A 229,371-nucleotide genomic window follows, 5' to 3' on the forward strand; every position below is an offset into this window, starting at 1 on the left:
GCGTTGATCGCCATCAGGCTCTGCTTCACTGCCGCCAGGGTGCGGGTTAGCGTTCCCTTCTCGCCCGGGTAATCCGGCAGGTCACGGCTGAGGTCGCCGATGGCGTAGCGCTGCATCACTTCAGCCATCAGCAGTTCCACCTGCACGTGCGATTCGACTAGGCTGTTGGTGGCCTGCACCATGCGGCCGAAGTCGCCGGGGAACGCCGTGACGTCCATGCGATAGCGGATCGCGCCGGCCTCATGCTGTTCGGCCATCTGCAGCTGTGCGCCGATCGCCGCCTGCACACTCTGCCGCACACTGGCCATCGCTTCGCCCAGCTGGGTCAGTTCATCGCGGCCACCAAGACGAAACTCCTGGTCCAACTGTCCCTTGGACAGGCGTTCGGCCAGGTTCACGGCGCGGGCCAGCGGGCCGGTCAGGCTGCGGCCGATCATCACCGAGGCACCGATGCCCACCAGCAGCGCGACACCGCCCAGCACCAGCAGCTGCAGCAGACTGCGCTCACCCAGACGAATCGCCTCGGCGGCGGCATCACGGCTTTCCTTCTCTTCGAAGTCCACGCCATCGGACAGCGCCTTGTTCCAGCCATTGGCCGCTTCCTGCACCGGCCCCAGGGTCAGCGCCACGGCGCCCGGGTAGTCGCCCTGCTCCATCAGTTCGCTGGTCTGCTTGTTGAGCGGGCGCGCAATGGCACGCTTGGCGGCGATGGTTTCGGCAATGGCCTTGCCGTCGGCGTCGCTGGGCAGCGCCTGGTAGGCGGTCCAGCTGGCCTCGTAGCGCTTCACCAGATCGGCGATGCGCTGCTCGTCGTGGCCGCGGTCTTCGCCCTGGCGGATCAGCATCTCGCGGCGCACCACCATCATCTGGTTGTTGGCATCGAGCATCTGCGACAGCAGGCGCACCTTGGCCACGCTGACATCGACCACCTGCTGCATCGCGCGCTTCTGCACGACACTGGCGGTGGCGCCGGTGGCCACCACGGCGGCAACCAGCAGCAGCAACAGGCCAAAGCCCAGCCCAAGACGCCAGGCAACCCTGACGTTCCTCAAGTAGTTCATGGGGGTATCCAAAACGGGGGGATGCGCCCTTATCGGCGGCCCGGCAGGCAATCTTGATCGCCGTCCGTCGACGGCGTCGGCCACCGTTCACCTTGGTGAGCCCCCTGCGCAGCAGCACCTGCGCGCTGGACACGGCTGCAATACCCATGGCTGCTCATGCGGGCATCAGATCCCTTTCACGGTGGCTCGGCGGCTGCTGCGGGCAAGGTGGTGGCGTGACCTGCTGGAGATCCCAATGCCCTTGCCCGTGTCCCGATCCACCCTGCTCGCTCTCTCGCTGCTGGCGTCGCCAGCCTTCGCGCAGGCGCCGCCGCCCCACTTGCCCGCACCCATTGCCGAAACGGCCGGACCGGATACCGCACCCCACTCCGCCCTGCACGCCCAGGTGCTGCTGGATCGCGCGAATTTCTCCCCTGGCCAGATCGATGGCGAAATGGGCAGCAACCAGCGACGCGCGGTGTCGGGTTTCCAGGCAGCGCATGGGCTGGACGTAACGGGCGAACTGGACGACACCACCTGGAAGGCCCTGCAGGCCGATACCGTTGGGCCGCTGGCCAGCTACACGCTGACTGCTGAGGATGTTGCCGGTCCGTTCCAGGCCACACCGAAAGGGCCCGCCGCCCAGGCCAAGCTCACATCGCTGGGCTACGGCAGTGTGGAAGAAGCCCTCGGCGAGCGCTTCCATGCCTCCCCTGAGCTGATGAAGGCGCTCAATCCCGGCGTGGACCTGACCAAGGCCGGCAGCCGCATCCAGGTACCCAACATCGCACTGGCCGCATTGCCGAAGGCGGCGAAGATCGTGGTCGACAAATCCGACTCCACGCTGCAGCTGCTGGATGCGCAGGGCAAGGTGATCGCACAGGTGCCGGTGTCGTCGGGCAGCCAGCACGACCCGTTACCGATCGGCGAATGGAAGATCCTGGGCGTTTACCGCGACCCGCCGTTCCACTACAACCCGAAACTGTTCTGGGATGCCCGCAAGGGCGAAAAGAAGGCCACCCTGCCACCGGGTCCGAACAATCCGGTCGGGCGGGTCTGGATCGATCTGTCCAAGCCGCATTACGGCCTGCATGGCACGCCCGAACCCGGCCATGTGGGCAAGACCGAATCGCATGGCTGCGTGCGCATGACCAACTGGGATGCGCTGCGCGTGGCCGATGCCGTGGATACCTCGGTACCCGTGGTGATGCAGGAGTGAGCCGATGCGCCTTTCGCAACTGATCGTGCTGGGCGTTCTGCTGGGGCTGGGTGCAGGCTGGTGGCTGCACCGCGATGCGGGTGATCCGGTACCCGCCCCGCTGCCGCAAGCGCAATCGGCACTGGCAGCGGCGCCGGCGAAGGAATCTGTAGCGACACCCGCAACAGCCCCACCCGCCAACACCGCGCCGTCGGCCGCGCAGACTGCGGATGCACCATCCGGTCTGCTGCTGCCGGTGCAGGGTATCCAGGCGTCCCAGCTGCGCGATACCTTCACCGATGCCCGCAGCGAGGGACGCGTGCACGATGCCATCGACATCATGGCCGATGCCGGTACGCCGGTGCTGGCGGTGGCCGATGGAACGGTTGAAAAACTGTTCGACAGCGAGCGCGGCGGCTTGACGATTTACCAGTTCGAGCCCAGCGGGCGCTGGTGCTACTACTACGCGCATCTGCAGCGCTACGCCGATGGCCTGGCGGAGAAGCAGGTGATCAAGCGCGGAGAGGTGATCGGTTACGTGGGCAGCACCGGTAACGCCAGCACCGAGGCCCCGCACCTGCACTTTGAGGTGCACCTGCTGGGTCCGGAAAAACAGTGGTGGAAGGGAGAGTCGATCAATCCGTATCCGCTGTTGAAACAGGCGGCTTCGACGCCTGACGCTGCCAGTGCCGCAAGGTGATGGTGAATACCACCAGCGCAGCGCCCGGAATCAGCAGGAACAACGCCGCCACCTTCCAGAAGAAGAACGGCCACAGCCACGCGTAGTCCAGGTCGGTCAGCTTCAGTACGTCCATCGGTGGCAGCAGTTCCACCGAGGCCGCGCGCCCCGCCAGCGCGGGCTCGACCGCCAGAACAGTCACCCGCAGCCACGAGCGCCCGCGCGGCAGCGCATCCCCCCGGCCATAACCGAAGTACGAGGCGGCAAATCCAGCAGGCTCAACCGATTCCAGCGCGCGGGTGATGCCGGAACCCGGCACGCCCGAACGCGTTTTGGCGCGGAAGTCAGTTTGATCTGTCGGGGTTTCCGCGCGCAGGCGCACCTCAGGATCGATCGCCGTGGCAGTACCGTCATCCGCGTAACGCAGGCGCAGCCGCAGTTGGTCATCGATGAAGCGGTAGACCGTGACCTCGGCCGTCGCACCCGGGCTCAGCACCAGAGGCAGCACCTGCGTGCGTGAGGCCATGTGGTTGGCGATCGCGCCCAGCACCAGCACCGCGCAGGCAAGCGCCCACAGGCTCCACAGCACCCACAGGGTGATCCGCACCACCGTTACGCCCTTCACGCTGACATCCGGGTCATCACGTCACCTCCCTGCCGGCCGTGCCGACACAGTAACGAAAAAGCCCCGCTTTCGCGGGGCTCTTCCTGTCACCTACGCCGGGCAGCGCCCGACGCCACCTCAGGCGAACGGATCCTGCAGGACCATGGTGTGGTCGCGATCCGGGCCAGTGGAGACGATGCTGATCGGGCAGCCGGCCAGCTCTTCCAGCGAACGCAGGTAGGCGCGCGCAGCCGGCGGCAGGTCGTCCCAGTTGGTGATGCCGTGGGTGTTCTCGCTCCAGCCCGGGAACTCCAGGTACACCGGGGTGCAGTCTTCCCAGCCCTGCGCGTCCAGCGGCGCGTACTCGGTGCGCTTGCCGTTGTATTCGTAGGCGATGCAGACCTTCAGCTTTTCCATGCCATCCAGCACGTCCAGCTTGGTGATGCACAGGCCGCTGATGCCGTTGATGGCCACTGCGCGCTTCAGCGCGACGATGTCCATCCAGCCGCAGCGACGCGGACGGCCGGTCGAGGCACCGTACTCGGCGCCGCGGTCACGGATGCCCTGGCCGACTTCGTCGTCCAGTTCGGTCGGGAACGGGCCGCCGCCGACGCGGGTGGCGTAGGCCTTGGCGATGCCCAGCACGTAGTCGATCGAATCGGCGCCGACGCCGGAACCGGCCAGTGCACCACCCACGGTGGTGTTGGAGCTGGTGACGTACGGGTAGGTGCCGTGGTCGATGTCCAGCAGCGCACCCTGCGCGCCTTCGAACAGCACGCGCTTACCCTGCTTGCGCAGGTCGTGCAGGATGCCGGCCACGTCGGACTTCATCGGCTGCACGTATTCGCCGAAGGCCAGCGCTTCGTCGAAGGTCTTCTGGAAATCGACCGCATCGGTGTTCAGATACTTGGTCAGCACGAAGTTGTGGTAATCCAGCGCGGTGCGCAGCAGTTCTTCCAGCTGCTTCGGGTAATGCAGGTCGGCGATGCGGATACCGCGACGCGCCACCTTGTCTTCGTAGGCCGGGCCGATGCCACGGCCGGTGGTGCCGATCGCCTTGCCGCCGGCAGCGCGCTCGCGCGCCTGGTCCAGGGCGATGTGGTACGGCATGATCAGCGGCGCGGCCGGGGAGATCTTCAGGCGCGAACGCACTTCCACGCCGGAGGCTTCCAGCTCGGCGATTTCCTTCTGCAGCGCGGCCGGCGAGATCACCACGCCGTTGCCGATCAGGCACAGCGCATCGTCACGCAGGATGCCCGACGGGATCAGGTGCAGGACGGTCTTCTTACCGTTGATGACCAGGGTGTGGCCGGCGTTGTGGCCGCCCTGGAAGCGCACGACGGCGCCGATTTCCTCAGTGAGCAGATCGACGATCTTGCCCTTGCCTTCATCGCCCCACTGGGCACCCAACACTACGACAGACTGACCCATGACGGGCTCCTCATATGTTGCGGCCATCGGGGCCGCGGACGGTTGAACCGTGGCGGGGCTGGCCAGCACCTGGAGGGCGGCTCCAAACGGGGAGCAGCCGGCGATGGAAGGCCCAGACACGGAAAAAGCCGAACGGGGAGGCCCGTCCGGCTTTTGTGCATTATCCGGGTTTCCGGGGTCGGGTGCCACCTTTCCGACGGACGGCTTCACCGGCCGGTCAGCCGCCCCGCCCGGTCGTGCCGGCCGTTGGCCGGCAATGCCAACCAAGGTTGGCATCTACCAGAGCCGGGCCACGCATGTACCGGCCGGTCAGGTGCCTCCCGGTAGTGCCGGCCGTTGGCCGGCAATGCCAACCAAGGTTGGCATCTGCCAGAGCCGGACCACGCATGTGCCGGCCGGTCAGGCACCTCCCGGTAGTGCCGGCCGCTGGCCGGCAATGCCAACCAAGGTTGGCAGCTACCAGAGCCGGGCCACGCATGTGAACGCAGGCGGCCGCTGGTGGGCAATCCCAGGTTGCCGGCCAGCGGCCGGCACTACCCTTTCAATGCCGCGCCCACCACAGCAGGCTCAGGCCGGCCAGCAGCACCAGCCCGCCAAAGCTGCGCAGGGCCGGGCTGGGCAGGTCCAGCAGGCGCTCGGCCATGCGCTTCCAGGCGAACGGGGCGACGAACAGGAACAGGCCTTCCAGCACCGCCACCAGGCAGACGGCGGCGAACAGATCTTTCATGGGGGACTCCGGAAAAAGCACGGGGCCCGGCATCTGGCCGGGCCCCGTGGGGTACTGCCCTGCGACCTCAGCGGTCGTTCTTCAGGTACTGCAGGAACGGGTCGTTCTTGTCGAGCACGATCACGCCGTTGCCGTCGCTCATGGAGCCACGGTAGGCCTCCAGGCTGCGGTAGAACGCATAGAACGACGGGTCGGCCGAGCCGGCCTTGCCGTAGATGCGCGCCGCATCGGCATCGCCTTCACCGCGCAGGCGCTGTGCATCACGCTCGGCTTCGGCGATCAGCACGGTGCTGTCACGGTCAGCCTGGGCGCGGATGGTCAGCGACTGCTCCTCGCCCTCCGCACGCAGCTTGGCCGCTTCCTGCTTGCGCTGCGCACGCATGCGCTCGTACACGTCATTGATCACCTGGCTGTCGGTCGGCAGGTCCACCTGCTTGATGCGCAGGTCGATCATCTGCATGCCGAGGCCGGCCACCGCTTCGTTGATCCCCTTCAGCTGCTCGGCGATCAGCTCGCTGCGGTCGCCGGAGACCAGCTGCTGCAGGGTGCGCGAGTTGATCTGGTTGCGCAGCGAGTCGGTGATGATCGGTGCCAGGCGGGCATTGGCGATGCGCGGATCGCCACCGGTGGCACGGAAGTAGTCACCCACGTTGGAGATGTAGCCGATGGCGAAGAAGTCGACGCTGACGTCCTTCTGCTCGGCGGTGAAGTAACGCGCCGGGGCGGTGTCGAGCACCTGGAAGCGGCGGTCGAAGACCTTCACCGTTTCCACCACCGGCACCTTGAAGTGCAGGCCCGGCTTGATGTCCGAACGCACCACCTTGCCCAGGTTCAGCACCATGGCGGTCTGGTCCTCACGGACCACGTACACCGAGCCAAGCAGGCCCAGCACCACCGCCACGATCACGGCGATCCAGATAGGACTCTTCATCGGCTGCCCTCCTCACGGCCGCTCGGTCGCCCGGTCGGGCGGCCCACCGGCCGGCCCGGATCACGGGAAGCTTCCGCCGCTGCACCCGGCAGCGACGGCATCACCACCTCCGGATTGGTCACTCCCGGCGGCGCCGAGGTGGTGGGACGGGTATCGCCGGTCATCGGCACGTAGATCAGCTGGCGGCCATCGCCACCGATCACCTTGCGGTTCTCGCTCAGCACCTGCTGCACGGTCTCCAGCCACAGGCGCTTGCGGGTCACTTCCGGGGCGTCCTTGTACTGGGCCTGCAACAGGCTGAAGCGCTGCGCGTCACCCTCAGCCTTGGAGACCACGGCCTGCTTGTAGCCTTCGGCGGTGGTACGGGCACGCGAGGCCTGGCCTCGGGCTTCCGGCACGACCTTGGCGGCGTAGGCCTGGGCTTCGTTGATCAAGCGTTCCTTGACCTGCTGGGCACCGTTGACCTCGTCGAAGGCCGGCTTCACTTCTTCCGGCGGACGGGCGTCCTGCAGGGTCAGGCCGGTCACGGTCAGGCCGGTCTTGAACGCCTTCAGCAGCGCCTGCAGGCGCTCCTCGGCGGCCACGGCCAACGGGCCACGGTTGTTCAGTACCGCGTTGAGGTCGGCACGGCCGACTTCCTCGCGCACCGCGCTCTGCGCCGACTGCTCCAGCACCTGGTTGGCATCGACCGTGCCGAACAGGTACTGCTGCGGGTCGTCGATGCGGTACTGGACGTTCAGCGAGACGTTGACGATGTTCTCGTCGCGGGTCAGCACCGGCACCTGGATCGAGAAGGTCTTGATCTCGGTGGCATTGACCTTGGTGACCGATTCGATCGGCCACGGCAGCTTGAAGTTCGGGCCGGGCTGCAGGATGCGCGAGAACTGGCCGAAGCGCAGCACCACGCCACGCTGCTGTTCGCCGATCAGCTGGAAGCTGGAGAACAGCACCAGCAACACCACGGCTGCCACCACCCAACGCATGATGCCACCGTCGAACAGGTCCTTCAGCGGCCCGGGCAGTCCGCCCCAGCCACCACCATTGCCACCGCCGCGCGACCCGAAGGGCCCGCGTCGATTGTCCTCGGGGCCTTGTCCGCCCTTGTTGCCGCCGGGTGTATTCCAGGCCATGCACGCTCCATCAAGATTTGGGCTGCGGCGCGGGCCCTTCCCGCACCACCAGCCGTGAAACCATCACCGATCATACAAGATGGGGCGGATCGGCAGGATCGAAAGGGGGGCAACGGGGTAAGGTGGCGTTTTCCTCGAAGTCAGGCAACGCCGATGGCCCCCACCACCCCGTTCACCGCCTTCCGCATCGAAAACGACGACGCCGGCTACCGCAGCGGCCTGGCCCAGCTCAATGTCGACGACCTCAACCCCGGCCAGGTACTGATCCGCGCCCACTGGTCTTCGGTCAACTACAAGGATGCCCTGGCGGGCACCGGCAAGGGCAGGATCCTGCGCCGCTTCCCGCTGGTGGGGGGCATCGACGTGGCCGGCACCGTGGTTGCCAGCACCGATCCAGACTGGCGTGAAGGCGATGCGGTGCTGGCCACCGGCTGCGGCCTCAGCGAAACCCGCGATGGCGGCTACAGCCAGTATGTGCGGCTGGAGTCGCGTGCGGTGATTGCCCAGCCGGCCGGGCTCAGCCCGCGCGAGGCGATGGTGCTGGGCACCGCCGGCTTCACGGCGGCGCTGGCGCTGCTGCGCATGCAGGACAACCGGCAGGTGCCGGAACTCGGCCCGTTGGCGGTCACCGGCGCCAGCGGCGGTGTCGGCGCGCTGGCGCTGTCGATCTTCAGTCGTGCCGGCTACACCGTGCACGCAGTCAGCGGCAAACCGGACCAGGCCGAGTTCCTGCATGGTATCGGCGCCACTGAAGTACTACCGCGCGAGGCACTGTCCGACACCGGCCCACTGCAGTCGGCCCGCTTCGGCGGGGGCCTCGACAATGCCGGAGGCGACATGCTTGCCAGCCTGCTGGCACAGACGGTGCCCTACGGCAGCGTGGTCAGTGCCGGCCTGGCAGCCAGCCCGACGCTGGACATGACGGTGATGCCGTTCATCCTGCGCGGCGTGTCACTGCTGGGCGTGTCCTCGGCCAATGCACCGCGCGGGCTGCGCGAAGAAGTGTGGTCGCGGCTGGGCAGTGACTGGAAGCCGCAGCAGCTGGACCGCATCTGCACCGCCGAAGTCGGCCTCGATGGCCTTCCTGCCGTGTTCGAACGGATGCTGGCGGGCGGTTCGCTGGGCCGCACCGTGGTGCGGATCGACTGAACGTCGCAGGCAGGCGACGGACGGCAGATGCGCCCCTCCCGCCAGTAATGGGCCCGCACTACACTGCGGGCATTACATGGGGAACAACATGGCACGCATTCTGATCGTCGACGACTCACCGTCGCAGCTGTTGGGGATACAGCGCATCGTCGAGAAGCTCGGGCACCAGATCCTGACCGCCACCGATGGCGCCGCCGGGGTCGAAACCGCCAAGGCCGAGCTGCCCGACCTGGTCCTGATGGACGTGGTGATGCCCAACCTCAATGGCTTCCAGGCCACCCGCACCCTCGCCCGCGACGAGGCGACCCGGCATATCCCGGTGATCCTGGTGACCACCAAGGACCAGGACACCGACCGCATGTGGGGCATGCGCCAGGGCGCCAAGGCCTACATCACCAAGCCGTTCTCGGAAGACGAACTGTCCGAGGTGCTGGAACGGGTGTTCGCCGGGCAGGGCTGAGACACGCGCGGTAGTGCCGGCCGCTGGCCGGCAACCACGCATCACCGTCCCGGGCAATGAAGTTGCCGGCCAGCGGCCGGCACTACCTTCAAATGGTCTCGCCGAAGGCCTTGGCCAGGTTCCGGTACGCCTTCTTCTGCGCCTCGTCAGTCGCGGCCGGGGCCACGATCTCGATCTCGACGATCTGGTCGCCATCCGGATTGCCCGGCAGCCCACGGCCACGCAGGCGCAGCTTGCGGCCGGCATCGGAATCGGCCGGAATCTTCAGTTCCACCGCTCCACCCAGGGTCGGCACGCTGATGCTCGTACCCAGCGCGGCCTGCCACGGCGTGACCGGCAGCGTGTAGAGGATGTTGCGGCCATCAACCTCGAACTGCGGGTGGGCGGCGTATTCCACTTCCAGCAGCAGGTTACCGCCGTGGTTGCCCTGCCCCGCCAGGCGGATCACCTGGCCCGGGCGGATACCCTTGGGCACGCGCACGTCCAGCTGCTTGCCGTTGACGGTGATGCGCAGGCTGTCGCCGCTGTAGGCCGCTTCCAGCGGAACCGACAGCTTGGCGCGGGTGTCGCGGTTGGGCGCGTGGCCCTGGCTGCTGAAGCCCGGCCCCGGACCAGCACCACCACCGCCACGCTGGCGCGCGAACAGGCTCTCGAAGAAGTCGCTGAAGCCGCCATTGGGGCCGCCACCGCCGAATACTTCCTCGAAATTGAAACCGCCAGCACCACCATAGTTCGGCGGCACGTTGAACTCCTCGCCCGGGCGATAGCCCTGCGCGCGCAGCTGGTCGTAGGCCGCGCGCTTTTCCGGATCGCGCAGCGCCTCGTAGGCCTCGTTGACCGCCTTGAACTTGTCTTCGGCCCCGGCCTCCTTGCTGACGTCCGGGTGGTACTTGCGTGCCAGCCGGCGGTAGGCGGTCTTGATCTCCGCCTCGCCCGCGCTCGGTTCCACCCCCAGGGTGGCGTAGTAATCCTTGAATTCCATCCAGCTACCTCGATCTGCTTCGGCCGCGCCGGTGGCGCCGCCCCGGGTTCATTCTACGCGCCGGCATGCTACGCCGCCCCTCGTGCGGCCACGGTGAGGCCGACTGATCCTGCGCAATGCGGCTGCCATCCCCATGCGCCACGCTGTGGCTGGAAGCCCCTGCCGCAAAGCCTGAAGATGGGGCCTGCACACGGGTTTTCCAATGTCTTGACGCCCCTGTCCCATCCGGCCCACTAGCCTGCCCCAGCAAGGAGTTCCCCATGACCATCCATGTCGGCGACCGCATTCCGGAAGTGACCCTCAAGCGCATCCGCGAGGGCATCGAAACGCTCGATACGCATTCGCTGTTCGACGCACGCAAGGTGGTGCTGTTCGCCGTACCCGGCGCGTTCACCCCGACCTGCTCGGCGCGCCACCTGCCCGGCTACGTCGAGAAATTCCAGGCGTTCCGCCAGCGCGGCATCGATGTCTACTGCATGGCGGTCAACGACCCGTTCGTGATGAAGGCCTGGGCCGCCGACCAGAGCGTGCCCGACGGCCTGCTGATGCTGTCCGACGGCAATGCCGAACTGACCCGTGCGCTCGGCCTGGAGCTCGACGCCAGCGCCTCGGGCATGGGCATCCGCTCACGCCGTTTCGCCCTGTACGTGGTGGATGGCGTGGTGCGTGCGGCCTGGATCGAGCAGCCCGGCCAGTTCGAAGTGTCTTCGGCCGAATACGTGCTGGAGCACCTGCCAACCTGATCTTCCACCGCAAGAGGAAACGGCCAGCCATGTCCACCAAGCCAGCCAAAGCCGCAAAGCCTGCCGCAAAGGTGCCCGGCATCAGTGACCGCAAGACCCTGCGCGAACGCGCCCGTCGCAATATCGAAGACGGTGCGATCACCGACAGCTACAGCGCCGACCGCAAGGTCGTGATCAAGCTGCTCAACGATGCACTGGCCACCGAGTACGTATGCGTGCTGCGCTACTACCGGCACTACTTCATGGCCAAGGGCATGCTGGCCGACGCGGTGAAAGCCGAATTCCTCGAACATGCACAGCAGGAACAGGCGCACGCCGGCAAGCTGGCCGAGCGCATCGTCCAGCTCGGCGGCGAGCCGGACTTCAACCCCGACACGCTGACCGCGCGCTCGCATGCCGAGTACAAGGAAGGCAGCGACCTGCGCGACATGGTGCGCGAGAACCTGGTGGCCGAACGCATCGCCATCGACAGCTACCGCGAGATGATCAACTTCATCGGCGACCGCGATACCACCACCAAGCGCATCCTTGAAGAGATCCTTGCACAGGAAGAGGAGCACGCCGATGAGTTCGCCGACCTGCTGGATGGGTGGATCGGGGAATGATCTGGTAGATGCCCACCTTGGTGGGCGTCTTTGCCGCGTGCCAACCAAGGTTGGCACCTACCAGAGCACGGCGGTGTCGTTGGCGTTGGGCCGCGCGCCGACCAAGGCCGGCATCTAGCGGAGAACGTTGAACCGCACCTGCGTCCACGCGCCATCGGCCGCCAGCGCGGTCAAAGTGTGTGCGCCCGGATCGGCGAACTCGCGCTGCATCAACTGCGCGCCGTGGGTCTGCGCGATCCAGCGTCCATCCAGCAACCAGTCCACCACCTGTTCGCTGCCCAGCGCGCGCAGCTGCAGGCGCACGCCATGTTCCGAGTTTGGCGCACGCGCCAGCGTGGCGCCATCATTGAGGCCATCGATGTGCAGGGCCACGCTGGCCTCACGCCCGTCGTCGCGGCAATCCGGCGACAGCGCCGGCAACTGCGAGGCAGCGCGCGTGGCCTTGGGCAGCCACGGTGACAACAACGCCGGCCAACGCGCGATCTCAAGCGCGACTTCCTCATGCGGCAAACGGCAATCAGCGGATACACGCAAGCCGGTTCGCGCGTCGGCCAGGTAACGCTGCCGCCCCGGCTGCCAGCGCCGTGCCTCGCGCTCGGGGAAGGTCGGCGGCGCCGCGCCGTCCAGCAGATAGGCCGACATCCGCCGTTGGCACAGCGCCGCCGGCAGGCCCTCGGCGCGTTCGCCGGTGGGCCAGCAGATGTCTTCCTGGCTGACACTGGCCGGCATCGGTGCGGCAGCCGAATCGCCGCGCTGGCGCGGCAGGCTGTCCACCACCTCGAACATCAGCGGCAGTGCGGTGACCGCGCCGTACTGGCCCGGCAACGGCGTGCCATCCGGCCGGCCCACCCACACACCCACGGTGTAGTGGCGGGTACTGCCGATCGCCCACGCATCGCGATAGCCATAGCTGGTGCCGGTCTTCCACGCCACCCGCGGGCGGCCACCGACATCGAACGTACCGACGCTGTAGCCTGGGCGCGGGTTCGATTCCAGCATTTCGCGCACGATCCAGCTGGCGCCCGGCGAGGCCAGTCGCCGCTCGATCATCGGTTCGTCATCGGTGTAGCGCACGCGCCCGGCGATGCCGTTGCGGTTGAGCGCGGCGAACGCGCCGACCAGATCTTCCAGCCGCGCCCCGGTACCGCCCAGAATCAGCGAGAGGTTGGGCGTGCTGCCCGGCGGGAAGCGCAGCTGGATGCCGGAGTGCGACAGGCGTGCGGCGAAGCGCGCCGGACCGACCCGCTGCAGCAGATCCACCGAGGGTACGTTGAGTGACAGCCGCAGCGCGCTGGAGGCGCCGATCGGTCCATTGAAGGCCATGTCGAAGTTGCCGGGGCGGTAGCTGCCGAAACTCTGCGGCGCATCGACCAGCAGGCTTTCCGAATGGATCAGGCCATCGTCCAGCGCCATTGCATACAGGAACGGCTTGAGCGTGGAGCCCGGCGAACGCCAGGCCTGCACCATGTCCACGTGGCCGAGCCGCTGGCGGTCACCGAACGCCAGCGTGCCGACATAGGCACGCGCCTGCAGGGTCTGGTTGTCGACCACCAGCAGGGCCGCCGAAGTGCGCTCGGGCAGCGTGGAGAAGTAGCTGGCCACGCGTTCTTCCAGGGTGCGCTGCAGGCCGATGTCGATACTGCTCTGGATGCGTGCCTGGCCTGGATGCGCCGAGTGCAGGCGCTGGGCCAGCAACGCGGCATGCAGCGGCGGCCGCAGCGAGCGTGCCACCACGTTCTCGATGCGCGCATCCTGCACTTCCTCCGGCGTCCACGCGCCCAGTTCGGCCATGCGTGACAGCACCTTGTCACGCGCTTTCTGCGCGGCTTCCGGGTGGCGGTCCGGGCGCAGCCGGCTCGGTGCCTGTGGCAGTACCGCCAGCAAGGCGGCCTCGGCATGTGACAGCTGCGCCGCCGGCTTGCCCAGATAGGCCCAGCTGGCCGCTTCCACGCCCTCGATGGTGCCACCGTAGGGCGCGCGCTCCAGATACAGGGCCAGGATCTGCCGCTTGCTCAGATGCACTTCCAGCTGCACCGCGCGCAGAATCTGCTTGAGCTTTCCCCAGGGTGTGCGCGTATGCGGGTCGAGGATGCGCGCGACCTGCATGGTCAGGGTCGAGCCGCCGGAAACGATGCGACCACCGCGCAGCAGCTGGCCGCTGGCACGCAGGATGGCCAGCGGGTTGATACCCGGATGGCGCCAGAACCAGCGGTCTTCGTAGGTCAGCAGCGCCTGCAGGTACAGCGGCGAGACGCTGTCGATCGATGCCGGATAGCGCCACACGCCCTCGGCATCGGCGAACGCACGCAGCGGCGTACCGTCGGCAGCCACCACCAGGGTGCTGGTATCGCGCTGCTTCGGCAGCGGCGGCGGGAAGGCGAAATCCAGCACCAGCAGCAGCGCCAGCGTGGCAGCCGTGCCCCAGCGCAGCCACGGCCACAGCGGCCGCAACCGGCGGCGCAGGGCCGCCAGCCGGATCGACATCGTCTTCTTCATTGCAGCGTGCCGGATTGGAGCTTGCCAGCGGGACGGGCCGCGCCGTCGCGGCCCGTCCGCGCGGTCACGGCTGTACCACCGTGATCGTGGTCGGGTTGCTACGGCCGACGCCACGCAGCTGCGGCCGGTACATGTCCTCCACCAGCGGCGGCGGCACCGAGTAGGTACCCGGGGTCACCGCACGCACCAGATAGAACACGTTGGCCTTGCTGCCACGCGAGAGCTTCAGCGCAGCCACATAGCGGTCGTCGCGGAACTCTTCGTGCTTGGTGTCGGCAGCTTCGCCGCGGTCGCTGATGGTGATGCCATCAACCACCACGTCGGCCCACTGCTTGGCATCGCCCAGGTTGAAGTTCTCGATCTCCAGGCCGGCCGGCAGCAGGTCGGTCAGCAGTGCATCGGGCATCGTGGTGTCGGCGGTGACGGTGACGCGCACGATCAGCGCTTCGCCTTCCTTCAGCGGACGCGGCGACCACGGCTTGCCATCGGTGCCGAAGTAGCTGCGCTCAATGCCCAGCACGCTGTTGTCCGGTGCCGGCGCACTGCGCGGGATGCCGGCCACGTCGATGCTGGCGAACATCGGCGGCTGGCCCTGCGGGGTGAAGCGCACGCCACTGGCCAGTTCGCTGGCACTGAAGTTGCGGCCGAACAGCTTGCGCTCACCGATGGCTTCGGTGTTGCCACCAATCACCAGTTCACCGGCCACCAGTGCCTTCTGGTTGGCGGCCAGGGCCTTGCCAAGACGGGCGATGGCCACCTGCTCCTGCGTACTCAGCCACATCCAGCCGGCATTGCGGCGCGCATCCAGGCCTCGGCCGAGGTCAACCGCACGGGCATCCCAGGCCGGCTTGGCCAGCTTGTTCTCGTGCGTCAGCGCGATCATCAGCGCGTCATCACGGATGGCGCTGCCATAGTCGCCGAAGTACGACGGACGTTCGCTGCTGGACTTGGCGAAGGCTGCGGCCAGCGCAGCCTGGCCACGCTTGGCGTCACCCTGCAGCGACAGCGCCACGCCCAGATGGACCAGCGACAGGCCGCCGACCGCCTTGCTGCGCTCGTTGTCGTACAGCGTGCGCAGGGTACCCAGCGGCGCACGGTTGACCCTGGCCAGCACGTAGCCCGAATAGGCCTGGTTGGCGAACTTCAGCTTCTCGCGGTCGTCCTGGCCGTAGAACTGGTTGCCACCGGACAGCAGGTCCTCGCTGAGCCGGTTCAGTGCCTTCTGCAGCACGTTGTCCGGCACCGCGAAACCGGCGTCCTTGGCATCGAGCAGGAACTCGGTGATGTACGGGGTCAGCCACGGGTTCACGTAGCCGTCGTCACCCCACATCGAGAAGTTGCCGTTGGCCACCTGCATCGACGCCAGGCGACCGAACGCACCTTCCATGCGTTCGCGACGGGTCTTGGCATCCAGGCCATCGGCACCGAGCATCGACGACGTCGCCTGGTCCAGGATCAGCGCGGCGTAGCCCTTGCTGGTGGTCTGCTCGGCACAGCCGTACGGGTAGTTCAGCGCGCCCTGCAGCGCACTGGCGAACGGAATCGGCGGCAGCGGGCTGACCAGCAGGCGGGCATTCACCGACTCGGACATCAGGCCATCGGTCAGGCTGTTGTCGAGACTGACCGCTGCCAGCGGATCCAGCGTGCGCACCTGCGAACGCAGCACCTGCGGCCACGCGGCACGCACCGGCAGTTCGTAGCGGCGGTCGGCCTTGAAGCCGTTGCCGTCCACACGTACGCGCACCTTGGCCACGCTGTGGCCCTCACGCGCGGACAGCGGGAAACTCAGCGTTGTCTTGGCATCGGCATTCAACTGCACGCTGCGGCTGCCCTCGCCCAGGTTCAGCGGGCCTTCGCTTTCCACCTTCACGTTGAACTGGCCCGGCTTGCCGGTGAAGTTCTGCACGTCCAGGGTCACGGTGCTGCGGTCGCCCGGGGCGAGCACGCGCGGCATGCTGGCTTCGGCCAGGATCGGCGCGCGCACCACGGTTTCCACATCGCGCTTGCCGTACTGGTCATCGCTGTAGACCAGTGCCGACACCCGCAGGGTGCCGTTGAAGTCCGGCACCTTCAGGCGGATGCGGGCGATGCCCTTGGCATCGAGCTGCACCGGGCCGGAGAACAGGTCCACGGTCTGCACGCGCGCGGTCGGGCGCTTGGCCTGCGGCAATGCCTGCAGCGCCATGTCGCCACCGAACTTCAGCCTGCCGGCACCGCCGTCAAAGCTCTCGATCACCCGGCTGTAGATGTCATAGGCATCAATGCCGAGGCGACGCTGGGCGAAGAAGTGCGCACCGGCATCGGGCACCGGGAAGCGGGTGATGTTGAGGATGCCCACGTCCACCGCCGAGACGGTGACGTGCGCCATCTTGCCGGCCAGCTGCGGTGCACTGACCGTCACCGGCAGGTCCTGTTCCGGGCGCATCTGCTTGGGCGCCACCAGGCCGACCGCCACGGTGCGGCCCTTGCGGTCCATCGGCACGTGCACCACGCCCACGGCACGCGCCGGGGTGATCTTGCTCGGCGCACTACCGCCGCGGAACACCAGTGCGGTGATGTAGACGTCGTGGCGTTCCCAGTCGGCGGTGACCGGAATCTTGAAGGTCGAACCCGGCTTGGCCTCGATGTCCTGCACGTACAGCATGCGGTCGGTCTCGACCATCAGGATGCCCTTGCCGGCATGCGGCGGGGTCACCGTCACCTCCAGCGTGTCACCGGCCTTGTACCCGGTCTTGTCCAGGCCCAGCTTGACCTTGTCCGGGCGCGCGTCCAGGCCGCGGTTGTCATCGCCCCAGCTCCAGCCGGCACGGAACGGGTAGCGGCTGGTCAGGCCGGTGGACGGATCGAACACGTCCACCCGGTACTCGCCCCACTCCACCGGGAAATCGAAGGCGACCGCGCTGCTGCCGGCGTCGACGGTGCGGGTTTCCTTGTTCTCGAAGCGGCGGGTGAAATCGTAGTCCCAGCGGTTGTCGTTGAAGGTCCAGTGGTAGTCGCGCAGCTCGCGCACCAGGGTGATCTTCAGGCCCTTGGCCGGCTGCGGTGTGCCCGCAGCATCCACGCGCATCAACTCGAAGCGTGCATTGCCGTTGGAGTCGGCACCATCCTCGGGGTTGAACAGCGGGCGCACGCCAACCAGCGCGTTGGCCGGCCACATCACCCGCTTCAGGGTGCGGGTGACGGTACGGCCACCGGTTTCATACAGGCTGCCGGACAGCACCACAGCGATCGGCGCCTTGGCCTTGGCCGCCTCTTCCGGCAACGCCACATCCTCACGCAGCTGGCCGTTGCCCGGCAGCGTGGTATCGATCACGTCCTTGGCTTCGCGCGGCAGCTGCAGGGTCGGGTCACCGAAGAAGTAGCCCGGCAGGCCCTCGACCGGCTGCTGCTCAGCGGCCACCGCCATGCGCGCGGTGAAACGGTTGCCGTCGGCCGGCGCCCCGTACAGGTAGGCGCCATTGGCCTGCAGGCGCAGGTCCTCACCCGGCTTCAGCGTCTTCTGTGCGCTGTCCAGGTCCAGCTTCATGCGCTCGGGCAGGAACTCCTCGATGCGCAGGGTCATGCCCTGGATCGCTTCCTTGCTCGCCGGGTCGGTGCGGAACTCGACCTGCCAGCGCCCGGTCGGCGCCTCGGCGGGGATCACCTGCTCGAAATTGATGTAGCCCTGCTCGCCCGGCTGCAGGCGGGTCTCGCGGAAGGTCTTGCCGTCGGGCTGCTTCAGGCGCAGGAACACCGGCTGAGCCTTGACCGGCTTGCCATCGTTGTCGCGCAGCAGGGCGGACAGGCGCACGGTTTCGCCCGGGCGATACAGGTCGCGCCCGGACCAGGCATAGACGTCGAACCAGGCATTGTCACGGCCGGCCACGGCGAATTCGCTCAGGTCCAGCGCCGGCTGGTTGAACGGCAGGAAGCTGGTGTCCTTGCCCGTGCTGGCGACCAGCACGTGAGTGGCATCCAGCGTGTAGTTCAGCAGCGCATTGCCGTTGCCGTCGGTGCTGCCCTTCAGTACCACCTCGCCCTTGGCGTCGAGCACGCGCAGGTCGATGCCCTTCAGCGGCGCGCCGTCCTTGAGGCCGGCGGTGTGCACGAACAGCTTGTCCTTGTAGGCACGGGTATGCAGGCCGATGTCGCTGACCGAGAAGAACGCGGTATCGAACTCGCCTTCGTAGTCACCGGTGCGCTTGAGCAGGGCAAAGTACAGGCCCGGCTCCTGCAGTTCCTTGATGTCCTGGGTCGGCAGGTAGGTCAGCACCCGCTCGTTCTTCTTGCCGCCGAGAATGAAGCGGTTGACGTAGACCGGCTCGGCCAGTTTGTTGATCGGGCGGCGTTCGTAGTCGCTGCTCAGCTCCCAGCTGCCACGGCGGCCGCCACGCTGGTACTGGCTGAAGAAGGTCGGCAGGTCCTTCTCGCGCACGCGCAGGAATTCGACGTCAACCTCCGGCACGTTCACCGAGACCACCGGCAGGCCACGGCTGTCCTTGGCCGGCAGCACGCTGCCCTGCGAGGCGAAGCCGACCACCGGCTTCAGCTCGCCGCTGAACACCTTCTGCTTCAGTTCCTTGCCCAGGCGACTGCCATCGGCGGCCAGCAGGTCGGGCGAGACCACCAGGCTGAACTCCTTGCCAGCCTCCACGAACGGATAGCGGAGGGTCAGGCCGTCATCGGACAGCGTCCAGCTGCTGTCGTCGGTGCCGACCTTCTCTTCGAAGCGCACCAGCTTGTCGAAATCCTGGGTGCCGACCAGCGGGCGCGAGAACTCCAACGCCAGCGACAGGCCGTCATTCTTCTGGTCCGGGTAGGCGCGCAGCAGGGTGAATTCCTTCACCTGCTCGGCCTGGGTGGTGATCGCTTCACCGCTGGCCTTGGGCAGCTGCCCGCTGTCGTTGCGACAACCGGCCAGGCCCAGCAACAGGCCTCCTGCCAGTACCGCCGCCGCCCATCCCCACCGCTTCCGCCGTGCCGGACCGCTCATGTCGTCACTCCTTGATCGAGGCGGCCATTATAGGCAGGCCGCGTCAAGGTGTTGACGCGAATTCGGCAGGAATGCATCGGAACGGTGGCACCGGGCCGCGCCCGGCTGGATCGGATCCGTGCCGACCAAGGCGGTCCCGGTAGCCGCCAACCTTGGTTGGCGTTGGGCCCGTGCCAACCAAGGTTGGCACCCACCAAAGCGTTGCTACCCCGGCAGGTACAGGTCCACGTAGTCGGTCACCGGCATTGCCGCCAGGGCCACCGGGTCCAGCGATGCGGCCAGGATGCGCTGCTGCTGGCTGGTCGGGAAGCGGTGGGCCAGGTGCCGGCGGAATTTGTCCATCAGCAGTGGAATGCCCTCCTCACGTCGGCGCGCGTGGCCCAGCGGGTATTCCACCAGTACCTCGGGCAGCTCGGTGCCATCGGTGAAGCGCACGCTCAGGCCGTTGGCGATGCTGCGCTTTTCCGGGTCCAGGTAATCGGCGCTGAGCTGCGGGTCTTCATGGCAGGTCATCTTCGCGCGCAGTGCGTCGATTCGCGGGTCGGCGGCAACGTCGTCCTCGTAATCCTCGGCCGTCAACCGCCCGTGCAGCAGCGCGATGGCGACCATGTACTGCACGCAGTGGTCGCGGTCGGCCGGGTTATGCAGTGGGCCCTGCTTGTCGATGATGCGGATGCAGGCTTCCTGGGTCCGGATCGCAATGTGCGCGATGTCCTCGACCCGCCGCCCCATCGCACGCAACTGCTGGTGCAGCATGACCGCGGCCTCCACTGCGGTCTGGCCGTGGAACTCGGCCGGGTAGCTGATCTTGAACAGCACGTTCTCCATCACATAGCTGCCCAACGGTCGCCCCAGCGTCAGTGCCTGACCGCGCATGGACACGGCCTCGAAGCCCCAGGTTGGCGCGCTGAGCACGCTGGGATAGCCCATCTCACCACTGGCCGCCATCAAGGCCAGGCGCACGCCACGACTGGTCGCATCGCCGGCGGCCCAGCTCTTGCGCGAGCCGGTGTTGGGAGCGTGCCGGTAGGTCCGCAGCGCCTGGCCATCGACCCAGGCCAGCGACACTGCATTGAGCATGCGTTCGCGATCCAGCCCGAGCAGCTGCGCCACCACAGCGGTGGTGGCGACCTTGACCAGCACCACATGGTCCAGCCCGACCCGATTGAAGGAATTCTGCAGGGCCAGTACACCCTGGATCTCGTGCGCCTTGATCATCGCCAGCAGCACGTCGTGCACGGTCGGCGGCGGGCGGCGCAGGGCCTGCGCGTTGCGCCCCAGCCAATCGCAGACGGCAAGGATGCCGCCCAGGTTGTCCGACGGATGGCCCCATTCGGCCGCCAGCCAGGTGTCGTTGAAATCCAGCCAACGCACCATTGCGCCGAGGTTGAAGGCGGCCTGCACCGGGTCCAGCACGTAGTGCGTGCCCGGCACGCGCGCGCCGTTGACCACGCTGATGCCCGGCACCAGTGGACCGAGCAGCTTGCTGCAGGCCGGGAAAGAAAGTGCCTCCAGTCCGCACCCAAGCGTATCGAGCAGGCAGTGGTGCGCGGTCTGGAACGCCAGGGGTGAGTCGATGCGTGCGTCGCGCACGTAATCGACGATGTCCACCAGCAGCGCATCCCACGCTGCACGCTCGTTGGATGGGGTGTGGCTGTCGGACATCGTCGATCTCCTCTTCAGAAAAGCAGGTCAGGCCGCGCATCCCGGTAGTCGCCAACCTTGGTTGGCGCTGGACATTGCCCGGGCGGTGCCAATGCCATGCCAACCAAGGTTGGCATCTACCGAAGCATGTGATGCCAGCGCCGACCGGCTGGTTACTCGGCCGGCACCCGCACCTTGCCTTCCATCAGCACACGGGCGCTGCGGCTCATGATGGCCTTGGTCACCGTCCACTGGCCGTCAACGAGGCCGGCCTGCGCGCCCACGCGCAGCGTGCCGGAGGGATGACCGAAGGTCACCGCCTCCCGCTCGCCACCACCCGCCGCACGATTGACCAGGGTGCCTGGAATCGCTGCTGCGGTGCCGATCGCCACGGCGGCAGTTCCCATCATCGCGTGGTGCAGCTTACCCATCGACAACGCACGTGCGTGCAGATCGATGGCCGACGCCGGGATTGCCTTGCCACTGGACGACACATAGTCCTGCGCCGGCGCCACGAAGGCCACCTTCGGCGTGTGCTGGCGGGTTGCTGCGTCTTCAAGTTTCGAGATCAGGCCCATGCGCAGCGCGCCATGTGCGCGGATGGTCTCGAATTTCTGCAGTGCGGCCTTGTCCTCATTGATCGCCGGCTGCAGCTCGGTGCCGGTGTAGCCGAGGTCGGCGGCGTTGAGGAAGATGGTCGGGATTCCCGCGGTGATCATCGTCACCTCGAAACTGCCCACGCCGGGGACATCGAGGGTGTCGACCAGGTTGCCGGTCGGGAACATCGCGCCCGCATCGCCGTCATCGGACGGATCGATGAATTCCAGCTGGATCTCGGCGGCCGGGAAGGTCACGCCATCCAGCTCGAAATCGCCGATCTCCTGTACTTCGCCATCGCGCATCGGCACGTGCGCGATGATGGTCTTGCCGATGTTGGCCTGCCAGATGCGCACGGTGCACAGGCCATCGCGCGGCACGCGGGCCGGATCGATCAGACCATTGGCAATCGCGAACGGACCCACCGCAGTGCTGAGGTTGCCGCAGTTGCCGCTCCAGTCGACGAAGGCGGTGTCGATCGACACCTGGCCATACAGGTAGTCCACGTCGTGGTCAGGCACCGAAGCGGTGGAAATGATCACGCACTTGCTGGTACTGGAGGTGGCGCCGCCCATGCCGTCGGTCTGCTTGCCATACGGATCGGGCGAGCCGATCACGCGCATCAGCAGCGCATCGCGTGCGGCGCCCGGCACCTGCGCGGCTTCGGGAAGATCCTGCAGGCGGAAGAACACGCCCTTGCTGGTGCCGCCGCGCATGTAGGTAGCGGGAATACGGAGTTGCGGAAGAAAATTCATCGTCGGATCCAAGCGTTTGGATTTCAGGAAATGTCTTGCATCAGTGCGTCAAGGCCACGATCAACGCACCACACCCGCATGACGTCCACGCGGTCCGGTAGATCGAGGTAATAGACGAGGTAGCGTTCGAAGCCAGGAACCAGCATGAAGCGCAAAGGCACCGGCAGCTGTGCTGCAAGATCGGCGTGCCGGATGGAACCCGAGCATGGAAACACCGCGATGCGTTGAAGCGTGGCCTCCAACTCGGCGAGAAAGCGCCGACCCAGTACCAGGCCCCCCTGCCGTGCGAACCACAGCGCGGCATCGGCTGCGTCGGCTTCGGCCCGAGGCCTCCATTCAATCGCCTTCACGCTCCATCCCTTCGGTCAGTTCGCGACGCATCCGCTCGAATGTAGCCGCTGTCACCGGAACGGCAGGCCCCGATGCCAGCCCCTCGGCTATCAACTGCTTGAGCAGCGCTTCAGCCTTGCTGCGCTGACGCTGGCGGATCAGGTCACGCACGTAGTCCGACGTACTGGAGTAGCCGCCTTCGCGCACTTCCTCGTCCACGAACTGCTTGAGCGGATCGGTCAGCGAAATGTTCATGGTGGCCACGAAACTCTCCTTTGGCAGTTTTTGCCAAGTCAGTGTGCGCTCTGCCCTGGTGTCGGACAAGCCCGCCCCCGGACGCCGGGGGCAGGCATTCAGCCCCGCATCACGCCACCTTGGCGCCTTCCAGGAAGTCCTGGGCGAAACGCTGCAGCACGCCGCCGGCCTCGTAGATCGCCACTTCCTCGTCGCTGTCCAGGCGGCAGGTGACCGGCACGATCACGTCCTGGCCGTCGCGGCGGTGGATGACCAGGGTCAGCTCGGCGCGCGGGGTGCGCTCGCCGATCACGTCGAAGGTCTCGGTGCCGTCGATGCCCAGGGTCAGGCGGGTGGTGCCCGGCTTGAACTCCAGCGGCAGCACGCCCATGCCGATCAGGTTGGTACGGTGAATCCGTTCGAAGCCTTCGGCCGCGATCGCCTCCACGCCGGCCAGGCGCACGCCCTTGGCGGCCCAGTCGCGCGAGCTGCCCTGCCCGTAGTCGGCACCGGCAATGATGATCAGCGGCTGCTTGCGGTCCATGTAGGTTTCGATCGCTTCCCACATGCGCATGACCTTGCCTTCCGGCTCCACGCGCGCCAGCGAACCCTGCTTCACGCTGCCGTCGTCGTTGCGCACCATCTCGTTGAACAGCTTCGGGTTGGCGAAGGTGGCGCGCTGCGCGGTCAAGTGGTCGCCGCGGTGGGTGGCGTAGGAATTGAAGTCCTCTTCCGGCAGGCCCATCTTCGCCAGGTACTCACCGGCGGCACTGGACGCCAGGATCGCGTTGGACGGCGACAGGTGGTCGGTGGTGATGTTGTCCGGCAGCACCGCCAATGCGCGCATGCCAGACAGCGTACGCTCACCGGCCAGCGCGCCCTCCCAGTACGGCGGACGGCGGATGTAGGTGCTCTGCGGGCGCCAGTCGTACAGCGGGCTGACCGCCGCACCGTGCTCCACGCGCACGTTGAACATCGGGTTGTAGACGCGGCGGAACTGCTCCGGCTTCACCGAGGCCTTCACCACCGCGTCGATCTCGGCGTCGCTCGGCCAGATGTCCTTCAGGCGCACCTCGTTGCCGTCGGTGTCCACGCCCAGCACGTCCTTCTCGATATCGAAGCGCACGGTGCCGGCGATGGCATAGGCGATCACCAGCGGCGGCGAAGCCAGGAAGGCCTGCTTCGCATACGGGTGGATGCGGCCATCGAAGTTGCGGTTGCCCGACAGCACGGCGGTGGAATACAGGTCACGGTCGATGATCTCCTGCTGGATCTTCGGGTCCAGCGCACCGCTCATGCCGTTGCAGGTGGTGCAGGCGAAGGCGACGATGCCGAAGCCGAGCTGCTCCAGGTCCGGCATCAGGCCGGACTCTTCCAGGTACAACTGCACGGCCTTGGAACCCGGCGCCAGCGACGACTTCACCCACGGCTTGCGCTGCAGGCCACGCGCGTTGGCGTTGCGCGCCAGCAGTGCAGCGGCGATCACGTTGCGCGGGTTGGAGGTATTGGTGCAGCTGGTGATGGCGGCGATGATCACCGCGCCATCGGGCATCAGGCCCTGCGCCTGTTCGGCTCTGCCCGCTTCCAGCTTGGCTTCGTCGGCAATGCCGCGCTCGGCCAGCTCGGCGGTCGCCACGCGCTTGTGCGGGTTGGACGGGCCGGCCATGTTGCGCACCACGCTGGACAGATCGAAGCGCAGCACGCGCTCGTACTGCGCGGTGGCCAGATCATCGGCCCACAGGCCGGTGGTGCGGGCATAGTTCTCCACCAGCGCCACCTGCGATTCCTCGCGGCCGGTCAGGCGCAGGTAATCGATGGTCTGCCCGTCGATGTAGAACATCGCGGCGGTCGCACCGTATTCGGGGCACATGTTGGAGATGGTGGCGCGGTCACCGATGGTCAGTGCCGCGGCACCCTCGCCGAAGAATTCAAGCCACGCACCGACCACGCGTTCCTTGCGCAGGAACTCGGTCAGGGCCAGCACCACATCGGTGGCGGTGATGCCCGGCTGCGGGCGGCCACTCAGTTCGACACCGACGGTGTCGGGCAGGCGCATCCAGGACGCGCGGCCCAGCATCACGTTCTCCGCTTCCAGGCCGCCAACACCAATCGCGATCACGCCCAGCGCATCCACGTGTGGGGTGTGGCTGTCGGTGCCCACGCAGGTATCCGGGAAGGCCACGCCGTCCTGCACGTAGACCACCGGCGACATCTTCTCCAGGTTGATCTGGTGCATGATGCCGTTGCCCGGCGGAATCACGTCCACGTTCTCGAAGGCCAGCTTGGTCCAGTCGATGAAGTGGAAACGGTCTTCATTGCGACGATCTTCGATCGCGCGGTTCTTCTCGAACGCCTGCGGATCGAAACCACCACATTCCACTGCCAGCGAGTGATCGACGATCAACTGCACCGGCACCACCGGATTCACCTTGGCCGGGTCACCGCCCTTGTCGGCGATCGCATCGCGCAGACCGGCCAGGTCGACCAGTGCGGTCTGGCCGAGGATGTCGTGGCACACAACGCGCGCCGGGAACCACGGGAAATCGAGGTCGCGGCGGCGCTCGATCAGCTGCTTCAGCGAATCGCCGAGCGTGGCCGGATCGCAGCGGCGCACCAGGTTCTCGGCCAGCACGCGCGAGGTGTACGGCAGGGTGGCATAGGCGCCAGGCTGGATCGCATCGACAGCGGCGCGCGCGTCGAAATAGTCCAGCGTGCTGCCGGGGAGGTTCTTGCGGTAATCGGTATTCATGGGCTGGCGGAGTGCTTGAGGCGGGCCGGGTGCCGGCGGTGCGGCGGCGAAAGCATCCGGCCGGCATGGGGCCGGCCGGATGGGTACAGCAGGTGGATCAGACGCGCTTGTCGATGGCGACGAAGTCGCGGTCTTCCGGACCGATGTAGTTGGCGCTCGGGCGAATGATCTTGCCGTCGATGCGCTGCTCGACGATGTGCGCGCTCCAGCCGGCGGTGCGGGCGATCACGAACAGCGGGGTGAACATCGCGGTCGGCACGCCCATCATGTGGTAGCTGACGGCACTGAACCAGTCCAGGTTCGGGAACATCTTCTTGATGTCCCACATCACCGATTCCAGGCGCTCGGCGATGTCGTACATCTTCATGCTGGACTGTTCTTCAGACAGCTCGCGGGCCACGTCCTTGATCACCTTGTTGCGCGGATCGGAGACGGTGTAGACCGGGTGGCCGAAACCGATCACCACTTCCTTGCGCTCGACGCGGGCCTTGATGTCTTCCTCGGCTTCATCCGGGTTGTCGTAGCGCTTCTGCACTTCGAACGCCACTTCGTTGGCGCCGCCGTGCTTCGGGCCGCGCAGCGCGCCGATGCCACCGCAGATCGCGCTGTACATGTCGCTGCCGGTACCGGCGATGACGCGGCAGGTGAAGGTCGAGGCGTTGAACTCGTGCTCGGCGTACAGGATCAGCGAGGTGTGCATCGCCTTCACCCACGATTCCTGCGGCTTCTCGCCGTGCAGCAGGTGCAGGAAGTGGCCACCGATCGAGTCATCGTCGGTTTCCACGTCGATGGCGCGGCCGTTGTGGCTCCAGTGGTACCAGTACAGCAGCATCGAACCGAGGCAGGCCATCAGCTTGTCGGCGATGTCGCGCGCGCCCGGATGGTTGTGGTCGTCCTTCTCCGGCGCCACGCAGCCGAGCACGGACACGCCGGTGCGCATCACGTCCATCGGGTGCGCCGACGGCGGCAGTTCTTCCAGCGCCGCCTTCACCGCGGCCGGGATGCCACGCAGCGACTTCAGCTTGGCCTTGTACGAAACCAGCTCGGCGCGGGTCGGCAGCTTGCCGTGCACCAGCAGATAGGCGATTTCCTCGAACTCGCTGGTGTTGGCCAGGTCCAGGATGTCGTAGCCACGGTAGTGCAGATCGTTGCCACTACGGCCCACGCTGCACAGCGCGGTGTTGCCGGCGGCGGTGCCGGACAGGGCGACGGACTTCTTCGGCTTGAAGGTCGGGGTTGCGGTCGTATCGTTCATGTTTCCCTCCGAAAACTTGATGGTGCAGGGTACTGCTTATTTCTTGGCGGCGAACAGTGCATCGAGCTGCTGCTCGAAGGCGTGGTAGCCGATGCGGTCGTAGAGTTCTTCGCGGGTCTGCATGGTCTCCACCACATTGCGCTGGTGGCCATCGCGGCGCACCGCCTGGTAGACGTTCTCGGCAGCCTTGTTGGCGGCGCGGAAGGCAGACAGCGGGAACAGCTGGATGGCGACGCCGGCCGAGGCCAGTTCATCGCGGCTGAACAGCGGGGTGGCACCGAATTCGGTGATGTTGGCCAGCACCGGTACCTTCACCGCGTCGACGAAGCGGCGGTAGGTGTCCAGGTCGTAGGCGGCCTCGGCGAAGATGCCGTCGGCACCCGCCTCAACGCAGGCGATGGCGCGCTCGATGGCCTTGTCCACGCCGTCCACCTGGATGGCGTCGGTGCGCGCGATCAGGAAGAAGTCCGGATCAGTCTTGGCATCGGCAGCCGCCTTCACGCGGTCGACCATTTCACCCTGCGAGACGATCTCCTTGCCGGGGCGGTGACCGCAGCGCTTGGCGCCGACCTGGTCCTCGATGTGGCAGGCGGCCGCGCCGGCCTTGATCAGCGACTTCACGGTGCGCGCGATGTTGAACGCGCTCGGGCCGAAGCCGGTGTCGATGTCGACCATCAGCGGCAGGTCGCAGACATCGGTGATGCGGCGCACGTCCACCAGCACGTCTTCCAGGGTATTGATGCCCAGGTCCGGCAGGCCCAGCGAGCCTGCGGCAACGCCGCCGCCGGACAGGTAGATGGCACGGAAGCCGGCGCGCTTGGCCAGCAGGGCATGGTTGGCGTTGATCGCGCCGATCACCTGCAGCGGCGACTCGGCAGCCAGCGCCTCACGGAAACGGGCACCGGCGGAGAAAGGGGCGGAAGCAGTCATGCGGCAATCCAGGTTGAAGAACGGATGGGTAGGCGCAAGCACCATGCCAAGCTGCAAGCCGTTGATTTCACGGACATGACCGTCACTCAATAGTGAAACATATGAAACACTGAAACAGATGTATCATGAAACACTTCGCCCGAACCCGCCGCCATGTACCTGCCCCGCTCACCCCTGCGCCATTCCGATACCGACCCCGGCCGCCCGGTGATCTGGACGGTCAGCGTCTCGCGGCTGACCGGCCTGCTCGGCGACGTCATTCCCGAGTTCGACCGCCGCGCGCGCATCGAACAGATCAACCTCGGCTTCGAGGAAGCGGTGGATGTGATCGGCCAGCGCCTGCGTCGCGAGCACTGCGATGTGGTGATCGCCGGTGGCTCCAACGCCGCCTGGCTGCGCGGCCGGCTGGAGCTGCCGCTGGTGCCGATCCAGGCCAACGGCTTCGATCTGATGGAAGCACTGGCGCGCGCGCGACGCATCGCCAGCCGCATCGGCCTGGTCACCCACGCCAGCGACGTGCCGGTGTTCAGCAACTTCCAGCAGAGTTTCGGCCTGGATATCGAGCATCGGCGTTTCGTCACCCGCGAGGATGCGCGCGACTGCATCGCCGATCTGCGCGCCAACGGCATCGAAGTGATCGTCGGCACCGGCATGGCCATCGACCACGCCGAACAGGCCGGCCTGCCCGGCGTGCTGCTGTACTCCGCCGACTCGGTGCGGCAGGCGTTCGAACATGCGCTGGAACTGATCCAGACCTTGGCACGTTCCGGCAGCAACCGCCCTGCCCCACGCCGGCGCCCGGCAGCGCGCGCCGATGCGCATGAACTGCTCGGCGACAGCGACGCGATGGCGCGGGTGCGCGCGCAGATCGCGCTCTACGCCCCACATGACAGCACCGTGCTGGTCAGCGGCGAAACCGGCACCGGCAAGGAACTGGTGGCGCGCCAGCTGCACGCCGCCAGCGGTCGTCGCGGACGCTTCGTGGCACTGAACTGCGGCGCGATCAGCGAATCGCTGCTGGAGGCGGAACTGTTCGGCTATAGCGATGGCGCCTTCACCGGCGCACGCCGTGGCGGCCGTGTCGGCCTGGTCGAAGCCGCAGACGGCGGGACGCTGTTCCTGGACGAGATCGGCGAACTGCCGCTACCGCTGCAGACCCGCCTGCTGCGGGTGCTGGAAGAACGCGAGGTACTGCGTGTCGGCGCCACCGAACCGACCCCGGTGGACCTGCGCGTGGTGGCCGCCACCCTGCAGTCGCTGGAACAGCGCGCGGCAGCCGGCAGCTTCCGGCGCGACTTGTATTACCGCTTGGCCGCACTGCGCATTGCCCTGCCGCCGCTGCGCGCGCGGCGCAGTGATATCCCGCTGCTGGCGCAGCACTTCTTCCGTCAACTGCGCGGCATCGACGCGCCACTGGATGAGGACGCACTGGCGGTGCTGACCACCGCCGAGTGGCCCGGCAACGTGCGTGAGCTGCGTAATCTGATTGATCGTCTGCGCATCCACTGGCAGCCGGGCGAAGGGCTGATCGATGCGGCGCGACTGCTGCAGCTGGCGCCCGAACTGGTGAACGAGGGCGTTGCAGCATTGCCGGTGGAAAGCAACGGCAAGCGCCCACCGCGTGCGCAGTTGGAAACGCTGCTGCAGGAACATCGCAATGATCGCGAGGGGATGGCGCAGGCGCTGGGCGTTTCACGCACCACGCTGTGGCGCTGGCTGCGCGCGGAGGGGTTGTAACCACTCGTTGCCTGGTGGGTGCGAACCTTGGTTCGCACCGCTCTTCCGTCAAGCATCTCATCCACGCATGGCGTGGATCTACCTGGCCAGCAGCAGCTCGATTTCCTCCACCTGCACCACCGGCACCTGCCACGGGTGATGCGGCACGATGCCCTGTTCGAAGATGCGCTGCAGCCGCTGCGGATTCCGAGGCAGGCAGAATTCCAGGCGCACGCTGTCGACCACTTCGGTGCGGCCCGCCTCACCATGCACGGGCGACGCACCCACGCGCGGGCGGAACTGCTCGAACCCCGGCGCCGACCACCACATCCCGTGCTCGTAGTCGCCGGCCGCCAGCGCGTCCACCGCGAGGATGCCCTGCTTCACTGCATCCAGTGCTGCCGACGGCACGAACACCACCACACGGTACAGCGGCAGGCGTTGCATCAGGTTGCCTTACGGATACAGCAGGCGCTTGCTCCAGCGCCCTTCGGCACCGGCTTCATAGCACCAGCGTTCGTGCAGGCGGAACTGCGCGCCGTACCAGAACTCGATGCGATCGGGCACCACCCGCAGGCCACTCCAGCCGTCCGGGCGCGGCACGTCCTTGCCCTCGAAGCGGGCTTCGATCTCGGCCACGCGTGCGTCGAATTCCTCGCGCGTCGCCAGCGTCTTCGACTGCTGCGAGGCCCAGGCGCCGATCTGGCTCATGCGCGGGCGGCTGGCGAAATAGGCGTCGGCCTCGGCATCGGCGACCTGCTCGACGCGGCCTTCAATGCGCACCTGGATGCCCGCCTCGCGCAGGCTGCGCCACAGGAACAACAGCGCGGCCTGCGGATTGGCCTGCAGCTCCTGGCCCTTGTGGCTGTCCAGGTGGGTGTAGAAGACGAAGCCACGCTCGTCGAACGCCTTCAGCAGCACGGTGCGCGCCGACGGGCGGCCCTGCGTATCGGCAGTGGCCACGGTCATCGCGTTCGGCTCGACTTCGCGGCTCTGCTTGGCCTCGTCGAACAGGCCGGCAAACGTGGACAGGGCTTCGGCGTACAGGTCGCTCATGATTGCGTTCTTCTCACACGGATTGGGCTATTGTGGCTGCATGGCCGCTGCTGCGTATATGCCCCAGGTGAAAGGATTCCCCGAAACATTGGCCGAACAGGCGCTGGATGATGCGCTGGGCAGCGGCGCAGCGGTTCCAGTATTGGCGATCAGCGGCCTGCAGGGGAGCGGCAAATCGACGCTGGCCGCGCAGGTGGTGGCGCGCGCCCAGGCACGCGGCCTGAACGCGGCCACGCTGTCGATCGATGACGTCTACCTCACCCGTGCGCAGCGCCAGCGACTGGCCCGCCAGGTGCATCCGCTGCTGATCACCCGCGGGCCGCCCGGCACCCACGACCTGCCGCTGGCCCACGCCGTGCTGGACGCGGTGGCCGCACGCCAGCCTTTCGCGATGCCACGATTCGACAAGCTGGCCGATGAACGCCTGCCCGAGGCTCAGTGGCCGCAGCTGCAGCAGCCATTGGACCTGCTGGTGTTCGAAGGCTGGTTCCTCGGCACACCGGCGCAGGATGACAACGCATTGGACAGCCCGCTGAACGCACTGGAGCGCGAGGCCGACGCCGATGGCCGTTGGCGCCGCTGGTGCAACCAGGCGCTGGCCCGCGACTACCCGGCGTTGTGGCAGCGCTGCGACCGCCTGTGGTTCCTGCAGCCGCCGGATTTCTCGGTGGTACCGCGCTGGCGCTGGCAGCAGGAGCAGAACCTGCAGGCCGCGCAGCCGGGCCGGCACGGCATGAGCCGGCCTCAGCTGGAACGCTTCGTGCAGTACTACGAGCGGGTCAGCCGGCAGGCACTGCGCGCCCTGCCCGCCCTGGCCGACCACGTGGTGGTGCTGGACGGCCAGCGCCAGGTGCAGGCGGTGCGCTGAGGGCGCCTATTCCACCAGGAAGGTTACACGCAGGTTGACCCGCCATTCGGTGATTTCGCCGCTGCCATTGGTGACCACCTTGGTCTCGTTCACCCAGGCGCCCTGGATGCCCTTGACCGTCTCGGAAACCTTCTTCAGCCCGCTGCGCACGGCGTCTTCCACGCTTTTGGGCGAGGAGGCGGTGATTTCGATGACCTTGGCGACCGTCATGGCCTGTACTCCGGCTGGCGCGGGAGACCCCGCAGGAACGCCTAGCCTGACGTGAAGAACGTAAAGGCAAGGGCACGGAGGTGTTAGCATCAGAGGGCATGAATCCTGCTCCGAACCTGATCCTGATCGGCCCGATGGGCGCCGGCAAAACCTGCATCGGCCGCCGCCTGGCCGAGCGCTTCACGCTGGACTTCGTCGATGTCGACCAGGCCATCGTTGATGCCGCCGGCGCCAGCATCCCGACCATCTTCGAGCACTCGGGTGAAACCGGCTTCCGCAGCCATGAGCGCGAAGCCTTGGCCCGTGTGCTGGAAGGCCGCGGCCAGCTGGTCTCCACCGGTGGCGGCGCCGTACTGGATCCGGACAACCGTGCGCTGATCGCCCAGCGCGGCTTCGTGGTCTACCTGCGGGTCAGCGTTGCCGCGCAGCTGGAACGCCTGGCCCGCGACAAAGGCAGGCCACTGCTGCAGCGCCCGGACCGCGAGCAGGTGCTGCACGATCTGGCTGCTCACCGCGACCCGCTGTACCGCGAGCTGGCCGACCTCACCCTCGATACCGACCCGTACACCGCTGCCGACGCGACCGCCCACCTGGTGGTCAAGCTGGCCACGCAATGGCAGCGCCAGGACCTGACCGCATGACTTCCCCCGCCCTGCTGCAGGTCGCCGTTGGCGGCGACCGCCCCTACTCCATCACCATCGGCGCTGGTGCCCAGACCGACGGCACCGCGTTGGCCTCGCATGTGCGCGGCCGCCACGTGCTGCTGCTCAGCGACAGCGAAGTCGCCCCGCGCTATCTGGCATCGGTCAAACAGACGCTGCTGGCCGCACGCGCGGACCTGATCATCGGCGAGCACGTGCTGGCTGCCGGCGAAGCCTCCAAGACCCTGGCCGAGTTCGGCCGCGCGATCGAAGCACTGGCCGCGCTCGGTGCCACCCGCGACGCCTGCGTGTTCGCCCTCGGCGGCGGCGTGGTCGGTGACCTTGCCGGTTTCGCTGCCGCCTGCTGGATGCGCGGGGTGGACTGCGTGCAGCTGCCGACCACCCTGTTGGCGATGGTCGATTCGTCCGTGGGCGGCAAGACCGCGGTCGACATTCCGGCCGGCAAGAACCTGGTCGGCGCGTTCCATCCGCCGCGCGCGGTCATTGCCGATACCCGCGTGCTGGCCACCCTGCCACCGCGCGAGCTGCGCGCCGGCCTGGCCGAAGTGGTGAAGTACGGCGCGCTGGGCGATGCAGTGTTCTTCGAATGGCTGCAGCAGCATGCCGATGCGCTGCTGGCCGGCGAAGACAACGTGCTTTCTGAAGCCATCGCGCGCAGTTGCCGGCACAAGGCCGCCATCGTCGAGCGCGATCCGTTCGAGAAGGGGGAACGTGCCCTGCTCAACCTGGGACACACCTTCGGCCACGCCATCGAGACCGAACAGGGCTACTCCGCCCCCGGCCGCGATGCGCTGAACCATGGCGAGGCGGTGGCGGTGGGCATGGTGCTGGCGGCGAAGCTGTCCACCGACCTGGGCCTGGCCGACGATGCCGACCGTGCGCGCCTGCAGGCCCTGCTGGAACGCCTCGGCCTGCCGGTGGCGATCCCCGCAGGACTGGATCCGCAGGCCCTGCTCGGCCGCATGCGGCTGGACAAGAAGAACGTGGCCGGCCGCCTGCGCCTGGTGCTGTGGCGTGGCATGGGCCGCGCCGAAGTGGTGCCGGACGTGGATGAGGCAGCGGTGCTGAAGGTGCTGTCGGTCCGGTAGTGCCGGCCGCTGGCCGGCAATCCTGCCGCGCAGCCTGGTAGTGCCGGCCGCTGACCGGCTTCCCCGCTCATGACGTTGCCGGCCAACGGCCGGTACGACCGCGTTGCGGCCGGGGTCACCCTGGCCCCGCTACAATCGGCGCCATGCACGTCTACCTGCAACATCCCGACGCCGGTGCGCAGGCACCGCGCTTCCTGCGCCTGAGCCTGCAGCCGGATCTGTTCGGCGGCTGGGAACTGCTGCGCGAGAGCGGCCGCGTCGGCAGCCGCTCGCAGCTGCGGCGCGAGCTGTTCCTGCAGGCCGACGAAGCCCGCCATGCCTTCGAGAAGGCCCGCGATGCCGAACTGCATCGCGGCTTCCAGATCCTTTCGCACGGCGACTGACGCCGCTGCCAACTTTCGTCCAAGGAATGCCCATCGTGACCAGCCCTCTCCGCAACGATCGCCTGCTGCGCGCCCTGCGCCGCGAACCGGTGGACTGCACCCCCGTCTGGCTGATGCGCCAGGCCGGCCGCTACCTGCCGGAGTACCGCGCAACCCGGGCCAAGGCCGGCAGCTTCCTGGCCATGGCCAAGAACCCGGAGATCGCCTGCGAAGTCACGCTGCAGCCGCTGCGCCGCTTCCCGCTGGACGCCGCCATCCTGTTCTCGGACATCCTCACCATTCCCGATGCGATGGGCCTGGAGCTCTACTTCGTCGAAGGCGAAGGCCCCAAGTTCCGCCACCCGGTACGAGATGAAGCGGCCATCGCCAGGCTGGCGGTGCCGGACATGGAACAGGACCTGGGCTATGTGATGGACGCGGTGCGCCTGATCCGTCGCGAGCTGGACGGCCAGGTGCCGCTGATCGGTTTCTCCGGCAGCCCGTGGACGCTGGCCTGCTACATGGTGGAAGGCGGCGGCAGCAAGGACTTCGCGCGGATCAAGGCGATGGCACTGAACCATCCGCAGGCCCTGCACCGCCTGCTGGAGGTCACCACCGAGGCGGTGATCGCCTATCTCGGCGCGCAGCGCGCGGCCGGTGCACAGGCGCTGCAGGTATTCGATACCTGGGGTGGCGTGCTGTCGCCGTCGATGTACCGCGAGTTCTCGCTGCGCTACCTGCAGCGGATTGCCGAGGGCCTGGAGCGCGGCGAAGGCAACGAGCGCACCCCGCTGATCCTGTTCGGCAAGGGCACCGGCCTGCATCTGGAAGCGCTGTCGCAGACCGGTGCCGATGCGCTGGGCCTGGACTGGACGCTGGATCTGGACGAGGCGATGCGCCGCACCGGCGGCCGCGTCGCCCTGCAGGGCAACCTCGACCCGACCACCCTGTACGCCTCGCCGGATGCGATCGCCGCCGCAGCAGCACGCGTGCTCGACACCTATGCCGCCGGCAACGGTGGTTCGCGCGAGGGCCATGTGTTCAACCTCGGCCACGGCATGTCGCCGGACATGGACCCGGCGCACGTGCAGGTGCTGGTCGACGCGGTGCACGCGCACAGCCAGCGCTGAGCATTGCGCATGCGGTTGCGGCGCGATGTTGATCGCGCCGTGACCCGCAGTGCGCGATCATGACGACCCCCACGCTGCACCGGCCACACCCCATGTCCACATCGCCATCGACCTACACCCGCCAGCGCCCCCTGCTGTGGCTGGTTTCGTTGGCGATCTTCATGCAGATGCTGGACTCGACCATCGTCAACACGGCCTTGCCGGCGATGGCGGCCAGCCTGGGCGAAAGCCCGCTGCAGATGCAGTCGGTGGTGTTCAGCTACGCATTGGCGGTAGCCACCTTCATTCCCGCCTCAGGATGGATCGCCGACCGCTACGGCACGCGTCGTACCTTCCTGGTAGCGATCATCCTGTTCACCCTCGGCTCGCTGGCCTGCGCGCTGGCCCAGCACCTGCACCAGCTGGTTGGGGCACGTGTGCTGCAGGGTATCGGCGGTGCGATGCTGCTGCCGGTCGGCCGCCTGGCAGTGATGCGTTCGGTGCCACGCGAGGACTTCCTGCGCGCGATGAGCTTCATCGCCATCCCCGCGCTGGTCGGCCCGTTGATCGGCCCGACGTTGGGTGGCTGGCTGGTCGAGATCGCGTCGTGGCACTGGGTGTTCCTGATCAACCTGCCGATCGGCGTGATCGGTTTCATCGCCGCGATGAAGATCATGCCCGACCACTACGCCAGCCATCGCACCCGTTTCGACCTGCGCGGCTACATCATGCTGGCCTTTGCGATGGTGGTGCTGTCGCTGGCGCTGGACGGCATCTCCGGGCTCGGAACGCCACATGCGCTGGTGATGCTGATGACCGTGGCCGGCCTGGCCGCACTGGTCGGTTACTGGCTGCATGCCGCCAACTCCACCGCGCCGTTGTTCTCGCTGGCCCTGTTCCGCGTGCCCAGCTACCGCATCGGCATCCTTGGCAACCTGTTCTCGCGCATCGGCAGCAGCGCCATGCCGATGCTGATCCCGCTGCTGCTGCAGGTCGGCCTGGGCCTTGGCCCGATGAACGCCGGCCTGATGATGGTGCCGGTGGCGGCGGCCGGCATGGTGTCGAAGAAGCTGGCGGTGAAGCTGGTCGAGCGCTACGGCTACCGCCGCGTGCTGATGGTCAACACCGTGCTGGTGGGCCTGGCGATGGCCAGCTTCATCCTGATGACACCCGGCCAGCACCTGGCCTGGCGCCTGCTGCAGCTGGCGTTCTTCGGCGCGGTCAATTCACTGCAGTTCACCGTGATGAACACCGTGACGCTGCGGGATCTGGATCGCGAGTTCGCCAGTTCCGGCAACAGCCTGCTGTCGATGGTGATGATGCTCGCCGCCGGTTTCGGTGCCGCGGCGGCCGGCAGCCTGCTGGCCGCGTTCGGCAATCACCTGGACAGCAACAGCGCCACCGCGGCACTGCATGCGACGTTCCTGTGCGTGGGCGCGATCACTCTGACCTCGACGATGATCTTCTGGCAGCTGCCGGACACCAAGCCGGAGCCACGGCAGGTCGAGCACGTCGCGGAGTGAGGGGGTTCGGCAGGGTTGCACCCTGCACCCGCAGAGGCCCAACCCGAAGCAACAGCAACAGCAACAGCAACAGCGAGCATTCCGTGGGATGGCGGGGCAGTGTGGGCTTGCAGGACACGCCGTAAACCCGTCCATGAAGTGACCCCCGAGACTTGGACGGGGTCAGGCGGCCGATTGGGCCTGCTCCCGGTACTTTACCGGGCTCAGACCTTTCAGTTTCAGTTTGATGCGTTCTTCGTTGTAGTACTGGATGTATTCCACCAGCCCAGCCTCCAGACTCTCGAGGCTGTCAAAGCTGTTCAGGTAGAAGAATTCCGACTTCAGCGTTCCAAAGAAGCTCTCCATCGCCGCATTGTCCAGGCAGTTGCCGCGCCGGGACATGCTTTGCTTCAACGAGTGCTTTTCCAGCATGTGCCGGTAGTTTTCATGCTGGTACTGCCAGCCCTGGTCGGAGTGGATCATGGGGCGCTCATCCGGGGAAAGCTTCTTGATGGCCTCCTCCAGCATTTGACCCACCAGATCAAATACGGGCCGACGCTTGATCTGATAAGCCACGATTTCGCCGTTGTAGAGGTCCATGATCGGCGACAGGTATAGCTTCATGCCCTGCACCTTGAACTCGGTCACGTCAGTCACCCACTTCTGGTTGGGCCGCTCGGCATGGAACTGGCGATTGAGGTCATTGCCAACCACAACATTGGCCGCCCCCTTGAAGGCCTGGTAGCGCTTCACACGCACCCGCGATTTCAGCCCCATCTCCCCCATCAGGCGCTGAACCCGCTTGTGATTGGTCCGATGACCCTGATTGGCTAATTCCAGCGTCACCGTGCGATAGCCATAGCGCCCTTGGCTTTGATCGTAGATTGCACGGATGCGCTCGCACAGGGCTGCCTCATCCTGATCCGGATGGGCCAGGACATGGTTCTGGTAATAGAACGTACTGCGTGACAGCTCAGCTGCTTCGAGCAGAAGCGACAGCGTATGAACCTGCCTCAATCCTTGGACGGCTTGCGCTTTGCGTCCTGCGCCGCCTGCTCTTCCCGGATCAAGGCATCGAGTTTTTTTAGGTAGTCGGTCTCCGCACGCAGATAGGCGACTTCCTTGAGCAGCTCATCGCGGCTCATATCTTCAGGCGGCTTGGACGAACGGGTCTTCTTCATCGGCTTTCGGGGCGGCGGCGGAGGGGGTGCCAACGCTTGGGCACCGCCTTGAGCATACAGGCGCCGCCATCGCCCCACCGCGCCGGCATCGCCAATTTGAAAGTAGGTGGTGGCCTCGCGCCCGGACAGGCCGTCCTGGCTCATCTTCTCCAGGACAGCCAGCTTGAACGGGAGGTCATAGGACCGGGCCTGGCGATGAAATCCCCGCCAACCATGCAGCCGATAGGTCGCCACCCAGCGCCTGACCGTGGAGAACTCCAGGCCGTGGCGACGGGCAATGGCTTTGACCGATGTGGAGGTCTTGCAGGCCTCTTTGGCGACCTGCAGTTTGAAACGCGCGTCGTATTTGTTCATGTATCCCTCGGGGTTGGATCTAGCGTCCAACTCCCGGGGGTCACTTCACCATGGGGGCTCGATGGCGCCATCCATGGCGCCAACGGTCCTGCAAGCCCACACCGCCCCACCTCTGACAGGTTCACGCGGCTGTGGGTAACGGCGACTGTTGGAACGCGCGGTTGTTGGTAGGTGTCGACCTTGGTCGACACATCTGTCAGATATCGAATTCCAGATTGGGGTCAGAGCCCGTTGCGCGCCAACGGGATCCGACCCCGTGCTCCGACAGATCGCGGAAAACTGTCGAAGGCGGGGAGGGTCCGGTTGCGGGGGCGTGAGCCGCATGGGCCCGAGGCATGCCTCGGGCGAGTTGGGCAGGAGGCCCAACCCCGGTCTTGCCGTGTGCGCAGGACAGCGCACACGAGCAAGCGGCGACCGAGCTTACATGGGTGAGGGCGCTTTGCTTGCGAAGCACCGCTTCGCAAGCGCCCGAACGCACAGCCGCCAGCGGCTGGGCCGGGCCCCGGAGGGGGACTTGCAGCGTCCCCCGCAACCGGACCCACCCCGCCATCCCACGGATTGCACGCTTTTGACGTTGACGTTGCTTCTGCAGGTGCAGGGCTGCAAGCCCTGCAATAATCCCTACCTTCCCATCACCCGGGCGATCGCTTCCACCAGCAGTTCCCCGGTCACCGGCTTGCGCAGGAAGCCACCGATGCCGGCCGCCTCCACCTGCTGCTGCAGGTCCGGGTCGGTACGTGCGGTCACCGCCAGCAGTGGCAGCATGTAGCCCTGGTTGCGCAGATGCTGGGCCAGCTCGAAGCCGCTCAGGCCCGGCAGGTCGAGATCCAGCAGGCCGACGTCGAAATCACCGGCACTGATCTCACGCAGTGCCGCCAGCGCATGGCCCGCATGTACCACCTCGTGCCCGCGCGCACTCAGCAGCCCGCGCACCACATCGGCCACAGTCGCGTCGTCCTCCACCAGCAGTACCCGCAATGGCGGCATGTTGGCCGCGTCCTCGCGGTGCGTTTCACCATCTGCTTCGGCATCGGCATCGACCACCATCGGCAACGGCAACGTCACGCCGAAGCAGGTGCCGCGACCGAGCTGGCTCTCCACCTGGATCCGCCCCTGCATCGCATGCGCCAGTTCGCGGCAGATCGCCAGGCCCAGGCCACTGCCGCCGTACTGCGCCGCGGTACGTGCACCATCGGCCTGCTCGAAGCGGCGGAACAGGCGTTGCTGTTGCTCCTGGCTGATGCCGGGGCCGGTGTCGCGCACTTCGAAATGCAGCGATCGCAGCTCGGCGTCGCTGCGCGCGTGCAGGGTGATGGTGCCGCGGCTGGTGAACTTGACCGCATTCGAAAGCAGGTTCAGCAGGATCTGCCGTACCCGCATCGAGTCGCCGGTGGCCTGCAGGCCGGGCGGCAACTGGTTGTCGAGGGTGAAGCGCAGGCCCTTCTGTGCAGCCAACGGGCCCATCAGCGCCGCCAGGTCCTGCAGCAGGCAGCTCAGCGCGAACGGCTTGGACTGCAACTCCAGACGGCCCGATTCGATCCGCGCCAGGTCCAGCGCATCGTTGACCAGATGCAGCAGGTGCTCGCCGGCGTGGCGGATTGATTGTGTATAGCCGCGCTGCTGCGGATCCAGCGGTGAGGACAGCAGCAGCTCGCTCATGCCGAGCACACCGGTCATCGGCGTGCGGATCTCATGACCAAGGTTGGCCAGGAAGCGGGTCTTGGCCGCCGACGCCTGCTCGGCCAGCTCCTGCTTGTGCAGCGCCAGCTGATAGGCGTGGCGACGCTGCAGGCGCCGACGGTACAGCCAGGCGAACCAGCTGGTCAGCAGCAGCGCGAACGAGGCCAGCACCAGCAGGCCAGACAGGCTGCGCCACCACGGTGGCTGCACGCGGAATTCCAGGCTCTGCACCCGTGACCAGACATGGTCGGCCGACCGCGCCTGCACTTCCAGCCGATAGCTGCCCGGTGCCAGCCGCGAGAACAGGCGCTCACCGGCCGGTCCCACTTCCACCCAGTCCGGGTCATAGCCGGCCAACCGGTAACGATAGGTATTGGACGCCGAATCGGCGAACGACAACAGGCGCGCGACGATGCGCAGATCGCGGTCGCCATCGGCGATCTGCAACGGCGTGTCGTGGGTGAGGTCCAGCACCTGCTCGTTGCGGCGCACCTCCACCCGCTCGATCACCAGCGGCGCACGCCGCATCGAGGGCCGCACCTGCTCCGGGTCGAACACCACCACACCGGACGGCGTACCCGCCACCAGATGGCCGTCTCCCGACATCACCAGCGTGTGCTCGCGGAATTCCTGGCTCGGCAGGCCGTCATGCACGCCATACAGGCGCACGCTCTGGCCATCGGCGCCGATGCGCACCAGGCCACGCGCGCTGGTTGCCCACGCCACCCCCTGTACATCGACCACCAGCCCCGAAGCGGAGATCGCCGGGTAGCCCTGCTCGGCACCGATCACGGCCTGCCGCTCCAGCCGGCCCTGGCTCCAGCGGTAGCGCGACAGGCGGCCATCCTCGGACAGCCAGACCTGGCCATCGCTGCCCACGTGCAGTGCATGGATCGCGGTCGCCGGTGCGCCCGGCACCGGCTGGAAGCGCTCGCTTTCCGGCAGCCACTGCAGCAGGCCTCGGCTGCTGGCCAGCCAGATATGGTCCTGCGGCCCGCATTCCACATCGAGATTGAGCTGGCCCTGCTGCAATCCGCGCTGGCCATTGTCCAGCTGGCGCCGCAGGCGCCCATCCAGATCGCGCTGCTGAAGACCCGACGGCAGCATCAGCCAGAGGCTGTCACCATCACAGGTCATCATCGATTCGATGACCCCTTCCATGGTCGCGTCGGCGCCGGCATCCCGGCCCCAGCGGCGCAGATCTCGCCGCTTCGGGTCGTAGCGCAGCAGCGCGTCGTTGGAGCCGATCCAGACCTGGCCGCGGCGATCCTCGCGCACCGAGGTCAGCCAGTGCATGCCGTTGACCCAGGTGCGGTGCTGTTCGATGCGGCCGGTCTTCGGATCGAAGCGGTCCAGCGCGCCGTGGCTGCCGACCGTCCAGATGCCGCCGTTGCTGGACGGGCTGGTACCCAGCACGAAGGCATTGCGCAGCGAGCGGGGGTCGTCCTCCAGCCGCGACAGCACCGAGAACTGCCACCAGCGCGGCAGCAGGTGCCACAGGCCGGCGTTGGTGCTGGCCAGCCAGATGCCCCCCTCGCGATCCTCGTAGGCGCCGGTCCAGTTCGGGCGTACCGGGCCACGCGCCACCGCGCTGTACAGCGGCACGGCCTGGTACTGGCCATCGACCGCGCGGCCAAGGCCGGTGCGGGTGTCCAGCCAGTGCCCGCCCTGCTCGTCGCGCAGCATCATGCCCAGCACCTGTTCGCCTTCGGGCAGCTTCCAGGACGGTGCCTCGAAACGACCATCGGGACGACGCACGATGGCACCGGCCATCGTGCTGATCCAGAGGCTGCCATCGGGCTCGGCCGTCAGGCCATTGATCAGCAGGCTGGGAACGATGCCGGCACCAACCCGTTCAAAGTCCGTGCCGGTCCAGCGCGCGACACCATGCTTGGTGCCGATCCACAGGCTGCCATCGGCCAGGGTTGCCAGATAAGGCACCGATGCGGCCGGCAGGCTGCGTGGGTTGTTCGCTTCGGGCAGGAAGCGCTGCAGCCGGTCCTGGTTGTCCAGGCGGTACAGACCACCTTCGTGGGTGCCGAACCAGACCGAACCATCCGGCGTGGTGGCCAGGCTCCAGACCGTGTTGGTGCCCATCAACGGCTGGCTGCTGCGGTCGTAGAAATGCAGCTGGCGGCGATCGGCCGACATCCGTACCAGGCCCGCGTTCTCGGTGCCGATCCAGAGTTGGTTGCGGGCATCGACCAGCACCGTCCAGATGCGGTTGTCGCGCAGGCCGTCTTCCGAACGCCAGATCCGGTAGTTGCGCCCATCGTAGCGGGCCAGACCGTCGTTGGTGGCGATCCAGAGGTAACCGTAACGATCCTCGGCCATGCGGTTCACGGTATTGGACGGCAAGCCGTCGAACACCGTCACCTGGCGCGGGCTCGGTGGCACCGGCTGCGCCGCAGCGGGCGACAGGCAGCACAGGAGGACCAGCAGCAGCATCGCCGCCCGCAGATACACCACCGATTGCCTCCTCACGCTGCTTCTGATGATTCCCGCACTACGGGCGTCGGCATGGTAAACCGAAAGTCGCGCCGTTCACGCCCGGCACTGGCGCATTCAAAGGGCGGTTTGTCGTTTTGCGCGCGCCTGGGCAATGGCAGTCACCAGCATGTCACCGGTCACCGGCTTGCGCAGGAAGCCATCGAACCCGGCCGCCAGGACCTGGGTCTCGGCGTAGGCATCGGAGCGCGCGGTGACCGCCACCAGGGGGAGTTCATAGCCCATGGTGCGCAGCTGGCGAGCGATGGCGGTGCCGTCCAGCGCGGGCAGATCGAGATCGAGCAGGCCCACGTCAAAACCATCGGTGGCAATCTCCGAAAGCGCGCCCAGGCCATGCAGCACGTGCACCACGTCGTGGCCACGGCCACGCAGCAGGCCGGCGATGACCTCGGCCACGGTCGCGTCATCTTCCACCAGCAGGATGCGCAGCGGCGGCAGCACCGGCAGCACCGGCGACTCGCCCGGCGCATTGGCGGCCTGCCGGATCCAGGGCAGCGGCAACCACACCCGGAATCGCGCGCCCTTGCCCGGCTGGCTGTCCACTTCGATGCGTCCGTTCATGGCCACGGCCAGCTCCTGGCAGATCGCCAGGCCCAACCCGCTGCCGCCATAGCGCGACGCAGTGCGCGGGCCGTCCGCCTGTTCGAAGCGATGGAACAGCCGGTCCTGCTGCTCGGCGTTGATGCCCGGGCCGGTGTCATGCACTTCGAAGCAGAGTCCGCCACCGTTCTCTTCCAGGCGCACGGCCAGGCCGACGTGCCCGCGCTCGGTGAACTTGATTGCATTGCCCAGCAGGTTGAGCAGGATCTGCCGCACGCGCATCTCGTCGCCGCTGACGCTGATCGGCCCCAGCGGATCGCCCCCACGCTGGAACCCCAGGTTGCGCTGCTTCGCCATCGGCTCCATCAACGCCTGCACCTGGTCGAGCAGGCCAGCCAGATCGAACGGGCGCAGGTCGAGCTCCAGCCGGCCGGCCTCGATGCGGGCCAGATCCAGTGCGTCATTGACCAGCCGCAGCAGGTGGCTGCCAGCCTGCTGGATCGAGCCTGCATAGCTGCGCTGCACCGCATCCAGCGGGGTGGCCAGCAGCAACTCGCTCATGCCGAGCACACCGGTCATCGGCGTGCGCACCTCATGGCCCAGCGTGGCCAGGAACCGGCTCTTGGCCTGGGAGGCCTGCTCTGCCAGTTGCTGCTTGTGCACGGTCAACTGCCATTGCTGGCGGCGGCGCAGGCGCGCACGGATCGACCACACCAGGATAAGCAGCAGCAGCGAGCCGATCAGCAGGTAGCCGAAGATCGCCATGCCGCTGCGCCACCAGGGTGGCAGCACCTTCACCTGCAACCGCTGTGAAGGCGTCCACGTGCCACTGGCCGTTGCCGCCTGGACTTCAATGACGTAGCTGCCGGTCGGCAGCCGCGACAGCGTGCGCTGGCCGTCACCGCCCTGCTCCACCCAGTTCTGGTCGTAGCCCTGCACCCGGAAGCGGTAACGGTTGCCCTGCGGATTGGCATAGGAAAGCAGTCGCGCATCGATCTGCAGATCACGATCATCCGGCCCCAGCAACAGCGTGCCGGTGGTCGGCAGCGGTTGCCAGCCACGGGCATCATCACGCCGCACGCGGACCTCGGCGATCACCAGCGACGACGGCGGCAGCACCGCATCGGCAGCATTCACATCGAACACGACCAGGCCGGTCTGGGCCACCGCGAGCACGCGACCATCGGCATTCACCGCCGGCGGCCTGCTGGTGAACTCGGCGTCGGGCAGGCCATCGCGTTCGTTGAACTGCTGCAGGCGGCGCGTCTTCGGGTCCCACCGCAGCAGGCCACGTGGCGTGGTCGCCCACAGGCGGCCGTCTTCGGCCAGCGCCAGTCCTCCCATGCTGACCGAGGGCACGCCAGCACTGCCATCGATGCGCTGGATCAGGCGGAGGCTCATGCCATCCCATTGGTAGCGTTCCAGCGCGCCCTGCCGGGCCAGCCACAGCTGCTGTGGATCCACCCACACCAGATCGTAGATCAGCCCGCGCGAAACGCCCGGCACCGCTTCGAAGCGCCCGGCCTGTTCACGCCAGATCCCCATGTCGCCCATCACCCAGGCCTTGCCCTGTGCATCAAAGCGGATCTGCTCAACCGGTGAATCGGCGGTCTTGCGGAGATCCTCCAGCGGGTAACTACGCAGCACGCGGCCATCGGCGCTGCGCTGCTGCAGGCCCAGGTTCATCACCGACAGCCAGACCGTGCCATCGGGGGCCTGCCGCATCAGATCGATACGCTGGCGCAGATCGGCTCCCCCATCGATATGCCAATCGTGCAGCGCGCGGGTGGCCGGGTCGTACACGCTGATGCGGCCGGCACGCCCCAGCCACAGGCGCCCGTCCGGCCGCGGCAGCACCGACCACACCGCCCCGCTGCCGATCTCGCGATCGCTGGCCAACAACTTCAGTACTCCCTGCGCGTCCAGCTGGTACACGCCATGCGCTGAGCCGACGTAGTAATTCCGGCCATCACTGGCTGCACTCAGCAGGTACTGGCTGTCCAGCGGCTTGCCGTCAAGCTGGTTCCAGATCGAAAACCGGCGCCAGTCCGGCGGCAGGTAGGCCAGGCCCTGGGTCAGCAGCGCCACCCACAATCCGCCCTCATGGTCCTGCATCAGATCAAGCACACCGCTCTGGGCAGTGAGGAAGCCACTGCCGCGGTCGCCGTCGAGCCGCCGCAGCGTGCTGGCATCTCCACGCAACAGGCCATCGGAGGTGCCCGCCCAGTAACCGCCCTGGCGATCGGCCAGCACCAGTGCCGAACGCAGGCGCGCACTGTCGGCCCAGCGCGGACGGCTGACCCGGTCCTGCGCGTCGATACGGTAGAGGCCGTCATTCTGGCTGCCGGCCCAGATCGAGCCATCGGGGTCGCGGCTCAGGCGCAAAACACTCAGCGCCCCCAGTTCGCGCGGCGCGACAGCCTCGAATCCAGTCCCGTTCCAGCGCGCAATGCCCGCCTCGGTGCCGATCCACAGTCGCCCCTGCGCGTCGACAAGGCTGCTGTAGATGGTATTGCTGGGCAACCCGCCAGGACGGGCCGGATCATGCTCGAAGAAGCGCAGGCTGCCGTCTTCACCGAAACGGCAGACGCCATGGCCACTGGTGCCGATCCACAGTGCATCCTCGGCGTAGGCCAGCGTCCAGAACTGGCTCATGCAGGGGCCGTTGACCGCATCAAAGGTCTTGAAGCGTTCGCGGTCGGCATCCAGGCGGGCCACGCCCTTGCCATTGATGCCGACCCAGACGCGGTCCAGGGGATCGACCAGCAGGGTCTCGATCTCGTTGCCGGGCAGCGAGCCCGGCTGCTCCGGATCATGTTCCCAGACCCGCAGGTTGCCGCCGTCATAGCGCACCAGGCCACCATCGGTGGCCGCCCAGATATGGCCCTGGCGGTCCTCGGCCAGCGCCAGCACCATGCGCGAGGGCATGCCTTCAGCTGCACCGAAACGGCGCAGGCGCGGTGTTTCCGCCATGTCGAGGGCCGTGGCCGCCGTGGCGAACGCCATCAGCAGCAGCCCCATTCCCGCGATGCCTCGGCACCACAGGCGCCAACCGCTCGTCATCCTGAACCCCCTGTCCTGTCCCGATTGTCACACAGGGCCGGGTTCATGGCTGCAACAGGCTGCTTCCACCGGTGGACCCACCACGAACTGTTGCAGCCATGCACGCAACGTTGGCAGGGGGCTGTGCGTATGATCGCAACGTCCCCCTTCCGGAGCCCGCCATCGATGCGTCCCTGCCTGGCCCTGCTGCCGATGCTGCTCGCCACCGCCCCCGCTTGGGCGGATGCAGATACCTATCGCCTCGATCCGGTGCATACGCGTGTGCTGTTCACCATCGACCACGCGGGTTACTCGCAGGCGATGGGGACGGTCTCCGGCAGTGAGGGCCGCCTGCAGTTCGATCCCGACAACTGGCGCGAGGCCACACTGGATGTCGAGGTCCCCGTGTCGCGATTGGACCTAGGTGATGCCAAATGGAACCAGGCCACGCTGGCCCGCAGCCTTCTGGATGGCGAGCGTTTCCCGAAGGCACATTTCGTCTCCAGCCGGGTCGAACCGATCGATGCCAAGCGTGCGCACGTGATCGGTACCCTGACCCTGCGCGGCGTCAGCCAGGAAGTCACCCTGGACGTGACCCTCAACGCCATCAAGCGCTACCCCCTTCCCCCGTTCCGACGCACCGCCGGTTTTTCCGCCAGCACCACGCTGAGCCGGCGCGCGTTCGGCATCACCGCCTGGCCGGGCGTCATCGGTGATGCAGTACAGCTGAGGATCGAGGCTGAAGCCACCCTCGACCGCAGCGACGCCCCGGGAACTCCCGCTCCCGTTCCGCACTCCGACCCCAAGACGGCCCGCTAGAGGACCTTTCATGACCGCCAAGAACACCCCCGCCGCCTGGGGGAGTGTCAGCCAGATCCTGCATTGGTTGATCGCACTGCTGATCCTCGCCCTGGGCGTGGTCGGCCTGACCATGGGCGAACTGCCCAAGACGCCCAAGTACTTCTGGGTCTACACCGCACACAAGTCGATCGGCATCACCGTACTGGCGCTGGTGCTGTTCCGCCTCGGCTGGCGCCTGTACGCCGGCGCCCCCAAGCCGGTGCCGGGCGTGCCCAGCTGGCAGGAGCGCATCGCAAGCGCCACCCACGTGCTGTTGTATGTGCTGATGTTCGCCATCCCGCTGTCGGGCTGGCTGTACGACTCGGCCAGTGGCCTGCGCCCGTTCCGCTGGTTCGGCCTGGTTGATGTGCCCAAGCTGAGTGGCCCGGATCCGCAGGTCGTCGCGGTGTCCCACGCCATCCACGAATACGGCTTCTGGCTGTTGATCGCGGTGGTGCTGGCCCATGCCGGCGCTGCCTTCTACCACCACCTGTTCCAGCGCGATGCAACGCTGTCCCGCATGTTGCCGCGCGGCTGGCTCGCCTCCCCTCAGAAGGACTGACCGATGAACCTGAAACTGACCACTCCGGCCGCCGTGGCCGCCGCCCTGGCCGGCATGCTGGCCACCGCCCCGGCGCTCGCTGCGGACTACGCGCAGGCCCCCGGCGCCGGCTCGATCCTGGTGTTCGCCACCAAGTACGACGGCGAAGTGTTCACCGGCAGCTTCCCGGGCTTTGCCACCAAGCTCAGCTTCGACCCGGCCAACCCGGCCGCCGGTTCGCTGGACGTGGTGATTCCGCTGGCCGGTGCCAAGAGCGGCAACAGCGACCGCGACTCGACCCTGCAGACCGCCGACTTCTTCAACGTCGGCAAGTTCGCCACTGCGCGTTACACCGCCAAGGGCTTCCGTGCGGTGGGCAACGACCAGTTCGCCGCCGACGGCACGCTGGAGCTGCGCGGCGTCAGCAAGCCGGTCACCCTCACCTTCACCTGGAAGCCGGGCACCCAGCCGGTGTTGACCGGCAAGGCCACCGTCAAGCGCCTGGACTTCGGCGTCGGCAGCGGTGACTGGGCCGACACCAAGACCATCCCGGACGAAACCGCGATCAGCACGATCGTGAAGTTCGACGCGAAATGATCAACGGGCCGGGGCACCGCCCCGGCCATCATCTCCGGTGGTGCCGGCCGCTGGCCGGCAACCTCACCGATGCGGGCAGGTGCCGGCCAGCGGCCGGCACTACCGTTCGACAGCCAGCCAGGCTTGAACCGCAGCCGCGTCGAACGGCCAGTCCAGCTCACGGTCGCCGCGCTCGTCGCGCAGCACCGGCACCCGCGCGCCGTAGCGCGATTCCAGCGCTGGCTGGTCATCCAGGAACACCGATTCGAATTCCGGCGCCCGGGCCTTGGCCAGCTCGGCCAGCGCCATGTCGCACAGGTGGCAGTCGTCACGCTGGAACAGAGTCAACACCGGCAGGGTCCCCTTGGTGGAAATGCTGCGCCGCAGCCATTGAAGTGCGGCGTGAACCGCTAGAATAGCGGTCTCTTCCGGTACCCGCAGTACGGCAACCATGGCTGTCAGCACGTTCGACGTTTTCAAGATCGGCATTGGCCCGAGCTCCTCGCACACCGTCGGGCCGATGAAGGCCGCCGAGCGATTCATCCACCGCTGGCTGCTCGACCCGGGCCGCCTGCACGAGGTCGCGCGCATCCGTGCCGACGTCTACGGCTCGCTGGCGCTGACCGGCCGCGGCCATGGTACGGACAAGGCGATCCTGCTCGGCCTGGAAGGGCAGCGGCCGAACCTGATCGACCCGGACATCATCCCGGCCACGCTGGAGCGCATCCGCAGCAGCAAGCGCATCCAGCTGATGGGCCAGCACGAGATTGCCTTCGACGAGAAGCGCGACCTCGGCATGAACAAGCGCCAGAAGCTGCCCTACCACACCAACGGCATGCGCTTCACCGCGTACAACGCCGAGGACGAAGTAATCGCCACCCGCGATTATTACTCGGTCGGTGGCGGCTTCGTGGTCAACCAGGACGACGCGGCCGATGACCGCATCGTGCCCGACGAGACCCCGCTGCCCTACCCGTTCAAGAGCGGCGACGAGCTGCTGGCGCAGACCGCACGCAGCGGCCTGAGCATCGCCCAGCTGATGTTCGAGAACGAGAAGTGCTGGCGTAGCGAAGACGAGATCCGCGCCAACCTGCGCGAGATCTGGAGCGCGATGCAGTCGTGCGTCGCGCGTGGCATCCGCGAGGAAGGCGTGTTGCCGGGTGGCCTGAAGGTCGGCCGTCGTGCACCGGCGCTGTACCGCGAGCTGTCGTCGAAGCCGGAAGCGGCGATGCGCGATCCGCTGACCACGCTGGACTGGGTCAACCTGTACGCACTGGCGGTGAACGAAGAAAACGCCGCCGGTGGTCGCGTGGTGACCGCGCCGACCAACGGTGCAGCCGGCGTGCTGCCGGCGGTGCTGCATTACTTCGACCGTTTCTGCCCCGGCGCCAACGAGCAGCGTGTGTTCGACTTCCTGCTGACCTCGGCGGCGATCGGCATCCTGTACAAGGAAAACGCTTCGATTTCCGGTGCCGAAGTGGGCTGCCAGGGCGAAGTGGGCGTGGCCTGCTCGATGGCGGCCGGCGGCCTGGTCGCAGCGCTGGGCGGCAACCCGAGCCAGATCGAGAATGCTGCGGAAATCGGCATGGAACACAACCTGGGCCTGACCTGCGACCCGATCGGCGGCCTGGTGCAGATCCCGTGCATCGAGCGCAATGCGATGGGTGCGGTGAAGGCGATCAATGCCTCGCGCATGGCGATGCGCGGCGACGGCAAGCACAAGGTGTCGCTGGACAAGGTGATCAAGACCATGCGCGATACCGGCCGCGACATGCAGGACAAGTACAAGGAAACCAGCCGCGGTGGCCTGGCGGTGAACGTCATCGAGTGCTGATGGCCGCAGCCAGGCATGGCCTGGCTCTACCCTGCAGCCGGGCGTGAGCCCGGCTCAACATCGGACGACACCGTCACCGCGTTCCGGTTAGGCTCGGGGCTCCCCTACCCCGGATTGGCCCCATGCGCGTGATCGCTGCTGCCCTGCTTGCCTGCCTGCCGCTGTCCGCGCTTGCCGCGCCGACCTATGGTCCGCGGCTGGAAGGTTTCGACTACGGCTATCCGGTGAAGATCTTCGCGCTGGAGTCGCAGCGGCAGCCACTGGAAATGGCCTATCTGGATGTCCTGCCCAAGCGCCGCGCCATCGGTGTGGTGGTACTGCTGCACGGCAAGAATTTCTGCGCAGCCACCTGGCAGCAGACCATCGCACCGCTGCTGAACGCCGGTTACCGGGTCATCGCCCCGGACCAGGTGGGCTTCTGCAAATCCAGCAAGCCCGAACGCTACCAGTATTCGTTCGCGCAGCTGGCCGCCAACACCCATGCCCTGCTGCAACAGCTGCAGCTGGGTGATGTACCGGTGCACCTGGTCGGTCATTCGATGGGCGGCATGCTGGCGGTGCGCTACGCGCTGATGTTCCCGCAGGACCTGCGCAGCCTGTCACTGGTCAATCCAATCGGGCTGGAAGACTGGAAGGCGCTGGGTGTTCCCTGGCGCAGCGTGGACACGTGGTACGCCGGCGAAATGAACATCAGCTATGACAGCATCCGCCGCTACCAGCTGGACGTGTACTACGACGGCAAATGGAAGCCGGCGTATGAACCGTGGGCGCGGATGCAGTCGGGCATGTATGAAGGCCCGGGCAAGCAGGTCGTTGCGTGGAGCCAGGCACTGGCATCGGACATGGTGTTCAACCAGCCGGTGGTCTACGAACTGAAGAATCTGCAGGTGCCGACCACGTTGTTCATCGGCCAGAAGGACCGCACCGCGATCGGCCGTGACCTGGCGCCGCCTGCGGTGAAGGCGACGCTGGGCAATTATCCGGTGCTGGGCAGAGCAGCGGCCGCGGCCATTCCGGGCGCGACGCTGGTCGAGTTCGCCGAACTGGGCCATTCGCCGCAGGTGCAGGACCCGAAGCAGTTCAATGCGGCATTGTTGAAGGCGTTGAGGTCGCGTTGAGATTGCGGGCCCGCCGGGCATGGCCCGGCGAGCGCAGCAGCACGGACATCAACCCACGATCCGCAGCACGTCATCCAGCAACGCGGCCGCAGTGACTTCCGCACCCGCGCCCGGCCCCTGGATCAGCAACGGCTGGCGGCGGTAGCGATCGCTGTGGATGGCCACGCGGTTGTCGGTGCCCGCACCCTGCGCCAAGGGGTGATCGGCCGGCAACTCGCGCAGGCCCACCTGCGCACCCTCGCCATCAACGCGGCCGACGAAACGCAGCACACGACCATTGTCGCGTGCCTGCTGCCAGCGCGCCTGCAGCGGCGCATCCAGCTGCTCGAGCGCAGCCACCGCATCCTCCAGCGGCAGCGCTGCCAGCGCTTCAGGCACCAGTGAATCCACCTGCACCTGCGAAGCATCCAGCGCCAGCCCGCTGCTGCGCGCCAGGATCAGCAGCTTGCGGCGCACGTCCTCGCCGGACAGATCCAGACGCGGGTCCGGTTCGGTATAACCGGCCGCCAGCGCTTCGCGCACCGCCGCCGAGAACGGCGATTGGCCGTCATAGCGATGGAACAGCCACGCCAGCGAGCCGGACAGCACGCCCTCGATGGCGTGGATGTGGTCGCCACCGGCTACCAGCGCGCGCAGGCTGCTCAGCAACGGCAGGCCGGCACCGACGGTGGCGCTGTCGCCATAGCGTGCGCCACTGTCTGCGCAGCTCTCGGCGATGGCCGTGGCACGTGCCAGCTGCGCACCGCGGCCCAGCTTGTTGGCGGTGACCACGTGCACCCCACGCGCCAGCCACTGCACGTGACGTGCGGCCACATCTTCGCTGGCAGTGGCATCGACCACCACGTCACCCCGTTCCAGCCCTTCGGCGCTCGCCCATGGCGGTGAGCTGAGACCGTCACGCGGTGCGCGTCGTGCCAGCTCCAGCGGCAACGCCAGATCACGGTCGATCGCCAGTGCGGTGCGCGAATTGGCCAGCCACTGCACGCTGGGCAGTTCCAACCCGCGTGCCTGCAACGCCTGGTAGCGCTGCACGAAGGCAGAGCCCACCGTGCCGGTGCCGAGCAGCGCCAGGCGTCCCACGCCCAGCGCAGGAATGTCAGCGGCGAGCGCGCTCATGCATCCACCACCTGTTTGCGGCGCGCAGCCGCATCGATCACGGCTTCGGCGCGCTGCAGCGCTGCGCCGAGATCAGCCAGCAGGTCACGCTCGGCCTCGATGCCGACCGACAGGCGCAGCAGGCCTTCGCTGATGCCGGCGGCCGCGCGCGCTTCAGCGGTCATCGCCGCATGGGTCATGGTGGCCGGGTGCGCGATCAGGCTTTCGACGCCACCCAGCGATTCGGCCAGGGTGAAGCAGCGCAGGCCATCGACGAAGGCACGCACTGCGGCATGCGGATCATCGCCTTCGCAGTCGGCCAGTTCGAACGACAGCATCGCGCCGAAGCCGCTTTGTTGGCGCGCGGCGATGGCGTGGCCCGGGTGATCGGCCAGGCCCGGGTAGTACACCGCGCCGACCGCCGGATGCTGGTCCAGCAGGGCAACGATCGACGCGGTGTTCTCCTGGTGCACCCGCAGGCGCGCATCCAGCGTGCGCAGGCCGCGCAGGGTCAGGAACGCATCGAACGGCGAGCCGGTCAGGCCCAGCGCGTTGCCCCACCACACCAGCTGCTCGTGCAGCGCCGGATCGCGCGCGACCACCGCACCACCGACCACATCGCTGTGGCCATTGATGTACTTGGTGGTGGAATGCAGCACCAGGTCCGCGCCGAACGACAGCGGCTGCTGCAGGGCCGGCGACAGGAAGGTGTTGTCGACTACCACCAGTGCACCGGCCTTGTGCGCGGTCTCGATGACGAAGCGCAGGTCGGTGATGCGCAGCAGCGGGTTGGACGGGGTTTCCACCAGCACCAGCTTCGGCTGCGTGGCCAGCGCCTGCGCCAGTGCGCGCGGATCGGTCAGGTCGGCGGTGACCAGTTCGAAGTGGCCCTTTTTCGCCAGCGCATTGAACAGGCGCCAGCTGCCGCCGTATGCATCGTGCGGCACCACCAGGGTGTCGCCCGGCTGCAGCAATGCGTTCAACACCAGGTTGATCGCACCCATGCCGGTGGCGGTGATGACGCCGCCGGCGCCGCCCTCCAGTTCCGCCAGCGCCTCGCCGAGCAGGTCACGGGTCGGGTTGCCACTGCGCGTGTAGTCGTACTGGCGCTTGTTGCCGAAGCCTTCAAAACTGAAGTTCGACGACAGCACGATCGGCGGAGTGACCGCACCATGCGCGGTGTCCCGATCGATGCCGGCACGGACGGCGGCAGTGGTGCGACTACAGGACGGCTCGTTTGCGTGCAGGCTCATGCGGACTCTCCAGAAGTGCGGAAGGCGGTGGCGAGGATCGCGTCGATGCGATCGGTTTCTTTGAGGAAGGCGTCGTGGCCGTAGGGCGAGCGCAGCACGCGCAGACTGCCGCGCGGGCCCAGCCCTTCGACCAGACCGACCAGGTCGGCCAGCGGCACCAGGCGGTCACCCTCCACCGCGACAACTACGGTGGGCGGCAGGATCGCGGTGGGGTCGACGCGGTGCAGGTCGATCGATTCGGACAGGCGCAGGTAAGCAGTCACCGGCGTGCGCGCGACGTACTGCGCACCGGCCGCATCGAGATAGTCTTCGGCCGCCACGCGTACGCGGCCATTGATGACTTCCGGCGCAGCATCGAAGCGCTCGCCGAATTCTTCCGGGGTACGGTAGCTGAGCATGGCGAACTGCCGGGCCAGCGCCAGGCCGTGGTCTTCGCCGCACTGCAGCTGGCCCAACGCGACCGCGCGGCGCTGCAATGCGCGCCAGGCGGCGGCATACGGATGCGGGCGATGCGCGCCACTGGCCAGCACCAGCTGGCGCACGCGTGCACGGTGGCGGATCGCGAACTGCTGGCCGACCAGCGCCCCGTAGGAGTAGCCCACGAACGCCTTCAGCGTGCGGATGCCGAGATGGTCCAGCAGCAGCGCCAGTGCATCGGCCTGGTCGGCGGTATCGATCGGCACATCCAGTGCACCGTCGGCGCCGATGAAGTCGAAGGCCAGTACACGCAGCTGCTGCGGATCCAGCGCGCGCCCGCTGCCGACCAGGTCTTCGGCCCAGCCCTTCTCGCTGAACTGTGCATTGGACGCCACATGGCGATGGGCGGAAATGCCGCCGGCCAGCACCACCACCGGCGCATTGGCCGGGCCGACCCACTCATAGCGCAGGCGCACCGGGCTGGGGCCGGCGTGACGCATCGACAGCACCGCGGCGAACTCACCGCGCTCGGCATGCACGCGGTCTTCGACCGGCACGCTGACGGGGACAAAGGGTTCGGGGCGAAGCGCGGTACTGGCGGCGAAGCTCATGGCGGGATCCGGTTGGGGAATCGGCCATCGAGCCTTCGCGGGGCCCGCGTTCGAGATGCACGTGGGGTGCATGGTTCGAACCATCTTTCGGTGGACGCCACGGTCCCCGCAGGATTTGGCACCTACGCAGACGCTTTCGCGCCTGCGGGCTGCCCCGGCTTCAAAGGGCCTGTCCCTCTGCCGGTCTCGATGGTGGAGCCACGATGCCAGCCCTTTCCGGTACTGTCAATCCCTTCATGCGGATAAAGCGATGAATATTTTCAACGCGACTATGCGAAGGCGGTCGCGGCCGTCCTGTTCAGGATCGGCTACAGTCCCGGCGGTCCCTACCCACTGGAACCACTGATGCTGCGCCTGCCCCTGACCTGCCTGCTGTTGTCCCTGCTGGCGAGCACGACGGCCAGCGCCGGTGACTGGCGCCAGGGCTGGGGACTGGTGCCCAAGGCCGCCCCGGCCGCTCCGCCCCCCCGTGGCGAGACCGCGCAGAGCGCTGCGCCGATGGCCCAGCTGCGCCTGCAGCCGCTCGGCGAGCACTGGCAGGCCCGGGTCGACAACGCACTGGCCGGTCCGCTGCAGGTCGAACTGCGCGCCGCGCCCGGACGCCCGGTCGAAGGCCTGCCGGTGCAGTCGCTGATCCAGGGCGACAGCAGCCTGGTGGTCGGCCACCTGCCCGCCCCGTCCAACGGCCGCCCCCTGGACCTGCGCCTGCAGTCGGTGCCCGGCAATCCGGCCGCACAGGCCGAAGATGTCGCCTATCGCCTGCCTTTCGATGCGGCCCGTCCGCGCGTGGACCAGGCGCCGCAGGGCCGGTTCAGCCACGATGACGAGGAGAACCGCGACGCGGTGGACTTCGCACTGCCGGAGGGCACGCTGGTGCTGGCCGCGCGCGAGGGCACGGTGATGCAGATCCAGGATGGCTTCCGTGGCAACGGCCAGGACCGCGAACGTGATGGTGCCCGCGCCAACTTCATCCGTGTGCTGCACAGCGACGGCAGCATGGCGCTGTACGGCCACCTGCAGGCCGGCGGCATGCGCGTGCGTCGCGGCCAGGCGGTGGGGGCCGGGCAGCCGCTCGGCCTGTCCGGCAACAGCGGCTTCAGCAGCGCGCCGCACCTGCACTTCGTGGTGCAGGTCAACCGCGGCATGGGCCTGCGCTCGGTGCCGGCACGCATCTTCGCCGAACAGGGCCAACTGCAGTTCGCCCGCCAGGACGAGGTCGAGGGCGGCATCGGGCGCTGAACGGCCCCGGCCGGTATAATCGGGCGCTTATCTCTTTGAAAAGCGCCCCGGGCGGGCGCCACTGCCATGTCCGAAGTCGCCAACGAAGCGTCGCGTCGCCGCACCTTCGCCATCATCTCCCACCCTGACGCCGGCAAGACCACGCTGACCGAAAAGCTGCTGCTGTTCGGAGGCGCGATCCAGATGGCCGGTTCGGTCAAGGGCCGCAAGGCCGCCCGCCACGCCACCTCCGACTGGATGGCGCTGGAAAAGGAGCGCGGCATCTCCGTAACCTCCTCGGTGATGCAGTTCCCGTACGAAGGCAAGATCGTCAACCTGCTCGACACCCCCGGCCACGCCGACTTCGGCGAGGACACCTACCGCGTGCTGACCGCGGTGGACTCGGCGCTGATGGTGATCGACGTGGCCAAGGGCGTGGAAGAGCGCACCATCAAGCTGATGGAAGTCTGCCGCCTGCGCGACACCCCGATCATGACCTTCATCAACAAGCTCGACCGCGAGGGCAAGGACCCGATCGAGCTGCTGGATGAAGTGGAAACCGTGCTGGGTATCCAGTGTGCGCCGGTGACCTGGCCGATCGGCATGGGCCAGCGCCTGAAGGGCGTGGTCCACCTGCTGACCGGCGAAGTGCACCTGTACGAACCGGGCCGCAACTTCACCCGCCAGGACTCGACCATCTTCCCGTCCATCGATGCGCCCGGCCTGGCCGAGAAGATCGGTGCACAGATGCTGGCCGACCTGCGCGACGAACTGGAACTGGTGCAGGGCGCCAGCCATCCGTTCGACCTGGACGCCTACCGCGCGGGCAAGCAGACCCCGGTGTTCTTCGGCTCCGGCGTGAACAACTTCGGTGTGCAGCCGCTGCTGGACTTCTTCGTCGAACATGCCCCGTCGCCGCAGGCGCGTTCCACCACCGGCCGCGCGATCGCCCCGGAAGAAAACAAGCTGACCGGCTTCGTGTTCAAGATCCAGGCCAACATGGACCCGCAGCACCGCGACCGCGTGGCCTTCATGCGGGTCTGCTCGGGCCGTTTCAGCGCCGGCATGAAGACCTTCCACGTGCGCACCGGCAAGGAAATGAAGCTGGCCAACGCGCTGACCTTCATGGCCAGCGACCGCGAGATCGCCGCCGAGGCGTGGCCGGGCGATGTGATCGGCATCCACAACCACGGCACCATTTCCATCGGCGATACCTTCACCGAAGGCGAAGCAGTCACCTTCACCGGCATCCCCAACTTCGCCCCGGAACTGTTCCGCCGCGCCCGCCTGCGCGATCCGCTCAAGCTCAAGCAGCTGCAGAAGGGCCTGGCCCAGCTGTCCGAGGAAGGTGCGACCCAGTTCTTCCGCCCGCTGACCAGCAACGACCTGATCCTGGGTGCGGTCGGCGTGCTGCAGTTCGACGTGGCCGCCTACCGCCTGAAGGACGAGTACGGCGTGGAAGCCACCTTCGAGCCGGTCAGCGTGACCACTGCGCGTTGGGTCCACTGCAGCAACGAGAAGAAGCTGGAAGAGTTCCGCGAGAAGAATGCGCTGAACTTGGCGCTGGATGCAGCCGGCCACCTGGTCTACCTGGCACCGACCCGGGTCAACCTGCAGCTGGCGCAGGAACGCTCGCCGGACGTGCGCTTCTCGGCCACCCGCGAAGCGGCCCATACCGTTTCGGTAGGCTGATGCCACGGGGTCGGATCCCTTTCCGGCAGGAAAGGGCTCTGACCCCAGCGCTGCCGGGGCTTCATCTACGCATGGCGTGGATCTACCGCTCACGGATTCATCGGCGCAACGCAGGGATTCACCCACCATACGGTGACGGGCGTGCACACGGCGGCCATCGCGGCGATGATAGGGGGACGCGGGTCCCCCTCCCCGCGAACGATGCCTACGTCATGTCCACGACTTCCGTTGCTTCGATCCGCGAAGAAATCGCCAGCGCCCTGACCCACGGCCTCGGTGCCGTGTTCGCGCTGGGTGCCGGCGCGGTGCTGATCACCCTGGCCGCCATCTACAGCGATGGCTGGCAGCTGGCCGGCGCCATCGTGTTCGGCATCGCGCTGCTGCTGCTGTACACCGCCTCCACCCTCTACCACGCCATCCAGCACCCGGTCGCCAAGGGGCGGCTCAAAGTGTTCGACCACTGCGCGATCTACGTGCTGATCGCCGGCACCTACACCCCATTCACCCTGATCGGCCTGCGCGGCCCGTGGGGCTGGGGCCTGTTCGCCGCGATCTGGACCCTGGCCCTGGCCGGCGTGGTGTTCAAGCTGTTCTACACCGGCCGTTTCAAGCGCCTGTCCACCGCCATCTACGTGGCCATGGGCTGGCTGGTGATCGTGGCGGTCAAGCCGATGCTGGCCTCGATCGACGGCTGGACGCTGGGCTGGCTGCTGGCCGGCGGCCTGTCGTACACGCTGGGCACCTATTTCTACCACCGCGAATCGATCCCCTATTCGCATGCGATCTGGCACCTGTTCGTGATCGGTGGCAGCGTCTGCCACTTCGTCGCGGTCACCATGCAGGTGCTGTAGCACCTGCCCGCGCGTGGCGTGTGCACGCCGCGCACATGGACGCTTCGCGCCCCGTCCACGATGAAGGGGCAACCATGGCAGCGTGAATGCTGCCGCCTCCCCTGCTGCAAGGCGCACGACCCGCTGGCGCCTCCGCCGCCCCGGCCCGCGAGGCCAGCGCTGGCTGGCCCTGCTCACCTTCCTGCTGGCCGCGCTGCTGGTACTGATCGCGCTGTGGGACTGGAACTGGTTCAAGGGCCCGGTAGAGCGCGCAGTGCAGGCCCGCACCGGCCGCGCGCTGCACATTGGCCACCTGGATGTCGACCTCGGCCGCACCAGTACGATCCGCGCCGATGCGATCACCTTCGCCAATGCCAGCTGGGCGAAGCAACCCGATATGGCCACCGCAGACCGCGTCGAGATCGACGTGCGGGTGTGGCCCCTGCTGCGTGGCAGCGTGCAGCTGCCCGAAGTACGCCTGACCCGGCCGGACGTGCTGCTGGAAACCGCCCCGCGCAAGGGCGAACCGGGCAACTGGGATTTCCTCGGTGACAGCGCCGGCGGGCCCAGCCCCCAGCTCAAACGGCTGCGCATCGATGACGGTCGCCTGCAGTTCCTCGACGCGCTCGGCCGTACCGATATCCGCGTGGACGTGCGCAGCGGCCAGCCGAAACAGGCCGATGCGGCGCCACCGCTGCTGGTACAGGGCAAGGGACACTGGCAGGGCAATCCGTTCACCCTGCGTGGCGGCACGGAATCACCGCTGGAGCTGACCGACAGCGACCATCCGTTCCGCATCCATCTCGATGGCCGAGCAGGCGCCACCCACGCGGTAGCCAGTGGCACGCTGACCAACCCCTTCCAGCTGCGCGTGTTCGATCTGCAGTTTGCGCTCAGCGGCCAGGACCTCGCCGACCTCTATCCGCTGCTCGGCATTGCCATTCCGCCGTCGCCACCCTATGCGTTGAACGGCCGGCTCAAGCGTGACCATAACGTCTGGCGCTACGACGCCTTCACCGGCAAGGTCGGCGACAGCGACCTCGGTGGCAATCTGCAGTTCGAAGCGGGCGGCGCTCGGCCGCGGCTGACCGCCACGCTGGAATCCAAGCGCCTGGACTTCGATGACCTTGCCGGCTTCGTCGGTGCCCCACCGAAAACCGGCGGCGGCGAAACCGCCAACGCCGAACAGAAGGCCGAGGCCGCACGGGTTGCCGCCCGCGCACGCGTGCTGCCCGACACGCCCTACAACCTCGGCAAGCTGCGTGCGATGGATGCCGACGTACGCTGGAAGGCCCACCGCATCAACGCGCCATCGCTGCCATTGGATGACATGGATGCGCACCTGTTGCTGGATGACGGCGTACTGCGGCTGGACCCGCTGAACTTCGGCGTGGCCGGAGGCGATATCCGCAGCACGATCCGCATGGACGCGCGCCGTCCGCAGATCAGCACCGCCCTGAAGGCCAGCGTGCGCGGCGTGCAGCTCGGCCAGCTGCTTCCGGACGCGAAACTGGCCGAGCAGGCCAAGGGCGGCATCGGCGGCGAGGTGGACCTGAGCGGCCGCGGCAACTCGATCGCCGCGATGCTCGGCAGCAGCAGTGGCAAGGTCGGCCTGGCGATGGGCCGCGGCCATGTCGGCAACCTGGTGATGGAACTTGCAGGGCTGGACATCACCGAATCACTGAAATTCCTGGTGACCGGCGACAAACAGATTCCCCTGCGCTGCGCCTTCGCCGACTTCGGCGTGCGCGACGGCCTGATGACCAGCCAGGCGCTGGCGGTGGACACTACCGATACGATCCTCATCGGCGAAGGCACGGTCAGCCTGCGCGACGAGACCCTGGACCTGCTGCTGAAACCGCGCCCGAAGGACAAGAGCATCCTGGTACTGCGCTCTCCACTGCACATTAGTGGCACGTTCAAGGACCCGTCATTCCGACCGGACTTCAAGGCGTTGGGCATCCGGGGAGCCGTGGCCCTGGCACTGGGCAGCATCGCCCCACCGGCGGCGTTGCTGGCGACCATCGAACTGGGGCCGGGGAAGGATGCCGACTGCGGTGGGCAATATGCGAAGTAGGTTTACAGCGTTGTTCGCGGCGCCTCTTTTCCCGCGCGTAGAGCCGGAGCAAGGCGACAGGCAGGACACGCCGTAAATACGTCCCTGTAGGCTCGGTCGGCGCATCCATGCGCCTCACGGTCCTGCCTGCCGCCTTGCTCCGGCTCCGGACAGTTTCCAGCGCGCGCGGAACGAGAGCGAAATTCAAAGTCAAAAGAAGAAAGCAAAGTCAAAAGCTGTTGCCAACCAAGGTTGGCAGCTACCAAAGGCGAGCCACCGCGTATGTGCGCACCGCGCTCGCAAGAACGTGTCCAGAGGCGGAGGGTGCGGCTGGGCAGGACCGTGAGGCGCATGGATGCGCCGATCGAGCCCCCCATGGGTGAGGACGCTTTGCTTGCGAAGCACTGCTTCGCAAGCGCCCGAACGCACAGCCGCCAGCGGCTGGGCCGGACCGCGGAGCGGGGTTTACGGCGTGTCCTGCACGGCCATGCCCTCCGCCCTCCGACGTAGCAGGAAGGCGCTGCTTTGGCTTTGAGCTTCGAAAAGCGGGCCGGCGGGCCGCAGGCCCGCCAGCGAACAACTCACCCTGCCACGATGTACTGCTGCAGCTGATCCAGCTCGCGCCGCTGCGCATCGATCACCGACTTCACCAGGTCGCCGATGGAAATCACCCCCAGCACCTGTGCTCCCTCCACCACCGGCAGGTGGCGGATGCGGTAGTCGGTCACCAGCTGCAGGCAATGCTCTACCTGTTCGCCCGGCGAGACCGTCACCACCTTCGCCGTCATGATCTCGGCCACCGCCGTATCCCGCGACGAACGATCACGCAGCACGATCTTGCGCGCGTAATCGCGCTCCGAAAGGATCCCGACCAGCCGCGGACCATCCATCACCAGCACCGCGCCAATGCCCTTTTCCGCCATCAACCGGATCGCATCGATCACCGCCGCATCCGGCGCGACCGCATGTACTTCAGGAGACTTGCCGTCCAACAGTTGCCGTACCGTGGTCATCTGCCTGCCCTCCGAGGGTGGGTTGCAGGGCCGAGTCTGCCACGGCGGATGCTAGCCACGCGTCAACCAGGTACAACGGGCGCTGCTTGGATTCCTCGTACAGCCGTCCCAGGTACTCGCCGATCAGGCCCAGCGCGATCAACTGCACCCCGCCCAGGAACAGGATCACCGCCATCATCGTCGGCCAACCCGCCACCCGGTCACCGTACAGGGCCGCCTTGGCAATCACCCACACGCCGAATACGAAGGCCACCGCCGCCGTTGCCAGGCCCATGTAGGTCGCCGCCCGCAGGGGAACGGTCGAGAACCCGGTGATGCCCTCCAGCGCGAAGTTCCACAGCCGCCACAGGCTGAACTTGCTGGAGCCGGCCACCCGCGCGTGACGGTGGTAGGGCACAGCAATACGCTTGAATCCGACCCAGCTGAAAAGGCCCTTCATGAAGCGGTGGCGTTCACGCATCTCGCGCAGCGCACTCAGCGCGCGTGGCGACAACAGACGGAAATCACCGGTGTCGGCAGGGATCGGCGTGCGTGACAGGCGACCGATCACCCGATAGAACGCCGCCGCCGTGGCGCGCTTGATCCAGGCTTCGCCATCGCGGGCCATGCGCGTGCCATAGACGTTGTCATGGCCCTCGCGCCAGCGCGCAACGAACTGCGGCACCAGTTCCGGCGGGTCCTGGCCATCGGCATCCAGGATCATCGCCGCGCCGTCGCGCACCAGATCCAGGCCGGCAGTCAGCGCGGCCTCCTTGCCGAAATTGCGCGACAGCTTCAACGCCGATACGCGCGCGTCGTCCTGCGCCAATCCTGCGATCACCTGCCAGGTACCGTCGTGGCTGCCATCGTCCACATACAGGATGTGGCCATCGATGTCGGGCATTCCGTCCAGCACCGCACACAGGCGGGGATGCAGGCACGGCAGCGCCTGCTCCTCGTTGTAGGCGGCGATGACGAAAGTAAGGCGTTCGCGGTTCATGCCCGGATTGTACGTTGCCTGCAGGTGCATGGCCTGCCGCCCCGAGGGCAGGTGTCCTCAGTCTTCCGACAGGTAAGCCGCGCCGCCCAGCTGCCGTGCCTGGCGCTGGATCCATGCCGCGCGCCGCTGCACGTACGGCCCTGGCTTTGCCGCGTTGTAGCGCCGCGGTGCCGGCAACACCGCCGCCAGCCGTGCACTCTCGGCCGGACTCAAGCGGGACGCATCCTTGCCCCAGAACGTCTGCGCCGCCGCCTGCGCGCCATAGACGCCGTCGCCGAACTCGGCGATGTTGGCGTACATCTCCAGGATCCGTTCCTTCGGCCACAGTGCTTCGATCAGCACCGTGTACCAGACTTCCAAGCCTTTGCGGATCCAGCTGCGGCCCTGCCAGAGGAACAGGTTCTTGGCGACCTGCTGGCTGATCGTGCTGGCCCCCCGCAGGCGTCCGCCCTTGGCGTTGTGGTCGCGGGCCTTCTCGATGGCCTGCAGGTCGAAGCCATTGTGGTCGGGGAAGCGCTGGTCCTCCGCGGCCACCAGTGAGATCGGCAGGCTCGCTGCCATCTGGTCCAGGTCGCGCCACTGGTAATGCAGGCGATAGGACCAGTCGGCCTCCCCCAATGCCTCGCCATAGCGCCATAGCATGACCGTGGATACCGGCGGGTCGATGAACCGCAGCACCAGTACCTGCAGGCAGCTGAAAGCGGCCAGCAGCAGCGGCAGCCAGAGCAGCCGTTTCCAGCGCCAGCGCCTGCGGCGCGGGACTTCCGCGATGGCCTCCACCTTGTGCTGCTCTCCCCCTGCCCCCATTACTGGTGCATCCTTCTTCTATCCGGTTGTCGGCGCATTATCCGGCAACCGCCCTCGTTTACGCGCGATGTGAGCCGATGACCGCCAACCCCGATTCCCTGATCCGCTTCCTGCTTCCCGACGCTGGCGTCCGTGGCGTCCACGTGCGCCTGCAGGCGACCTGGCAGGAGATCCTGTCCCACGCCGAGTACCCGGATACCGCCGCCGAACTGCTCGGCGAGGCCTGCGTGGCCTCGGCGCTGTTCACCGGCCACACCAAGATCGATGGCCGCCTCTCGATCCAGCTGCGCAGCAGCACCGCGCTGCGCACCCTGTTTGCCGAGTGCACCGCTGTCGGTACCCTGCGCGGCATCGCCCAGCTCAGCGAGGGCACCGATGCGCCGCGCGACCTGTCCAGCCTGGGTGATGACGCCCTGCTCGCGATCACCATCGAGAACCCGGGCCTGGACCCGCGCGAGCCGCAGCGCTACCAGAGCCTGGTCGCGCTGACCGCACCGGAGCTGGACGAGGCCTTCGAGGACTACTTCCGCCAGTCCGAACAGCTGCCGACCCGCCTGGTGCTGGCCGCCGACCGCAACGGCGCCGCCGGCCTGCTGCTGCAGAAGCTGCCGGGTGACGAGGGTGACGAGGACGGCTGGGCGCGTGCCAGCGCCCTGTTCGAGACCCTGGGCAAAGCCGAGCTGCTGGCCACCCCGGCCGAGCAGCTGCTGCACCGCCTGTTCCACGAAGAGAAGCCGGAACTGATGGGCGGCAAGCCGCTGTCCTTCGCCTGCTCCTGTTCCCGCGAGCGGGTCGCGTCGATGCTGCAGTCGCTGGGCGAGGACGAGGCCCGTGCCGCAGCCGCGGACACCGGCGCCGTCGAGGTCCGTTGCGAATTCTGCGGGCGGGAGTATCACTTTCCTTTGACGGAGTTCGGCATACTGTTCCACGGTGCCGAGGGGACTGTACCGGCGCCTGAACGGCTTCAGTAAACGGCTTGTCTTGCATCTGGGGGGATCAAGGCTTGTTAAGAATTCATAAACACCCTAGGATCAAGTTCCCGTCTCCGCGGGAACTTCCGTTGTCCGTCCCTGTCTGAACTGGTCCGATGCGTACCTTCCTGCGTCTACCGCTGGCCCTGCTGATCGCCCTTGGCGCGATCACGGGCGTGCACGCGCAGAGCAAGGACACCCGGACCGTGCTGCCGGTATGGAACAAGGGCAGCGGCAAGGTCGAGGCCCTGCTGTACCTGGAGCCCACCGGTGAACAGGCCGCCGGCGCCCGCTGGCACTTCGGCCGCAACTCGCTGGATGCAGCCTTCGGCCTGTCCTCCGGCGACTCACTGGGCCTGCTCTGCAACAGCAGCAGCGGGACCAGCATGAGCGGCCTGGCCAGTCACTGCATGCTGGCCAGCCTGGGTGACGACGACGACCTCAACAGCCGCCGCTTCACCGGTACCGCCGCGCTGAACCGCGGCAGCGGCCGCCTCGGCATCACCGCCGGCACCGGACGTGAAACACTTCCGGCGTGGCTGTCCGGCCCGAACAAGACCCCCTCGCTGCGCGCCGAGCAGAACGACCTGACCGTATTCGCGCAGAAGAACATCGGCCGCGAGGGCTTTGTCTCGATTGCCGGTACCTACGCCAAGGCGCGCCTGGTGCCGCTGGCCGACGCCGCACCGTCCATCGTCGACCGTTGGGACAGCAAGAGCCTGAGCATCGGCGCCGGCTACGGCAACTTCACCGGCAGCATCATCGGCCGCGTGATCGACGTGCCGGGCAAGCCCGGCAAGTGGGAGGGCCTGGGCATCGGCCTGACCTGGCGTACCCCGTGGTCTGGCCAACTTACCGTTGGCGCCGAGAACGTGATCAGCCGCGGCAAGAATCCCTTCTCCCCCCGCAATGAAAGCAACGACGACGGCACCGTGCCGTACGTGCGTTACGAACAGGATCTCTGACCCCACCTCCTGGGTCTTCCTGCAGTGACTTCTCCCGGGCGCCGAAAGGCGCCCGTTGCGTATGCGCGTTCGTGATACACGCAGAGCGCTTTTCGACGAATTGGATACCGCGCAATTCACGTCGACATACTGCGATACACATCAACGGAAACTTTTTTCGTCACTTTGCGCTAACAAACGAGACAGAGTGATGTCACCTGCGATTCAACCCCTTGATTTCATCCATCAATTTTCATTTTTACCAAAATCATAGACTTGATTAACGCAGCTTTAATTCTTGGCGAACGCCCGCTACTATCGGCTCAGCCTCGCGATTTGGGAGCGCTTTTCGCTCCCCCGCCGGGCATTAACCCAGCCAAGATTTCTTGGAGAGAGAGAGCCAATGAATTTCCAGTCCAACAAGCTGCGCGATGCCGTTCTGGTCGCGCTCGTTGCCGGTGTGGCGTCCACTGCCACCGCCCAGGCCCAGGAAGCGACCAACCTTGACCGCATCTCGGTCACCGGTTCGCGCATCAAGAGCACCGACATCGAAACCTCGCAGCCGGTCCTGAGCCTGACCCGCGCCGACATCGAAAAGCAGGGCGTGACCTCGGTCGCCGACATCCTGCAGCGCGTTGCCGCCAACGGTGCCGCCCTGAACCGTACGTTCAACAACGGCGGTGATGGTTCGTCCGGCATCAGCCTGCGCAACCTCGGTTCTGCACGCACCCTGGTGCTGGTCAACGGCCGCCGCTGGACCACCGGCCTGGATGGCAGCGTCGATCTGAACACCATCCCGACCGCGATGATCGAGCGCATCGACATCCTGAAGGACGGTGCATCGACCATCTACGGTTCGGACGCCATCGCCGGCGTGGTGAACATCATCACCAAGCAGAACTTCGATGGCGCGGAAGCCAACTTCTACAAGGGCCAGTACAGCGCTGGTGACGGCGAGCGCGAAGCAGCCGACTTCACCATCGGCACCACCACCGACCGTGCGTCGCTGATGCTGGGTGTCTCCTACGTGAAGGAAGACAAGGTCATGGCTGGCGATCGCAAGATCTCCGCCGGTGGCCCGCCGTTCTTCGACGGCCAGAGCAGCACCGGCATGCCGGGTTCCTACCTGCGCAATGACGAGCGCTATGTCCAGATCAATGGCGTGGAAACGCCGTTCAACGCCAATGTCCACGGCTACAACACCGCACCGGACAACTACCTGCTGACGCCGCAGGAACGTACCTCGCTGTTCGCATCGGGCTCGTACAACATCACCGACAACGTCACCTTCCGCACCGAGGCGATGTACAACGAGCGCAAGTCCGAGCAGCTGCTGGCCGCCATGCCCGTCACCGGCATGCGCCTGAGCAAGGACAGCATGTACAACCCGACCGGTGAAGACCTGACCGGCGTCAACCGTCGCTTCAACGAGAGCGGCGGCCGTTCGTTCAACCAGAACGTCAAGAACTGGCACTTCTACGGTGGTTTCGAAGGCTTCTTCGAATTCGCCGATCGCAACTTCGACTGGGATGTCGGCTACCGCTACGACAAGACCGACCAGAACGACCTGACCTACGGCCTGTTCAACCTGGCCAACCTGCGTAACGCCTACGGCCCGTCCGAGCTTCGTGGCGGCGTGCCGGTGTGCGTTACCGCTCCGGGTGGCGACATCATCTCGGGCTGCGTACCGGTCAATGCGTTGGGTCCGGAAGGCTCGATCAGCCAGGGCGCCATCGACTACACCTCGTTCACCGCCCACGATTCCTCCAACCTGGTATCCAAGGGCTACTACGCCAACATCTCCGGCGAGATCGCCCAGTTGCCGGCAGGTGCCCTGGCGTTCGCTGCGGGCTACGAGTACCGCAAGGAATCCGGCCAGTTCGATCCGGACGCCTTCATTGCTGCGGGCCTGAGCACCGGCAACGGCGCCAAGCCGACCAAGGGCAGCTATGACCTGGATGAGTTCTTCCTGGAACTGTCGATCCCGGTGCTGGCCGATCTGCCGGGCGCCAAGCTGCTCGACTTCAGCGCGGCAACCCGCTACTCGAAGTACAGCAACTTCGGCAACACCACCAACAACAAGTTCGGCTTCCGCTGGAAGCCGATCGACGACCTGATGATCCGCGGCAACTACTCGGAAGGCTTCCGCGCGCCGAGCATCAGCAACCTGTTCGCAGGCGATGGCGATTCGTTCGAAACCTACGCCGATCCGTGTGCGGCCGCCAACGGCCCGACCGGTGCAGTGCTGGCGCAGTGTATTGCCCAGGGTGTTCCGGCTGGCTTCGTGCAGCCCAATACCCGCGACGATGATGGCGTGCCGCAGTCCGGTGCCGCGCAGACCGCCGAGCCGTTCACCTGGAAGTCCAACCCGAACCTGAAGCCGGAAACCTCGACCAGCAAGACGCTGGGCCTGGTGTGGAGCCCGAGCTTCGTGACCGGCCTGAACGTCACGCTGGACTGGTGGCAGATCAAGATCGAGGACGCCATCACCCGTCCGGCGATCCAGGACATCATGAACTACTGCTACGGCGGCTCGCCGGCTGAGCAGGCAGCCTACTGCGGCCTGATCACCCGTGACCCGGCCTACGGCACCACCGCCGAGCACTACACCATCACCAACGTCAACATGCCGCTGCAGAACCTGGCATCGTACAAGGTGGAAGGTTGGGATCTGGGCATCCTGTACCGCCTGCCGGAAACCTCGATCGGCCAGTTCACCGTCACCCTCGACAGCACCTACCTGAGCAAGTGGGAAACCAAGGCCACGGAAGACTCGCAGGTCGAAGGTCGCCAGGGACGTTACCTTGACCAGGATCCGTACTGGCGCATCCGTTCCAACCTGTACGTCGACTGGTCCTATGGTGATTTCGGCGTCAACTACGGCCTGCGTTACAAGTCGGGGATGACCGAGTCCTGCCTGCTGGGTGGTTCGCTGCGCAACTACTGCTCGGATCCCGAGAACCGCGAAAACCACATGGGCGCCACGACCTACCACGACGTCCAGTTCCGCTATAACACGCCGTGGAAGGGCACCATCATGGTCGGCCTGAACAACGTGTGGGACAAGAACCCGCCGGTCTCGTACTCGACCTCGTACAACATGTTCGACCCGCAGTACGACCTGCCGGGCCGCTACATGTACATGCAGTACAAGCAGAAGTTCTGATCGATCCACTGATCAGCTGATGCAGCAACGGCCCCGCAAGGGGCCGTTGCTCTTTGTGCCTCCGGCAATACGTGTGGCACGCAAGAAAAAAGCCGCGGCAATGCCGCGGCTTTCTCGTGACCAGATACGGCGATCTTCAACCGTTCGGAATCAGCGTCTCGATGAGATGCTCGACATAGGCCTCGAAATCCTCGCGCGCCTGCTTGGGCTGCTGCAGCTGCAGCGACAGCTGGAGGAAGCCGACATAGGCCGCGTACGCCAGGCGTGCGCGGTGGCGCGCATCGGTCGAGCTGAGCCCTGCCTGGCGGAACGAGGCGATCAGATAGTCGAGGCGGCGCTGCGACACGCGGTCGATCACCGGACGCACCATCGGATGGTCCAGTGCCTTCAGCAGCTCGCTGTAGATGATGTGCGGCTGCACTTCATGCGCCACCATCTGGAACAGCTGGCGCAGGCGCACGCGCGGGTCCGGCACGTCTTCCAGGCTGCCGAACACCTGTTCCTGTTCGAACAGTTCCCAGCGTTCCAGCGCGGCCTGCAGCAAGGCGTCACGCGAGGGGAAATGCCAATAGAAACTGCCCTTGGTCACGCCGAGGCGCCGCGCCAGCGGTTCCACCGCAACGGCGCCTACGCCTTGTTCAGCAATCAGGTCGAGGGCCGCCTGGGCCCAGTCTTCGGCACTCAGGCGGCTGTTGCGGCCGGCGCGCGGTTCGCCGGCGGAAGCGTCAGGTTGATTCATGGGCTGATTTAACCATACGCCGGGGTTCGTTGCAGTACGCCGTTGCGGGCGAAACCGTCAAAGGGCTCTCCCGCAGGGCTGCCGCACCGCACCATACGATGCAGTATTGACTTCCCTCACAAGCGATCCATACTAGCAAGTATGGTTACGTCCCCTACTCCCGCTGCGTTCCATGACCTGCACCTGGAGGCGGCCCATGGTGCCCGCCTCGCCGCCACTGCCAGCGACCACGGTCGTCGTGGCCGGGTGCTGTTCGCGCACGGTTTCGGCCAGACCCGTCACGCCTGGAATGCCACCGCGCGTGCCCTGTCTGCAGCCGGCCTGCAGACGCTGGCTTATGACGCACGTGGTCACGGCGATTCGGACTGGAATGCCGCCGACCTGCCCTATCACGGCGAACAGTTCGCCGATGACCTGATCGTGCTGGCTGGCGAACAGCCACGCCCGCCGGTGCTGGTTGCGGCCTCGATGGGGGGCCTGTTCGGTCTGCTGGCCGAGTCGCGCTGGCCGGGCCTGTTCTCGGCGATGGTGCTGGTCGACATCACCCCGCGCTGGGATACCGCCGGTGTCGAGCGCATCCTCGCCTTCATGACCGCCCATCCCGACGGCTTCGCCTCGCTGAGCCAGGCCGCCGACGTGATCTCGGCCTACATGCCGCACCGTCCGCGCAAATCCGAGCAGTCGCTGCGCGCGCTGCTGCGCGAAGACGGTCACGGCCGCTGGCGCTGGCACTGGGATCCGCGCCTGGTGGCCGAACTGGCCCGCGACAGCGAACAGCACCAGGACGCACTGGCCGAAGCCGCGCGCCAGGTAAAGTGCCCGCTGCTGCTGGTCAGCGGCGGTCGCAGCGATCTGGTCACGCCGCAGACCGTGGCCGAATTCCTGGCGTTGGCGCCGCACGCGCGCCATGTACAGCTGCCGCAGGCCACGCACATGGTCGCCGGCGATGACAACGACGCCTTTACCGCTACTGTGTTGGACTATCTGGACGTGTTGCCCGCAGCAGACGCTGCGGCTTCGTCCGCCACAAACGAGCACGTCACCGGAGCACGCTCATGAGCATCGTTCTTCCCTTCCTCGCCCTGCTGCTGGCAGGCGCGTTCGTCGCCTACCACCGCATGCGGCTGGTTACCTGGACGCTGATCAGCGTGGCCCTGCTGGCCGCCTGCTGGTTCATTCCCTACGTCAACCAGACCGCCACGATCGTCGCAGCCGCTGTATTGGCCGTCATCGCCGTGCCGCTGCTGCTGCCGTTCATCCGCAAGCCGCTGCTGACCGGCCCGATGATGAAGGTGTTCCGCAAGGTGCTGCCGCCACTGTCGCAGACCGAGCGCATCGCGCTGGAAACCGGCTCGGTCGGTTTCGAGGGTGAACTGTTCACCGGTGATCCGGACTGGAACATCCTGCTCAACTATCCCAAGCCGCAGCTGACCGCCGAAGAACAGGCCTTCCTCGATGGCCCGGTGGAAGAGCTGTGCGCCATGGTCAACGACTGGGAAATCACCCACGTCCACGCCGACCTGCCGCCGGAACTGTGGGCCTTCATCAAGAAGAACAAGTTCTTCGGCATGATCATCCCGAAGGAATACGGCGGCCTGGGCTTCTCCGCGCTGGCCCACCACAAGGTGATCCAGAAGCTGGCGTCGGTGTCTTCGGTGGTCAGCTCCACCGTCGGCGTGCCCAACTCGCTGGGCCCGGGTGAACTGCTGGTGCATTACGGCACCCAGGAACAGAAGGACCAGTATCTGCCGCGCCTGGCCGATGGCCGCGAAGTGCCGTGCTTCGGCCTGACCGGTCCGTTCGCCGGCTCCGACGCCACCTCGATTCCGGACTACGGCATCGTCTGCAAGGGCGAGTGGAACGGCGAGCAGGTGCTCGGCGTCAAGCTGACCTTCGACAAGCGCTACATCACCCTGGCCCCGGTTGCCTCGCTGATCGGCCTGGCCTTCCGCATGTACGATCCGGATGGCCTGATCGGCGATACCCGCGACATCGGCATCACCCTGGGCCTGCTGCCGCGCGACACCGCCGGTGTTGAAATCGGCCGCCGCCACTTCCCGCTGAACTCGACGTTCCAGAACGGTCCGATCCGCGGCAAGGACGTGTTCATTCCGCTGACCCAGCTGATCGGTGGCGCTGCCATGGCCGGCAAGGGCTGGAACATGCTCAACGAGTGCCTGGCCGTGGGCCGCTCGATCACCCTGCCGTCCACCGCCAGTGGTGGTGCCAAGGCCGGTGCCGCCGTGACCGGCGCCTATGCACGCATCCGCAAGCAGTTTGGCCTGTCGGTCGGCCGCTTCGAAGGCGTGGAAGAAGCGCTGGCCCGCATCGGCGGCAAGGCGTACAAGATCAGCGCACTGTCGCAGGCCACTGCGGCGGCGGTTGACCGTGGTGACGTGCCGTCGGTGCCGTCGGCGATCGCCAAGTACCACTGCACCAACATGAGCCGCGAAGTGATCTCGGACATGATGGACGTGATCGGCGGCAAGGGCATCATCCTGGGGCCGCGCAACTTCGCCGGCCGCAGCTGGCAGGCCGCGCCGATCGCGATCACCGTGGAAGGCGCCAACATCATGACCCGCAGCCTGCTGATCTTCGGCCAGGGTGCGATCCTCTGCCACCCGTGGGTGCTGAAGGAAATGAAGGCTGCGCAGGATCCGGATACCCGTGCCGGCCTGCAGGAGTTCGATCGCAGCCTGTTCGGCCACATCCGCTATGGCCTCTCCAATGCCGTGCGTTCGTTCTGGTTCGGCCTGACCGGTGCACGCTTCGGTGCTGCCCCGGGTGACGCCTACACCCGCCGCTACTTCCGCAAGCTGGACCGTTACTCGGCCAACCTGGCGCTGATGGCCGACATCTCGATGATGACCCTCGGCGGCAAGCTGAAGTTCAAGGAATCGCTGTCCGGCCGCCTGGGCGATGTGCTGAGCCACGTCTACATGACCAGCGCCATGCTCAAGCGCTACCACGACGAAGGCGCACCGCAGGCCGACCAGCCGCTGCTGGCCTGGGCCTTCCATGACAGCGTGCACAAGATCGAAGAATCGCTGTCGGCCGCGCTGCGCAACTTCCCGATCCGTCCGATCGGTTGGCTGATGTGGGCGTTGATCTTCCCGCTGGGCCGTCGTGCCGAGGCCCCCGGCGACCGCCTGAGCCGCCGTGTTGCCGCTCTGCTGATGGCGCCGAACGAAGCCCGCGACCGTCTGGCCAGCGGCGTGTTCCTGACCCCGTGCGAGAACAACCCGGGCGGCCGTATCAACAGCTACCTGAGCAAGGCGATCATGGCCGAGCCGGTGGAGCGCAAGTTCCTGAAGGCGCTGAAGAGCAAGGGCATCGAAGCGCTGGACTTCAAGAGCCAGCTGGACGAGGCCGTGGCCGAAGGCGTCATCACCCAGGACGAGCGCAGCCTGCTGGAAGAACTGCGCACGCTGACCCTGGACACCATCACCGTGGACGACTTCGACACTCACGAACTGCGCGCGGCCAGCTACTACGACCGCCAGCACAAGGACCCGCATTCGCAGGCGGCCTGATCGCCCGCGACACGCGTTGCCACGACGGCGGGCCTCGGCCCGCCGTCGCTTTATCCGCCGACCGGAACATCAACCATGTCCACGCCCCTGCTCTCGCTTTACCACCGCCTGCAGCGCTGGCCTGCCGGCAACTGGCTGTTCTCGCGCGCGGTGTGCTTCAAGGCGCCCTACTTCGCCAGCATCGCACCCACCATCACCGCACTGGAGCCAGGCCGCTGCGAAGGCGTGATCCGCCAGCACCGCCGCATCAACAACCACATCGGCACGGTACATGCGATCGCGATGTGCAACCTGGCCGAGCTGGTCGGCGGGGTGATGGTGGACGCCAGCCTGCCGGCAGACATGCGCTGGATCCCCAAGGGCATGGAAGTGAAATACCAGGCCAAGGCCTTGGGCACGTTGAAGGCCGTGGCGACGCCCATGTTGTCCATCGTCAGTGCTGCGGACGGCTACGACCTGCCCGTGAAGGTCAGCGTGACCGATGCGGCAGGGACCGAGGTGTTCCATGCGACCATCGCGATGTGGGTATCGCCGCGCCCTCCGCGCACAGGCTGATCAACCATGACGACCGCTGAACTGCTTGTGCGCCTGGCAGGCATTCACAGCCTGGGGTTTGCCGCCTTCCATCTGGCGTTCTGGCGGCTGTTCGGCTGGAAACGCGAGCTCGCCCAGCTCGGCACAGTCAACCGCGCGATCATGCAGATCCTCAATCTGCGCGTGATCTATGTGTTCCTGGGAATGGGGCTGATTGCGCTGATCTTTGCCCCGGACCTGGTCGACACTCGTCTGGGGTTGGTCCTGCTGGGTTTCATGGCCGTGTTCTGGGTGGGCCGCGCGCTTGAACAATTCGTCTTCCTGCGCATCAACGACTGGCGCATACACCTGCTGACGGGCCTGTTCGTGCTGGGTGCGGCGCTGCATGCCGTGCCAATGTGGCTGGGCTTCATGCGCGCCATCAGCCGCTGAGCGGCGGCGCCTGCCAGCACGCGCCGACTTCAGAACGCTCGCGACACCAGTGCCAGGATCGCCGGCACCGCCTGGATCATGAAAATGCGCCGACTCACGCTGTAGGCGCCATAGCACCCGGCCACCACCACGCAGGCCAGCGAGAACGTCACCAGCACCGGCTGATCGATCACCAGCCCCACCACGATGCCCGCCGCCAGGAAGCCGTTGTACAGGCCCTGGTTGGCCGCCAGCACGCGCGTGGTCTCTGCCTTCTCGGGCGTGTTGCGGAAGGTCTTCAGGCCCAGCGGGCGGGTCCACAGGAACATTTCCAGCACCAGAAAATAGACGTGCAGCAGGGCGACCAGCAGAGTCAGGGCGAGTGCGATCCAGTACATGGGCGGTTCCTTGGATAGATGGATGGGGTGATGGGGTCAGAGCCCTCTCCGTGGGAGAGGGAGCCGACCCCGCGCGGCTCAGCGGTCGCGCGGCAGCTTCTTTTCTTCGCGCAGCACACCGAATGCGGCGGCGGTCATGCACGCGGCAACCACCACGCCGCCGATGAACACCACGTGTGAACCAAACAACGACAAGCCCTTGTGCACCCACGCAAAGCTCAGGTCCGCGCCGCGGTACACCACGGTATCGATGGCCGCACCGGCCTTGTAGCGCCACTGCCGGTCCACGCGGGTATAGATGGTTTCGCGTGCCGGCTTGGCCAATGCGAACTCGCTGGCGCGGGTCATCACCTGCACCACTGCGACCATCAACGGCATGGGTGAAGCGGCAAGCACCGAAAAGCCGATCAGGATCGCAAAACCAGGGATCAACAGGGCCGGCGCGATACCGTGGCGCGACAGCAGCCAGCGGGTCAGGCCGAGCTGCATCAGCAGCGCCAGTGCGTTCACCGCCAGGTCGATACGCGAGAAGAAGGCCGTGGCAGCGCCTGCATCGTTGAACGCCGCACGCACGATGCTGGCCTGCTGGTTGTACAACAGGGTGCCCACGCCCACACCGAACACCACCATGATCGCCAGCCAGCGCAGCAACGGCTCACGCACGATCAGTTTCAGACCGTCCAGCACGCTGCCCCCCATCGGCTGCTCGCCGGATACCAGCTGCTGCTCCTGCTCACGCAGCACCGCCCAGTGCCGTAGTCGCCAGATGCTCAACAGGCAGATGGCGAGGAATCCGGCCGAGACCAGCATCAGGTTGGCGATGCCCACACGCTGCACCAGTGCACCGGTGATGATCGGCCCGAGAAAGGCACCGATGGTGCCGGCCGCGCCGATGTAACCGTAGAAGGCACGTGCCTGCGCGTTGGAAAACACATCGGCCATGAAGCTCCAGAACACCGCCACCGCGAACAGGTTGAAGACGGTGATCCAGAAAAAGAACGCCATGCCGCGGCCTGGCACACCGCTGTCGAACAGTACGTAGAAACCCAGCAAGGTGACGATGAAGAACCCATACACCGCCGGCAGGAACACCCGCCGTGGGAAGCGGCTGACCAGCCAGCCGTACACCGGCTGCAGCACCAGCATGATCACGAACACGCAGGAGAACAGGAACTGCAGGACGAAATCCTTCAGCGCGATGCCATGGCTGGCGAACCAGGCGATCAGCATCGGCGGGAACACCGTTTCCAGGTCGGCCGAGGCGGCCATCGCCTCACGCACCGGGCGCAGCACGTAGTAGCCGCTGAGCAGGCAGAAGAAGTACAGGAACGACCACCACAGCGCCGGCGACTCACGCAGTGCCGCCGTCAGCCCACGCAACGGCCCCTTGTCCTTCACCGCGCTCACGCGGTGTCCCTCGCCAGAAGACGGCGGTTGGACAGCGGCATGGCAGGCTCCGGGGGCGGTGAAGCGCGTACGTTAGCCAATGCACTGCAACATCGCCAGCAGCAGCCTCGCAGAAGGCCGCAACGCAGTGTCACGGCCCCGCCCGGACGACACGTTCCGACACATGCTTTCGGGGTGTCAAAATTCCAACTTTTTCAACGAGATGCGCATTCATCTTCGCTTTGTTTGTGCACAAGGGAAAAGCGGCGCTAGAATCGCCATCAGCAGTCGCGCACGGGTCTCCACGATGAAAAAGAACAGCCTGCGTCGTCCGATCCGTTCGGCGGCCACCGGTTTGCTGGGCATGTTGATGCCCGTTGCCTTGTCCACCACCGCGCAGACCCCGCCGCCATTGCCGCCGATGCCGGCCAACATCGAATCCGCCGCCACCGCCGTCGCCCACACCCAGCCCGCCGCTTACCGCACCGGCCTGGTGCCGCAGGTGCAGCCGCCGGCGGCCGGCTTCAACGTGGCCAACATCGAATCGATGGCGCAGCAGCTCACCTATGGCGAGCGTGTGCCCGGCATGGCCGTGGCCATCGTGCAGGGTGGCCGCGTACTCAGCGCGCGTGGTTATGGCGTTACCGACGTCAACAACCCGCTGCCGGTCGACGCCCACACCGTGTTCCGCCTGGCATCGCTGTCCAAGGCCTTCGCCGGCACCATGGCCGGACTGCTGGTCAACGATGGCACGCTGCGCTGGGACAGCAAGGTCACCGACTACGTGCCGGGCTTCCGCCTGAACTCTCCGGAAGCGACCGATCGCCTGACCGTGGCCGACGTGCTCAGCCACCGCGTCGGCCTGCCGTACAACGCCTACGACCGCGACATCGAAGGCAACGCCGAGTACTACGCACTCACCCAGAAGCTGGCCAATACCAGCCTGAAGTGCCTGCCGGGCGACTGCTACGCCTACCAGAACGTGGCCTTCAGCCTGATCGGCGACGTGGTCTATGCCGCCTCGGGGAGCTTCTACGAGCAGTCGGTCGAGCGCCGCATCTTCAAGCCGCTGGGCATGAACGATGCCAGCCTCGGCCTGGCCGGCATCCAGGCCAGCTCACGCTGGGCGCGTCCGCACGTGCGCAGCCGCAATGGCTGGGTGTCGCTGACACCGAAGCCGACCTACTACCGCGTCGCCCCGGCCGCCGGCGTCAACGCCAGCGCCAGCGACATGGCGCAGTGGCTGCTGGCCCACACCGGCCATCGCCCGGACGTGCTGCCGGCACCGCTGCTGGCCACCCTGCATTCGAGCCTGATCAACACCCCGGGCGAAATGCGTTCGGGCTGGCGCCGCGAGCGCCTGCATTCGGCCGGCTACGCACTGGGCTGGCGCACCTTCGACTACGCCGGCCACGATGTGGTGTTCCATGCCGGTGCCGTGCAGGGCTATCGCGGCCTGGTCGCGCTGGTGCCGGAACGCGATCTCGGCATCGCCATCATGTGGAACGGCGAAAGCGGCCTGCCCAGCGGCCTGCTGCCGACGGTGCTCGATTCCGCGCTCGGCCTGCCGACGCAGCGCTGGCTGGACGTGGACACCGACTTCGGCAGCGACAACCTGATGGCCGAAGGCGCGAGCCCGGCACAGCAGGACAAGCGCAAGGGCAAGGGTGCTTCGAGCAACCGTGCGGTGGCCTCGCCGCGCTGAGTTGGCGGGCTTCATCGTGTGTGCGAAGGGCGGCCTGCGGGTCGCCCTTTTTAGTGGCAGTTGTAGAGCAAAGCAATCGAGCAGTGCTCGACTCTACAAACGGAAGGCTAATGCGCGAAGTAGTGCATGCCGCCATCCACCGGAATCACCGCGCCGGTGATGTAGCCGGCCAAGGGCGAGGCCAGAAAGGCCACCAGCGGCGCCACTTCCTCCGGATCACCAAAACGCCCGATCGGAATGTTGCGTTCGATGAACTCACGCCGGCTTTCCTCGGTTGGATGCAGCCGGTCCCGGATCTGAGCACTGTTGATGCGTCCCGGCGCGATTGCATTGACCGTGATGCCCTGTGAGGCCAGCGCCGACGACAGCCCTTTGCTCCACAGATGCAACGCCGCCTTCGCCGCCGTGGCAGCATTCACCGCGCGCGGTTCCATTGAACCGCTGAGGTTGATCACCCGCCCCCAGCCCTGCGCCTGCATCGCCGGCAGCAGTGCCTGGGTCAGGCGTCGTGCCGAAGAGAAGTTCAAGGCCATGGCTTCCTCCCAGACATCGTCCCCCGCATCCACCGTGGTCGGCCGGCCTCCTCCAGCCGCATTGACGAGGATGTCGACACGCGTCAGTGCCGCCGAGGCTGCATCCGCAATGTGGCGTACCTGCTCCGCATCGGTGAGGTCGCCCAGCAGGACGATCGGTGCCGGCGCGCCTGCAGATTCGATCTCCGCCGCCAGTGCATGCAGCGGCTCGGCACGCCGTGCGCTGATCGCAATGCGTACTCCCTGGGCCGCCAGCAGCCTGGCCACACCGGCACCGATGCCACTGCCCGCCCCGGTGACCAGCGCGGTACGCCCTTCAAGCCCCAGATCCATGATGTTCTCCCAATCCGCCAGCCGGTACATCCGGCCCGTCCAGTACATGCTGTTTGATCACCCCTGATTGATAAACTCCGCGCAGGTTTCAGCATTCAACACCCGGGGTGTCAGATGAATCTGCTGGAGAGCATGCAGGTCTACGTGCTGATCGTGGACAAGGGCAGCCTCAGCGCTGCGGCGGCGGCGATGGATATCTCGGCGACGATGGCCGGCAAGCACCTGCGTGCGCTGGAAGCACGGCTGGGAATGCAGCTGTTGAGCCGTACTACCCGGCGCCAGCACATGACGCCCTTCGGCGAGGACTACTACACCCGCTGCCGGGAGATCCTGCGGCTGGTGGAAGAAACGGACGCACAGGCGCAGCACCAGCAGCTGGCACCGGCGGGCACGTTGCGCATCAGTGCGCCGGTGATCTTCGGCACGCACGCACTGGTACCGGCACTGGCCGAATACATGGCGCGCCATCCGGATGTCCGGGTCGAAGTCACGCTGAGCGACCGCGTGGTCGACCTCGCCGAGGAGGGTTTCGAAGCGGCGCTGCGCATCGGCACGCTGGCCGACAGCAGCATGCTGGTGGCGCGTGCGCTGGCACCGTATCGCTTGATGATGTGCGCATCGCCGGCGTACCTGGCCAGGCATGGCACGCCTCGCAGCCTGCGCGACCTCGCCCTGCATCAGTGCCTGTCCTTCGAACCGAGCGCACTCGCACAGTGGCTGCAGGCCGACGCTGGCGAACTCGAGCGTGTGCCCGGCGGCCGGCTGCAGATCAACAACGGCGAAGCGCTGCGCACGGCAGCGCTGCACGGGCTGGGCATCGTGCTGCAGTCGGCACTGCTGCTGGCTGCCGACATCGACACCGGACGCCTGGTGCAGCTGTTCCCTGAGTTCGGCCAGACCGGTCGGCCGATGCACGTGGTCTACGCCCACGATCGCTACCACTCGACCCGCCTGCGCAGCTTCCTGGACTTCCTGATAGAGCGCTTTCCACCGGCCCCGCACCGCTAGCGTCGACCGTCAGAAAAGCAGTCGAGCACGGCTCGACCCTGCAAACGGCCCATAAAAAAACCCCCTCCCCGCTGGGCAGTCAGGGAAGGGGGTTTCAGGATGCGGCTATCGGGAAGTACTTAGATCAGCGGCGCCGGGGTTGCCGGCAGAGCGACCGGAGCAGCCTTCTTCTTGCGGGCGGCCGGCTTGCGCTTGGCAACCTTCTTCGCTGCCTTCTTCGGGGCAGCCTTCTTGGTCGCCTTCTTCGCGGTCTTCTTTACTGCCTTCTTGGCGGTCTTCTTGACGGCCTTCTTGGCAGTGGCCTTCTTCGCGACCTTCTTGGCCGGCTTGCGGGCCGTTGCCTTCTTGGCAGTCTTCTTGGTGGCCTTCTTGGCTACCTTCTTGACGGCCTTCTTCGCGGTCTTCTTGACGGCCTTCTTGGCAGTGGACTTCTTGGCTACCTTCTTCGCCGCCTTCTTCACTGCCTTCTTCGCAGTGGTCTTCTTGGCGACCTTCTTCGCAGCCTTCTTAACTGCCTTCTTGGCGGTCGCCTTCTTCGCGACCTTCTTCACTGCCTTCTTGGCAGCGGCCTTCTTCGCGACCTTCTTCACCGCTTTCTTGGCGGCGGGCTTCTTCTTCGCAGCTTTCTTGGTTGCCATGGGATGGCTCCTCGTCAGTGATAGGGAGTTGAAACGCCCAGGTGGATCAAACCCGCGGATGCTGCGTGCGGGGACCGCCGGCGCGTCAGGCGCGCCGTTACGGATGCGGCAATGCCCGCCTCGATCGGCGGAGCGGACATCGGAACGGGAGTTGCCTTGCATTTCTCCGGGGGAAGCGGGGCCATGTCCACCGTCATCAGGGTCGCGGTGGTCTTGAAGGGGCTGCTTCGCATCGGACGATTGATTCTGCGCACTCGGTTGGGCAGGCAAGGTCTGCTGAGGCGAAACCTAATCACGGTTTTTTTTACTGTCAACAACCCCCGCGAAAAATTTTCACATCCGCGCCATCCCGGACGCCGCCCTCGCCACCGCCGTGCGCGCCCTGCAACGACCATTGAAGCGGCGCGCACGCGCGCCGCATACGACGAAGTCGATGCGCTCTCTGAACAAAAAACACTTGAAATAAGCACTCTGCGCAGATAGGCACATGTTCCGGACAACAGCGCACGTGCATCGCCGATGGTCACCCGCACCGTGGCCGACGCCAGCACAACGGGGCCGCAACGGGGGGCGAAAAGTTTTCACATTCGATCGCTTCGGCGCGGGGCGGAAACGCGGATTTGCGCAAAACTGCGCACGCTGATCGGCACCGTTCGTCTGTCGGCTGATGCCACGCCGAGGGTGCAGAGCGAACCCGCCGTCATGAGTCCGACGCACTCGCCAAAACCAAAACGGCCACCCGAAGGTGGCCGTTCCAGAACCCGGAAGTGACGACTCAGTGGTCGTCGTTTTCCAGGGCTTCGGCATACGCGTCCGGATCCAGCAGTTCGTTGACCTCTTCAGCGTTGGTCAGTTCGACCACGAACATCCAGCCTTCGCCGTAGGCATCTTCATTGATGGTTTCCGGCTTGTTGGACAGCGCCGAGTTGACCTCGACGACCTTGCCGCTGATCGGGCTGTAGACGTCCGAGGCGGCCTTCACCGACTCGACAACGGCGATCTGCTCGCCCGCCTTTGCGTCGGCGCCGACTTCCGGCAGTTCGACGTAGACCAGGTCACCCAGCAGGCCCTGGGCGTGGTCGGAAATACCGACGGTGACACGGCCATTGCCTTCGACACGGGCCCACTCATGGGACTTGAGGAACTTGAGGTCGCCGGGGATCTCGCTCATGGGACTGCTCCAGAGATATGCAGGGGTGGAAAAAACGGGGCTAGTGTAACCAACCGGCCGCCACTGCTGTCAGTGACGATCGGCAGTTTCGGATCAGGCGTCGGCGAGCACGCCGGGCTGGGCCTGGCCTTCGCGCACGAACGGGAACTTGACCACGCGCACCGGCACCTGCCGGCCACGGATGTCGACGGTGACCTCGCCGAGTTCACCGGCCGGTACACGGGCGAAGGCGATGCCCTTGGCCAGGGTCGGCGAGAAGGTGCCGGACAGGATCTCGCCCTGGCCGCCGGCGGTGGTCACCGCCTGACCATGGCGCAGCACGCCCTTCTCGTCCATCACCAGACCGATCATCTGACGCGCGGTGCCGGCAGCCTTCTGCGCTTCCAGCACGTCGCGGCCGATGAAGTCGCGACCTTCGTCCAGCGACACGGTCCAGGCCAGCGCCGCTTCGTACGGGCTGATCTCTTCGTCCATGTCCTGGCCGTACAGGTTCATGCCGGCTTCCAGGCGCAGCGTGTCGCGTGCGCCGAGGCCGGCCGGCTTCACGCCCGCCGCCAGCAGGCGGTTCCAGAACGCGACCACGGCGTCCTGCGGCAGCAGGATTTCGAAGCCGTCTTCGCCGGTGTAACCGGTACGGGCGACAAACAGTTCGACACCATCATCGGACCGCACCTGCAGGGCGGCGAAACGGCCCAGCTTGGCCAGCGCTGCGCGATCGCTTTCGCGGGCCAGGCCGATGACGATGTCGCGTGCCTGCGGGCCCTGCACGGCAAGGATGGCCAGGTCCGGGCGCTGCTCGACGGTGACGCCGAACGGTGCAGCCTGCTCGCGCAGCCAGGCCAGGTCCTTCTCGCGGGTGGAGGCATTGACCACCATGCGGAAGAAATCGTCGCCCAGGTAGTAGACGATCAGGTCGTCGATGACGCCGCCGCGCGGATTCAGCATGCACGAGTACAGTGCCTTGCCGGTCACCTTCAGCTTGTCGACCGAGTTGGCCAGCAGGCGGCGCAGGAACGGCTTGACCTGGTCACCGCGCAGGTCGACCACGGTCATGTGGCTGACGTCGAACACACCCGACTCGCGACGAACGAGGTGGTGCTCGTCGAGCTGCGAGCCGTAGTGGATGGGCATGTCCCAACCCCCGAAATCGACCATCTTGGCGCCAAGGGCGCGGTGGGTATCGTTGAGCAGCGTCTTCTGGGTCATGACCGGGTCCGGCAGCAGAGGAAACAAGAATCCCCATTATCCCAGATCGGTCGCCCGCAGGCGTGCCGCAGCGCAGCGGCCATCTGCAAGCACACCTCATGCGACCGCGCCCGCTGGCCTTGACGACCCGCGGACGCGGCCAAACCACCGCAGCCTCAGCCCTGGGCCATGGCCTCGACCACCAGCACCGTGCCCTGCACGCTGCGCACCCGCACCCACGTACCTGCAGGCAACTCCGGACCGCTCACCTGCCAGGACGCATCGTCAATGCTGACCCGTCCCTGGCCGCCGATGATGGCCTGCTGCAATGCGACCTCCCGGCCGACCAGCTGCTCGGCACGGCGGTTGAGCAACGGCGCATCGCTGGGCCGTGCCCGCGGCCTCCCCCAGCGCCGGTAGCACTGGATCGAGACCACACTCAGCAGGACGAAGGCGATCACCTGCCACAACAGTGGAATGTCGCTGAACACCGCAACCAGTACGAACGCTGCCGCCGCGCCAATGCCGATCCACAGCATGAACGCACCCGGCGCCAGCGCTTCGGCCGCGAACAGCAGCAGCGCCAGCGCGCCCCAACCGACGACTTCCCAGCGCATGTCAGCCTCCGAGCGGCGGCGGCCGCTTGCCGGCGGCCTTGTTGTCCTGGCTGGCCAGCGCCTGCTTCGCCAGTTCGGCCACGCCCGCGATCGAACCGATCACGCCACTGGCCTCCATCGGCATCAGCACCAGCTTCTGGTTCGGCGAACTGGCCAGCTCCTTGAACGCTTCCACGTACTTCTGCGCGACGAAATAGTTGATCGCCTGCACGTCACCCTCGGCAATCGCCGCCGACACCACCTTGGTCGCCATCGCTTCGGCCTCGGCCAGGCGCTCGCGCGCCTCGGCATCGCGGAACGCGGCTTCGCGACGGCCTTCGGCTTCCAGCACGGTGGCCTGCTTCTCGCCATCGGCGCGCAGGATCTCCGACTGCCGTGAACCCTCTGCCTCGAGGATCTGCGCGCGCTTTTCGCGCTCGGCCTTCATCTGCCGCGCCATCGCATCCAGCAGATCGCGCGGCGGCTGGATGTCGCGGATCTCGATGCGGTTGACCTTCACGCCCCAGGGATTGGTGGCATGGTCGACCACGCTCAGCAGCTGGGCATTGATCACCTCGCGCTGGCTGAGCGATTCATCCAGATCCATCGAACCGATCACGGTACGGATGTTGGTCTGCACCAGGGCGATCATCGCCACTTCCAGGTTGGCCACCTCATAGGCGGCCTTGGCGGCATCCAGTACCTGGAAGAACACCACGCCGTCCACGCGCACGGCGGCGTTGTCCTTGGTGATCACTTCCTGGCTGGGCACGTCCAGCACCTGCTCCATCATGTTCACCTTGCGCCCCACCCCGTACACGATCGGGATCAGGAAATGCAGGCCGGGGGTCATGGTGTGCGTGTAGCGCCCGAAGCGCTCGACGGTCCACTCGTAGCCCTGGGGCACCATCCGTACTGCCTTGAACAGGATCACCACGGCCACGAAGGCCAGTACCACGGTAAAGAACATGGTCGGGAACATCTTGCTTTCCTTATCTATGACGTCCAGGCCCCAGCATAGCGCGTGAAGGCCACATTCACAGCGGAGCTACCAGGGCACGCGCCCGCGCAGGATGTCGGCGAACATCACCCAGTCGCCCATGAACGAGTACAGCGGGTGCTGGAAGGTGGCCGGGCGGTTCTTCTCGAAGAAGAAATGGCCGACCCAGGCGAAGCTGTAACCGCAGAACAGGGCGGCCAGCAACAGCACCGGCTGCCCGCGCAGGATCGCTGCAACGACCAGCAGCAGCACGCCGCAGCTGCCGACGAAGTGCAGCCGGCGCGATACCGGGTGGCGGTGCTCGCTGAGATAGAACGGATAGAACTCGCGGAAGCTGGCGAAGCGGGACATGTGCGTGTTCCGGGGGCCGTGGTCACCGCCATCATGCGCCTTCCCGGGAGGGAAAGCGGCCTGGACGGCGTGGCCGATTCTGACAAGGCAGTGCACGATCCGGTGGCGCTGCCTTTGTAGCGTCGAGCCATGCTCGATTGGCCCTCCCAGTTGCAGTCGAGCATGGCTCGACGCTACATAAGAGCGGAAGCGGTCGAGCCTGGCTCGACGCTACAAAAGCCGAAGCGGCCGAGCATGGCTCGACGCTACACCGGGGGCGTGCGCGGCCCGAACATGATCACCGCCATGCCGGCCAGGCACAGGGCTGCGCCGAACAGGTCCCAGCGGCTGGGGCGGATGCCATCGACCAGCCACAGCCAGAACAGCGCGGTGCCGATGTAGACACCACCGTAGGCCGCATAGACCCGGCCACTGGCGGTCGGGTGCAGGGTCAGCAGCCAGGCGAACAGGGCCAGGCTGGCGGCAGCCGGCAGCAGCAGCCACACGCTGCCGCCCTTGCGCAGCCACAACCACGGCAGGTAGCAGCCGACAATTTCGGCCAGCGCGGTCAGCAGGAACAGCGCGAGCGTCTTCACGCCTTCTCCGCCGCCTTGGCGTGCTGCCACAGTGCTTCCTGCGCATCCAGGTCCATCGACGCCAGCGCTCCACCCTGGGCGTCAGCCTGCGCTTCCATCGCACGGAAGCGGCGTTCGAACTTGTGGTTGGCCCCGCGCAGCGCCGCACCCAGATCGATATCGGCATGGCGTGCCAGGTTGGCGCAGACGAACAGCAGATCGCCCAGCTCTTCCTGCAGGCGCGCTTTGTTGCCGGCAATATCGCCGCGCTCGAACTCCTCGCGCAGCTCCTGCAGTTCCTCCGCCGCCTTGTCCAGCACCGGCAGCGGGCCCGGCCAGTCGAAACCGACCTTGGCCGCGCGCGACTGCAGCTTCACTGCCCGCTGCCATTCCGGCAGGCCACGCGAGATGCCGGCCAGCGCGGAAGTGTCCTGCTCTCCTTTGGCGACTCGCTCGGCGCGCTTGATCGCATCCCAGTTGCGCGTCACCCCGTCGGCGTCATCGACGCTGACATCGGCGAACACGTGCGGGTGGCGGCGCTGCATCTTGTCGCTGATCGCGCGCGCGACCTCGGCGAAGGCGAAGGCGCCCTGCTCCTCGGCCATGCGCGCATGGAACACCACCTGCAGCAGCAGGTCGCCCAGCTCATCGCAGAGATCATCCAGGTCGCCACGGTCGATCGCATCGGCCACCTCGTAGGCTTCCTCGATGGTGTACGGCGCGATGGTCGCGAAGTTCTGTTCCAGGTCCCAGGGGCAGCCGCCCTGCGGATCGCGCAGGCGCGCCATGATCGCCAGCAGGCGTTCCAGTTCGTTGCTGGCTGCACTGCCGGCGATGGGGGTGTCATGCGCGCTCATGCGGCCTCCAGGGTCAGTCGGACAACCAGTCGCGCCAGGGCAGGCTGGTATCACCAAGGGCAATGAAATCGCCGTTCAACAGGGTCTCGCGGCGGTTGTAGCGGAACGGCTTGCCGGTCGCCGCCGACAGCACCGCGCCACCGGCGGCGTGCAGCACGCACTGGCCGGCGGCGGTGTCCCATTCGGAGGTCGGGCCCAGACGCGGATAGACATCCAGACCACCTTCGGCGATCCGGCAGAATTTCAGCGACGAGCCCTGCGCGATGGTCTCGATGCGGCCCATGCGCGCCAGCAGCGCCTCGGTTTCCGGTGAGCGGTGCGAGCGGCTGGCGGCAACCCGCAGCGGTGCGGTGGCCGGCGTGCGGGTGCGCAGCACGGTGTCGTGCAGGCCCTGCCGGCGATAGGCCAGCTCGCCGCGCATGGCATGCCAGACGATGCCCGTCACCGGGGCCAACACCACGCCGAAGGCCGGTGCGCCCTGGTAGATCAGCGCGATGTTGACGCTGAACTCGCCGTTGCGCTTGACGAACTCACGGGTGCCATCGAGCGGATCGACCAGCCAGTAGGCGCCCCAGTGGCGGCGCTGCTCCCAGGGTACCTGCGCCGATTCCTCGGACAGGATCGGCAGATCCGGGGTCAGCTGCTGCAGGCCCTGCTCGATGACCTGGTTGGCGGCCAGGTCGGCGGCGGTGACCGGGCTGTTGTCGTCCTTGAGCTGCACGTCGAAGCCATCGGCATAGACCTGCATGATGGCCTGTCCGGCTTCCTGGGCAATGGCGATGGCGGTCTCGCGCAGGTCCGTGGTCAGTTTGATCATCGCAATCCCTGCAGCCACTGGCGGGCAATGAACAGCGCCGCCAGCGAGCGTCCCTCGGAGAAGTCCTCGCGCAGCATCAGCTGGTCCAACTCGGCCAGCTTCCACGGGACGACTTCCAGCTCTTCCGGCTCGTCGCCGGCCAGCTTTTCCGGGTACAGGTCGCGCGCCACCACCAGCCACGACTGGTGGCTCATGTAGGTCGGGGCCAGGGTCATCGCGCGCAGCACGTCCACCCGGCGCGCGCCGTAACCGGCCTCTTCCTTCAGTTCGCGGTCGGCGGCCTGCTCGGGGGTCTCGCCGGCATCGATCCGGCCCTTGACCAGGCCCAGTTCGTAGCGGTGCATGCCGGCGGCGTATTCACGTACCAGCAGCACGGTTTCGTCGTCGAGCATCGGCACCACCACCACCGCGCCATGCCCCCGGCTGACCAGCCGCTCGAAGCGGCGGCGTTCGCCGTTGGAGAACTCCAGGTCCAGGTGCTGGCGCTGGAAGGGACCGTTCTCCTCATCGGTGATCCGATGGATGATCGGCAAGCGACGGCCGGCACGGTCATCGTTCATGCGGAATCTCCGCGGCGGCCGGCGCCTGCGCCGGGGCCGATAGAATGTGCAGGCAGCAACATGTTCATGAGCCCGAAATGCTAGCAGACCCAACCCCCTCCCCGCTGGTCGAGCACTGGCGGCAACGCGACCTCAAGGTGCTGTGGCACCCGTGCACGCAGATGCGCGAGCATCCGCACACCCTGCCACTGGTCCCGATCGCACGCGGCCAGGGCGCCTGGTTGTTCGACCACGACGGCAACCGCTACCTGGACGCGGTCAGCAGCTGGTGGACCAACCTGTTCGGCCATGCCGAGCCGCGCATCGGCGGTGCCATTGCCGCCCAGGCCGGGCAGCTGGAACAGGTGATGCTGGCCGGCTTCGGCCACGAGCCGGCGATCACCCTGGCCGAACGCCTGCTGGCGCTGGCGCCGCGGCAGCCCGGCCGCGAGCCGCTGGCCAAGGTGTTCTACGCCGACAACGGTTCAGCTGGCGTGGAAGTGGCGCTGAAGATGGCCTTCCAGTATTTCCAGAACCGTGGCGAGCCGCGGCGCACGCGCTTCATCGCACTCGAAAACGGCTACCACGGCGAAACCCTGGGCGCGCTCGCGCTGGGTGACATCCCGCTGTATCGCCGCGTCTACGCGCCGCTGCTGGCCGAAGGCCTGTTCGCGCCCTCGCCCGACGCTTACCTGGCCGAGCCCGGCCAAAGCGCAGCCGATCGCGCGCGGCAGGCGGCGGATGGACTGGCCACGCTGTTCGACCAGCATCCGGGCGAGATCTGCGCGGTAATCCTGGAACCTCGTCTGCAGTGCGCGGGCGGCATGCGCATGCATGACCCGGTGTACCTGCAGCGCGTGCGCGAACTGTGCGATGCCCACGGCGCGTTCATGATCGCCGACGAGATCGCCACCGGCTTCGGCCGCACCGGCACCCTGTTCGCCTGCGAGCAGGCCGGGGTGATGCCGGACCTGATGTGCCTGTCCAAGGGCCTGACCGGCGGCTTCCTGCCACTGGCCGCCGTGCTGGCGACGCAGGCACTGTACGACGCCTTCCTCGACGACTCGCGCGAGCGCGCGTTCCTGCACTCGCACAGCTACACCGGCAACCCGCTGGCCTGCGCGGCCGCGCTGGCGACGCTGGACATCTTCCGCGACGACGATGTGATCGCCCGCAACCGCGGCATCGCCTCGGTGATGGGCACGCTGGCCGCACCGTTCAGCGACCATCCGCACGTGGCCGACGTGCGCCAGGCCGGCATGGTGGTGGCGTTCGAGCTGTCGCGCGATGGCAACAAGCGCACACCGTTCGACCCGGCCATGCGGCTGGGCCTGCACGCCTACAAGGCCGCGCTGAAGCGCGGTGTGGTACTGCGTCCGCTGGGCGACGTGCTGTACTGGATGCCACCCTACTGCGTGGATGACGAACAACTGGAGCTGCTGGCACATACCACGCTGGCGGCGATTGACGAGGCGATTGCATGCGCGTGACCCGCTGCCCCATCGACCTGGCGCTGCACAGCGGCCAGACCGTGACCCTGCCGGAAGAGACCGCCAACCATCTGGTGCGGGTGATGCGCCTGCGCGAGGGCGATACCTGTGTGCTGTTCAACGGCGACGGCCATGACTACAGCGCCACGCTGACCGTGGCCGGCAAGCGCGAAGTGCAGGTGCGCATCGACGCCGTGCAGGCCATCGACAACGAATCGCCGCTGGCGATCACCCTGCTGCAGGGCATCGCCCGTGGCGAGAAGATGGACCTGATCCTGCAGAAAGCCACCGAACTGGGCGTGGCGGCGATCATTCCGGTCAACGCCGAGCGCACCGAGGTGAAGCTGGATGCAGCACGGGCGGAGAAGCGCGTGGCGCACTGGAACAATGTGGTGACCTCGGCCTGCGGCCAGTCCGGGCGCGCGCGCATTCCGCAGGTGGGATCCCCGCTGTCGCTGGCGCAGGCGGCAGCGGCGCTGCCGCCCGATACGCTGCGGCTGACCCTGGACCCGCAGGGTGCGCACAGGCTGTCGACGCTGGACGCCGCGCCTGCCGGGGGCATCGTGATTGCAATCGGTCCGGAAGGGGGGTGGTCGCCACGCGACCGTGATCAACTGGCGGCCGCGGGCTTCCAGGGCCTGCAGCTGGGACCGCGCATCCTGCGCACGGAAACGGCCGGCCTGGCCGCGATTGCAGCGTTGCAGGCACGGTTGGGGGATCTGGGGTAAGGCCCGATTCCTGGTAGTGCCGGCCGCTGGCCGGCCTCCACGTAATCATGCGGTTGCCGGCCAGCGGCCGGCACTACCGGGAACCCGACCGGCGGATGTCCGATCAGGCCGCCAGCGAATCCAGGGCGGCTTCCAGCGCGTCCAGGTTCGGCAGCAGCGCGCTCTGCTCGCCCAGCAGCACACGCATGTGCACGATGTCCGGCAGGGTTTCTTCCGAGGCGTCAGCCAGCAGGCCGTCGCGCGGCACCGAAATCAGCTGCGGGAAGTTCTGCGTCAGCAGGGCGTAGTACGGGCGTTGCGCGTTGCCGCTGAGGGCCTTCAGCACCACCACCTTGTTGTGGCCGCCCACGGCTTCTTCGCCCAGTCCCGAAAGACGTGCGAACGACACCAGCGGCACCTGCCAGCCATGCCAGCCGATCTCGCCGACCAGCCAGCGCGGCGCACCGGAGACCGGCTGCACCGGCACGCGCGACATCATTTCGGCCACGGTGGCATTGGGCAGCAGCACGCGCGCGTTGCCGGCCTGGATCAGGACGCCACGGATTTCGTCATTGCTGGCATAGCTCATGGTGCTTCTCCGTTGTCGTCCTGCTCACCCCAGCGCGCGGCAATCGCCTGCGCCAGTTCCTGCGGTTCACCGGCCACCATGCCGGCAGCAACCACCGCCGTGGCTGCAGCCGGGTCGTAGCAGCCCTCGCCCACCTGCCCGGCCACCCATGCACCGGCGGCGGCCAGATCCAGCGCCGGACCAACATGCGCAAGGTCAGCGCCGCTGAGCAGGACCAGCGCGGTGTGGTCAGCTGGCAGCGCGGCAATCGCAATGCCCTGCGCGTCGCTGACGAAATGCAGGCCGTCACTGGCTGCCTGCACGCCGATGTCATCGGCCAGCACGTGCACTTCACCCGGAGTTGCACGCTGGCCGGCTTCAGCCAGCTGCACCGGCAACGGCGACACGCGTGCCATCTGCTTGACCAGGTTGCCGTAGCGCCCGCCATCCAGGCGCATGTGCACCAGGACGGGCACGCTCAGCGAAGGCGGCAGCGCGCCGAGCAGGCGACGCAGCGCATCCGGGCCACCGATGCCGGCCAGCACCAGCAGCGATCCGGCGCGTGCGCCCACGGGCGCTGCGGCATCCAGATCGACCAGGCTCAGATGACCGGTATCGAAGGAAGGCAGCGGAGCCTCCACGGCAGCGTGGTGCGGAGCGGTTGCCGAGGCGTCGGCCTCGTCCTCGACCAGCGACCAGGCGGTGTGGTCGAAGGAGACCGGCGGTAGCGGCGGTGCTGCGGACGCGGTCTCTGCCAGCGACGGCAGTGCGGGGGCCTCCAGCCGCTCAGGCACCACCGGCTGCAAGGCCGCCAGCGCCTGTTCCAGCGCGATCGGTTCGTGCAGCTGTACAGGCGGCGAGTACAGAGTGTCAGCGGGGACCTCGTCGGCCCAGCTCAATGCCTGCTCCAGGTGCGGCTGCAGCGCTTCTTCCTGCGGCGCCGGTGGCGGTGCCGGGTGGCCCGGCTCCAACTGCAGGCTGGGTTCTTCTTCGGCCCCCGGCGGCAACACCTGCTGGTGGCCATGCAGCTTGGCGGACAGATGACGGCCCCAGCGCTGAGCCTCCCAGCCATCACGACGTGCAGCCAGTTCGGCCTCGTCGAAGACCAGGGTCAGGCCCGGTGCGGACAGCACCGCTTCCAGGCGCTCCAAGGCGTCCTCGATGGCGGCTTCCAGCGCGATCACCACGAACTGTGGGCGCGCCTCCTGCAGGACCCGCGTCTCCAGCGTGTTGGGATCATCTTCCAGCACCAGCTGCACATCGGCGTGCGACAACGCCTCACGCAGGCGCTCACGCGCCGCGCCGGGACGGGCCAGCAGGGCCACGGCCGGAGCCGCTTGGGTTTCACTCACGGACACGGGCGATCCCCAGCAGGTCGTACACGTTACGCATCAGGTCCAGTTCCTGGTACGGCTTGCCCAGGTAACGCTGGACACCGATCTCGAAGGCGCGCTGGCGGTGCTTGTCACCGCTGCGCGAAGTGATCATCACGATCGGCACGTCCCTGTAGCGCGGGTCGGCACGCATCGCGGTGGCGAGCTCGTAGCCATCCATGCGCGGCATCTCGATATCCAGCAGCATCAGGTCCGGCACGCGCTCTTCCAGGCGTTCCAGCGCTTCCACGCCGTCGCGGGCGACGCTGACCTCGAAGTTGTGGCGTTCGAGGATGCGGCCGGTGACCTTGCGCATGGTCAGCGAGTCGTCGACCACCATCACCAGCGGCACCTGGCGCTCCTGGCGCGGTGCGTTGGCCAGCACAGGCAGCGTCGGGTTGGCGAGGAAGCGGCGCACCAGCGGCGCCACGTCCAGGATCACCACCACGCGGCCATCGCCGGTGATGGTGGCACCGTAGATGCCCGGCACCGACGCGATCTGCAGGCCGACCGGCTTGACCACGATTTCGCGGTTGCCCAGCACTTGGTCGATCGCCACGGCGGCACGCAGATCACCGGCACGGACCAGCAGCAGCGGCACCTGGTCCTGGCCATCGGCACGCGCCGGGGCCTGCCCGACCAGGCTGCCGAGGTCGTACAGCGGATAGTCTTCGCCGCTGTAACGGTAGCTGCTGTCGGCGGCTTCGAAACGCTCGCGCGACAGGCGGCCGATACCACTGACCGAGGCCACCGGCACCGCGAAGGTGGTTTCGCCGATCTGCACGAACACCGCCTGGGTGACGGCCAGCGTCTGCGGCAGGCGCAGGGTGAAGCGTACGCCCTGGCCCCGCACCGACTGGATGTCGACCGAGCCACCGAGCTGGCGCACTTCGTTGCGCACCACGTCCATGCCCACGCCACGACCGGCCAGCTGGCTGACCTGGTCGGCGGTGGTGAAGCCGGACGCGAAGATCAGGTTGTCCAGCTCCTGCTCGTTCGGCTGCGCATCGGCGGCCAGCAGGCCACGGTCGATGGCGCGGCGGCGGATCGCCTCGCGGTCCAGGCCAGCACCGTCATCGGCCACTTCCAGCACGATTTCCGAACCTTCGCGGTGCAGGCGGATGGCGATCTCGCCCTCCTCCGGCTTGCCGGCGGCGCGGCGCTGTTCCGGCGCTTCCAGGCCATGGGCCACGGAGTTGCGCAGCATGTGTTCCAGCGGCGCGACCATGCGGTCGAGGACGTTGCGGTCCAGTTCGCCGTGGGTTCCTTCCAGGGTCAGGTGGACCTGCTTGCCGGTATCCATGCCGGACTGGCGGACCACGCGGCGCAGGCGCGGCACCAGGCCATCGAACGGCACCATGCGCGCGCGCATCAGGCCATCCTGCAGCTCGGAGCTGACGCGCGACTGCTGCTGCAGCAGCGAATCGTACTGGCGCGACAGATCGTCCAGCACGCCCTGCAGGCCCCCCAGGTCGGCCGCCGACTCGTTCAGCGCACGGCTGAGCTGCTGCAGGGTGGAGAAGCGGTCCAGCTCCAGCGGATCGAACTTCTGGTCGGCCTGGTCCTGTTCGCGCTGGTAGCGGGCGACGATCTGCGCCTCGGTTTCCAGGTCGAGTCGCCGCAGCTGGTCGCGCAGTCGCGCATTGGTGCGCTCCAGTTCGCCCATGGCACCACGGAAGGCACCCAGCTGCTGTTCAAGCCGCGAGCGGTAGATCGCCACTTCACCGGCATGGTTGACCAAGCGGTCGAGCAGGTCGGCACGCACGCGCACCTGCTCCTGCTGCGGACGCGCCAGCGGATCTTCATCGACCACGCCCTCGGCCGGAAGCGGAGCCGACAGCGGCGCTTCGATCAGGGTCGCCAGCGGGCCCGCGGCCTGTGCGGGCACGGTCTCGATCTCGCTTGCCACACGCGCGGCCGCAGCGGCTGCGGCGATATCGATGGTGGTGCGGACCTCGAAGGCTTCGACCAGATCCTGCGCCGGCTCCACCACGCGGTGCGCGCCGGTGCGGGTGAGCAACTGGTGCAGGCGGTCAAAGCCACGCTCCAGCAACTGCACGTCGCGGCGCTCGATCTCGGTGCGGCCAGCGGCCACCGCCTCCAGCAGCGATTCGATGCTGTGGCCGAGATCGCCGATGGCGTTGATGCCAGCCATGCGTGCGCCACCCTTCAGGGTGTGCAGGTCACGCTGCAGGCCGGCCAGCACCTCGCGGTCCTGCGGTGCATCGCGCAGTTCGCTGATCAGGCCATCGCAGTGGTCGAGCAGGTCCTTGCCTTCCTCGACAAAGATATCGACCAGCTCGCGGTCGTACACGCTGAAGTCGAGTGCATCGGCGCCGTCCTCGGCATCCGCCGCAAAAGGTGCCTGCTCGTGGTGCGGCGCACGCGGCACGATGTCTGTCGCTGCAACCTGTGCATCAGTATTGACCGTGCCCTGGCCCGGTGCGTCTTCCATTTCGAAGAAGCGCACCGCAGCAGTGCCGCCCTGCGGCGCCTCTGCGGTGATCTCCTCAATCACCGTCGCCGGGGACGGCTGATCGGCGCTCTCTCCTTCACCGACCGCCGCCTCCCCGCCGACGTCCGCATCCTCGGCAAAGGCATCTGCCTCACCCGGCGCGAGTTCGCTGGCCTGGAGGCCGATCACGGGCCATTGCCCGTCGTCGTCCAGGGTCTGCTCCTCCGCGATCACGTGCAGGCCGGCCTCGAGCGCGGCTGCCAGCGTGACCGGTTCTGCAAAACCCGGCACAGCCATTTCATCCTGCAGGCTCGACAGCTCGCTGTCGAGTGGCAGTGCAGCAGCGTCGTCAATGACGTTGTCATCGTCACTGTCCGAATCAAACGGCAACGGCGTATTCAGGTCGATCGCGTCAACTTCCGCAGACACCGGCAACTCTTCCGCGTCGCGGTCATCCACCGGCAGCGCACTGGCGTCGAGGTACGGCGACAGATCGTCCGCCATGGTCAGGTCAGCGTCGTCGACCGTCGCGATCGCCGGCACGGCATCTGATTCGTCCTGGGCAACATCAGGCGCACTTTCAATCGGCTGGATCGATTCAATCGCGCCGGTGTCCGCCGCGGCAGGTTCACCTTCGCCCGGCACCGACGGCCAGCCGGCGTCGAAGTAACGCGAAAGATCGTCGCTGGCGGTCAGCTCGCCCACGTCCAGGCCGCTGTCGGCTGCGACGTCCAGCGCCTCCAGCCCGGTTGCAGCTGGAACCGGTTCCAGCGCATCTTCGGCATGCGACTGCGGCTCGGCAATGAGATCGGTCGCCGCATCGAAAGCGGACGGCATGCTGGTTTCGTCCAGCGTGTCCAGCCCGGCCAGCGGCGCTTCGGCCGCGGATGCCTGCTCGGCATCAGGCGCCAGCTCGACGCCCTCTTCGTCCTCGTCTTCCAGCGCGAACAGCGGCCAGCGCGCTTCCGGCAGCTCGCCGGCCAATGCCTGCAGCCGCTGCACCAGCGCGCCCTGCGGAACAATCCGCGGCTGTTCGGCCTGCAGCGCCTCCATGGTCGCGGTGATCGCCTGCGCGGTCGCATCCAGTGCGGCTACGCCCTCGTCGCCAGGCACCACGTCGGCGGCCAGGGCGCGCTTGATGTAGGACTCGGCACCGCCGGTGACCGCCGTGATTTCCGGCACTTCGGTCATCGCGAAGGCGCCGTTCATGGTGTGCACCGCACGCAGCAGTGCGTCGCTGACCGGCTGCGGTGCCTGCTGCGCCGATCGCAGCCATTCCTGCAGGGTCGCCTGGTGGACTTCGACCTCGGCCTCGAGGATCTCGCGCAGTACGCTGTCGATGTTGGCCGGGGTACCGGCGTCTTCCGCCACCGCCGTGGCATCGGCCTGCGCCGACGCAGCGGCCTCGGCTTCCAGCAGGCGGCTGATTTCGTCTTCGCCTTCGGACTCGGCCAGTGTCGCTGCCGGTGCGGCCGCAGCCGGCAACGGCACGTAGAAGGTCTCCTCGCCGGCACCGACCCGATCGGCAATGGCCCGCATCGCCTGCAGGTCCACGCTGATGCGCTGGCCATGGCGCAGCGCGGCGTTCAGCTGCGGCAGCGCGGCATGGGCGTTGTCGACCATCGCCAGCACCGCCGGAGTGGCCGGGCGACTGCCATCGAGCACGCGATTGAGCATGCCTTCGATCTTCCAGGCGAACTCGCCCAGGGTGCGTGCACCCACCAGGCGGCCACTGCCCTTGAGGGTGTGGAAGATGCGGCGGATCGGCCGCAGCCGGTCCATGTTGTCCAGCTGCATGCGCCATGCCGGCAGCAGCGTGCCCAGGTTGGCCAGCTCGTCGTCGAACTCTTCCAGGAACACCTCGCGGATGTCCTCGTCGATGTTCTCGGCATCGTCGTCGAAGCCGGCCTCGAAGCCGGTCTCGGTGCCGGCCACGACCGGGATGTCCGCAGCGTGCGGAGCCGCCATGGCCTGCGGATTGAAGTCGGCCGCCGCGGCGCTCAGCTCGGCGAAGAACTGCGCGTCGGCTTCGCTGAAGTCGATGGGCGCGATGGTGTCGATATCAATCACCGACACCGCCGGTGCCGGTGCATCGGAGACCGGCGTCAGCACCTCGGCCATCGGCGCGGGCACGTCCTCCTGCACATCCGCCGGAACCGCGTCCGCTTCGGCAACCACAGGGCTTTCGTCCACCCGCACGGATGCAGCGGGATCGACGATCTCCAGCGCCGGGTGCAATCCGGCGTCGTCGTCCAGCGACAGCGTCTCCATCGCATGCAGCGACAGCACGTCGTCGGCATTGTCCAGCGCATCGGCGTCGAAACGGAACACCACGTCGTCACCGGCGGCGACCACATCGTGCTCGGCAGCCACCGGGTCGAACACGGGCGCGGCAACGTCAGCGGTGTCGAAGGGCACCGACGCGTCGACGTCGTCCTCGACATCCATCACAGCCACATCGGCCAATGCCGGCGGTGTTGCCTCCGACAGTGTCCACTGCGGCGCCGGTTCCACGCTGGTTTCGGACCGTTCGAAACTGACCGGGTCGAAGCTGGCGAAGGTCGGACTGCGCTCGTCCTCGGCACTCGCGGTCGGCTCGGAGTCCGGATGGAACGGTGCGAGATCCCATTGCGGTACCTCGGGCGCAGGCGCGCTGGAGGCGGCGAAGACCAGCGGTGCATCCGCGTCGTCATGCAGCGACAGCGGTGTGGAGGCGACACTCCCCAGCGCCCCGAACATCAGGCGGTTGTCCACCACCTCCGGTGCAGGCGTGGCCGGTGGCGGATCGAAGGTGAAGTCCGGCAGCGGCACCGGCACCGTGCCGGCGGCGGGCGCGGCCGGCTGCACTGGAATCTCGATGGGCTCCGGCTGCAGCGGCTCGGCCTGCAGCGCGATCGGCTCGCGGTCCACCAGCAGCGATGCGAACGGAATCGGCGCGGCGGCAACAGGCTCCACCGCATTGCGGTCCGGCAACGGCCAATAGCGCAGCGCTTCAAGGCTGCTGCGGGTGATGTCGAGGATGTCCTCGCGGCCCGGGCGGCGGTCGCGCAGAGCCTCGAGGTAGTACTCCAGGCTGGCCATGGCATCGGCCAGGGTGTCCAGCTGGCGGCCACTGGGCACGCGCTGGCGACCGATCAGCTCGGCTTCGATGTACTGCTGCACACCGCGCAGGTAATCGGCGGCGGTGTTCAGGTCGAGCATGCGCAGCGCACCGGACACATCGCCCAGCAGGCGCGGCACGTCCTGCAGCTCGGCATGGTTCCAGCTGGTTTCGATGAAGGCGACGAAATGCTCGCGGGCGGCGGCGAAGTTGGCGATGGCCTCATGTGCCAGCACCTCCACCGTGCGCCGGTTCTCCACCGCGCTGGGGTCATCTTCGCCACTGCCGCCGGCGCCCAGATGGGCGACCTGGTCGTCCAGCGACGCGTCCACGTAGAGCAATGCGCCGGCGATATCCAGCAGCAGGTTCTCGTCGATCTGCTGGCGCCCTTCGACCACGCCACGCAGCGCATCGCGCTGCTGCACGACCACGCCGCGGGCAACGCCCAGGCCCATCATGCCCAGCGTATCGGCCACGGCGCCAAGTTCGTTGGCCTGGGTCTGCAGCTGTTCGGGCGCACCGCCAGTACGCAGGTGCAGGTCCAGCGCATCCTTGATGCGCAGCAGTTCTTCCTTCACCGCGCTGCCCACGGTATCCAGCAGCTCGCGGTTGCGCCCGCTCAGGCTGCCACGGGCATGGTCCAGCTCGGCCTCGGTGGCGCTGACGCTGTCCGGCGCGAACGCCAGCAGCACGCTGTCATGCACGCCCTCTTCGCCACGCGCGGCACGGATTTCGTTGAGCAGCGGCATCAGCACGATCGGAATATCGCGGTGGCCGTTCTGCAGCCGCTCCAGGTAGTCGGGCAGCAGCACGCTGCCACGCATCAGGGTCGCGCAGGCTTCATCCCGATCAGCCACGCTACCGGCGCCGATGGCATTGGCCAGCTGCTCCAGCTCCTCGGCCACCATCGCCGGGGCGTACAGCTCGACCATGCGCAGGGTGCCCTGCACCTGGTGCAGGTAGCCGGCGCAGATGCGCATGCGGCTGGCATCGGCCGGGTCTTCCGCGTAGTACTCGACCTCGTTGCGCACCTGGCGCAGGGTCTCGTCCAGCTCGGGCTTGACCCAGCCCAGCGCTGCGTGGCTCATCGCATCGCGCAGACTGCTCATGGACGCGCTCCGTTCGCCGCCGCGCGGAAGCCGCGCGAGTTCTGGCGTGGGGAATGGAAATGCTTCATCGACTGGTTCCTTGCTCGCCGCCCTGCCCGCGTCACGCCGGCAGCTTGAAGTCGGCGACCGAACGGCGCAGGTCGGCCGCCAGCTGCGCGAGGTGACCGATCGATTCGGCGGTCTGCCCGGCACCCTGCGAGGTCTGGCCGGTGATCTGCCGGATCACGCCCATGGTGCGGGTGATGTCCGAGGCCGCAGCCGACTGCTGCTGGGCGGCGATGGAGATGTTCTTGATGAGGGTGTTCAGTGCATTGGACACGCGCTCGATTTCGGTCAGCGCGGTGCCGGCGTCCTCGGCCAGGCGTGCACCGGACACCACTTCGGCGGTGGTCTGTTCCATCGAGGTGACCGCTTCGTTGGTATCGGCCTGAATGGCCTGCACCAGGTTCTCGATGCGTCGGGTCGCGCCGGAGGTACGTTCTGCCAGGCGCTGCACTTCGTCGGCCACGACCGCAAAACCGCGACCCGCTTCACCGGCCGAGGCCGCCTGCACCGCTGCGTTCAACGCCAGGATGTTGGTCTGTTCGGAAATGTCGTTGATCAGTTCCACGATCGAGCCGATTTCCTGCGACGACTCACCCAGGCGCTTGATGCGCTTGGAGGTTTCCTGGATCTGGTCACGGATCTGGTCCATGCCCTGGATGGTCTCGCGCACCACGCCGGCACCTTCAGCGGCGATCACCACCGAACGTTGTGCCACGTCGGCCGACTCGGCCGAGTTGCGCGACACCTGTTCGATGCTCGCCGCGATTTCGCCGATGCGGTCCGATGCCGAGGTGATCTGGTTGGCCTGGTGGCCCGCCGCCTCTGCCAGCTGCATGGCGGTGGCCTGGGTTTCCTGGGTGGACAGCGCGACCTTGGCCGAGGTGTCGTTGATGGTGGTCACCAGGTGGCGCAGCTCGTCCACCGCGTAGTTGATCGCGTCGGCGATGGCGCCGGTCATGTCCTCGGTCACCGAGGCCTTCACGGTCAGGTCGCCCTCACCCAGCGAAGAGATTTCGTCCAGCAGCCGCATGATCGCCTGCTGGTTGCGGCTGTTGAATTCCACCTGGGTCTGGTAGCGCAGTTCCTGCTCGCGCGAGCGGCTGCGCACGTTGGTGGAGACGAAGCCGATGATCGCGATCAGCGACAGCGCACCGGAGACCACGCCGATCCAGAAGTTCGGGAACAGGCGGGTATCGGACACCGAGCCGAACGAGGAGAACGCCTCGAACAGCTTGCGGCTGTCGTCCAGCATGTGCGCCGATCCCTGGCCCAGCGCGGTGGCGGCGGACTGGGCGGCGAACAGCTGGCGCGAGCTGGCCAGGATCGCATCGGCGTCCTGCTTCATCGCTTCCCACTTCTGCTGCGACTGCTCCAGCGCGGCCACGGCGGCGGCACCGCGCACGGCGGTGATGCCCAGTTCCTCGTTGCCGTTGCGCAGGCCGTCGAGCACCTGCGAGAACACGGTGATGTCGCGTGCCAGTGCATCGCCCGAGGTGGCAGCGGCGCTGCCACCGGCACGCATTTCGGTCACGCGGCGGGCCATCGAACCGGCCACCACGACCTGCTGCAGTGCGCTGTACACCTGCGACGACGGCGCGCCCGAGGCGGACATCGCGCGCACCAGCTCGTTCAGCTGGGCCTGCAGGCCCGGCACCGCGCCGGTGAAGTTGTTGGCATTGCCGGCCAGCGCCAGCACCGCCGGTTCACTGGCAACCAGCTGCCCGGCCTGCTTGCCCAGCGGCGCCCAGGTCTCGGCCAGGGTGGCGATCGCACCGGACACGCCCGGTTCCTTGCCGTAGCGCCCCTGAAGGGTCGACACGTTCTGTTCGATCGCGTTGCGGGTGGCCTTGAAGGCGGTGAACGCCTGCGCGTTGCCGCCCACCGCATCACGGCCCTGGTTGGCCAGCTGCTGTGACAGCACCTGCAGGTCGGCCGCCTTGGAGCCGGCATCGGCCAGGCGACTGCCCTGCCAGGTGGCGACGCCGGTGTTGACGCCGAACAGGATCATCGATGCCAGCAGCAGGAACAACCAGAGGTTGCTGCCGCCCAGCCGCAGCTTGCCGGTCTTGGTGGCGTCCGAAGCAGTACTCATCGTTCAACCTCGATCTTCAATGCAGGGGGCGATGCCCGGCCTCAGGCCGCGGCTTGCCGGAATTCAGGGGTACGCGACAGCAGCGAGAGCGAGAACACGCCCCAGTCGTGGCCGTCGGCGTGGAAGGCGCGATCGACGAAGTGGCCGTAACGTCCTTCGGCCAGCGTGCCGGCCGCGATCTGCTGGTCCAGTTCGAAGCTGCGCTGGCCGAACAGTTCATCGATGGTCAGCGCGACGTCGCCGCCGGCCTGGCGCATGATCAGCACGCGCTGGCCTTCCTGCTGCACGGTACGCGTGCCTTCCAGGAAGTACTTCAGGTCGACCACCGGGAACAGGTTGCCGCGCAGGTTGCCCACGCCCAGCAGCCACGGCTGCGCGCACGGCACCGGGGTGACCGGCGGCATCGGCACGATTTCCACCACTTCGCGGAAATCGGATACCAGCCGGCGCTGGCCGACGCGGTAGCCCACGCCACGCCAGAGGTCCTGGGCGAACTGCCGCTCGGGCAGCTGCACCGCATGGGCCAGGCTGCGCCGTTCATAGGCTTCGAGGATGTCGAAGGGCGAGCGCATCAGGCCACCAGTTCGTTGATCCGCGCGATCAGTTCATCCTCGCGCGGCGGCTTGACGATGTAATCGGCTGCGCCCTGGCGCAGGCCCCATGCCTTGTCGGTTTCCATCGCCTTGGTGCTGACGATGATCACCGGGATGTGCTTGATCGCCGCGTCACGGGCCATCGCGCGGGTGGCCTGGAAGCCGCTCATGCCGGGCAGCACCACGTCCATCAGCACCAGCTGCGGCACCTGGTCGCGGACCAGCTGCAGTCCATCCTCGGCGTTGTCCGCTTCCAGCACCTCATGGCCGGCACGGCGCAGCCACTGGGTGAACACCGCGCGGTCGGTCGGTGAATCCTCGATCAGAACGATACGAGCCATTGTGCCTTCCCCCCCTGGTCAGGCGTTGACGTATGTGCGGATGGCACCCAGCAGTTCTTCACGCGTGAAAGGCTTCGTCAGGTACTGCTCCGAGCCGACGATGCGTCCCCGCGCCTTGTCGAACAGGCCATCCTTGGACGACAGCATGATGACCGGGGTCGCCTTGAACAGCTGGTTGCCCTTGATCAGCGCACAGGTCTGGTACCCGTCCAGACGCGGCATCATGATGTCGACGAAGATGATCTGCGGTTGCTGGTCTGCGATCTTGGCAAGCGCTTCGAAGCCGTCGGTGGCGGTGACCACCTCGCAGCCTTCTCGCTTGAGCAGCGTTTCCGCAGTCCTGCGGATGGTCTTCGAATCATCGATGACCATCACCCGGAGTCCTGCGAGTTCCCCGCCCGCAGTCGTGTTTTCAGTCATTGCCTATCCCCAAGCGCACGGCCCGATCTCTGGCGGGGGCCGCTACGAAAGCGTATCTATATCGCACTTTCCGCGCCCGCTTCAAGGCCGCCCCATGGCGCGGGGCATGGCACCCTCCTGAACGTGACGGGTTTCGCAATGCGTGCGCGACCGCCGGGCGGACGCTGCGTTGCAGTACGGCGGGGAGGCGCGCGAGCGGCGTTGCCGCTACCATCAACGCCTTGCCAGACAGGTGCGCCCATGCCGTTGAACGTCATCGTGGTGATGGACCCCATCGCCCACATCAAGATCGCCAAGGACACCACCTTCGCCATGTTGCTGGAAGCCCAGCGCCGCGGCCATGCCCTGCACTACGTGCGCCCGGGCGGGTTGGCCCTGGAAGGTGGCGTGGCGGTGGCCCAGACCGCACCGCTGCAGGTGCGCGACGACCCGGCCGGCTGGTATGAGCTGGGTGCGTTCAGCCGTACCGAGTTCGGTCCCGGCCAGATCGTGCTGATGCGCAAGGACCCGCCGGTCGACGCCGAGTACATCTACGACACCCAGGTGCTGGACGTGGCCGCCGCTGCCGGTGCCTGCGTGGTCAACAACCCGCAGGGCCTGCGCGACTACAACGAGAAGCTGGCCGCCCTGCTGTTCCCGCAGTGCTGCCCGCCGACCCTGGTCAGCCGCGACGCCAAGGCGCTGAAGGCCTTTGCCCTGGAACACGGCCAGGCCGTGCTGAAGCCGCTGGATGGCATGGGCGGCCGCTCGATCTTCCGCAGCGGCAAGGGCGATCCGAACCTGAATGTGATCCTGGAAACCCTGACCGACGGCGGCCACAGGATGGCGCTGGCACAGAAGTTCATCCCCGACATCACCGCCGGCGACAAGCGCATCCTGCTGGTCGATGGTGAGCCGGTCGATTACTGCCTGGCGCGCATCCCGCAGGGTGATGAATTCCGCGGCAACCTGGCCGCCGGCGGCCGCGGCGAAGGCCGCCCGCTGAGCGAGCGCGACCGCTGGATCGCCGCCCAGGTCGGGCCGGAGATGAAGCGTCGCGGCATGCGCTTCGTCGGCTTGGACGTGATCGGTGATTACCTGACCGAGGTCAACGTGACCAGCCCGACCTGCGTGCGCGAACTGGACGCCCAGTACGGGCTGAACATCGCTGGCACCCTGTTCGACGCACTCGAGGCCGGCCTGCGCTGATGCCGTCCGCCCCTGCCGTCCTGCCCCCGCCGCCGCGCGAAGCGCAACGGCTGGGGGCGACCATCGCGTTGTCGGTGCTGGTCCACGCCCTGCTGATCCTGGGCGTGGGCTTCGCCGTGAAGGGCGATGCACCGCTGGTGCCGACGCTGGAAGTGATCTTCAGCCAGACCCGCACCGCACTGACGCCGAAGCAGGCTGATTTCCTGGCCGCAGCCAACCAGGAAGGCGGTGGCGAACACGACCGCGCACAGCGTCCGCGTGACAACCAGGCCGGCATCGTGCCGCAGGCGCAGGCCGGGCTGAGCCCAGTGCCACAACAGCAGCAATCGGCCGCACCGGTTCCGCCGCCGCAGGCGCGCGTGGTGAGCAGCCGCAATGGTGAAGAGACGGTGGCCCAGGCCCAGCCGCGGCCGACACCGGAGCAGCCCGAACCGGATGCACCGCTGACCGCGCGCGAACAGCGCGACGTGGAGATGGCGCGCCTGGCCGCCGAAGTGCACCTGCGCTCGGCGCAGTACGCCAAGCGCCCGAACCGCAAGTTCGTGTCGGCCAGCACGCGCGAATATGCCTATGCCAACTACCTGCGTGCCTGGGTCGATCGCGCCGAGCGCGTCGGCAACCTGAACTACCCGGACGAGGCCCGGCAGCGCCGCCTGGGTGGCCAGGTGGTGATCAGCGTGGGTGTGCGCCGCGATGGCAGCGTGGAAAGCAGCCGGATCCTGCGTTCGAGCGGGATGCCGTTGCTGGATGAGGCGGCTCTGCGGGTGGTGAAGCTGGCGCAGCCGTTCCCGCCGTTGCCGAAGACCGAGGATGAGATCGATATCCTGCAGGTCACCCGCACGTGGGTGTTCCTGCCGGGCGGCACCCTGCACGACGATCGATAGGGTTCTGTTGCCCGGGCCTGCGGCCCGGGACCCGCTGAACGTCAACGTCAAAGGCGGCGGTTGGACTGTGGATTTGGTGTGGCGGGGTGGCTGGGCAGGACACGCCGTAAACCCATCCTTGGGGGCTCGATGGCGCCTTGCTCGTGCGCGCTGTCCTGCGCACACGGCAAGACCGGGGTTGGGCATCCTTCCCAACCCGCCCGAGGCATGCCTCGGGCCCATGGCGCCAACGGTCCTGCACCACCTCTGACAGATCCCGGCGCATCGCGTCCCGCTCCGCTGTTGGTAGGTGTCGACCTTGGTCGACACACATCCATGCTATGCGTGGATGCGAGCGAAGCGACCCGCTTTTGACTTTGATTTTCTTTTGATTTTCCGTGGCGGACGCACACGGAAACTGTCAGAGGTCGGGCGGGGTGGGTTCGCGGGGGTATCCGCGCCATGGATGGCGCGGCTAAGCCCCCAGGGGTGAGGGCGCTTTGCTTGCGAAGCACGGCTTCGCAAGCGCCCGAACGCACAGCCGCCAGCGGCTGGGCCGGACCGCGGAGCGGGGTTCACGGCGTCCCCCGCGAACCCACCCCGCCCGGCCAAGCGCGGCTTTTGATTTACGCGATCAACCAACCCCGCCACGAGGGGCTCAGCCGTTGGCCTTCGCCTTCGCCTCGCGCGCGGCCTGCTGCTCGACCAGGGTCAGTGCCACGTTGTCACGCAGGTACGCCGGCTCGACCTTCTCCGGTGCGATGGCTTCACCGCGCGCGAAGGCCGGCACCGCCAGTGCCAGTACGTCCGACGCGCGCGGCAATGCGGCGGCATCGAATCCACGCAGGCCAGCCCCAAGTTGCGCCACCAGTGCGCCCTCGGCTGCGCCGAAACCGGTACCCACACCGTAGGCGGACAGCCCTTCCGGCAGCGATACCGCAGCGGGTGCGCATACGCGCTCGGCATCACGCGCCACCGGCAGGCCGTCCACGCGCTCGAAGCGGGCAACGTAGAGTTCGCCCATCCGCGCATCGATCGCTGACAGGATCTGCGTTTCTTCCGTCGGTGCCCGCAACGCCAGCACCTGCAGCGTCGAGACCGGCAACAGCGGACGGTCCAGGGCCAGCGCAATGCCCTGGGCAATCGCGATCGCAAGACGCACGCCGGTGAACGCGCCGGGGCCGCGGCTGAGCGCGATGCCGTCCAGCTGGCGGCGGCTGATGCCGGCTTCGGCCAGCAGCGCCTCCGCCCACGGCAGGCTCAGTTCGGCGTGCCGGCGCGGGGCGATCTCGAAGCGTTCCAGCACCTGCCCATCGACATGCAGGGCAACGGAACAGGCTTCGGTGGCGGTTTCAAAGGCGAGCAGTTTCATCGGATCGGGTCAAAACAGGGGGAACGTGGCACCGGGCGCCGGCTCAGGGCCGGTCGCAACAGCGACTGGGGCAGCCGCATCATCGGACACGGGCGCCCATTGTGGCGTAAAGAAGGCCTGCACATCGGCCAGGCTGCGAGTACGCCAGAACGGCGGCAGCGAATCGAGGAAGACCCGGCCATAGCCCCGGTTGAGCAGGCGCGGGTCGCACAGTACCAGCACGCCACGGTCGCTCTCGCTGCGGATCAGGCGGCCGACACCCTGCTTCAATGCGATCACCGCCTGCGGCAACTGCTCGTCGCGGAACGGATTGCCGCCCTGGCTGCGGATCGCCTCCAGCCGCGCCTCGTACACCGGATCGTCCGGCGCCGCGAACGGCAGCTTGTCGATCATCACCACGCTCAGCGCTTCGCCGACCACGTCCACACCCTCGCGGAAGCTGGCCGAGCCGAGCAGCACGCCGTTGCCGGATTCGCGGAAGCGCTGCAGCAGCGTCGCGCGAGGCGCCTCGCCCTGCACGAACAACGGCCATGGCCCGTCGCGCAATGCCTCGGCGGCCTCACGCAATGCACGGTGCGAGGCGAACAACAGGAAGGCCCTGCCCTGCGAGGCCTGCAACACCGGCCGCAAGGTCTGGATCAGCGCGGTACCAAACCCGCGCGCCGCCGGATCGGGCAGGCCTTCGGGCAGGTAGCACAGCGCCTGCTCGGGCCAATTGAACGGGCTTGGCTGCACCAGCGTGTGCGGATCGTCCAGGCCCAGGCGGGTGGCGATGTGATCGAAACCACCGCCAACGGTCAGCGTTGCCGAAGTGAAGATCCACGCGGCACGGCTGCGCTCGCGATGCTCACGCAGCGGACCGGACACATCCATCGGCGTGCGCTGGCAACGGAAACCACGCGGCGTAAGCTCGTACCAGAGCACATCGGCCGCACTGCTCGCTTCCGACGGATCGGTGTCGAAATCGAGAGTGGGTTCGTCATCGCCCAGCCAGCGGCTGAGCCGCGAGACCGCCTCGCGCGCCCGCGCATGACAGGCATCCAGACCCGCCGCCGCTTCGCGCAGCGGCTGCAATGCCTGCTCCAGGGTCACCAACCCTGCCATCACCGTATCGAATCCGTCGCGCACCTGTGGCATCGCCAGCGCGCGCCATTGCGTGCCACGCGGCGGCAGTCCCTCCATCGCCGAACGCAGCGCCAGCAGCGCCTGCTGCAACTGGTCGACCGGTTCCTGCAGCGCCGACTGCGCGCCGCCCACACCGCGTGCTTCAGCCAGGCAATCGCGCCCGAGCTCCTGCCACGGGCGCATGCCAAAACCCTCGCCGAAGAACTGCGCGGCCAGTTCGGGCAACTGGTGTGCCTCGTCGATGACGAAGGCCTGGGCGCCCGGCAGCAGTTCACCGAAGCCATCCTGCTTCAGGGCCAGATCGGCCAGCAGCAGGTGATGGTTGACCACCACCACATCGGCAGCCTGTGCACGCTGCCGCGCACGCACCACGAAGCAGTCATCCCAGAACGGGCAATCGGTGCCCAGGCAGTTGTCGACGGTGGAGGTGACCATCGGCAGCAATGGGGAGTCGTCGGCCAGCCCGTCGAGCTCGGCGATGTCACCGAACTCCGAGCGACCGGACCAGGCCAGGATGCGCTGGAACTGCGCGGCCTGCTCGGGACTGGAAAACCGCGGTTCGCCGCGCGCCTGCTGCAGGCGATAGCGGCACAGGTAGTTCGCACGCCCTTTCAGCAGCGCACTGCGCAGGCCGACCCCGAGTGCCTGGCGCACCCGTGGCAGATCGCGGTGGTAGAGCTGGTCCTGCAGCGCGCGGGTGCCTGTGGAGATGATGGTGCGCAACCCGGACAGCAGCACCGGCACCAGATAGGCAAACGTCTTGCCGGTGCCGGTACCGGCCTCGGCCAGCAGCAGATCACGCTGCTGCAGCGCATCGGCGATGGCTTCGGTCAGGTGCAGCTGTGCCGGACGCGGGACGAATGCATCCAGGTGCGAGGCGAGCGCGCCGCCGTCGCTGAGGGCTTCGCGGCTGGCATGGACAAGGTCGGACATCAGAGGGAAAGGATACCCGGCCGGGCGCTGCCCGGCACCCGTTTCAAGCCGGAGCACAAGCAACGGCAACAGCGCTGTTCACGGCTCTGGGTTGTACTGAGGGCTGGCGGGGGACTGTGGGTTTGCGGGGACGCCGTAAACCCGTCCTTGGGGGCTTGGCCGCGGCATCCATGCCGCGGACACCCCGCAAACCCACAGTCCCCCGCCTTCGAGAGTTTCCCGGTGACGGAGGGACAGGCTTCGCAAAGTCGAGCATGCTCGACTGGCAGCTCAGAAGCGGTGGGAGTAACGGGGAAAGAAGAAAGGAAACGGCAGCGAGCGCGCGCAGCGCGCGACCCGCTTTTGATTTTGATTTTGTTCTTGCCTGCGGCCCGCGCGATGTATGGCAGGCCGGGTGGGTGGGGCGTGCAGGACCGTTGGCGCCATGGATGGCGCCATCGAGCCCCCAGGGATGGGTTTACGGCGTGTCCTGCACGCCCCACCCACCCGGCCCATCACCCGCATCCATCAGTGCGCGCGCGCCGCAGAGGGGGCAGCGCCCGATGGAGTGGAATACCTCAGTACCGCTTGATCCCCGGCACGGTGCAGCCTTCCAGCTGCGCATGCGCGGACACCGCGTTCTCCTTCTCGCCGCGCGCCAGACGCGACTGCTCGATCGTCGCCCAGTGCCGGCGGCACAGCGGCCCGGTCTTCGAGCCCAGATCCACCGCCTTGCGCGCGAACGTCTCAGCCTGTGCCCATTGGCCCTGCAACAGCGCCAGCTCGGCACGCTCCTGCAGCACCGCCGGGTCACCGGCCACGATTTCCAGCGCGTGGTCCAGGCTGCTGGCGGCACCGGCCAGGTCGTTGGCCTGGCGCTGCGTCTGTGCGGTCACCCGCAGGTCCTCCACCTGCGAATCACGCAGCGGCTGCACCGACAGCTCCTTGTCGTCCGGACCTGCGGCCGCTTCCACCGCAGCCAGGCGCTGTGCCGGCGTGGTGGTATCAACCGGCGGCTTGGCCACCGGCGGTGCGCTGCTGACGCAGGCGGCCAGGGCCAGGCTGAGGCCGGTCAGGGCCAGGGGCTGCAGCAGGGATCGCATGTTCATCGGCATCATCGGCTCGGGGGAGGAGTGGCGGCGGCGGGCGCCGCAGCAGGTTCAGCAGGCGGCTCAGGCTTGCGGTCCAGGCCGAACCAGCTACGCCAGCCACCGCCCTCGCCTTCGGCACCCTGCCCGTCCGGCGACACCGCCGGCGCACACGGTGCATAGGCCGGCGCGTAGCCCACCACGAACGGGAAACGACGCGCGCCCGGACAGCCTTCATCCGTGCTGTTGAGTCCGGTCGGCGCCACCGACTGCCAGTCCAGGCCCTTGTTGCTGACCCGCAGCGGCGCACTCGGCAGGCGCTGGAAGATGCCCGACCAGACCCGCATCGCGCCGGTGGCACCGTACAGGCCGGCCTGCTCGTTCTGGTCGTTGCCGATCCAGATCACCGCCAGATGATCGCCGGTGTAACCGGCGTACCAGCTGTCGCGGCCATCGTTGGTGGTACCGGTCTTGCCGGCCGGCTGCAGGCGGCCGAGGCCATCGGCGTTGAGCCGCTGCGCGGTGCCGCTGGCAACCACCTGCTGCAGGCCGACACTGATCAGGTTGGCGGCAATCGAGTCGCCTTCCTGGGCCGGTGCCGGGGTCTTGTCGTAACGCTTGAGCAGCTTGCCCTGCGGATCGAGCACGCCACGCACCGCATGCAGCGGCTGGATTTCGCCACCGGACGCGAGGAACTGGTACAGCTGGGCCATCGCGTACGGGCTCTGGTCGGTCGAACCGAGAATCACCGCCGGATTCGCCTCGGCCTTGATGCCGGCCAGCACGTGGATCAGCTGGGTCACGCGCTCGGGGCCGACCTGCATGCCCACGCGCACCGTGGCCTGGTTGTAGGAATGCGCCAGCGCGTCGATCAGGCGCACGGTGCCGTGGCTGCGGTTGTCCGCGTTGCCCGGGTTCCAGTTGCGGCCGCGGCCGAGCTGGACGGTCACCGGTGAATCGTCGACCCAGCTGGCCAGCGAGTAGCGGTCCGGCTGCGCCAACGCCAGCAGGTACACGAACGGCTTGAGCAACGAGCCGACCGGGCGCTGTGCCTCGATGGCGCGGTTGAAGCCGACTTCGGACACTTCACGGCTGCCGATCACCGCCAGCACGTCACCGTTGTGCACGTCGGTCAGCACCATGCCGGCCTGCAGTTCGGGGCGACGCTTGCTCTCCAGCGACTTGATGGTGCGGGTCACCGCGCCTTCGGCATAGGCCTGCGCGGACGGCGACATGCCGGTCATCACGCTCAGGCCGGCGCCCTGCAGGGCAGATTCCGGATAGTCGTGACCCAGTTGGCGGCGGACCAGATCGACATAGGCGGGGAAGCGGTTGGCGGCAACCAGGCCCGGCGTCTTGGGCACGCCCAGCGGGGCCTTCAACGCACGCTGGTACTCGGCGTCATCGATCAGCGTGGCTTCGTGCAGTTTGCCCAGCACGAAGTTGCGGCGATCCAGCGCGCGTTCCGGATTGCGCCGCGGGTCGTAGAAGGACGGGCCCTTGACCAGGCCGATCAGCAGCGCGATCTGCTCGGTCTCCAGCGACTGCAGGTCGCGACCGAACCAGAACTCGGCGCCAGAGGACATGCCATGGATGGCCTGGCTGCCACGCTGGCCCAGGTACACCTGGTTGAGGTAGGCCTCGAAGATGGTGCGCTTGTCGTAGCGCGCTTCCATGATCAGCGCGTAGAGCACTTCGTTGAATTTGCGGGTAACCGTCTGCTCCTTGCCGATGCCGAGCAGGCCGCTGCGGGCCAGCTGCTGGGTCAGCGTAGAGGCGCCCTGGCGGCTCTGGCCACCGGAGCGGATGGTCACCCACACCGCACGGGCGATGCCGGACAGGTCGATGCCGTGGTGGCGGTTGAAGTCCTTGTCCTCCACCGCCTGCAGGCCGGTCACCAGCAGGTCCGGCGCCTCGTCCATGCGGATCAGGCGGCGTTCTTCCTGCTTCTGGCCGTACAGGGTGGCGATGCGGGCCGGGTCCAACCGCGCGGCCTTCAAGGCCTTGCGGTTGTCGGCGTCGCGCAGCGAGGCGACCGCACCATCGGCCAGTGACAGCTCGAGCCGGCGCGGGGCAACCCGGCCATCGACGTCGTTGTAGCCGCGGCTGGAGATGACGAAGCGCCCGCCGTTCACCGCATAGGTGGCCGGCTCCTTGCCCTGGCCGTCATCGCGGTAGGCGGAGGCGGCCAGCTCGGTCTTCAGCGTGGACGCATCCATCGCCTTGCCGGGGGTGAGCACCAGCGGGCGCGCGTAGACGCGCGTCGGGATCTGCCAGCGCAGCTCGCCGAAACGCTGGGTCACCTGCTGGTTCAGGTACAGCGTATAGGGAATGAGGAAACCCAATCCCAACGCGACCGCAGCCATGCTCCAGGTGATCAGCCGGCGCCGCCACAGCGGGCCGTTGTCCTGCTGGTCGTCGTCGTCGAAATCGTCGATGTCGTCGGAATCGTAGCGTCGGGGCACGGGAGAAGCATAGCGGTGGCGTCAGCGGAGTCTACCCCAGCACATTTCCCCAAGGCAGTTCCTTGAAACCGCCTGTTCAGCGACCTACCGGTGGTAGCGCCCCGGACTTGCCTCGAATTCCATCCCACAACCCCTTTAACATGAACCTCAACCGAACCCAGCGAGGGGCTAGGAACAAGCTGTTTCCCATCAACTTCAGCAGCAGCCGCGGCACATCCTGAGCAATCCAAATCCAAGGCGTATAGGCACGCCCATAGAGCAGGACCCGATTGCGCATGATGTAGTAGAGCCGGAAGGGCTTGTGCACAATCACACCGTCGGGTTTTGCGCGTGAAGGCAGTAGTTCCTCGCCGATGCTGTGGGTCATCTGCGCATCGCAAATGCCGTACAGGGCATGGCCACTGCGCTTGGCGCGGAAGCACCAGTCCATGTCCAGATTGTCAATGAACAAGGATTCATCCATTGCGCCGATCTCCCGCAAGGCAGTCATTGGTATCAGCGAACCGGATGTAATGAGGAAATCACAAGAGATGCGCTGACCTGGCCCACCGCGCAGCTTGAAATTGAATGGGAATCCAAAGCGAACGAACGGAGCAAGCATGCCATTGCGCGAATCCCGAAACTGCGGGCCGACAGCCGCCACACTCTCATTCTGGGCCAATTCGACCAGTGCGTTTCCCAGCAGAACGACCATTCCCGGGGCCAGTATGCTGTCTTGGTCCATAAGCAACACATAGTCGAATTCCAGCGCCCGTGCACGCTCATAGGCTCGATTCAAGGCACTGCCAAGACCAACATTGATTGGTGAAGCAAAAACGCTTATCCCCTCTTGATCACCCAGCAGTTCAGCAACGTCAACAGCGCTGCTGCCATTGTCGAACACCACCAGATGCCCGACCTGCTGCAGCACGCTGTCAACCACATTCCGCAGCAAGACGGGATTGGGCCTGTAGGTAACGATCACGGCGCAGACACGCTTGGTGTCGAAGACAGACCCGGAGTCGGGGTTCTGCAGAATCACTGGACTCATGGCATCAGATCACTGGCTGCGGACCGCAAGCCATTTGAAAAGCGATGGTAGCGGCCACTGGCCACTTCCCTGAAGACCTGCAGCAAACGTGCGGACAACGACATAGCAAGTCCGGTACGTGCCTGTGCATGCTTCAGGCGCTGCTCGAGAATCTCGGTCTGCACAGCATCAAGCAGCGGCCGTCCCTGCTGCGCGCGCAACTGCAAAGCGTAGAGGCGCTGCAATGCCGCCACCAGATAGTTGCGACGTACCACGGCACTTCTCAATGCACGTTCAAGCACACCCCGCCTTTGCGCCCCCACCTGGTTCCTGTCGTGCTGACGGTAATCGGTGGTGATGGCCTCAATACAGTCCAGTCCACCGCTGGCTGCTGCCACCATCGCCAACCATTCGTCGTGGATCCAGCCATCAGCCACTGGCAGCGCCTCGGCGATGAGATCGCGGCGCAGCGCTGTGACCGCACCGGTTACGATGTTCCGGCCGAGGAGGACTTCAAATCCTTCACCGCAATGCTCACGTTCGATGTCCCGGCGACCAATTGCCAAGGCCTGAAACAAGGTCGCCTGCAGAGGGACACCGTCACCGTCGACCAACTGCGCATTGCTGTGCAGGAGCCGCAAACCTGGACGCGCATCGAAGATCCTCAGGAAGGTCTCGATCTTGTCCTCGCGCCAGAGGTCATCCTGGTCGCACAGGAATACGATGTCGCCGCAGCACTGCGACAATGCGCTTTCGAAATTGCGGACGTATCCGACGTTCTGCTGCTGCTGTCTGAGCACCACTTCGATACCCCTCGCACGCAAGTTCGCCACCTCCTGTTCGAGAACACCCCATGTACCATCAGCTGAGGCGTCGTCGACTATCACTACTTGCGTAGGCAGTACGGTCTGGGCACCGATGGTGCGCAGCTGGGCGGCAATGTAGCGCTCCCCCTGCCAGGTACATAAAGCAACAGAGACGGTGGTTGTGACGCTGGGCATGTTCACAGGAGCGGCCGGAGCGGGTGGACTATACCCCACCCGCCCGCTCTACACGAATCGCAACAACTTCAGCGTCTCTGCGATTCACCGCCTGCCCGGCGCAGGCGGTCTTCGAACGCCGGCAGCTCGGCCAGGTCCGGTTGCAGCAACCGGGCCTGTTCGGCGGCGTGTGCCGCGAAAGCCAGATCGCCGTTGCCGAGCCGTTCGCTGCCGATCGCCAGCCAGCGCTGGGCCAGGCGCAGGCGTGCCGAGGGAAGCCCGGCCGCGGTCGGCGATAGAGTCTGCCACGCCTGCAGGCAGGCACCGGCCGCCTGCACGCGATTCTGCCGCAGGTTGTCGTCGAAGCAGCGGCGACTGGCGGGCAGCAGCCGCGCTGCGGCAGCCTTCACCCGTGCATCGCGTGGCGCCAGTGACTGCGCTTCGCGCAACGCGTCGAACGCACTGTGCCCGGGGGGGCTGATCCATTGCCCGGCACGTTCGGCGCGCTCGATCCTGCGCAGGTGGTCGCGCAGTTGGCGCTCGCGCTGCGTGTTGCTGACCGCCGGCTGCTGCAGCGCCTTCTGCGCCTGTTGGGCGCGCTGCAGGCGTTGCGCGAGCTGCTGTTGCGCCGCCGGCGAAGCACCCAGTTCCGCTGCCAGTGCGGCATCGGCCTGCGCCGCTTCGAACTGGAAATCGTCGGCCTGCTTCTGGCTGCGTGCCAGCACCGCCTGCAAGGTCTGTTCGCGGCCGCGCTGGGCACTGGAATCATCAACCGCCACTGCCAGCACGGCGAGGAATCCCTTCGCTGCGGATTCCAGCTGCCGACGCTGCAAGGCGCGCTGGGCCTGGCGCAGGCGCTGGTCGACGGCCTGTGCCAATGCTTCCTGGCTGGCGGGCAGATCGGCGTGGCCGGCATCGAACTGGCGCGCACGATGCAGTATCGCGGCTGCCTCGGCCAGCTCGCCGCGTCCGGCCAGGATGCGGGCCTGCTGCAGCAGATCGCTCAGTGCGTCCTCGCGACCTTCCAGCGCCGGCAGATTGTCCGGCTGCAGTACCAGGATGCGCTGGAACAGGGGCAGCGCGCTGCTGTCACCGTCGTCCAGCCGGCCCGCTGCAAAGGCGTTGCGCGCCTGCGCCAGCAGTGCACCGATGCCGGCGCCTGCGCTGCGCCGGGCCTGCAGCTGGCGTGCCACGGCGTCCGCATCGCCCTGCGGCACCTGCAGTTCCCGGGCCAGTGCCAGCGCCTGCGCGCTGCCTTCGAGGTCGTTGGCCTGCAGTTTTTCGCTGGCCTGCTGCAGGGCCGCGGCGCCGGTACGGGCCAGCCCCTCACGGGCCTGCGGACGATCACCATCCAGCGCCAGCACGGCCTGGTAGCGCTCACGCGCACCACTGCCATCGGCGGCACTCAGCCGACCGGCCGCCAGTGCGCGATCGCCTTCGGCCAGCAACTGTTCAATCTGAGGCTCATCCCAGAACCAGTCGGCCAGCGGCTTGCGCAGCAGCACCAGCAGCACGAACACCGCCAGCGCGGCGACCAACGCCCAGCGCCACACCCGGCGCGCGTGACGTGCCTGCAGCCACCACCAACGGCCTTCGCGGCGGACGCGGTCCAGCGCAGGATGTTCAGCGCCATGCGGGCGATGCGGAGGCTCGCGTTCCATGCGTGCAGGGTAGCCGGGGCAGCGTGAAGCTCAGCCGAGGCGACGCGCCTCGCTCACGCCGGGCAGCGCATCCAGCTTGCCCAGCAGGGTCGACAGCTGGCCGTAGTCGCTCACCTTCAGGCGCAGGCGCAGGTGGGCACGGCCACTGTTGCGCACGTTGTCACTGTGGATGTCGAGCACGTAGGCGTCTTCCTGGGCGATCAGGTTGGTGATGTCCTTCAGCAGCCAGCGGCGGTCGACTGCAGTGACCACCACGTCCACTTCGTAGCCGCCACCGGCCTGGCCCCACTCCACAGGCAGGATGCGCTGCGGGCTGGTGGCTGCCAGCCGGGCCAGCGCGGCACAGTCTGCACGATGCACGGTGACACCCCGGCTACGGGTCAGGTAGCCGACGATCGGTTCACCGGCCACTGGCTGGCAGCAACGCGCCAGCTGCACCAGCAGGTTGCCCACGCCCTGCACGGTGAACTTGGACTTGCCCAGGTTCTCGCGGCGCGCGGTCGGCCGCGGCAGGGCTGGCGCGGGCGCCGGCTGGCTCGCTGCACGCTCGGCTTCCAGCAGGGTACGACTGACCTGGTTCGGGCCGGTGTCACCCAGCGCCACCTGGATGTAGAGGTCGTCAACGCTGTCGGCATGGAACTTCTTCGCCGCCACCGCCAGATCAGAATGCTGCAGGCCCAGACGCTTCAGCTCGCGCTCGAGCAGTTCGCGCCCGGCCTGCACGTTGCGCGCGCGGTCCAGCTTGTGGAACCAGCTGCGTACTTTTTCGCGCGAGCGGTTGCTGGCCAGGAAGCCGTTGGCCGGCATCAGCCAGTCGCGGCGCGGATCGGCCTCCTTGCCGGTCAGGATCTCGACGCGGTCGCCGCTGCGCAGGCGGTAGGTCAGCGGCACGATACGGCCATTGACCTTCGCACCACGGCAGCGGTGGCCCACCATCGTATGCACCTGGTAGGCGAAATCGAGCGGCGTGGCGCCCTGCGGCAGGTCCAGCACCTCGTCCTTCGGGCTCAGTGCATAGACCCGGTCCTCGGTCAGCTCGGCATCGAGCGCCCCGGCCAGTTCATTGCCCTGCCCGTCCTGCGCCTGCTCCAGCAGCTGGCGCATCCAGGTGATCTTGCGGTCGAAGGACTTCTCCGCGCCCTTGCCGCCTTCCTTGTACTTCCAGTGCGCGGCCACGCCCAGCTCGGCCTGCGAATGCATCTCGTGGGTACGAATCTGCACTTCGATGGTGCGCCCTTCCGGGCCGACCACGGCGGTATGCAACGAGCGATAGTCGTTGGCCTTGGGCCGGGCGATGTAGTCGTCGAACTCGCTGGGCACCGGCGCCCACAGTGCATGCACCACGCCCAGCGCGGCGTAGCAGGCGGCGACATCGTCGACCATGACGCGCACCGCACGGATGTCGTACAGCTGGTCGAACGCCAGCCGCTTCTTCTGCATCTTCCGCCAGATGCTGTAGATGTGCTTCGGGCGGCCACTGACCTCGGCCTTGATGCCCTGCGCGACCAGTTCGCGCGACAGCACCTTCTTGACGTTCTCGACGTAACGCTCGCGGGCGATGCGGGTTTCGTCCACCTCCCGCGCAATGCGCCGGTAGGTCTCCTGTTCCAGGTGGCGGAACGCCAGGTCCTCCAGCTCCCACTTCAGCTGCCAGATGCCCAGACGGTTGGCCAACGGCGCATGGATGTCGCGGGTCAGCTGCGCCAGCGCGCGGCGTTGCTCGTCGTCCAGCTTGTCGGCCGCGCGCATGCGCGCCAGCTGCCGCGCCAGCAGGATGGGCACCACGCGCAGGTCACGGATGATCGCCAGCAGCAGGCGGCGCAGGCCCTCGCTGTTGCGCCCGGCCTCGCGGCCGGCGTGCAGCGCCCACACCGGATCGGCCGCATCCTGGCCATCCAGCAGGCCGATCACTGCGGCCTTGTGGTTGCCCAGCGGCAGTTGCTCCAGGCTGGCGCGCAGGCCGGGCAGATCGAACAGCAGGGCCGCGACCACCGCGCCTTCGTCGGCCGAGAGCATCGCCAGTGCGTCGAGGGTGTCGCCCAGCACCGACCAGCTGGCGCGCATCTGATGGTCGCAGTCCGGCGCTTCCCAGTGCCCGCGCAGGGCCTGGCGCAGCGGAGCAGGCAGCACGGCTGCCGAGGGGCGGTTCAACAAGGCATCCAGGCCGGGGACGGAAGCGCGGTTCACAGCATCGAGCAGGCAAGACAGAGGCCCCTACACTAGCGCCGGCGCCGTTCAGGGACAATCACCGCGGCCACCATCACCCGGCATGAAGACATGCCGCTACACTCGCGGGCAAACCCAGGAGAGTCCCGACATGTCCTCGATCGTCCCGCGTTTCCGCCTACGGCTGCTGGCCTGTGCCGCACTGTTGCTGTCCCTGTCGGCGCCTGCGCTGGCCCAGCGCGTGGTGGAGGGTGACCTGCAGCAGCAGATGTCACCGGCCGAGTTCAAGGCGGCCGGCCTGGACAAGCTCAACGCGCAGGAACTGGCCACGCTGAACCGCTGGCTGCAGGGCAAGGTCGAAGCGGCCACCACCCAGGCGGTTGCGGCCGTACGGGAAACGGCGCGCGAGGAAGGCCGTCAGGAAGTGATCGTGAAGAATCGCGGCTTCTTCGATTTCGGCAGCAGCGAGCCGATCACCGGCGTGCTGCAGGGCGAGTTCCGCGGCTTCGGCAAGGGCCGCGTCTACGTGCTGGACAACGGCCAGGAATGGGAGCAGACCGATGCAAGCACCCTGGCCGGTGTGCGCAAGCAGTCCCCCGCCGTCAGCATCAAGCCCGGTGTGATGGGCGTGTGGTACCTGAAGGTCGACGGCGTGAACACCCAGCCGAAGGTGCGCCGAACCAAGTAACGCCGTGACGTTGCTGCAGAGCCGAGCGAGGGCTCGGCTCTGCAGCAACGACGTCACGCCTGGCGCAATGCGGTCACCCGCTGCGCCAGCTTCTTCGCAGAGATGCCGGTGCGCGCACCCAGCTCCTGCGCGAACAGCGATACGCGCAGCTCTTCCAGGTCCCAGCGCAGGGCCTGCCATTGCGGGCGCTCGCGCAGTCCCTGCTGCTCCCCCACGTCCAGCGCTTCCAGGAATGGGTGCAGTTCCAGCATGCGCGCCTGGTCACGCGGCGGATCACGCTTGGCGCGCTCGGTGCGCAGAATCATGGCCTTCAGATAGCGCGGGTACTGTGCCAGCGCGTCGGCCGGCGTGTCACGCAGGAAGCCGGGATGGATCAGCCCGACAAGCTGCGCTTCCATGTCGTCCAGATTGCCGCGCGCCCAACCCATCAACGGTGCTTCCAGCATCGGCTTCAGTTCCGCCACCAGCGCCAGGATGGTTTCGGCCAGCTTCAGCCGCGACATGGCCTCGCCGAACAGCGCCTTGGCCGCATGCTCACGACGCTGCTCGAAGGCTGCCGCATCGCGGATGTCTTCCAGCCCCTCGGCCAGCACCGCGTTCATCGCCGCATCGACCAGGTCACCACGCAGGCGCTCCTGCGACTCGATCGCCGCATACAACAGGCCGGTCTTGGCACCGACCGGCAGCTGCTTGCGTGCCTGCTTCACCTTCTCGGCCAGGGCAATCTCCAGCAGACGGCGCACGCCCAGCGGATGGGCCTCCAGCGCCTGCTGGCGATCGGCGAAGATGCGCAGCGCCACGCTGTCGCCCTCGTCCAGCAGCGCCGGATAAGCCGGCACGCCCGCTTCACCGGGTACCTGCAGCGGAATCGGCGTGGCCGGGAACGTGCGAAGGCCATCGGCGGCCATCTCGCGCCCAGCGCGTGCAGCGAACGCATCGCCGGCACGACCACCGAATTTCGCGCGCAGTGCGTCCAGATCGCGCGAGGTCGCCAGCACCTTGCCCTGCTCGTCGCGCAGCCGCAGGTTCATGTGCAGGTGCGGTTCGATCGAACCAGGCTCGAAATCGAGCGCGGTCACCGTTGCGCCGGTCGCACGTGACAGGAAGCGCGCCAGTTCGCCGGTAATGGCATCGGCGCTGGGCTGCGGGAACGCCTCGTAGAACGCGCGGCCGAAGTCCGGTGCCGGCACGTAGTTGCGGCGCATCGCCTTGGGCAGGCTGCGGATCAGTGCCGAGGCCTTGTCGGCGACGAAACCCGGCGCCAGCCAGCCCAGTTGCACCGGGTCCAGTGCGTTGAGCAGGTGCAGCGGTACGTCCAGGGTCACGCCATCGTCGTCGGCACCCGGTTCGAAGCGGTAATGCAGCGGCAGGCGCGCCTGGCCCAGCGGCAGGTACTTCGGGTAACGCTCCTGTTCGCTGCCCTCACCCGGCAACAGATCGATCAGCGACCAGTGCAGGGTCTTGCGCTGTTCCGGTGCCAGCCCCTTCCACCAGGTATCCAGACCCGCCGCCGAATGGATCTGCGGCGGCACCCGGTCCAGGTACCAGCGCGCCTGCCAGTCCTCGTCGGCAACGATGCCAGCACGGCGCAGCTTGGCTTCTTCCTCGCGGGCGATCTCCAGCACTTTCTGGTTGTCGGCCACGAAGCTGGCGCGGGTGTTGATCTCACCGGTCACCAGTGCCTGGCGCACGAAGATGTCGTGCGCTTCGCCCGGCGCGATGCGACCGTAGTGCACCGGCTTCTTCGGCGCCAGCACCAGGCCGAACAGGCTGATCTGCTCGGAGGCCAGCACCTGGCCCTGCGCGCGCGACCAGTGCGGATCGAAGTGCTTGCGCAGCAGCAGGTGCGGCAGTTCGGCGATCACCCAGTCCGGCTCGATCGTCGCCAGGGTCATGCCCCACACCTTCTGCGTATCCAGCAGGTTGGCCACCAGCAGCCACGGCGGCGGCCGCTTGGACAGCGCCGAACCCGGGAACGGCAGGAAGCGGCGCTGGCGTGGCGCCTGGAAGTCACCCTTCTCGGTGCGGTGGCCGATCTGCGTCGGCAGGCCCGCCACCAGCGCCCGATGCAGTGTCTGGTACGCAGCGGCACGCACGCGTTCGCTGAAACCGCCGCCAACCGGTGACTGTTCCTTCTGCGCACGCACGGGCACTGGCGCCGGGGCCGCCTCGGCCTTGCCTTCGCGGGCCAGGCGCGCGGCACGGTGCAGCTGGCCACGGGTGGCCTTCACTGCAGCGGCGTCATCGCGCGCCGGAGCCGGTGCACTGCTGCCAGCCAGCAACGGCGCCATCGAGGCCTCGTTGGCCTCTTCCTTCCAGCCCAGTTCCTCGCACAGCAGGCGTAGCTGTCGATGCAGCTCGCGCCACTCGCGCATGCGCAGGAAGCCAAGGAAGTGGCGGCCGCACCAGTCACGCAGCTTCGATTGGGTCAGGTCTTCATGGGCCTGCCGGTAGGCATCCCACAGGCGCAGTACACCGACGAACTCTGACCGCCCATCGGCGAACTGCGCATGCGCGCTGTCGGCCGCGCCACGCGCTTCGGGCGGGCGCTCGCGCGGGTCCTGGATGCCCAGGAACGAGGCGATCACCAGCATCGGCCGCAGGCAGCCGGCGGCCTGCGCGGCGACCAGCATGCGCGCCAGCTTCACGTCCACCGGCAGGCGTGCCATCTGCTTGCCGATGGTAGTCATGCGCCGCTCGGCGTCGATCGCGCCCAGTTCGGTCAGCTGCTGCCAGCCATCGGCCACCGCGCGTTCGTCCGGCGCTTCCAGGAACGGGAACTCCTCGATGCGGCCCAGGCCCAGCTGCAGCATGCGCAGGATCACCCCGGCCAGGCTGGAGCGGCGGATTTCCGGATCGGTGAACTCGGGCCGCGCCTGGAAATCGGCTTCGGCGTACAGGCGGTAGCAGATACCTTCGGCGATACGTCCGCAGCGACCTTTGCGCTGGTTGGCGCTGGCCTGCGAGATCGGCTCGATGTGCAGGCGGTCCAGCTTGTTGCGCGGGCTGTAGCGCTTGACGCGGGCAAAGCCCGGATCGACCACGTAGCGGATGCGCGGCACCGTCAGCGAGGTTTCCGCCACGTTGGTGGCCAGCACGATGCGCCGGTTCGGCCCGGGGTTGAACACCCGGTCCTGGTCCTGGTTGGACAGGCGCGCGTACAGCGGCAGCACCTCGGTATTGCGGTACTTGCGGCGTTCCAGCGACTGGTGCGCATCGCGGATCTCGCGCTCACCCGGCAGGAAGATCAGCACGTCGCCGCGCGCATCCAGGCGGGTGATTTCGTCGATGGCCGACACGATGGCGTCATTGACGGTACGTTCGCCCTGGTCTTCGCCCTCGCCTTCCAGCGCGCGATAGCGCACTTCCACCGGGTAGGTGCGGCCTTCGACGCTGATCACCGGCGCATTGTCGAAATGCTGGGCGAAGCGTTCGGTGTCGATGGTGGCCGAAGTGACGATCAGCTTCAGGTCCGGGCGCTTGCGCAGCAGCTGCTTCAGGTAGCCCAGCAGGAAGTCGATGTTGAGGCTGCGTTCGTGCGCCTCGTCGACGATGATCGTGTCGTAGTTCGACAACCAGCGGTCACTGGCAATTTCCGCCAGCAGGATGCCGTCGGTCATGAACTTGATGCGGGTGTCTTCGCCGACCTTGTCGTTGAAGCGCACCTGGTAACCGACCAGCTGTCCCAGTTCGCTCTGCAGTTCCTGCGCCACGCGGCTGGCCACCGCACGTGCGGCAATCCGTCGCGGCTGGGTGCAGCCGATCATGCCGGCCTGGCCACGGCCTGCGGCCAGGCACAGTTTCGGCAGCTGGGTGGTCTTGCCCGAGCCGGTTTCACCAGCGATCACCACGACCTGGTGGTCGCGGATCAGCCCGATGATGGCGTCGGCTTCACGCGCAATCGGCAGCTGCGGGTCCAGAGTAATGGACGGCTGCTGCTGCGCCCGTGTCATCCGGCGCTGCACCGACGCCTGCAAGGCCTGCTCGAAAGTGGCGGCCAATGCCGCATCCTGTGGCTTGGCCTGGCAACGCGAGAGCATCCCCAGCAAACGGCCCCGGTCGCGGCTCATGGCGCCGTCGATGGCGGCGCGCTGTTGGCGCAGGCGGGGCGATGGATTTTTATCGATAGAGTTCATCAATCGGTTCGTTCAAAACTTTGAAAGCGACCAGTCATCACGACCGGTTTATTGTGAAGGCCAACGATTCCACAAGGAGGAACCCCATGGCGAAGACCAAGAGCACGACCAAGGCCAAGACCGGCAAGCAGAAGCTTGCAGCGGCGGCACCGTCGGCGCCGAACATCGATATCGGGATCACCCAGGGCGACCGCAAGAAGATCGCCGACGGTCTGTCGCGCTTCCAGGCCGATGCGTTCACGCTCTACCTGAAAACGCACAACTTCCACTGGAACGTGACCGGGTCGATGTTCAACTCGCTGCACACCATGTTCGAGACGCAGTACACCGAGCAGTGGGCGGCACTGGACGACGTGGCCGAGCGCATCCGCGCGCTGGGCTTCAATGCCCCGGGCTCCTACCGGGAATTCGCTGCGCTGACCTCGATCGCCGAGGAACCGGGCCTGACCGACAGTGCGGACTGGCGTGAAATGGTACGCCAGTTGGTGGTCGCCAACGAAGCGGTCTGCCGTACGGCACGTGAAGTGCTGGACGTGGCGGCCAAGGGTGACGACGCCCCGACCGAGGATCTGATGACCCAGCGCCTGCAGACCCACGAGAAGTACGCCTGGATGCTGCGCTCGCTGCTCCAGTAAGGATTGAGGGGGGGGGCAGGGCTTGCAGCCCTGCACCCGCCGAATCAACGTCAACATCAACGTCAAAAGCTGGTTTCCTGTGGGTAGGCGGGGTGGGTCCGCTCTGGTAGGTGTCGACCTTGGTCGACGCGGATGAATTCATTCGATATCTGACAGATGTGTCGACCAAGGTCGACACCTACCAACAGCCGCGTGAACCTGTCGAGGGCGGGGCGGTGTCGGATTGCGGGGTGTCAGCCGCATGGATGCGGCTGCCAAGCCTACAGGGACGTACTTGCGGCGTCCCCGCAATCCGACACCGCCCCGCCAACCCACGGATCACCCCAGAGCCGGCTGTTGCCTTTGACGTTGCTCTGGCTTGAAGGCTTCTGCAGGTGCAGGGCGCAGCCCTGCCGAGACACCCCCGCCGGGGTAAACTAGCCGGATGGCTTCCCGTCCCGCGCACGACCTGCTCCAACGCGTCTTTGGTTACGACGATTTCCGTGGTCCCCAGCAGGACATCGTGGAGCATGTGGCTGCCGGTCATGATGCCCTGGTGCTGATGCCCACCGGCGGTGGCAAGTCGCTCTGCTACCAGGTGCCGGCCCTGCTGCGTGACGGTTGTGGCATCGTCATCTCGCCGCTGATCGCGCTGATGCAGGACCAGGTCGAAGCCCTGCGCCAGCTCGGCGTGCGTGCCGAGTACCTGAACTCGACCCTGGACGCCGAGACCGCCGGCCGCGTCGAGCGCGAACTGCTCGCTGGCGAGCTGGACATGCTCTATGTCGCCCCCGAGCGCCTGCTGACCGGCCGCTTCCTGTCGCTGCTGTCGCGCAGCCGCATCGCCCTGTTTGCCATCGACGAAGCACACTGCGTGTCGCAGTGGGGCCATGATTTCCGCCCGGAATACCGCCAGCTGACCGTGCTGCACGAGCGCTGGCCACAGATCCCGCGGATCGCGCTCACCGCCACCGCCGATCCGCCGACCCAGCGCGAGATCGCCGAGCGCCTCGATCTGCAGGAAGCACGCCACTTCGTCAGCTCCTTCGACCGCCCCAACATCCGCTACACCGTGGTGCAGAAGGACAACGCCCGCAAGCAGCTGACCGATTTCCTGCGCGGCCACCGCGGCGAGGCGGGCATCGTCTACTGCATGTCGCGGCGCAAGGTCGAAGAGACCGCCGAATTCCTCTGCGGACAGGGCTTCAACGCCCTGCCCTACCATGCCGGCCTGCCACCGGAAGTACGCGCCAGCAACCAGCGCCGCTTCCTGCGCGAGGATGGCATCGTGATGTGCGCCACCATCGCCTTCGGCATGGGCATCGACAAGCCGGACGTGCGCTTCGTCGCGCATACCGACCTGCCCAAGTCGATGGAAGGCTACTACCAGGAAACCGGTCGCGCCGGCCGCGATGGCGAGGCCGCCGAGGCCTGGCTGTGCTACGGCCTGGGCGACGTGGTGCTGCTCAAGCAGATGATCGAGCAGTCCGAAGCCGGCGAAGAGCGCAAGCAGCTGGAGCGGTCCAAGCTGGACCACCTGCTGGGCTACTGCGAGTCGATGCAGTGCCGTCGCCAGGTGCTGCTGGCCGGTTTCGGCGAGACCTATCCCCAGCCCTGCGGCAACTGCGACAACTGCCTGACCCCGCCCGCCTCCTGGGACGCGACCATTCCGGCGCAGAAGGCGCTGAGCTGTGTCTATCGCAGCGGCCAGCGCTTCGGCGTCGGTCACCTGATCGACGTCCTGCGCGGCAGCGAGAACGAAAAGGTGAAGCAACAGGGCCACGACAAGCTCAGCACCTATGCGATCGGCCGCGACCTCGACGCGCGCACCTGGCGCAGCGTATTCCGCCAACTGGTCGCCGCCAGCCTGCTGGAAGTGGACAGCGAGGGCCACGGTGGCCTGCGCCTGACCGATGCAAGCCGCGACGTGCTGACCGGCCGCCGCCAGATCAGCATGCGCCGCGACCCGGCCAGCAGCACCAGCGGGCGCGAGCGCAGCGCGCAGCGCACCGGCCTGTCGGTGCTGCCGCAGGATCTGGCGCTGTTCAACGCGCTGCGCGGCCTGCGTGCCGAACTGGCCCGCGAACAGAACGTGCCGGCCTTCGTGATCTTCCACGACAGCACTCTGCGCAACATCGCCGAACAGCGCCCGACCAGCCTGGACGAACTGGCCCGGGTCGGCGGCATCGGCGGCACCAAGCTGAGCCGTTACGGCCCGCGCCTGGTCGAGATCGTGCGCGAAGAAGGGTAGCGGCTCTACATTGGTGCTGGTCCAACCTTGAACCGGCCATTCAGCCGGAAGTGCATCCGCGCCCGCTTGCAGCTAGATTAGCGTCATGTCCCTGGCCTCGACCCTGCTCCGTGTCGTGCTCATGCTCAGCCTGTTGCTCAACGGGCTGAACGCGGCCATGGCCAGCGGTCACGAGGAAATGGGCCGGATGGCCCACGCCGCAGCCGCTGCCGTTGATGGCGGCACCGCCGACTGCCACCACCACGCCGGCATGCAGGCCGACGAGGCTCCGCAGGCCAAGGCCCCCGCCCACGACGCCCACTGCCAGATCAAGGACTGCGTGCGCAGCTGCGCCCAGCACCCGCTTCTGGTGGTGCAGCCGTTGCCGTTCATGGCCGGTCCGACGTTATCGCTGGCCCCGCAGCCGATGCCGGCCACTGGCCGTCCGGCGCCGCCGCTGCCGCCGATTTCGCGTCCTCCCATCGGCTGATTCCACACGCACCGTGCGCCCTGCGCACCGCAGCCGGCCGCCTGCCGGCGTCTTTACGTGTCTGGAGTCACCACCATGAATACCCGCATTCCCCCCGGTCCGGGCGCTGTGCCCATGCCGTCGCGCCGCCTGTTCGTGCAGGGCCTGGCCGCCGGCGGCGTGGTTGCCGGCATCGCCGCTGTCGGCGTGCCGCAGCGCGCGCTCGCCGCCGCCACGGCCGCCCCACGGCTGGCCGGCGCCCCCGCCGTGCTCAGCGACACCCGCATCGAACTGGCCATCGGCGAATCGCTCGCCAATTTCACCGGACGCACCCGCCCGGCGATCACCGTCAACGGCTCGCTGCCGGCACCGATCCTGCGCTGGCGCGAAGGCCAGACCGTGGATCTGTTCGTGCGCAATACGCTGGAACGCCATCCGACCTCGATCCACTGGCACGGCATCCTGCTGCCGGCCAACATGGACGGCGTGCCCGGCCTGAGCTTCAACGGCATCGGCCCCGGCGAGACCTACCACTACCACTTCGAGCTGAAGCAGTCGGGCACCTACTGGTACCACAGCCACTCCATGTTCCAGGAGCAGGCTGGTCTGTACGGCGCGCTGATCATCGACCCGGCCGAACCGGCGCCGTACCACCACGACCGCGAGCACGTGATCATGCTGTCGGACTGGACTGACATGGACCCGGGCGCGCTGTTCCGCCGCATGAAGAAGCTGGCCGAGCACGACAACTACTACAAGCGCACCCTGCCCGACTTCCTGCGCGACGCGAAACGCGACGGCTGGTCGGCGGCGCTGTCCGACCGTGGCATGTGGGGCCGGATGCGGATGACGCCCACTGATATCTCCGATATCAACGCGCACACCTATACCTACCTGATGAACGGCACCGCCCCGGCCGGCAACTGGACCGGCCTGTTCCGCAGCGGCGAGAAGGTGCTGCTGCGCTTCATCAATGGCGGGTCGATGACCTACTTCGACGTACGCATTCCTGGCCTGAAGATGACCGTGGTCGCTGCCGACGGCCAGTACATCCACCCGGTGAGCATTGATGAGTTCCGCATCGCCCCGGCCGAAACCTACGATGTGATCGTCGAACCGAGCGGCCAGGACGCCTTCACCATCTTCTGCCAGGACATGGGCCGCACCGGCTACGCCGCCGGAACACTGGCGGTTCGCCATGGCCTGCTGGCACCGATTCCCGCGCGCGACCCACGTCCGTTGCTGACGATGAGCGACATGGGTCACGACATGGGCAGTGGTGGCCACGGCGGTCACGACATGGCCGCGATGAAGAGCATGGAAGGTGGCTGCGGCGCCAGCATGGGCCACGGCGCGCACGGCGGCGGCGATGCCGCCAGCAAGGCACCGAAGCACCCCGCCAGCGAACGCAACAACCCGCTGGTGGACATGCAGAGCTCGGCCTCCGAACCGAAGCTGGACGACCCCGGCATCGGCCTGCGCGATAACGGCCGCCAGGTGCTGACCTACGGTGCGATGCGCAGCCTGTTCGAAGACCCGGATGGCCGCGAGCCGAACCGCGAGATCGAACTGCACCTGACCGGACACATGGAGAAGTTCTCCTGGTCGTTCGATGGCATCCCGTTTGCCAGCGCCGAACCACTGCGGCTGAACTACGGCGAGCGCATGCGCATCGTGCTGGTCAACGACACCATGATGCAGCACCCGATCCACCTGCACGGCGTGTGGAGCGATCTGGAAAACGCACAGGGCGAGTTCCAGCTGCGCAAGCACACCATCGACATGCCGCCGGGCACCCGCCGCAGCTATCGCGTGCGCGCCGATGCACTCGGCCGCTGGGCCTACCACTGCCATCTGCTGTACCACATGGAAGCGGGCATGATGCGCGAAGTGAGGATCGAAGAATGAGCCGCTCACTGCTTTCCCCCAGCCTGCTGGCCCTGGGCCTGGCCGCTGCATTGCCCGTGTTCGCGCAGTCGCACGCTGGTCACGACATGGCCGCGATGGATCCGCCCGCGAAGACCGTGAAGGCACCGGTCGAACCGGTCGATCATTCGAAGATGGATCATTCGAAGATGGATTCGGGCGCGATGGACCACTCAGCCATGGATCACTCGAAGATGGACCATGGCGCGAGGCAGCCGGCGACGATGGACCATTCCACGATGGACCACGCCGCGATGGACCACGGATCGCCTGCACCGACCGAGCCGCGCGAACCCATCCCGGTGCCGACCGACGCCGACCGCGCCGCGGCCTTCCCGCCCATCGCCCACGGTGCGATGGAGCATGCGCCAGAGATCAACAGCCTGCTGCTGATCGACCGTCTGGAACATTGGGATGGAAAGAGCAGCAATGGCCAGGCCTGGGAGGCCACTGGCTGGATCGGCGGCAACATCAACCGCCTGTGGTTGCGCACCGATGGCGAACGCAGCCGTGGCCGCACCGAATCGTCGTCGCTGGAAGCGCTTTATGGCCGAAGCGTGTCGCCGTGGTGGGACGTGCTGGTCGGCGTGCGCCAGGACTTCCGCCCGGCCGACTCGCGCACCTGGGCGGCCGTCGGCATCCAGGGCCTGGCGCCGTACAAGTTCGAGAGCTCGGCCACGCTGTACATGGGCTCCGGCGGCCAGGTGCTGGCCAAGGCCGAGGTCGAGTACGACGTGCTGCTGACCAACCGCCTGATCCTGCAGCCGCTGCTGGAAGCCACCGTCGCGGCCAAGGACGAAAAGGAGTACGGCATCGGCCGTGGCCTGAACAAGGTCGAAGCCGGGCTGCGACTGCGCTATGAGTTCAGCCGCCGCTTCGCGCCCTACATCGGCATCAGCCACGAACGCACGTTTGGTGACACCGCCGACTACGCCGGTGACCACGCACGCGACACACGCTGGGTGGCCGGCGTACGCATGTGGTTCTGAGCAGCAGTTCGTGAGCAATGGCCAGCCCCGGCAGCCGCCGGGGCCGGCTACACTGCGCCACGTTCCAATGCAGGCACCGCCATGTCGTTGCAGATCCGCCGCGCCACCCTTGCCGACGTCGACGCGCTGTCGGCCATCGCGATTGCCACCTACAACGAAACCTGGGGCGATTCCTATCCGCCGCAGGAGCTGCACGATTTCCTGCAGGCGCACTACAGCAGCGAGCCGCAGCGCATCGAACTGTCCGATCCACGCAGTGCCATCTGGCTGTTGATGGACGGTGACGCCGTGGTCGGCTATCTGGCCGCCGGTGCCAACACCCTGCCGCACACGGATGCACGCGAGGGCGACATCGAACTGAAGCGGTTCTACATCCTGGCCACACACCAGAACGGCGGCCACGGTGCACGCCTGATGGACGCGTTCATGGCCTGGCTGGACCAGCCGCAGCGCCGCACCCTGTGGGTGGGCGTGTGGGAAGAGAATTTCGGCGCACAGCGCTTCTATGCGCGTTACGGCTGCAGCAAGGTTGGCGAGTACGACTTCATCGTCGGCGACACCCACGACCGCGAGTTCATCCTGCGGCGGCCGTGATCACGCGCTCCATGTAGAGTCGAGCCATGCTCGACTGCACCTGATCCGTAGAGTCGAGATCCTATGTTCGTGGTCAAGCCTGCTGGAAGCAGGCTTGACCCACCTTCAGCATGGCCGGATCGAAGTCCCGGCCGCTTTTGAAGACACCCCAGGCGATCCTGGCCAGCTTTCTGGCCAGGATGTTGAAGACGGCGGTGCTGGGGTGACCGCGTTTTGACAGCTCGTCGTAGAGCGGTTGCCCCCGACGACACCGCTTGAGCCCCATGGCGGCCATGTAGAGCATCTGGCGCAGCACTGGCGCGCCCTGTTTGGACAGCCGACGCCGTCCCGTTCTTCCGCCAGACTCGTTGGGCCGGGGATCCAGGCCGGTGCAGGCGATCCACGCGTTGGCGTTGGCCAACGGCCAGCGCGTCATGTAGTAGATCAGGTGAGCGGCGACAGCGGGGCCGATACCAGGGATGGTCAACAGGCGCTTGTAGAGCGTGCCATGCTCTCCATCGCGACCCAAGCGCTGCAGTTCGCTTTCCAGCTCGGACAGCGTCCCAGCCAGAGCGCAGAACAGATCTGACAGCTCCCCGGGGGCACTTTTGCTTACCCCGAAGGATTGCTCCAGGCGCGCGCGTGTCTTTACCAGCGTCTGCCGCTTGCGCAGCAAATCGTGCATCTGCTGCTGCTCATCGGTACGCGGTACGTATTCACGCAGGCGATCGTTCTCCTTCTTCACGTATCGGGCGATCGCTTCGGCGTCCATGGCGTCCGTCTTGCCACGCGAGCCCGTCGCCCGGCCGTAGTGCTTGATCAGACGTGGATTGATCACATAGACAACGTGGCCTGCCTGGCCAGCCATCCGAGCCAACAACTCGTAGTACCGCCCCGTCGCCTCCATGCCAATCCGGCATCGCTGGGGCAAGGTGTTGAGCCACTGGGCTATGCCGGCCCGGGTGTTGGCGATCCTGTCGCCGGCCTTGCGGTCGGCCACTGCCGGTACGAACTCCTTGGAGTCCACGTCCACGCCAATATCGAGAGAATCAGACATTTGTACGGCTCCCAGCTATCTTTAAGGGGCTGGGGTGGTACCGCACCGACGTTAGCTTGCCTACATCGACGATCCCCTTTGGGGGCCGTACGATCCTTTATCGACGTTCCCCTTTGGGGGCCGTACGATCCTTTATCGACGTTCGTGTGCGGGATGGGGATCGCTCGACTCGTCTGTCGGCTAGTATCCGCAGATGCATGCTTGACGGTCCCTCCACCCTGGCTCCTACATACCGCGTAGGAGCCGGGAGGAACATACAAGCTTGCTCGACTATTGGTAACAAGAGCCAGTCGAGCAAGCTCGACTCTACAACGCCTCAGAAGTCGAACAGCTCCGACAGGAAGCTGTCCTTCTTCTTTTTCTTGTATCCGTGGCCCCGATTGTCCTCGTAGCGCTGGCCCAAGTGGCGGGTATCACGGTGCATCACCGGCGGCGGAGAGGATGCCGGATGCTGCTGTACAGGCGCGGGCGGCGGCACGGCCGCACCGGCACCGGCACGCTCGATGATCTTGTCCAGTTCACCACGATCCAACCACACGCCCCGGCAGCCGGGGCAATAGTCGATCTCGATGCCATGGCGTTCGGCCATCTGCAGGGTCTGGGTCTTGCACACGGGGCACAGCATCGGCATTGCTCCTGTCGGTCCTGCATCGACTGTACCTGTGCGGTGATGACTGTGCGGCAACGCATGACCGATGGCACAGGGACTTCCGACGCGTGCCGATGCGGCGGCAGTCGCACACACTGGGCCCCTGTTCCGCAGGGAGTGCGTACATGACCGCGTTGTCCCGCCTGCCCACCGCCGCGCGCCTGCTGCTGGTCCTGCTGGGCGTTGGCCTGGGCCTGAATCTGCGCGATATCGCTGCGGCCGCAGGGACTCCGATTCCCGCCCTGCCCATACCCTACGGCGGCAGCCTGCTGGACAACGCGCTGGCGGTGCTGGTGGTACTACTGCTGGCCACGCTGCTGCGGCCCCGTGGCATGGGCCTGCTGGGCAGCCTCGGGCTGCGCGGGAATGGTTGGGGCGGCCCGATGTGGGTGTTGCTGGCCAGCCTGCCGTGCTGGCTGGGCCTGGCGATGCTCGGCACCCCGAACACCGCGCTGACCGCGCTGGACGCCACCATGCTGGCCGTGCTGTTCCCACTGGCCGAGGAAGTGCTGTTCCGCGGCCTGGGCTTCGTGCTGCTGGTGAAGATCGTGCGTGGTCCGTGGCCGCTGCTCGCGCTGCCGCAGGCGCTGCTGTTCGGCATGGTGCACTGGCTCGGCTTCGGTGGGTTCGACGGTGGCGGCATCGCGCTGTTCGTCGGCGCAGTGATCGCCGTGGGCGGCTTCATCTTCGCCTGGCTTGACCACCTCGACGGCGACACTCTGTGGTGCGGCTTGGTCCTGCATGTTTCGATGAACCTGGCCTGGAATGTGTTCAGCCTTGACGACGCCGTCGCGCTCGGCTGGCAGGCCACCAGCCTGCGCATCGGCACCGCGCTGCTGGCGGTGGCGATGCTGGCCTGGCACGTGCGCCGCCAGCGACGCGGACAGCTGTAACGCCCACTTAGCTTGCCGTGCACGCCGGGCTCACTACCGGCTTGCGCATACTTGCGCGCCTTTCGCTCCCCCTGTTGTCCGGAGTTGCCGCGTCATGTTGCTGTCCAAGCGCTTTGTGGAACCGCGCGTCCTGCTGATCGAGGACGCCGAGGAAACCCAGGAACTCAGTCGCCTCGCCCTGGAAAGCCAGGCCTGCCAGGTCACCGCTGTCAGCAGCGCCGAGGCCGCACTGGGCCTGCTCAACGCCGGCGAACCGTTCGACCTGCTGTTCACCGACGTCTGCCTGGGCGGCATCAGCGGCATCGAAACCGCCAACCGCGTGCGCGAGCACCTGCCGCAGCTGCCGATCCTGGTCACCTCCGGCATGGACCAGCACCGCGTGCTGCCGCAGCTGCGCGCCGGCATCCACTTCCTGCCCAAGCCGTACAGCATGAGCGAGCTGCTCGATGCCATCCGCCTTTGTTTCCGCCATGCAGCAGATGCCACCTTGATACCGCCGCCGCAGGCCAGCGCGGCCTGAGGCAATCATCCACGCCTGGCGTGGATCTACTGATTCCGTTTCTCTTCGGCATGGATCCGCGTCAACACCACCGGTAGATCCACGCCATGCGTGGATGCAGCCCCCCATCAGCCGCCGGTGTACGGCCCTTCACCCGGCATCACCTCCAGCAGTGCGCGAGTGATCACCCGCGGGTAAACCGTGAGATGGTCCTCGCCGTCAATCACCACGTTGTCCACATTCAACTTGCGACCCGTGCGCTTCAGCTGGGCAGTGAAGTCCGCGGTCTGCCTCAGCATGTCGTTGCCGGTTGAATAACGCGGCCCTGGCTTGTCCGTCTCGTAACTGCCCACCGACAGCAGCACGCGCGTAGGCTGCGCAGGGATGACGGCGCCATCCTGCATGCGCGGCAGCAGAAGCTGGTCGAACCACAGCGAAGGACTGGACAGGATGTAGGTGCTGAACATGTCCGGTTGAGTGGTCAGCACATAGGCGCCGAACAGCGCGCCATAGGAATGACCGGCGAACATGCGCCGGGCGGGATCGGTGCGATAACGCGCATCGACCATCGGCAGCACCTGTGTCGCCAGGAAATCACGGTAGTGCGCGGCACCGCCGTAGGTGACGTCATCACTGTAATAGCCATCGACCGTGCGCGCCGGATTGCTGGGCGTGTAGTCGCGCGAGCGGCTCTGCTTTGAAGTCAGGCCTTCCTGCGGCGGCAAACCGACCAGGATGAAATTCTCGATGTTGACGCCCTGCTGCCCCACCAGATTGCGCACGCTGCGCACCAGCGGGAAGCTGTACAGCGCATCGGTCACGTACAGCACCGGATAGTGCTTTTCCGGATGCGCCGCATAGTCGGCCGGCAGCGCCACCCAGATCGGATAGTCGCGGCCCACGGGGTCATGTATGCGCAACGCTTCCGTATCCGGCAGCACCACGCCTGGCGCAGCGGCTGCCGCGCTCTCCTTCACTTCACTCTGCGTTGCCGGTGGTGCCACCGACATCGCACAGCCACTCACGGCCAGGCAGGCCGCCACACTCCATCCACGCACACGCTGCATCCACGCTCTCCCGTTGCGGGCGGCGCCCCCAGGTGGCGCCGCTACCGCATCCTCACACGTCGTGCGGTGCAGTGCCACGCCGGATCAGGGCGAGGCCGGCGGCGGTGCCGGGAACAGCGTGCGCAGCGCCTGCAAGGCGGCCGGATGATAGATCGTCGCGTGGGTTTCCTCCGGCAGTGGCAGGTACTTCACCAGCGGCGACGGCGACGCCTGCTGCAGCAGCGTGGCCAACTGCGCGGCGGACGCAGCCAGCTCCGGCTGCCCACTGCTGGCCAGGAATACGCGCGGCTGCGCACGCGTCACCGCCGGCAACTGCTTGGCCGCAGCGGCCAACATCGCGCCCCGGTTCCACCACAGGCTGGGGTCCAGCGCGATGTAGCTGTTGAACAGTGTCGGCTCCTGCAGCAACGTCTCGACCACGAACAGGCCGGCCAGCGATTCACCGATCAGCGCGCGCTCGTCGGTGGTCGGGTAGCGTTGGCGCACCTGCGGCATCAGTTCATCGCGCAGGAAGCTGCGGTAGGCCGCTGAACCGCCGATGCGGGGTGCGATCTTCTGGTCCTGCGGGTCGCTGCTGGGGCCCGTCATGTCGCGGCGGCGTTCGGTGTTCTCGATGCCTACCAGCAGGAACGGACGCATGCTGCCGTTGCCGCTCAGCACCTGCACCAGCCCTGCCACATGCAGGAAGTCCTCGCCGATGCCGCCATCGGCCATGTACAGCACCGGCAATGGTGCCTTCGGGTCCAGACCCCAGGGTTGCGGGCGGTAGACATTGATGCGGCGGGTTTCGCCCAGCGCCTTCGATTCAATGGTGAAGGTCTCGCCGATGACCAGCGGGGTTGCGGCGGCGGCCTGTGCGGACGGCGCCGGCTCGGCGGCCATCAAGGGTGCGGCGGAGATGGCGGACAACAACAGCGACAGCACGATCAAGCGCATGGAGCGGCCCATCCTGGGAAAGTGCCGAGCATAACGCCAAGGCCAAGGCGTCGGCCGATTCGGCAAGCCTGTACGTATGCTACGGCGCTGCGCGATGCTTGAACTGTATCGGGAAATGACTGCAATCGGGTTTGCTAGCATTCGTCGTTTCCTACAAGGAGTTGGGACATGGGGGGCTTCAGCATTTGGCACTGGATCATTCTTCTGGCGGTCGTCCTGATCCCGGTCGGCATCGCAGCCGTCATCGCAGCGATTGTTCTCAGGCGAAAGTAGATCCACGCCATGCGTGGATGCGCATTCTGGGGATGCCTCAAGCGCATCCGCGATGGCACGCGCGAAGCGTGCCGCCGTTGGCATGCTGACCGTGGCGGAAATGCTGCACGCCACTGAGCGCTGCCGGTCGATGGCCACGCCCGACTGCCATCTGGATGAAGGGGGGGCGATGGGTTGTTCTTCGCCTGCCGCAGGCTGGCGGAACGGGTGTGCCGGGATATCCGGCCGGCGTACCCGCCGTTGTACCCAGAACCGGTCCATACTTGGGACGGGCTGGTCGCCAGTCCCTTCGAAACCTACAAGGAGGTTTGCATGTTGAGTGCCGTGCTCATCGCCGCGCTGGCCGCCAGCCCGGCCGCGCCCGTACCGTATGCCGATTGCCTGCTCGGCAACATCCAGCCCGGGCTGTCTGATCGTGCCGTGCAACTGGTGCAGGAGGCCTGTGCTGCAAAGCATCCGGAGAGCTTCGCCGCAGCAATGGAACTGGAACGCAGAACCAGTCTGCAGCGGCTCACCTATTTCGAGGCGGCAAGAGCGGAGGCGGCACGTTCTGCGAATGCGGCAGCAACGGCCGCACAGGAGGCTGCCGACGCGGCGGCGGCTAAAGCGAAGAATGCGCGGACGAAGTAGTTGACCTGGACGAGCGCCACAAAAAAGGCACCGCATTGCGGTGCCTTTCTGAATGACCTGGGTCATTGGATGCAATGGTGGGCCGTGAAGGATTCGAACCTTCGACCAAAAGATTAAAAGTCTTCTGCTCTACCGACTGAGCTAACGGCCCATTGCACTGCCCCAGCCTTTCGGCGGGGTGGGCATTCTACCCTACTTTGCCGGGCCGGGTGAAACCCTGGTGCGTCGAGGTTGCCGGCCAGCGGCCGGCACTACCCCGATCTGGGCCGCCGGCTTAAACCTTCCGGGCCTCCGTCGCATCCCATCTGTGATCCTTCCCCGGAGCCACGGATGCGCCTGCCCTTCTGCCTCATTGCCGCCCTGCTGGTGCCCTGCGCAGCACTGGCCGCCCCGCCGCAGGTCGTCACTGATGATATCGGCCGCTTCTGGGCTACCTATGACGCCGTGCGCACCGAGCCCGACGTTGAACGCCAGGTCGCACTGGTGCAGGAGCGCTACATCGATCCAGGCAGCCCCGGCCTGCATGCGCTGATGCAGGTGCGCAACTACACCGCCCGCGAATACGCCACGGCCATGCGTACGTGGCCGCGCTTCTGGACGTCGGTACGGCCATTGACCGCCAACGCGCAGCAGGCCAGCACCACCCTGGAACGGGACCTGGCTGCGTTCCGGGAGCTTTACCCCGCCCTGCGCCCCGCCAACATCACCTATGCGGTCGGTGTTCTGCGTACCGGCGGCACGACGCTGGGTGACAAGGTGCTGATCGGAGCGGAGATGGCGCTGGGCGATGAGCGCGTGGACGTGAGCGAGCTGCCGGAGCCGATGCGCAGCCGCCTGCGGATCTTCTACGACAGCCGCCCGGGGGCGAACAACGCGCAGAACAACCTGCACGAGTACGTGCATACGCAGCAGCGCGAGACCACCGGCAGCCTGGCCCAGTACGCGGTGCGCGAGGGTGTGGCCGAGTATGTAGCGGAGCGCATCAGTGGGCGCCGGCCGGCATTACCCTTCTACGACTACGGCGCAACACACGAAGCGGAAATCCGCACGCGCTTCATTGCTGAGATGAACGGGGAAAATCTCGACAACTGGCTCTACAACAGCGCCCGCAATCCGTTCGGGGTGAGTGATGTGGGGTACTACGCCGGGTATCGCATCGCGCAGGGGTACATGCGGCAGCAGGCCGATGAGAAGGCGGCGATCGCGCGGATGATCGAACTGGACTATGCCGATCCGGAGGAAGTGCGGGCGTTTATTGACGCGTCGGGGTGGTTGCGGCAGCGGTAGGCCAAGGAGTGCGAACCAACGGTTCGCACCCACCGAGAGAGTGATTGCGCGGTCAGGCGTACAGCGTCGGGTCGGCTACGCCGGCTTCGGTGAAGCCCTGCGCGCGCAGGCGGCAGGCATCGCAGTGGCCGCAGGCGGCGCCGTTGGCGTCGGCGTTGTAGCAGGACACGGTCAGGCCGAAGTCCACGCCCAGGCGCACGCCTTCGCTGACGATCTGGCCCTTGCTGAGGAACTGCAGCGGTGCGTGCACCTTGATGCCCGCGCCTTCCACGCCCGACTTGGTGGCCAGGTTGGCCAGCGCTTGGAACGCGGCCACGAACTCGGGACGGCAGTCCGGGTAGCCAGAGTAGTCCACGGCGTTGACGCCGCAGAAGATGTCGTTGGCACCGAGCACTTCGGCCCAGCCCAACGCCAGCGACAGCATGATGGTGTTGCGCGCCGGCACGTAGGTGACCGGAATGCCGGCACCGCCGGCCTCGGGCACGTCGATGTCGTCGGTCAGCGCCGAGCCGCCGATGCTGCGCAGGTCCACGTCCACGGTCTTGTGCGCGATAACGCCCTGGGCCTTGGCCACGCGGGCGGCAGCATCCAGTTCGGAAGTATGGCGCTGGCCGTAGCGCACGCTCAGGGCATGCACGGCGAAGCCCTGTTCCTGGGCCATGGCGATGACGGCGGCTGAATCCATGCCGCCGGAGAGAAGCACGACTGCCTTCTTCATGGGTAAAACATCCGGTTGGGAGGGGAAAGCCAGCACGCTGTCCCGCGCCGGAGCTACATCAGGGAACGCTGCCTGGGCTCATCGGCCCGGCTCATCGTTCCACAGGATTTTATGCAACTGCATCTGGAAGCGCACCGGCAGCCGGTCCTCGACGATCCAGTCGGCCAGCTGGCGCGCGGTGATCTCACCCTTGCTCGGCGAGAAGAACACGGTGCAACGCTTCACCAGATCGTGCTCGGCCACCATCGCCTTGGCCCAGTCGTAATCCTCGCGGTTGCAGATGACGAACTTGATCTGGTCGCGCGCGGTCAGCAGCGGCAGGTTTTCCAGGCGGTTGCGGGCGGCTTCGGCCGAGCCCGGCGTCTTGATGTCGACTACCCGCGATACGCGTGGGTCCACGGCGCTCACGTCCAGCGCGCCGGAGGTTTCCAGCGAGACGTCCATGCCGGCATCGCACAGCTTCTGCAGCAGCACCAGGCAGCGCTTCTGCGCCAGCGGCTCGCCACCGGTCACGCAGACGTGGCGCACGCCCTGGGCCAGCACCTCGGCCACGATGTCGTCGATGTCCCACCAGGTGCCGCCATGGAAGGCATAGGCGGTGTCGCAGTACTGGCAACGCAGCGGGCAGCCGGTCAGGCGCACGAACACGGTCGGCCAGCCGGCGGTATCGGCTTCGCCCTGCAGCGAGGTGAAGATCTCGGTGATCTTCAGGCGTGGCAGGGGCGACTGCACGATCTCACTGGGCGTGGCGGCGGCGCTGGACGAGGTAACGGCGGTCATGGCGGGGACTTCTTGGTGGGACACGTGGCGGGTGGGCTACCGTGGCCGGTAACGAAAGCAGCCGAGCATGGCTCGGCTCTACAACTGAAGCCGGTCGGGTGTGGCCCAGCCGGTAATGCAAGCCGCCGGGCATGGCCCGGCGCTACCGGATCCGGGCGGGTTTGCCGGTCCGGAAACGAAAGCAGCCGAGCGTGGGCTCGGCTCTACAGGACACGTATTGTACGCCCGGTCAGCGGATCAGCGGATCTGCTTGCCGAGGCGGATCGACTGCAGGCGGTCCTGCGCGGTGCGCGCGGCGTCCGAGCCAGGGTACTGCGCCACGACGGTCTCCAGCGTCTGCTGGGCCTGGTCGACCTTGCCCTCGCCATACTGCGAGAGGCCGACCTTGAGCAGGCCGCCAGCGGCCTTGTCGTGGGTCGGATAGCGCGAGAGCAGTTCACGGAACTGGGCCTCCGCCATCGGGAAATTGCGGGTGGCGTAGTAGCTCTCGCCCAGCCAGTACAGCGCGTTCGGCGCGTAGACGCCGTTCGGGTACAGCTGCAGGAAGCTCAGGAACAGCTGCGCCGAATCATCGTACTTGCCGGCCTTCAGCGAATCGAAGGCGACGTTGTAGGAGGTGCGCTCGTCGCCGGTGGCGGCAAGGCTGCCGGCATCACCATGGACGGAAGGCGGCCGCTCGGAAGTGGCCGCCGCTGCGGGTTTTGCCGGGGCCGGGGCGGCCTTCGGCGCGCTCGCCGGAACGGGCGGCAGGGCCGGGGCGGCATTGCCCCCTTCCAACCGGTTCAGGCGGCTGTCCAGATCCAGGTACTGGTCCTGGGCGGACTGCTTGAGCTGGGCGTTGTCGTGCTGCAACTGCTCGATCGAGGCCTGCAGGCTGGTGACCTGCTGCCGCAGCTGATTGATCTGGTTCAACAGGTCCTGGTTGGCACTGTTGTTGTACATCTGCTGCTCGATCGCGCCAACGCGGTCGGCCAGGCTCTGTCGCTGTGCATGCGCCGGTGCGGCAGCCACGAGGGCTGCCGCAACGACCAGCATCAGTTTGATGCCAATACGCATGGATTACTGCGCGGTGTAGACGATTTCGACGCGACGGTTCTGCGACCAGCAGGACTCGTTCGACTCGGTGCAGACCGGACGCTCTTCACCGTAGGACACGACGGTCAGCTGCGAAGCCGAGCCACCGTTGGCCTGCAGGGCCGAGTTGACGCCGTTGCCACGACGCTCGCCCAGGGCCTGGTTGTACGCGCGCGAACCGCGCTCGTCGGTGTGGCCCTGCAGGGTGATGCGCGAGGACGGACGGTCACGCAGGTACTTGGCGTGGCACGCCATGATGGCCTGGAATTCCGGCTTCACGTCTTCCTTGTCCAGGTCGAAGTAGACAACGCGCTGGCGCAGGCAAGCGTCGGTGTCCAGGTCGCCCGGGCCGTACAGGCCGGAGGTCGACGGAGCGGTCGGGGTGGTGGTCGAGGTGCCGGTGTCAACCGGGGCTGCCGGCTCTTCCTTCACCTTCTTCGAGCAACCGGCCAGGACGGCCACAGACAGCAGGGAAACAAGCAGAACGCGGGTGGACTTGTTCATGGCGATACCTTTGTGGCTCCTAGGCCGATGAGGGGTTCAAGACAGCGAAAATATTAACACTCTTTTAGCGCTGGGTACGGTATGGGGACCATGCCGGTTCGCGCACATCTCCGTCAGCCAGAACCAACCGCTGGCGCACGCGCGCATCGGCAGAAACGGCGTACAGCACACCACGGCCACCCTCGCGGGCGGCGTACAACACCATGCTTGCGTTGGGCGCAAAGCTCGGAGATTCATCCAGCGAACCCGGGGACAGCGTGCTCCAGCGGGGCGAACCCAGCGAGCTGTCCATCATCGCGATCTTGTAGCTGTTGCCCGAGCCCTGGGCGACGGCGATCTTCTTGCCATCGTAGGACACCGAGGGCTTGGCATTGTAGTTGCCCTGGAAGGTCACGCGCTCGGCGCTGCCGCCGCCCGCACCGACCTTGTAGACCTGCGGACGGCCGCCGCGGTCGGAGGTGAAGTACACCGCGCTGCCGTCCGGTGCCCAGGTCGGCTCGGTATCGATGGCGAAGTGGTTGGTCAGCTGGGTCAGCTGCTTGCTGCCCAGGTCCATCACGTAGATTTCCGGGTTACCCGAACGCGACAGGGTCAGGGCCAGCTTGCGGCCGTCCGGCGAGAACGCCGGGGCGCTGTTGATGCCGCGGAAGCTGGTGACCAGCTCACGCGCACCGGTGCCGATGTTCTGGATGTAGATGGCCGAATTGCCACGCTCGAAGCTGACGTAGGCCAGCTTGCTGCCATCCGGGCTCCACGACGGCGACAGCAGCGGCTCCGCCGAACGCACGATGGTCTGCGGGTTGTAGCCATCGGAGTCGGCCACCATCAGCGCGTAGCGCATGGCGTCGCCCTTGCCGCTGGCGGTCACGTAGGCGATGCGGGTCCAGAAGGCGCCACGGACACCGGTGATCTTCTCGTAGATGGCGTCGGCCATCTGGTGGGCGACGTCACGCATGGCGTTGCCACGGGCGGTCATCGCCAGGCCCAGCAGGCGCTCGCCCTTCGGTACGTCGAACAGTTCGTACTCGACACGGTAGGCGCCGGCACCAGCGTCGAGCACGCGGCCGACCACGATGTAGTTCTGCTTCAGCGCGCGCCAGGTGGCGAACTGGATGTCGCCGCCCCGCACGGGCTTTTCGACGATCTGTGCTTCCGGCAGCGTGCGGAACTGGCCCGAACGCTCGAGGTCGGCGCGGACCACGCCGGCGACGTCGGTCTGCGGTGCAGCCGCCGAACCCTGGTAGGGCATCGGCACGATGGTGATCGGCAGCGCGGAGGCATTGCCGCCGATGATGTCGATATCCAGCCCCTTCTGCTGCGCGACGGCAGCAAAGGGCAGCAACAGGGCCGCAAACACGGCAAGCCAGCGAGGCATCTTTTTCATGGAGCGCTCAATAGGGGGAAACCGGAACGAGGGATAACAAAGCGGGAGTGAACCGCTTCGCAATCATGAACCAAGGGTACGTGAATTCCGGGTCAGTTCCAGCCCGTCCTCTCACGCACCGTTAACGTCGTGGCTAACATCGCACCGCCTGCCCCGGCCACACCGCCCCGCAGGGTGGTATTCCACAGCAGCCCCCAGCCTGCCCGGCTGAAACCGGGCCCGCCAGAGGCAAGCGCGACATCCGTGGGCGGAGGTGACCCGAGAGCCACCTTGCCCTGCCCGCCTCAGCGATCCTGGGCAGTAAAGGTGAAGTTGAGCGTGCGTGCGAACACAGACTCGAAGCCGCGGTACGGCAGCGGCTGCGCGTTGAGCACGGCGGCCTCGATCGAACGCTTGCCGGCCTCGTCGTACGGGCAGTTCGGGCTGACCTTGGCCTGCATCACCGTGCCCCCCGGAATCTGGGTGATGGTGATCTGGCAACGCTGGCCGAGCGGCACCGTATCCGGGCGCACCCACTGCGACAGCACCTTGGCCTGGATCGCGGCCGCGTACTTGGCCGAAAGATCATCGCTGTTGCCACCGCCACCGGCGGCCGGCTGGGAGGCACCGCTGGAACCGGCAGCGGCACTGCCGGCAGCATTACGCGCGGCTGCCACCTGGCGCAGCTTCTGCTCGGCCAGCTTGGCTTCCTTCTCGGCCTGCTCGCGGCGGGCACGGATCTCGGCGATCTTCTTCTGCTTCTCGGCCTCGGCCTTGTCAGCCGCCACGCGCTCCTGCTCGGCCTGCTTCTTCTTTTCGTCCGCTTCCTGCTGCTTGGCCAGGCGCAGCTTCTGCTCCGCTTCTTCCTGGCGCTTGCGTTCGGTCAGGTCGATCTGTTCCTGGCGGCGCTTGGCTTCCTGTTCCTGCTTGGCCTTCTCCTGCGAGATGGCCAGCGCGCTCACCGCTTCCTGGTCCTTGGTGTCCGGCTGCGCGACACGCTCCTGCGCCTGTTGCTGCTGCGGCGTAGGGGCGTCCTGCGGGCGCGGCTCGGGAATCGGCTGCGGCGGCGGGATGGTGTCTTCCGGCACCGGGATCGGCTCGGCCACCGGCGGCGGCAGGTCTTCCAGCTTCTCCGACTGGCGCAGGGCCTGGCGCGCGGCGGAGGCCTCGGACGCGGACAGCGCCAGGCTGGCCTCGACCGAGGGGTCGCCGGCGGCGGCATCGGTGTTGCGCTCGGGCGACCAGAACCAGGCCACGATGAACACCAGCGCGACCAGCAGGTGCACCAGCAACGCCAGCGCCAGGGGCAGGCCCCAGCCGGGTTCGCGCTGATGCGGGGGTGGCAGGGCGTCAGCGTGCATCGGTGGCCAGGCCTACCTTGTCTACCTTGGCGCGCTTGATCACATCCATCGCAGCAATGACCTTTTCATAGGCCACGGCGCGGTCGGCGGCGACGATCACGCGCACGCCCTTGTCCTGGGCGGCGATGCCGGCCAGACGGCCTTCCAGTTCCTCGGCCGACACGGCGGTCGGGTCCTTGGCGTCGGGCAGCTTCAGGCTGAGCTGGCCGTCCTGGCGCACCGAGACGATCACCGGATCCTGCTTGCTCTCCAGCGCCTTGGCGTTGGACTGCGGCAGGTCGACGTCGAAGCTCAGGGTGAGCAGCGGTGCGGTGACCATGAAGATGATCAGCAGCACCAGCATGACGTCGATGTAGGGAACGACGTTGATTTCCGATTTCAGCTTGCGGCGCTTGCGGCGACCGATGGCAGCGGACATGGCTTGGACTCCCGGGTCAGGCGCTTACTCGTCGCCAGCGCTCTGGCGCTGCAGGATGGAGCTGAACTCTTCGGCGAAGGTCTCGAACCGCACCGACATGCGCTCCACGCGCGTGGTGAAGCGGTTGTAGGCCCACACCGCCGGGATCGCCACGAACAGGCCGATGGCGGTGGCGAACAGTGCCTCGGAGATGCCCGGCGCGACGGCGGCGATGCCGGCCTGCGCACCGCTGCTGATCATGTCGTGCATGGTCACCATGATGCCGAACACGGTACCGACCAGGCCCACGTAAGGCGCGGTCGAGCCGATGTTGGCCAGCAGTTCCAGGTTGCGCTCAAGCTGGTCCACTTCGCGGGTGTAAGTGGTGCGCATGGCACGCTGTGCGCCTTCCAGCTGGGCACGACCGTCCAGGCGGCGCTTGTCGCGCAGGCGGGTGTACTCGCGGAAGCCGGCTTCGAAGATGGCTTCCAGGCCGCCGACATTGCGGCTGCGGTCGGTGGCCGAGCTGTACAGCTTGCCCAGGTCCGCACCGGACCAGAAGCGGTTCTCGAACTCGTCGGCTTCGCGGGTGGCCTGCTTGAACACGCGGGCCTTGCGGAAAATGATCACCCAGCTGACGAACGAGCCGACCAGCAGCAGCAGCACGATGATCTTCACCGGCAGGCTGGCCTTGGCCATCAGTTCGAGGTAGTTGATGCCGCCGCCAGTGGTGGCCTGGGCAAGGGTCTGTGTCGCGGCATTGCTGACATCGGCCGGCAGTGCCTCGGTGACCGTGGCCTGCAGGGCCAGGAGCGTTGCGATCATCCGTTGTTCCTCAGTGTTCGGATTCGGGGTGGAGGTGGGGTTGCAGCACGGCAAGGACGGCCTCGTCCATGCCACGCGGGCGGAAACTGGCCGCTTCCAGTGCGGCGATGCGGACCTGCGCCGACAGCAGCAGCTCGCCGTCGCGCAGGATCTGCTGGTCGAAGACCATGCTGGCCTTCTTCAGCTGGACCAGGCGGGCACTCACCTGCAGGGTGTCATCCAGCCGTGCCGGCTTGATGAAATCCATCTGCATCGAGCGCACCGCGAAGACCATCCCGTGCTCGGCGCGCATGCGCTCCTGGCCGTAGCCCAGCGCACGCATCCATTCGGTCCGGGCCCGTTCCATGAAGGCCACGTAGCGGGCGTGGTAGACCACGCCACCTGCGTCGGTATCTTCCCAGTAAATGCGTGTCGGCCAACTGAATCGGGGCTCAACCGACATCGGGAACCTCCGCGAACAGGTCCTGCGGCGGGTTCTTCGGCTTCAGGCCCATGTGCCGGTAGGCCTTGTGGGTGGCCATGCGGCCACGCGCGGTGCGCACCAGGAAGCCCTGCTGGATCAGGTACGGCTCGACCACGTCTTCCAGCGTGCCGCGCTCTTCAGACAGCGCCGCCGCCAGCGATTCGATGCCGACCGGGCCGCCGTCGAAGTAGTCGACCATGGTCTTGAGCAGGCGCCGGTCAAGCTCGTCGAAGCCCTCCGGGTCGACCTTGAGCATCTTCATCGCGGCTTGGGCCACGGCCTCGTCGATGTGGCCGCCGGCCTTCACCTGCGCATAGTCGCGCACGCGGCGCAGCAGGCGGTTGGCGATACGCGGGGTGCCACGCGCGCGGCGTGCGATCTCGCCGGCGCCATCGGCGGTGCAGTCGATGGCCAGGATGGCTGCCGAGCGGCGCACGATCCGGGTCAGCTCCTCGACGCTGTAGAACTCCAGGCGCTGGACGATGCCGAAGCGGTCGCGCAACGGCGCGGTCAGAAGGCCAGCACGGGTGGTGGCACCGATCAGGGTGAACGGCGGCAGGTCGATCTTGATCGAGCGGGCGGCAGGGCCCTCGCCGATCATGATGTCGATCTGGAAATCTTCCATCGCCGGGTACAGCACTTCCTCCACCACCGGCGACAGGCGATGGATCTCGTCGATGAACAGCACATCGTGCGGCTGCAGGTTGGTCAGCAGCGCGGCGAGGTCGCCGGCCTTCTCGATCACCGGGCCGGAGGTGACCCGCAGGGCCACGCCCAGCTCGTTGGCGATGACATGGCTGAGGGTGGTCTTGCCCAGACCGGGCGGCCCGAAGATCAGCACATGGTCGAGCGCGTCGCCGCGCCCCTTGGCCGCCTGGATGTAGATCTCCATCTGCTCGCGCACCGGCACCTGGCCGAGGTAGTCGGCAAGGCGCTTGGGGCGGATGCTGGCGTCGGCGGCGTCATCCTCGCGGGTGGCGCCGGCGCCGATGATGCGGTCGTCGGTCATGTGCTGATTATGCGGCAAAAGCGCGGGTTTCGGCCGGTCTGCGCCCGGCACCCGCAGAGGCAACGGCAACGGCAACATCCAGAGCAACAGCCGAAGCGGGCTTCCTGGGGAATGGCGGGGTGGGTCCGCTTGCGGGGGACGCTGCAAGTACCCCTCCGGGGCCCGGCCCAGCCGCTGGCGGCTGGGCGTTCGGGCGCTTGCGAAGCAGTGCTTCGCAAGCAAAGCGCCCTCACCCATGTGAGCTCGGTCGCCGCTTGCTCGTGTGCGCAATCCTGCGCACACGGCAAGACCGGGGTTGGGCGTCCTGCCCAACCCGCCCGAGGCATGCCTCGGGCCCATGCGGCTCACGCCCCCGCAACCGGACCCACCCCGCCTTCGACAGTTTCCTGCGGCCTGTCGGAACGGCATTCTGCTTTGGTAGGTGCCGACCTTGGTCGACACGATAGATCCAGGCGTGGAGGAAACTGGAGAGCAGAGTGGGCCAAGCTTCAAGCGCGCGGCATCTCCGCAAGTGGAGCCCCCTTGTTGTTCAAGGGGGCGCGCCGACAGGCGGGGGGGATAAGGTGGAATGCGCGGAACGCCAGCGCCCAAGGCGCCTGCGTTTCAAGGGGGCGCGCCGACAGGCGCGGGGATAAGGTGGAATGCGCGCGGGACCCACGGTTTGCGCAGCAAATCGTGGGACGTAGCGCAGGTGGAGATTAGATCTCCACCTGCGCGCCCAGTTCCACCAATCTGTTGCCCGGGATCCGGAAGAAGCCCGTCGCCGGCGCGGCGTTTCGATGCATCAGGGCGAACAGCTTGTCACGCCAGATCGGCATGCCACGGTTGGCGGTGGCGACGATGGTTTCGCGGCTGGCGAAGAAGGTGGTGTCCATCGGGTCGAAGTAGATGCCGCCGTGGTCGCACGAGCGCATCAGCGCCAGCGGCACGTCCGGGGTCTCCATGAAACCGAAGCGCACGTAGACGCGGTAGAACTCGTCGCCCACCGATTCGATCTTCAGCCGCTGCCCTTCCATCGCATAGGGAATGGGCAGGGTTTCCACGTGCAGGAACACGTTGCGCTCGTGCAGCACCTTGTTGTGCTTGAGGTTGTGCATCAGCGCATGCGGGGCCACGGTCGGGTCGGCAGTGAGGAACACGGCGGTGCCCGGCACGCGTACCGGCGGCGCCAGCATCAGGCCTGGCAGGAAGGTGTCCAGGCGGATGCCGTCCTTGCGGATCTCATCGCGCAGCAGCTCGCGGCCACGGCGCCAGGTGCGCATCATGGTGAACAGGAAGATGCCCAGCACCACCGGGAACCATGCACCCTGCAGCAGCTTGGCGCCGTTGGCGATGACGAAGCCGAGGTCGATGATGAAGAACACCACGCACAGCGGCAGCAGCCAGGCGCGCGCCTTCGGCCACAGCGAGCGGGCGACCAAGGCCAGCAGCAGGGTATCGATCAGCATCGTGGCCGACACCGAGATGCCGTAGGCCACGGCCAGGTTCGACGAGCTGCGGAAGGCCAGCACCAGGCCGATCACCATCACCGCGATACCCCAGTTGATGCCCGGGATGTAGATCTGGCCGATGGTGTCGTGCGAGGTGTGCTTGATGCGCATGCGCGGGATGTAACCCAGCTGCATGGCCTGGCGCGAGACCGAGAACGCACCGGTGATGACCGACTGCGACGCGATCACCGCCGCCATCGTGGCCAGGATGATCATCGGGTACAGCGCCCACGGCGGCACCGCCTCGAAGAACGGGTTCTTCAGCGCCTCGGGGTGGTTGAGCACCAGTGCGCCCTGCCCCAGGTAGTTCAGCACCAGGCACGGCAGCACGAAGAAATACCAGGCGTGGCGGATGGGTTTGGCGCCGAAGTGACCCATGTCGGCGTACAGCGCCTCGCCACCGGTCACCGCCAGCACCACCGCGCCAAGGATGAAGATGCCGTGCCAGCTGTGTTCCATGAAGAAGCGGATCGCCCACCACGGGTTGAAGGCTTTCAGCACTTCCGGTGCGTCGACGATGTTGTAGATGCCGATCGCCGCCAGCGAGATGAACCAGACCGAGGTGATCGGGCCGAATGCCTTGCCGATTTTTTCGGTACCGAAGCGCTGCGCGGCAAACACCATCAGCAGCACCACCACGGTGATCGGCACGATGAAGGCATGCAGGCCGGGCGCGGCCACCTCCAGGCCCTCGACCGCGCCAAGCACGGAGATCGCCGGGGTGATCACGCCATCACCGAAGAACAGCGAGGCACCGAAGATGCCGAGGATGCCGACCACATAGGCCGAGCGCGACCCGTTGCGCAGCGTGCGCTGGGTCAGCGCCATCAGCGCCATGATGCCGCCCTCGCCGTCGTTGTCGGCGCGCATGATGATGGTCACGTACTTCAGCGTGACCACGATGTTCAACGCCCAGAACGCCAGCGACAGCACGCCCAGAACGGTGTCGTGGTCACTGTTGAGCCCGTAGTGCGGCGAGAACGCCTCCTTCAGGGTGTACAGCGGGCTGGTACCGATATCGCCGAAGACCACGCCGATCGCACCGATGATCAGCGCGAGGCCTCCGGCTGGAGGGGCGTGACCATGACCGCCTGGGGCGGCCGCGTGCGGGGTTTGACTGCTGGACATGGGACTCCTGGCGAAGCTCAGGCGGTGGGTTGGGGAAAGGAAGGCGGGTCAGCGCAGTGCCGACTGCAGCGCCTTGCGGATCACGGTGGCCACTTCGTCACCTTCGTTGAAGGCATCGCGGGCCATGCGCGCCGCTTCGGCCGGCTTGTAGCCCAGCTGCTGCAGGGCCACGGTGGCATCGGACAGCGGATCGGCCGGGGCCGGGCCGCTGCCGGTCGGCAGCGCGCCGCCGGCACCGAACTGCGCCGCGCGGTCACGCAGCTCCAGCACCATGCGCTCGGCGGTCTTCTTGCCGATGCCCGGAATGCGGGTCAGCGCGGTGATGTCACCGGCCTGGACCATGCGCGCGAATTCCTCGACGGTGACGCCGGACAGCACGGCCAGCGCGATCTTCGCGCCGATGCCACTGACCTTCTGCACGTCGCGGAACAGGCGCCGCTCACCTTCGCGCAGGAAGCCGTACAGCGAGACGCTGTCTTCCTTCTGCGAGTAATGGGTGTACAGGGTAACCTCGCGGCCGAGCTCGGGCAGGTCGTAGAAGGTGCTCATCGGCGCCTCCAGCTCGTAGCCCACTCCGTTCACGTCCACCACCAGCCACGGCGGCGCCTTGTAGGCGACGATGCCGCGCAGTCGACCGATCATTGCGTGCAGCTCCTCATTTGCGGCCCCACGCCTGGCGGGCACTGAGCCCCAGGCGGTTGGCCGTTGCCCTTACGTGGGCATGGGTGATCGCCACTGCCAACGCGTCGGCCGCGTCGGCCTGCAGCTTGGTTTTCAGGTTGAGCATGAGCCCGACCATGTGTTGAACCTGTTGCTTTTCGGCGCCACCGCGCCCGACCACCGCCAGCTTGATCTCGCTGGCGGCGTATTCGTGCACCGGCAGGTCACGCAGCACCACGGCGGAAATGGCCGCGCCACGGGCCTGGCCCAGCTTCAGCGCCGAATCGGGGTTGCGGGCCATGAACACGCGTTCGATGGCCACTTCCTGCGGCTGGTACTCGCGGCACAGGTCAGCCAGGCCCAGCACCAGCAGCTTCATGCGCTGCGGGAAATCGTCGGCGCCGAGCAGCACCAGCGGCTGGTGGTGCACGTGGCTGACGCGGCCGGTGGCGTCGACATCAATGATGCCGACCCCGGTCCGCTGCGAACCGGGGTCGATGCCGAGGATGCGGGTCATGCTGCACTCCTGGCGGGGCGGAACGGGAGGCGCTGGCAGGCGTATGGGCTCATGACTGTCCGCGGTGACCGTTCAACGGCCCGCGCCCAGGCCGTCGAGGACGGCTCAGGCGTAGGCGTCGGCGCCGAGTTCGGCGTTGGAGTACACGTCCTGCACGTCGTCCAGGTCTTCAAGCATGTCCAGCAGCTTCTTGACCTGCAGGGCAACCTCGCCCTCGACCTTGATGTCGTTGTCCGCGCGGAAGGTGATTTCGGCGTGGTCGGCGACATGGCCAGCGGCGGCCATCGCATCCTTGACCGCGTTGAACGCGTCAGGGCTGGTGACCACGTCGATCGAGCCGTCGTCCGGGTAGACCACGATGTCATCGGCGCCGGCCTCGATGGCCGCTTCGGTGATGGCTTCCTCGTCGGCTCCCGGGGCGAAGCTGAGCACGCCCAGGCGCTTGAACATGAAGGCGACCGAGCCTTCGGTGCCCATGTTGCCGCCGCACTTGCTGAACGCATGGCGGACATCGGCCACCGTGCGCACGCGGTTGTCGGTCAGGCAGTCGACGATCACGGCCACGCCACCCGGGGCGTAGCCCTCGTAGCGGATTTCCTCGTAATCGACGCCTTCCAGTTCACCGGTAGCCTTCTTGATGGCGCGCTCGATCACGTCCTTGGACATGTTCACGGCCAGGCCCTTGTCCACGGCCACGCGCAGGCGCGGATTGTTGTTGGGGTCGCCTCCACCGCCGCGCGCGGCAACGCCGATCTCGCGGATGATCTTGGTGAAAATCTTGCCGCGCTTCGCGTCGGACGCGTTCTTGCGGGCTTCGATGGAGGGGCCTCTACCCATGGGTGCTACCGTCTGGCTGCTTCAGGATCAAGGCGCGGATTCTACCTGATCGGGGGCGGCAACCGTGTCTAGGGCGGAGGGATGCCGCCAGGTCATGCCCGGCGGAGAGCGTGCGAACCAACGGTTCGCACCCACCGAGGCAGGCCGGTCGCACCTACTCAATCATGCGGCGGCGGCGTCGCGGCTGTGATCGAACTGGCCGTGGCGCAGGAAATGCGCGGTCTGCCGCGCGGCATCGGGCGATACCACCAGGCCACTGTGGCTGGTACGTACCACGCAATGGTCGGCCAGGCCCGGCAGGCGTGTCTCGGCCAGGGCCACGGTACCGTCGGAGGCGTCGTCGATGGCGCCCAGCAGGCTGCCCAGGCCGTGCGGCACCGAACCGGCGATCAGGCCAACCTCGGCCCTGCCCTGCCAGTCCGGCAGGCCATCGAGCAGCAGATCGCTGCTGCGCCCCAACGCCAGGCCCCAGCCGTGCTCGGACAGCGAACGCGCAGTGCCACTGCCGCGCAGCGGCGAGCCCAGGCAGACCACGCGCTGCACATCCAGCTGCGGCTGGCGGCGCAAGGCCTCCAGCGCCAGCAATCCCCCCAGGCTGTGGCCGACCAGCGACAACGGGCCGGCATCGGCCAGCCGCTCCAGCAGCTGCGGCACGGCCACGTCGGGGCCACCGAACACCGAGGAGTAACCGAACGCGTGCACCTGGAAACCACGCGCGCGCAGGCGCCAGGCCAGCGGCCCGACCCAGGCACGGGCATTCCAGATGCCATGCAGCAGCAATACGGGGGGAGTCATGCAAACAGCCTGGCGGTCAGCGGGGCGGAAACGTACGGTGATTGAACACGCGCGCGCAGCAAGCGGCGGTGAACGTCAGGTCGCGCGCGGTGCGCGGCGCAGGATGAACTCGAGGTCCTGGGTATCACCGACCGGGAACAGGTACTCGCCGGCCTTCTCGAATCCATAGCGGGCGTAGAAACGCTGTGCGCCGAAGTTCTCCGACCACACGCCCAGCCACAGCGTGCGCGGGCCTTCGTGTTCCAGCCAGGCCAGCGCGGTTTCCAGCAGGCGGCTGCCCCAGCCGCAGCTCTGCTGCGTCTTGATCAGGTACAGCCGCTTGAGTTCGCCGTCACCGGGCTTCACGTCCGGGTGCGGCAGGCCACAGGGGCCGGCGGCGGCATGGCCGACCGCCTCCCCGTCCAGCTCCAGCAGCCACACCGCGTAATCCGGGTGGGCCAGGATCACGCGCTGGCGCTCGACCGTGTAGGCCTCCTCGAGGAAGGCCTGCAGGTCCTGCGGCGGATACAGATGGCCGAAGGTTTCGGTGAACGTGCGGGCAGCCAGCGCCGACAGGGTCGGCGCGTCGTCCACGGTGGCGCGGCGGATCGAATACATGCAGGAAGTTGACGTCAGGGCGAAGCGCGGGTCAAGCCTTTTCAGGCGATTCCGATTCCGATTCCGCTTCTTCTTCCTCGTCCTCTTCCTCGTATTCCTCTTCGTCCTCGTCCTCTTCTTCGCCTTCCTCGTCCTCGTCGTACTCTTCCTCTTCGTCGTCCTCGTAATCCTCGACGCCGAAGTCTTCACCGTCCCAACGGCCTTCGCCGTCGGCGACGAAGGTCAGGGCCATCGCCGCCGGGTTGGTTCCGACGCGAACCAGCCAACCACCGAACACGCGCGCACGCTCGGTGACCAGGGTGGCCTCGGAGCCTTCATTGCCCAGCTTTTCCCACTCCAGCGAAAACGCAAACTCGGTCATTGCCTGGATCTCCTGATCAGTTGGTCTTGGGGCGAACCTGGATGTGCACTTCGGCCAGTTGCGCGTCGACGATCGGCGACGGCGCGTCGGTCATCAGATCCTGTGCACCAGTGGTCTTCGGGAACGGGATGACGTCGCGGATCGACTCGGTGCCGGCCATCAGCGCGGCGATGCGGTCGATACCGAAGGCGATGCCACCGTGCGGCGGCGCGCCGTAGTTCAGCGCGTCGAGCAGGAAGCCGAACTTGGCGCGGGCCTCTTCGGCACCGATGCCGAGCAGTTCGAACACCGCGCTCTGCATGTCCGGACGATGGATACGGATCGAACCGCCGCCGATTTCATTGCCGTTGAGCACCATGTCGTAACCGCGCGAAACGGCGGTACGGGCATTGGCGCGCAGGTCGGCGATGTCGTCCACAGCCGGTGCGGTGAAGGGGTGATGCAGGGCGACGTAGCGCTGTTCTTCCTCGTCCCACTCGAACATCGGGAAGTCGGTGACCCACAGCGGTGCCCAGCCGTCGGCGACCAGGCCGAAGTCCTTGCCGGCCTTCAGGCGCAGCGCGCCCATGAAGTCGGAGACCTTGTTGTAGCCACCGGCGCCGAAGAACACGATGTCACCGTTACCGGCGCCGACATGGGCGACCAGCGCGGCGAAGGATTCCTCGCTGAAGAACTTCTGGATCGGCGAGCTGACTTCGCCGTTGTCGGCGATCTTGATGTAGGCCAGGCCCTTGGCGCCGTACTTGGCGGCATGCGCTGCGTATTCGTCGATCTGCTTGCGGCTGAGCGCTGCACCGCCCGGGATGCGCAGCGCGGCGACGCGGCCTTCGGCGTCATTGGCCGGGCCGGTGAACACGGCGAACTCGCTGTCCTTGACCAGCTCGGCCACGTCGACCAGCTCCAGCGCGATGCGCAGGTCCGGCTTGTCCGAGCCGTAGCGACGCATTGCCTCGGCCCAGGTCATGCGCGGGAAGCTGGCATCCAGCTGGACGTCGACCACTTCCTTGAAGATGGCGCGGATCATGTCCTCGACGAAGTCCTGCACGTCGCGCTCGCGGACGAAGGCGAATTCCATGTCCAGCTGGGTGAATTCCAGCTGGCGGTCGGCACGCAGGGCCTCGTCGCGGAAGCAGCGCGCGATCTGGTAGTAGCGGTCGAAGCCGGCCACCATCAGGATCTGCTTGAACAGCTGCGGGCTCTGCGGCAGGGCGTAGAACTCGCCCGGGTGCATGCGCGCCGGCACCAGGAAGTCACGCGCGCCTTCCGGGGTGGCCTTGGTCAGGATCGGGGTCTCGATGTCCTGGAAGCCCTTTTCGTCCAGATGGCGGCGCAGGGCCTGCACCAGCTTGATGCGGGTGCGCTGCATGCGCTGCATTTCCGGGCGGCGCAGATCCAGGTAGCGGTACTTCAGGCGGGTTTCCTCGCCCGGATTCTCGTGGGCGTGGAACGGCAGCGGCGCGGCCTTGTTCAGCACGGTGATGGCGGTGGCGATCACTTCCACCTTGCCGGTGCGCATCTTGTCGTTCACCGCGTGGCGGGCACGCACCACGCCTTCCACCTGCAGCACGTCCTCGTAGCCCAGCGACGCGGCCACGGCGAACACGTCGGCGTTGTCGACTTCCACGGTCACCTGCACGATGCCTTCATGATCTCGAAGATCGATGAAGCAGACGCCGCCCTGGTTACGGGCCACGTCGGTCCAGCCGGCGAGGGTGACAGTCTGGCCAATCAGGGTCTCATCGACCAGGCCGCAGAAGTGGGTACGCATGGGGGGAAGCTCCGCTGGAGAACGCCGGCACCGGATGGGGGCCGGAAAGCCTCGTATTCTGCGGCCGAGGCCCCGGCCGGGGCAAATCCGGCCAGTCACACCGGCTTGATCGCCCCCCTCCCTATAGTCGGGCACCTGCCACCGTATGGGATGCCGCCATGAAACCGCTGTCCCTGGCCAGCCTGGCCGTAACCCTCAGCCTGGGTGCCGCGGGCACCCTTGCCCTGCCCGCCCCTTCCGCGCATGCGCAGAGCGGCGTGGTCCGCTGCGAAAGCCAGAACAACCGCGAACGGGTCTGCAACACCGGCTGGCGCAATGCGCAGCTGGTGCGCCAGCTGTCCGGCTCGGACTGCGATGAAGGACGCACCTGGGGCAGCCGTAACGGCAGCATCTGGGTCACCAACGGTTGCCGCGCGGAATTCGTCGAGGCCCGCGGTGGCTGGGGCGGCGGCAATGGCGGTGGCTGGGGCGGCAACAACGGCCGGCCCGGCGAGACCATCCGCTGCGAGAGCCAGAACAACCGTGAGCGCAGCTGCCCGGTCGGCTGGCGCAATGCCCGCCTGGTCCGCCAGCTGTCCGGCAGCCCCTGCAACGAAGGGCGTACCTGGGGCGTGCGCAACGGCGCGGTCTGGGTCAGTGGCGGCTGCCGTGCCGAATTCGCCGAAGCCCGCGGCTGGGGCGGTGGTGGCGGTGGCTGGGGCGGCGGCAACAGCAATTACTCGGTTACCTGCAGCAGCAACAACAACCGCTCGCAGACCTGCGACTGGGATGAGCGCCAGGGCCGCCCGGTGCTGCAGCAGCAGCTGTCCGGCAGTGCCTGCCAGGAAGGCCGCAGCTGGGGCTACTCACGTGGCCAGGTGTGGGTGAGCAACGGCTGCCGCGCGCGTTTCGGTACGCGGTAAGCACACGGTCGGATCCCTTGCCGACGGCCAGGGCTCTGATCCCGGTCCGGTATCCCGCATCCACGCATGGCGTGGATCTACTGAGGGCCTTTCTGGGGTCGAGGCCCTCCGCAGGAGGGATCCGACCCTGTGATCACGGGGCGGACGCTTTATCGTCGCCCCACGGTGCAGGCGGCAGGGCAACCGGCTTGCTCAGGTCGAACTGCACGCGGAAGCGGCGGCCCTCCGGGCGGGTCAGCTCGTAGACAAAGGTCTGGTCGGGATCAATCTCCATCGCCCAGGTGTTGTGCGTGGAGGCCAGCATGTCGGCGCGGCGGAACATCGCCACCGAATCGGCGTCGGCGGGGAACTGCTGGCGCTCGGCGGTGCCCGGCGGCGTGCTGTCGCCACCGTAGAGGGTGATCGCGTCGGGGCTGCCGTCTTCGTGGCGATGGTCGTGCTTCAGGCGCAGGCCGGTTTCCGTACGGGTCAGCACCCAGGTCCGCGAGTGGTCATCGCCGACATGGAACGGGATGCGCAGCTCGTGCGCCGGATCGGCACAGCCGCGCACATGCATGACCAGGCGCTGCCCGGCGAACGGATCCTTGCCGGTCGGTGCCGGCGTGTCCTCCACTACCTTGCCGGCATAAGCCTGGCCGCAATGCGCGGCGATGGCGGCCATGAAGGCATCGGCCGGTGCGGTCGCCAGATCATGGGCGACCGTATCGGAGCGCTGCGAACACGCAGCAAGGCTGAGCAGGAGGGCGGAAGCGGTGACAACGGCAGGCAGTTTCATGCCCCAACCCTAACGGCCATGGCCGAAGTGCGCAAACCGCACGCGCAGCATCCGCTCAGCGATCGACTGCAGATGCCGCTGGCAGCGTTTCGGTGGCCGCCACCGGCGCGGCTTCGCCTTCACCCGCAGGTTCCTGTTCAACCGGATCGACATCGAACGGCGTGCGGAACACCAGCGACGGCAGCAGCGTGGTCAGTGCGGCATACAGCAGCAGCGCGCCGAACAGCACCGCCGGAATCTGGAAACGCTCGCGCATGATCGCGGCCAGCACCAGGGTGAAAATCAGCGTCGGGGCCAACGCCAGCGAGACCCTCAGGCTGCTGCGGAAGCTCTCGCCGAACATCACCCGGCGCTGCAGCCAGACCACGCCGATGCGCAGCGGCAGCACCACCAGGGTGATCACGATGCCCAGCCCCAGCGCCTCGAAACTGAGTGCTTCGCTGGGCACCTTGGTGCCGGCATTGAAGAAATAGAACGGCACGAAGAACGAAGCGAACAGGCGCAGCGCGTGCAGGTTCTCATGCGAGGCCAGCAGCGGCATGCGCTGGTGCAGCAGGCGCGCGACCAGACCGGCGATGAACGCACCGACCAGGTAATACACGCCCAGCAGATAGGTGATGTAGGCCGCGACCATGCCCACCATCACCAGCAGCGAGAACTCCGAGCCCGGCGCATGCGGCGCCACCCAGCGGCCCAGCGCGATGAACAGCAGCGGCAGGCCGATCATCATCGCCAGCAGCGCCAGGCTGGACAGCGCCATGTGGCCCGGGTCGCCGGCCTGCAGCACGATGAACAACGCCGCCAGCGCCAGCAGTTCGCCAGCGATGGCCTTGCTGGTCACCCAGAACCGCTCGTCCTCGCTCAGGCCCAGCCGCGACAGCGAATCCATGATGAAGCCGGTGGACGGCGTCAACAGCGCCAGCGCCAGCAGGCCGGCGGCCTGCCACGGCAGCCCCGCGTAGCGCCAGGCCAGCCAGCCCACACCGAACAGCGTGCCGGTACGGATCACCAGATGCGCCAGCAGCGGCCACATGCCACGGCGCAGCGCCTGCAGATCCACTTCCAGGCCGGCGAACAGGAACAGCGAGGAAATGCCCAGTGTGGCCAACAGACCGATCACTGCGTCGTGCGCCTGGTCGCCCAGCCAGAGCATGCCGATGATGCCGAACAGCAGGCAGGTCAGCGGCGCGGGCAGGCTGAAACGCTGCAGCGCGCGCGGGATCACCAGCAGCGCAAAGATCAGCAGCAGGTAGATCAGTTCATGGCTCATGGGGGACTTCCGTGTGATTCGAACGCGCGCAGGATGCGCGCGCCGAACCGATCCGGCAAGCCACTTCTGAATGACCCCGGTTACCTCAACCGATCAGCCGATCGGCGATGCGGCCTACCTGCGCCAGCACCGTGGCACGCTGTTCGTTGCTGATCGCACCCGCCTGCAGGTAGGCGGTCAGCACCCAGGGCGTGCCGCCGGCCAGCGGCCACAACACGGCGATATCGTTGCGCGCGTCTTCGCCATTGCTGCCGGTCTTGTCGCCGACCCGCCAACGCTTGCCCAGGCCCGCGCGCAGGCAGGCATCGCCGGTTTCGTTGTCGATCAGCCAGTCGGCCAGCTGCTGCCGCGAGCCCGGTTGCAGCACCTCGCCCAGCACCACGCGCTGCAGGGTCGCAGCCATCGCCGCCGGCGTGGTGGTGTCGCGCGGATCGCCCTTGGCAAAGCTGTTCAGCTCCGGCTCCAGGCGATCACTGCGGCTCACCGCATCACCGCTCGCGCGCAGGAACGCAGTCACCGCGGGCGGGCCACCGACCACGCCGAACAGCAGGTTGGCTGCAGTGTTGTCGCTGGTGATGATCGTGGCACGGCACAGATCCCGCACGGTCATGTCCTTGCCGGCGTGGCGGCGGGTGACCGGCGCGTGCGAGAGCAGGTCGGCATCGCGCACCGGCACGCGCGTGTCCAGCAACGCGGGCCTGCGCTCGGCCTGGCTGAGCACGCTGGCGGCCAGCACGCTCTTGAACGTGCTGCACATCGGGAAACGCTCGTCCTGGCGATGACCGATGCGGCGGCCGCTGGCGGTATCAAGCAGGGTCACGCCGAGGCGGCCGGCACAGGCCTTTTCCAGTGCGGCGAAGTCGGTGGCGGCGGTGAGGGCGGCATCGGTCGGTGCACTGGCGGCGGTCTTGCCCGCCGCACGGGCCAGCAACGGCAGGGCAAGCGAGGAAGCAACGGCGGCACCACTGAACTGCAGGAATCGGCGACGGGCGAGCATGCGGGGTTCTCCTGGGGACCGCCCGATTATTGAAGCCTCGCACGCAGGCGACCAGCGCGAAAAATCAGCGGAAGGCATTAGCTGGATTAATGCCTGTCGCAATCAACCCTTTAATTCTTCTGAACTGGCTACTGGGAAGGTAGGATCAGCCATCATCCTGGCTCACGACTACTCTGATGCTGCACCCTACCCTGCCGCTGAACGCCCTGCGTGCCTTCGAGGCGGCCGCACGCCACCAGAACTTCACCCGTGCCGCGCTGGAGCTGTGCGTCAGCCAGGCCGCGCTGAGCCACCAGATCCGCGGGCTGGAGGACCGGCTCGGCATCCGCCTGTTCCATCGCCTACCGCGCGGCGTGGCGCTCACCGAGGAGGGCGCGGCGCTGTATCCGGTGCTCAACGAATCATTCGAGCGTATCTCGGCCAGCATCGCGCGCTACACCGGTGGCCCGGCCCGTGAAGTACTGACGCTGGGCGTGGTCGGCACCTTCGCCACCGGTTGGCTGCTGCCACGGCTGGCTGCGTTCGAGGCCGCGCACCCGGACATCGAGCTGCGACTGCAGACCCACAACAATCGCATCGATCTGGCCGGCGAGGGCCTGGACCTGGCGATCCGCTTCGGTGATGGCGACTGGCAGGGCCAGGCCTGCACAGCGATCCTCGACGCGCCGTTTGCACCACTGTGCGCACCAGCATTGGCGCGGCGGCTCAAACAGCCACGCGACCTGGGCACCCTGCCCCTGCTGCGCTCCTACCGCAGCGACGAATGGCCGCGCTGGCTGCAGGCGGCAGGAGTGAGTGGCGTGGAAGCCCGCGGGCCGGTGTTTGATTCGTCGTTGACGGTGGCGATGGCCGCGGTGGGTGGTGCCGGCGTGGCGCTGCTGCCGCTGCGCATGTTCGAGCAGGAACTGGCCGAGGGTCGCCTGCTGCAGCCATTCAGCACCACGCTGGAGCTGGGGCGCTACTGGCTCACGCGACTGCGCTCGCGTGCCGAGCGTGAGCCGGCCAGGCGCTTCCGCGAATGGCTGCAGGCACAGGGCACATAACAAAAAAGGGGACGGAGGGGATTAAGTCGTTTGTGGCACAAACGACTTAATCCCCTCCGTCCCCTTTTTTGCGTGATCAGGACTCCAGCAGCTCCATCCACGCTGCCTCGGCTTTTTCCAGCTGGGCGGCAGCGGTTTCGCGGTCACGGCCGATCACCGCCATGCGGGTGGCATCGGCGTAGTTGGCCGGGTCGGCCAGCTGGCGGTCCAGCTCGGCCAGGGCGCTTTCCAGCTCGGCCACCTTGGCTTCGGCGGCGGCCAGCTTGTGCGGGTTCACCGGCTTCTTCTGCACCACCTGAGCCACCGGCGCGGTCTTAACCACCACCGGCTCTTCCACCTGTTCCATGCGCGCCTTGGTGCCCTGCGCCTGCGGACGGGTGCGCAGCCAGGCCGCGTAGGCGTCGAGGTCGCCGTCGAACGGCTCGACCACGCCATCGGCCACGCGCCAGTAGGTATCGCAGACCAGGCCGATCAGATGGCGGTCATGCGAGACCATCACGATCGCGCCTTCGAAGGTGGCCAGTGCTTCGGCCAGCGCTTCGCGCATTTCCAGGTCAAGGTGGTTGGTCGGTTCGTCCAGCAGCAGCACGTTCGGCTGCTGCCAGGCGATCAGCGCCAGCGCCAGGCGTGCGCGCTCGCCACCGGAGAAGCCATCGACCGGCTCGAACGCGCGGTCACCCGGGAAGTTCCACTTGCCGAGGAAGTCGCGGAACGACTGGTTCGGTGCGTCCGGGGCGATCTCGCGGAAGTGCTCCATCGGCGACTGGCCTTCGTGCAGCGACTCCACCGTGTGCTGGGCGAAGTAGCCGATCTTCAGGTCAGGGTGCGCCATGCGCTCGCCGACGATCGGCGCCAGCTCGCCCACCAGGGTCTTCACCAGGGTGGTCTTACCGGCACCGTTGGGGCCGAGCAGGCCGATGCGCTGGCCCGCTTCCAGGCCGAAGCCGACGTTGTGCAGGATCACCGCGTCCTTGCCGTAGCCGGCCTCGACGTGGTTCAGGCGGATCAGCGAGAACGGCAGCTTGGCCGGCGGCGCGAACTCGATGCGGAACTCGCGCTCGGCACGCACCGCTTCGGTGCCGGCCAGCTTGGCCAGGCGCTTCATGCGGCTCTGCGCCTGCGCGGCCTTGCTGGCCTGCGCCTTGAAGCGGTCGATGAAGCTCTGCAGGTGGGCACGCTCGGCCTGTTCCTTCTCGTGCGCGATCTGCTGCTGGCGCAGCTGTTCGGCGCGCTGGCGCTCGAAATCGGTATAACCGCCCGGGTAGAGCTTGGCGCCGCCGCCGTGCAGGTGCAGGGTGTGGGTGGCCACGTTGTCGAGAAACTCGCGGTCATGCGAGATCAACAGCAGGGTGCCGGGGTACTTCAGCAGCCACTGCTCCAGCCAGTACACCGCGTCCAGGTCCAGGTGGTTGGTCGGTTCGTCCAGCAGCAGCAGGTCACTGGGCATCATCAACGCGCGGGCCAGGTTCAGGCGCACGCGCCAGCCGCCGGAGAACGAGGACACCGCGCGGTGGTGGGTCTCGGCCGGGAAACCGAGGCCGTGCAGCAGCTTGCCGGCGCGCGCTTCGGCGTCGTAGGCCCCCATCTCGGCCATCTTCGTGTGCGCGTTGGCCACCGCCTCCCAGTCTTCGCGCGCGGTTGCTTCAGCCTCTTCAGCCAGTACCGCAGCCACATCGGTATCCCCGCCCAGCACAAAGCTCAGCGCCGGGTCGGGCAGCGACGGGGTTTCCTGGGCGACGCTGGCGATGCGCACCTTGCCGGGCAGATCGACATCGCCCTTGTCCGCCTCCAGCTCGCCCTTCACCGCCGCGAACAGGCTGGACTTGCCAGCACCGTTGCGGCCGACCACACCCACCCGGTAACCGGCGTGCAGGGTCAGGTCGACATTGGACAACAGCAGCCGCTCGCCGCGGCGCAAGGCGAAATTACGAAGGGAAATCATCGGGGGAGGCGTCCATATAACCAGATGGAATGTGCTGGTGAGCACTGTTCCTGCGACGCAATTCTAGCGTTAACGAATACTTGACGCGTCCCGGGATGCGCGGCGGCCGGCGTTCCTCTCTCCCACGTCCTTGCCGCGCGCGTCCCGGGCTCCCTCCCCCGCCAGTGCCGATCCGGGCTAAATGGTTGCTGCTGCAACGTTTTTTCCGATGACCGGCATTTGACACGCACTGAATATCCCGTTAATTCCTGCTTTGCGCACCGCAACAACCGCCGTCCGCCTCACCCCCGTGATGTCGATTCCGGTGCCGCCCCCGCCAACCGGAGCTCCGTCCCGATGACCCGCAAGACCAGCCTGATCGCCGCCGCCGTCGCTGTCGCACTCGGTGGCTCTCCGTTCGTTGCCGCTGCCCAGCAGGCCGGCACCGCCGCCAACACCCTGGACACGGTGATCGTCACCGGCACCCGCGTGGCCGACCGCACGGTGGCCGAATCGCAGTCGCCGATCGACATCATCACCCCAGAAGCCCTGCAGTCCACTGGCACCAGCGAGCTGGCCACCGCACTGTCGCGCGCCCTGCCCTCACTGAACTTCCCGCGCCCGGCGCTGACCGATGGCACCAGCGGCGTGCGCCCGGCGCAGCTGCGCGGCCTGTCACCGGACCAGGTGCTGGTGCTGGTCGACGGCAAGCGCCGCCACACCTCGGCGATGATCAACGTCAACGGCAGCATCGGCCGTGGTTCGTCGGCGGTGGACATCAATGCGATCCCGATCGCCGCCATCGAGCGCGTGGAAGTGCTGCGCGACGGTGCGTCGGCGCAGTACGGCTCGGACGCCATCGCCGGCGTCATCAACATCGTGCTCAAGGGCAGCGGCAGTGGCGGCAGCCTGGCGGTGGACTACGGCCAGTACTCGGCCGGTGACGGCAACAAGTACCAGCTCTCCGGCGATACCGGCGTCGAGTTCGGCAACGGCCGTGGCCGCGTGCACGTGGCCGGCCAGATCAGCCAGCAGGACGAAAGCAACCGCGCCGGCCCGTACCGCGGCGCCACCCCGAACACCGGCAACTTCCCGAGCATCGGCCAGAAGACCTTCATCGTCGGCGACCCGCGCGTGGATGCGACTGCGGCTTCGGTCAACGCCAGCTTCGATTTCAGCGACCGCGTGACCGGCTACGCCAGCGCGCTGCTCAGCAACCGCGACATCACCTCGTTCGCGTTCTACCGCTCGCGCAACCACAGCGGGCAGAGCGCGCTGCTGGCGCAGACCTACCCGGACGGCTTCGTGCCGGAGATCAACCAGTACTCCAAGGACCGCTCGCTGGTGGCCGGGGTCAAGGGCAACACCGATAACGGCTGGACCTGGGACCTGAGCCTGAACCACGGCGAGAACACCCTCGACTTCCACACCCGCAACAGCATCAACTACAGCCTCGGCGCAACCAGCCCGCGCTCGTTCTACGACGGCACGCTGAAATACCAGCAGGACATCTTCAATGCCGACCTGACCAAGTCGCTGGACTGGGGCTTGGCCTACCCGGTCACGCTGTCCTTCGGTGGTGAATACCGCAAGGAGAAGTGGGACCAGAAGCCGGGCGAGCTGAACTCGTACACCGGCAGTGGCGCGCAGGGCTTCGGTGGCTTCACCCCGACCAATGAAGTGCATGCCGACCGCCACAACTACGCGGTCTATGCGGGTCTGGAAGCGGACCTGACCGAGAAGTTCTCGGCCGGCATCACCGGCCGCTACGAGGATTACTCGGACTTCGGCGACCGCTTCTCCGGCAAGCTGTCGGCGCGCTACGCGTTCACCGACAAGGTCGCGCTGCGGGCCACCGCGTCCAGCGGCTTCCGTGCACCGTCGCTGGCGCAGCAGGGCTACCAGGCGGTCACCAGCCAGTTCCTCAACGGCGTGTTCGTCGAGCGCGGCACCTTCCCCACCACCAGCCCGGCTGCGCAGGCGCTGGGCGCCTCGCCGCTGAAGGCCGAGACCTCCACCTCCTACAGCCTGGGCCTGGTGCTGCAGCCGGTCGACCGCCTGTACATCACCGTCGACGCCTACCAGATCGACATCGATGACCGCATCGCATTGTCGTCCAGCATCACCACCAACGCCGCCACCAGCGCGCTGCTGGGCACGCTGGGCCTGCCGCAGGTGACCGCGTTCTCGTACTTCACCAACGGCCTGGATACGCGCACCCGCGGTGTCGATTTCGTGTCCAGCTACACGGTGCCCTTCAGCGCCAGCAGCCTGGAACTGACCGCCGCGTACAGCTACAACGACACCGAAGTGCTCCGCGTCGGCGGCACCCCGGCGGTGTTCGGCACGCTGGGCCTGACCCAGTCGCTGATCGGCCGCGATGAGATCGGCCGCATCGAGGACAGCTATCCGCGCGACAAGGCGATCCTGAGCGGCACCTGGCGTTCGGACCACTGGGAACTGGGCCTGGCCGCGACCCGCTACGGCAAATTCACCGTGCGCAACTCGGCCACCGCACTGCGCGACCAGACCTATGGCGACGCCTGGGTGGTGGATGCCTCGGCCAGCTACAAGCCGAGCAGCAACTGGACCCTGACCGTGGGCGCCGACAACCTGCTGGACAAGTACCCGGACCGCACAGAAGACCTGCAGAACTCCACCTTCGGCATGCTGCCGTACAGCAACTACTCGCCGTTCGGCTTCAACGGCGCGTACGTGTACGGCCGGGTCAAGTACACCTGGTAAGCGCTGGCGGGCGCCTCTCTGGTAGTGCCGGCCGCTGGCCGGCAACTCCCTGGTGGGGTCAGATCCTTTTTCCTGCGGGAGAGGGATCTGACCCCATTCGCATTTAAGGTTTGCCGTATCTGGCGTCATCGGTGAAAATCGGGATACCCCCGATTTCCTGCGAGTGCCGATGCACCATGACACCGACCTGATCAACATCGTTGCCGTTGGCCTCGGGCTCGCCTTCATCTTCGGCGCGCTGGCCAACAAGCTCCGCTTGTCTCCCCTGGTCGGTTACCTGGTTGCTGGCATCTGCGTAGGCCCGTTCACCCCCGGCTTCGTCGCCGACCAGGCGCTGGCCAACCAGCTGGCCGAGCTGGGCGTGATGCTGCTGATGTTCGGCGTCGGCCTGCACTTCTCGCTGAAGGACCTGATGGCGGTCAAGGCCATCGCCATCCCCGGTGCCATCGGCCAGATCGCGGTCGCTACCCTGCTCGGCTGGGGCGTGGCCTCGCTGATGGGCTGGCCAGCCCTGCATGGCGTCATCTTCGGTTTCTCGCTGGCCACCGCCAGTACCGTGGTGCTGTTGCGGGCGATGGAGGAGCGCCGCCTGCTGGAAACCATGCGCGGCAAGATCGCGGTCGGCTGGCTGATCGTGGAAGACCTGGCCTGTGTGCTGGCGCTGGTGATGATGCCGGTGATGGCCGGTGTGTTCGGCCCCGATGCGGCCAAGGAATCGCACTCGCTGGGCAGCGTGCTGGCCGACATCGGCTGGACCTTCGTGCAGCTGGGCCTGTTCGTGGCGGTGATGCTGGTGGTCGGGCGCCGGGTCATCCCGTGGATCCTCGAACGTATCGCCGGCACCGGTTCGCGCGAACTGTTCACCCTGTCGGTGCTGGCGATCGCGCTGGGCGTGGCGTTCGGCTCGGCGATGCTGTTCGGCGTCTCGTTCGCGCTGGGCGCGTTCTTCGCCGGCATGCTGCTCAACGAATCGGAGCTGAGCCACAAGGCCGCGCATGATTCGCTGCCGCTGCGCGATGCGTTCGCGGTGCTGTTCTTTGTTTCGGTCGGCATGCTGTTCGACCCCAACATCCTCGTCCAGCACCCGTGGCAGGTGCTGGCCACGGTGCTGATCATCATGTTCGGCAAGTCGGCCGCCGCATTCTTCATCGTGCGCGCGTTCGGCCACCCGACCAGCACTGCGCTGACCATCTCGGCCAGCCTGGCGCAGATCGGCGAATTCGCCTTCATCATCGCCGGCCTCGGCGTCGCGCTGCAGATCCTGCCGAAGGAAGGCCAGTCGCTGGTGCTGGCCGGTGCGCTGGTGTCGATCATGCTCAACCCGCTGGTGTTCGGGCTGCTTGACCGTTGGCAGGCCAAGCAGGAGCAGTCGCCCCAGGCCGCCGAGCCGGAAGAGGCCACCGGTCCCTCGCGTGACCTGCATGACCATGCCATCGTCATTGGTTACGGCCGGGTCGGCAGCGAGCTGGCGCAGGTGCTGCGCGATCGTGGCGTGCCGGTGCTGGTGATCGATGACAACAAGGAGCACGTCGAACAGGCGCACGCCAAGGGCCTGGCGGCGATCCGTGGTAGTGCTGCTGCCGACCGCGTGCTGGCCGAAGCGCATCCGGAACGCGCGAAGATTGCGGTGCTGGCGATTCCTCAGCCGCTGGAAGCCGGTGAGGCGCTGGCCAAGCTGCGTGCGATCAATCCGGATCTGACCCTGCTGGCGCGAGCACACAGCGATGCGGAGGTGAAGCATCTGCTGGAACACGGTGCCGATGGCACGGTGATGGCAGAGCGCGAGCTGGCCTATTCGCTGGCCGAGATGGTGATGGCCACGCCGCCGTATCGCGGGCTGGGACAGCACAGTATTCCGGTGGTGTGAGGAGTGTGGGTGCGGCAGGGCTTGCAGCCCTGCACCTGCTGAAGCAACGGCAACGACAAAAGCAAAAGCTGGCATTCCGTGGGATGGCGGGGTGGGTCCGGTTGCAGGGGACGCCGTGAATCCGTCCATGGAGGCTCGGTCGCGCCATCCATGGCGCTCACGCCCCTGCAACCGGGCCCACCCTGCCTTCGACAATTTCCTGCGGCTGTTGGTAGGTGTCGACCTTGGTCGACGCGGCGGTGCATCTGACCCCGGAAACAAAAAAATCCCCGGTCGACCCGCATCGACCGGGGATCTGGATCGCCACGTTGCCATGCCTTGGAGAGGCAGTTCCACCGTAGCGCATCGCGGTGCCGGTGGTGATCGCCTGTGGCGATGACGACCAAGCGTGCGGCTATCAGGCGCCAGCCAGGGCCTGCTCCAGGTCGGCACGCAGGTCGCCGATATGCTCGATGCCGATCGACAGCCGCACGGTGTCTTCGCTGACACCGGCCTTGGCCAGTTCGGCGGCGTCCAGCTGGCGATGGGTAGTCGAGGCGGGATGGGTGGCCAGTGACTTCGCGTCGCCCAGGTTGACCAGGCGGGTGAACAGCTTCAGTGCATCGAGGAAACGTGCGCCGGCTTCACGGCCGCCCGGCAGGCCGAAGGTCAGTACGCCCGAGCCGTGCCCACCCAGGTAACGTTGCGCGGCGGCATGCTCGGGGTCGTCGGCCAGCCCGGCGTAGCGCACCCAGGCCACCTTTGCGTGTGACTTCAGAAACTGCGCGACAGCCAGCGCGTTGGCGTTGATGCGCTCCATGCGCAGCGCCAGGGTTTCAATGCCCTGCAGGATCAGGAACGCATTGAACGGCGACAGTGCCGCGCCGGTATTGCGCAGCGGCACCACCCGCGCGCGGCCGATGTAGGCCGCCGGCCCCAGCGCTTCGGTATAGACCACGCCGTGATAGCTGGGGTCGGGCTGGTTGAGCCGTGCGAAGCGCTGGGGTTGTGCAGCCCAGTCGAAGCGGCCGGAATCGACGATCGCGCCGCCGAGGCTGTTGCCGTGGCCGCCGAGGTACTTGGTCAGCGAATGCACCACGATGTCGGCGCCGTGCTCGAACGGGCGCAGCAGGAACGGCGTGGCCACGGTGTTGTCGACAATCAGCGGCACGCCGGCGGCATGCGCGACCTCGGCAATCGCCGCGATGTCGGTGACGTTGCCACGCGGGTTACCGATCGATTCGACGAACACCGCCTTGGTGCGTTCATCGATCAGCGCGGCGAAGGCGGACGGATCGGCCGGGTCGGCGAAGCGAGCCTGGATGCCGTACTGCGGCAGCGTGTGCGCCAGCAGGTTGAGGCTGCCGCCATACAGCGCACTGGAGGCAACGATGTTGTCACCGGCCTCGGCGATGGTCTGGATGGCATAGGTGATCGCCGCCTGCCCCGAGGCCAGTGCCAGCGCGCCGATGCCACCCTCCAGTGCGGCCAGGCGCTGCTCCAGCACGTCGGTAGTGGGGTTCATGATGCGCGTGTAGATGTTGCCGGGCACCTTCAGGTCGAACAGATCGGCGCCGTGCTGGGTGTCATCGAAGGCATACGCCACCGTCTGGTAGATCGGCACCGCCACCGCGCGGGTGGTCGGATCGGGACGGTAGCCGCCATGCACGGCCAGGGTTTCCAGTTGCCACTGCGGGTCGCTCATTGCGCCAGGCTCCATCCGGGAAACCGCCACCATAGGCCAGCCAGAACCACGCGCTGAAAGCTGCTGGCGATGACGCCAGTACCACCGGTTATCAGGTTGGCCGCGATTCAGGCAGCCGTCATGGGCCGTTGCTAGGCTTCGCCGCCGGGCGCTCCTGCCCGGGCACGGAGGCCCAAGCGCATGCAGTCATCCCCCTGGACACCCGCCGCCAGCGGCTCGCCGACCCCGGTCCTGCTGGTGGAGGACGACCGCCGCCTGGCAGAGCTGGTCAGCGACTATCTCCACGAACACGGCTTCGCCGTGCAGCATGTGGCCCGTGGCGACCTCGCCGGTGCAGCCTGCCGCCAGCACGCGCCGGAACTGGTGGTGCTGGACCTGATGCTGCCCGGCCTTGGCGGCATCGACGTGTGCCGGCAGATCCGCAGCTTCTCCGATGTGCCGATCCTGATGCTGACGGCCTGCGAGGACGACATCGAACAGGTGCTCGGCCTGGAATCGGGCGCCGACGACTATGTGCACAAGCCGATCGAGCCGCGCCTGCTGCTGGCCCGCCTGCGCGCCCTGCTGCGCCGCCGCCATGGCAGCAGCAACACCGGCAGCCCCTGCCGCCTGATGCACGGCGAGCTGCTGATCGACCGCATGCAGCGCGAGGTGCATCTGCACGGCCAGCCGGTGGACATGGGCACCACCGAATTCGAGATCCTGTGGCTGCTGGCCAGCCAGCCGGGGCAGATTCTCTCGCGTGACCAGATCCTGCAGGCGGTGCGCGGCATCGGCTTCGACGGGCTGGACCGCAGTGTCGATGTCAGCATCGGCAAGCTTCGCCGCAAGCTGGGCGATGACGCGCGCGAACCGCGGCGGATCAAGACGGTGTGGGGCCGCGGCTACCAGTTCAATCCCTCGTCCTGGTCGGCATGAAGCGGCTGTTTCTGCGCCTGTGGCTGGTGGTCGGCGCGAGCTTCCTGATCACCCTGCTGCTGATCAACGTGATCTTCGATCGCATCTACCTGCCGTTCCAGCAGCGTGTGTTCGCAGAGCAGGTGCGCGGCCAGTTGTATGCATTGCGGCAGGGGTTGGACGGAAAGGACTCCGCCGCCCAGCAGGATCAGCTGGCGCAATGGCAACCCCACTATGGCATCGCATTGGCTCTGCTGCCGTCAGCACCGGCCCTCGCGGCCGGCGAACAGGAACAGCTGCAGCGCAACGGGCTCATTTCCCGGCAGAAGTTCGAGATCGTACTGGCGCCGCTTGATCCACTGCATCCCGATGGCCCCTGGCTGCGCCTGCATCTGCCAGGCGAGCCGTCGATGACCCTCTATCTCACCCTGATCGCCTATTCGGTGATGCTGGCCCTGTTCGGGCTGTGCCTGTACGCCTGGGTGCGCCTGCTCTGGCGCGATCTGGACGCGCTGCGCGTGCATGCCGACCGCATCGGCGCCGGCGATCTGCAGGCGCGCGCGCAGGTTTCGCCACGCTCGCAGATACGCGTCATCGTCGACCATTCCAACCGCATGGCCGCACGCGTGGCCGAACTGGTTCAGCGCCAGCGCGACCTCACCCACGCGATCTCGCATGAGCTGCGCACGCCCATCGCGCGCGTGGCCTTCGGCCTGGACCTGATGCAGGACAGCGACGATCACGAACGCCGTACACGGCTGGCACAGGGGCTGCACGGCGACCTGGCCGAACTCAACCGGCTGGTCAGCGAACTGCTGGCCTATGAGCGCCTGGAGCATCCCGGCGAGGGCGAGCCGATGCAGCGCATCGAAGCCAACGACTGGCTGCAGGCCTGCCTGGCCGATGCGCGCCGCGATGCCGAACGTGCCGGGGTGGTACTGCGCGTGCAGCCCAGTGCGTTGCCGCGGGTGGATGCCGAACCGCGGCTGCTGCAGCTGGCGCTGAGCAATCTGGTGGGCAATGCGCTGCGCCACGCGCGTTCGCAGGTGGAAGTGTCGCTGGTCGGTGTCGGCGGCCGCGCGTGCCTGCGCGTGGATGACGACGGCCCGGGCATCGCCGAGGCCGACCACGAAAAAGTGATGCGCCCGTTCACCCGCCTGGATGACAGCCGCAGCCGCGATACCGGCGGCTTCGGGCTGGGCCTGGCCATCGTCAGCCGCATTGCAGCCCGCCACAGTGGCGAGCTGCACATCAGCCGCGCCACGCTGGGTGGCGCGCGCCTGGAAATGCACTGGCCGCTGGCTGCCAGCTGAACGCCCACGGGCGCCATTACAGTTGATTACAACTCCCGCACAACTGCGGAGGGATCGGTCGCCGGCATATCGCCACGCTGGCGCCCCTGCAGCACTCGCCGGATGCGCGCGCTGCTTTCCTCCCATTGTCGAGAGATTCCATGTCCCAGCTTCGCCGTTCCCCCGCCCTGCTCTGCCTGGCCCTGTTGCCGCTGTTCGCCGCACCGATCGCCCACGCCAAGGATGACCACTGGACCTTCGAGGTCGCTGCCGGCGGTGGCGTGGCGCCGCGCTACAGCGGCAGCGAGGAATACCGCGCGACGCCGTCGTTGTCCTTTGATGTCACCTCGCCGGGTGGATGGTTTCTGGGCACCAGTGGCATTGGCTGGGGCACCTCCATCGGCGAGCACACCCGCGTGCGCGCTTATGTCGGCGCCAGCGGCATCCGCAAGGAAAAGGACTCGCTGCTCGGCGGTTCCGACTTCCTGCGCGGCATGGGTGATATCGATACCCGTCCCCTGGTCGGCATCTCGGCTGGTTATACGCTGGGCGAAGCCGTGCTGAGCGGCTCCTGGCAGTTCACCCGCAAGGACGAGGACAAGGCCGAGAACGGCCTGGCCACCCAGCAGATCCATCTGAACCTGAGCATGCCGCTGTTCGACCTGGCCGGCGGCGTGGTCAGCGGCAGCGTGTCCACCGACTACGGCAACCGCGGCTACATGCAGACCTGGTACGGCGTCAGCCCGGAACAGGCGGCACGTACCGGCTTTGCCGAGCACAAGCCAAAGGCCGGCCTGGTCAGTGCCGGTGTCGGCCTGAAGTGGAGCCACCGCGTGGGCCGCAACGGCAACTGGTACATCTCGGCCGAAGGCACGCGCCTGCTCGGTGATGCCGCCGACAGCCCGATCGTGCAGAAGGCGAACCAGTTCGGCTTGATGAGCGGCTATACGCACCGCTTCTGAGTGAGCGCCGGGCATGGCCCGGCCCACTTCGCAGGAAACGGGGCGCTGCGGCCAGGCAGCGCCCCGTGTGAATCACGCTTTGGCGAACACCAGGCGGCCGCCGTCGTTTCCGACTTCGATGGTATCGCCGTTGACGAAAGCACCGGACAGGATCTGCTGCGCCAGCGGATTCTCCAGCTGCGACTGGATTGCACGCTTCAACGGGCGCGCGCCATAGACCGGATCGAAACCGACGTTGCCGAGCAGGTCGAACGCCGCATCGGACACCAGCAGCTTCAAACCACGTTCGGCCAGGCGCTTTTCCAGCCCACGCATCTGGATGCGCGCGATCTGCTTGATCTGCTGCTTGTCCAGCGGGTGGAACACCACGATGTCGTCCAGGCGATTGATGAACTCCGGGCGGAAGTGCGCCTGCACCACGCCCATCACCGCCGCCTTCATCTGCGTGTAGGCCTCCGGGCTGTCATCAGCGCTCATGTCCTGGATCTGGTGCGAGCCCAGGTTCGAGGTCATCACGATGACGGTGTTGCGGAAGTCCACGGTGCGGCCCTGGCCATCGGTCAGGCGGCCATCGTCCAGCACCTGCAGCAGGATGTTGAACACATCCGGATGCGCCTTCTCCACTTCGTCCAGCAGGATCAGCGAGTACGGGCGGCGACGCACGGCCTCGGTCAGGTAGCCACCCTCCTCGTAACCAACGTAGCCCGGGGGCGCACCGATCAGGCGGGCGACGCTGTGCTTCTCCATGAACTCGCTCATGTCGATGCGGATCATCGCGTCGGCACTGTCGAACAGGAACTCGGCCAGCGACTTGCACAGCTCGGTCTTGCCGACGCCGGTCGGGCCGAGGAACAGGAACGAACCGGCCGGGCGATTCGGATCGGACAGGCCCGCACGCGAACGGCGCACGGCATCGGAGACGACCTTGATCGCTTCCTCCTGGCCGACCACGCGGTTGTGCAGCACCTCTTCCATCCGCAGCAGCTTGTCGCGCTCACCTTCGAGCATCTTGTTGACCGGAATGCCGGTCCAGCGCGACACGACCTCGGCGATCTCCTCGTCGGTGACCCGGTCCTGCACCAGCTTGAAGTCCCTGTGTTCGGCTTCCTGCGCAGCGGCCAGCTGCTTTTCCAGCTGCGGCAGCAGGCCGTACTGGATCTCGCTCATCTTGGCGAAATCCTGGCGGCGCTGCGCGGCTTCCAGCTCCAGCTTGGCCTGCTCGACCTGCTCCTTGATCTTGGTCGCACCCTGCAGCGCGGCCTTCTCCGACTTCCAGATTTCATTGAGGTCGGAGAACTCGCGCTCCAGCGCCTCGATGTCGTTCTCCAGATCGGCCAGGCGCTGCCGCGAGGCCTCGTCCTTTTCCTTCTTCAGCATCTCGCGCTGGATCTTCAGCTGGATCACCCGGCGTTCCAGGCGGTCCAGCTCTTCCGGCTTGGAGTCGATTTCCATGCGCAGGCGCGAGGCCGCCTCGTCCATCAGATCGATGGCCTTGTCCGGCAGCTGGCGGTCGGTGATGTAGCGGTTGGACAGCGTCGCAGCGGCGACGATGGCCGGGTCGGTGATCTCCACGCCGTGGTGCACCGCGTACTTTTCCTTCAGCCCGCGCAGGATGGCAATGGTGTCTTCCACCGACGGCTCACCCACGAATACCTTCTGGAAGCGGCGCTCCAGCGCGGCATCCTTTTCGATGTACTTGCGGTACTCATCCAGCGTGGTGGCACCGACGCAGTGCAGCTCGCCGCGTGCCAGCGCCGGCTTGAGCATGTTGCCGGCATCCATCGCGCCATCGGCCTTACCCGCACCGACCATGGTGTGCAGCTCATCGATGAACAGGATGATCTGCCCTTCGCTCTTGGCCAGGTCGTTGAGCACGCCCTTCAACCGCTCTTCGAACTCACCACGGAACTTGGCACCGGCGATCAGCGCGCCCATGTCCAGCGACAGCACGCGCTTGCCGCGCAGGCCTTCGGGCACTTCGTCGTTGATGATGCGCTGGGCTAGACCTTCCACGATGGCGGTCTTGCCCACGCCGGGTTCGCCGATCAGTACCGGATTGTTCTTGGTCCGGCGCTGCAGCACCTGGATGGTGCGGCGGATTTCCTCGTCGCGGCCGATCACCGGATCGAGCTTGCCGCTCTCGGCGCGCGCGGTCAGATCGATGGTGTACTTCTCCAGCGCCTGCCGCTGTTCCTCGGCATTCTCCGACTGCACGTTCTCGCCGCCACGCAGCTTGTCGATGGCGGCCTGCAGGCGGATCTTGTCGGCACCGGCGGCGCGCAGCGCCATGCCCAGCGTGCCACTGTCTTCCAGCGCCGCCAGCACGAACCACTCGCTGGCAATGAAGGCATCGCCGTGCTGCTGGGCCAGCTTGTCGGTCTGGTTCAGCAGGCGCCCCAGGTCGTTGCCCATCGAGACGTTGCCGGCCTGGCCGGACACCTTGGGCAACGCATCCAGCGCCTCGGTCAGGCGCTCGCGCAACACCGGCACGTTCACGCCCGCCTGGGCCAGCAGCGGGCGCGTGCTGCCGCCCTGCTGGTCCAGCAGCGCGCTGAACAGGTGAACCGGTTCGATGATGCTGTTGTCGCGGCCCACGGCCAGCGACTGTGCGTCTGCCAGCGCCTGCTGGAAACGCGAGGTGAGCTTGTCCATCCGCATTGCGAATCCTCATCGGTCATCAGGGCCGGCCCGCGCCGGCGATGCTGGAAAGATGCGGTTGCCCCACCCCGTTTCAAGGGTGACTGCGACTGCACCCCGAGGCCAGTCAGCCTGCGGCCAGCATGCCGGAACGGGTGTGGTCGGCGCGTTGATCCCGATCAGTTCCGCGCGGTGGAAGGGTTCAACGGGTGATCGCGCTGCGGATCGCCCGCAGCTGCTGCTTGACCGCCCGCGCCTGCGCCGGGTCCATGCGCAGCAGGGCCTTCTGCCCGATCGAGCGTGACTGCAGGGTGGGATCGACGAAGCGATAGCGGCCCCGTTCGTCGCGCTGCACCAGCGGCGCCTGGGCCAGTTCCGGGGTCTCCAGCAGGTGGTCGATCACCGTGACCAGACGGTCGTTGAAATAGCCCTCGGGCCGGCCAAGGTCCACGTAAGCCTGCTGGATCAGCGGATAGAAGCGCTTGTAGGCGGTAGCCGTTGCCACCGGGTCGAGCGCGGCAAATGCCTGCACGTAGGGCGCATAGCGCGCCGCATTGCTGGCGGCGATGCGTTCACCGCCTTCGCCCGGCTCGACCTGCAGGTTGCCCGGCAGCGGGCGCGCGGCCAGCGCGGTCGGCGGCACGCTGGGCTTGTCCAGGTTGTCGACCTGGGTGACCAGGCGCTGGATCAGATGATCGCGCAGCAGCAGGGTCAGCGGACCCTCGCCCTGGAACAGCTGGCTCAGCGCGCCCCAGGCAGCGGCATCGCTGTCAGCCAGCTTCGGCAGTGCCGGGTCGGCGGCGGCCTCGGTATCCAGCGGATGCCTGATCGGGGGTGGTGTTGGGGCGGGTTCCGCAGCCGCCTTCGGTTGTGGCGGTGTGCCGGTACTGGCGGGGGGCGATTGCACCGGCACCGAAACACCGTCTGCCAGGCTCTTCAGCTGATCGCGGAACAGCCAACCGCCCGCGCCACCGATCACCACCACGCCCAACACCCAGGGCCAAGCCGCTTTTCCACTCTGCATGATGCAGCACCTCGTTCTCACACGCATGGACAAGGTGTGACCCGGCTGATTTCCGTGGGTTCCCCACCCGTTCCGGTAAGGTTCGGGAAACGCGTTGACAGCGCAGTGCGACGGGCGGCCCAATGAGCAGTCCAGCCCCTTCGACGAACGACCCATGGAGCTTCGCCCGGAACCGGTGCCTTTCCGCATCAGCACGCTCGACCTGACACTGGTGTATCGAGAGCAGAACGCGAGCGCACAGGTGAACGTGGAGGCACAGACGCTGGAGGACTACGCAGCGCAGCCGGGCATGCGTTACCGCTCACTGCAGGTGGATTTCGAACTTGTCCATGAAGCGCGTTGCCGGGGCGGAAATTTTCACGAGATGCGCCACGGCGAGATCTTCGAGGAAACCGGACCAGCCGATGAAACCGCGCACTGGCGGCAAACCGGTCTCTGCCCTTTCCCCGGCTTCTACCGGGTCATCCACGATCCTGGCCTGGCGGCACTGCTCGCGCACTACGATCCCCGCAATGTCCACGACCTGCAGCTTTTCATCCTTGCCGCACATGACAGCTACGTTGAAGTCCTGGCCAAGGGATATCGCTACACGCTGGCTGGCAGCGTCAATGAGCACGACATCATCACCGTCGCGCCATCGGCCTGAACACTCCGACATCCAACGCCAGGTAGGCATTGCACTCACGCCCGCTTTGCGCGAGCAGCGCGACGCTATGCATCCTGTCCAGTGGAGACACTGCCATGCAATACGCGCTGTATTACTGGACCGGCATCCAGGGCCGTGGCGAGTTCGTGCGGCTGGCGCTGGAAGATGCCGGTGCCGACTACATCGACATGGCGCGGGTGCACGGCGATGCAGTGATGCAGCCGTTTCTCGATGGCAGCAGTGAAGGTGCGCAGCCCTTCGCGCCGCCGTTCCTGAAGGCCGGTCGCCAGGTCATCGCGCAGGTTGCGGCCATCCTGGATTTTCTCGGCCCGACCTTGGACCTGGTGCCACAAGCGGCCTCGCGGCGGACGCAGGCACTGCAGTTGCAGCTGACCATCGCCGACCTGGTGGCCGAGGTGCATGACACCCACCATCCGATCGCTGCATCGAAGTACTACGAAGAGCAGAAGACCGAAGCCAAGGCACGCGCCGCGTCACTGCGCAGCGAGAGGCTGCCGAAGTTCCTCGGCTACTTCGAGCAGGTGCTGGCCGCCAACGGTGGCCGCCATGCACTGCGCGAGCATTCGTATGTGGACCTGTCGCTGTTCCAGCTGCTGAGCGGGCTGGACTACATGTTCCCGCGGCGCATGCAGGCACTGGAACCGACCCTGCCCCTGCTGCGCGCGCTGCAGGAGCGGGTGGCGAAACGACCCAACATTGCCTCTTATCTGGACTCGGAACGGCGATTGCCGTTCAACATCAACGGCATCTTCCGCCACTACCCGGAACTGGATGGAGAGCGGTAGTGCCGGCCGCTGGCCGGCAGCTGCACACTACGTCCGAGGTCCATGAGGATGCCGGCCGGCGGCCGGCACTACTCTGGGGTCAGCTGTTTTCACCCAGCGGCTTCACCGCCTGCTTCTGCAGTGACAGCAGGCCCAGCAGCACTGCCAGTGCCACGTAGGCGCCGGCGAACTGCCAGCTGATGATGCGTGCCAGGCCGTCCAGATCCCATGGCAGGTAGATGCCACCGCGCGGGTCCACCGAGTGGATCAGGCCGAACAGGGTCAGCACCGCCGCCACCAGCAGGAAACCGCAGGCACGGCGCAGGCGGCCATCGACCATCGCCGCCACCGCCGAGATCCACAGCATCGAGGTGATGATGAAGCCGTTGCCAAGGGTGAAGATCACCGCCAACTCAGGCAAGCCGTGGCCGTCGAGCTTGGTCAGCAGCTGCGGCAGCTGGTCCGGCGCGATCCAGCCCGGTGCCTTGATCGCCAGCAGGTAGGCCACCGACGGCAGGAAACCGAACACCATCGCACCGGTGTGGTGGCGCGGCGTGGCCTGGAAGGCCTGGGTGGTGATGTCGATGGCCACGTACACGATGATCGGTGCCAGCACCGCCAGCGGCAGCCACTGCACCAGCCCGGAGATGATGCCGAGCATGCCGCCGATGCCGACGAACAGGCCGGTCAGCAGCGTGTAGCCGCTGCGCGCGCCCATGTGCTTGTAGGCCGGCTGGCCGATGTACGGCGTGGTCTGCGCCACGCCACCGCAGACACCGGCCACCAGCGTAGCCACCGCTTCCACCAGCAGGATGTCACGGGTGCGGTAGTCATCGCCGGCCGCGCGCGCGCTTTCGGAGACGTTGATGCCACCGACCACCATCAGCAGGCCGAACGGCAGCAGCAGCGGCAGGTAGGTCATCGCCGTGGGCAGGCCGTCGAGGAAGCCCAGCGTCGGCAGCGGCAGCACCACCTGCGGCGGCACCCACTCCGGCACGTGGAAGCCCGGTGCGCCCAGCCCGGCCAGGCCAAGGCCGTAATACAGCACGGTGCCGAACACGAAGGCCAACAGCACGCCAGGGCCACGCACCGGCAGCTTGCCCTTGGCGATCAGCACGTACAGCAGCAGGCCCAGCGTGGTGAAGCCGACCAGCGGCGAGCGCAGCGTTTCCAGCAACGGCAGCAGGCCCATCAGCACCAGCGCGATGCCGGCGATGGAACCCAGCAGCGCCGCACGCGGCAGCGCGCGGGTGACCGCTTCACCGAAGAATGACAGCACGAACTTGAGCACGCCCATGATGACCAGCGCGGCCATGCCCAGCTGCCAAGTCGCGATACCCGCGGCATGCGGGTCCATGCCCTGCTGCTTGAAGGCGATGAAGGCCGGGCCGAGCACCAGCAACGCCATGCCGATGCTGGTCGGTGCATCCAGGCCGAGCGGCATGGCGGTGACATCATCGCGGCCGGTACGCGCGGCCAACCGGCGTGCCATCAGGGTGTACAGCAGGTTGCCGACCAGCACGCCGAAGGCGGTGCCGGGGAACATGCGGCCGAACACCACGTCGGCGGGGAACTGGAAGATCCCGACCAGGGCCATGGCGATGAAACCGAGGATGGAGAGGTTGTCGACGACCAGGCCGAAGAAGCCGTTGAAGTCGCCGGAGACGAACCAGCGACGCGGTGCGGCGGAAGCGGGAGCGGACATGGAAGGGGCGGTGGGGGTGGGGACCGCCGATGGTAGGCCCAGCGGGGCCCGGGCGCCAATTCCGTCGTGGAATGATGGGTTCCAGCCAACGGCGGGGCCCCTCGTGGCTGGGTTGGTCGCGGACAGCGATTTCTGGGTTGGGCCGGTCGGGATGGGCTGCGCAGGACACGCCGTAAACCCGTCCCTGGGGGCTCGATGGCGCCATCCATGGCGCCAACGGTCCTGCGCAGCCCATCCCGAACGGCCCCTGACAGTTTCCTGCGCGTGCCAGCCACGGAAGAGAATCAAAAGATCAAAAGCAAAGGCAGGCTCTCGTTGTTGCGCCGAGCCCATGCTCGGCTGCTGTACGCGAAGCCTCTCAGCCGAGCATGGCTCGGCTCTACAAGAACAATTCGATCATTTCCAAGCTATCCACGCATGGCGTGGATCTACTGTGTCGACCAAGGTCGACACCTACCAACAGCAGCGATGATCTGTCGAAGGCGGGGTGGGTCCGGTTGCGGGGGCGTGAGCGCCATGGATGGCGCGACCGAGCTTACATGGATGTACTTGCAGCGTCCCCCGCAACCGGACCCACCCCGCCATCCCTCAGAAACCTGCTCCTGCTGTTGGTGTTGCCGGCCAGCGGCCGGCACTACCGCGGGTGCAGGGCGCAGCCCTGCATCAACCAACCCCCTACTTCTTCAGGAAGTTGTCCACCAGCAGATGCTTCACGTCGTCGAAGCGGCCGTTCAACACCGCCTTGGCCGCATACAGCGCGGTACCGGCCACCTGCTTGGCCTCGATCTGCGGCGGCATCACCAGTTCAGCGCGGCTGGTATGCACATCCAACAGCGCCGGGCCGCGCTGCGCCAGGAAGTCCTGCACCGCCTCCTCCAGATCCTCGCTGCGGGTCACCGTGCGTCCGTGGAAGCCGATCACCTCGGCCAGGCGGCCGAAGTCCGGGTTCTTCAGGTCGGTGTAGTTGTCCAGCAGCCCCTCCACCTTCTGCTCCAGCTCGACGAAATTCAGCGAACCGTTGTTGAACACCACCACCTTGATCGGCAGATTCTCCTGTACCGCCGTCAGCAGGTCGCCCAGCAGCATCGCCAGGCCACCATCGCCGGACAGCGAGATCACCTGCCGACCCGGGAACGCCTTCTGCAGGCCCAGTGCCTGTGGCATCGCGTTGGCCATCGTGCCGTGCAGCAAGCTGGTCAGCGTGCGGCGGCGGCCGTTGACACGGATGTGGCGCAACACCCACACCATCGGCGAGCCGCCGTCGGCGGTGAACAGCGCATCGTCGCTGGCATGCTTCGACAGCAGCGCGGTCAGGTGCTGTGGATGGATCAATTCGCCTTCACCCGGCTGTTCTTCTTGTTCGCGCTTCTTCAGTGCCTTGTCACGGCGCTCGAGGCACTCGTCCAGGAAACTGCTGTCCTCGCGCGGCGGCAGCATCGACAGCAAGGCGTCCAGCGTCGGCGCGATATCACCGACCACGCCAAGGTTCACCGGATGGCGGCGGCCGAGGTGGCTGCCATCGCGGTCGACCTGGATGATCGTGGCCTTGTCCGGATAGAACTGGCCCCAGGCGAAATCAGCGCCGAGCAGCAGCAGCGTGTCGCATTCCATCAGCGTGTGGAAGCCGGATTCGATGCCGAAGATGCCGGTCATGCCCATGTTGTACGGGTTGTCCGGCTCGACGAAATCCTTGGCGCGCGAGGTGTGCGCCACCGGCGCCTGCAGGCGCCGGGCCAGTTCCAGCAGTTGCGCGTGCGCGCCCTGGCAACCGGCACCAGCGTAGACACCAATGCGCTTGCCCTGCCCCAACAACTCGGCGATACGATGCAGTTCCGCGTCGGAGGGACGCAGCACCGGCTGGGTGTAGTGCACCGAGAACGGCACATCGTGCTTCACCTCGGCCTCGCTGATGTCAGCCGGCAGGATCACTACGGCGACGCCGCGACGGCTGATCGCGGCCTGGCAGGCCAGCGCCACCACGCGTCGTGCCTGTTCGGCACTGTGCACCTGCTCGCAGAACACCGTGCAGCTGCCATACACCGCCTTGAAGTCCACTTCCTGCGGGAACTCCATGCCCAGCTCGCTGGTGACGATCTGGCTGGCGATCAACACCATCGGCGCGCGGTTGCGATTGCTCTCGAAGATGCCATTGATGAAATGCAGACCTCCCGGGCCGCAGGAGCCAGCACACGCAGTCAACTGGCCGCTGACCAGCGAATCCGCGCCTGCGGCGAATGCGGCCACTTCCTCATGCCGTACGTGCACCCAGGCGATCTCGCTGCCATGCATCGCATCGGTCACATGGTTGAGCGTATCGCCCACGATGCCGTAGCAACGGCGGACACCGGCCTGCTGCAGGGCGTCCACCACGATTTCGGCCACGCGCTTGCTCATCGGATACATCCTCGAACGGGGGAACACCCGAGGCTAGACCTGATGAAGTGATGCTTCCGCAAAAAAAGGGGACGGAGGGAATTAAGTCGTTAACGGCACAAACGACTTAATTCCCTCCGTCCCCTTTTTTCTTCAATCGTTGACGTTGATCCAACCTTCCACCGCGCCCAGCTTCGGATTGCGGTAGCGCAGCTTCATCCAGCCATCCTGTTCATTCAGCATTTCCACACGGTCGCCCTGTACCAGGTAACGCTTGGTGCTGGATGCGCCGGGCCGATCGAACAGGAACAACCGCGCTGGCACCACGGTGGCCTGCTGGCCACGTAGCGGCCCGTCGGGCGGTGCGCCCAGGCCATCGGCGATGGCGCTCTCCAGTACACGACCGGCGGGATCATAGGTGCGCCAGACCGCCAGCGGACCCTGCTCGTCAGTCTGTTCCCATTGCAACGCGGCGTTCAACGTGTCGCCCAGCATCAGCACGCTCTCGCTGCGGTAGAGATAGAGCTTCGCACCTGTAAACCGGTACTGGTCGGCGTACCACATCGGGCCGCTACGGCAGCTGCTGGTCAGGGTTCGAGTGGCAGCATCCACGCTCAACCCCATCAGGTCACCGCAGCTGTCCTTGCCGTGGGTGTCGGCCTGCAGCGCGCGGAACCCAGCACTGGACGGATCGAAACGGTACACCGTCACCGCTTCGTTGACCATGCCCACCGAGGCGCGCGCGACCAGTTCCGGGTAGCCATCGAAATCGACATCTTCGAGAGACCATCGCGAATTGCCGTCGGCATCCGCCGCACCCGCCAGCGTCTGGCGCTTGCCTGACGGTGACAGCTGCACTGCGATGCTGCCGTCCTGCTGGGGATCGGCATGCGCCTGCACATGCGCGGCCACCTGGAAGCGTAGCGTTTCGCTATCGTCCCCACGCGCCTGCGCCGTCGGTGCCAGCACACCTGCCAATACCAGGCCCAGCAGGCATTCCCTGTAGTTCATCATTGCTCCCTGCGGCACCGCGGCGGCACCTTCAACTCAGAACGATACCTCGACCGCCTGCCGCGACCACAGCACCGATTGATGCTTGGTCTGCTGCTTCCACGCCAGGCGGATGGCTTCGATATCGGCACGGCGCTGCGGGGTGTCCTCGTGCAGCACCACCAGCACCTTGGTGCGCAGGCGGTTGGGCGCGGCATCACCGCGGAACAGCCATTGGCCATAGGCATCGAACACGGTCAGGCCATCCGGGAAGCGCGGGGTCACTTCCTTGTCCAGGAAAGTGCGCCACTGCGCATCGCTGATGGTGTCGGCCTGCGGGCGATTGCCAGCGCCCTGCTCTTCACCCACGCCGAAGTACAGCTCGCTGCGCACCCAACCGTGGCCGGCGGACGGGCGTGCGGCATCACCCTTCAGTTCGGCGGTGGTGGCCGTGGCATAGGCGCTGGGCGCCTGAGAGGACAGGCTGGCGCAGCCACTGGTGGCCAGCAGCACGGCGAAGACGAGGCCAAGGTGTTTCATCGGTACAGCTCCGGGGAAGGGGGACAAGGCGAGCCGGCAGCGTACAGCGCCACCGGTCCGGCGTGCTGATGCCAACGGGGCATCAACTCATGCCGGACCGGCAGGGACTTGCATCGGCACCGGCCATCACGCGAAGATAATATATCGCTTCATCCGGATGGATGTAAGTGAAACTATCTCCCCCTTCCCCGTCGTCGTTGTTGCTGGAGCCCCCATGTCCATCCGCCTGCCCGCGTCGCCGCTCGGCCTCGCCATCGCCCTCGCGCTTTCCTCCACCGCCGTCCCGGCTCTGGCCCAGGACGCTACCAACCTCGACACCGTGATCGTCACCGGCACCCGTGCCGCCGACCGCACCGTGCTCGAATCCACCTCGCCGGTGGATGTGCTCACCGCCGAGGACATCCGCAAGGCCGGCGTGGTCAACGGTGAGCTGGGCAGTGCGCTGCAGGCCCTGCTGCCGTCGTTCAACTTCCCGCGCCAGTCCAACTCCGGCGGCGCCGACCACGTGCGCGCCGCACAGCTGCGTGGCCTGTCGCCGGACCAGGTGCTGGTGCTGGTCAATGGCAAGCGCCGCCACCACACCGCGCTGGTGAACACCGACAGCAAGATCGGCAAGGGCACCACGCCGGTCGACTTCAATTCGATCCCGGTCAGCGCGATCAAGCGCATCGAAGTGCTGCGCGACGGCGCCGGTGCGCTGTACGGCTCCGATGCGGTGGCCGGCGTGATCAACGTGATCCTCGACAACGGCGGTGACGGCGGCGAGATCGAGGCCAGCTACGGTGCCAACCACACCGACCTCAAGCCGATCGGCCGTACCCTCACCGACGGCCAGACCGGCAACTTCAGCGCCAAGGTCGGCACCTCGCTGGGTGAGGACGGCGGCTTCCTGCGTGTCGGCCTGGAGTACAAGCACCGCAACGGCACCAACCGCGCCGGCTTCGACCAGATTCCGCCGTGGGACCAGACGCCGGACAACCTGGCGCTGCAGGGCAAGCGCAACTACGTGCTGGGCGATGGCAAGAGCAAGGACATCAACCTGTGGCTGAACACTGAGATCCCGGTGGGCCAGACGTCGACGTTCTACGCGTTCGGCACCTTCAACCAGCGTGATACCGAAGGCGCGAACTACTTCCGCTACCCCGATGGCGATGCCAACTGGAAGCAGGTCTATCCGAACGGTTACCGGCCGATCTCCGAAGGCGAGAACCGCGACGTGCAGGCCGTGGCCGGCGTGCGCGGCCAGTGGGGTGAATGGAGCTACGACGGCAGCCTGGATTACGGCCAGAACGACTTCACCTACCGCCTGCGTGATTCGCTCAACGCGTCGCTGGGCCCGACCAGCCCGACCCGCTTCAAGACCGCCGACTACGAATACGCACAGACCGTGGGAAACCTCGATCTGAGTCGTGTGTTCACCCAGAGCGACAGCATCAGCCACACCCTGGGCCTGGGCGTGGAAGCACGCCACGAGCGCTACCAGACCCGTCCCGGCGACCCGGCCAGCTACGCCGCCGGCCCCTACACCGATCGCCCGACCGGCTCGCAGGCCGGTGGCGGCCTGACCCCGCAGGATGCGGCGCGGCTGTCGCGCGACGTGGCCAGCGCCTACGCCAGCCTGTCCAGCCAGTTCGGCGAGAAGTTCTCCACCGATCTGGCCGCACGCTACGAGCACAATGACGACTTCGGCGGTGAACTGACCGGCAAGCTCGGCCTGCGCTATGAATTCACCCCGGCGTTCGCGCTGCGCGGTGCGATCTCCAACAACTTCCGCGCGCCGTCGCTGGCGCAGATCGGCTACGAATCCACCTCCACCGGCTACAACGCCGGCGGACAGCTGGTGCAGGGCCGCCTGCTGTCGGTCAACAATCCGATCGCACGCGGCCTGGGTGCGCAGAACCTGAAGCCGGAAAAGTCGATCAATACCTCGCTGGGCTTCACCAGCCGCATCGGCGAGCACTTCGACCTGTCGCTGGACTTCTTCCAGATCGACATCGACGACCGCATCGCGCTGTCGGAGAGCATCACCGGTGATGCGCTGACCGACTACGTCGCCGCCAACTACGGCGTCAGCGGCCTGCAGAGCGCCAGCTTCTTCGTCAACGCCGCCGATACCCGCACCCGCGGCGCCGAGCTTGTCACCAACTGGCGCCAGTCGCTGGGCGATGGCCAGCTGCTGCTGACCGGCACCTATGCGTACACCAAGACCACGCTGAAGAACGTGCTGGCCACGCCGGCGCAGCTGCGTGCACTGAACCCGGACTACGTGCTGTTCGGCATCGAAGAAACCAACACGCTCACCGATGCTACGCCGCGTACGCGTGGCAGTTTCTCGGCCGCATGGAGCAACGACCACTGGTCGCTGAGCACCCGCGTGAACCGCTATGGCAGCGCCACCCGCGTGTTCAACTTCGGTGATGGCTACATCCCGCGCCAGACCTACCAGGCCGAATGGCAGCTGGATGCGGAAGTGGAGTACCGCATCACCCCGCAATGGAGCGTGGCCATCGGCGGCCAGAACCTGACCGACAACTACCCGGATCGATCCAACAGCGATATCCACTACTTCGGCAACCTGCCGTACGACGTGCTGTCGCCGATCGGCAGCAACGGCGCGTACTACTACGGCCGCGTCCGCTATACGTTCTGATTCATCAGTCCGGTAGTGCCGGCCGCTGGCCGGCAACCTCAGGGTGCATCCAGGGACCATGACGGTGCCGGTCAGCGGCCGGCACTACCCAATCCGTAGCCTGCCCTCGACCCCACGTACACGCCCGCGCTGGCAAGCTGGGCGTCATGGCTGAACCGCTCCCCCTGCGTCCGCCACCGCCATTGCTGGATGACGCCTGCGCGTTGTTCCTCGATGTCGACGGCACCCTGATCGAATTCGCTGCACGCCCGGATGCCGTGCAGTTGCTGCCGGATGTGCGTGAAGCCATCGGCCGCATCAGCGACCGCCTGGAAGGTGCCGTGGCACTGGTCAGTGGTCGCCCGCTTGAGCAGCTGGATCAACTGTTCGCTCCCCTGAAATTGCCCGCCGCCGGCCTGCATGGCCACGAACTGCGCGGCGAAGACGGTCGCGTCCTGCGCGACGAACACGACGACGACACCGCCGAGTGGCTGCACGCGCTGCACCAGCAGGCGATGCGCTTCGCCCATGGCCATCCCGGCGTGCTGGTGGAAGACAAGGGCGTCGGCCTGGCGCTGCATTGGCGCGGTGCGCCGCACGCGGCAAGTGATGTGCGCGCCTTCGCCGACCGCCATGTGCGTGGCCGTGCCAGCTACCGCCTGCAGCCCGGCGACCATGTGGTCGAATTCGTTCCCGTCGGCACCGACAAGGGCCGTGCCGTGCGCCGGATGATGCAGTACCTGCCGTTCCGCGGCCGCCTGCCGGTGTTCCTCGGCGATGACCTGACCGATGAGTTCGGCTTCGACGCCGCCAATGGCCAGCATGGCTGGAGCGTACTGGTGGGCGAACGGGAACCCAGCAAAGCCGTGTTCGCGCTGCCCGACATACGCAGCGTGCACGCCTGGCTGCGTGAGAATGCCTATTGACCCGGCCACCCCACGGCCGCAACCGAGATGTACCGCGTGATGACCCAACCCGATCTTGATCTGGGCGTGGTCGGCAACGGCAGCTTCGGCGCCCTGGTCGACAAACGTGCCCGCGTTGTCTGGAGCTGCCTGCCCACCTTCGACGGCGACCCCACCTTCTGTGCCCTGCTCGGCCCCAACCAGCAGACCGGTGGCGACTTCGCCATCGAGCTGGAGGACTTCGCGAGCAGCGAGCAGGAATACCTGACCAACACCGCGATCCTGCGTACCGTGCTGCGCGACGCGCACGGCGGCGAACTGGAAATTCTCGATTTCGCCCCGCGCTGGCGGCAGAACGACCGCTTCTACCGCCCGGTCAGCCTGATCCGCCAGGTGCGCCCTCTGGCCGGCAGCCCACGCATCACCGTGCGCGCACGGCCGCTGGCGGACTGGGGCGCACGCGTGCCCGAGTCCACCTGGGGCAGCAATCATGTGCGCTGGATCCTGCCCGAACACGTGCTGCGGCTGACCACCGATGTGCCGGTGCGCTTCATCCGCGATGGCCTGCCGTTCGTGCTCAACCACCCCATCCACCTGATCCTTGGCGTGGATGAATCGCTCAACCGCTCGATCAGCGGCTATGTGCAGGAAGCCTTCCAGCGCACCCGCGACTACTGGCGCGAATGGGTGCGCTACCTGTCCATTCCGCTGGAATGGCAGGACGCGGTGATCCGCAGTGCGATCACCCTGAAGCTGTGCCAGTACGAGGACAGCGGCGCGATCATCGCGGCGATGACCACCTCCATTCCGGAAGCGCCCGGCAGCGTGCGCAACTGGGACTACCGTTACTGCTGGCTGCGTGATGCCGCGTTCGTGGTGCGCGCACTGAACCGCCTCGGCGCAACGCGCACGATGGAACAGTTCCTCGGCTATATCTTCAACCTGGCCACCACCGACGGCACGTTGCAGCCGCTGTATGGCATCGGCTTCGAGGCCAAGCTGGACGAGGACGAAGTACCCAGCCTGTCCGGCTACCGTGGCATGGGCCCGGTGCGGCGCGGCAACCTGGCCTGGGTGCAGCGCCAGCACGATGTCTACGGCAGCGTGGTGCTGGCGTCCACCCAGTTGTTCTTCGACCGCCGCCTGCAGGACCCGGGCGATGCGCACACCTTCGCCCGCCTGGAACCCTTGGGTGAACAGGCGTTCGCCCTGCACGACGTACCCGATGCCGGCCTGTGGGAATTCCGCGGCCGCACCGAAGTGCACACCTACACCAGCGCGATGTGCTGGGCCGCCTGCGACCGCCTGTGCAAGATCGCCGTACGCCTGAAGCGCGATGATCGTGCCCACTACTGGCGTGAGCGTGCCGACACCATCCATGCGCGCATCATGGCCGAGGCCTGGAGCGAAGAGCTGGGCCACTTCACCGACACCTTTGGTGGCCATCGGCTGGATGCCTCGTTGCTGCTGCTGGCCGACATCGGCTTCATCGACGCGCTGGACGCCCGCTTCATCGCCACCGTCGATGCCATCGGCCGCGACCTCAAGCATGGCAATTCGCTGTACCGCTATGTCGCGCCGGATGACTTCGGTGAGCCGGAAACCAGCTTCACCATCTGCACCTTCTGGTACATCGACGCGCTGGCCGCGATCGGGCGCATGGATGAAGCACGCGGGATGTTCGAGCTGCTGCTGAAGCAGCGGAACCACCTGGGCCTGCTGTCGGAGGATCTGGCCTTCGACAGCGGCGAGGCCTGGGGCAATTTCCCGCAGACCTATTCGCACGTCGGCCTGATCACCGCCGCGATGCGCCTGTCGCGGTCCTGGCAGGAGGCATCGTGAGTCGTCTGGTCGTGGTCTCAAACCGTGTGGCCGTGCCCGGCGAGAACCGCGCCGGCGGCCTGGCGGTCGGCCTGCTGGCTGCCCTGAAGGAACGCGGCGGCCTGTGGTTCGGCTGGAGTGGCAAGACGGTGAAGGAAGGCAGCGGCACGCTGCACCGGCAGAAAGACGGTGACATCGACTACGTCACCATGGACCTGAGCAAGCGCGAGGTGGATGGCTACTACAACGGTTTCGCCAATCGCACCCTCTGGCCGTTGCTGCACTTCCGCCTGGATCTGGTCGACTACGACCGGGGCACCCGCGAGACCTACCATAAGGTCAACGCGCTGTTCGCCGACAAGCTCGCGCCGCTGCTGCGCGAGGACGACATCGTCTGGATCCACGACTACCACCTGATCCCGCTTGGTGCGCTGCTGCGCGAGCGTGGCATCGGCTGCCGCATCGGCTTCTTCCTGCACATCCCGATGCCGTCGGCCGACCTGCTGCAGGCCATGCCCGACCACCTGCGGCTGTTTTCCGCGCTGTACGCCTACGATCTGGTCGGCTTCCAGACCCAGCGCGACGCCGATCGCTTCCAGACCTACCTGCGCCTGTTCGGCGGCGGCCGCGTGCTCGAAAACGGCGAGCTGGAAGCACCGGGCGGGCGCCGCTTCCGTGCGGCGGCGTTCCCGATCGGTATCGACACCGAGCTGATCGCGCGCCAGGCCGGTACCGCCGCCACCAAGGCCGCCGTAAAGAACCTGCGCGCCAGCCTGCGTGATCGCCAGCTGGCGATCGGCGTTGACCGCCTGGATTACTCCAAGGGCCTGCCCGAGCGCTTCCTCGGCTTCGAGCGCTATCTGGAGCGGCATCCGGATCAGCGCGGCTCGCTGACCTACCTGCAGATCGCCCCGGTCTCGCGCGGCGATGTCACCGAGTACCGGCAGCTGCGCAGCCAGCTGGAACAGATCGCCGGGCACATCAACGGTGGGCACGCCGAACCGGACTGGACGCCGCTGCGCTACGTCAACCAGAACTTCACCCACGCCACCCTCACCGGCTTCTACCGGGCGGCGGCAGTGGGCCTGGTCACTCCGCTGCGCGATGGCATGAACCTGGTAGCCAAGGAGTACGTGGCGTCGCAGGACCCGGAAGACCCCGGCGTGCTGGTGCTGTCGCTGCTGGCCGGCGCCGCCGACGAACTCAAGCAGGCGCTGCTGGTGAACCCGCATGATCTGGACGGCGTGGCCGACGCCATCGCCACCGCGGCAACGATGTCGCTGCGCAGGCGCAAGGAACGCTGGCACGCAATGATGGAGCACCTGCGCACCTACGACATCAACCACTGGCGCCGCAGCTATCTGGACGCGCTGGAAGGTTGAGGGAAAAGGGGACGGAGGGGATTAAGTCGTTTGTGCACAAACGACTTAATCCCCTCCGTCCCCTTTTTCTTCAATCCAGGAACCGCGCGGCCTGCTCCGGTGCGGGCAGGTAACAGGCGTCATGCCGCCCGAACCAGCGGTAGCGGTTGCGAGCCAGCGCGCGGTACGCGGCATCACGCCAGCTGCGCGGCAGCACGCGCAATGCACCGGTCAGACGCCAGACGCCGCCCAGCCCCGCCAGCACGCGAAGGATCGCATCGGTATCGGTCCAGGCGCCCTGTTCGTCCAGCAGCAGGAACGACATCGGGTCCTGCGGGTCCAGCCCATGCGCGCGCAACATCGCACTGCCCTGCGCGCCCTGCATCGCCGCAAAGCGGTAGCGGCCCTTGCGGTCGAAACGCAGCAGGAAGCGCACCCAGCGGTTGCACAGCGCGCACACGCCATCGAACACGATCACCGCGCTGCCGGCCTCGGCGGCGGAATCACTGCGGTTCGAGCCAGCCTTCATAGCGGATCAGGGCTCCGGCCCAGGGCAAGGTCACATCGACCAGGAAAGTGTAACGCTCACCCTGCCAGGCTTCGCGGCAACGCACACCACCAAACCAGCGCCTCGGCAGCGGCAGCAGCCCGAACGCCCAGACCCGCCGCACCGACCAGTCAATGCCACCCTCGCGGGCCTGCAGATCAAATTCGAAGCGCACCGCGCCCAGCTGCTCGCGCAGGCAGCCCTCGTGTACCCACAGCCGCGACACCATCGGCCAGCGACCAAATCGTCGTGCCCATTGCTCGCCCTGCCCGTGTGCGCTGAACGCCACTTCGGTGGGCAGCGCTTCACCGTCCTTCGGCAACCGCGCCAACGCGGCCAGCAGCGGCACCAGCCAGTGTCGCCCTCTCACGATGCGCGCCTGCCCCACGTAGCGGCAAGGCAACGGTGCGGCATGCAGCGCCTGCACCGGCGCGGCCAGGGTGGCGAAGGCCGGCCCCAGCACGCGCGCGAACAACGGCGTGGTCAGGGCGCGATCCAGGCCAGGGTCGCCATGCGCCCGGTGCGACGGTCGCGCCGGTGCGAATACAGGTCCGGATCGGCCATCGTCGACACCGTGCCGCCATACACCTGCGCCGGGTCCATGCCCGCCGCCTGCAGGCGCTGACGTGCCAGGGCGAACAGGTCCACCTTCCAGTGCCCCGGGCGTGTCGCCACAAACGCCGCCTCGGCCGCCGGATCATGGCCGACGAAGGCGTGGAAGACCTCTTCGCCGATCTCGTAGTCGGCCGGCCCGGCCGCCGGGCCCAGCCACGCGCGAAGCTGCGCGGGCGGGGTCTGCATGGCGGCCACGGTGGCCTCCAGCATGCCGTCGGCCAGCCCGCGCCATCCAGCGTGAGCGGCGCCCACCTCGCTACCGTCGGCAGCGGCGAACACCACCGGCAGGCAGTCGGCGGTCAGGATCGCCAGCACCACGCCGGGCACCGAGGTCACCGCAGCGTCGGCCACCGGTTCGCTTGCGCCTGGCACCGGCGGCGTTGTGAAGCGCAGCACGGTACTGCTGTGCACTTGGCGCAGCCAGTGCGGTGCCGACGGCAGCGCCAGCCCCTGCTGCAGCAGCTGCCGGTTGTGCTCCACGTTGGCCGGGGTATCACCATCGGCCGCGTGCCGGTTGCCCAGGTTGAACTGCGCGAACGGCGCCGGCGAAATGCCCGCACCGTGCCGACGCGTGGTCAGCGCATGGACGCCCCGAGGCGCCGGCCAGTCCGCCTGCAGCAAAGGCAACGCGGCGGCCATCACCAGCGGTCCCGCTCGCGTGCGGCGAAGGCTTCGCTGTCTTCGCGCAGCACCTTCATCAGGTGCAGCATGTCGTCCGGCACCGGCGCGGTGTTGCGCACCGGCTCACCGGTGATCGGGTGCGTGAACTCCAGGGTCTCGGCGTGCAGTGCCTGGCGCTTGAAGCCGCGCAGCGCGGCTACCAGCTCATCGCTGGCGCCCTTGGGCAGCTTCAGCGCACCGCCGTACAGCGGGTCACCGATGATCGGATGGCGCACATGCGCCATGTGCACGCGGATCTGATGGGTACGGCCGGTTTCCAGGCGGCACTCCAGCGCAGTGTGCGCACGGAAGCGCTCGCGCAGGCGGTAATGGGTGATCGCTTCCTTGCCGTCCTCGCGCACGGCCATCTTCAGGCGGTCGCGTGGGTGGCGGTCGATCGGGGCATCGGCGGTACCGCCGGCCACCAGCGCACCCATCACGATGGCCAGGTACTGGCGGTGCACGTCGCGCGCGGCCAGCTGCTCGACCAGTGCGGTCTGCGCTTCCAGGGTCTTGGCCACCACCATCACGCCGCTGGTGTCCTTGTCCAGGCGGTGCACGATGCCGGCGCGCGGCAGCACCGCCACCGACGGGTCGCGGAACAGCAGGGCGTTGACCAGGGTGCCGCTGTGGTTGCCCGCGCCCGGGTGCACCACCAGGCCGACCGGCTTGTTGATCACCAGCAGGTGCTCGTCCTCGAACAGCACGTCCAGCGGGATGTCCTCCGGCTGGGCGTCGGTCTGGGTCTCGAGCACCACGTTGAGGGTCACGAGCTCGCCGCCGCGCAGCGGATCGCGCGGGCGCACCTGGGCGCCGTCCAGCAGCACCTCACCGGCCTTGATCCACTCGGTCAGGCGCGAACGCGAGTATTCGGGGAACAGTTCGGCCACCACGGCGTCGAAACGACGGCCGGCCGCAGTGTCGGGGACGATGGCCTGGCGGGCCGATTCAGAGGGTTGTTCAGACATGGCAGGGGGCATTCTTTGAAATTTTGGGGTCCCGGCGGCCGGTTTCAGTCGCTGGACAGGACACTAGGCTATCATCGACCCTTCGTATTCCAGCCGCGTCCCGCCTCGACCCCATGATCCGACGCTCCGCCATGCTCTCCGCGCCCGTCCGCCTCACCGCCCTGCTGCTGGTGCTGGTCATCGCCGCCACCGGCTGCCACCGTGGTGCCAAGAAGGGCGATCGCCCCGATGAAGGGACGCCGGTCGAACAGTTGTACGAGAAGAGCCACAAGCTGATGCAGGGTGGCAACTGGAGCGGCGCCGAAGCCAGCTTCCGCCGCCTGGTGGCCCAGTATCCGTACGGTCCGTACACCGAGCAGGCGATGATCGAGACCGCCTACGCCCAGTACAAGGCCGGCAAGCACGATGACGCGGTGTCCAGCATCGACCGCTTCATCCGTACCTACCCGACCCATCGCAACATCGCGTACCTGTACTACCTGCGCGGCCTGGCCAACTCCAACCGCAGTACGGTTTTCCTGCGCCGCGTATGGTCGCTGGATGCCAGCCGTCGCGACCTGTCCACGCCGCACCAGGCGTATTCGGACTTCAACATCGTGGTCGACCGCTATCCCAACAGCCGCTACGCCGCCGATGCGCGCCAGCGCATGCTGGAGCTGCGTGACGTGTTCGCCCAGCATGAGCTGGACAACGCCCTGTACTACATGCGCCGCGGCGCCTGGGTCTCGGCCGCCGGCCGCGCCAACTACCTGCTGGAAACCTACCCGCAGAGCGCGTTCCAGTACGACGCCGTGGCTGTGCTGGCCGATTCCTACACCCACCTGGGCAACAAGACCCTGGCCGACGATGCCCGCCGCGTCCTGCAGCTGAACCAGCCGGACCACCCGTGGCTGGAAGGCAAGTGGCCGAAGTACCCGTGGATGATCCGCAAGCTGAACCCGTTCGCCGGCGAGAAATCCGCCAGCACCGGCCAGCGCAACGCGCGACTGGAAAAGAAGTAAGAGAGGGCCCCGAAAGGGGCCTTTTCTTTGTCGGTAGATCCACGCCATGCGTGGATGGTTCGTACGCCCATGGACCACGACACTAGGAATTCTACGAATTCCCGGCGGATGCGACGCCGGTCGCATCCCGCTCCGGCGACGCCCTCCACACTGCGGCGCAACGGCCATCCCGGCCGTGAAGGAGCGCCCCATGACCCTACCGCCCCGCCGTTTCCGCCCCCTCGCCTGCCTCCTTGCCACCGCCCTGCTGGCGCTGTCCTCGGGCCCCCTCGCTGCCGCACCGGGTGCACCGGGCGATCTGCTGTCTGCTGCCCCCTATCGCGCGTCATGGGTGCCGTCCAAGGCTGCGCAGGCCTACAAGCTCCACTACCGCACCCCGGATCTTCGCGGCCAGCTGGCCGAAGGCACCGGCCTGCTGTACCTGCCCGCCGGCGCGGCTCCAGCGGGCGGCTGGCCGGTGGTGTCCTGGGCACATGGCACCCAGGGCATCGCCGATCGCTGCGCGCCCTCGGTGTCCGGCCCCTACCAACCCGAACGCGACGGGCGCTTCCTCGATCAGTTCCTGGCCCAGGGCTATGCGGTGGTCGCCGCGGACTACCAGGGGCTCGGCAGCCCCGGCGAGCATGCCTATCTGCACGTCCGCACGGCCGCGCGCAATGCCATCGACCTGGTCAAGGCCAGCCGCCAGTACCTGGGCAACGCAGCGCTGTCGCCGCGCTGGGTCTCTGTTGGTCATTCACAGGGTGGCGCTGCAGCCCTCACAGCCGGGCATCTGGCGCCCACCTATGGTGGTCCTTCCCTGCACTACCGTGGCAGCTTCACCACCGGCACGCCCACCGCCGTCGAGCTGACCGCGCTGGTGATGAAGCCGGACAACCGCACCGCCAATCCTGGCGCGCTCAACGCGTATCACGCGTATCTGCTCGACGGTCTGTTGCAGGTTGCGCCACAGATCGACCGCGTCCTCAGCGACACCGGTCGCGCCCGCGTGGCAGTGGCACGCGAACAGTGCCTGGGCGAATTGGCCACCACGCTGGACGGTGCGGATACCGGCAGCATGTTCACTGCACCGCTGACCAGCGTGCCGGGCATCTGGGCGGTGCTGTACGACTATCTCGGCGTACCGCGCCGCGGCTTCAGCCAACCGCTGATGCTCGGCCACGGCAGCGAGGACCGCGATGTGCCCTATCTGACCACCCTGCTGTATGCCGCAGGCCTGGCCCTGCGAGGCGAGCCGGTCGCGTTCCGGCGTTACCCGGTCGACCACCGCGGCACGCTGGATGCGGCGGCGGCGGATGGCCTGGCGTTTGTGCGGGCACGGCTGGGGGACGGACGCTTCAACGACGCTGCGGAAACTGCCAGCCTCGAACAGTTGCTTGAGGACGCCCGGTAGATCCACGCCATGCGTGGATACGCGGTATGCGGGGTTGCCGGCCAGCGGCCGGCACTACCGAACGCAGTAGAGCCACGCCATGCGTGGATGCGCGGTATGCGGGGTTGCCGGCCAGCGGCCGGCACTACCGAACGCAGTAGAGCCACGCCATGCGTGGATACGCGGTATGCGGGGTTGCCGGCCAGCGGCCGGCACTACCGAACGCAGTAGATCCACGCCATGCGTGGATGCGCGGTATGCGGGGTTGCCGGCCAGCGGCCGGCACTACCGAACGCAGTAGATCCACGCCATGCGTGGATACGCGGTATACGGGTTGCCGGCCAGCGGCCGGCACTACCGGACGCAGTAGAGCCACGCCATGCGTGGATGCGCGGTGTACGGGGTTGCCGGCCAGCGGCCGGCACTACCGGACGCAGTAGAACCACGCCATGCGTGGATGCGCGGTATACGGGTTGCCGGCCAGCGGCCGGCACTACCCGCCAAGCGCAGCTTCAGCCCTTGTAACCGTTGCTGATCGGGTAACGACGCTCGCGGCCAAATGCCCGGCGCGAGACCTTCGGCCCCGGCGCGGCCTGGTGCCGCTTCCACTCGCTGATGCGCACCAGGCGCAGCACCCGGTCGACCACGGCCGCGTCGTAACCGGCCGCAACGATCTCCGTGCGCGACTGCTCCTGGTCGATGTAGCGGTACAGGATGCCGTCCAGCACGTCATAGGCCGGCAGCAAATCCTGGTCCAGCTGGTTCTCGCGCAGCTCGGCCGACGGCGGGCGGCTGATCACGGCCGGTGGGATCACCGGCGCGCCGCCCACGGTGTTGCGCCACTTCGACAGCCCGAACACTTCGGTCTTGTACAGGTCCTTCAGCGGCGCATAGCCACCGCACATGTCGCCGTAGATGGTGGCGTAACCCACCGCGTATTCGCTTTTGTTGCCGGTGGTCAGCAACAGGCCACCGAACTTGTTGGCCAGCGCCATCAGGATCACGCCACGGCTGCGCGACTGCAGGTTCTCTTCGGTCACGTCCGGCGCAGTGCCTTCGAACATCGGCGCCAGCGATTCCATCAGGCCCTTGAACGCCGGCTCGATCGATACCGCCTCCAGCTTCACGCCCAATGCCTGGCACTGTTCGGCGGCCAGGTCGTTGGACAGGCCCGCAGTATAGCGCGACGGCAACCGCACAGCGGTGACGTTTTCCGCGCCCATCGCGTCCACGGCCATGGCCAGCACCAGCGCCGAATCGATGCCGCCGGACAGGCCCAGCCACACCTTCTTGAAGCCGTTCTTGCGGCAGTAGTCCTGGATGCCACGGGTCACTGCGCGCCAGGCCAGCGCGTCCATGCTCTCGTCGCCATCGTCCATCCACACGTGCGGCATGAAGCGGCGGCTTTCACCGTCGTACTCCACCACCAGCCACTGGTCGACGAAGGCGGCGGCGGCCGGGTGCACGGTACCGTCGCCATCGGCCACCACCGAGGCGCCGTCGAACACCAGCGCGTCCTGGCCACCGACCACGTTGAGGTAGGCGATCGCCGCCCCGCTCTCACGGGTGCGTGCGGCCAGCACTGCATCGCGCTGGGCATGCTTGCCACGCTCGTAGGGCGAGGCATTCGGCACCACCACCAGCTGCGCACCGGCGCGCACGGTGTCGGCCAGCGGCTCGGCGAACCACAGGTCCTCGCAGATCAGCAGGCCGACCGGAATGCCGTTGACCTCGAACACGCAGCTGCCGCCATCCGGATCGACATCGAAGTAGCGGCGCTCGTCGAACACCGCATAGTTGGGCAGCTCGCGCTTGCGGTAGGTCTGCTCGACCAGGCCATCGCGCAGCACGCTGGCGGCGTTGTAGACCACCGCACCGGCCGCCTGCGGCCAACCGACCACGGCGGTGATGCCACGGCAGGCAGCAGCGATGCGGGCCATCGCCTGCTCGCACTCGTACAGGAAGCCCGGGCGCAGCAGCAGGTCTTCCGGCGGATAACCACTCACCGCCAGCTCGGGGAACATCACCAGCTCGGCGCCGTACTCGTCGCGCGCCTGGCCGATCATCTCGATGATGCGCTCGGTGTTGCCGGCGACATCGCCGACCGGGAAGTCGAACTGCGCCATCGCGATGCGGATCGAAGCCATGGGAATCCAGCCTGTGGTTGCAATGTGCCCATTGTAGCGCTGCGCCATGCGCGCGCCGGGCGCGCTCACTGCGTGGACAGCCCCGGCTCAGTAGATCCACGCCATGCGTGGATGGGGTTACCGGGATGGTCAGGGCACCAGACGCAGAAAGGCCGCCCGGAGGCGGCCTTTCTGTTTGAAGCAAGAGCGTCAGTCGAGCATGGCTCGACTCTACACAAGCGGTCTTATTTCACCAGCTTGGCGATGGCAGCGCCCAGGTCGCCCGGCGAGCGGACGGTGACAACACCGGCAGCTTCCATGGCGGCGAACTTGCCTTCGGCAGTGCCCTTGCCGCCCGAGGCGATCGCACCGGCGTGGCCCATGCGCTTGCCGGCCGGAGCCGACGCACCGGCGATGAAACCGACGACCGGCTTCTTCACGTGGTTCTTGATGTACTCGGCGCCGGCTTCTTCAGCGTCACCGCCGATTTCGCCAACCATGATGATGCCTTCGGTCTGCGGGTCTTCGTTGAACAGCTTCAGGCAGTCGACGAAGTTCAGGCCGTTGATCGGGTCACCACCGATGCCGATGCAGGTGGACTGGCCCAGGCCGACTTCAGTGGTCTGCTTGACCGCTTCATAGGTCAGGGTGCCCGAACGCGACACGATGCCGATCTTGCCCGGCTGGTGGATGTGGCCCGGCATGATGCCGATCTTGCACTCACCCGGGGTGATGACGCCCGGGCAGTTCGGCCCGATCAGCACGGTGTCCGGATGCGAACGGGTCAGCACGTTCTTGACGCGCAGCATGTCCAGCACCGGGATGCCTTCGGTGATGCAGACGATGACCTTGATGCCGGCAGCAGCGGCTTCCAGGATCGCGTCGGCCGCGTACGGCGGCGGCACGTAGATGACCGAAGCGTTGGCGCCGGTGCTCTGCACGGCGTCGGCAACGGTGTTGAAGACCGGCAGGTCGATGTGGGTGGTGCCACCCTTGCCCGGGGTCACGCCGCCAACAACCTGGGTGCCGTACTCGATCATCTGAGTGGCGTGGAAGGTGCCCTGCTGGCCGGTGAAGCCCTGCACGATCACCTTGGTGTTCTTGTTAATCAAAACAGACATGGGAATTCCTTGGTGTCGAATCAGGCAGCGTTCTTGACAGCTTCAACGATCTTCTTGGCGCCATCGTTGATGTTGTCAGCCGGGATGATGGCCATGCCGCTGTCACGCAGCAGCTGCTTGCCTTCTTCCACGTTGGTGCCTTCCAGGCGCACCACGACCGGAACCTTGACGCCCACTTCCTTCACGGCGGCGATGATGCCTTCGGCAATCATGTCGCAGCGGACGATGCCGCCGAAGATGTTGACGAAGATGCCTTCAACCTTGTCCGAGGACAGGATCAGCTTGAACGCTTCGATGACGCGCTGCTTGTTGGCACCGCCGCCCACGTCCAGGAAGTTCGCCGGCTCGCCGCCGTTGAGCTTGATGACGTCCATGGTGGCCATGGCCAGGCCTGCGCCGTTGACCATGCAGCCGATGTTGCCGTCCATGGTGACGTAGTTGATGTCCAGCTCCGAAGCGATCACTTCGGTCGGATCTTCCTGGGTCTTGTCGCGCATGGCGACCAGGGCCTTCTGGCGGAACGCGGCGTTGTCGTCGCTGTCGAACTTGCCGTCCAGCGCGTACAGGTTGCCGTCGTCCAGGATGGCCAGCGGGTTGATTTCAACCAGGGCCAGGTCCTTTTCGTTGAACAGGCGGTACAGGTTCACCATGATGCTGGCGAACTGGCCGGCCTGCTTGGCGGTCAGGCCCAGCTTGAAGCCGAAATCACGGCCGTGGTAACCCTGCACGCCTTCGACGAAGTCGACGTTCAGCGAGTGGATCAGCTCCGGGGTTTCAGCGGCGACCTGCTCGATCTCCACGCCGCCTTCCGAAGAGGCGATGTAGGTGATGGTCTTGGTGCCACGGTCGACCAGCACCGACAGGTACAGTTCCTTGACGATCTCGCCGGCGGTGGTCACCAGCACCAGGTTGACCGGCAGTTCAACGCCAGCGGTCTGGTAGGTGGCCATCTTGGTGCCGAGCATCTTGGCCGCAGCGGCCTTCACGTCGTCGGTGGTCTTGCAGAACTTGACGCCGCCAGCCTTGCCGCGGCCGCCAGCGTGGATCTGCGCCTTGACCATCCAGGGGCCCTGGCCCAGGGAGTTGGCAGCGGCAACCGCTTCGTCCGGGGTCGCAGCGACCTTGCCGGCCGGGACCGGGATGCCGTACTCGGCAAGCAGTTGTTTTGACTGGTATTCGTGGAAATTCATGCGTCACCGTGGGAATAGGAACGACCGCACGCAATTCCTCAGGGCCCCGGCGGGGCGCCGGCATGGACCGCGGCGGGCCCACTATTGTGGCCGAGCCAGCGCCGGGGCGCAAAGAAGTCTGTACAAAACGCCGCACCCGGCCAGATTTCCACCGCCATTCAGGCAGTTGCGCCCGGGCCGGCGCTGACCACCGGTATCCACGGCAGGCCAAATGCGCGATCCGGGCGGCTCCGGCGGCGTCCTGCCGGGGGCCCTATACTGGTCAACCAAGGTGTGTAGTGTCGGGCTTGCCCGGCAGCTTCCACCGCGGGCCACATAGAAGCGACGAACCCGCCCGGCTTCAGGGGATGCCAGGCAGGGCCGCCGCAGATTCCAGACCCAGGCAGCCAGAAGGGGAGTTCCGGCGTGTCACCCAGTGCTTCATTGATCGACCGCATCGAATCGATTCCGCGGCGTGAGCTGTACTTCTTCGCGCTGTACCGGGTGCTGATCGCCGCGGTCATCGCCGGCCTGCTCTACAGCCCCCTGTCCGGCATGGTCGGCGAGGCCCATCACCCGCGTCTGGCCGATACCGTCGCGGCGATCTATCTGCTGCTGTCGCTGCTGGCCCTGGCGATCGGCCGCAACGAACGCTGGCTGCGCCCGATCGTGGTCAGCAGCGTGCTGGTGGACATCATCGCCGCCACCTTGCTGGCGCATGCCCTGCCCGGTGCCAGCGCCGGCATCTCGATGTCGCTGCTGTTCAACATCGCCGCCGCCGCCACCCTGCTGCCGCTGAGCTGGGGCCTAGGCCTGGCGGTTGCTGCCAGCCTGGCCACCGGTACCGAATACCTCTGGAAGGTGCTCGAAGGCGGTGACCCCACCCGCACGCTGGCCGAGCTGGCCATGTTCGCCACCAGCTACCTGGCGCTGGCCTTCATCAGCTACCAGGTGGGCAACCGCGCGCGCCGCAACCAGCAGCTGGCCAACCAGCGCGGCGACGAAGTAGCCAACCTGTTCCAGATCAACGAACTGATCATCCGCCGCATGCGTACCGGCGTGCTGGTGGTGGATGCCGACAACCGCATCACCCTGGCCAACGAAGCGGCCTCGATGCTGCTCGGCGACAACGACGGCATCGGTGAGACGGGACGCCTGGATCTGGCCAGTGCCGCGCCGGAACTGGCGCGCCGTCTGCAGCGCTGGCGCAACGGCTGGGCGCAGGACGAACTGCCGCTGCAGCTCAACCCCGACCAGCCGGAAGTGCAACCGCGCTTCGCCCGCCTGCTGGCCGGCAGCGAACTGGCGCTGGTATTCCTGGACGACTCCAGCGTGGTCTCTCGGCGCGCCGAATCGCTCACCCTGTCGGCGATGGGCCGCTTCTCGGCCAGCCTCGCCCATGAAATCCGCAATCCGCTGGCGGCGATCAACTACGCCGTGCAGCTGCTGGAGGAAGGCACCGGTTTCAACGAAAGCGACCGCCGCCTGCTGCAGATCATCCGCCAGCAATGCCAGCGCACCAACGGCATCGTCGAGAGCGTGCTGGGGCTGGCACGGCGCGAGCGCGCCACACCCGAGAACGTCGACCTGGTCGCCTTCGTGCGCCGCTTCGTGCTGGAGTACAAGCAGGGCCAGACGCTGGAAACCGACAGCATCGAACCGATCATCAGCGACACGGCGGTGATGGCGCAGGTCGACAGCAAACACCTGTACCAGGTGCTCACCGTGCTGGTGCACAACGCACTGAAATACGGCCGCATCGGCCAGCAGCCGGCACGCGTACGCCTGCGCGTGGCGCAGCACGAGCGCAGCGCGGTGATCGACGTGATGGACCGTGGCCCCGGCATTCCCGAGAGCGTGGCCGCACAGCTGTTCCGTCCGTTCTTCACCACCTCCGAGCATGGCACCGGGCTGGGCCTGTATATCGCCCGCGAGTTGTGCCGCGCCAACCAGGCACGGCTCGACTACATCCCGGTGCCGGCAGGAGGCTCGTGCTTCCGCCTGGTGCTGCCCGGCCCGCACACGCTGTTGCCCACCTGATTCCAAATCTGTGCGTCAAACATTTGTCGCTTCCAGCCCCCTCGTTTATCTTTCACGCCCATGAACGAAACCCGCAGCGCCCTCGTCGTCGACGATGAACGCGACATCCGCGAACTGCTGGTACTGACCCTCGGCCGCATGGGGCTGCGCATCAGTACTGCCGCCAACCTGGCCGAAGCGCGCGAGCTGCTGGCCAGCAACCCGTACGACCTGTGCATCACCGACATGCGCCTTCCGGATGGCAACGGCATCGAGCTGGTCAGCGAGATCGCCCAGCACTACCCGCGCACACCGGTGGCGATGATCACCGCATTCGGCAGCATGGACCTGGCCGTGGAAGCGCTGAAGGCCGGCGCCTTCGACTTCGTCAGCAAGCCGGTGGACATCTCGGTGCTGCGCGGCCTGGTCAAGCACGCGCTGGAACTCAACAACACCGAACGCCCTGCGCCCGGCCCCGCCACCGAACAGGCTGCACGCCTGCTCGGCGCTTCGCCGGCCATGGACGTTCTGCGCACCACCATCGGCAAGGTCGCGCGCAGCCAGGCGCCGGTCTACATCCTCGGTGAATCGGGCGTGGGCAAGGAACTGGTCGCGCGCACCATCCACGCCCAGGGCGCGCGTGCGGCTGGTCCGTTCGTGCCGGTCAACTGCGGTGCCATTCCCGGCGAGCTGATGGAGAGCGAGTTCTTCGGCCATCGCAAAGGCAGCTTCAGCGGCGCCCATGCCGACAAGCCGGGCCTGTTCCAGGCTGCACATGGCGGCACCCTGTTCCTGGACGAAGTGGCCGAGCTGCCGCTGCAGATGCAGGTGAAGCTGTTGCGTGCCATCCAGGAAAAGTCGGTACGTGCGGTGGGTGCGGCCAACGAAGAACCGGTGGACGTGCGCATTCTCTCGGCCACGCACCGTGACCTGGCCGAGCTGGTCGAGGACGGGCGCTTCCGCCACGACCTGTACTACCGCATCAACGTGATTGAACTGAAGGTGCCGCCGCTGCGCGAGCGCCGCCAGGACCTGCCGGAACTGGCTGCCGCCGTGCTGGCGCGGCTGGCCCGCAGCCACGGCCGTGCCACACCGCTGCTGGCGCCATCGGCGCTGGAAGCGCTGGCCCACTACGCGTTCCCGGGCAATGTGCGCGAGCTGGAGAACATTCTGGAGCGCGCGCTGGCACTGGCCGAAGAAGACCGCATTGGTGCCGACGACCTGCGCCTGCCGCAGCACGCCCCACGTGCGCCCGGCGGCGCTGCTCCCGCCGAAGCCGTGGCCGACCTGCAGCCGGGCGGTGCCGCCCTGCCCTCGTACATCGAGCAGCTGGAGCGCAGCGCCATCCAGCGCGCGCTGGAAGAGAACCGCTGGAACAAGACCCGCACGGCTGCGCAGCTGGGGATTACCTTCCGCGCGCTGCGCTACAAGCTGAAGAAGCTGGGGATGGAGTAAGGGCCGAACGGCCCTGGTAGGCGCCAACCTTGGTTGGCGTGCGCCGCCGCGCCATCCACGCATGGCGTGGATCCACCACCAACGCGGTAGTGCCGGCCGCTGGCCGGCAACCCCCATGCATCGCATCATCCACGCATGGCGTGGATACACCCACCAAACGCGGTAGTGCCGGCCGCTGGCCGGCAACCTCATGCATCGCGGCATCCACGCATGGCGTGGATCTACCTCAATCCTTGGTAACGCGATTGATCTCGGCCAGGCTGGTCACACCCGCTGCCGCCTTCTTCAACGCCGACTGCCGCAGGTCATTCACCCCGATCTGCTGCGCCGCCTCGGCAATCTGCAGCGCGTTGCCGCCGGCCAGCACGATCGTGGCGATCTCATCGGTCATCGGCATCACCTGGTAGATACCGGTTCGGCCCTTGTAGCCCTCGGTGCACTCATCGCAGCCCACCGCCTCGTACAACTGGATGCCCGCATCCAGCTGCGCCTGGGTGAAGCCCTCGGCCAGCAGCGCGTGCTCCGGCAGGTTCGCCGGTCGCTTGCAGTTGCCGCACAACCGGCGCGCCAGGCGCTGGGCGATCACCAGCGTCACCGAGCTGGTGATGTTGTACGGCGCGATGCCCATGTTCATCAGACGCGCGATGGTCTGCGGCGCATCGTTGGTATGCAGCGTGGACAGCACCATGTGGCCGGTCTGCGCCGCCTTGATCGCAATCTCGGCCGTCTCCAGGTCGCGGATTTCGCCGACCATGATGATGTCCGGATCCTGTCGCAGGAACGAGCGCAGCGCTGCAGCGAAGGTCATGCCGCGCTTGTTGTTCTGCTGCACCTGGTTGACGCCGGGCAAGCGGATTTCCACCGGGTCTTCGGCGGTGGAGATGTTGCGCGTCTCATCGTTGAGGATGCCCAGCGCGGTATACAGCGACACGGTTTTGCCCGAGCCGGTCGGGCCGGTCACCAGCACCATGCCGTACGGCTTGTGGATGGCGTCGTGGAACAGCTTCTGCTGGTCCGGCTCGTAGCCCAGCTTGTCGATGCCCAGCTTGGCCGCGCTGCCATCGAGAATACGCAGCACCACCTTTTCACCGAACAGGGTCGGCAGCGTACTGACGCGGAAGTCGATCTGCTTGGTCTTGGACAGGTTCAGCTTGATGCGGCCGTCCTGCGGCACGCGCTTCTCGGCGATATCCAGCTGCGCCATCACCTTCAGGCGCGCGGCGATGCGCTGGTTCAACTTCACCGGCGCGCGCGCCACCATCTTCAGCAGACCGTCGATACGCAAGCGCACGCGGTAATCGTCTTCGTAGGGCTCGAAGTGGATGTCCGATGCGCCCTTGCGGATGGCATCGACCAGCACCTTGTTGACGAACTTCACCACCGGGGTGTCGTCGCCCTTGGCGTCGATGCCGGAGTCGCCCCCCGCGTTGTCTTCGTCGCCCAGTCCAACGTCGAGGTTGGCCATGCCCTCGTCGTCGCCGCCCAGCGCATCGCCGATGGTGTCGTGGCTGGCGTGCCACTGCTCCAGCGTGCGGCGGATCTGGTCTTCATCCACCAGGATCGGCTCCACCACCAGATTGGTGTGGAACTTGATCTCGTCCAGTGCATGGGTTGGATTGCTGGTACCCACGAACAGCTTGCCACCGCGCTTGAACAGCGGCAGGACGTTGTGTTTGCGCAGCAGTTCCTCGCTGACCAGGCTCATGGCGTTCTGGCTGGCGTCGAACGTAGACACGTCGAACAAGGGCATGCCGAACTCGACCGCGTTGGCGGCGGCGAGCTGCGAGGCACTGACCAGCTTGTTCTGCGCGAACCACGTAGGCAGCGGCTGGCGGGCGGCCGTGGCCTTGGCCATGGCGTCGCGGGCGGAGGCCTCGTCCAGCGCGCCGTCCTGGACCAGGCGGCGGGCCAGGCCGGTGATGCCTACGAGATTGGGGGTGGAAAGAGTGCTCATATTTTCCTCAAAGCCCTCAGTCTGGAGCAATCAAACCTAGGCTCCTGAAAGTACTCCCAGGAATTCATCTCTGGCGTTTTAGGGCCCAGTTACAAGAGCTGCGATTAAATGCTGCTCCGTTGACGTTGTCGCCATTCATGGTCACTTGAAAATACCGGTCTACGTCGAGAAAGAGGACCTTAGCTACGCCGGGATTTTAGATCGACAGCGAACAGCAGAATGGCCAATGCCCAAAAAAGAACAGGGAGCCATTAGCCCCCTGTCCCTAGAACGCGATACCAATTAAGGGATCACTCCTTGGTTTCTTCTTCGCCAGCAGGCGCCTGGCAAGAACCCGGACGATACTTGGCATCAATCGAACCGCCGCAGCTCCAGCTCGGCACAACGCCATTCTTTCCGTCACCCGTCGGGGTCAGCGTAATGGTCTTCTTATCGATGAGGTCGTCGCCAACGCCCTTAGCAGTAGCAACGATGGACTTACCATTCCATTCCAGCTTATCCACGTACTGAGTCTGCTGGAAGTCCGGCTTCCAAGTTGTCGGCGGCAGCGAATTGTTGCTGGCCACGTATTCCGACACGTCGGTACGCAGCGAAGAAGCCGCCAGGATCACTTCCGAGACCTTGGCCTTCTTGGTGTAGTTCGAGTAAGCCGGCAGCGCGATGGCAGCCAGGATGGCGATGATCGCAACGACGATCATCAGTTCGATCAGGGTGAAGCCCTTCTGGTTCTTCATGGTGGTACATCCCCAAGATAAGTGGTGGTTGATGTCGGGGTGGCGGCCGGCCGGCCAGATGACCGGATGAGCAGGCTGCCCGTCCCCGCGGGTGGATCAACGCAGGTTACGTGCCAATCTCCCATGGCAGCGTCTCCCCGATTTCCCCGCGCCAATGATGGCAGCAATTTCGCGGATGGGAACCCCCCAGAAGCGAATCTGCGATGGACGCGGCAATGTGACGCGGTACGTCACCTTTCGTCTCGTCAGGTCGAAAACCCTGCGCGGCGTCACGCCAGCAGGCTCCCCGGACGGCCCTGAACCGGCTACCATCGCCGGTCAGGATGCCCGCCTGGGGATGGCGGGCCTTGGGGAGCCAACATGTCTGTCAGTCGCAGTGCGATCAAGAAAGAGCCCGTGGCGCGTAGCACCATGGAGCTGCAGCCGTTTGTCTGGGAGGGGACCGACAAGCGGGGTATCAAGATGAAGGGCGAGCAGTTGGCCAAGAACGCCAATCTGCTGCGCGCCGAATTACGCAAGCAGGGAATCAATCCCGGCCAAGTGAAGCCGAAGCCGAAGCCACTGTTCGGCGCGGCCGGCAAGCCCGTGGGCGCTAAGGACATTGCGTTCTTCAGCCGGCAAATGGCCACGATGATGAAATCCGGCGTGCCGATCGTGTCGGCGCTGGAGATCATCGGCAGCGGGCACAAGAACCCGCGCATGAAGAAGATGGTGGACGGGATCCGCGCCGACATCGAGGGCGGCTCTTCTCTGAACGAGGCGATCAGCCGTCACCCTGTCCAGTTCGACGAGCTCTACCGCAACCTGGTACGCGCCGGTGAAAGCGCCGGTGTACTGGAAACGGTGCTGGATACGATCGCCTCCTACAAGGAGAACATCGAGGCGCTGAAGGGCAAGATCAAGAAGGCCCTGTTCTACCCGGCCATGGTGCTGGTGGTGGCCTTCCTGGTCAGCACTGTCCTGCTGGTCTGGGTCGTGCCGCAATTCGAGGAGGTCTTCAAGAGTTTCGGTGCCGACCTGCCGGCCTTCACCCAGATGGTGGTCAACCTGTCCCGCTTCATGGTGTCGTGGTGGTGGCTGATAGCCATCGTCGTGATCGGAGCGGTGGTGGCCATCGCCATGACCTACCGGCGTTCGGAGAAGATGCAGCACACGGTCGACCGGCTGGTCCTGAAGGTGCCGGTGATCGGCCAGATCATGCATAACAGCTCGATTGCCCGTTTCGCCCGCACCACGGCTGTGACCTTCAAGGCCGGCGTGCCGCTGGTGGAGGCGCTGGGCATCGTGGCTGGCGCCACCGGCAACAAGGTCTATGGCGAAGCGGTCCTGCGCATGCGCGACGACGTCTCGGTGGGCTATCCGGTCAACATGGCCATGAAGCAGCTGAACCTGTTCCCGCACATGGTCATCCAGATGACCGGCATCGGCGAAGAGGCGGGCGCCCTGGACGCCATGCTGTTCAAGGTGGCTGAATACTACGAGCAGGAAGTGAACAATGCCGTGGATGCCTTGAGCAGCCTGCTGGAACCGATGATCATGGTGTTCATTGGTACCATTGTCGGTGGCTTGGTCATCGCGATGTACCTGCCCATCTTCAAACTCGGCGCCGTCGTCGGCTAAAGGTATCAATGGCATTTCTCGACCAGCACCCCGGCCTCGGCTACCCCGCCGCGGCCGCCCTGGGACTGCTGCTGGGCAGTTTCCTGAACGTGGTCATCCTGCGCCTGCCCAAGCGGCTGGAGTGGCAGTGGAAGCGCGATGCGCGCGAGGTCCTGGAGGAACCGGACTTCTATGAACCACCCCCACCGGGGATCGTGGTGGAGCCGTCGCACTGCCCGCACTGCAAGCACAAGCTGAGCTGGTACGAGAATATCCCGCTGTTCAGCTGGATCATCCAGGGCGGCAAGTGCCGCCACTGCAAGGCGCCGATCTCGCTGCAGTACCCGCTGGTGGAGGCGCTGACCTCGGTGCTGGTGCTGGCCTGCGTCTGGCAGTTCGGCTTCGGCTGGCAGGGCTTCGGCGCCATCGTGCTGACCTGCTTCCTGATCGCCCTGTCCGGCATCGACCTGCGAACGCAGCTGCTGCCCGACCAGTTGACCCTGCCGCTGATGTGGCTGGGGCTGATAGGCAGCATCGACAACCTCTACATGCCAGCCAAGCCCGCCCTGGTGGGTGCGGCGGTGGGTTACCTGTCGCTGTGGACGGTCTGGTGGCTGTTCAAGCAGCTGACCGGCAAGGAAGGCATGGGCCACGGCGACTTCAAGCTGCTGGCGGCCCTGGGCGCCTGGTGTGGTCTGAAGGGCATCCTGCCGATCATCCTGCTGTCGTCGGTGCTGGGCGCCATCATCGGCTCGATCTGGCTGTACAGCCGCGGCCGTGACCGCGCCACGCCCATCCCGTTCGGGCCGTACCTGGCCATCGCCGGCTGGCTGTACTTCATGTGGGGTGCGCCACTGGTGGAGCAGTACCTGGTGATGAGCGGGCTGCGCTGAGGGGAGTCCCCATGAGCCGCTATGTGGTTGGCCTGACCGGAGGCATCGCCTCCGGCAAGAGCGAGGTGACCCGGCGCTTTGAGGCGCTGGGGATCGTGGTGGCCGACGCCGATCTGGCCGCACGGGCCGTGGTGGCTGCCGGCAGCCCGGCGCTGGCCCGTATCGCCGAGCGTTTCGGCGCCGACATGCTGCTGGCCGATGGCAGCCTGGACCGGGGGCGCCTGCGCGCCCACGTGTTTGCCGATCCGGCCGAGCGGACGGCGCTGGAAGCCATCACCCACCCCGCCATCCGTCGGCTGATGCAGCAGCAGTGCGAGCAGGCTGAGGGCCCCTATGCGATTGCCGCGATTCCGCTGCTGACCGAGGTGGGCGGGCAGAAAGCCTACCCGTGGCTGGACCGGGTGTTGCTGGTGGATGCGCCCGAAGCCGTGCAGCATGCGCGGCTGATGCAGCGCGATAGCATTGATGCCGCGCTGGCCGACCGGATGATTGCTGCGCAGGCCAGCCGCGCACAGCGGTTGGCGCTGGCCGATGACGTGGTGGTCAATGATGGGCAGCCGGAGGACCTGCAGGTGCAGGTGGAACAGCTGCATGCGCGGTATCTGGGGTTGGCCGGGGGCTGAGGCCTGGTTGCCGGCCAGCGGCCGGCACTACCAAAGCGCATCCACGCATGGCGTGGATCTACACGCGCGGGGCGCGGCAGCGATCACGGTGGTGGCACAAGCGGGACAGGGCGCGATGCAAGGTCGGCAGGGTTTGTGCCGACCAAGGTCGGCACCTACCGCTTACAACGGCTTCGGCGAGAACGTCAGGGTGGCGATCACGCCTCGCTGGCCGCCGGGGCGCACGCTTACCTGCCAGCCGTACAGATCGCACAGGCGGCTGACGATCGACAGGCCGATACCGCCGCCCTGCGAGTGGCCGGCATGCGTGCCGCGGTAGCCACGCTGGAACAGCTTGGCCGCGTCTTCCTCGCTCAGGCCCGGGCCACTGTCGGTTACCGACACCGAGTTGGTGCCGACGAACACGCGCACCTCGCCGTCCTGCGAGTACTTCACCGCGTTGCCGATCAGGTTGCCCAGTGCCACCGACAACGCCGCCTCGGGCGCGTCGATCACCAGATTGCGCTCACCTTCCAGCAGCAGCTCCAGCGGCTTGCCCCCCAGCTGCGCACGGTGTGCGTCCAGCAGCTGCTCGGCCACGCGGGCGACGTTGCTGGTGCCCTGCCCGCGCTCGTTGCGCGACAGCAGCAGCAGCGCGCCGATCAGATCGCTGCACTGCTGTTCGGCGCGCTGGATGCGCTGCAGGCGCTGCAGCACCTTCTCGTCCAGGCCGGGCCGGGTCAGCAGCAGCTCGGTGGCGCCACGGATCACCGCCAGCGGCGTGCGCAGCTCGTGGCTGACGTCTGCATTGAATTCACGGTCGCGCTGCACCACTTCGGTCAGCCGCGAGGAATAGTCGTCCAGCGCCTGGGCCAGCTGCCCCACTTCGTCGTCGGGAAAGCGTGGCGCCAACGGCTCGGGATCACTGGTGCCGCCGCGATAGGCACGCAGCCGCGCGGCCAGATCCGACACCGGCTTCATCACCTTCGAGGCCGACCACCAACCCAGCACCAGCGACAGCACGCTGAACACCAGCACCGACAGTACCAGCGCGCGGTTGAGCTGCTTGCCACCGCGCACGCTGTCGGTCATGTCATAGGCGAGGAAGAACCAGGCGTCGGGCGTCTTGCGCACGGCCAGCTTGTAGGAGTACGGCTCGCCGTGCTCATCGCCGCTGACGCTGTGGATGCCATCGGAGAAGCCCGCCCACTGCGCGCGCTCTTCGCGCACCCGGTCGAACTTGTCCTTCGAATAGGCATAGGCCTTGATCTGCAGCACCGGTGCGTCCGGGTTATGCCCGGGGTGCTCGTAATAGCGGCGCGCATACTCGTCGATGTTGCGGTTCATCAGCTCTTCCACCAGCTGGTTTTCCACGCGCAGGCGGGCCCAGTTGGTGGCGAACGCAAACAGTGTCGTCAGGCAGAAGCCCAACAACACGAACGAAACGATGATGCGGCTGCGCAGGCGCCGCCGATAAGGCGTGCGCCGGCGCTCCCCCTTGGTTGCCACCGAATCAGGCTTCCGGGGTGGCGATGCGGTATCCGATGCCATGGCGGGTCTGGATCAGCGGCACTTCAAACGGCTTGTCGACCACCGCACGCAGGCCATGGATGTGCACGCGCAGGGAATCCGAATCGGGCAGTTCTTCACCCCACACACGGGTTTCCAGCTCCTGGCGGGTCACCACGGCCGGGGCCGCTTCCATCAGCGCCTGCAGGATCTTCAGTGCGGTCGGGTTGAGCTGCAGCAGCTTGCCCTGGCGGCGCACTTCCAGCGTATCCAGGTTGTATTCCAGATCGCCGGTTTCCAGCACGCGGGTCTGCACGCCCTTGCCGCGTCGCGACAGGGCGTTCAGACGCACTTCCACTTCCTGCAGCGCGAACGGCTTGATCAGGTAGTCGTCCGCGCCGGAATCGAAGCCGGCCAGCTTGTTGTCCAGTGAATCGCGGGCGGTGAGCATCAGTACCGGGGTCTGCTTGCGCGCTTCATTGCGCAACTTGCGGCAGACCTCGATGCCGTCCATGCCTGGCAGATTGAGATCCAGCACGATCGCGTCGAACTCGTGCACCACGGCCAGGTGCAGACCGGTAACCCCGTCAGCCGCGAAGTCCACGGTGTGGCCCCGGTCCTCCAGGTAGTCGCCCAGGTTGGCCGCAATGTCGCTGTTGTCTTCGATTACCAGGATTCTCACTGTCACCTCTAATTTACGAATTTGCCGATGCGCTGGGCCTGGCCCATATCACGCTGTGCCTTGTCCTTCCGCCGGGCGCGCTCGGCAACGGTAGTGCACTGCGTCGTGGACCGGTTCGAACCCGTGGCCTTTTCACGTTGGCATATTAGACGACTATCTTCACGTGCCTGTGTCAAAACCGTGTTCACGATCTGCTGGTCGTTGAAGACATCGGTTCGTACCTGTTCAGGCATGGAATCGCGGTCAGGATGCTGCTCGACGGCCGTACGCATGCGCACCAGCGCCTCGCGTACACGGCTGCGGTCGGCCTGCTTCAGTTCGCTGTAGGTCTCGCCATCGTTGAGTTCGATTTCGATGCGCTCGATCTGCTGCTGCAGCGGCTTGCCGGGGATAAAGACCTCACCGGACTGGTTCGATGCAGAGGCGGCGGTGGCCAGGGTCAGGCCCGAGATCAGGACCGCCGACATCAGGAGGGACTTCATGACAAACGAATCCTTGTTTGAGTTGAGTGTTGACTGTATTCGCACCACCTTCACGCCAGCAAGTGCCATGCGCAGGGGCATCGGACGGCCTAGTGGTTGGTGGCAGGGTTGAAGTTGTTGAAGGTGCGCTGGTCGTTGAGCAGGGCCTTGCCCTTTTCTTCGATCCGGCGGCGCTCGGCCACGGTCAGGCAGCGGCTTTTAGGCATGTTGCTGCCGGTGGTGCGGGTGTGCTGGCAGATCTGGCGGCTGTCCTCGTGGGCGCGGACAAGAACGGTATTGATACGCTCCTGGTCGTTGAACACCTCCGCCTGGACCTGCGGCGGGAGCTCCTGAAGCATGCGGTGGTCGCCCATGCGCTGGGTGATGCGCGCCAGTGCCTGCTGCACCTGGGCGCGGTCATCGGCGGAAATCTCGCTGTACTCGCCGTCATCGAGGGCCTTCTCAACCCGCCGGACCTGCTCGGCCACCGGGGCCTGCCCATCCATCTGTATGGCGGTCTTCTCCGGCTTGGCGGAGACAGCACCAGACAGCCCCAGCAACAACGCGATCATCGTGATGCGGTACATCGCCAGCCTCCGGATCCATCCAGGAACGATGGGCGCCACTCTACGGCCGTCACGCTGCCTCCACAAGGGACTTCCGGCGGCATAAAAAAGACCCAGACGGTGCCCCGCCTGGGTCTGAAGTCGTATCCCGATACCGATCCTGCTGAGAGGCAGAGCTGCGGTTCGCTGAAGGCTACGCCGGCGCCGATTAAAGGCGCGTTAAAGCTGGCCTCATTTGCCCATGAGAATTTCAAGCCATTGATTAATTACGGCTTTTTTATCTTCTCGACGTGCTCGATGATACGCGTGGCCACATCCACCCCGCAGGCGGCTTCGATGCCCTCCAGCCCTGGCGTGGAGTTGACCTCCAGCACCAGCGGCCCACGCGCGGAGCGGATCAGGTCCACGCCACAGACCGACAGGCCCAGCGCCTTGGCCGAACGCACCGCCACCTGCTGTTCGGCGCGGCTGGCCTTGGCCGCCACCGCGGTGCCGCCGGCATGCAGGTTGGAGCGGAAGTCACCTTCCGGCGCCTGGCGCTGCATCGACGCCACCACCTGGTCACCGACCACGAAGCAGCGCAGGTCGGCGCCCTTGGCTTCCCCGATGAACTCCTGCATCAGGAAGTTGGCGTACAGGCCCCGCAGGGCCTCGACGATGCCACGCGAAGCGCTGGCCTTCTCGGTGAGGATCACGCCCCGTCCCTGGGTGCCCTCGTTGAGCTTCACCACGTGCGGCGGCGGACCGAGCATCGACAGCAGGTCGACGGTGTCATCGGGGTTGTCGCCGAACACGGTGACCGGCATGTCGATGCCCTTGGCTGCCAGCAACTGGTGCGCGCGCAGCTTGTCGCGCGAACGCAGGATCGCATCGGACGGGTTGGGAGTGCGCGCACCCATCAGCTCGAACTGGCGCAGCACGGCGGTGCCATAGCGGGTGATCGAGGCGCCGATGCGCGGGATGACCATGTCCACGCCGGTCATCGGCCGGCCCTTGTAGTGCATCGAAAAACCATCGGCGGCGATGCGCATGTAGCAGCGCAGCGGGTCGAGGATGCGAACGGTGTGGCCGCGCGCGCGGGCCGCCTCGACCAGCCGGCGGGTGGAGTACAGGGAGCTGTTGCGGGACAGGATGGCGAGCTTCATCGCGGCAGGATCGGGCGGCAGGCGCGCAGCATAGCGCGGGCGTGTGGCGGGCGGATGATGCCCTGCAGACCGCCGCATCTGCGTGCCTGCCGGGGCTGTGCGAAGATGGCTGTTGCCGGCTACAGGACAGGACACGGCCGGCTTACACAACCCAAGGAGAACCACAGATGCGAATGGGAATTCCGCTGTTGTTGCTGTTTGGCCTGATGGGGAGCGCCGCACACGTACAGGCTGCGCCAACCCATGCAGTCTCCCGGCTCTACTTCGATGCCAACAACACCCTGATCGGCCAGGGCCTGCGCTACTGCACGGGCAAGACACAGCACCAGGGCGTTGCCTCACACGCCAATACCCGCTGGATCGATGTTTCCTACGCCTGCCAGGGCGACTCGACCGACGTTTCCTATGGCAGCTGGGTGCCTGCACAACTGCGGCAGGACTTCTGCACGCTGTACGACGCCTGCACGTCACTGATGCCGTGGCCGGAACCCGGCCTGCCCGGCACCCTCGGCAACGGCTTCTACTCAGACTGACAGCCGGTAGTCGCCGCACTGTCTCCGGCGATGGCAGCATCGTCGCCGGAGACCCCACCCACTACACCCCGGAGACTTCATGCCGTTGACGATCCTTCCGCGTTTCTCCGAAGTGGATGTACTCGGCCACGTCACCAACACCGCCCTGCCCGTCTGGTTCGAGGAAGGTCGCCAGGAGATCTTCCGCCATTTCAGCCGCGAGGCCAGCATGCGCGACCTGACGCTGATCCTGCGCCGCTACGAGATCGACTTCCTGCAGCAGATACAGCCGGGACACGAAGTGCGCATCGAGACCCGCATCGAAAACATCGGCCGCTCCTCGCTGTCGATCGTGCAGCAGGCGTTCCAGTTCGAGGCCCTGGTGGCCAGCGGGCGCTGCGTGATGGTGCATTTCGACTACACAACCAACGCCTCGCGCGCCATCGATGCAGAGCAGCGCCGGGCATTGTCAGGGCTGTTTACCGAGGAGTATGCGCAACAGGTGCAGGCGGCAGGCGCATGAGCCCTACGGAAGTCCGGTCATCCGCACTCGGTACTGCCCGCAGCCCATTTCTTCAGCTTTTCCAGCGCTTTCCCGGCCTGCATCGACGACGCATGCCGGAACCTCCCTGCTTGATTCGACGCAGTCTAACCTGTGACTGAGGGCCGCTGATCCGCGCGGGGCAGGCGCAGCGAGAAGCACCCATCGCGGACACGCACGGCCAATGCGGTTTCCCGCCATTCCACAGGCAGCGCCAATGCCGTGTGTGGCGTGGGGATGCGTGTGATCGCCTCGAACGTCCAGTGTTCCTCATAGGCTTCGCAGCGAAGCGTTCCGTCATCGCCGACCGCGATGACATCGATCCAGGCCCCACTCCGGGTCTTGCCAGTGCCGCCCATCGCACGGCGGCCAATGGCCTGCCAACGCCCCTGCCAGTGGACGAGCCATACGCCCTCGATGGGACGCAGATCCCCATCAAGCACGCTTCCCGCCACCACCACGCATCGACCGGACGGGCTGGCAATGACCGTCTCCAGATCGCAGGCATGACGGTCACTGGGCGTGCCATCAAGACAGAGCGCGTACGGGCAGATGCGCGCGAACAAGGTCGGATGCGCAGTCAGGCGCAGGTCGTCGGGAAGGAGCGGGATGGCCTGCAGCACCCGGGCATCAGGCAGGACATGCCGCAACACCTGCGGCACCCCGGCGGCCAGCGCCGGATGCTCCTGTTCCAGCCATAGACCCCGGCAGGGGCGCAGCGTGGTCGATCGACTGGGAATATCCCGCAACCACATCGCGGCTTCGGCATCCCCGCCAAGCTGCCGGCGCTCGTGCAGTTCCTGCCAGAACAGGCTGGGAACAATCGCCAGCAGGTGCATCACCCTCTTGTCCGCTTCGTCGTAGACGATCACCGCTTCGCTGCGATCACTGTAGCCACTGGCCAAACGCAGCGCGCTGCCCGCCAGCGCCAGCCACTCGCCGCTGGCATCGTGGCTGCCTGCGGTGGATACGCCCTCGACAATGGCGCCATCGCGCAGCATCAGGGTGCCGTAGGCCGGCCCGCCCATGCCCAGCTCGCCCCAATCCAACAGCACATCATGCGTGGGCGGCCGGGTGGCGAAGGGCAGCTTCGCCCGCGAGCGCAGCAGTGCGCCCCCTACGGCATCGCCGACCAGATCGAAGTGCTGCAGCACGCCGCCCAGGGCAAGGCATGCGGCCAGGCCAACGACCACACCCCAAGGCGACCACCACACCACGCAGATCGCTACCCATATCAGGAACGGCAGCCACTGGGTGAAACGGCGGAGGGCGATTCGATCAACGGTCATGCAGGCTGGGTGGCGGCGACTGTGCACCATTCAAACCTTCAACGCTGTGCCAGGCAATGGGGTTCGAACCGGCAATGCCGCTAGACTCTCGCTGATGATGGAATCGATGACTGCCGTGAATCGCCGGAATCTGCTGCAGGACATGCTGCCGCGATGGAGAGCACTGGCCAAGGCCCCGGGCCAGCCGCGCCGCACGCTTCGCCTGCCGGATTGGCAGGCGGACTGGAACGCAGGCATGGCCTTGCTTGCACGCCATGCGCGCAATGGCGGTGAATCTGTGGAGGAACCGCTGCAGGGACATGCGGCCCTGGAGCATGCCTACGGCTGGGAGACGGTTGCACAGACCGGCAGCAACCTGCTGCTGAAAGGCATCGACCGCGGCTTCGCCCCCGCGGCGTTGCAGCAGATGCATGCCGACGTAGCAGATCTCTGGCTCGAGCAAGCGCATTTGCTGGCCCTTGCCCGGGACAGCCTGCAACAGCAAGGCCACGACATCGCGCTGGCTGCGTCGTTGCAATCGCGTACAACGCAGCACTACGAGTACGCACTGCAGCTGTTGTCACTGGGCGTGCTGCTGGATGCGCAGGAACGCCTGCCGGCGCTGGTGGAGAAGGTGCTCTGTTTCGACACCGACCGCGTGCTGGACTACCTCAGCGCGCCGGCGCTGGGCCTGGTGGAAGCCAGTGATGAGGTCTTTCATCCGCGACCGTTCGCCGAGCTGTTCGCGCCGCTGCGCGACGGTGAAGCGTTCGACCCTTCACTTCTGGCCGGCTACCTGCAGATGCAGTACCGCGACTTCTTCCTGCTGCCGCCAAAGGCTCAAAAGCGGACCCGGCGCCTGATCGGGCCGAACGCGTGGGGCTACTGGGCACTTGAAGTGGCTGCGCTGGTGGTGCTGTATGGCGGTGACGACGCCACGCTACGCACCTGCCCCCACTACCCTTCCGACCTGGTGGACTTCGCCCGGCGTTGAGTCAGGCACCCGGCAGGCCGGAAACACCGCCGAATCGATTCTCTTCCTCGTTGCCCGGCAGAAGCATGACCGGGAAGAGGACGAACACACCCAACGGGATGAAGGCGATCACGACGTACCAGCCGGACTCGTCGATGTCGTGCAGTCGTCGAACGGCCAGGGCCAGCATGGGCGGAAGGAGGACGATGACCGCGCAGACCGTCATGACCCACCCCAGCGTCCGGAATGGCTCGAAGGCCTCCCCGTCGAGCAGCACGGTGCCCGTCAGCCAGTATCCGCCGTCCATCAAGGTGTAGCCCACTGCCACCACAAGGGCAGCAGACAGGGAGTATGACCAGAACTCCTTCCGGTTGGATCGCCCTGAAAAATCAAAGCAACGCCTGAGGGGCAAAAGTGCGGGGATCATTCGCGCTCCGGGCAGCGGACGATGGGAGGCAAGGGTTAACGATCTTTTAGCATCCCCAAGCCCAGCACCAACTGAACCCTGCGGCCCGGCAGGCCCGGCAGACAGCGGAGGTTGCAGGAGCCAGCCGCAGCAGCCGCGCAGCCGGAGACGCAGCGCGAACTACCGCACATTTCCATGGGCGTGGGCATTCTGAATCGAATCACTGGCTTGCAGCAGTGGCGGATTGGTCGAATTCCAGTTTTCCAGAATGGCGCCTCTGCTAGCGTCACGACTCACTCATGGATTCGAGGTTTTGAATGGCTGCGATTTCTTTTCCGCTGATGCTTGCACTGCTTTCCGCGCAGGCCCCGATGGCCGCAAACGCCGAACGTGATTACACCGGACCGGCAGGGGCATCCTCGATCGGGCCTGGCATCTGCGACCCCGGCATGGACATGCTGCCGAACGGCGGAGGGGTGGTGATCCGGCGCTGCGGCACGAATGGAACGGTCGCTGGCGTTGGCAGCAATATCGATGCTGCGACGGCCAACGCCAATGGCTTCCTTGCCGTCGCCGAGGAAGGACCCGTCTGCAGTGTCTTCGCACGCGATCCCTATGTCAGCATCCCGGCACCGGGTGTTGGCATCAAAGCGGAATGCAGTTCCTCTCCGCTTTCCGCCTACGGCATGACGACCACCACTGCGGGACAGAACGTGCTTGAGCTGGCCATCAACCTGGCGGCGACGCAGGCCTGGTGCAATGTCGACTACTACTATGGGTCGGCGCATGGCTATAAGTATCCCTACACCTGCAACCGCCCGGGCCAGTCCTGGAGCGTTGCCGGTCTTGGCTCCAGCGTCGACGATTCAAACGCAATGGCAATGCGGCTTGTGAAGAAATCATCCAAGACCGGTACGCACTGCTATTTTGACAACGCCGAGTTGAATGGCGTCGTCTTCCGCGCATACCTGCACTGCAACGGATCGACCTATACCGGTTTCGGGAGTTCCGTCACTGCCGCGGCCAAGGACGCGGCTGCGCAAGCGGGCGCATAAGCCACCCGGGCTGTGGTTCGGAGGAGCCACAGCCCGACGCATTGAAGAATGAGGTTCCGGCGCCGTTGCCACACGCTGGACTGGGGTGTGGTTCAACGATTGCGCCGCGTCCGCTTGGGGTGAATCCCCTGGAGACATGGAGCGGGCGATGGGAATCGAACCCACGTCAGTAGCTTGGGAAGCTCGTCAGGAATCTCTACGATTCAACGGCTTACCAATTTCCGCTCCGCAATGCGCCGCAGTGCAGGTTCATTTTTATCGAGAGAAACGCAGCATCCGCAGCAATTGCGGAGCGCTCTCGGGCCTCTCAGACACCACGCTGCAGCTGCTGAAGCCCTGCCCTCACCCACGCCTTGCGGGCGTCCTTCGGGCGGGGCTTGGTCGCCGGCGGCTTGGCCGGCTCCAACGCTTCCCTGACCCGCGCCGTGGCGGTAGCCGTCGCCTCGGCCAAGCGCCGGGCCTGTTGCTGCTGCTCGCGGGTTGGCGGAAGGCCGGACGGTGCCGACTGAATCGGGGTGCTGTCGGTCAAGCGGACAACGGCCTCGCGCAAGGCAGATCGGAGTACAACCTGGCGGCGCACCAGCGTTCGGCGTAGCGCTTGCCTTGAGACATGCTGGCGGCAAAAACCTTCTTGGTCTCGAAGATCTTTCGCGCATCCAATTGAAGGCGGACACCACGGCCGGGAGCCGGAGCGATACTGGCGATTGAGCGTCCGTTCCACCACAGATCCCAACGTTCCCCGGTCTGGACCCAGCCAGACGGGATCGGCGCGGTGCGGAAGCCTTGGTAGGCGGAGGAGATCATGGCCGGGAGGATACGATCGGCCGTCGCAGATCCTGCGAACGCGGCTGCGACCTGCCTGAATCGTTCGGACTGAGTACCGGCGCGGCGCTGCTCACGCGCCCCCGGGTTGAGCTGCCTGCGGCGCCGGATCCGGCACAGTCAGAATGCCCACAACGGCTGACGCGCGGTATCGGGCAACCACCCACTCACGTTCGGGGTTCTTCCAATGAGAGGGGACGACAGGACTTGTCAGTCCCCTCTCACCATGTCACTTCGTCCGATGCGAACGCCAGTTCAAGAATCCACGCCAGCCAAACGGCGCACTCAGAACTGCAACAGCACCACAGACAAGCAGACCATCAAGCATCCATGGCTTCAGCTGCGGAGATCCTTCAGAGCTCATCGGTAGTACGGTTCCACAAAGTACAACCCCCAAAAAAGAGGCAGCAAAAAGAACTGCGGATCCGAGCCCTGGTGAAACGCGCATCGCACTGCTCCTTAGTCTTTATTGCACACCACTTTAACTTCTGTCAGCCGAATCGTGCTAGTGCACGTGATCGTCCTGGTGCCGGACCCAGTGACTGGCACGCCAATATTGAGCAGCGCATTGACGAAACTGGCCATATCGGTTGCATTGCCTGCGGAGAAATCATAACGATTGATAACACCGCCACGCCCCTCACTCAGCTGCGTGACGCTGAGAGGGATAGTGTGTCCCAACCTGTCCTTATACAAGAGCACGTTAGGCTCCCAGCGACGGTTCATAATACTGTAGTTGTATGACGCCCCAGACCCGTCCGAATACTTGATCGCTTGCGGCGCGAACACATCGATGCCAAGAGAGTGGGCGCCCGAAGCAAGATAGATGTAGGTTTCGAATCGAAACTCGAGATACTTGCTCACAGCATCCCGTCGTTGTGGATTCTGGAGATCATCGTAGACGTTGGTGGGGAAACCCGGCTCAGACAAAGTGATTACCGACTGAGCGACGATGCGTTTGAACTGCAGGTAGCTAATGGCGGGCTGCTCCACCGGAAGCTCATCAACGATGATGAAAGGCTCGCAATCCATCGCGCCAGGTTCCATCTTGTCGCATCGAATGCCACCTTCACGGTCCCGCATCACGCTGAACTTTCGTGCCATATCTCCTGAAGGGTTCAAGATGTAGATGATCTTGTGCGATGGGATGGTCATTCCCTTCGCAAATGACTGGGCCATACCCTCCATTTGCGGCCAACTGCAGCCATCGCAATCGCGCGTTACGACCTGTTGCGCATGGACGTCGGATGGCCCTCCAAGCCAAGCCATCACAGTCAGGGTCGCCGCACTCATCCATTTGAAAACTACACTTCCTGCCACGTCTTCTATTCCTTGAGAAAAGCTAGGGGAAACGAACATACAGCAGCTTTCACAAATGTGAAACAGGCTTCACATCCGCTAAAAAACAGCTGGGCGCAGCGGTGCAAAAGCCACCATCCAACCGAAGTGCAAGAAGTCATCTTGTCCACTTCGAACCGCGCAAGAACGCTCTCTTTTTGCGCAGTTTGCTGAGCTTTTGCGAATGGCAAACCCGCTTAACTCTAGAACCCGAGGATGATCTGCGCTGAACTCCGCGCGATCTCATCCTGACACTGCGCCTCGTTCATTCGTCCTGACGCTGCAGCTCAGTGACCGGTCAGGTCGATCAGCACGAAGTGGCCCGATGCGCTGAACTGTGTCGCATTGTCGGACTGCGGGATCAGGGCAGTCGCGCCGGCATACTAGAAGTGCCCCGAACCCGCTGCACCGGTCCCATCCCCCTGCGGCCCGGTCAGCCAGAAGCCCACGCCGCGCTCAATCCGCTGACACGAACGAGACGAGATCACCGCGTAGCGTCTGCCAGCCGGCACTTGCATGCAGGCGCCCTCTGCTGCACCGAATGGGGCCGTGGTTACGCCCATGATGCGTAGGAGCTTCGCCCACGAAGCGAAGGCCAGCTCACCGGTGTGCTCTCGGTAGACTTCGATGCCGGTCTTGCCCGGCGTCCCAGTCACAACCGAGTCGTACACCCACACCGTTCCGAACACAAACCATGAGCCCGTGTAGGCTGACACTCGCCAGCGGCAATGGCATCACCGATCTACCCAAACCGTGCGAAGGCATCCGGCGGAACAAGGAAGCCGGTCGCGACGTCTACGTGGATGACGATGCGTTGGAGGCGGTCTATGCCCACGCCGATGCCGCCCTGCGCGACGCCATGGACCTAGCCTATCTGACCGGTCAGCGCGTCGGTGATGTGTGGGCCATGGACGTCCGCCAAGTCACATCGCGCGGCCTCATCATCCAGCAGTCGAAGACCAGCAACCGGGTCACCATGGAGATCACTGGCGAGCTGGCTACGCTGCTTGAGCGCATTGCAAAACGTAAGGGGAAGAAGTGCCCGAACGGGCGAGATAAGGTCTACAGCATGCGGCTGATCGTAGACGACGACGGCCTAGCCTTGGGGCGCGCGGCCCTGCGCTACCGGTTCGACAGGGCCCGGGAGACAGCGGGCATTGCAAAGGGGGAGTTCCAGTTCCGAGATCTCCGCGCCAAGGCGGGTACAGACAAGACCGATTCGGCAAAGGACATTCGCGAGGCGCAGCACCAGCTGGGGCATTCATCGGTCACCACGACCGAAATCTACGTGCGAAAGAAGAGGGGGTCCAAGGCCACGCCAACCCGCTAGCCCAGGAAATGGTAGCTCGGCGCCACCACTTCCTTCATACAGTCTTGCGAAGACCCTTTAAGTTCAACAGACTGGGCGCCGATCATTTACATGGAACGAGTAATGACACTTCCTAGAGCCTATTACCCGACAGAGGACGCTATCCTCTATCACTACTGCTCCCCAGAGACATTTCTAGTAATTTGCTCAGGCAAGAAGCTTCGCTTCTGCGACATTTTCTCGATGAACGACTACCTCGAAATGCACTGGGGATATCGGGTTTGGGAGAATGCTGCCACTCAGGTCCACGATACTGTCGGCATCGATTTTTTGGACCGCATCGATGCGGTTTTCAGTGGTTCGGGAGCAGCTGCGCTTCCTCTCGCATCTTGTCTTTCGACAGATGGCGACACGTTGAGCCAGTGGCGAGCATACTCACAAGACGGGCTGGGATTCTGCATCGGCTTCGACGCCAAGACACTCCTACGCCTGCCAGTTACGCCCCTCCGAGTCTGCTACAGCGAAGCTGAGCAGGTAACAGAAGTCGCGGACTTTGTCCTAGCGCTGCATAAACTGATGCAAGCCGATCCGGGAAACGATGACTTGTTCTTCGAGTTGACGTTCAAACTCGCGATGGATCTAAGCGCCTACAAGAATCCAGCATTTGACGAAGAGAAAGAAGTGCGTCTACTTCACCTGGTGCGATTTCAGAGGAGTGGACAGGGCAACAAGCTTGTCGACGAGCCCGGCATAGCGTTCGGCTCTCACCAAGAGGCGCTTCCCGTGAAATTCTTTATGAAAGAAGGAGCGCCGGTCCCTCACCTAGATCTGACTTTCATTGGACCCGACGGTGAGAGCCCGATTCGAGAGGTCATCATCGGACCCAAGAACCAAAGTCTGACCTCTGCGATTTCGATCATGTTGGAGACGCTTGGACTGACAGACGTCCAGGTCACAAGATCACGGGCGTCCTACCGTTGATAGCATCAGGACGCAGATCGAGGCGGTCCATTGCGGAGCGCGCCGGGATTTGCGGAGCGGTCGAATAGGCCGCAAACCCTTGGGAGACATGGAGCGGGCGATGGGAATCGAACCCACGTCAGTAGCTTGGGAAGCTACAGCTCTACCATTGAGCTACGCCCGCATTGCGGGTGAAAGTCTATGCGGAGCGGCCGGTGTTGCGCAATGGTGGCCGCCGCACCCGCCGGGCATGACCCGGCGCTGCCGTGCAGGCATCCCAGGCACCTTGCGGTGCCCGGGATGTTGCATTCATCAGAAGCTGCCACCCACGGTGGCGAAGATCGTCGCGTCACGGGCGCGCTTCTGCGCGGCCGTGGTGCTCAGGCCAACGTTGCCCTGCAGGCCGAACAGGTCCATGCGCGCACCCAGAACAGCGGTGGCGTAGTTCTTGTCGAAGTCCAGGCCCGGCACGCGGTAGCTGCCCAGTTCCGGCAGGGTCTGCAGCCACGCGCTGGCCTGCTTGGTGTCCTCGAACTCGTGGTCGTAGGTCACCTGCACGTACGGCTTGACGGTGCCGCCATCGAAGCGGGCCTGCCAGCCGATGCGGCCGACGGTCGAGTCGACGTTCTGGCGGTCGTAGCCCAGGGCGGTGGCCAGCGTGCCCGCAGCGGCGCTTTCGCTGTAACCGTCGATCTTGACCTTCTGCCAGATCACCGCAGCGACCGGGCCATGACGGAAGCCACCTTCGGTGCCGAACTCGTAACCGGCGTTCAGTGCGGCGGTCAGGTTGCTGCCATCCGGGGAACCACCGTGTTCGCGGGTGGCCGGGCCCAGCTGGACCTTGCGGTTCACGTCATACGACAACCAGGTGTAGCTGACCTGGCCGTTGACCCAGACGCGGTCGCCGTACCATGCCGCGAACAGGCCGGCGGTGGTGTCCTTCTGGGTGAAGTCGCCACGGCTGTTGCCGAAGTCGGCACTCATGCGACCGAAGCCGGCGAAGCCGCCGACCACCACGCCGTTGCGTGCCCAGTCGACACCGAACAGGCCGGCCGGCGCCACGCCGTCGTACAGGTCGGCGTGGTCATAGCGCTGCAGGTCACCGCGCACGCCACCCCACCACGACAGGCCATCGGCCGGACGGGCGCCCAGGTGGTTGCTGACCTGGTCGGCACGCGAACGGCCGACGGTCTGTGCCGAGTGGCTCAGCACCTGCTGCAGGCGCGGAGCCTCCAGCACCGAGACGGCGTACTGGCCCAGCAGCTGGTGACCGGTAACGGTGGGATGCACGCCATCGGCGAACAGATAGGTCTGGTACGCATCGGGGCTGACGTAGGTGGTCGGGTTGCAGCCGATGATGCTGCCCGTGGTGTTGGCCGGGTTGATCTTGCAGGCGGTGCCGGTGACGTTGGTGAAGCCGTACATGCCCGGGTTGGCGGTCACTTCACGCAGGATGCTGAAGGTATCGAGCGGAATGAACTCGATGCCCGCCTGCTTCAGTCCGCCATACAGCGCCTTGTTGTAGCCGACCGACATGGCGGTGGCAGCTGCTGCGTTCGGGCCGCGGAACTGCGGGGTGATGCCCACGTCCGGCAGGTTCGGCACCAGCACGTACTGGGCACCGGCCTGCTTCAGGGCACCGACCAGCGCGATCTGGTCGGTGACCGCCGCGCCGATGATGCCCTGCACCTGGGCCGGCGGTGCACCCGCACCGGCAGCGCCGGCGGCGGCAAACAGGTCGTTTGCGCCACCCCAGACGGTATACAGGGCGTTACGGTCAGCCTTGCCACCGTTTGCCGCCAGGTAGCGGGCCGCCTGCGACTTCAGAGACGGGATCGCGCCGAGGGCACCGCTGCCTTCGACCGACACGCGGGCGCCGCCGACAGCGTAGTTGTCGCCGTTCTGGCCGTTGCCGTTGGGGTCCTTGTTGAGGCCGTAGTAATTGGCGACCTGCTGCGACCACACCCAGCCCGGGTTGGTGGTGAACTGGCCGGAGAGCCCCTGCGTGGCCTCGGGCAGCAGCGGGCGGAAGTAGCCGGCGTCGGTGAGGCTGTCACCGAAGAACACCGCCTTGGAGTACGGATTTTCGCCTGCCATGGCCGGCAGCGCGGCCAGTGCGATCGCAGCCGCCATGAGGGAGCGGATCGGGTGTTTGCTGAGCTGCATCTAGGAACTCCTGTGGGGTAAACAAGTTGGAATCCGGCGCACGTACGCCGGCGCACGGTCAATGGTTTCACCGCGCCGCCGTTTGCTCACGCTGCGCCGCCGCATGGATTGTCGCCTGACCACGCCGAACCCTGCTGTGCCGGAGCTGGCGCCCGGTTCAAATTACAAACGTTCCGATCCCGACGGGCTATCAGCGACAATGCAGGGATGAACATCCAGCTCAACGGCGAACCCCGCACCCTGCCCGCCTCGGCGACCCTCCACGACCTGCTTGAGGCCGAGCAGCTGCTGCAGCGCCGGGTGGCGGTGGAGGTCAACGGCGAGATCGTCAGCCGCAGCCGCCATGGCGAGCATGTCCTGGCCGAAGGCGACGTGGTGGAGATCGTGCACGCGCTGGGCGGGGGCTGAGGCCATCCCGGGCAGTGCCGGCCACTGGCCGGCAATCCGACGCTGCCTGACGCCTCACATCTGCCGGCCAGCGGCCGGCACTACCCCTACCCATCCACGGCCTGCACGCCATTGCGTGATCCCATCTTCAGGCGGATAAGCGATAATCGCGCCATGAACGTTCATGTCTCCCCCGATTCGCTGGTGATCGCCGGCAAGACCTATGGCTCGCGGCTGCTCACCGGCACCGGCAAGTTCAAGGATCTGGAAGAAACCCGCCTGGCCACCGAGGCTGCAGGCGCCCAGATCGTCACCGTGGCCATCCGCCGCACCAACATCGGGCAGAACCCGGGCGAGCCGAACCTGCTCGACGTGCTGCCGCCGGAGCGCTACACCATCCTGCCCAACACCGCCGGCTGCTACACCGCCGAAGACGCGGTGCGCACCTGCCGGCTGGCGCGCGAACTGCTGGACGGCCACAACCTGACCAAGCTGGAAGTGCTGGGCGACCAGAAGTCGCTGTACCCGGACGTGGTGCAGACCCTCAAGGCCGCCGAACAGCTGGTCAAGGACGGCTTCGAGGTGATGGTCTACACCTCCGACGACCCGATCCTGGCCAAGCGCCTGGAAGAGATCGGCTGCGCTGCGGTGATGCCGCTGGCTGCGCCGATCGGTTCGGGCCTGGGCATCCAGAACAAGTACAACCTGCTGCAGATCATCGAAGACGCCAAGGTGCCGATCATCGTCGACGCCGGCGTGGGCACCGCGTCGGATGCGGCGATCGCGATGGAGCTGGGCTGCGACGGCGTGCTGATGAACACCGCCATTGCCGGTGCGCGCAGCCCGGTGCTGATGGCCAGTGCGATGCGCAAGGCGGTCGAGGCCGGCCGCGAGGCCTTCCTGGCCGGGCGCATCCCGCGCAAGCGCTACGCCAGCGCCTCCTCTCCGGTGGATGGGTTGATCGGCTGATGACCAATCCCTTCGACAGCGCCGGTTCCAAGGCCCCGCCCAAGCCCTTCACCGTGAGCGAGGGCCGCCGCGAGGTGCGCAGCTTCGTGTTGCGCCAGGGCCGCTTCACGCCTGCCCAGCAGCGCGCGTTCGACGAACGCTGGCCGCGCTTCGGCATCGACTACAACGGCCAGCCGCGTGATCTGGACGCCACCTTCGGCCGCCCGGCGCACAAGGTGCTGGAAATCGGCTTCGGCAACGGTGCCGCGCTGCGCTTCGCTGCCCAGCACGACCCGTCGCGCGACTACATCGGCATCGAGGTGCACGCCCCCGGCGTGGGCCGTCTGCTGAACGCGCTGGCCGACGACAACGCCGACCACGTGCGCCTGTACCACCACGATGCGGTGGAAGTGCTGCAGAACGAGATCGCCGATGGCGCGCTGGATGAAGTGCGCATCTACTTCCCGGACCCGTGGCACAAGAAGCGCCACAACAAGCGCCGCCTGCTGCAGCCTGCATTTGCCGAGCTGCTGGTGCGCAAGCTGCGCCCGGGCGGCCGCCTGCACTGCGCCACCGACTGGGAAGACTACGCCGAGCAGATGTGGGACGTGCTCGACGCCACCGCTGGCCTGGTCAACCGCGCCGGCCCGCGTGGCAGCGTGCCGCGCCCGGACTGGCGGCCGCAGACGCACTTCGAGACCCGCGGCCAGAAGCTCGGCCACGGCGTCTGGGACCTGCTGTACGACCGCACCTGACGATCGCCTGAGGACACCGCGCCCCACATGGATACCGCGCTGACGCTGACCAACGACATGAAGCTCGTGCTCGGGCTGGTCGGCTTCACGATGGCGATGTTCCTGTTCGAGCGCATCCGCGCCGACGTGGTCGCGCTGGTGGTCCTGGTGGTGCTCGGTGTCACCGGGCTGATCGCGCCGGAGGAAATCTTCGGCGGCTTCTCCGGTAACGCGGTGATGAGCATCATCGCCACCACCATCCTCGGTGCGGGCCTGGACCGCACCGGGGCGCTGAACCGGCTGGCCGCCTGGCTGTTGCGGCGCGGCCATGGTGTCGAGCAGCGGCTGCTGATGATGACCACGGCCATTGCCGGCCTGAATTCCTCTTTCATGCAGAACCCGTCGGTGATGGCGCTGTACCTGCCGGTCGCCTCGCGACTGGCCGCGCGCACCGGGTTGACCCTGCAGCGCCTGCTGCTGCCCATTTCGGCGGCAATCGTGATGGGTGGTGCGCTGACCATGGTCGGCAATTCACCGCTGATCCTGCTGAACGATCTGCTGGCCTCGGCCAACAACAACCTGCCTTCCGGCCTGGCCACCATCGAGCCGCTGCGCATGTTCGCACCGCTGCCGATCGGCGTGGCGCTGCTGATCGCTTCGCTGCTGTATTTCCGCTACTACGGCGACCGCAAGCTGATCGAGGAAGAGAACCTGGTCAACGACGGGGTTACGCCCGCGCGCACCGAGAGCTACTTCGCCAAGACCTATGGCATCGAAGGCGATGTGTTCGAGCTGGTGGTCAGTGCCGAAAGCCCGCTGGTGGGCATGACCCTGGGCGAGGCCGAGAACCTGCACGATGCCCCGCTGCTGCTGGCCCTGAAAACCGGCAATGACACCCGTCTGGCGCCACCGGCGGAGATGCGCATCTGGGTTGGCAGCGTGCTCGGCGCGATGGGCCCGCGTGAGCAGATCAACGATTTCGCGCAGAACCAGTTCCTGCGCATGTCTTCGCGGCTGAAGCACCTGGGCGACCTGTTCAACCCCAGCCGCGCCGGCATTTCCGAAGCGGTGGTGCCGCCTACCTCGAACGTGATCGGCAAGAGCGCGGCCGATCTGCGCCTGCGCAAGGAGCGCGGCATCAGCCTGCTGGCGATCAACCGCGACAAGCAGGTGATCCGCGAGGACGTGCGCGACGTGCAGCTGCGTGCCGGCGACATGCTGGTCTTCCACAGCATCTGGACCGACCTGGCGCAGGCCGCCCGCAGCCGTGACTTCGTGGTGGTGACCGACTACCCGACCGGCGAGCAGCGTCCGCACAAGTTCAAGATCGCGATGGCGATCTTCGCACTGACCATCCTGATCGCGCTGACCAGCAAGCTGCCCGTGGCGCTGACCCTGATGACCGGCGTGGCCGGCATGCTGCTGACCGGCGTGCTGCGCATGGACGAGGCGTATGCCTCGATCAACTGGAAGACGGTGTTCATGATGGCCGGGCTGATCCCGCTCGGCTGGGCGATGGATTCCAGTGGCGCGGCGGCATGGGTGGCCGGCCATACCATCGACAAGCTGCCCACCGGCATCCCGGTGTGGGTGCTGGAGGTGGCGCTGGCGCTGCTGACCACGGCGTTCTCGCTGGTGATCAGCCATGTGGGCGCCACCATCGTGATGGTGCCCATTGCGGTGAACCTTGCGCTGGCGGCGGGCGGCAACCCGACGGCGTTCGCGCTGATCGTGGCGCTGTCGGCGTCCAACAACCTGATGACGGCCTCCAACCCGGTGATTTCGATGATCACCGGCCCGGCCAACTACACCCCGCGCGAGATGTGGCGGGTCGGCGGCCCGCTGTCGTTGATCTACACCTGCGTGGTGGTGCTGATGATCAACCTGATGTTCTGAGGTTGGGGTTTGTTGGCAGGGCTGCGCCCTGCACCCGCAGAGGCCGAAGCAACGGCAACGGCAAAAGCGTGCATTCCGTGGGATGGCGGGGTGGGTCCGGTTGCGGGGGACGCTGCAAGTACGTCCCTGTAAGCTCGGTCGCCGCATCCATGCGGCTCACGCCCCCGCAACCGGACCCACCCCGCCTTCGACAGATTTCTGCGATCTGTCGGAACGGCGTCCTGCACTGCTTTGGTAGATGTCGACCTTGGTCGACACAGTAGATCCACGCCATGCGTGGATGCTCGTGGATGCCTTTGTAGAGTCGAGCCATGCTCGACTGCTTCTGGCCTGATGGGGTCAGAGCCGCTTTCCTGCGGAAAACGGATCCGACCCCTGGCCTGGACTCAGGCCAGATAAACCTGCCCGTCGCGCACGTCCACCGGCACCACGCGCAGGCGATCGCCCTTGCAGGGGCCGGCGATGCAGTCGCCGCTGTCCAGCGCGAACGAGGCGCCGTGGGCGGCGCACACCAGGTGGCCCTCGCGGCTCTTCAGGAACTGGCCCGGCGCCCAGTCCAGGCGACGGCCGGCGTGCGGGCAGATGTTCAGGAACGCACGCACCTGCGCGCCATCGCGGTACAGCACCAGCGATTCGGCATCGCCATCAACCACCGCTTCGACCTCGGCAAACGCGCCATCGGCAATGGCATCAAGGGCGATCAGGGCAGCGGCGGCAGTCATGGCGAAGGCTCGGACAGTAAACGCGCATTGTCGCACGCCCGCTCAGGTGACTGGCTGCAACATGAACACAAGTCATTGATTCGTAATAAGCACAGGCTATATTTAACGAGTTTTTCACTCAATGACAGTGGCACCTCCCGATACTCTGGTTTCGCTGATCCCAGCCTATCGAGCCGCCATGTTCAATCGCGCATCCGCCTTCAACCAGTTCCGCACCCTGTTCGCGCCGCGCAAGCCGCGTCACCCGCTGGTGCGCGTTGCCGTGGGCCTGCTTGGCCTGGCGATCCTGGCGGCGATGGTGTTCATCGGCGTGTTCGTCGGTGCGGCGATGATCCTGGTCGGCCTGGCGTGGAAGCTGCTGGCCTCGCGCAAGCCGGGCGTTGCCCGTCCGGTCGATCCGACCGTGGTCGAAGGCGAGTACCGCGTGGTGCGCAAGCCGGTGCTGCCGGCCTCGCGTTGATCCACGCCCTCCGCGCCCGCTGACGGCGGGCGCCATGCGTTCTAGACTGCGGGCACGCCCTTCCTGGATGCCCGCATGTCCGATGTCTCCGATGTGATCCCTGCCGTAGCCCTGCCGCGTGTGCCGGTAGCCGGTGGCGGCAGTTTCCCCGTGCACCGTATCTACTGCGTCGGCCGCAACTTCGCCGACCATGCCCGCGAAATGGGCGCAGCAGTGCCGGCGGCCGACGATCGCGGCCGTCCGATGTTCTTCAGCAAGCCGGCCGATGCGATCGTGGTCGGCCACGACGATGCCATTCCCTATCCCCCGGCAACCGCCAACCTGCACCACGAAGTGGAGCTGGTGGTGGCGATCGGCCGTGACGCGCCCGTGGGCGAGCTGGCCATGGCCGACGCCGAGGCGCTGGTCTACGGCTATGCCGTGGGACTGGACCTGACCCGCCGCGACCTGCAGGCCGCCGCCAAGGACAAGGGCCACCCGTGGGATGCGGCCAAGGGCTTCGATGCTTCCGCGCCGATCAGTGAAATCGTCCACGCCGAGGAAGTCGGCGACCTGGCCGCGCTGAACCTGTCGCTGGAGGTCAACGGCGAAGTGCGCCAGCAGGCGCTGCTGGACCAGATGATCTGGAACGTGCCGGAGATTCTGCATGAGCTGTCCAAGCTGTGGCAGCTGCGTGCCGGCGACCTGGTGTTCATGGGTACCCCGTCCGGAGTGGCCGCGCTGAAGCCCGGCGACCGCTTCAGTGCCCGCCTGGAAAACGTGGCCGAGCGCCACGGCGTGATCGCCGGCTGACATCACCTGCGCTACCCTGCGCGCTGTCCACTTCCCCCACCGGAGAAAAACAACAATGGGAATGCTCACCGAGTTCAAGGAATTCGCGATGCGCGGCAACGTCATCGACCTCGCCGTCGGCGTGGTGATCGGCGCGGCCTTCGGTAAGATCGTGACCGCACTGGTCGAGAAGATCATCATGCCGCCGCTGGGCATGCTGATCGGCAAGGTGGATTTCTCGCAGTTGGCGTGGACGTTGTCACCGGCCAGCATCGGTGCCGACGGCAAGGAAATCCCGGCCGTGGTGATCGGCTATGGTGACTTCATCAATACGCTGATCCAGTTCGTGATCGTGGCCTTCGCCATCTTCATCGTGGTCAAGGCGATCAACCGCCTCTCGCGCAAGCAGGAAGCTGCGCCGGCCGCACCGGCCGAGGAAGTGGTGCTGCTGCGCGAGATCCGCGACAGCCTGAAGAAATAAGGTCGCAGCACGGTAGTGCCGGCCGCTGGCCGGCAACATCGGAACATGCGGGGAGCCGGCGAGCGGCCGGCACTACCGCGACTGCACGAAAGCCCCGCCCCGGCGGGGCTTTCGCTTTGCCGGTCATGGCGGAAAACAGCGTTCGCGCCAGCCATGACCTCCCGCCCATGCGCCGGGCTGAACGACTGTTAAGCTCCAAGGCTTAGGTCCCTTCCCGGAGTTGTCCATGCGTCGCCGCGTCCTTGCCATCGCATCCTCCCTCGCCCTGCTGGCCGCCCCGGCCTTCGCGGCGCCGCATACCACCACCCTGCCCCCGGCGTCGCTGGCCACCGCCGCGCAGCTGCGCGACCAGGCGCTGGCCGATGACACCGGCTGGAAGGTGGTCGAATCGCTCACCACCGAAATCGGCCCGCGCATCGCCGGCAGCGAGGCCGACGCCCGCGCCGTGGCCTGGGCCGAAGCCAAGTTCAAGGCACTGGGCTTCGACAAGGTGTGGAAGGAACCGGTGACCTTCCCGAAGTGGGAGCGCCGCAGTGAACACGCTGCCGTGACCGGCAAGAACCCGCAGCCGCTGCAGATCACTGCGCTGGGCGGCAGCCCGGGCGGCACGGTGGAAGCGGAGGTGGTGCGCTTCGCCGATCTGGCCGCCTTGCAGGCGGCACCGGCCGGTTCGCTGAAGGGCAAGATCGCCTTCGTCGATTACCAGATGCTGCCGTTCCGCGATGGCCGCGACTACGGCCGCGGCGGTGCAATCCGCAGCAAGGGACCGTCAGAAGCGATCCGCAAGGGCGCGGTCGGTTTCCTGATGCGCTCGGCCGGTACCGACTCCCACCGCGTGCCGCACACCGGCATCACCCGTTTCGATGACGGCCTGACCCCGGTGCCGTCTGCAGCACTGTCGGTGCCTGACGCCGACCAGCTGGCCCGCCTGCTGGCCCGCGGCGCGACAACGGTGAAGGTCGCGCTGGACTGCGGTTGGGACGGCACCGCCACCTCGTACAACGTGATCGGTGAGATCACCGGCCGCAGCCTGCCGAAGGAAGTGGTGGTGATCGGCGGTCACCTGGATTCATGGGATCTGGGCACCGGCGCGGTGGATGACGGCGCGGGCGTGGGCATCACCATGGCCGCCGGCCACCTGATCGGCCAGCTGAAGCAGGCGCCGAAGCGCACCATCCGTGTGATCGCGTTCGCCAACGAGGAGCAGGGTCTCTACGGCGGCAAGGCCTACGCCGAGGCGCATGCCAAGGACGTGGCCCTGCACCAGCTGGCGGCCGAGAGTGACTTTGGTGCCGGCCGCATCTATGCCTTCAATACCGGTTCGCCGAACCCGGAAGGCTCGCGCGAAGCGACGAAGCAGATTGCCGAAGTGATGAAGCCGCTGGGCATCGAGTACCAGGCCGACAAGGGTGGCCCGGGCCCGGACGTCGGCCCGCTGGCCGCCAAGGGCGGCGCGTGGGCGTGGCTGGCGCAGGACGGCTCGGACTACTTCCACCTGCACCACACCGCCGACGACACGCTGGACAAGATCGACCCGAAGGCGTTGGCGCAGAACGTAGCCGCATATGCCGTGTTCGCGTACCTGGCGGCGGAAGCCGATGGTAGTTTCGGCAGCGAAGCCAAGGCGACCACGCCTCCGAACGAGTGATGCGGTAGTGCCGGGCCATGCCCGGCGAGCACAACTGGAAGCGCGGTGCGAACCAAGGTTCGCACCCACCAAGGCGGGTCCTGAATCAGGAACCCGGCAGGGTCAGAGCCCTCGCCTGCGGCGAGGGATCCGACCCCGATCATGCGACCCCGGATACGGGATCACCCGCGTCGACTGGCCCACTGCGCCAGCAGCACGGCCGTGGCCGAGGCCACGTTCAGGCTCTCCACCGCGCCGCTGCCGGGAATCGAGACCTGCAGGTCGCATTCGCTGGCGAGGCCGCGGTCCATGCCCTCGCCTTCGGCGCCCATCACGTACACCAACCGTTCCGGCAGCAACGCACGGAACACGTCGTCGCCACCATCAACGAGGGTCGCAGCCAGCCCGAAGCCGGCTGCACGCAGCTGCGCCATCGCCTGGGCGGTCTCCGGCAACTGCACCAGCGGCACCGACTCCGCACCACCCTCGGCCACGCGTGCGGCGGCACCGGACAACGCCAGCGTGCTGCCGGACGGCAGCAGCAGCGCCTTGACACCGAAGTGCGCGGCCGAGCGCAGGATTGCGCCGAAGTTGTGGGGATTGCCGACACCGTCCAGCCACAACGCCAGCGCCGAGCCTTCGCCCAGATCCTCCAGCCACTGCGCCAGCGGCACGACGGGCGCGCGCAGCACGTCGGCCACCAGGCCTTCGTGGTGCGTGGTAGCGGCCAGCTTGTTGAGGTCGCCCTCCTCCACCACGCGGTAGCCCACACGGTTGGCCACGCACCACTTCAACACAGGCTGCATGCGCGGAATCAGCGCATCCACCAGGTACAGCTTGCGCAGTGCCTGCGGGCGCTTGGCGAACAGGGCCTGCACGGCGTTCCAGCCGTACAGGCGCAGTTCGTCGTTGCCCCGCCCCGGCGGTGGCGCGGTGCCGCCCTCACGCGGCGGCAGCGGGGTGGCCCGCGGCGGTCGCGACGACGGACGGCGGGCATTCTTCCAGGGATCATTCACTACGGGACAACTCCAGCTTGCGTTGACGCCAGAAATCGGCGTTCTTGATGCCCAGGGCATCGGGGTCGAAGATCGGATCCAGGCCCAGCTTCTTCTGTCGTTCGTAATCACGCAGGGCCAGCATGGCCGGCTTCTGGATGATGAGGATGGCAATGATGTTCAGCCAGGCCATCAGGCCCACGCCGATGTCACCCAGCGCCCAGGCCAGGGTTGCATTATGGAACGCGCCGAACACCACCATGCCGATGATGCCCAGGCGCAGCACCAGCACGGTCAGCGGGCGCTTCTTGTTGTGGTTGACGTAGGTCAGGTTGGTTTCGGCCATGTAGTAATAGGCCATGATCGTGGTGAAGGCGAAGAAGAAGATCGCGATCGACACGAACGCCGAGCCCCAGCCCGGCAGCACGGCTTCCACACCCGCCTGGGCGTAGCCCGCGCCTTCCGGAATGCCGGCCAGGCCCTGGAAGATCGGCGGGGCGCCGGCACCTGCCGGCGAGTACACGTTGTAGGTGCCGCTGGCCAGGATCAGGAACGCGGTGGCGGTGCACACCATCATGGTGTCGAAGTAGATGGCGAAGGCCTGCACGTAGCCCTGCTTGGCCGGGTGCGAGACTTCCGAGGCGGCTGCCGCGTGCGGGCCCGAGCCCTGGCCGGCTTCGTTTGCGTAGATGCCGCGCTTGATGCCCCACTCCACCGCCAGGCCCATCATCGCGCCGAACGCGGCGTGGGTGCCGAAGGCGCTGCTGAAGATGATGCCGAACATCTCCGGCACGCGATCGTAGTTGATGATCATGATGACGATGGCGGTCAGGATGAAGGCTGCCGCCATGAACGGCACCACCACTTCGGCGAAGTTGGCGATGCGCTTGACGCCGCCGAAGATCACCACGCCCAGCAGCAGCGCCACCACGATGCCGATGCCCAGCTTCAGCGCCTGCACCGACTCCATGCCCATCGTCTGGCCATCCAGCGGACCACACAGCGCGGTGCCACGGCAGGCGTTGATGATGCTGTCGGCGATGGCGTTGGCCTGCACGCCGGGCATCAGGAAACCGGCCGCAATGATCGTGGCAATGGCGAAGACCAGCGCGTACCACTTCAGGCCCATGGCCTTTTCGATGTAGTACGCCGGACCACCACGGTAGCGGCCTTCGGCGTCCTTGGTCTTGTAGATCTGTGCCAGCGTACATTCCACGTACGAGGTGGAGGCGCCGAAGAAGCCCATCACCCACATCCAGAAGATCGCACCGGGGCCGCCGAAGGCGATGGCGGTGGCCACGCCGGCGATGTTGCCGATACCCATGCGCCCGGCCATCGACATGGCCAGGGCCTGGAAGGACGACACACCGGCGTCGGATTTCTCACCCTTGACGGTGAGGCGGCACATCTCGAGGAATCCGCGGATCTGCATGAAGCGCGTGCGCAGGCTGAAGAACAGGCCGGCGCCCAGGCACACGAAGATCAGTGCCTTGCTCCAGATGATGCTGTTGATGAAATGTACGGTAGCTTCCACGCGCGCTCTCTCCAGTCGGCGGGTTGTGAGGACGTCCCGTCGGC

The 229,371-nt window shown here is 66.6% G+C and carries 194 protein-coding genes, 2 tRNA genes, 1 pseudogene and 1 riboswitch (1 of these 198 only partly in view); of the genes and pseudogenes, 81 read left to right on the forward strand and 116 right to left on the reverse strand.

Translation table 11 applies throughout. The annotated features are described in order from the left end of the window. Nucleotides 1-1,061: the 5' end (the start) of a methyl-accepting chemotaxis protein gene (locus tag MG068_RS15570; RefSeq protein ID WP_132810611.1), read on the reverse strand. It extends 1,063 nt beyond the left edge of the window; the window shows 1,061 of its 2,124 coding nt (coding positions 1-1,061); the start codon lies at nt 1,059-1,061; its stop codon lies off the left edge, out of view. A 235-nt stretch (nt 1,062-1,296) separates the two neighbouring features. Between MG068_RS15570 and MG068_RS15575 the strand changes: the two genes are divergently transcribed. Then, nucleotides 1,297-2,259 (forward strand): L,D-transpeptidase family protein, encoded by a 963-nt coding sequence (locus tag MG068_RS15575; protein ID WP_132810612.1) that lies wholly within the window; start codon nt 1,297-1,299, stop codon nt 2,257-2,259. 4 nt (nt 2,260-2,263) lie between these two features. Then, entirely contained in the window at nt 2,264-2,938 is a 675-nt protein-coding gene (locus MG068_RS15580; protein WP_132810613.1) for a M23 family metallopeptidase, read from the forward strand. On the opposite strand, the gene MG068_RS15585 is transcribed toward MG068_RS15580, so the two are convergent. The 5 genes from MG068_RS15585 to hflK form a co-directional block, all read right to left on the reverse strand. Further along, nucleotides 2,874-3,542, reverse strand: coding sequence for a hypothetical protein (locus tag MG068_RS15585; RefSeq protein ID WP_132810614.1), 669 nt, complete (start codon nt 3,540-3,542; stop codon nt 2,874-2,876). The two genes, MG068_RS15580 and MG068_RS15585, sit on opposite strands and share 65 nt — an antisense overlap. Before the next feature lie 117 nt (nt 3,543-3,659). Continuing rightward, nucleotides 3,660-4,952 carry an adenylosuccinate synthase gene (locus MG068_RS15590; protein WP_014038120.1) on the reverse strand — a complete coding sequence of 431 codons (1,293 nt, stop codon included), beginning with the start codon at nt 4,950-4,952 and terminating at the stop codon, nt 3,660-3,662. A 541-nt stretch (nt 4,953-5,493) separates the two neighbouring features. After that, complete coding sequence (locus MG068_RS15595; protein WP_005410640.1) at nt 5,494-5,679, reverse strand: DUF2065 domain-containing protein; 186 nt, start codon at nt 5,677-5,679, stop codon at nt 5,494-5,496. A 67-nt stretch (nt 5,680-5,746) separates the two neighbouring features. Further along, entirely contained in the window at nt 5,747-6,610 is an 864-nt protein-coding gene (hflC, locus tag MG068_RS15600; RefSeq protein ID WP_088026795.1) for a protease modulator HflC, read from the reverse strand. After that, nucleotides 6,607-7,740 (reverse strand): FtsH protease activity modulator HflK, encoded by a 1,134-nt coding sequence (gene hflK, locus MG068_RS15605; RefSeq protein WP_049401370.1) that lies wholly within the window; start codon nt 7,738-7,740, stop codon nt 6,607-6,609. Before hflK ends, hflC begins: the two co-directional genes overlap by 4 nt. A gap of 153 nt (nt 7,741-7,893) precedes the next feature. On the opposite strand from hflK, the gene MG068_RS15610 reads away from it, so the two are divergent. Both MG068_RS15610 and pilH read left to right on the forward strand, forming a co-directional pair. Continuing rightward, a complete protein-coding gene (locus MG068_RS15610; protein ID WP_049421229.1) occupies nt 7,894-8,889 on the forward strand; it encodes a YhdH/YhfP family quinone oxidoreductase in 996 nt (331 codons plus the stop codon). A gap of 88 nt (nt 8,890-8,977) precedes the next feature. Continuing rightward, nucleotides 8,978-9,349: a twitching motility response regulator PilH gene (gene pilH / locus MG068_RS15615; RefSeq protein ID WP_005410644.1), complete on the forward strand. Its 372-nt coding sequence runs from the start codon at nt 8,978-8,980 to the stop codon at nt 9,347-9,349. Nucleotides 9,350-9,437: 88 nt separating this feature from the next. Here the strand turns inward: pilH and MG068_RS15620 are convergent, their stop codons facing one another. Next, nucleotides 9,438-10,331 carry a DnaJ C-terminal domain-containing protein gene (locus MG068_RS15620; RefSeq protein WP_106468840.1) on the reverse strand — a complete coding sequence of 298 codons (894 nt, stop codon included), beginning with the start codon at nt 10,329-10,331 and terminating at the stop codon, nt 9,438-9,440. 260 nt (nt 10,332-10,591) lie between these two features. On the opposite strand from MG068_RS15620, the gene MG068_RS15625 reads away from it, so the two are divergent. After that, nucleotides 10,592-11,074, forward strand: a complete 483-nt coding sequence (locus MG068_RS15625) for a peroxiredoxin (RefSeq protein ID WP_032127816.1) — start codon at nt 10,592-10,594, stop codon at nt 11,072-11,074. A 29-nt stretch (nt 11,075-11,103) separates the two neighbouring features. Further along, nucleotides 11,104-11,679, forward strand: a complete 576-nt coding sequence (locus MG068_RS15630) for a ferritin-like domain-containing protein (protein ID WP_049421227.1) — start codon at nt 11,104-11,106, stop codon at nt 11,677-11,679. 114 nt (nt 11,680-11,793) lie between these two features. Here the strand turns inward: MG068_RS15630 and pbpC are convergent, their stop codons facing one another. The 9 genes from pbpC to prpB all read right to left on the reverse strand — a co-directional run bounded on the left by pbpC (nt 11,794) and on the right by prpB (nt 27,641). Beyond that, on the reverse strand, nt 11,794-14,175 hold the full coding sequence (pbpC, locus tag MG068_RS15635) for a penicillin-binding protein 1C (protein ID WP_132810615.1): 2,382 nt from the start codon (nt 14,173-14,175) through the stop codon (nt 11,794-11,796). A 64-nt stretch (nt 14,176-14,239) separates the two neighbouring features. Further along, nucleotides 14,240-19,147, reverse strand: a complete 4,908-nt coding sequence (locus tag MG068_RS15640; protein ID WP_132810616.1) for an alpha-2-macroglobulin family protein — start codon at nt 19,145-19,147, stop codon at nt 14,240-14,242. A 204-nt stretch (nt 19,148-19,351) separates the two neighbouring features. Continuing rightward, the gene (locus tag MG068_RS15645; protein ID WP_132810617.1) at nt 19,352-20,812 is read right to left on the reverse strand and encodes a bifunctional 2-methylcitrate dehydratase/aconitate hydratase; all 1,461 of its coding nucleotides are present in this window, start codon (nt 20,810-20,812) and stop codon (nt 19,352-19,354) included. 152 nt (nt 20,813-20,964) lie between these two features. Next, nucleotides 20,965-22,143: a 2-methylaconitate cis-trans isomerase PrpF gene (prpF, locus tag MG068_RS15650; RefSeq protein WP_132810618.1), complete on the reverse strand. Its 1,179-nt coding sequence runs from the start codon at nt 22,141-22,143 to the stop codon at nt 20,965-20,967. A 23-nt stretch (nt 22,144-22,166) separates the two neighbouring features. Then, complete coding sequence (locus tag MG068_RS15655) at nt 22,167-22,493, reverse strand: type II toxin-antitoxin system RelE/ParE family toxin (protein ID WP_132810619.1); 327 nt, start codon at nt 22,491-22,493, stop codon at nt 22,167-22,169. After that, nucleotides 22,480-22,737 (reverse strand): type II toxin-antitoxin system ParD family antitoxin, encoded by a 258-nt coding sequence (locus MG068_RS15660; RefSeq protein WP_107432250.1) that lies wholly within the window; start codon nt 22,735-22,737, stop codon nt 22,480-22,482. Before MG068_RS15660 ends, MG068_RS15655 begins: the two co-directional genes overlap by 14 nt. 100 nt (nt 22,738-22,837) lie before the next feature. Further along, complete coding sequence (gene acnD, locus MG068_RS15665) at nt 22,838-25,456, reverse strand: Fe/S-dependent 2-methylisocitrate dehydratase AcnD (protein WP_132810620.1); 2,619 nt, start codon at nt 25,454-25,456, stop codon at nt 22,838-22,840. A 97-nt stretch (nt 25,457-25,553) separates the two neighbouring features. Next, nucleotides 25,554-26,711: a bifunctional 2-methylcitrate synthase/citrate synthase gene (gene prpC / locus MG068_RS15670; protein ID WP_014038133.1), complete on the reverse strand. Its 1,158-nt coding sequence runs from the start codon at nt 26,709-26,711 to the stop codon at nt 25,554-25,556. A 36-nt stretch (nt 26,712-26,747) separates the two neighbouring features. Then, entirely contained in the window at nt 26,748-27,641 is an 894-nt protein-coding gene (prpB, locus tag MG068_RS15675; protein WP_005418360.1) for a methylisocitrate lyase, read from the reverse strand. Between the two features lie 153 nt (nt 27,642-27,794). Here prpB and prpR point away from each other — a divergent pair, with 153 nt between their 5' ends. After that, entirely contained in the window at nt 27,795-29,378 is a 1,584-nt protein-coding gene (gene prpR, locus MG068_RS15680) for a propionate catabolism operon regulatory protein PrpR (RefSeq protein WP_132810621.1), read from the forward strand. A 78-nt stretch (nt 29,379-29,456) separates the two neighbouring features. On the opposite strand, the gene MG068_RS15685 is transcribed toward prpR, so the two are convergent. Next, the gene (locus MG068_RS15685; protein ID WP_132810622.1) at nt 29,457-29,804 is read right to left on the reverse strand and encodes a YqfO family protein; all 348 of its coding nucleotides are present in this window, start codon (nt 29,802-29,804) and stop codon (nt 29,457-29,459) included. Between the two features lie 9 nt (nt 29,805-29,813). Continuing rightward, nucleotides 29,814-30,413 carry a pyridoxamine 5'-phosphate oxidase gene (gene pdxH, locus MG068_RS15690; protein ID WP_032127805.1) on the reverse strand — a complete coding sequence of 200 codons (600 nt, stop codon included), beginning with the start codon at nt 30,411-30,413 and terminating at the stop codon, nt 29,814-29,816. A gap of 40 nt (nt 30,414-30,453) precedes the next feature. Here pdxH and MG068_RS15695 point away from each other — a divergent pair, with 40 nt between their 5' ends. Further along, nucleotides 30,454-31,281, forward strand: coding sequence for a kinase (locus MG068_RS15695; RefSeq protein ID WP_132810623.1), 828 nt, complete (start codon nt 30,454-30,456; stop codon nt 31,279-31,281). A 6-nt stretch (nt 31,282-31,287) separates the two neighbouring features. Here MG068_RS15695 and MG068_RS15700 read toward each other — a convergent pair whose 3' ends face one another. Further along, nucleotides 31,288-31,491 (reverse strand): dodecin family protein, encoded by a 204-nt coding sequence (locus MG068_RS15700; protein WP_005410663.1) that lies wholly within the window; start codon nt 31,489-31,491, stop codon nt 31,288-31,290. Nucleotides 31,492-31,589: 98 nt separating this feature from the next. Here MG068_RS15700 and MG068_RS15705 point away from each other — a divergent pair, with 98 nt between their 5' ends. The 5 genes from MG068_RS15705 to mdtD all read left to right on the forward strand — a co-directional run bounded on the left by MG068_RS15705 (nt 31,590) and on the right by mdtD (nt 36,235). Continuing rightward, a complete protein-coding gene (locus MG068_RS15705; RefSeq protein WP_032127802.1) occupies nt 31,590-32,132 on the forward strand; it encodes a shikimate kinase in 543 nt (180 codons plus the stop codon). Further along, nucleotides 32,129-33,241, forward strand: coding sequence for a 3-dehydroquinate synthase (gene aroB, locus MG068_RS15710; RefSeq protein WP_132810624.1), 1,113 nt, complete (start codon nt 32,129-32,131; stop codon nt 33,239-33,241). The genes MG068_RS15705 and aroB overlap by 4 nt, the downstream gene beginning before the upstream one ends. A gap of 143 nt (nt 33,242-33,384) precedes the next feature. Next, nucleotides 33,385-33,624, forward strand: a complete 240-nt coding sequence (locus tag MG068_RS15715) for a WGR domain-containing protein (RefSeq protein WP_032127800.1) — start codon at nt 33,385-33,387, stop codon at nt 33,622-33,624. A gap of 26 nt (nt 33,625-33,650) precedes the next feature. After that, a complete protein-coding gene (gene hemE / locus MG068_RS15720) occupies nt 33,651-34,733 on the forward strand; it encodes a uroporphyrinogen decarboxylase (RefSeq protein ID WP_032127799.1) in 1,083 nt (360 codons plus the stop codon). A 92-nt stretch (nt 34,734-34,825) separates the two neighbouring features. Then, nucleotides 34,826-36,235, forward strand: coding sequence for a multidrug transporter subunit MdtD (mdtD, locus tag MG068_RS15725; protein WP_132810625.1), 1,410 nt, complete (start codon nt 34,826-34,828; stop codon nt 36,233-36,235). Nucleotides 36,236-36,397: 162 nt separating this feature from the next. On the opposite strand, the gene MG068_RS15730 is transcribed toward mdtD, so the two are convergent. The 3 genes from MG068_RS15730 to MG068_RS15740 form a co-directional block, all read right to left on the reverse strand. Then, a protein-coding gene (locus MG068_RS15730) for an IS3-like element ISStma2 family transposase (RefSeq protein WP_132809301.1) occupies nt 36,398-37,749 on the reverse strand; the annotation gives its coding sequence in 2 pieces (ribosomal slippage) (nt 36,398-37,302 and nt 37,302-37,749; 1,353 coding nt in all). 621 nt (nt 37,750-38,370) lie between these two features. Continuing rightward, nucleotides 38,371-41,898, reverse strand: coding sequence for a hybrid sensor histidine kinase/response regulator (locus MG068_RS15735; RefSeq protein ID WP_132810626.1), 3,528 nt, complete (start codon nt 41,896-41,898; stop codon nt 38,371-38,373). 96 nt (nt 41,899-41,994) lie between these two features. Then, on the reverse strand, nt 41,995-45,540 hold the full coding sequence (locus MG068_RS15740; protein WP_132810627.1) for a hybrid sensor histidine kinase/response regulator: 3,546 nt from the start codon (nt 45,538-45,540) through the stop codon (nt 41,995-41,997). 165 nt (nt 45,541-45,705) lie between these two features. Here MG068_RS15740 and MG068_RS15745 point away from each other — a divergent pair, with 165 nt between their 5' ends. The 3 genes from MG068_RS15745 to MG068_RS15755 are packed head-to-tail and all read left to right on the forward strand — an operon-like array spanning nt 45,706 to nt 47,497. Continuing rightward, nucleotides 45,706-46,338 (forward strand): YceI family protein, encoded by a 633-nt coding sequence (locus tag MG068_RS15745; protein ID WP_032127796.1) that lies wholly within the window; start codon nt 45,706-45,708, stop codon nt 46,336-46,338. Nucleotides 46,339-46,348: 10 nt separating this feature from the next. After that, nucleotides 46,349-46,921, forward strand: coding sequence for a cytochrome b (locus MG068_RS15750; RefSeq protein ID WP_005410672.1), 573 nt, complete (start codon nt 46,349-46,351; stop codon nt 46,919-46,921). Between the two features lie 3 nt (nt 46,922-46,924). Beyond that, on the forward strand, nt 46,925-47,497 hold the full coding sequence (locus MG068_RS15755) for a YceI family protein (RefSeq protein WP_010482754.1): 573 nt from the start codon (nt 46,925-46,927) through the stop codon (nt 47,495-47,497). Nucleotides 47,498-47,596: 99 nt separating this feature from the next. On the opposite strand, the gene MG068_RS15760 is transcribed toward MG068_RS15755, so the two are convergent. Beyond that, entirely contained in the window at nt 47,597-47,827 is a 231-nt protein-coding gene (locus MG068_RS15760; RefSeq protein ID WP_032127830.1) for a glutaredoxin family protein, read from the reverse strand. 100 nt (nt 47,828-47,927) lie between these two features. On the opposite strand from MG068_RS15760, the gene MG068_RS15765 reads away from it, so the two are divergent. Together MG068_RS15765 and MG068_RS15770 are read left to right on the forward strand one after the other, a co-directional pair. After that, nucleotides 47,928-49,310, forward strand: a complete 1,383-nt coding sequence (locus MG068_RS15765) for an L-serine ammonia-lyase (RefSeq protein WP_024956918.1) — start codon at nt 47,928-47,930, stop codon at nt 49,308-49,310. Between the two features lie 122 nt (nt 49,311-49,432). Continuing rightward, nucleotides 49,433-50,428, forward strand: coding sequence for an alpha/beta fold hydrolase (locus tag MG068_RS15770; protein ID WP_132810628.1), 996 nt, complete (start codon nt 49,433-49,435; stop codon nt 50,426-50,428). A gap of 48 nt (nt 50,429-50,476) precedes the next feature. Here the strand turns inward: MG068_RS15770 and MG068_RS15775 are convergent, their stop codons facing one another. The 3 genes from MG068_RS15775 to metX are packed head-to-tail and all read right to left on the reverse strand — an operon-like array spanning nt 50,477 to nt 53,804. Further along, entirely contained in the window at nt 50,477-51,544 is a 1,068-nt protein-coding gene (locus MG068_RS15775) for a homoserine dehydrogenase family protein (RefSeq protein WP_032127793.1), read from the reverse strand. Then, entirely contained in the window at nt 51,541-52,776 is a 1,236-nt protein-coding gene (locus MG068_RS15780; protein ID WP_132810629.1) for an O-succinylhomoserine (thiol)-lyase, read from the reverse strand. The genes MG068_RS15775 and MG068_RS15780 overlap by 4 nt, the downstream gene beginning before the upstream one ends. Then, nucleotides 52,773-53,804 carry a homoserine O-succinyltransferase MetX gene (gene metX, locus MG068_RS15785; RefSeq protein ID WP_049401407.1) on the reverse strand — a complete coding sequence of 344 codons (1,032 nt, stop codon included), beginning with the start codon at nt 53,802-53,804 and terminating at the stop codon, nt 52,773-52,775. The genes MG068_RS15780 and metX overlap by 4 nt, the downstream gene beginning before the upstream one ends. A 77-nt stretch (nt 53,805-53,881) precedes the next feature. Beyond that, nucleotides 53,882-54,000, reverse strand: a riboswitch (SAM riboswitch). A gap of 149 nt (nt 54,001-54,149) precedes the next feature. Between metX and MG068_RS15790 the strand changes: the two genes are divergently transcribed. The 4 genes from MG068_RS15790 to MG068_RS15805 all read left to right on the forward strand — a co-directional run bounded on the left by MG068_RS15790 (nt 54,150) and on the right by MG068_RS15805 (nt 59,621). Continuing rightward, nucleotides 54,150-55,043: a M23 family metallopeptidase gene (locus tag MG068_RS15790; RefSeq protein ID WP_132810630.1), complete on the forward strand. Its 894-nt coding sequence runs from the start codon at nt 54,150-54,152 to the stop codon at nt 55,041-55,043. Nucleotides 55,044-55,109: 66 nt separating this feature from the next. After that, nucleotides 55,110-56,714: a peptide chain release factor 3 gene (locus MG068_RS15795; protein ID WP_132810631.1), complete on the forward strand. Its 1,605-nt coding sequence runs from the start codon at nt 55,110-55,112 to the stop codon at nt 56,712-56,714. A 212-nt stretch (nt 56,715-56,926) separates the two neighbouring features. Beyond that, on the forward strand, nt 56,927-57,565 hold the full coding sequence (gene trhA, locus MG068_RS15800) for a PAQR family membrane homeostasis protein TrhA (protein WP_014038156.1): 639 nt from the start codon (nt 56,927-56,929) through the stop codon (nt 57,563-57,565). A gap of 82 nt (nt 57,566-57,647) precedes the next feature. Beyond that, complete coding sequence (locus MG068_RS15805) at nt 57,648-59,621, forward strand: AsmA family protein (RefSeq protein WP_132810632.1); 1,974 nt, start codon at nt 57,648-57,650, stop codon at nt 59,619-59,621. Between the two features lie 560 nt (nt 59,622-60,181). Here the strand turns inward: MG068_RS15805 and MG068_RS15810 are convergent. Genes MG068_RS15810 through mtgA form a run of 3 tightly spaced genes read right to left on the reverse strand, consistent with a single transcriptional unit; the run spans nt 60,182 to nt 62,399 of the window. Beyond that, nucleotides 60,182-60,613, reverse strand: a complete 432-nt coding sequence (locus MG068_RS15810; RefSeq protein WP_019336409.1) for a CBS domain-containing protein — start codon at nt 60,611-60,613, stop codon at nt 60,182-60,184. Then, nucleotides 60,573-61,592, reverse strand: a complete 1,020-nt coding sequence (locus MG068_RS15815) for a glycosyltransferase family 2 protein (protein WP_049401430.1) — start codon at nt 61,590-61,592, stop codon at nt 60,573-60,575. The genes MG068_RS15810 and MG068_RS15815 overlap by 41 nt, the downstream gene beginning before the upstream one ends. 57 nt (nt 61,593-61,649) lie before the next feature. Beyond that, complete coding sequence (gene mtgA / locus MG068_RS15820) at nt 61,650-62,399, reverse strand: monofunctional biosynthetic peptidoglycan transglycosylase (protein ID WP_032130069.1); 750 nt, start codon at nt 62,397-62,399, stop codon at nt 61,650-61,652. A gap of 77 nt (nt 62,400-62,476) precedes the next feature. Between mtgA and hslO the strand changes: the two genes are divergently transcribed. The 3 genes from hslO (at nt 62,477) to MG068_RS15835 (ending at nt 67,480) form a co-directional block, all read left to right on the forward strand. Continuing rightward, nucleotides 62,477-63,370: an Hsp33 family molecular chaperone HslO gene (gene hslO, locus MG068_RS15825; RefSeq protein ID WP_132810633.1), complete on the forward strand. Its 894-nt coding sequence runs from the start codon at nt 62,477-62,479 to the stop codon at nt 63,368-63,370. A 116-nt stretch (nt 63,371-63,486) separates the two neighbouring features. Beyond that, nucleotides 63,487-64,335, forward strand: coding sequence for an XOO1806 family protein (locus tag MG068_RS15830; RefSeq protein ID WP_049401414.1), 849 nt, complete (start codon nt 63,487-63,489; stop codon nt 64,333-64,335). A gap of 382 nt (nt 64,336-64,717) precedes the next feature. Continuing rightward, complete coding sequence (locus MG068_RS15835) at nt 64,718-67,480, forward strand: TonB-dependent receptor plug domain-containing protein (RefSeq protein WP_132810634.1); 2,763 nt, start codon at nt 64,718-64,720, stop codon at nt 67,478-67,480. A gap of 136 nt (nt 67,481-67,616) precedes the next feature. Here MG068_RS15835 and MG068_RS15840 read toward each other — a convergent pair whose 3' ends face one another. Then, on the reverse strand, nt 67,617-68,219 hold the full coding sequence (locus tag MG068_RS15840; protein WP_006464233.1) for a TetR/AcrR family transcriptional regulator: 603 nt from the start codon (nt 68,217-68,219) through the stop codon (nt 67,617-67,619). 141 nt (nt 68,220-68,360) lie between these two features. Here MG068_RS15840 and MG068_RS15845 point away from each other — a divergent pair, with 141 nt between their 5' ends. The 4 genes from MG068_RS15845 to MG068_RS15860 all read left to right on the forward strand — a co-directional run bounded on the left by MG068_RS15845 (nt 68,361) and on the right by MG068_RS15860 (nt 72,718). Further along, nucleotides 68,361-69,278 (forward strand): alpha/beta fold hydrolase, encoded by a 918-nt coding sequence (locus MG068_RS15845; RefSeq protein WP_032130065.1) that lies wholly within the window; start codon nt 68,361-68,363, stop codon nt 69,276-69,278. After that, nucleotides 69,275-71,752, forward strand: a complete 2,478-nt coding sequence (locus MG068_RS15850; RefSeq protein WP_071228206.1) for an acyl-CoA dehydrogenase — start codon at nt 69,275-69,277, stop codon at nt 71,750-71,752. Before MG068_RS15845 ends, MG068_RS15850 begins: the two co-directional genes overlap by 4 nt. A 75-nt stretch (nt 71,753-71,827) precedes the next feature. Continuing rightward, the gene (locus tag MG068_RS15855; RefSeq protein ID WP_121504652.1) at nt 71,828-72,307 is read left to right on the forward strand and encodes a hotdog fold domain-containing protein; all 480 of its coding nucleotides are present in this window, start codon (nt 71,828-71,830) and stop codon (nt 72,305-72,307) included. Between the two features lie 6 nt (nt 72,308-72,313). After that, nucleotides 72,314-72,718 carry a hypothetical protein gene (locus MG068_RS15860; protein ID WP_132810635.1) on the forward strand — a complete coding sequence of 135 codons (405 nt, stop codon included), beginning with the start codon at nt 72,314-72,316 and terminating at the stop codon, nt 72,716-72,718. A 29-nt stretch (nt 72,719-72,747) separates the two neighbouring features. Here MG068_RS15860 and MG068_RS15865 read toward each other — a convergent pair whose 3' ends face one another. Beyond that, a complete protein-coding gene (locus MG068_RS15865) occupies nt 72,748-73,095 on the reverse strand; it encodes a DUF1304 domain-containing protein (protein WP_132810636.1) in 348 nt (115 codons plus the stop codon). 78 nt (nt 73,096-73,173) lie between these two features. Beyond that, nucleotides 73,174-74,502, reverse strand: coding sequence for an NTP/NDP exchange transporter (locus tag MG068_RS15870; RefSeq protein ID WP_132810637.1), 1,329 nt, complete (start codon nt 74,500-74,502; stop codon nt 73,174-73,176). Nucleotides 74,503-74,788: 286 nt separating this feature from the next. Between MG068_RS15870 and MG068_RS15875 the strand changes: the two genes are divergently transcribed. Further along, entirely contained in the window at nt 74,789-76,186 is a 1,398-nt protein-coding gene (locus MG068_RS15875) for a serine hydrolase domain-containing protein (RefSeq protein ID WP_132810638.1), read from the forward strand. A 107-nt stretch (nt 76,187-76,293) separates the two neighbouring features. On the opposite strand, the gene MG068_RS15880 is transcribed toward MG068_RS15875, so the two are convergent. Next, nucleotides 76,294-77,052, reverse strand: coding sequence for an SDR family NAD(P)-dependent oxidoreductase (locus MG068_RS15880; protein WP_049400632.1), 759 nt, complete (start codon nt 77,050-77,052; stop codon nt 76,294-76,296). Between the two features lie 114 nt (nt 77,053-77,166). Here MG068_RS15880 and MG068_RS15885 point away from each other — a divergent pair, with 114 nt between their 5' ends. Further along, nucleotides 77,167-78,060, forward strand: a complete 894-nt coding sequence (locus MG068_RS15885; RefSeq protein ID WP_132810639.1) for a LysR family transcriptional regulator — start codon at nt 77,167-77,169, stop codon at nt 78,058-78,060. A 119-nt stretch (nt 78,061-78,179) separates the two neighbouring features. Here MG068_RS15885 and MG068_RS15890 read toward each other — a convergent pair whose 3' ends face one another. Then, complete coding sequence (locus MG068_RS15890; protein ID WP_182266552.1) at nt 78,180-78,860, reverse strand: histone; 681 nt, start codon at nt 78,858-78,860, stop codon at nt 78,180-78,182. A gap of 21 nt (nt 78,861-78,881) precedes the next feature. Between MG068_RS15890 and MG068_RS15895 the strand changes: the two genes are divergently transcribed. Further along, on the forward strand, nt 78,882-79,181 hold the full coding sequence (locus tag MG068_RS15895) for a hypothetical protein (protein WP_125895567.1): 300 nt from the start codon (nt 78,882-78,884) through the stop codon (nt 79,179-79,181). A gap of 292 nt (nt 79,182-79,473) precedes the next feature. On the opposite strand, the gene gcvH is transcribed toward MG068_RS15895, so the two are convergent. The 9 genes from gcvH to nudE form a co-directional block, all read right to left on the reverse strand. Next, nucleotides 79,474-79,869 (reverse strand): glycine cleavage system protein GcvH, encoded by a 396-nt coding sequence (gene gcvH, locus MG068_RS15900; RefSeq protein ID WP_132810640.1) that lies wholly within the window; start codon nt 79,867-79,869, stop codon nt 79,474-79,476. A 93-nt stretch (nt 79,870-79,962) separates the two neighbouring features. Further along, nucleotides 79,963-81,075 (reverse strand): glycine cleavage system aminomethyltransferase GcvT, encoded by a 1,113-nt coding sequence (gene gcvT / locus MG068_RS15905; protein WP_071228209.1) that lies wholly within the window; start codon nt 81,073-81,075, stop codon nt 79,963-79,965. A 155-nt stretch (nt 81,076-81,230) separates the two neighbouring features. Then, on the reverse strand, nt 81,231-81,671 hold the full coding sequence (locus tag MG068_RS15910) for an NfeD family protein (RefSeq protein WP_132810641.1): 441 nt from the start codon (nt 81,669-81,671) through the stop codon (nt 81,231-81,233). Between the two features lies 1 nt (nt 81,672). Next, a complete protein-coding gene (locus MG068_RS15915) occupies nt 81,673-82,632 on the reverse strand; it encodes an SPFH domain-containing protein (RefSeq protein WP_005410704.1) in 960 nt (319 codons plus the stop codon). A gap of 66 nt (nt 82,633-82,698) precedes the next feature. Beyond that, nucleotides 82,699-83,001, reverse strand: coding sequence for an Mpo1-like protein (locus MG068_RS15920; protein WP_049422150.1), 303 nt, complete (start codon nt 82,999-83,001; stop codon nt 82,699-82,701). Between the two features lie 245 nt (nt 83,002-83,246). Next, nucleotides 83,247-83,576 (reverse strand): YnfA family protein, encoded by a 330-nt coding sequence (locus MG068_RS15925; RefSeq protein ID WP_032130110.1) that lies wholly within the window; start codon nt 83,574-83,576, stop codon nt 83,247-83,249. After that, on the reverse strand, nt 83,573-84,412 hold the full coding sequence (gene mazG, locus MG068_RS15930) for a nucleoside triphosphate pyrophosphohydrolase (RefSeq protein ID WP_050509869.1): 840 nt from the start codon (nt 84,410-84,412) through the stop codon (nt 83,573-83,575). The genes MG068_RS15925 and mazG overlap by 4 nt, the downstream gene beginning before the upstream one ends. Before the next feature lie 13 nt (nt 84,413-84,425). Then, on the reverse strand, nt 84,426-85,229 hold the full coding sequence (gene cysQ / locus MG068_RS15935) for a 3'(2'),5'-bisphosphate nucleotidase CysQ (RefSeq protein ID WP_049400405.1): 804 nt from the start codon (nt 85,227-85,229) through the stop codon (nt 84,426-84,428). After that, the gene (nudE, locus tag MG068_RS15940) at nt 85,226-85,789 is read right to left on the reverse strand and encodes an ADP compounds hydrolase NudE (RefSeq protein WP_010482713.1); all 564 of its coding nucleotides are present in this window, start codon (nt 85,787-85,789) and stop codon (nt 85,226-85,228) included. Before nudE ends, cysQ begins: the two co-directional genes overlap by 4 nt. Before the next feature lie 77 nt (nt 85,790-85,866). Between nudE and bioA the strand changes: the two genes are divergently transcribed. Together bioA and MG068_RS15950 are read left to right on the forward strand one after the other, a co-directional pair. Beyond that, nucleotides 85,867-87,258 (forward strand): adenosylmethionine--8-amino-7-oxononanoate transaminase, encoded by a 1,392-nt coding sequence (gene bioA / locus MG068_RS15945; protein WP_240792081.1) that lies wholly within the window; start codon nt 85,867-85,869, stop codon nt 87,256-87,258. Next, nucleotides 87,249-87,986: a 16S rRNA (uracil(1498)-N(3))-methyltransferase gene (locus tag MG068_RS15950; protein WP_071228213.1), complete on the forward strand. Its 738-nt coding sequence runs from the start codon at nt 87,249-87,251 to the stop codon at nt 87,984-87,986. Before bioA ends, MG068_RS15950 begins: the two co-directional genes overlap by 10 nt. A gap of 103 nt (nt 87,987-88,089) precedes the next feature. Here MG068_RS15950 and MG068_RS15955 read toward each other — a convergent pair whose 3' ends face one another. The 7 genes from MG068_RS15955 to pilG form a co-directional block, all read right to left on the reverse strand. Next, nucleotides 88,090-88,554, reverse strand: coding sequence for a chemotaxis protein CheW (locus MG068_RS15955; RefSeq protein WP_032130103.1), 465 nt, complete (start codon nt 88,552-88,554; stop codon nt 88,090-88,092). Then, entirely contained in the window at nt 88,551-89,891 is a 1,341-nt protein-coding gene (locus MG068_RS15960) for a chemotaxis protein CheB (protein ID WP_132810643.1), read from the reverse strand. Before MG068_RS15960 ends, MG068_RS15955 begins: the two co-directional genes overlap by 4 nt. Beyond that, complete coding sequence (locus MG068_RS15965) at nt 89,878-96,570, reverse strand: Hpt domain-containing protein (protein WP_132810644.1); 6,693 nt, start codon at nt 96,568-96,570, stop codon at nt 89,878-89,880. The genes MG068_RS15960 and MG068_RS15965 overlap by 14 nt, the downstream gene beginning before the upstream one ends. Nucleotides 96,571-96,670: 100 nt before the next feature. Then, nucleotides 96,671-98,707 carry a methyl-accepting chemotaxis protein gene (locus MG068_RS15970; protein ID WP_032130100.1) on the reverse strand — a complete coding sequence of 679 codons (2,037 nt, stop codon included), beginning with the start codon at nt 98,705-98,707 and terminating at the stop codon, nt 96,671-96,673. A gap of 41 nt (nt 98,708-98,748) precedes the next feature. Further along, nucleotides 98,749-99,279: a chemotaxis protein CheW gene (locus MG068_RS15975; RefSeq protein ID WP_005410716.1), complete on the reverse strand. Its 531-nt coding sequence runs from the start codon at nt 99,277-99,279 to the stop codon at nt 98,749-98,751. Beyond that, nucleotides 99,279-99,641, reverse strand: a complete 363-nt coding sequence (locus MG068_RS15980; RefSeq protein ID WP_005410717.1) for a response regulator — start codon at nt 99,639-99,641, stop codon at nt 99,279-99,281. The genes MG068_RS15975 and MG068_RS15980 overlap by 1 nt, the downstream gene beginning before the upstream one ends. A gap of 18 nt (nt 99,642-99,659) precedes the next feature. Continuing rightward, nucleotides 99,660-100,061, reverse strand: a complete 402-nt coding sequence (gene pilG / locus MG068_RS15985) for a twitching motility response regulator PilG (protein WP_005418455.1) — start codon at nt 100,059-100,061, stop codon at nt 99,660-99,662. A 240-nt stretch (nt 100,062-100,301) separates the two neighbouring features. On the opposite strand from pilG, the gene gshB reads away from it, so the two are divergent. Next, nucleotides 100,302-101,249, forward strand: coding sequence for a glutathione synthase (gene gshB, locus MG068_RS15990; protein ID WP_049400397.1), 948 nt, complete (start codon nt 100,302-100,304; stop codon nt 101,247-101,249). Beyond that, nucleotides 101,249-102,133 carry an energy transducer TonB gene (locus MG068_RS15995; RefSeq protein WP_132810645.1) on the forward strand — a complete coding sequence of 295 codons (885 nt, stop codon included), beginning with the start codon at nt 101,249-101,251 and terminating at the stop codon, nt 102,131-102,133. Before gshB ends, MG068_RS15995 begins: the two co-directional genes overlap by 1 nt. 637 nt (nt 102,134-102,770) lie before the next feature. On the opposite strand, the gene tsaB is transcribed toward MG068_RS15995, so the two are convergent. From tsaB to MG068_RS16035, 8 genes are all read right to left on the reverse strand, one after another. Then, entirely contained in the window at nt 102,771-103,484 is a 714-nt protein-coding gene (gene tsaB, locus MG068_RS16000; protein ID WP_132810646.1) for a tRNA (adenosine(37)-N6)-threonylcarbamoyltransferase complex dimerization subunit type 1 TsaB, read from the reverse strand. A 9-nt stretch (nt 103,485-103,493) separates the two neighbouring features. Then, a complete protein-coding gene (gene yoaA, locus MG068_RS16005; RefSeq protein ID WP_132810647.1) occupies nt 103,494-105,542 on the reverse strand; it encodes a DNA repair helicase YoaA in 2,049 nt (682 codons plus the stop codon). A gap of 557 nt (nt 105,543-106,099) precedes the next feature. Beyond that, nucleotides 106,100-106,639 (reverse strand): hypothetical protein, encoded by a 540-nt coding sequence (locus MG068_RS16010; RefSeq protein ID WP_428999591.1) that lies wholly within the window; start codon nt 106,637-106,639, stop codon nt 106,100-106,102. Next, on the reverse strand, nt 106,636-109,074 hold the full coding sequence (gene mrcB / locus MG068_RS16015) for a penicillin-binding protein 1B (RefSeq protein WP_032130201.1): 2,439 nt from the start codon (nt 109,072-109,074) through the stop codon (nt 106,636-106,638). The genes MG068_RS16010 and mrcB overlap by 4 nt, the downstream gene beginning before the upstream one ends. 76 nt (nt 109,075-109,150) lie before the next feature. Next, nucleotides 109,151-110,104, reverse strand: a complete 954-nt coding sequence (locus MG068_RS16020; protein WP_132810648.1) for a glycosyltransferase family 2 protein — start codon at nt 110,102-110,104, stop codon at nt 109,151-109,153. Further along, complete coding sequence (locus MG068_RS16025) at nt 110,101-111,084, reverse strand: glycosyltransferase family 2 protein (RefSeq protein ID WP_132811150.1); 984 nt, start codon at nt 111,082-111,084, stop codon at nt 110,101-110,103. Before MG068_RS16025 ends, MG068_RS16020 begins: the two co-directional genes overlap by 4 nt. Before the next feature lie 68 nt (nt 111,085-111,152). Then, a complete protein-coding gene (locus tag MG068_RS16030) occupies nt 111,153-112,724 on the reverse strand; it encodes a hypothetical protein (protein ID WP_132810649.1) in 1,572 nt (523 codons plus the stop codon). Between the two features lie 30 nt (nt 112,725-112,754). Further along, nucleotides 112,755-114,911, reverse strand: coding sequence for a RelA/SpoT family protein (locus tag MG068_RS16035; protein WP_132810650.1), 2,157 nt, complete (start codon nt 114,909-114,911; stop codon nt 112,755-112,757). A 130-nt stretch (nt 114,912-115,041) separates the two neighbouring features. On the opposite strand from MG068_RS16035, the gene MG068_RS16040 reads away from it, so the two are divergent. Then, nucleotides 115,042-115,578, forward strand: coding sequence for a hypothetical protein (locus MG068_RS16040; protein ID WP_032130197.1), 537 nt, complete (start codon nt 115,042-115,044; stop codon nt 115,576-115,578). 53 nt (nt 115,579-115,631) lie between these two features. Here MG068_RS16040 and hrpA read toward each other — a convergent pair whose 3' ends face one another. Next, nucleotides 115,632-119,714, reverse strand: a complete 4,083-nt coding sequence (gene hrpA, locus MG068_RS16045; RefSeq protein WP_132810651.1) for an ATP-dependent RNA helicase HrpA — start codon at nt 119,712-119,714, stop codon at nt 115,632-115,634. A gap of 86 nt (nt 119,715-119,800) precedes the next feature. On the opposite strand from hrpA, the gene MG068_RS16050 reads away from it, so the two are divergent. From MG068_RS16050 to MG068_RS16075, 6 genes are all read left to right on the forward strand, one after another. After that, nucleotides 119,801-120,349 (forward strand): Dps family protein, encoded by a 549-nt coding sequence (locus MG068_RS16050; protein ID WP_006439098.1) that lies wholly within the window; start codon nt 119,801-119,803, stop codon nt 120,347-120,349. 424 nt (nt 120,350-120,773) lie between these two features. Next, nucleotides 120,774-122,579 carry a DNA helicase RecQ gene (gene recQ / locus MG068_RS16055; RefSeq protein ID WP_132810652.1) on the forward strand — a complete coding sequence of 602 codons (1,806 nt, stop codon included), beginning with the start codon at nt 120,774-120,776 and terminating at the stop codon, nt 122,577-122,579. 85 nt (nt 122,580-122,664) lie between these two features. Next, entirely contained in the window at nt 122,665-123,048 is a 384-nt protein-coding gene (locus MG068_RS16060; RefSeq protein ID WP_107431694.1) for a CopL family metal-binding regulatory protein, read from the forward strand. Between the two features lie 75 nt (nt 123,049-123,123). Continuing rightward, nucleotides 123,124-124,935: a copper resistance system multicopper oxidase gene (locus tag MG068_RS16065; protein WP_132810653.1), complete on the forward strand. Its 1,812-nt coding sequence runs from the start codon at nt 123,124-123,126 to the stop codon at nt 124,933-124,935. Next, on the forward strand, nt 124,932-125,942 hold the full coding sequence (locus tag MG068_RS16070; RefSeq protein WP_132810654.1) for a copper resistance protein B: 1,011 nt from the start codon (nt 124,932-124,934) through the stop codon (nt 125,940-125,942). The genes MG068_RS16065 and MG068_RS16070 overlap by 4 nt, the downstream gene beginning before the upstream one ends. 81 nt (nt 125,943-126,023) lie before the next feature. Next, on the forward strand, nt 126,024-126,536 hold the full coding sequence (locus MG068_RS16075) for a GNAT family N-acetyltransferase (RefSeq protein WP_132810655.1): 513 nt from the start codon (nt 126,024-126,026) through the stop codon (nt 126,534-126,536). A gap of 73 nt (nt 126,537-126,609) precedes the next feature. Here MG068_RS16075 and MG068_RS16080 read toward each other — a convergent pair whose 3' ends face one another. Together MG068_RS16080 and MG068_RS16085 are read right to left on the reverse strand one after the other, a co-directional pair. After that, nucleotides 126,610-127,572 (reverse strand): IS110 family transposase, encoded by a 963-nt coding sequence (locus tag MG068_RS16080; RefSeq protein WP_132808894.1) that lies wholly within the window; start codon nt 127,570-127,572, stop codon nt 126,610-126,612. A gap of 316 nt (nt 127,573-127,888) precedes the next feature. Continuing rightward, nucleotides 127,889-128,197 (reverse strand): TFIIB-type zinc ribbon-containing protein, encoded by a 309-nt coding sequence (locus MG068_RS16085; protein WP_132810656.1) that lies wholly within the window; start codon nt 128,195-128,197, stop codon nt 127,889-127,891. A 149-nt stretch (nt 128,198-128,346) separates the two neighbouring features. Here MG068_RS16085 and MG068_RS16090 point away from each other — a divergent pair, with 149 nt between their 5' ends. Both MG068_RS16090 and MG068_RS16095 read left to right on the forward strand, forming a co-directional pair. Continuing rightward, complete coding sequence (locus MG068_RS16090) at nt 128,347-129,114, forward strand: CPBP family glutamic-type intramembrane protease (RefSeq protein WP_107432211.1); 768 nt, start codon at nt 128,347-128,349, stop codon at nt 129,112-129,114. Nucleotides 129,115-129,208: 94 nt separating this feature from the next. After that, nucleotides 129,209-129,634: a response regulator gene (locus MG068_RS16095; RefSeq protein WP_049400506.1), complete on the forward strand. Its 426-nt coding sequence runs from the start codon at nt 129,209-129,211 to the stop codon at nt 129,632-129,634. Between the two features lie 107 nt (nt 129,635-129,741). Here the strand turns inward: MG068_RS16095 and MG068_RS16100 are convergent, their stop codons facing one another. Next, entirely contained in the window at nt 129,742-130,680 is a 939-nt protein-coding gene (locus MG068_RS16100) for an alpha/beta hydrolase (RefSeq protein ID WP_132810657.1), read from the reverse strand. 84 nt (nt 130,681-130,764) lie between these two features. Continuing rightward, the gene (locus MG068_RS16105) at nt 130,765-131,616 is read right to left on the reverse strand and encodes an alpha/beta hydrolase (protein ID WP_132810658.1); all 852 of its coding nucleotides are present in this window, start codon (nt 131,614-131,616) and stop codon (nt 130,765-130,767) included. A 585-nt stretch (nt 131,617-132,201) separates the two neighbouring features. Between MG068_RS16105 and MG068_RS16110 the strand changes: the two genes are divergently transcribed. Beyond that, nucleotides 132,202-132,519: a hypothetical protein gene (locus tag MG068_RS16110; protein WP_049463266.1), complete on the forward strand. Its 318-nt coding sequence runs from the start codon at nt 132,202-132,204 to the stop codon at nt 132,517-132,519. 75 nt (nt 132,520-132,594) lie between these two features. Here MG068_RS16110 and MG068_RS16115 read toward each other — a convergent pair. Continuing rightward, nucleotides 132,595-132,670 (reverse strand) — tRNA-Lys (locus MG068_RS16115). 179 nt (nt 132,671-132,849) lie between these two features. Here MG068_RS16115 and MG068_RS16120 point away from each other — a divergent pair. Beyond that, nucleotides 132,850-133,806, forward strand: coding sequence for a DUF2268 domain-containing putative Zn-dependent protease (locus MG068_RS16120; RefSeq protein WP_132810659.1), 957 nt, complete (start codon nt 132,850-132,852; stop codon nt 133,804-133,806). 52 nt (nt 133,807-133,858) lie between these two features. Here MG068_RS16120 and queC read toward each other — a convergent pair whose 3' ends face one another. The 18 genes from queC to aspS form a co-directional block, all read right to left on the reverse strand. Continuing rightward, entirely contained in the window at nt 133,859-134,524 is a 666-nt protein-coding gene (queC, locus tag MG068_RS16125; RefSeq protein ID WP_049422913.1) for a 7-cyano-7-deazaguanine synthase QueC, read from the reverse strand. A 78-nt stretch (nt 134,525-134,602) separates the two neighbouring features. Continuing rightward, nucleotides 134,603-135,304, reverse strand: a complete 702-nt coding sequence (queE, locus tag MG068_RS16130; RefSeq protein WP_071229042.1) for a 7-carboxy-7-deazaguanine synthase QueE — start codon at nt 135,302-135,304, stop codon at nt 134,603-134,605. A gap of 237 nt (nt 135,305-135,541) precedes the next feature. Continuing rightward, a complete protein-coding gene (gene ybgF / locus MG068_RS16135; protein ID WP_071229043.1) occupies nt 135,542-136,360 on the reverse strand; it encodes a tol-pal system protein YbgF in 819 nt (272 codons plus the stop codon). Nucleotides 136,361-136,363: 3 nt separating this feature from the next. Then, nucleotides 136,364-136,882 (reverse strand): peptidoglycan-associated lipoprotein Pal, encoded by a 519-nt coding sequence (gene pal, locus MG068_RS16140; protein ID WP_032128527.1) that lies wholly within the window; start codon nt 136,880-136,882, stop codon nt 136,364-136,366. A gap of 64 nt (nt 136,883-136,946) precedes the next feature. Continuing rightward, the gene (gene tolB, locus MG068_RS16145; protein ID WP_032128528.1) at nt 136,947-138,266 is read right to left on the reverse strand and encodes a Tol-Pal system beta propeller repeat protein TolB; all 1,320 of its coding nucleotides are present in this window, start codon (nt 138,264-138,266) and stop codon (nt 136,947-136,949) included. A 284-nt stretch (nt 138,267-138,550) separates the two neighbouring features. Next, nucleotides 138,551-139,606, reverse strand: a complete 1,056-nt coding sequence (gene tolA, locus MG068_RS16150) for a cell envelope integrity protein TolA (RefSeq protein ID WP_005410750.1) — start codon at nt 139,604-139,606, stop codon at nt 138,551-138,553. After that, nucleotides 139,596-140,024: a protein TolR gene (tolR, locus tag MG068_RS16155; protein WP_049400778.1), complete on the reverse strand. Its 429-nt coding sequence runs from the start codon at nt 140,022-140,024 to the stop codon at nt 139,596-139,598. The genes tolA and tolR overlap by 11 nt, the downstream gene beginning before the upstream one ends. A gap of 24 nt (nt 140,025-140,048) precedes the next feature. Further along, nucleotides 140,049-140,828 (reverse strand): protein TolQ, encoded by a 780-nt coding sequence (gene tolQ / locus MG068_RS16160; RefSeq protein ID WP_006438802.1) that lies wholly within the window; start codon nt 140,826-140,828, stop codon nt 140,049-140,051. 10 nt (nt 140,829-140,838) lie between these two features. Next, nucleotides 140,839-141,270, reverse strand: a complete 432-nt coding sequence (ybgC, locus tag MG068_RS16165) for a tol-pal system-associated acyl-CoA thioesterase (protein ID WP_071229045.1) — start codon at nt 141,268-141,270, stop codon at nt 140,839-140,841. Next, complete coding sequence (gene ruvB, locus MG068_RS16170; RefSeq protein ID WP_010481595.1) at nt 141,260-142,300, reverse strand: Holliday junction branch migration DNA helicase RuvB; 1,041 nt, start codon at nt 142,298-142,300, stop codon at nt 141,260-141,262. The genes ybgC and ruvB overlap by 11 nt, the downstream gene beginning before the upstream one ends. Nucleotides 142,301-142,998: 698 nt before the next feature. Further along, a complete protein-coding gene (locus tag MG068_RS16175; RefSeq protein WP_132810660.1) occupies nt 142,999-144,918 on the reverse strand; it encodes a potassium transporter Kup in 1,920 nt (639 codons plus the stop codon). 48 nt (nt 144,919-144,966) lie between these two features. Continuing rightward, on the reverse strand, nt 144,967-145,560 hold the full coding sequence (ruvA, locus tag MG068_RS16180) for a Holliday junction branch migration protein RuvA (protein ID WP_005410756.1): 594 nt from the start codon (nt 145,558-145,560) through the stop codon (nt 144,967-144,969). Between the two features lie 13 nt (nt 145,561-145,573). Further along, nucleotides 145,574-146,095, reverse strand: coding sequence for a crossover junction endodeoxyribonuclease RuvC (gene ruvC, locus MG068_RS16185; protein ID WP_032128530.1), 522 nt, complete (start codon nt 146,093-146,095; stop codon nt 145,574-145,576). Between the two features lie 105 nt (nt 146,096-146,200). Continuing rightward, complete coding sequence (locus tag MG068_RS16190) at nt 146,201-146,932, reverse strand: YebC/PmpR family DNA-binding transcriptional regulator (protein WP_032128531.1); 732 nt, start codon at nt 146,930-146,932, stop codon at nt 146,201-146,203. 162 nt (nt 146,933-147,094) lie between these two features. After that, on the reverse strand, nt 147,095-147,727 hold the full coding sequence (locus tag MG068_RS16195; protein WP_032128532.1) for an esterase/lipase family protein: 633 nt from the start codon (nt 147,725-147,727) through the stop codon (nt 147,095-147,097). A 75-nt stretch (nt 147,728-147,802) separates the two neighbouring features. Then, entirely contained in the window at nt 147,803-148,324 is a 522-nt protein-coding gene (locus MG068_RS16200; protein WP_032128533.1) for a GNAT family N-acetyltransferase, read from the reverse strand. Nucleotides 148,325-148,355: 31 nt separating this feature from the next. Then, nucleotides 148,356-148,685 (reverse strand): DNA primase, encoded by a 330-nt coding sequence (locus MG068_RS16205; RefSeq protein WP_121504682.1) that lies wholly within the window; start codon nt 148,683-148,685, stop codon nt 148,356-148,358. Between the two features lie 16 nt (nt 148,686-148,701). Next, the gene (gene aspS / locus MG068_RS16210) at nt 148,702-150,453 is read right to left on the reverse strand and encodes an aspartate--tRNA ligase (protein ID WP_010481582.1); all 1,752 of its coding nucleotides are present in this window, start codon (nt 150,451-150,453) and stop codon (nt 148,702-148,704) included. 158 nt (nt 150,454-150,611) lie between these two features. Here aspS and MG068_RS16215 point away from each other — a divergent pair, with 158 nt between their 5' ends. Then, nucleotides 150,612-151,355 carry a DUF3011 domain-containing protein gene (locus MG068_RS16215; protein WP_032128536.1) on the forward strand — a complete coding sequence of 248 codons (744 nt, stop codon included), beginning with the start codon at nt 150,612-150,614 and terminating at the stop codon, nt 151,353-151,355. A gap of 133 nt (nt 151,356-151,488) precedes the next feature. On the opposite strand, the gene MG068_RS16220 is transcribed toward MG068_RS16215, so the two are convergent. The 3 genes from MG068_RS16220 to blaL2 all read right to left on the reverse strand — a co-directional run bounded on the left by MG068_RS16220 (nt 151,489) and on the right by blaL2 (nt 154,397). Next, a complete protein-coding gene (locus MG068_RS16220) occupies nt 151,489-152,130 on the reverse strand; it encodes a hypothetical protein (protein WP_049422905.1) in 642 nt (213 codons plus the stop codon). A 55-nt stretch (nt 152,131-152,185) separates the two neighbouring features. Then, nucleotides 152,186-153,400: a cation:proton antiporter gene (locus tag MG068_RS16225; protein ID WP_049422904.1), complete on the reverse strand. Its 1,215-nt coding sequence runs from the start codon at nt 153,398-153,400 to the stop codon at nt 152,186-152,188. Between the two features lie 85 nt (nt 153,401-153,485). Further along, nucleotides 153,486-154,397 carry a L2 family extended-spectrum class A beta-lactamase gene (gene blaL2 / locus MG068_RS16230; RefSeq protein WP_132810661.1) on the reverse strand — a complete coding sequence of 304 codons (912 nt, stop codon included), beginning with the start codon at nt 154,395-154,397 and terminating at the stop codon, nt 153,486-153,488. A 176-nt stretch (nt 154,398-154,573) separates the two neighbouring features. Here blaL2 and ampR point away from each other — a divergent pair, with 176 nt between their 5' ends. After that, nucleotides 154,574-155,440, forward strand: a complete 867-nt coding sequence (gene ampR / locus MG068_RS16235; RefSeq protein ID WP_132810662.1) for a LysR family transcriptional regulator AmpR — start codon at nt 154,574-154,576, stop codon at nt 155,438-155,440. 76 nt (nt 155,441-155,516) lie between these two features. On the opposite strand, the gene MG068_RS16240 is transcribed toward ampR, so the two are convergent. Further along, nucleotides 155,517-157,382 (reverse strand): ABC-F family ATP-binding cassette domain-containing protein, encoded by a 1,866-nt coding sequence (locus MG068_RS16240; RefSeq protein ID WP_132810663.1) that lies wholly within the window; start codon nt 157,380-157,382, stop codon nt 155,517-155,519. Nucleotides 157,383-157,718: 336 nt separating this feature from the next. Between MG068_RS16240 and MG068_RS16245 the strand changes: the two genes are divergently transcribed. After that, nucleotides 157,719-160,106: a TonB-dependent receptor plug domain-containing protein gene (locus MG068_RS16245; protein ID WP_132810664.1), complete on the forward strand. Its 2,388-nt coding sequence runs from the start codon at nt 157,719-157,721 to the stop codon at nt 160,104-160,106. Between the two features lie 169 nt (nt 160,107-160,275). Next, nucleotides 160,276-161,973 (forward strand): YbaL family putative K(+) efflux transporter, encoded by a 1,698-nt coding sequence (ybaL, locus tag MG068_RS16250; protein ID WP_107431474.1) that lies wholly within the window; start codon nt 160,276-160,278, stop codon nt 161,971-161,973. A 397-nt stretch (nt 161,974-162,370) separates the two neighbouring features. On the opposite strand, the gene MG068_RS16260 is transcribed toward ybaL, so the two are convergent. After that, complete coding sequence (locus MG068_RS16260) at nt 162,371-163,657, reverse strand: O-acetylhomoserine aminocarboxypropyltransferase/cysteine synthase family protein (protein ID WP_032128543.1); 1,287 nt, start codon at nt 163,655-163,657, stop codon at nt 162,371-162,373. Nucleotides 163,658-163,837: 180 nt separating this feature from the next. Between MG068_RS16260 and MG068_RS16265 the strand changes: the two genes are divergently transcribed. The 3 genes from MG068_RS16265 (at nt 163,838) to MG068_RS16275 (ending at nt 166,808) form a co-directional block, all read left to right on the forward strand. Next, on the forward strand, nt 163,838-164,575 hold the full coding sequence (locus MG068_RS16265) for a winged helix-turn-helix domain-containing protein (protein ID WP_032128544.1): 738 nt from the start codon (nt 163,838-163,840) through the stop codon (nt 164,573-164,575). Next, entirely contained in the window at nt 164,572-165,867 is a 1,296-nt protein-coding gene (locus MG068_RS16270) for an ATP-binding protein (RefSeq protein ID WP_132810665.1), read from the forward strand. Before MG068_RS16265 ends, MG068_RS16270 begins: the two co-directional genes overlap by 4 nt. Before the next feature lie 140 nt (nt 165,868-166,007). Continuing rightward, complete coding sequence (locus MG068_RS16275; protein ID WP_005414289.1) at nt 166,008-166,808, forward strand: MipA/OmpV family protein; 801 nt, start codon at nt 166,008-166,010, stop codon at nt 166,806-166,808. Between the two features lie 72 nt (nt 166,809-166,880). Here the strand turns inward: MG068_RS16275 and clpB are convergent, their stop codons facing one another. Continuing rightward, nucleotides 166,881-169,466, reverse strand: coding sequence for an ATP-dependent chaperone ClpB (clpB, locus tag MG068_RS16280; RefSeq protein WP_132810666.1), 2,586 nt, complete (start codon nt 169,464-169,466; stop codon nt 166,881-166,883). Nucleotides 169,467-169,647: 181 nt separating this feature from the next. Beyond that, complete coding sequence (locus tag MG068_RS16285) at nt 169,648-170,469, reverse strand: DUF3014 domain-containing protein (RefSeq protein ID WP_132810667.1); 822 nt, start codon at nt 170,467-170,469, stop codon at nt 169,648-169,650. 154 nt (nt 170,470-170,623) lie between these two features. Here MG068_RS16285 and MG068_RS16290 point away from each other — a divergent pair, with 154 nt between their 5' ends. Then, on the forward strand, nt 170,624-171,115 hold the full coding sequence (locus MG068_RS16290) for a hypothetical protein (protein ID WP_049422957.1): 492 nt from the start codon (nt 170,624-170,626) through the stop codon (nt 171,113-171,115). A 95-nt stretch (nt 171,116-171,210) separates the two neighbouring features. Further along, entirely contained in the window at nt 171,211-171,921 is a 711-nt protein-coding gene (locus MG068_RS16295) for a glutathione S-transferase (protein ID WP_132810668.1), read from the forward strand. A 79-nt stretch (nt 171,922-172,000) separates the two neighbouring features. Here MG068_RS16295 and MG068_RS16300 read toward each other — a convergent pair whose 3' ends face one another. The 4 genes from MG068_RS16300 to MG068_RS16315 form a co-directional block, all read right to left on the reverse strand. Then, the gene (locus tag MG068_RS16300) at nt 172,001-173,605 is read right to left on the reverse strand and encodes a SulP family inorganic anion transporter (protein WP_132810669.1); all 1,605 of its coding nucleotides are present in this window, start codon (nt 173,603-173,605) and stop codon (nt 172,001-172,003) included. 675 nt (nt 173,606-174,280) lie between these two features. Continuing rightward, complete coding sequence (locus MG068_RS16305) at nt 174,281-175,999, reverse strand: thiamine pyrophosphate-dependent enzyme (RefSeq protein ID WP_132810670.1); 1,719 nt, start codon at nt 175,997-175,999, stop codon at nt 174,281-174,283. A gap of 132 nt (nt 176,000-176,131) precedes the next feature. Next, on the reverse strand, nt 176,132-176,989 hold the full coding sequence (locus tag MG068_RS16310) for an XAC2610-related protein (RefSeq protein WP_132810671.1): 858 nt from the start codon (nt 176,987-176,989) through the stop codon (nt 176,132-176,134). A 36-nt stretch (nt 176,990-177,025) separates the two neighbouring features. Next, nucleotides 177,026-177,508, reverse strand: a complete 483-nt coding sequence (locus MG068_RS16315) for a DUF3574 domain-containing protein (protein ID WP_049463556.1) — start codon at nt 177,506-177,508, stop codon at nt 177,026-177,028. Between the two features lie 214 nt (nt 177,509-177,722). Between MG068_RS16315 and MG068_RS16320 the strand changes: the two genes are divergently transcribed. The 4 genes from MG068_RS16320 to otsA all read left to right on the forward strand — a co-directional run bounded on the left by MG068_RS16320 (nt 177,723) and on the right by otsA (nt 184,245). Then, nucleotides 177,723-180,158: a TonB-dependent receptor plug domain-containing protein gene (locus MG068_RS16320; RefSeq protein ID WP_132810672.1), complete on the forward strand. Its 2,436-nt coding sequence runs from the start codon at nt 177,723-177,725 to the stop codon at nt 180,156-180,158. Between the two features lie 146 nt (nt 180,159-180,304). Beyond that, nucleotides 180,305-181,063: a trehalose-phosphatase gene (gene otsB, locus MG068_RS16325; RefSeq protein WP_032128814.1), complete on the forward strand. Its 759-nt coding sequence runs from the start codon at nt 180,305-180,307 to the stop codon at nt 181,061-181,063. 39 nt (nt 181,064-181,102) lie between these two features. Further along, nucleotides 181,103-182,884 carry a glycoside hydrolase family 15 protein gene (locus MG068_RS16330; RefSeq protein ID WP_132810673.1) on the forward strand — a complete coding sequence of 594 codons (1,782 nt, stop codon included), beginning with the start codon at nt 181,103-181,105 and terminating at the stop codon, nt 182,882-182,884. Next, nucleotides 182,881-184,245, forward strand: coding sequence for an alpha,alpha-trehalose-phosphate synthase (UDP-forming) (otsA, locus tag MG068_RS16335; protein ID WP_132810674.1), 1,365 nt, complete (start codon nt 182,881-182,883; stop codon nt 184,243-184,245). The genes MG068_RS16330 and otsA overlap by 4 nt, the downstream gene beginning before the upstream one ends. Before the next feature lie 70 nt (nt 184,246-184,315). Here otsA and MG068_RS16340 read toward each other — a convergent pair whose 3' ends face one another. From MG068_RS16340 to rluD, 4 genes are read right to left on the reverse strand one after another with little or no spacing between them, the layout of a single operon-like run. After that, nucleotides 184,316-184,753, reverse strand: a complete 438-nt coding sequence (locus MG068_RS16340) for a thiol-disulfide oxidoreductase DCC family protein (protein ID WP_132810675.1) — start codon at nt 184,751-184,753, stop codon at nt 184,316-184,318. Further along, the gene (locus MG068_RS16345) at nt 184,728-185,234 is read right to left on the reverse strand and encodes a DUF4166 domain-containing protein (protein WP_132811151.1); all 507 of its coding nucleotides are present in this window, start codon (nt 185,232-185,234) and stop codon (nt 184,728-184,730) included. Before MG068_RS16345 ends, MG068_RS16340 begins: the two co-directional genes overlap by 26 nt. Before the next feature lie 20 nt (nt 185,235-185,254). Continuing rightward, on the reverse strand, nt 185,255-186,025 hold the full coding sequence (gene pgeF, locus MG068_RS16350) for a peptidoglycan editing factor PgeF (protein WP_132810676.1): 771 nt from the start codon (nt 186,023-186,025) through the stop codon (nt 185,255-185,257). After that, a complete protein-coding gene (gene rluD, locus MG068_RS16355; RefSeq protein WP_080291790.1) occupies nt 186,025-187,014 on the reverse strand; it encodes a 23S rRNA pseudouridine(1911/1915/1917) synthase RluD in 990 nt (329 codons plus the stop codon). The genes pgeF and rluD overlap by 1 nt, the downstream gene beginning before the upstream one ends. A 113-nt stretch (nt 187,015-187,127) precedes the next feature. Between rluD and MG068_RS16360 the strand changes: the two genes are divergently transcribed. Together MG068_RS16360 and MG068_RS16365 are read left to right on the forward strand one after the other, a co-directional pair. Beyond that, nucleotides 187,128-188,015 (forward strand): outer membrane protein assembly factor BamD, encoded by an 888-nt coding sequence (locus MG068_RS16360; RefSeq protein ID WP_029379759.1) that lies wholly within the window; start codon nt 187,128-187,130, stop codon nt 188,013-188,015. A 190-nt stretch (nt 188,016-188,205) separates the two neighbouring features. Beyond that, on the forward strand, nt 188,206-189,408 hold the full coding sequence (locus MG068_RS16365) for a lipase family protein (protein ID WP_132810677.1): 1,203 nt from the start codon (nt 188,206-188,208) through the stop codon (nt 189,406-189,408). Between the two features lie 491 nt (nt 189,409-189,899). On the opposite strand, the gene MG068_RS16370 is transcribed toward MG068_RS16365, so the two are convergent. The 3 genes from MG068_RS16370 to sucC form a co-directional block, all read right to left on the reverse strand. Next, complete coding sequence (locus tag MG068_RS16370; RefSeq protein WP_132810678.1) at nt 189,900-191,534, reverse strand: NAD+ synthase; 1,635 nt, start codon at nt 191,532-191,534, stop codon at nt 189,900-189,902. Between the two features lie 224 nt (nt 191,535-191,758). Continuing rightward, on the reverse strand, nt 191,759-192,634 hold the full coding sequence (gene sucD / locus MG068_RS16375; RefSeq protein ID WP_005410793.1) for a succinate--CoA ligase subunit alpha: 876 nt from the start codon (nt 192,632-192,634) through the stop codon (nt 191,759-191,761). A 20-nt stretch (nt 192,635-192,654) separates the two neighbouring features. Continuing rightward, complete coding sequence (gene sucC / locus MG068_RS16380) at nt 192,655-193,824, reverse strand: ADP-forming succinate--CoA ligase subunit beta (protein WP_004154430.1); 1,170 nt, start codon at nt 193,822-193,824, stop codon at nt 192,655-192,657. Between the two features lie 405 nt (nt 193,825-194,229). On the opposite strand from sucC, the gene MG068_RS16385 reads away from it, so the two are divergent. After that, a complete protein-coding gene (locus tag MG068_RS16385) occupies nt 194,230-195,843 on the forward strand; it encodes a sensor histidine kinase (protein WP_049401617.1) in 1,614 nt (537 codons plus the stop codon). Between the two features lie 60 nt (nt 195,844-195,903). Further along, nucleotides 195,904-197,277 carry a sigma-54-dependent transcriptional regulator gene (locus MG068_RS16390; protein WP_032128822.1) on the forward strand — a complete coding sequence of 458 codons (1,374 nt, stop codon included), beginning with the start codon at nt 195,904-195,906 and terminating at the stop codon, nt 197,275-197,277. A gap of 226 nt (nt 197,278-197,503) precedes the next feature. On the opposite strand, the gene pilB is transcribed toward MG068_RS16390, so the two are convergent. After that, entirely contained in the window at nt 197,504-199,231 is a 1,728-nt protein-coding gene (gene pilB / locus MG068_RS16395; protein ID WP_132810679.1) for a type IV-A pilus assembly ATPase PilB, read from the reverse strand. Nucleotides 199,232-199,521: 290 nt separating this feature from the next. Then, nucleotides 199,522-199,965 carry a pilin gene (locus MG068_RS16400; RefSeq protein WP_132810680.1) on the reverse strand — a complete coding sequence of 148 codons (444 nt, stop codon included), beginning with the start codon at nt 199,963-199,965 and terminating at the stop codon, nt 199,522-199,524. Between the two features lie 360 nt (nt 199,966-200,325). Between MG068_RS16400 and MG068_RS16405 the strand changes: the two genes are divergently transcribed. The 3 genes from MG068_RS16405 to coaE are packed head-to-tail and all read left to right on the forward strand — an operon-like array spanning nt 200,326 to nt 203,080. After that, the gene (locus MG068_RS16405; RefSeq protein WP_132810681.1) at nt 200,326-201,585 is read left to right on the forward strand and encodes a type II secretion system F family protein; all 1,260 of its coding nucleotides are present in this window, start codon (nt 200,326-200,328) and stop codon (nt 201,583-201,585) included. Nucleotides 201,586-201,593: 8 nt separating this feature from the next. After that, nucleotides 201,594-202,457 (forward strand): prepilin peptidase, encoded by an 864-nt coding sequence (locus MG068_RS16410; RefSeq protein WP_032128827.1) that lies wholly within the window; start codon nt 201,594-201,596, stop codon nt 202,455-202,457. 11 nt (nt 202,458-202,468) lie between these two features. Continuing rightward, on the forward strand, nt 202,469-203,080 hold the full coding sequence (coaE, locus tag MG068_RS16415) for a dephospho-CoA kinase (RefSeq protein ID WP_132810682.1): 612 nt from the start codon (nt 202,469-202,471) through the stop codon (nt 203,078-203,080). A gap of 162 nt (nt 203,081-203,242) precedes the next feature. On the opposite strand, the gene MG068_RS16420 is transcribed toward coaE, so the two are convergent. From MG068_RS16420 to rimK, 5 genes are all read right to left on the reverse strand, one after another. Next, the gene (locus MG068_RS16420) at nt 203,243-204,610 is read right to left on the reverse strand and encodes a sensor histidine kinase (RefSeq protein WP_032128829.1); all 1,368 of its coding nucleotides are present in this window, start codon (nt 204,608-204,610) and stop codon (nt 203,243-203,245) included. Next, nucleotides 204,573-205,250: a response regulator transcription factor gene (locus MG068_RS16425; RefSeq protein WP_005410804.1), complete on the reverse strand. Its 678-nt coding sequence runs from the start codon at nt 205,248-205,250 to the stop codon at nt 204,573-204,575. Before MG068_RS16425 ends, MG068_RS16420 begins: the two co-directional genes overlap by 38 nt. A gap of 8 nt (nt 205,251-205,258) precedes the next feature. After that, nucleotides 205,259-205,732: a hypothetical protein gene (locus MG068_RS16430; protein ID WP_049425106.1), complete on the reverse strand. Its 474-nt coding sequence runs from the start codon at nt 205,730-205,732 to the stop codon at nt 205,259-205,261. A gap of 89 nt (nt 205,733-205,821) precedes the next feature. Then, on the reverse strand, nt 205,822-206,298 hold the full coding sequence (locus MG068_RS16435) for a hypothetical protein (RefSeq protein WP_132810683.1): 477 nt from the start codon (nt 206,296-206,298) through the stop codon (nt 205,822-205,824). 245 nt (nt 206,299-206,543) lie between these two features. Next, nucleotides 206,544-207,422, reverse strand: coding sequence for a 30S ribosomal protein S6--L-glutamate ligase (rimK, locus tag MG068_RS16440; protein ID WP_005418651.1), 879 nt, complete (start codon nt 207,420-207,422; stop codon nt 206,544-206,546). A gap of 167 nt (nt 207,423-207,589) precedes the next feature. Between rimK and MG068_RS16445 the strand changes: the two genes are divergently transcribed. Together MG068_RS16445 and MG068_RS16450 are read left to right on the forward strand one after the other, a co-directional pair. Beyond that, complete coding sequence (locus MG068_RS16445) at nt 207,590-207,955, forward strand: hypothetical protein (RefSeq protein ID WP_223224661.1); 366 nt, start codon at nt 207,590-207,592, stop codon at nt 207,953-207,955. A 79-nt stretch (nt 207,956-208,034) separates the two neighbouring features. Then, nucleotides 208,035-208,457: an acyl-CoA thioesterase gene (locus tag MG068_RS16450; RefSeq protein ID WP_032128832.1), complete on the forward strand. Its 423-nt coding sequence runs from the start codon at nt 208,035-208,037 to the stop codon at nt 208,455-208,457. Nucleotides 208,458-208,582: 125 nt separating this feature from the next. Here MG068_RS16450 and MG068_RS16455 read toward each other — a convergent pair whose 3' ends face one another. Then, nucleotides 208,583-209,794 carry a hypothetical protein gene (locus MG068_RS16455; RefSeq protein ID WP_132810684.1) on the reverse strand — a complete coding sequence of 404 codons (1,212 nt, stop codon included), beginning with the start codon at nt 209,792-209,794 and terminating at the stop codon, nt 208,583-208,585. Between MG068_RS16455 and MG068_RS16460 the strand changes: the two genes are divergently transcribed. Beyond that, nucleotides 209,763-210,737, forward strand: a complete 975-nt coding sequence (locus MG068_RS16460) for a PoNe immunity protein domain-containing protein (protein WP_240792083.1) — start codon at nt 209,763-209,765, stop codon at nt 210,735-210,737. The genes MG068_RS16455 and MG068_RS16460 overlap by 32 nt on opposite strands. Nucleotide 210,738: 1 nt before the next feature. Here the strand turns inward: MG068_RS16460 and MG068_RS16465 are convergent, their stop codons facing one another. Continuing rightward, a complete protein-coding gene (locus tag MG068_RS16465) occupies nt 210,739-211,143 on the reverse strand; it encodes a DUF805 domain-containing protein (RefSeq protein ID WP_049425112.1) in 405 nt (134 codons plus the stop codon). Nucleotides 211,144-211,439: 296 nt separating this feature from the next. Here MG068_RS16465 and MG068_RS16470 point away from each other — a divergent pair, with 296 nt between their 5' ends. After that, nucleotides 211,440-212,177 carry a hypothetical protein gene (locus tag MG068_RS16470; protein ID WP_071229639.1) on the forward strand — a complete coding sequence of 246 codons (738 nt, stop codon included), beginning with the start codon at nt 211,440-211,442 and terminating at the stop codon, nt 212,175-212,177. Between the two features lie 307 nt (nt 212,178-212,484). On the opposite strand, the pseudogene MG068_RS16475 reads toward MG068_RS16470, so the two are convergent. Together MG068_RS16475 and MG068_RS16480 are read right to left on the reverse strand one after the other, a co-directional pair. Then, nucleotides 212,485-212,981 (reverse strand): annotated as a pseudogene (locus MG068_RS16475) (hypothetical protein). Between the two features lie 477 nt (nt 212,982-213,458). Beyond that, nucleotides 213,459-214,358, reverse strand: a complete 900-nt coding sequence (locus tag MG068_RS16480) for a hypothetical protein (RefSeq protein ID WP_240792084.1) — start codon at nt 214,356-214,358, stop codon at nt 213,459-213,461. Nucleotides 214,359-215,031: 673 nt separating this feature from the next. On the opposite strand from MG068_RS16480, the gene MG068_RS16485 reads away from it, so the two are divergent. Beyond that, nucleotides 215,032-215,667, forward strand: a complete 636-nt coding sequence (locus tag MG068_RS16485; protein WP_240792085.1) for a tyrosine-type recombinase/integrase — start codon at nt 215,032-215,034, stop codon at nt 215,665-215,667. Between the two features lie 222 nt (nt 215,668-215,889). Further along, entirely contained in the window at nt 215,890-216,627 is a 738-nt protein-coding gene (locus MG068_RS16490; protein ID WP_165929941.1) for a DUF2971 domain-containing protein, read from the forward strand. A gap of 89 nt (nt 216,628-216,716) precedes the next feature. Here MG068_RS16490 and MG068_RS16495 read toward each other — a convergent pair. Then, nucleotides 216,717-216,790 (reverse strand) — tRNA-Gly (locus MG068_RS16495). A gap of 128 nt (nt 216,791-216,918) precedes the next feature. Then, nucleotides 216,919-218,772 (reverse strand): autotransporter outer membrane beta-barrel domain-containing protein, encoded by a 1,854-nt coding sequence (locus MG068_RS16500; protein WP_132810686.1) that lies wholly within the window; start codon nt 218,770-218,772, stop codon nt 216,919-216,921. 207 nt (nt 218,773-218,979) lie between these two features. On the opposite strand from MG068_RS16500, the gene thiS reads away from it, so the two are divergent. The 4 genes from thiS (at nt 218,980) to MG068_RS16520 (ending at nt 222,737) form a co-directional block, all read left to right on the forward strand. After that, nucleotides 218,980-219,180 (forward strand): sulfur carrier protein ThiS, encoded by a 201-nt coding sequence (gene thiS, locus MG068_RS16505; RefSeq protein WP_008265079.1) that lies wholly within the window; start codon nt 218,980-218,982, stop codon nt 219,178-219,180. Nucleotides 219,181-219,333: 153 nt separating this feature from the next. Then, the gene (locus tag MG068_RS16510) at nt 219,334-220,128 is read left to right on the forward strand and encodes a thiazole synthase (RefSeq protein WP_010481470.1); all 795 of its coding nucleotides are present in this window, start codon (nt 219,334-219,336) and stop codon (nt 220,126-220,128) included. Beyond that, nucleotides 220,128-220,862: a tRNA (guanosine(46)-N7)-methyltransferase TrmB gene (gene trmB, locus MG068_RS16515; protein ID WP_010481468.1), complete on the forward strand. Its 735-nt coding sequence runs from the start codon at nt 220,128-220,130 to the stop codon at nt 220,860-220,862. Before MG068_RS16510 ends, trmB begins: the two co-directional genes overlap by 1 nt. A 27-nt stretch (nt 220,863-220,889) precedes the next feature. Next, nucleotides 220,890-222,737 (forward strand): SLC13 family permease, encoded by a 1,848-nt coding sequence (locus MG068_RS16520; protein ID WP_010481466.1) that lies wholly within the window; start codon nt 220,890-220,892, stop codon nt 222,735-222,737. 386 nt (nt 222,738-223,123) lie between these two features. Here MG068_RS16520 and MG068_RS16525 read toward each other — a convergent pair whose 3' ends face one another. Next, the gene (locus tag MG068_RS16525) at nt 223,124-223,459 is read right to left on the reverse strand and encodes a Rieske (2Fe-2S) protein (protein WP_132810687.1); all 336 of its coding nucleotides are present in this window, start codon (nt 223,457-223,459) and stop codon (nt 223,124-223,126) included. Nucleotides 223,460-223,637: 178 nt separating this feature from the next. Here MG068_RS16525 and MG068_RS16530 point away from each other — a divergent pair, with 178 nt between their 5' ends. From MG068_RS16530 to MG068_RS16545, 4 genes are all read left to right on the forward strand, one after another. Then, nucleotides 223,638-223,919, forward strand: coding sequence for a hypothetical protein (locus MG068_RS16530; RefSeq protein WP_005410817.1), 282 nt, complete (start codon nt 223,638-223,640; stop codon nt 223,917-223,919). A gap of 75 nt (nt 223,920-223,994) precedes the next feature. Then, entirely contained in the window at nt 223,995-224,711 is a 717-nt protein-coding gene (locus MG068_RS16535; RefSeq protein WP_032130205.1) for a fumarylacetoacetate hydrolase family protein, read from the forward strand. 55 nt (nt 224,712-224,766) lie between these two features. Continuing rightward, nucleotides 224,767-225,171 carry a large-conductance mechanosensitive channel protein MscL gene (gene mscL, locus MG068_RS16540; protein WP_132810688.1) on the forward strand — a complete coding sequence of 135 codons (405 nt, stop codon included), beginning with the start codon at nt 224,767-224,769 and terminating at the stop codon, nt 225,169-225,171. 226 nt (nt 225,172-225,397) lie between these two features. After that, nucleotides 225,398-226,819 carry a M28 family peptidase gene (locus MG068_RS16545; RefSeq protein ID WP_132810689.1) on the forward strand — a complete coding sequence of 474 codons (1,422 nt, stop codon included), beginning with the start codon at nt 225,398-225,400 and terminating at the stop codon, nt 226,817-226,819. Nucleotides 226,820-226,980: 161 nt separating this feature from the next. Here MG068_RS16545 and MG068_RS16550 read toward each other — a convergent pair whose 3' ends face one another. Further along, complete coding sequence (locus MG068_RS16550) at nt 226,981-227,814, reverse strand: TrmH family RNA methyltransferase (RefSeq protein WP_132810690.1); 834 nt, start codon at nt 227,812-227,814, stop codon at nt 226,981-226,983. Then, complete coding sequence (locus MG068_RS16555; protein WP_132810691.1) at nt 227,807-229,327, reverse strand: alanine/glycine:cation symporter family protein; 1,521 nt, start codon at nt 229,325-229,327, stop codon at nt 227,807-227,809. The genes MG068_RS16550 and MG068_RS16555 overlap by 8 nt, the downstream gene beginning before the upstream one ends. Nucleotides 229,328-229,371: the final 44 nt, after the last annotated feature.

It is taken from the genome of Stenotrophomonas sp. ASS1, assembly GCF_004346925.1.
GTDB lineage: Bacteria > Pseudomonadota > Gammaproteobacteria > Xanthomonadales > Xanthomonadaceae > Stenotrophomonas > Stenotrophomonas maltophilia_A.

What these genes read in the sequence shown, in the direction of transcription:
- MG068_RS15575 (WP_132810612.1), top strand. Translation starts at nt 1,297, where the DNA reads ATGCCCTTGCCCGTGTCCCGATCCACCCTGCTCGCTCTCTCGCTGCTG.
- MG068_RS15580 (WP_132810613.1), top strand. Translation starts at nt 2,264, where the DNA reads ATGCGCCTTTCGCAACTGATCGTGCTGGGCGTTCTGCTGGGGCTGGGT.
- MG068_RS15590 (WP_014038120.1), bottom strand. Translation starts at nt 4,952, where the DNA reads ATGGGTCAGTCTGTCGTAGTGTTGGGTGCCCAGTGGGGCGATGAAGGC.
- MG068_RS15595 (WP_005410640.1), bottom strand. Translation starts at nt 5,679, where the DNA reads ATGAAAGATCTGTTCGCCGCCGTCTGCCTGGTGGCGGTGCTGGAAGGC.
- hflC (WP_088026795.1), bottom strand. Translation starts at nt 6,610, where the DNA reads ATGAAGAGTCCTATCTGGATCGCCGTGATCGTGGCGGTGGTGCTGGGC.
- hflK (WP_049401370.1), bottom strand. Translation starts at nt 7,740, where the DNA reads ATGGCCTGGAATACACCCGGCGGCAACAAGGGCGGACAAGGCCCCGAG.
- MG068_RS15610 (WP_049421229.1), top strand. Translation starts at nt 7,894, where the DNA reads ATGGCCCCCACCACCCCGTTCACCGCCTTCCGCATCGAAAACGACGAC.
- pilH (WP_005410644.1), top strand. Translation starts at nt 8,978, where the DNA reads ATGGCACGCATTCTGATCGTCGACGACTCACCGTCGCAGCTGTTGGGG.
- MG068_RS15620 (WP_106468840.1), bottom strand. Translation starts at nt 10,331, where the DNA reads ATGGAATTCAAGGATTACTACGCCACCCTGGGGGTGGAACCGAGCGCG.
- MG068_RS15625 (WP_032127816.1), top strand. Translation starts at nt 10,592, where the DNA reads ATGACCATCCATGTCGGCGACCGCATTCCGGAAGTGACCCTCAAGCGC.
- MG068_RS15630 (WP_049421227.1), top strand. Translation starts at nt 11,104, where the DNA reads ATGTCCACCAAGCCAGCCAAAGCCGCAAAGCCTGCCGCAAAGGTGCCC.
- pbpC (WP_132810615.1), bottom strand. Translation starts at nt 14,175, where the DNA reads ATGAAGAAGACGATGTCGATCCGGCTGGCGGCCCTGCGCCGCCGGTTG.
- MG068_RS15640 (WP_132810616.1), bottom strand. Translation starts at nt 19,147, where the DNA reads ATGAGCGGTCCGGCACGGCGGAAGCGGTGGGGATGGGCGGCGGCGGTA.
- MG068_RS15645 (WP_132810617.1), bottom strand. Translation starts at nt 20,812, where the DNA reads ATGTCCGACAGCCACACCCCATCCAACGAGCGTGCAGCGTGGGATGCG.
- prpF (WP_132810618.1), bottom strand. Translation starts at nt 22,143, where the DNA reads ATGAATTTTCTTCCGCAACTCCGTATTCCCGCTACCTACATGCGCGGC.
- acnD (WP_132810620.1), bottom strand. Translation starts at nt 25,456, where the DNA reads ATGAATACCGATTACCGCAAGAACCTCCCCGGCAGCACGCTGGACTAT.
- prpC (WP_014038133.1), bottom strand. Translation starts at nt 26,711, where the DNA reads ATGAACGATACGACCGCAACCCCGACCTTCAAGCCGAAGAAGTCCGTC.
- prpB (WP_005418360.1), bottom strand. Translation starts at nt 27,641, where the DNA reads ATGACTGCTTCCGCCCCTTTCTCCGCCGGTGCCCGTTTCCGTGAGGCG.
- prpR (WP_132810621.1), top strand. Translation starts at nt 27,795, where the DNA reads ATGTACCTGCCCCGCTCACCCCTGCGCCATTCCGATACCGACCCCGGC.
- MG068_RS15685 (WP_132810622.1), bottom strand. Translation starts at nt 29,804, where the DNA reads ATGCAACGCCTGCCGCTGTACCGTGTGGTGGTGTTCGTGCCGTCGGCA.
- pdxH (WP_032127805.1), bottom strand. Translation starts at nt 30,413, where the DNA reads ATGAGCGACCTGTACGCCGAAGCCCTGTCCACGTTTGCCGGCCTGTTC.
- MG068_RS15695 (WP_132810623.1), top strand. Translation starts at nt 30,454, where the DNA reads ATGGCCGCTGCTGCGTATATGCCCCAGGTGAAAGGATTCCCCGAAACA.
- MG068_RS15700 (WP_005410663.1), bottom strand. Translation starts at nt 31,491, where the DNA reads ATGACGGTCGCCAAGGTCATCGAAATCACCGCCTCCTCGCCCAAAAGC.
- MG068_RS15705 (WP_032127802.1), top strand. Translation starts at nt 31,590, where the DNA reads ATGAATCCTGCTCCGAACCTGATCCTGATCGGCCCGATGGGCGCCGGC.
- aroB (WP_132810624.1), top strand. Translation starts at nt 32,129, where the DNA reads ATGACTTCCCCCGCCCTGCTGCAGGTCGCCGTTGGCGGCGACCGCCCC.
- MG068_RS15715 (WP_032127800.1), top strand. Translation starts at nt 33,385, where the DNA reads ATGCACGTCTACCTGCAACATCCCGACGCCGGTGCGCAGGCACCGCGC.
- hemE (WP_032127799.1), top strand. Translation starts at nt 33,651, where the DNA reads ATGCCCATCGTGACCAGCCCTCTCCGCAACGATCGCCTGCTGCGCGCC.
- mdtD (WP_132810625.1), top strand. Translation starts at nt 34,826, where the DNA reads ATGTCCACATCGCCATCGACCTACACCCGCCAGCGCCCCCTGCTGTGG.
- MG068_RS15740 (WP_132810627.1), bottom strand. Translation starts at nt 45,540, where the DNA reads ATGACGAGCGGTTGGCGCCTGTGGTGCCGAGGCATCGCGGGAATGGGG.
- MG068_RS15745 (WP_032127796.1), top strand. Translation starts at nt 45,706, where the DNA reads ATGCGTCCCTGCCTGGCCCTGCTGCCGATGCTGCTCGCCACCGCCCCC.
- MG068_RS15750 (WP_005410672.1), top strand. Translation starts at nt 46,349, where the DNA reads ATGACCGCCAAGAACACCCCCGCCGCCTGGGGGAGTGTCAGCCAGATC.
- MG068_RS15755 (WP_010482754.1), top strand. Translation starts at nt 46,925, where the DNA reads ATGAACCTGAAACTGACCACTCCGGCCGCCGTGGCCGCCGCCCTGGCC.
- MG068_RS15765 (WP_024956918.1), top strand. Translation starts at nt 47,928, where the DNA reads ATGGCTGTCAGCACGTTCGACGTTTTCAAGATCGGCATTGGCCCGAGC.
- MG068_RS15770 (WP_132810628.1), top strand. Translation starts at nt 49,433, where the DNA reads ATGCGCGTGATCGCTGCTGCCCTGCTTGCCTGCCTGCCGCTGTCCGCG.
- MG068_RS15775 (WP_032127793.1), bottom strand. Translation starts at nt 51,544, where the DNA reads ATGAGCGCGCTCGCCGCTGACATTCCTGCGCTGGGCGTGGGACGCCTG.
- MG068_RS15780 (WP_132810629.1), bottom strand. Translation starts at nt 52,776, where the DNA reads ATGAGCCTGCACGCAAACGAGCCGTCCTGTAGTCGCACCACTGCCGCC.
- metX (WP_049401407.1), bottom strand. Translation starts at nt 53,804, where the DNA reads ATGAGCTTCGCCGCCAGTACCGCGCTTCGCCCCGAACCCTTTGTCCCC.
- MG068_RS15790 (WP_132810630.1), top strand. Translation starts at nt 54,150, where the DNA reads ATGCTGCGCCTGCCCCTGACCTGCCTGCTGTTGTCCCTGCTGGCGAGC.
- MG068_RS15795 (WP_132810631.1), top strand. Translation starts at nt 55,110, where the DNA reads ATGTCCGAAGTCGCCAACGAAGCGTCGCGTCGCCGCACCTTCGCCATC.
- trhA (WP_014038156.1), top strand. Translation starts at nt 56,927, where the DNA reads ATGTCCACGACTTCCGTTGCTTCGATCCGCGAAGAAATCGCCAGCGCC.
- MG068_RS15810 (WP_019336409.1), bottom strand. Translation starts at nt 60,613, where the DNA reads ATGACCACGGTACGGCAACTGTTGGACGGCAAGTCTCCTGAAGTACAT.
- MG068_RS15815 (WP_049401430.1), bottom strand. Translation starts at nt 61,592, where the DNA reads ATGAACCGCGAACGCCTTACTTTCGTCATCGCCGCCTACAACGAGGAG.
- mtgA (WP_032130069.1), bottom strand. Translation starts at nt 62,399, where the DNA reads ATGGGGGCAGGGGGAGAGCAGCACAAGGTGGAGGCCATCGCGGAAGTC.
- hslO (WP_132810633.1), top strand. Translation starts at nt 62,477, where the DNA reads ATGACCGCCAACCCCGATTCCCTGATCCGCTTCCTGCTTCCCGACGCT.
- MG068_RS15830 (WP_049401414.1), top strand. Translation starts at nt 63,487, where the DNA reads ATGCGTACCTTCCTGCGTCTACCGCTGGCCCTGCTGATCGCCCTTGGC.
- MG068_RS15835 (WP_132810634.1), top strand. Translation starts at nt 64,718, where the DNA reads ATGAATTTCCAGTCCAACAAGCTGCGCGATGCCGTTCTGGTCGCGCTC.
- MG068_RS15840 (WP_006464233.1), bottom strand. Translation starts at nt 68,219, where the DNA reads ATGAATCAACCTGACGCTTCCGCCGGCGAACCGCGCGCCGGCCGCAAC.
- MG068_RS15845 (WP_032130065.1), top strand. Translation starts at nt 68,361, where the DNA reads ATGGTTACGTCCCCTACTCCCGCTGCGTTCCATGACCTGCACCTGGAG.
- MG068_RS15850 (WP_071228206.1), top strand. Translation starts at nt 69,275, where the DNA reads ATGAGCATCGTTCTTCCCTTCCTCGCCCTGCTGCTGGCAGGCGCGTTC.
- MG068_RS15855 (WP_121504652.1), top strand. Translation starts at nt 71,828, where the DNA reads ATGTCCACGCCCCTGCTCTCGCTTTACCACCGCCTGCAGCGCTGGCCT.
- MG068_RS15860 (WP_132810635.1), top strand. Translation starts at nt 72,314, where the DNA reads ATGACGACCGCTGAACTGCTTGTGCGCCTGGCAGGCATTCACAGCCTG.
- MG068_RS15865 (WP_132810636.1), bottom strand. Translation starts at nt 73,095, where the DNA reads ATGTACTGGATCGCACTCGCCCTGACTCTGCTGGTCGCCCTGCTGCAC.
- MG068_RS15875 (WP_132810638.1), top strand. Translation starts at nt 74,789, where the DNA reads ATGAAAAAGAACAGCCTGCGTCGTCCGATCCGTTCGGCGGCCACCGGT.
- MG068_RS15880 (WP_049400632.1), bottom strand. Translation starts at nt 77,052, where the DNA reads ATGGATCTGGGGCTTGAAGGGCGTACCGCGCTGGTCACCGGGGCGGGC.
- MG068_RS15885 (WP_132810639.1), top strand. Translation starts at nt 77,167, where the DNA reads ATGAATCTGCTGGAGAGCATGCAGGTCTACGTGCTGATCGTGGACAAG.
- MG068_RS15890 (WP_182266552.1), bottom strand. Translation starts at nt 78,860, where the DNA reads ATGCAAGGCAACTCCCGTTCCGATGTCCGCTCCGCCGATCGAGGCGGG.
- MG068_RS15895 (WP_125895567.1), top strand. Translation starts at nt 78,882, where the DNA reads ATGTCCACCGTCATCAGGGTCGCGGTGGTCTTGAAGGGGCTGCTTCGC.
- gcvH (WP_132810640.1), bottom strand. Translation starts at nt 79,869, where the DNA reads ATGAGCGAGATCCCCGGCGACCTCAAGTTCCTCAAGTCCCATGAGTGG.
- gcvT (WP_071228209.1), bottom strand. Translation starts at nt 81,075, where the DNA reads ATGACCCAGAAGACGCTGCTCAACGATACCCACCGCGCCCTTGGCGCC.
- MG068_RS15910 (WP_132810641.1), bottom strand. Translation starts at nt 81,671, where the DNA reads ATGCGCTGGGAAGTCGTCGGTTGGGGCGCGCTGGCGCTGCTGCTGTTC.
- MG068_RS15915 (WP_005410704.1), bottom strand. Translation starts at nt 82,632, where the DNA reads ATGTTCCCGACCATGTTCTTTACCGTGGTACTGGCCTTCGTGGCCGTG.
- MG068_RS15920 (WP_049422150.1), bottom strand. Translation starts at nt 83,001, where the DNA reads ATGTCCCGCTTCGCCAGCTTCCGCGAGTTCTATCCGTTCTATCTCAGC.
- mazG (WP_050509869.1), bottom strand. Translation starts at nt 84,412, where the DNA reads ATGAGCGCGCATGACACCCCCATCGCCGGCAGTGCAGCCAGCAACGAA.
- cysQ (WP_049400405.1), bottom strand. Translation starts at nt 85,229, where the DNA reads ATGATCAAACTGACCACGGACCTGCGCGAGACCGCCATCGCCATTGCC.
- nudE (WP_010482713.1), bottom strand. Translation starts at nt 85,789, where the DNA reads ATGAACGATGACCGTGCCGGCCGTCGCTTGCCGATCATCCATCGGATC.
- bioA (WP_240792081.1), top strand. Translation starts at nt 85,867, where the DNA reads ATGCTAGCAGACCCAACCCCCTCCCCGCTGGTCGAGCACTGGCGGCAA.
- MG068_RS15950 (WP_071228213.1), top strand. Translation starts at nt 87,249, where the DNA reads ATGCGCGTGACCCGCTGCCCCATCGACCTGGCGCTGCACAGCGGCCAG.
- MG068_RS15955 (WP_032130103.1), bottom strand. Translation starts at nt 88,554, where the DNA reads ATGAGCTATGCCAGCAATGACGAAATCCGTGGCGTCCTGATCCAGGCC.
- MG068_RS15965 (WP_132810644.1), bottom strand. Translation starts at nt 96,570, where the DNA reads ATGAGCAGTCTGCGCGATGCGATGAGCCACGCAGCGCTGGGCTGGGTC.
- MG068_RS15970 (WP_032130100.1), bottom strand. Translation starts at nt 98,707, where the DNA reads ATGAGTACTGCTTCGGACGCCACCAAGACCGGCAAGCTGCGGCTGGGC.
- MG068_RS15975 (WP_005410716.1), bottom strand. Translation starts at nt 99,279, where the DNA reads ATGCGCTCGCCCTTCGACATCCTCGAAGCCTATGAACGGCGCAGCCTG.
- MG068_RS15980 (WP_005410717.1), bottom strand. Translation starts at nt 99,641, where the DNA reads ATGGCTCGTATCGTTCTGATCGAGGATTCACCGACCGACCGCGCGGTG.
- pilG (WP_005418455.1), bottom strand. Translation starts at nt 100,061, where the DNA reads ATGACTGAAAACACGACTGCGGGCGGGGAACTCGCAGGACTCCGGGTG.
- gshB (WP_049400397.1), top strand. Translation starts at nt 100,302, where the DNA reads ATGCCGTTGAACGTCATCGTGGTGATGGACCCCATCGCCCACATCAAG.
- MG068_RS15995 (WP_132810645.1), top strand. Translation starts at nt 101,249, where the DNA reads ATGCCGTCCGCCCCTGCCGTCCTGCCCCCGCCGCCGCGCGAAGCGCAA.
- tsaB (WP_132810646.1), bottom strand. Translation starts at nt 103,484, where the DNA reads ATGAAACTGCTCGCCTTTGAAACCGCCACCGAAGCCTGTTCCGTTGCC.
- yoaA (WP_132810647.1), bottom strand. Translation starts at nt 105,542, where the DNA reads ATGTCCGACCTTGTCCATGCCAGCCGCGAAGCCCTCAGCGACGGCGGC.
- MG068_RS16010 (WP_428999591.1), bottom strand. Translation starts at nt 106,639, where the DNA reads ATGATGCCGATGAACATGCGATCCCTGCTGCAGCCCCTGGCCCTGACC.
- MG068_RS16020 (WP_132810648.1), bottom strand. Translation starts at nt 110,104, where the DNA reads ATGAGTCCAGTGATTCTGCAGAACCCCGACTCCGGGTCTGTCTTCGAC.
- MG068_RS16025 (WP_132811150.1), bottom strand. Translation starts at nt 111,084, where the DNA reads ATGCCCAGCGTCACAACCACCGTCTCTGTTGCTTTATGTACCTGGCAG.
- MG068_RS16030 (WP_132810649.1), bottom strand. Translation starts at nt 112,724, where the DNA reads ATGGAACGCGAGCCTCCGCATCGCCCGCATGGCGCTGAACATCCTGCG.
- MG068_RS16040 (WP_032130197.1), top strand. Translation starts at nt 115,042, where the DNA reads ATGTCCTCGATCGTCCCGCGTTTCCGCCTACGGCTGCTGGCCTGTGCC.
- hrpA (WP_132810651.1), bottom strand. Translation starts at nt 119,714, where the DNA reads ATGAACTCTATCGATAAAAATCCATCGCCCCGCCTGCGCCAACAGCGC.
- MG068_RS16050 (WP_006439098.1), top strand. Translation starts at nt 119,801, where the DNA reads ATGGCGAAGACCAAGAGCACGACCAAGGCCAAGACCGGCAAGCAGAAG.
- recQ (WP_132810652.1), top strand. Translation starts at nt 120,774, where the DNA reads ATGGCTTCCCGTCCCGCGCACGACCTGCTCCAACGCGTCTTTGGTTAC.
- MG068_RS16060 (WP_107431694.1), top strand. Translation starts at nt 122,665, where the DNA reads ATGTCCCTGGCCTCGACCCTGCTCCGTGTCGTGCTCATGCTCAGCCTG.
- MG068_RS16065 (WP_132810653.1), top strand. Translation starts at nt 123,124, where the DNA reads ATGAATACCCGCATTCCCCCCGGTCCGGGCGCTGTGCCCATGCCGTCG.
- MG068_RS16070 (WP_132810654.1), top strand. Translation starts at nt 124,932, where the DNA reads ATGAGCCGCTCACTGCTTTCCCCCAGCCTGCTGGCCCTGGGCCTGGCC.
- MG068_RS16075 (WP_132810655.1), top strand. Translation starts at nt 126,024, where the DNA reads ATGTCGTTGCAGATCCGCCGCGCCACCCTTGCCGACGTCGACGCGCTG.
- MG068_RS16080 (WP_132808894.1), bottom strand. Translation starts at nt 127,572, where the DNA reads ATGTCTGATTCTCTCGATATTGGCGTGGACGTGGACTCCAAGGAGTTC.
- MG068_RS16085 (WP_132810656.1), bottom strand. Translation starts at nt 128,197, where the DNA reads ATGCTGTGCCCCGTGTGCAAGACCCAGACCCTGCAGATGGCCGAACGC.
- MG068_RS16090 (WP_107432211.1), top strand. Translation starts at nt 128,347, where the DNA reads ATGACCGCGTTGTCCCGCCTGCCCACCGCCGCGCGCCTGCTGCTGGTC.
- MG068_RS16095 (WP_049400506.1), top strand. Translation starts at nt 129,209, where the DNA reads ATGTTGCTGTCCAAGCGCTTTGTGGAACCGCGCGTCCTGCTGATCGAG.
- MG068_RS16100 (WP_132810657.1), bottom strand. Translation starts at nt 130,680, where the DNA reads ATGCAGCGTGTGCGTGGATGGAGTGTGGCGGCCTGCCTGGCCGTGAGT.
- MG068_RS16105 (WP_132810658.1), bottom strand. Translation starts at nt 131,616, where the DNA reads ATGCGCTTGATCGTGCTGTCGCTGTTGTTGTCCGCCATCTCCGCCGCA.
- MG068_RS16110 (WP_049463266.1), top strand. Translation starts at nt 132,202, where the DNA reads ATGTTGAGTGCCGTGCTCATCGCCGCGCTGGCCGCCAGCCCGGCCGCG.
- MG068_RS16120 (WP_132810659.1), top strand. Translation starts at nt 132,850, where the DNA reads ATGCGCCTGCCCTTCTGCCTCATTGCCGCCCTGCTGGTGCCCTGCGCA.
- queC (WP_049422913.1), bottom strand. Translation starts at nt 134,524, where the DNA reads ATGAAGAAGGCAGTCGTGCTTCTCTCCGGCGGCATGGATTCAGCCGCC.
- queE (WP_071229042.1), bottom strand. Translation starts at nt 135,304, where the DNA reads ATGACCGCCGTTACCTCGTCCAGCGCCGCCGCCACGCCCAGTGAGATC.
- ybgF (WP_071229043.1), bottom strand. Translation starts at nt 136,360, where the DNA reads ATGCGTATTGGCATCAAACTGATGCTGGTCGTTGCGGCAGCCCTCGTG.
- pal (WP_032128527.1), bottom strand. Translation starts at nt 136,882, where the DNA reads ATGAACAAGTCCACCCGCGTTCTGCTTGTTTCCCTGCTGTCTGTGGCC.
- tolB (WP_032128528.1), bottom strand. Translation starts at nt 138,266, where the DNA reads ATGAAAAAGATGCCTCGCTGGCTTGCCGTGTTTGCGGCCCTGTTGCTG.
- tolA (WP_005410750.1), bottom strand. Translation starts at nt 139,606, where the DNA reads ATGCACGCTGACGCCCTGCCACCCCCGCATCAGCGCGAACCCGGCTGG.
- tolR (WP_049400778.1), bottom strand. Translation starts at nt 140,024, where the DNA reads ATGTCCGCTGCCATCGGTCGCCGCAAGCGCCGCAAGCTGAAATCGGAA.
- tolQ (WP_006438802.1), bottom strand. Translation starts at nt 140,828, where the DNA reads ATGATCGCAACGCTCCTGGCCCTGCAGGCCACGGTCACCGAGGCACTG.
- ybgC (WP_071229045.1), bottom strand. Translation starts at nt 141,270, where the DNA reads ATGTCGGTTGAGCCCCGATTCAGTTGGCCGACACGCATTTACTGGGAA.
- ruvB (WP_010481595.1), bottom strand. Translation starts at nt 142,300, where the DNA reads ATGACCGACGACCGCATCATCGGCGCCGGCGCCACCCGCGAGGATGAC.
- MG068_RS16175 (WP_132810660.1), bottom strand. Translation starts at nt 144,918, where the DNA reads ATGTCCAGCAGTCAAACCCCGCACGCGGCCGCCCCAGGCGGTCATGGT.
- ruvA (WP_005410756.1), bottom strand. Translation starts at nt 145,560, where the DNA reads ATGATCGGTCGACTGCGCGGCATCGTCGCCTACAAGGCGCCGCCGTGG.
- ruvC (WP_032128530.1), bottom strand. Translation starts at nt 146,095, where the DNA reads ATGACCCGCATCCTCGGCATCGACCCCGGTTCGCAGCGGACCGGGGTC.
- MG068_RS16190 (WP_032128531.1), bottom strand. Translation starts at nt 146,932, where the DNA reads ATGGGTAGAGGCCCCTCCATCGAAGCCCGCAAGAACGCGTCCGACGCG.
- MG068_RS16195 (WP_032128532.1), bottom strand. Translation starts at nt 147,727, where the DNA reads ATGACTCCCCCCGTATTGCTGCTGCATGGCATCTGGAATGCCCGTGCC.
- MG068_RS16200 (WP_032128533.1), bottom strand. Translation starts at nt 148,324, where the DNA reads ATGTATTCGATCCGCCGCGCCACCGTGGACGACGCGCCGACCCTGTCG.
- MG068_RS16205 (WP_121504682.1), bottom strand. Translation starts at nt 148,685, where the DNA reads ATGACCGAGTTTGCGTTTTCGCTGGAGTGGGAAAAGCTGGGCAATGAA.
- aspS (WP_010481582.1), bottom strand. Translation starts at nt 150,453, where the DNA reads ATGCGTACCCACTTCTGCGGCCTGGTCGATGAGACCCTGATTGGCCAG.
- MG068_RS16215 (WP_032128536.1), top strand. Translation starts at nt 150,612, where the DNA reads ATGAAACCGCTGTCCCTGGCCAGCCTGGCCGTAACCCTCAGCCTGGGT.
- MG068_RS16220 (WP_049422905.1), bottom strand. Translation starts at nt 152,130, where the DNA reads ATGAAACTGCCTGCCGTTGTCACCGCTTCCGCCCTCCTGCTCAGCCTT.
- MG068_RS16225 (WP_049422904.1), bottom strand. Translation starts at nt 153,400, where the DNA reads ATGAGCCATGAACTGATCTACCTGCTGCTGATCTTTGCGCTGCTGGTG.
- blaL2 (WP_132810661.1), bottom strand. Translation starts at nt 154,397, where the DNA reads ATGCTCGCCCGTCGCCGATTCCTGCAGTTCAGTGGTGCCGCCGTTGCT.
- ampR (WP_132810662.1), top strand. Translation starts at nt 154,574, where the DNA reads ATGCTGCACCCTACCCTGCCGCTGAACGCCCTGCGTGCCTTCGAGGCG.
- MG068_RS16240 (WP_132810663.1), bottom strand. Translation starts at nt 157,382, where the DNA reads ATGATTTCCCTTCGTAATTTCGCCTTGCGCCGCGGCGAGCGGCTGCTG.
- MG068_RS16245 (WP_132810664.1), top strand. Translation starts at nt 157,719, where the DNA reads ATGACCCGCAAGACCAGCCTGATCGCCGCCGCCGTCGCTGTCGCACTC.
- ybaL (WP_107431474.1), top strand. Translation starts at nt 160,276, where the DNA reads ATGCACCATGACACCGACCTGATCAACATCGTTGCCGTTGGCCTCGGG.
- MG068_RS16260 (WP_032128543.1), bottom strand. Translation starts at nt 163,657, where the DNA reads ATGAGCGACCCGCAGTGGCAACTGGAAACCCTGGCCGTGCATGGCGGC.
- MG068_RS16265 (WP_032128544.1), top strand. Translation starts at nt 163,838, where the DNA reads ATGCAGTCATCCCCCTGGACACCCGCCGCCAGCGGCTCGCCGACCCCG.
- MG068_RS16270 (WP_132810665.1), top strand. Translation starts at nt 164,572, where the DNA reads ATGAAGCGGCTGTTTCTGCGCCTGTGGCTGGTGGTCGGCGCGAGCTTC.
- MG068_RS16275 (WP_005414289.1), top strand. Translation starts at nt 166,008, where the DNA reads ATGTCCCAGCTTCGCCGTTCCCCCGCCCTGCTCTGCCTGGCCCTGTTG.
- clpB (WP_132810666.1), bottom strand. Translation starts at nt 169,466, where the DNA reads ATGCGGATGGACAAGCTCACCTCGCGTTTCCAGCAGGCGCTGGCAGAC.
- MG068_RS16285 (WP_132810667.1), bottom strand. Translation starts at nt 170,469, where the DNA reads ATGCAGAGTGGAAAAGCGGCTTGGCCCTGGGTGTTGGGCGTGGTGGTG.
- MG068_RS16290 (WP_049422957.1), top strand. Translation starts at nt 170,624, where the DNA reads ATGGAGCTTCGCCCGGAACCGGTGCCTTTCCGCATCAGCACGCTCGAC.
- MG068_RS16295 (WP_132810668.1), top strand. Translation starts at nt 171,211, where the DNA reads ATGCAATACGCGCTGTATTACTGGACCGGCATCCAGGGCCGTGGCGAG.
- MG068_RS16300 (WP_132810669.1), bottom strand. Translation starts at nt 173,605, where the DNA reads ATGTCCGCTCCCGCTTCCGCCGCACCGCGTCGCTGGTTCGTCTCCGGC.
- MG068_RS16305 (WP_132810670.1), bottom strand. Translation starts at nt 175,999, where the DNA reads ATGAGCAAGCGCGTGGCCGAAATCGTGGTGGACGCCCTGCAGCAGGCC.
- MG068_RS16310 (WP_132810671.1), bottom strand. Translation starts at nt 176,989, where the DNA reads ATGAACTACAGGGAATGCCTGCTGGGCCTGGTATTGGCAGGTGTGCTG.
- MG068_RS16315 (WP_049463556.1), bottom strand. Translation starts at nt 177,508, where the DNA reads ATGAAACACCTTGGCCTCGTCTTCGCCGTGCTGCTGGCCACCAGTGGC.
- MG068_RS16320 (WP_132810672.1), top strand. Translation starts at nt 177,723, where the DNA reads ATGTCCATCCGCCTGCCCGCGTCGCCGCTCGGCCTCGCCATCGCCCTC.
- otsB (WP_032128814.1), top strand. Translation starts at nt 180,305, where the DNA reads ATGGCTGAACCGCTCCCCCTGCGTCCGCCACCGCCATTGCTGGATGAC.
- MG068_RS16330 (WP_132810673.1), top strand. Translation starts at nt 181,103, where the DNA reads ATGACCCAACCCGATCTTGATCTGGGCGTGGTCGGCAACGGCAGCTTC.
- MG068_RS16340 (WP_132810675.1), bottom strand. Translation starts at nt 184,753, where the DNA reads ATGAAGGCTGGCTCGAACCGCAGTGATTCCGCCGCCGAGGCCGGCAGC.
- pgeF (WP_132810676.1), bottom strand. Translation starts at nt 186,025, where the DNA reads ATGGCCGCCGCGTTGCCTTTGCTGCAGGCGGACTGGCCGGCGCCTCGG.
- rluD (WP_080291790.1), bottom strand. Translation starts at nt 187,014, where the DNA reads ATGTCTGAACAACCCTCTGAATCGGCCCGCCAGGCCATCGTCCCCGAC.
- MG068_RS16360 (WP_029379759.1), top strand. Translation starts at nt 187,128, where the DNA reads ATGATCCGACGCTCCGCCATGCTCTCCGCGCCCGTCCGCCTCACCGCC.
- MG068_RS16365 (WP_132810677.1), top strand. Translation starts at nt 188,206, where the DNA reads ATGACCCTACCGCCCCGCCGTTTCCGCCCCCTCGCCTGCCTCCTTGCC.
- MG068_RS16370 (WP_132810678.1), bottom strand. Translation starts at nt 191,534, where the DNA reads ATGGCTTCGATCCGCATCGCGATGGCGCAGTTCGACTTCCCGGTCGGC.
- sucD (WP_005410793.1), bottom strand. Translation starts at nt 192,634, where the DNA reads ATGTCTGTTTTGATTAACAAGAACACCAAGGTGATCGTGCAGGGCTTC.
- sucC (WP_004154430.1), bottom strand. Translation starts at nt 193,824, where the DNA reads ATGAATTTCCACGAATACCAGTCAAAACAACTGCTTGCCGAGTACGGC.
- MG068_RS16390 (WP_032128822.1), top strand. Translation starts at nt 195,904, where the DNA reads ATGAACGAAACCCGCAGCGCCCTCGTCGTCGACGATGAACGCGACATC.
- pilB (WP_132810679.1), bottom strand. Translation starts at nt 199,231, where the DNA reads ATGAGCACTCTTTCCACCCCCAATCTCGTAGGCATCACCGGCCTGGCC.
- MG068_RS16400 (WP_132810680.1), bottom strand. Translation starts at nt 199,965, where the DNA reads ATGAAGAACCAGAAGGGCTTCACCCTGATCGAACTGATGATCGTCGTT.
- MG068_RS16405 (WP_132810681.1), top strand. Translation starts at nt 200,326, where the DNA reads ATGTCTGTCAGTCGCAGTGCGATCAAGAAAGAGCCCGTGGCGCGTAGC.
- MG068_RS16410 (WP_032128827.1), top strand. Translation starts at nt 201,594, where the DNA reads ATGGCATTTCTCGACCAGCACCCCGGCCTCGGCTACCCCGCCGCGGCC.
- coaE (WP_132810682.1), top strand. Translation starts at nt 202,469, where the DNA reads ATGAGCCGCTATGTGGTTGGCCTGACCGGAGGCATCGCCTCCGGCAAG.
- MG068_RS16420 (WP_032128829.1), bottom strand. Translation starts at nt 204,610, where the DNA reads ATGGCATCGGATACCGCATCGCCACCCCGGAAGCCTGATTCGGTGGCA.
- MG068_RS16430 (WP_049425106.1), bottom strand. Translation starts at nt 205,732, where the DNA reads ATGAAGTCCCTCCTGATGTCGGCGGTCCTGATCTCGGGCCTGACCCTG.
- MG068_RS16435 (WP_132810683.1), bottom strand. Translation starts at nt 206,298, where the DNA reads ATGTACCGCATCACGATGATCGCGTTGTTGCTGGGGCTGTCTGGTGCT.
- rimK (WP_005418651.1), bottom strand. Translation starts at nt 207,422, where the DNA reads ATGAAGCTCGCCATCCTGTCCCGCAACAGCTCCCTGTACTCCACCCGC.
- MG068_RS16445 (WP_223224661.1), top strand. Translation starts at nt 207,590, where the DNA reads ATGCGAATGGGAATTCCGCTGTTGTTGCTGTTTGGCCTGATGGGGAGC.
- MG068_RS16450 (WP_032128832.1), top strand. Translation starts at nt 208,035, where the DNA reads ATGCCGTTGACGATCCTTCCGCGTTTCTCCGAAGTGGATGTACTCGGC.
- MG068_RS16460 (WP_240792083.1), top strand. Translation starts at nt 209,763, where the DNA reads ATGCAGGCTGGGTGGCGGCGACTGTGCACCATTCAAACCTTCAACGCT.
- MG068_RS16455 (WP_132810684.1), bottom strand. Translation starts at nt 209,794, where the DNA reads ATGGTGCACAGTCGCCGCCACCCAGCCTGCATGACCGTTGATCGAATC.
- MG068_RS16465 (WP_049425112.1), bottom strand. Translation starts at nt 211,143, where the DNA reads ATGATCCCCGCACTTTTGCCCCTCAGGCGTTGCTTTGATTTTTCAGGG.
- MG068_RS16470 (WP_071229639.1), top strand. Translation starts at nt 211,440, where the DNA reads ATGGCTGCGATTTCTTTTCCGCTGATGCTTGCACTGCTTTCCGCGCAG.
- MG068_RS16480 (WP_240792084.1), bottom strand. Translation starts at nt 214,358, where the DNA reads ATGTTCGTTTCCCCTAGCTTTTCTCAAGGAATAGAAGACGTGGCAGGA.
- MG068_RS16485 (WP_240792085.1), top strand. Translation starts at nt 215,032, where the DNA reads ATGAGCCCGTGTAGGCTGACACTCGCCAGCGGCAATGGCATCACCGAT.
- MG068_RS16490 (WP_165929941.1), top strand. Translation starts at nt 215,890, where the DNA reads ATGAACGACTACCTCGAAATGCACTGGGGATATCGGGTTTGGGAGAAT.
- MG068_RS16500 (WP_132810686.1), bottom strand. Translation starts at nt 218,772, where the DNA reads ATGCAGCTCAGCAAACACCCGATCCGCTCCCTCATGGCGGCTGCGATC.
- thiS (WP_008265079.1), top strand. Translation starts at nt 218,980, where the DNA reads ATGAACATCCAGCTCAACGGCGAACCCCGCACCCTGCCCGCCTCGGCG.
- MG068_RS16510 (WP_010481470.1), top strand. Translation starts at nt 219,334, where the DNA reads ATGAACGTTCATGTCTCCCCCGATTCGCTGGTGATCGCCGGCAAGACC.
- trmB (WP_010481468.1), top strand. Translation starts at nt 220,128, where the DNA reads ATGACCAATCCCTTCGACAGCGCCGGTTCCAAGGCCCCGCCCAAGCCC.
- MG068_RS16520 (WP_010481466.1), top strand. Translation starts at nt 220,890, where the DNA reads ATGGATACCGCGCTGACGCTGACCAACGACATGAAGCTCGTGCTCGGG.
- MG068_RS16525 (WP_132810687.1), bottom strand. Translation starts at nt 223,459, where the DNA reads ATGACTGCCGCCGCTGCCCTGATCGCCCTTGATGCCATTGCCGATGGC.
- MG068_RS16530 (WP_005410817.1), top strand. Translation starts at nt 223,638, where the DNA reads ATGTTCAATCGCGCATCCGCCTTCAACCAGTTCCGCACCCTGTTCGCG.
- MG068_RS16535 (WP_032130205.1), top strand. Translation starts at nt 223,995, where the DNA reads ATGTCCGATGTCTCCGATGTGATCCCTGCCGTAGCCCTGCCGCGTGTG.
- mscL (WP_132810688.1), top strand. Translation starts at nt 224,767, where the DNA reads ATGGGAATGCTCACCGAGTTCAAGGAATTCGCGATGCGCGGCAACGTC.
- MG068_RS16545 (WP_132810689.1), top strand. Translation starts at nt 225,398, where the DNA reads ATGCGTCGCCGCGTCCTTGCCATCGCATCCTCCCTCGCCCTGCTGGCC.